Annotated in this window: 153 protein-coding genes, 1 tRNA gene and 5 pseudogenes (1 of these 159 only partly in view); 101 read left to right on the forward strand and 58 right to left on the reverse strand. The window is 60.8% G+C overall.

From position 1 onward, the window contains the following. The 4 genes in view from M5C56_RS11555 to M5C56_RS11570 are tightly spaced (at most 25 nt apart) and all read left to right on the forward strand, a layout consistent with a single transcriptional unit that may run on beyond the window. Nucleotides 1-1,261 carry the 3' portion of a type I secretion system permease/ATPase gene (locus M5C56_RS11555; protein ID WP_103499139.1) on the forward strand. The gene continues 521 nt to the left of window position 1, outside the view, so the window shows 1,261 of its 1,782 coding nt (coding positions 522-1,782); its start codon lies off the left edge, out of view; its stop codon occupies nucleotides 1,259-1,261. Next, entirely contained in the window at nucleotides 1,258-2,586 is a 1,329-nt protein-coding gene (locus M5C56_RS11560; RefSeq protein WP_103499138.1) for an HlyD family type I secretion periplasmic adaptor subunit, read from the forward strand. Before M5C56_RS11555 ends, M5C56_RS11560 begins: the two co-directional genes overlap by 4 nt. Nucleotides 2,587-2,599: 13 nt before the next feature. Further along, nucleotides 2,600-3,937: a TolC family outer membrane protein gene (locus M5C56_RS11565; RefSeq protein ID WP_177099079.1), complete on the forward strand. Its 1,338-nt coding sequence runs from the start codon at nucleotides 2,600-2,602 to the stop codon at nucleotides 3,935-3,937. A 25-nt stretch (nucleotides 3,938-3,962) separates the two neighbouring features. Further along, the gene (locus M5C56_RS11570; protein WP_247263126.1) at nucleotides 3,963-5,810 is read left to right on the forward strand and encodes a polyurethanase; all 1,848 of its coding nucleotides are present in this window, start codon (nucleotides 3,963-3,965) and stop codon (nucleotides 5,808-5,810) included. Nucleotides 5,811-5,996: 186 nt separating this feature from the next. Here the strand turns inward: M5C56_RS11570 and M5C56_RS11575 are convergent, their stop codons facing one another. From M5C56_RS11575 to arnC, 8 genes are all read right to left on the reverse strand, one after another. Continuing rightward, nucleotides 5,997-7,592, reverse strand: coding sequence for a glycosyltransferase family 39 protein (locus tag M5C56_RS11575; RefSeq protein WP_103495129.1), 1,596 nt, complete (start codon nucleotides 7,590-7,592; stop codon nucleotides 5,997-5,999). Between the two features lie 117 nt (nucleotides 7,593-7,709). Next, on the reverse strand, nucleotides 7,710-9,071 hold the full coding sequence (locus M5C56_RS11580) for a UDP-glucose/GDP-mannose dehydrogenase family protein (protein WP_103495130.1): 1,362 nt from the start codon (nucleotides 9,069-9,071) through the stop codon (nucleotides 7,710-7,712). Beyond that, nucleotides 9,068-9,475, reverse strand: coding sequence for a 4-amino-4-deoxy-L-arabinose-phosphoundecaprenol flippase subunit ArnF (arnF, locus tag M5C56_RS11585; protein ID WP_103495131.1), 408 nt, complete (start codon nucleotides 9,473-9,475; stop codon nucleotides 9,068-9,070). Before arnF ends, M5C56_RS11580 begins: the two co-directional genes overlap by 4 nt. Continuing rightward, nucleotides 9,472-9,816: a 4-amino-4-deoxy-L-arabinose-phosphoundecaprenol flippase subunit ArnE gene (gene arnE / locus M5C56_RS11590; protein ID WP_103495132.1), complete on the reverse strand. Its 345-nt coding sequence runs from the start codon at nucleotides 9,814-9,816 to the stop codon at nucleotides 9,472-9,474. The genes arnF and arnE overlap by 4 nt, the downstream gene beginning before the upstream one ends. Further along, nucleotides 9,813-11,462: a lipid IV(A) 4-amino-4-deoxy-L-arabinosyltransferase gene (gene arnT, locus M5C56_RS11595; RefSeq protein ID WP_103495133.1), complete on the reverse strand. Its 1,650-nt coding sequence runs from the start codon at nucleotides 11,460-11,462 to the stop codon at nucleotides 9,813-9,815. The genes arnE and arnT overlap by 4 nt, the downstream gene beginning before the upstream one ends. After that, a complete protein-coding gene (arnD, locus tag M5C56_RS11600) occupies nucleotides 11,459-12,343 on the reverse strand; it encodes a 4-deoxy-4-formamido-L-arabinose-phosphoundecaprenol deformylase (protein ID WP_100943353.1) in 885 nt (294 codons plus the stop codon). Before arnD ends, arnT begins: the two co-directional genes overlap by 4 nt. Next, nucleotides 12,343-14,334 (reverse strand): bifunctional UDP-4-amino-4-deoxy-L-arabinose formyltransferase/UDP-glucuronic acid oxidase ArnA, encoded by a 1,992-nt coding sequence (arnA, locus tag M5C56_RS11605; RefSeq protein ID WP_103495134.1) that lies wholly within the window; start codon nucleotides 14,332-14,334, stop codon nucleotides 12,343-12,345. Before arnA ends, arnD begins: the two co-directional genes overlap by 1 nt. Further along, nucleotides 14,331-15,344 carry an undecaprenyl-phosphate 4-deoxy-4-formamido-L-arabinose transferase gene (arnC, locus tag M5C56_RS11610; protein WP_103495135.1) on the reverse strand — a complete coding sequence of 338 codons (1,014 nt, stop codon included), beginning with the start codon at nucleotides 15,342-15,344 and terminating at the stop codon, nucleotides 14,331-14,333. The genes arnA and arnC overlap by 4 nt, the downstream gene beginning before the upstream one ends. A 396-nt stretch (nucleotides 15,345-15,740) precedes the next feature. Between arnC and M5C56_RS11615 the strand changes: the two genes are divergently transcribed. Next, nucleotides 15,741-17,402 carry an MFS transporter gene (locus M5C56_RS11615; protein WP_103495136.1) on the forward strand — a complete coding sequence of 554 codons (1,662 nt, stop codon included), beginning with the start codon at nucleotides 15,741-15,743 and terminating at the stop codon, nucleotides 17,400-17,402. After that, a complete protein-coding gene (locus M5C56_RS11620) occupies nucleotides 17,399-18,544 on the forward strand; it encodes an HlyD family secretion protein (protein WP_103495137.1) in 1,146 nt (381 codons plus the stop codon). Before M5C56_RS11615 ends, M5C56_RS11620 begins: the two co-directional genes overlap by 4 nt. A gap of 7 nt (nucleotides 18,545-18,551) precedes the next feature. Here M5C56_RS11620 and M5C56_RS11625 read toward each other — a convergent pair whose 3' ends face one another. From M5C56_RS11625 to M5C56_RS11635, 3 genes are read right to left on the reverse strand one after another with little or no spacing between them, the layout of a single operon-like run. Further along, nucleotides 18,552-19,379 (reverse strand): metal-dependent hydrolase, encoded by an 828-nt coding sequence (locus M5C56_RS11625; RefSeq protein WP_103495138.1) that lies wholly within the window; start codon nucleotides 19,377-19,379, stop codon nucleotides 18,552-18,554. Nucleotides 19,380-19,393: 14 nt separating this feature from the next. After that, nucleotides 19,394-20,290, reverse strand: a complete 897-nt coding sequence (locus M5C56_RS11630; protein WP_103495139.1) for an SDR family NAD(P)-dependent oxidoreductase — start codon at nucleotides 20,288-20,290, stop codon at nucleotides 19,394-19,396. After that, nucleotides 20,287-21,837 (reverse strand): NAD(P)/FAD-dependent oxidoreductase, encoded by a 1,551-nt coding sequence (locus M5C56_RS11635; RefSeq protein ID WP_103495140.1) that lies wholly within the window; start codon nucleotides 21,835-21,837, stop codon nucleotides 20,287-20,289. Before M5C56_RS11635 ends, M5C56_RS11630 begins: the two co-directional genes overlap by 4 nt. A 252-nt stretch (nucleotides 21,838-22,089) precedes the next feature. On the opposite strand from M5C56_RS11635, the gene M5C56_RS11640 reads away from it, so the two are divergent. From M5C56_RS11640 to M5C56_RS11665, 6 genes are all read left to right on the forward strand, one after another. Beyond that, nucleotides 22,090-23,082, forward strand: coding sequence for an alpha/beta hydrolase (locus M5C56_RS11640; protein ID WP_103495141.1), 993 nt, complete (start codon nucleotides 22,090-22,092; stop codon nucleotides 23,080-23,082). A 242-nt stretch (nucleotides 23,083-23,324) separates the two neighbouring features. Continuing rightward, nucleotides 23,325-24,602: an alkane 1-monooxygenase gene (locus M5C56_RS11645; protein WP_103495142.1), complete on the forward strand. Its 1,278-nt coding sequence runs from the start codon at nucleotides 23,325-23,327 to the stop codon at nucleotides 24,600-24,602. 138 nt (nucleotides 24,603-24,740) lie between these two features. Continuing rightward, complete coding sequence (gene praA / locus M5C56_RS11650; protein WP_103495143.1) at nucleotides 24,741-25,232, forward strand: alkane oxidation protein activator PraA; 492 nt, start codon at nucleotides 24,741-24,743, stop codon at nucleotides 25,230-25,232. A gap of 169 nt (nucleotides 25,233-25,401) precedes the next feature. Then, on the forward strand, nucleotides 25,402-25,893 hold the full coding sequence (praB, locus tag M5C56_RS11655) for an alkane oxidation protein activator PraB (RefSeq protein ID WP_103495144.1): 492 nt from the start codon (nucleotides 25,402-25,404) through the stop codon (nucleotides 25,891-25,893). 122 nt (nucleotides 25,894-26,015) lie between these two features. After that, nucleotides 26,016-27,458: an outer membrane protein transport protein gene (locus tag M5C56_RS11660; protein ID WP_103495145.1), complete on the forward strand. Its 1,443-nt coding sequence runs from the start codon at nucleotides 26,016-26,018 to the stop codon at nucleotides 27,456-27,458. Nucleotides 27,459-27,682: 224 nt separating this feature from the next. After that, on the forward strand, nucleotides 27,683-28,597 hold the full coding sequence (locus tag M5C56_RS11665) for a LysR family transcriptional regulator (RefSeq protein WP_103495146.1): 915 nt from the start codon (nucleotides 27,683-27,685) through the stop codon (nucleotides 28,595-28,597). A 16-nt stretch (nucleotides 28,598-28,613) separates the two neighbouring features. Here the strand turns inward: M5C56_RS11665 and M5C56_RS11670 are convergent, their stop codons facing one another. The 3 genes from M5C56_RS11670 to M5C56_RS11680 form a co-directional block, all read right to left on the reverse strand. Next, nucleotides 28,614-29,387 (reverse strand): substrate-binding domain-containing protein, encoded by a 774-nt coding sequence (locus M5C56_RS11670; RefSeq protein ID WP_103495147.1) that lies wholly within the window; start codon nucleotides 29,385-29,387, stop codon nucleotides 28,614-28,616. A gap of 35 nt (nucleotides 29,388-29,422) precedes the next feature. Further along, nucleotides 29,423-30,721 (reverse strand): MFS transporter, encoded by a 1,299-nt coding sequence (locus M5C56_RS11675; RefSeq protein WP_103495148.1) that lies wholly within the window; start codon nucleotides 30,719-30,721, stop codon nucleotides 29,423-29,425. Nucleotides 30,722-30,927: 206 nt separating this feature from the next. Continuing rightward, nucleotides 30,928-31,806: a LysR family transcriptional regulator gene (locus M5C56_RS11680; RefSeq protein ID WP_103495149.1), complete on the reverse strand. Its 879-nt coding sequence runs from the start codon at nucleotides 31,804-31,806 to the stop codon at nucleotides 30,928-30,930. 244 nt (nucleotides 31,807-32,050) lie between these two features. Between M5C56_RS11680 and M5C56_RS11685 the strand changes: the two genes are divergently transcribed. From M5C56_RS11685 to M5C56_RS11695, 3 genes are all read left to right on the forward strand, one after another. Then, the gene (locus M5C56_RS11685; protein WP_103495150.1) at nucleotides 32,051-33,364 is read left to right on the forward strand and encodes an MFS transporter; all 1,314 of its coding nucleotides are present in this window, start codon (nucleotides 32,051-32,053) and stop codon (nucleotides 33,362-33,364) included. 154 nt (nucleotides 33,365-33,518) lie between these two features. Beyond that, on the forward strand, nucleotides 33,519-34,073 hold the full coding sequence (gene phnN / locus M5C56_RS11690; protein WP_103495151.1) for a phosphonate metabolism protein/1,5-bisphosphokinase (PRPP-forming) PhnN: 555 nt from the start codon (nucleotides 33,519-33,521) through the stop codon (nucleotides 34,071-34,073). Nucleotides 34,074-34,326: 253 nt separating this feature from the next. Continuing rightward, a complete protein-coding gene (locus M5C56_RS11695; RefSeq protein ID WP_247263125.1) occupies nucleotides 34,327-35,058 on the forward strand; it encodes a hypothetical protein in 732 nt (243 codons plus the stop codon). Here the strand turns inward: M5C56_RS11695 and M5C56_RS11700 are convergent. Further along, nucleotides 35,055-35,972: a LysR substrate-binding domain-containing protein gene (locus M5C56_RS11700; protein ID WP_103495153.1), complete on the reverse strand. Its 918-nt coding sequence runs from the start codon at nucleotides 35,970-35,972 to the stop codon at nucleotides 35,055-35,057. The two genes, M5C56_RS11695 and M5C56_RS11700, sit on opposite strands and share 4 nt — an antisense overlap. Nucleotides 35,973-36,115: 143 nt before the next feature. On the opposite strand from M5C56_RS11700, the gene M5C56_RS11705 reads away from it, so the two are divergent. Next, nucleotides 36,116-37,126 (forward strand): aldo/keto reductase, encoded by a 1,011-nt coding sequence (locus M5C56_RS11705; protein ID WP_103495154.1) that lies wholly within the window; start codon nucleotides 36,116-36,118, stop codon nucleotides 37,124-37,126. A gap of 89 nt (nucleotides 37,127-37,215) precedes the next feature. After that, on the forward strand, nucleotides 37,216-37,632 hold the full coding sequence (locus M5C56_RS11710; protein WP_103495155.1) for an SRPBCC family protein: 417 nt from the start codon (nucleotides 37,216-37,218) through the stop codon (nucleotides 37,630-37,632). Between the two features lie 22 nt (nucleotides 37,633-37,654). Here M5C56_RS11710 and M5C56_RS11715 read toward each other — a convergent pair whose 3' ends face one another. Together M5C56_RS11715 and M5C56_RS11720 are read right to left on the reverse strand one after the other, a co-directional pair. Next, on the reverse strand, nucleotides 37,655-39,049 hold the full coding sequence (locus M5C56_RS11715; RefSeq protein WP_103495156.1) for a HAMP domain-containing sensor histidine kinase: 1,395 nt from the start codon (nucleotides 39,047-39,049) through the stop codon (nucleotides 37,655-37,657). Further along, nucleotides 39,027-39,710, reverse strand: a complete 684-nt coding sequence (locus tag M5C56_RS11720; protein ID WP_100943330.1) for a response regulator transcription factor — start codon at nucleotides 39,708-39,710, stop codon at nucleotides 39,027-39,029. Before M5C56_RS11720 ends, M5C56_RS11715 begins: the two co-directional genes overlap by 23 nt. Nucleotides 39,711-40,027: 317 nt before the next feature. Between M5C56_RS11720 and M5C56_RS11725 the strand changes: the two genes are divergently transcribed. Further along, the gene (locus tag M5C56_RS11725) at nucleotides 40,028-41,647 is read left to right on the forward strand and encodes a glucan biosynthesis protein D (RefSeq protein ID WP_103495157.1); all 1,620 of its coding nucleotides are present in this window, start codon (nucleotides 40,028-40,030) and stop codon (nucleotides 41,645-41,647) included. Nucleotides 41,648-41,938: 291 nt separating this feature from the next. Here M5C56_RS11725 and M5C56_RS11730 read toward each other — a convergent pair whose 3' ends face one another. Next, the gene (locus tag M5C56_RS11730) at nucleotides 41,939-42,529 is read right to left on the reverse strand and encodes a TetR/AcrR family transcriptional regulator (RefSeq protein ID WP_247263124.1); all 591 of its coding nucleotides are present in this window, start codon (nucleotides 42,527-42,529) and stop codon (nucleotides 41,939-41,941) included. 100 nt (nucleotides 42,530-42,629) lie between these two features. Here M5C56_RS11730 and M5C56_RS11735 point away from each other — a divergent pair, with 100 nt between their 5' ends. Then, nucleotides 42,630-43,388, forward strand: coding sequence for an SDR family NAD(P)-dependent oxidoreductase (locus tag M5C56_RS11735; protein WP_103495158.1), 759 nt, complete (start codon nucleotides 42,630-42,632; stop codon nucleotides 43,386-43,388). A gap of 49 nt (nucleotides 43,389-43,437) precedes the next feature. Continuing rightward, nucleotides 43,438-44,178: an NAD(P)-binding domain-containing protein gene (locus M5C56_RS11740; protein WP_348648042.1), complete on the forward strand. Its 741-nt coding sequence runs from the start codon at nucleotides 43,438-43,440 to the stop codon at nucleotides 44,176-44,178. A gap of 54 nt (nucleotides 44,179-44,232) precedes the next feature. Here the strand turns inward: M5C56_RS11740 and msrA are convergent, their stop codons facing one another. Genes msrA through msrB form a run of 3 tightly spaced genes read right to left on the reverse strand, consistent with a single transcriptional unit; the run spans nucleotide 44,233 to nucleotide 47,333 of the window. Then, complete coding sequence (gene msrA / locus M5C56_RS11745) at nucleotides 44,233-44,961, reverse strand: peptide-methionine (S)-S-oxide reductase MsrA (protein ID WP_103495160.1); 729 nt, start codon at nucleotides 44,959-44,961, stop codon at nucleotides 44,233-44,235. A 20-nt stretch (nucleotides 44,962-44,981) separates the two neighbouring features. After that, nucleotides 44,982-46,787 (reverse strand): cytochrome c biogenesis protein DipZ, encoded by a 1,806-nt coding sequence (locus tag M5C56_RS11750; RefSeq protein ID WP_103495161.1) that lies wholly within the window; start codon nucleotides 46,785-46,787, stop codon nucleotides 44,982-44,984. A 27-nt stretch (nucleotides 46,788-46,814) separates the two neighbouring features. After that, the gene (gene msrB, locus M5C56_RS11755; protein WP_103495162.1) at nucleotides 46,815-47,333 is read right to left on the reverse strand and encodes a peptide-methionine (R)-S-oxide reductase MsrB; all 519 of its coding nucleotides are present in this window, start codon (nucleotides 47,331-47,333) and stop codon (nucleotides 46,815-46,817) included. 159 nt (nucleotides 47,334-47,492) lie between these two features. Between msrB and M5C56_RS11760 the strand changes: the two genes are divergently transcribed. Together M5C56_RS11760 and M5C56_RS11765 are read left to right on the forward strand one after the other, a co-directional pair. Next, a complete protein-coding gene (locus M5C56_RS11760; protein WP_103495163.1) occupies nucleotides 47,493-48,209 on the forward strand; it encodes a response regulator transcription factor in 717 nt (238 codons plus the stop codon). Next, on the forward strand, nucleotides 48,206-49,666 hold the full coding sequence (locus M5C56_RS11765) for a HAMP domain-containing sensor histidine kinase (RefSeq protein WP_103495164.1): 1,461 nt from the start codon (nucleotides 48,206-48,208) through the stop codon (nucleotides 49,664-49,666). Before M5C56_RS11760 ends, M5C56_RS11765 begins: the two co-directional genes overlap by 4 nt. 3 nt (nucleotides 49,667-49,669) lie before the next feature. Here M5C56_RS11765 and M5C56_RS11770 read toward each other — a convergent pair whose 3' ends face one another. Both M5C56_RS11770 and M5C56_RS11775 read right to left on the reverse strand, forming a co-directional pair. Further along, nucleotides 49,670-50,257, reverse strand: a complete 588-nt coding sequence (locus M5C56_RS11770; protein ID WP_103495165.1) for a TetR family transcriptional regulator — start codon at nucleotides 50,255-50,257, stop codon at nucleotides 49,670-49,672. Nucleotides 50,258-50,390: 133 nt separating this feature from the next. Then, nucleotides 50,391-50,978, reverse strand: a complete 588-nt coding sequence (locus tag M5C56_RS11775; protein WP_103495166.1) for an NAD(P)H-dependent oxidoreductase — start codon at nucleotides 50,976-50,978, stop codon at nucleotides 50,391-50,393. Between the two features lie 107 nt (nucleotides 50,979-51,085). Here M5C56_RS11775 and M5C56_RS11780 point away from each other — a divergent pair, with 107 nt between their 5' ends. Next, nucleotides 51,086-51,991, forward strand: a complete 906-nt coding sequence (locus M5C56_RS11780; RefSeq protein ID WP_103495167.1) for a LysR family transcriptional regulator — start codon at nucleotides 51,086-51,088, stop codon at nucleotides 51,989-51,991. Here the strand turns inward: M5C56_RS11780 and M5C56_RS11785 are convergent. Next, entirely contained in the window at nucleotides 51,936-52,859 is a 924-nt protein-coding gene (locus M5C56_RS11785; protein ID WP_103495168.1) for a LysR substrate-binding domain-containing protein, read from the reverse strand. The two genes, M5C56_RS11780 and M5C56_RS11785, sit on opposite strands and share 56 nt — an antisense overlap. 94 nt (nucleotides 52,860-52,953) lie before the next feature. Between M5C56_RS11785 and M5C56_RS11790 the strand changes: the two genes are divergently transcribed. Next, entirely contained in the window at nucleotides 52,954-53,835 is an 882-nt protein-coding gene (locus M5C56_RS11790) for an EamA family transporter (protein WP_103495169.1), read from the forward strand. 11 nt (nucleotides 53,836-53,846) lie between these two features. Here the strand turns inward: M5C56_RS11790 and M5C56_RS11795 are convergent, their stop codons facing one another. After that, entirely contained in the window at nucleotides 53,847-54,977 is a 1,131-nt protein-coding gene (locus tag M5C56_RS11795) for a patatin-like phospholipase family protein (protein ID WP_103495170.1), read from the reverse strand. A gap of 370 nt (nucleotides 54,978-55,347) precedes the next feature. Between M5C56_RS11795 and M5C56_RS11800 the strand changes: the two genes are divergently transcribed. The 3 genes from M5C56_RS11800 to M5C56_RS11810 all read left to right on the forward strand — a co-directional run bounded on the left by M5C56_RS11800 (nucleotide 55,348) and on the right by M5C56_RS11810 (nucleotide 57,044). Beyond that, a complete protein-coding gene (locus M5C56_RS11800) occupies nucleotides 55,348-55,773 on the forward strand; it encodes a YciI family protein (RefSeq protein WP_103495171.1) in 426 nt (141 codons plus the stop codon). 32 nt (nucleotides 55,774-55,805) lie between these two features. Beyond that, entirely contained in the window at nucleotides 55,806-56,222 is a 417-nt protein-coding gene (locus M5C56_RS11805) for a VOC family protein (RefSeq protein ID WP_103495177.1), read from the forward strand. A 153-nt stretch (nucleotides 56,223-56,375) separates the two neighbouring features. Further along, a complete protein-coding gene (locus tag M5C56_RS11810; protein ID WP_103495172.1) occupies nucleotides 56,376-57,044 on the forward strand; it encodes an HAD family hydrolase in 669 nt (222 codons plus the stop codon). Here M5C56_RS11810 and M5C56_RS11815 read toward each other — a convergent pair. Continuing rightward, a complete protein-coding gene (locus M5C56_RS11815; protein WP_103495173.1) occupies nucleotides 57,006-57,200 on the reverse strand; it encodes a hypothetical protein in 195 nt (64 codons plus the stop codon). The two genes, M5C56_RS11810 and M5C56_RS11815, sit on opposite strands and share 39 nt — an antisense overlap. 224 nt (nucleotides 57,201-57,424) lie before the next feature. On the opposite strand from M5C56_RS11815, the gene M5C56_RS11820 reads away from it, so the two are divergent. Next, nucleotides 57,425-59,140, forward strand: coding sequence for a hydrogenase maturation protein (locus M5C56_RS11820; protein ID WP_103495174.1), 1,716 nt, complete (start codon nucleotides 57,425-57,427; stop codon nucleotides 59,138-59,140). Here the strand turns inward: M5C56_RS11820 and M5C56_RS11825 are convergent. The 4 genes from M5C56_RS11825 to M5C56_RS11840 form a co-directional block, all read right to left on the reverse strand. Then, nucleotides 59,137-60,210: an ABC transporter ATP-binding protein gene (locus tag M5C56_RS11825; RefSeq protein WP_103495175.1), complete on the reverse strand. Its 1,074-nt coding sequence runs from the start codon at nucleotides 60,208-60,210 to the stop codon at nucleotides 59,137-59,139. The two genes, M5C56_RS11820 and M5C56_RS11825, sit on opposite strands and share 4 nt — an antisense overlap. Further along, nucleotides 60,207-61,817, reverse strand: coding sequence for an iron ABC transporter permease (locus tag M5C56_RS11830; protein WP_103495178.1), 1,611 nt, complete (start codon nucleotides 61,815-61,817; stop codon nucleotides 60,207-60,209). Before M5C56_RS11830 ends, M5C56_RS11825 begins: the two co-directional genes overlap by 4 nt. Nucleotides 61,818-61,820: 3 nt before the next feature. After that, entirely contained in the window at nucleotides 61,821-62,837 is a 1,017-nt protein-coding gene (locus M5C56_RS11835) for an iron ABC transporter substrate-binding protein (RefSeq protein WP_152739743.1), read from the reverse strand. Between the two features lie 264 nt (nucleotides 62,838-63,101). Then, the gene (locus tag M5C56_RS11840) at nucleotides 63,102-64,196 is read right to left on the reverse strand and encodes an AbrB family transcriptional regulator (protein ID WP_248766926.1); all 1,095 of its coding nucleotides are present in this window, start codon (nucleotides 64,194-64,196) and stop codon (nucleotides 63,102-63,104) included. Between the two features lie 131 nt (nucleotides 64,197-64,327). Here M5C56_RS11840 and M5C56_RS11845 point away from each other — a divergent pair, with 131 nt between their 5' ends. Continuing rightward, nucleotides 64,328-65,257, forward strand: a complete 930-nt coding sequence (locus M5C56_RS11845) for a LysR family transcriptional regulator (protein WP_103499620.1) — start codon at nucleotides 64,328-64,330, stop codon at nucleotides 65,255-65,257. Here the strand turns inward: M5C56_RS11845 and M5C56_RS11850 are convergent. The 11 genes and pseudogenes from M5C56_RS11850 to M5C56_RS11900 form a co-directional block, all read right to left on the reverse strand. Beyond that, nucleotides 65,235-66,026 (reverse strand): amino acid ABC transporter ATP-binding protein, encoded by a 792-nt coding sequence (locus M5C56_RS11850; protein ID WP_103499619.1) that lies wholly within the window; start codon nucleotides 66,024-66,026, stop codon nucleotides 65,235-65,237. The two genes, M5C56_RS11845 and M5C56_RS11850, sit on opposite strands and share 23 nt — an antisense overlap. Continuing rightward, on the reverse strand, nucleotides 66,019-66,669 hold the full coding sequence (gene ehuD / locus M5C56_RS11855) for an ectoine/hydroxyectoine ABC transporter permease subunit EhuD (protein WP_103499618.1): 651 nt from the start codon (nucleotides 66,667-66,669) through the stop codon (nucleotides 66,019-66,021). The genes M5C56_RS11850 and ehuD overlap by 8 nt, the downstream gene beginning before the upstream one ends. A 2-nt stretch (nucleotides 66,670-66,671) precedes the next feature. Beyond that, nucleotides 66,672-67,343, reverse strand: coding sequence for an ectoine/hydroxyectoine ABC transporter permease subunit EhuC (gene ehuC, locus M5C56_RS11860; RefSeq protein ID WP_103499617.1), 672 nt, complete (start codon nucleotides 67,341-67,343; stop codon nucleotides 66,672-66,674). Between the two features lie 41 nt (nucleotides 67,344-67,384). Next, nucleotides 67,385-68,260, reverse strand: coding sequence for an ectoine/hydroxyectoine ABC transporter substrate-binding protein EhuB (ehuB, locus tag M5C56_RS11865; RefSeq protein ID WP_103499616.1), 876 nt, complete (start codon nucleotides 68,258-68,260; stop codon nucleotides 67,385-67,387). A 333-nt stretch (nucleotides 68,261-68,593) separates the two neighbouring features. Then, on the reverse strand, nucleotides 68,594-68,953 hold the full coding sequence (locus M5C56_RS11870; RefSeq protein WP_103499615.1) for a Na+/H+ antiporter subunit G: 360 nt from the start codon (nucleotides 68,951-68,953) through the stop codon (nucleotides 68,594-68,596). Beyond that, nucleotides 68,950-69,228 carry a K+/H+ antiporter subunit F gene (locus tag M5C56_RS11875; protein WP_100943305.1) on the reverse strand — a complete coding sequence of 93 codons (279 nt, stop codon included), beginning with the start codon at nucleotides 69,226-69,228 and terminating at the stop codon, nucleotides 68,950-68,952. The genes M5C56_RS11870 and M5C56_RS11875 overlap by 4 nt, the downstream gene beginning before the upstream one ends. Then, nucleotides 69,225-69,713 (reverse strand): Na+/H+ antiporter subunit E, encoded by a 489-nt coding sequence (locus M5C56_RS11880; protein WP_103499614.1) that lies wholly within the window; start codon nucleotides 69,711-69,713, stop codon nucleotides 69,225-69,227. Before M5C56_RS11880 ends, M5C56_RS11875 begins: the two co-directional genes overlap by 4 nt. Then, nucleotides 69,710-71,377: a monovalent cation/H+ antiporter subunit D gene (locus M5C56_RS11885; protein ID WP_103499613.1), complete on the reverse strand. Its 1,668-nt coding sequence runs from the start codon at nucleotides 71,375-71,377 to the stop codon at nucleotides 69,710-69,712. The genes M5C56_RS11880 and M5C56_RS11885 overlap by 4 nt, the downstream gene beginning before the upstream one ends. Further along, on the reverse strand, nucleotides 71,374-71,718 hold the full coding sequence (locus M5C56_RS11890) for a Na+/H+ antiporter subunit C (protein ID WP_005789164.1): 345 nt from the start codon (nucleotides 71,716-71,718) through the stop codon (nucleotides 71,374-71,376). The genes M5C56_RS11885 and M5C56_RS11890 overlap by 4 nt, the downstream gene beginning before the upstream one ends. Continuing rightward, entirely contained in the window at nucleotides 71,718-74,624 is a 2,907-nt protein-coding gene (locus M5C56_RS11895) for a monovalent cation/H+ antiporter subunit A (RefSeq protein WP_103499612.1), read from the reverse strand. Before M5C56_RS11895 ends, M5C56_RS11890 begins: the two co-directional genes overlap by 1 nt. 116 nt (nucleotides 74,625-74,740) lie before the next feature. After that, nucleotides 74,741-75,780: pseudogene (locus M5C56_RS11900) on the reverse strand (DMT family transporter). Between M5C56_RS11900 and M5C56_RS11905 the strand changes: the two are divergent. The 12 genes from M5C56_RS11905 (at nucleotide 75,775) to M5C56_RS11960 (ending at nucleotide 87,290) form a co-directional block, all read left to right on the forward strand. Beyond that, nucleotides 75,775-76,338, forward strand: coding sequence for an XRE family transcriptional regulator (locus M5C56_RS11905; RefSeq protein ID WP_103499610.1), 564 nt, complete (start codon nucleotides 75,775-75,777; stop codon nucleotides 76,336-76,338). The pseudogene M5C56_RS11900 and the gene M5C56_RS11905 overlap by 6 nt on opposite strands. A gap of 281 nt (nucleotides 76,339-76,619) precedes the next feature. Next, a complete protein-coding gene (locus M5C56_RS11910; protein ID WP_103494308.1) occupies nucleotides 76,620-77,822 on the forward strand; it encodes an SfnB family sulfur acquisition oxidoreductase in 1,203 nt (400 codons plus the stop codon). Nucleotides 77,823-77,831: 9 nt separating this feature from the next. After that, nucleotides 77,832-78,287: a hypothetical protein gene (locus tag M5C56_RS11915; protein WP_103494307.1), complete on the forward strand. Its 456-nt coding sequence runs from the start codon at nucleotides 77,832-77,834 to the stop codon at nucleotides 78,285-78,287. Then, nucleotides 78,277-79,674, forward strand: a complete 1,398-nt coding sequence (locus M5C56_RS11920) for an LLM class flavin-dependent oxidoreductase (protein WP_103494306.1) — start codon at nucleotides 78,277-78,279, stop codon at nucleotides 79,672-79,674. Before M5C56_RS11915 ends, M5C56_RS11920 begins: the two co-directional genes overlap by 11 nt. Before the next feature lie 75 nt (nucleotides 79,675-79,749). Next, on the forward strand, nucleotides 79,750-80,745 hold the full coding sequence (locus M5C56_RS11925) for an AMP-binding protein (protein WP_103494305.1): 996 nt from the start codon (nucleotides 79,750-79,752) through the stop codon (nucleotides 80,743-80,745). After that, on the forward strand, nucleotides 80,742-81,518 hold the full coding sequence (locus M5C56_RS11930; RefSeq protein ID WP_103494304.1) for an ABC transporter ATP-binding protein: 777 nt from the start codon (nucleotides 80,742-80,744) through the stop codon (nucleotides 81,516-81,518). The genes M5C56_RS11925 and M5C56_RS11930 overlap by 4 nt, the downstream gene beginning before the upstream one ends. Then, the gene (locus M5C56_RS11935) at nucleotides 81,518-82,399 is read left to right on the forward strand and encodes a branched-chain amino acid ABC transporter permease (protein WP_103494303.1); all 882 of its coding nucleotides are present in this window, start codon (nucleotides 81,518-81,520) and stop codon (nucleotides 82,397-82,399) included. The genes M5C56_RS11930 and M5C56_RS11935 overlap by 1 nt, the downstream gene beginning before the upstream one ends. A 3-nt stretch (nucleotides 82,400-82,402) precedes the next feature. After that, on the forward strand, nucleotides 82,403-83,452 hold the full coding sequence (locus tag M5C56_RS11940) for a branched-chain amino acid ABC transporter permease (RefSeq protein ID WP_103494302.1): 1,050 nt from the start codon (nucleotides 82,403-82,405) through the stop codon (nucleotides 83,450-83,452). Nucleotides 83,453-83,487: 35 nt separating this feature from the next. Beyond that, entirely contained in the window at nucleotides 83,488-84,828 is a 1,341-nt protein-coding gene (locus M5C56_RS11945; protein WP_103494301.1) for an ABC transporter substrate-binding protein, read from the forward strand. Nucleotides 84,829-84,831: 3 nt separating this feature from the next. Beyond that, complete coding sequence (locus M5C56_RS11950) at nucleotides 84,832-85,599, forward strand: ABC transporter ATP-binding protein (RefSeq protein ID WP_103494300.1); 768 nt, start codon at nucleotides 84,832-84,834, stop codon at nucleotides 85,597-85,599. Between the two features lie 14 nt (nucleotides 85,600-85,613). Further along, the gene (locus M5C56_RS11955; protein WP_103494299.1) at nucleotides 85,614-87,068 is read left to right on the forward strand and encodes an FAD/NAD(P)-binding protein; all 1,455 of its coding nucleotides are present in this window, start codon (nucleotides 85,614-85,616) and stop codon (nucleotides 87,066-87,068) included. Between the two features lie 148 nt (nucleotides 87,069-87,216). Beyond that, nucleotides 87,217-87,290 (forward strand) — tRNA-Cys (locus M5C56_RS11960). A gap of 101 nt (nucleotides 87,291-87,391) precedes the next feature. On the opposite strand, the pseudogene M5C56_RS11965 reads toward M5C56_RS11960, so the two are convergent. Then, a pseudogene (locus tag M5C56_RS11965) lies at nucleotides 87,392-87,520 on the reverse strand (integrase); the annotation flags it as partial. Between the two features lie 330 nt (nucleotides 87,521-87,850). Between M5C56_RS11965 and M5C56_RS11970 the strand changes: the two are divergent. Both M5C56_RS11970 and M5C56_RS11975 read left to right on the forward strand, forming a co-directional pair. Further along, nucleotides 87,851-88,138, forward strand: a complete 288-nt coding sequence (locus M5C56_RS11970) for a type II toxin-antitoxin system ParD family antitoxin (protein WP_103499793.1) — start codon at nucleotides 87,851-87,853, stop codon at nucleotides 88,136-88,138. Next, nucleotides 88,135-88,434 carry a type II toxin-antitoxin system RelE/ParE family toxin gene (locus M5C56_RS11975; RefSeq protein ID WP_103499794.1) on the forward strand — a complete coding sequence of 100 codons (300 nt, stop codon included), beginning with the start codon at nucleotides 88,135-88,137 and terminating at the stop codon, nucleotides 88,432-88,434. Before M5C56_RS11970 ends, M5C56_RS11975 begins: the two co-directional genes overlap by 4 nt. A 295-nt stretch (nucleotides 88,435-88,729) precedes the next feature. Here the strand turns inward: M5C56_RS11975 and M5C56_RS11980 are convergent, their stop codons facing one another. Continuing rightward, nucleotides 88,730-89,233, reverse strand: coding sequence for a hypothetical protein (locus M5C56_RS11980; protein ID WP_247263122.1), 504 nt, complete (start codon nucleotides 89,231-89,233; stop codon nucleotides 88,730-88,732). 185 nt (nucleotides 89,234-89,418) lie between these two features. Between M5C56_RS11980 and M5C56_RS11985 the strand changes: the two genes are divergently transcribed. The 3 genes from M5C56_RS11985 to M5C56_RS11995 all read left to right on the forward strand — a co-directional run bounded on the left by M5C56_RS11985 (nucleotide 89,419) and on the right by M5C56_RS11995 (nucleotide 92,372). Then, entirely contained in the window at nucleotides 89,419-90,039 is a 621-nt protein-coding gene (locus M5C56_RS11985; RefSeq protein WP_103495018.1) for a glycoside hydrolase family 19 protein, read from the forward strand. Nucleotides 90,040-90,089: 50 nt separating this feature from the next. Continuing rightward, a complete protein-coding gene (locus M5C56_RS11990; RefSeq protein WP_247263156.1) occupies nucleotides 90,090-90,554 on the forward strand; it encodes a lysis system i-spanin subunit Rz in 465 nt (154 codons plus the stop codon). A gap of 570 nt (nucleotides 90,555-91,124) precedes the next feature. Continuing rightward, complete coding sequence (locus tag M5C56_RS11995) at nucleotides 91,125-92,372, forward strand: HNH endonuclease (protein WP_103495020.1); 1,248 nt, start codon at nucleotides 91,125-91,127, stop codon at nucleotides 92,370-92,372. Between the two features lie 8 nt (nucleotides 92,373-92,380). Here the strand turns inward: M5C56_RS11995 and M5C56_RS12000 are convergent. Further along, nucleotides 92,381-93,234, reverse strand: a protein-coding gene (locus M5C56_RS12000) for an IS5 family transposase (RefSeq protein WP_103495021.1) whose coding sequence is annotated in 2 segments (ribosomal slippage) — nucleotides 92,381-92,890 and nucleotides 92,893-93,234 — 852 coding nt in all. Because the reading frame shifts where the segments join, the coding sequence is not laid out codon by codon here. Nucleotides 93,235-93,360: 126 nt separating this feature from the next. On the opposite strand from M5C56_RS12000, the gene M5C56_RS12005 reads away from it, so the two are divergent. Both M5C56_RS12005 and M5C56_RS12010 read left to right on the forward strand, forming a co-directional pair. Then, nucleotides 93,361-94,155 (forward strand): DNA adenine methylase, encoded by a 795-nt coding sequence (locus M5C56_RS12005; RefSeq protein ID WP_103495022.1) that lies wholly within the window; start codon nucleotides 93,361-93,363, stop codon nucleotides 94,153-94,155. Between the two features lie 1,197 nt (nucleotides 94,156-95,352). Further along, the gene (locus tag M5C56_RS12010; protein WP_247263121.1) at nucleotides 95,353-96,654 is read left to right on the forward strand and encodes a hypothetical protein; all 1,302 of its coding nucleotides are present in this window, start codon (nucleotides 95,353-95,355) and stop codon (nucleotides 96,652-96,654) included. Between the two features lie 23 nt (nucleotides 96,655-96,677). On the opposite strand, the pseudogene M5C56_RS12015 reads toward M5C56_RS12010, so the two are convergent. After that, nucleotides 96,678-97,350: pseudogene (locus tag M5C56_RS12015) on the reverse strand (SOS response-associated peptidase family protein). A 527-nt stretch (nucleotides 97,351-97,877) separates the two neighbouring features. Between M5C56_RS12015 and M5C56_RS12020 the strand changes: the two are divergent. The 8 genes from M5C56_RS12020 to M5C56_RS12055 all read left to right on the forward strand — a co-directional run bounded on the left by M5C56_RS12020 (nucleotide 97,878) and on the right by M5C56_RS12055 (nucleotide 105,199). Next, nucleotides 97,878-98,405: a hypothetical protein gene (locus M5C56_RS12020; protein WP_247263120.1), complete on the forward strand. Its 528-nt coding sequence runs from the start codon at nucleotides 97,878-97,880 to the stop codon at nucleotides 98,403-98,405. Between the two features lie 526 nt (nucleotides 98,406-98,931). Next, nucleotides 98,932-99,357 carry a hypothetical protein gene (locus M5C56_RS12025; protein WP_103495025.1) on the forward strand — a complete coding sequence of 142 codons (426 nt, stop codon included), beginning with the start codon at nucleotides 98,932-98,934 and terminating at the stop codon, nucleotides 99,355-99,357. Further along, nucleotides 99,354-99,524 carry a hypothetical protein gene (locus tag M5C56_RS12030; protein WP_247263119.1) on the forward strand — a complete coding sequence of 57 codons (171 nt, stop codon included), beginning with the start codon at nucleotides 99,354-99,356 and terminating at the stop codon, nucleotides 99,522-99,524. The genes M5C56_RS12025 and M5C56_RS12030 overlap by 4 nt, the downstream gene beginning before the upstream one ends. Before the next feature lie 953 nt (nucleotides 99,525-100,477). Beyond that, entirely contained in the window at nucleotides 100,478-101,194 is a 717-nt protein-coding gene (locus M5C56_RS12035) for a hypothetical protein (RefSeq protein WP_103497487.1), read from the forward strand. A 290-nt stretch (nucleotides 101,195-101,484) separates the two neighbouring features. Further along, nucleotides 101,485-102,276: a DUF6694 family lipoprotein gene (locus M5C56_RS12040; protein WP_103497486.1), complete on the forward strand. Its 792-nt coding sequence runs from the start codon at nucleotides 101,485-101,487 to the stop codon at nucleotides 102,274-102,276. Between the two features lie 302 nt (nucleotides 102,277-102,578). Further along, nucleotides 102,579-103,283, forward strand: coding sequence for a polyphenol oxidase family protein (locus M5C56_RS12045; RefSeq protein ID WP_103497485.1), 705 nt, complete (start codon nucleotides 102,579-102,581; stop codon nucleotides 103,281-103,283). Nucleotides 103,284-103,638: 355 nt separating this feature from the next. Then, nucleotides 103,639-104,499, forward strand: a complete 861-nt coding sequence (locus tag M5C56_RS12050; RefSeq protein WP_247263155.1) for a hypothetical protein — start codon at nucleotides 103,639-103,641, stop codon at nucleotides 104,497-104,499. A 175-nt stretch (nucleotides 104,500-104,674) separates the two neighbouring features. Beyond that, nucleotides 104,675-105,199, forward strand: a complete 525-nt coding sequence (locus M5C56_RS12055; protein ID WP_103497483.1) for a hypothetical protein — start codon at nucleotides 104,675-104,677, stop codon at nucleotides 105,197-105,199. 160 nt (nucleotides 105,200-105,359) lie between these two features. Here M5C56_RS12055 and M5C56_RS12060 read toward each other — a convergent pair whose 3' ends face one another. The 5 genes and pseudogenes from M5C56_RS12060 to M5C56_RS12080 form a co-directional block, all read right to left on the reverse strand. Then, nucleotides 105,360-106,034, reverse strand: a complete 675-nt coding sequence (locus M5C56_RS12060) for a polysaccharide lyase family 7 protein (RefSeq protein ID WP_103497482.1) — start codon at nucleotides 106,032-106,034, stop codon at nucleotides 105,360-105,362. A gap of 156 nt (nucleotides 106,035-106,190) precedes the next feature. Beyond that, nucleotides 106,191-106,559 (reverse strand): VOC family protein, encoded by a 369-nt coding sequence (locus M5C56_RS12065; protein WP_103497481.1) that lies wholly within the window; start codon nucleotides 106,557-106,559, stop codon nucleotides 106,191-106,193. Nucleotides 106,560-106,695: 136 nt separating this feature from the next. Then, nucleotides 106,696-107,226 carry a GNAT family N-acetyltransferase gene (locus M5C56_RS12070; protein ID WP_103497493.1) on the reverse strand — a complete coding sequence of 177 codons (531 nt, stop codon included), beginning with the start codon at nucleotides 107,224-107,226 and terminating at the stop codon, nucleotides 106,696-106,698. 287 nt (nucleotides 107,227-107,513) lie between these two features. Next, nucleotides 107,514-107,801 carry a NadS family protein gene (nadS, locus tag M5C56_RS12075; protein ID WP_103497480.1) on the reverse strand — a complete coding sequence of 96 codons (288 nt, stop codon included), beginning with the start codon at nucleotides 107,799-107,801 and terminating at the stop codon, nucleotides 107,514-107,516. Nucleotides 107,802-107,803: 2 nt separating this feature from the next. Beyond that, nucleotides 107,804-108,107: pseudogene (locus M5C56_RS12080) on the reverse strand (type II toxin-antitoxin system RelE/ParE family toxin). Between the two features lie 418 nt (nucleotides 108,108-108,525). Here M5C56_RS12080 and M5C56_RS12085 point away from each other — a divergent pair. From M5C56_RS12085 to M5C56_RS12095, 3 genes are all read left to right on the forward strand, one after another. Continuing rightward, nucleotides 108,526-108,909, forward strand: a complete 384-nt coding sequence (locus M5C56_RS12085; protein WP_103497492.1) for a hypothetical protein — start codon at nucleotides 108,526-108,528, stop codon at nucleotides 108,907-108,909. Between the two features lie 137 nt (nucleotides 108,910-109,046). Then, on the forward strand, nucleotides 109,047-109,730 hold the full coding sequence (locus tag M5C56_RS12090) for a LysE family translocator (RefSeq protein WP_247263118.1): 684 nt from the start codon (nucleotides 109,047-109,049) through the stop codon (nucleotides 109,728-109,730). 66 nt (nucleotides 109,731-109,796) lie between these two features. Continuing rightward, on the forward strand, nucleotides 109,797-110,195 hold the full coding sequence (locus M5C56_RS12095) for a DUF3224 domain-containing protein (protein WP_103497478.1): 399 nt from the start codon (nucleotides 109,797-109,799) through the stop codon (nucleotides 110,193-110,195). Between the two features lie 45 nt (nucleotides 110,196-110,240). Here M5C56_RS12095 and M5C56_RS12100 read toward each other — a convergent pair whose 3' ends face one another. Continuing rightward, entirely contained in the window at nucleotides 110,241-111,380 is a 1,140-nt protein-coding gene (locus M5C56_RS12100; RefSeq protein ID WP_103497477.1) for a lactonase family protein, read from the reverse strand. Nucleotides 111,381-111,881: 501 nt separating this feature from the next. Here M5C56_RS12100 and M5C56_RS12105 point away from each other — a divergent pair. From M5C56_RS12105 to M5C56_RS12195, 19 genes and pseudogenes are all read left to right on the forward strand, one after another. After that, nucleotides 111,882-112,964 (forward strand): efflux RND transporter periplasmic adaptor subunit, encoded by a 1,083-nt coding sequence (locus tag M5C56_RS12105; protein ID WP_247263154.1) that lies wholly within the window; start codon nucleotides 111,882-111,884, stop codon nucleotides 112,962-112,964. A 52-nt stretch (nucleotides 112,965-113,016) separates the two neighbouring features. Continuing rightward, nucleotides 113,017-116,082, forward strand: coding sequence for an efflux RND transporter permease subunit (locus M5C56_RS12110; RefSeq protein WP_103497476.1), 3,066 nt, complete (start codon nucleotides 113,017-113,019; stop codon nucleotides 116,080-116,082). Beyond that, complete coding sequence (locus tag M5C56_RS12115; protein ID WP_281438761.1) at nucleotides 116,082-119,195, forward strand: efflux RND transporter permease subunit; 3,114 nt, start codon at nucleotides 116,082-116,084, stop codon at nucleotides 119,193-119,195. The genes M5C56_RS12110 and M5C56_RS12115 overlap by 1 nt, the downstream gene beginning before the upstream one ends. Nucleotides 119,196-119,197: 2 nt before the next feature. Further along, on the forward strand, nucleotides 119,198-120,640 hold the full coding sequence (locus tag M5C56_RS12120) for an efflux transporter outer membrane subunit (protein ID WP_247263117.1): 1,443 nt from the start codon (nucleotides 119,198-119,200) through the stop codon (nucleotides 120,638-120,640). A gap of 182 nt (nucleotides 120,641-120,822) precedes the next feature. Continuing rightward, nucleotides 120,823-121,869, forward strand: a complete 1,047-nt coding sequence (locus M5C56_RS12125; RefSeq protein ID WP_103497475.1) for a phytoene/squalene synthase family protein — start codon at nucleotides 120,823-120,825, stop codon at nucleotides 121,867-121,869. Between the two features lie 63 nt (nucleotides 121,870-121,932). Beyond that, nucleotides 121,933-123,135 (forward strand): DUF3142 domain-containing protein, encoded by a 1,203-nt coding sequence (locus M5C56_RS12130; protein ID WP_103497474.1) that lies wholly within the window; start codon nucleotides 121,933-121,935, stop codon nucleotides 123,133-123,135. Beyond that, complete coding sequence (locus M5C56_RS12135) at nucleotides 123,122-125,296, forward strand: hypothetical protein (protein ID WP_103497473.1); 2,175 nt, start codon at nucleotides 123,122-123,124, stop codon at nucleotides 125,294-125,296. The genes M5C56_RS12130 and M5C56_RS12135 overlap by 14 nt, the downstream gene beginning before the upstream one ends. A 111-nt stretch (nucleotides 125,297-125,407) precedes the next feature. Continuing rightward, complete coding sequence (locus M5C56_RS12140) at nucleotides 125,408-125,638, forward strand: hypothetical protein (protein ID WP_103497472.1); 231 nt, start codon at nucleotides 125,408-125,410, stop codon at nucleotides 125,636-125,638. Nucleotides 125,639-125,861: 223 nt separating this feature from the next. Further along, nucleotides 125,862-126,842, forward strand: a complete 981-nt coding sequence (locus M5C56_RS12145) for a nucleoside-specific channel-forming protein Tsx (protein ID WP_103497471.1) — start codon at nucleotides 125,862-125,864, stop codon at nucleotides 126,840-126,842. Nucleotides 126,843-126,865: 23 nt separating this feature from the next. Continuing rightward, nucleotides 126,866-127,903 carry a purine nucleoside permease gene (locus tag M5C56_RS12150; RefSeq protein WP_103497470.1) on the forward strand — a complete coding sequence of 346 codons (1,038 nt, stop codon included), beginning with the start codon at nucleotides 126,866-126,868 and terminating at the stop codon, nucleotides 127,901-127,903. A gap of 67 nt (nucleotides 127,904-127,970) precedes the next feature. After that, on the forward strand, nucleotides 127,971-128,693 hold the full coding sequence (locus M5C56_RS12155) for a dienelactone hydrolase family protein (RefSeq protein WP_103497469.1): 723 nt from the start codon (nucleotides 127,971-127,973) through the stop codon (nucleotides 128,691-128,693). 82 nt (nucleotides 128,694-128,775) lie between these two features. Next, complete coding sequence (locus M5C56_RS12160) at nucleotides 128,776-130,257, forward strand: helix-turn-helix transcriptional regulator (protein WP_103497468.1); 1,482 nt, start codon at nucleotides 128,776-128,778, stop codon at nucleotides 130,255-130,257. A 141-nt stretch (nucleotides 130,258-130,398) separates the two neighbouring features. Continuing rightward, complete coding sequence (locus M5C56_RS12165; RefSeq protein WP_103497467.1) at nucleotides 130,399-130,641, forward strand: DUF1652 domain-containing protein; 243 nt, start codon at nucleotides 130,399-130,401, stop codon at nucleotides 130,639-130,641. A 214-nt stretch (nucleotides 130,642-130,855) separates the two neighbouring features. Further along, a complete protein-coding gene (locus M5C56_RS12170) occupies nucleotides 130,856-131,524 on the forward strand; it encodes a GntR family transcriptional regulator (protein ID WP_103497466.1) in 669 nt (222 codons plus the stop codon). Between the two features lie 72 nt (nucleotides 131,525-131,596). After that, nucleotides 131,597-132,403, forward strand: a complete 807-nt coding sequence (locus M5C56_RS12175) for an ABC transporter substrate-binding protein (RefSeq protein WP_103497465.1) — start codon at nucleotides 131,597-131,599, stop codon at nucleotides 132,401-132,403. Nucleotides 132,404-132,415: 12 nt separating this feature from the next. Continuing rightward, a complete protein-coding gene (locus M5C56_RS12180; protein WP_103497464.1) occupies nucleotides 132,416-133,192 on the forward strand; it encodes an amino acid ABC transporter permease in 777 nt (258 codons plus the stop codon). A 2-nt stretch (nucleotides 133,193-133,194) separates the two neighbouring features. Beyond that, nucleotides 133,195-133,969 (forward strand): annotated as a pseudogene (locus M5C56_RS12185) (amino acid ABC transporter ATP-binding protein). A 30-nt stretch (nucleotides 133,970-133,999) separates the two neighbouring features. Continuing rightward, the gene (locus tag M5C56_RS12190) at nucleotides 134,000-135,610 is read left to right on the forward strand and encodes a gamma-glutamyltransferase family protein (RefSeq protein WP_103497463.1); all 1,611 of its coding nucleotides are present in this window, start codon (nucleotides 134,000-134,002) and stop codon (nucleotides 135,608-135,610) included. A 164-nt stretch (nucleotides 135,611-135,774) separates the two neighbouring features. Next, a complete protein-coding gene (locus M5C56_RS12195) occupies nucleotides 135,775-137,073 on the forward strand; it encodes a chloride channel protein (RefSeq protein WP_103497462.1) in 1,299 nt (432 codons plus the stop codon). A 173-nt stretch (nucleotides 137,074-137,246) separates the two neighbouring features. Here M5C56_RS12195 and M5C56_RS12200 read toward each other — a convergent pair whose 3' ends face one another. Continuing rightward, on the reverse strand, nucleotides 137,247-137,666 hold the full coding sequence (locus tag M5C56_RS12200) for a hypothetical protein (protein ID WP_103497461.1): 420 nt from the start codon (nucleotides 137,664-137,666) through the stop codon (nucleotides 137,247-137,249). 82 nt (nucleotides 137,667-137,748) lie between these two features. Continuing rightward, a complete protein-coding gene (locus tag M5C56_RS12205; RefSeq protein ID WP_103497460.1) occupies nucleotides 137,749-138,621 on the reverse strand; it encodes a LysR family transcriptional regulator in 873 nt (290 codons plus the stop codon). Nucleotides 138,622-138,723: 102 nt separating this feature from the next. Between M5C56_RS12205 and M5C56_RS12210 the strand changes: the two genes are divergently transcribed. The 18 genes from M5C56_RS12210 to M5C56_RS12295 all read left to right on the forward strand — a co-directional run bounded on the left by M5C56_RS12210 (nucleotide 138,724) and on the right by M5C56_RS12295 (nucleotide 157,193). Beyond that, complete coding sequence (locus M5C56_RS12210; RefSeq protein ID WP_103497459.1) at nucleotides 138,724-139,845, forward strand: muconate cycloisomerase family protein; 1,122 nt, start codon at nucleotides 138,724-138,726, stop codon at nucleotides 139,843-139,845. 24 nt (nucleotides 139,846-139,869) lie between these two features. Then, the gene (catC, locus tag M5C56_RS12215) at nucleotides 139,870-140,160 is read left to right on the forward strand and encodes a muconolactone Delta-isomerase (protein WP_103497458.1); all 291 of its coding nucleotides are present in this window, start codon (nucleotides 139,870-139,872) and stop codon (nucleotides 140,158-140,160) included. A gap of 53 nt (nucleotides 140,161-140,213) precedes the next feature. Then, the gene (gene catA / locus M5C56_RS12220; RefSeq protein ID WP_103497457.1) at nucleotides 140,214-141,119 is read left to right on the forward strand and encodes a catechol 1,2-dioxygenase; all 906 of its coding nucleotides are present in this window, start codon (nucleotides 140,214-140,216) and stop codon (nucleotides 141,117-141,119) included. 99 nt (nucleotides 141,120-141,218) lie between these two features. Continuing rightward, entirely contained in the window at nucleotides 141,219-142,187 is a 969-nt protein-coding gene (locus M5C56_RS12225) for an AraC family transcriptional regulator (protein WP_103497456.1), read from the forward strand. 85 nt (nucleotides 142,188-142,272) lie between these two features. Then, entirely contained in the window at nucleotides 142,273-143,649 is a 1,377-nt protein-coding gene (locus tag M5C56_RS12230; protein ID WP_103497455.1) for a Rieske 2Fe-2S domain-containing protein, read from the forward strand. Then, complete coding sequence (benB, locus tag M5C56_RS12235) at nucleotides 143,646-144,134, forward strand: benzoate 1,2-dioxygenase small subunit (RefSeq protein WP_103497454.1); 489 nt, start codon at nucleotides 143,646-143,648, stop codon at nucleotides 144,132-144,134. Before M5C56_RS12230 ends, benB begins: the two co-directional genes overlap by 4 nt. Nucleotides 144,135-144,144: 10 nt before the next feature. Next, complete coding sequence (benC, locus tag M5C56_RS12240) at nucleotides 144,145-145,167, forward strand: benzoate 1,2-dioxygenase electron transfer component BenC (protein WP_103497453.1); 1,023 nt, start codon at nucleotides 144,145-144,147, stop codon at nucleotides 145,165-145,167. Between the two features lie 10 nt (nucleotides 145,168-145,177). After that, nucleotides 145,178-145,939 (forward strand): 1,6-dihydroxycyclohexa-2,4-diene-1-carboxylate dehydrogenase, encoded by a 762-nt coding sequence (locus M5C56_RS12245; RefSeq protein WP_103497488.1) that lies wholly within the window; start codon nucleotides 145,178-145,180, stop codon nucleotides 145,937-145,939. Nucleotides 145,940-146,093: 154 nt separating this feature from the next. Further along, a complete protein-coding gene (locus M5C56_RS12250) occupies nucleotides 146,094-146,468 on the forward strand; it encodes a DUF2946 domain-containing protein (protein ID WP_247263153.1) in 375 nt (124 codons plus the stop codon). Between the two features lie 85 nt (nucleotides 146,469-146,553). Next, nucleotides 146,554-147,579: a hypothetical protein gene (locus M5C56_RS12255; protein ID WP_103497451.1), complete on the forward strand. Its 1,026-nt coding sequence runs from the start codon at nucleotides 146,554-146,556 to the stop codon at nucleotides 147,577-147,579. A 26-nt stretch (nucleotides 147,580-147,605) separates the two neighbouring features. Then, a complete protein-coding gene (locus M5C56_RS12260) occupies nucleotides 147,606-148,109 on the forward strand; it encodes a TlpA disulfide reductase family protein (RefSeq protein ID WP_103497450.1) in 504 nt (167 codons plus the stop codon). A gap of 335 nt (nucleotides 148,110-148,444) precedes the next feature. Next, a complete protein-coding gene (locus M5C56_RS12265; protein WP_218171191.1) occupies nucleotides 148,445-149,929 on the forward strand; it encodes a carbohydrate porin in 1,485 nt (494 codons plus the stop codon). 110 nt (nucleotides 149,930-150,039) lie between these two features. Further along, nucleotides 150,040-151,179, forward strand: coding sequence for a hypothetical protein (locus M5C56_RS12270; protein WP_103497448.1), 1,140 nt, complete (start codon nucleotides 150,040-150,042; stop codon nucleotides 151,177-151,179). Further along, nucleotides 151,176-152,480 carry an iron uptake transporter deferrochelatase/peroxidase subunit gene (efeB, locus tag M5C56_RS12275; protein ID WP_103497447.1) on the forward strand — a complete coding sequence of 435 codons (1,305 nt, stop codon included), beginning with the start codon at nucleotides 151,176-151,178 and terminating at the stop codon, nucleotides 152,478-152,480. The genes M5C56_RS12270 and efeB overlap by 4 nt, the downstream gene beginning before the upstream one ends. A 78-nt stretch (nucleotides 152,481-152,558) precedes the next feature. Further along, a complete protein-coding gene (locus M5C56_RS12280; protein ID WP_103497446.1) occupies nucleotides 152,559-153,584 on the forward strand; it encodes an iron ABC transporter substrate-binding protein in 1,026 nt (341 codons plus the stop codon). After that, the gene (locus M5C56_RS12285) at nucleotides 153,585-155,165 is read left to right on the forward strand and encodes an iron ABC transporter permease (protein WP_103497445.1); all 1,581 of its coding nucleotides are present in this window, start codon (nucleotides 153,585-153,587) and stop codon (nucleotides 155,163-155,165) included. Between the two features lie 8 nt (nucleotides 155,166-155,173). Beyond that, on the forward strand, nucleotides 155,174-156,232 hold the full coding sequence (locus tag M5C56_RS12290) for an ABC transporter ATP-binding protein (protein WP_103497444.1): 1,059 nt from the start codon (nucleotides 155,174-155,176) through the stop codon (nucleotides 156,230-156,232). A gap of 295 nt (nucleotides 156,233-156,527) precedes the next feature. Further along, a complete protein-coding gene (locus M5C56_RS12295; RefSeq protein ID WP_103497443.1) occupies nucleotides 156,528-157,193 on the forward strand; it encodes an alpha/beta family hydrolase in 666 nt (221 codons plus the stop codon). Nucleotides 157,194-157,240: 47 nt separating this feature from the next. Here the strand turns inward: M5C56_RS12295 and M5C56_RS12300 are convergent, their stop codons facing one another. Then, on the reverse strand, nucleotides 157,241-158,317 hold the full coding sequence (locus tag M5C56_RS12300) for an alpha/beta hydrolase (RefSeq protein WP_103497442.1): 1,077 nt from the start codon (nucleotides 158,315-158,317) through the stop codon (nucleotides 157,241-157,243). Between the two features lie 297 nt (nucleotides 158,318-158,614). Here M5C56_RS12300 and M5C56_RS12305 point away from each other — a divergent pair, with 297 nt between their 5' ends. The 4 genes from M5C56_RS12305 to M5C56_RS12320 all read left to right on the forward strand — a co-directional run bounded on the left by M5C56_RS12305 (nucleotide 158,615) and on the right by M5C56_RS12320 (nucleotide 164,536). Then, entirely contained in the window at nucleotides 158,615-159,601 is a 987-nt protein-coding gene (locus M5C56_RS12305; protein ID WP_103497441.1) for a universal stress protein, read from the forward strand. 95 nt (nucleotides 159,602-159,696) lie between these two features. After that, entirely contained in the window at nucleotides 159,697-162,093 is a 2,397-nt protein-coding gene (locus tag M5C56_RS12310) for a phosphoketolase family protein (protein WP_103497440.1), read from the forward strand. 29 nt (nucleotides 162,094-162,122) lie between these two features. Then, on the forward strand, nucleotides 162,123-163,331 hold the full coding sequence (locus M5C56_RS12315) for an acetate/propionate family kinase (RefSeq protein WP_103497439.1): 1,209 nt from the start codon (nucleotides 162,123-162,125) through the stop codon (nucleotides 163,329-163,331). Between the two features lie 227 nt (nucleotides 163,332-163,558). Next, complete coding sequence (locus tag M5C56_RS12320; RefSeq protein WP_103497438.1) at nucleotides 163,559-164,536, forward strand: 2-oxoglutarate and iron-dependent oxygenase domain-containing protein; 978 nt, start codon at nucleotides 163,559-163,561, stop codon at nucleotides 164,534-164,536. 54 nt (nucleotides 164,537-164,590) lie between these two features. Here the strand turns inward: M5C56_RS12320 and M5C56_RS12325 are convergent, their stop codons facing one another. From M5C56_RS12325 to M5C56_RS12340, 4 genes are all read right to left on the reverse strand, one after another. Continuing rightward, nucleotides 164,591-165,355, reverse strand: a complete 765-nt coding sequence (locus tag M5C56_RS12325; RefSeq protein WP_103497437.1) for an ABC transporter substrate-binding protein — start codon at nucleotides 165,353-165,355, stop codon at nucleotides 164,591-164,593. A 136-nt stretch (nucleotides 165,356-165,491) separates the two neighbouring features. Further along, nucleotides 165,492-166,880, reverse strand: a complete 1,389-nt coding sequence (locus M5C56_RS12330; protein WP_103497436.1) for a heavy metal sensor histidine kinase — start codon at nucleotides 166,878-166,880, stop codon at nucleotides 165,492-165,494. Beyond that, nucleotides 166,877-167,548: a heavy metal response regulator transcription factor gene (locus M5C56_RS12335; RefSeq protein ID WP_103497435.1), complete on the reverse strand. Its 672-nt coding sequence runs from the start codon at nucleotides 167,546-167,548 to the stop codon at nucleotides 166,877-166,879. Before M5C56_RS12335 ends, M5C56_RS12330 begins: the two co-directional genes overlap by 4 nt. Before the next feature lie 145 nt (nucleotides 167,549-167,693). After that, on the reverse strand, nucleotides 167,694-167,948 hold the full coding sequence (locus M5C56_RS12340; protein WP_103497434.1) for a DUF2790 domain-containing protein: 255 nt from the start codon (nucleotides 167,946-167,948) through the stop codon (nucleotides 167,694-167,696). On the opposite strand from M5C56_RS12340, the gene M5C56_RS12345 reads away from it, so the two are divergent. Next, nucleotides 167,947-168,161 (forward strand): hypothetical protein (locus tag M5C56_RS12345; protein WP_247263116.1); only part of this gene is annotated, 215 nt, incomplete at its 3' end. The genes M5C56_RS12340 and M5C56_RS12345 overlap by 2 nt on opposite strands.

Here is a 168,161-nt window from a genome sequence, read left to right on the forward strand (position 1 = left end):
CCTCAACGAGTCCATGACCAAAAAGCCCTTGAGCGAAGCCAGCGGTTATTCGCAACGCTCGACTCAGTTGGCCACCAGTCATCTGCACAACGCCGAGACGATCCAGGCCATGGGCATGCTCGGGGCCTTGCGCAGGCGCTGGTTCCAGGTGCACTCGCGATTTCTGGCACGGCAGAACCGCGCCAGCGATACCGGGGCGGTGATTACTTCCCTGAGCAAGATGTTGCGCCTGTGCCTGCAATCGCTGGTGCTGGGCCTGGGGGCGCTGCTGGTGATCAAGGGTGAGATGACCGCCGGGATGATGATCGCCGGCTCGATCCTTATGGGCCGGGTGCTCAGCCCCATCGACCAGTTGATTGCGGTGTGGAAACAGTGGAGCACGGCCAAGCTCGCCTATCAGCGCCTGGACGGCCTGTTGCGTGAGTTCCCCGAGACAGAAGGCCAGATGAGCCTGCCTGCTCCCCAGGGCCAGGTGGCCTTTGAACAGGTCAGCGCCGGACCGCCGGGCAAGCGTGTCGCGACCCTGCACCAGGTGAGTTTCAGCCTGGCTCCCGGCGAGGTGCTGGGGGTGCTCGGTGCCTCGGGCTCGGGCAAGTCTACCCTGGCCCGGGTGCTGGTGGGCGTCTGGCCGACCCTGGGCGGCACCGTGCGCCTGGACGGTGCCGACCTGCACCGCTGGGACCGCGACGACCTCGGTCCGCATATTGGTTATTTGCCCCAGGACATCGAGTTGTTCAGCGGCACCATTGCCGAAAATATCGCGCGGTTTGCCGAGGTCGACTCGGCGAAAGTGGTCGAGGCGGCACGTCAGGCCGGTGTGCACGAGCTGATCCTGCGCCTGCCCCAGGGCTACGACACACTGCTGGGAGAAGACGGCAGCGGCCTGTCCGGCGGGCAGAAGCAGCGGGTGGCGCTGGCCCGCGCGTTGTATGGCGGCCCGCGCCTGGTGGTGCTGGATGAGCCCAATTCCAACCTCGATGTGGTCGGGGAAACCGCCCTGACCCAGGCGATTGCCCTGCTCAAGGCGGGGGGCAGCACAGTGGTCCTGGTGACCCACCGTTCCACCTCCCTGACCCAGGCGGACAAGTTGCTGGTGCTCAACGAAGGCCGCCTGCAAGCCTTCGGCAGCAGTGCCGATGTGCTCAAGGCACTGTCGGCCGGCGCCCAACCCGCGCCGCAACCGGCCCGCGAGGCAGCCACCCCGGCGGGCGTCAGCCTGAGCCGACAGTATCCCGCGCCGACGCGCAGTAGCGGCGCATGAGCAAGGACAGCACAATGCAGATCAGTACCCCTGTTGAATACCGGGAACGTGATGCCCGGTTCTTTGCCCGTATGGGCTGGTTGTTGGCCCTCCTGGGTGCCGGCGGCTTCTTTCTCTGGGCGGCCCTGGCGCCGCTGGACCAGGGCATTGCCGTGCAGGGCACCGTGGTGGTATCCGGCAAGCGCAAGGCCGTGCAATCCCTCGGCGGCGGCGTGGTCAGCCGGATCCTGGTGCGCGAAGGGCAAGTGGTGCATCAGGGCCAGCCGCTGTTTCGCCTCGACCAGACGCAATTGTCGGCCGATGTGCAATCGTTGCGGGCCCAGTACCGCATGGCCTGGGCCAGCCAGGCGCGTTGGCAGAGCGAGCGCGACAACCTGCCCCGGGTGGTGTTTCCGCCCGAGTTGAGCGCGGAGGCCGACCCGCCCCTGGCGCTGGTGCTCGAAGGCCAGCGGCAACTGTTCAGCAGCCGTCGCGAAGCCTTTTCCCGGGAGCAGGCCGGTATTCGCGCCAGTATCGACGGCGCCGGCTCGCAACTGGCCGGTATGCGTCGCGCGCGCAACGACATGCTGGCCCGCGCCGACTCCCTGCGCAGCCAGTTGGACAACCTCAAGCCCCTGGCGGACAACGGCTATATCCCGCGCAACCGCCTGCTGGACTACCAGCGCCAGCTGTCCCAGGTGCAACAGGACCTGGCGCAGAACAGCGGCGAAAGCGGGCGGGTCGAGCAGGGCATTGTCGAGTCGCGTCTCAAGCTCTCCCAGCACAGCGAGGAGTACCAGAAGGAAGTGCGCGGCCAACTGGCAGAGGCCCAGCTCAAGAGCCTGACCCTGGAGCAGCAGCTGCGCTCGGCGGATTTCAATTTGCAGCACAGCGAGATCGTCGCGCCGGCGGAGGGCATCGCGGTCAACCTCAGCGTGCACACCGAAGGCGCGGTGATCCGTGCCGGGGAAACCCTGCTGGAGATCGTGCCCCAGGGCGAACGCCTGGAAGTCGAGGGGCACCTGCCGGTCAACCTGGTGGACAAGGTCGGCAGCCATCTGCCGGTGGACATCCTGTTCACCGCCTTCAACCAGAGCCGCACGCCACGGGTGCCCGGCGAAGTCAGCCTGATCTCCGCCGACCAGTTGCTCGATGAGAAGACCGGCGCGCCGTATTACGTGCTGCGCACGTCGGTGAGCGACATGGCCCTGGAAAAACTCCACGGGCTGGTGATCAAGCCGGGCATGCCCGCCGAGATGTTCGTGCGGACCGGCGAGCGCTCGCTGCTCAACTATCTGTTCAAACCCCTGCTGGACCGCGCGGGTTCCGCGCTGACCGAGCAATAGGATGTTTCACCGAATGAAGACACTGTCGATGATCGTGGCAACGCTGTCCCTGTTGGTCAGCACCGGCAGCCAGGCCATGGGGCCGTTCCAGGTGTATGAGCAGGCGCTGCGCAATGACCCGGTATTCCTCGGCGCGCTCAAGGAGCGCGATGCCGGCCAGGAAAACCGCGCCATTGGCCGGGCCGGCCTGCTGCCGAAGATTTCCTATAACTACAACCAGGGCCGTAACGATTCGCGGGCCACCTACCTCAGCGAACGGGGCAACTCCCACGAGGACCGTCACTACACCAGCTCCGGCTCGACGCTGATGCTGCAACAACCGCTGATCGACTACGAGGCCTATGCCAATTACCGCAAGGGCGTGGCCCAGGCGTTGTTCGCCGATGAAACCTTTCGCGGCAAGAGCCAGGAGCTGCTGGTGCGGGTCCTGACCTATTACACCAAGGCGTTGTTTGCCCAGGACCAGATCGAGATCGCCCAGGCCCGCAAGAAAGCCTATGGGGAGCAGTTCCAGCAGAACGAGCATCTGTTCCGCCAGGGCGAGGGCACACGCACCGATATTCTCGAAGCCGAGTCGCGTTTCGAGCTGGCCACCGCCGAGGAAATCGAAGCCCGCAACGAACAGGATGCCGCCCTGCGCGAACTGGGGGCGCTGATCGGCGTAGCGTCGGTGGATGTTTCCGAACTGGCGCCACTGGCCCGGACCTTTCAGTCGTTTCCCCTGGAGCCGGCCAACTTCGATACCTGGCACGCCATGGCCCTGGAGAACAACCCGACCCTGGCGTCCCAGCGCCAGGCCCTGGAAGTGGCCCATTATGAAGTGGAGCGCAACCGCGCCGGGCACTTGCCCAAGCTCAATGCCTACGCCAGCGTGCGCAAGAGCGAGTCCGACAGCGGCAACACCTACAACCAGCGCTACGACACCAACACCATCGGTTTCGAGGTGAACGTGCCGTTGTTCGCCGGTGGCGGCGTCTCGGCGTCGGTGCGCCAGGCCAGCGCCAACCTGGAACAGGCCGAATACGAACTGGACGGCAAGACCCGCGAAACCCTGATCGAGCTGCGTCGTCAGTTCAGTGCCTGCCTGTCGGGGGTGAGCAAGTTGCGCGCCTATCAGAAGGCCTTGAGTTCGGCCGAAGCCCTGGTGGTCTCGACCAAGCAGAGCATCCTCGGTGGCGAGCGGGTCAACCTCGATGCGCTGAACGCCGAGCAGCAGCTCTACAGCACCCGGCGCGACCTGGCCCAGGCGCGCTACGACTACCTGATGGCCTGGACCAAATTGCATTACTACGCGGGCACTTTGCGCGAAACCGACCTGGCCAGGGTCGATGAGGCCTTCATACGACAATGATTCCAACCAGCAAGGAGGCAATACCATGGGTGTGTTTGACTATAAAAACCTAGGGGCCGAGGCTTCGAAAACACTGTATTCCGATGCAATGGCGATCACCTTGTACTCCTACCACAACCTCGATAACGGCTTTGCCGTGGGCTACCAGCAGAACGGCTTCGGTCTCGGCCTGCCGGCGACCCTGGTCAAGGCCCTGATCGGCGGCACGGATGCCCAGGGGGTCATCCCCGGGATCCCCTGGAACCCGGACTCGGAGAAAGCCGCGCTGGCGGCGGTGAAGGCCGCCGGCTGGACACCCATCAGTGCCGCGCAACTGGGCTACGGCGGCAAGACCGATGCCCGCGGCACCTTCTATGGCGAGAAGGCCGGCTACACCACGGCGCAGGCGGAAATCCTCGGCAAGTACGACGCCAGCGGGCACCTGACCGAGATCGGTGTGTCCTTCCGTGGCACCAGCGGGCCGCGGGAAAGCCAGATCAGCGACACCATCGGCGATGCGATCAACGACTTGCTGGCGGCCATCGGACCCAAGGATTACGCGAAGAACTACAGCGCCAATGCCTTCGAAGGCCTGCTCAAGAGCGTGGCGACCTTTGCCGCGGCCAACGGTCTTTCCGGCAAGGATGTGCTGGTCAGCGGCCACAGCCTCGGCGGGCTGGCGGTCAACAGCGTGGCCGACCTGAGCAAGGACCACTGGGGTGGTTTCTACAAGGATGCCAACTACATCGCCTTTGCTTCACCGACCCAGAGCGGCCCGGGCACCCAGGTGCTGAATATCGGTTATGAAAACGACCCGGTGTTCCGCGCCCTCGACGGCTCCAACCTGACCCTGGCAACCCTGGGTGTGCACGATGCCAACAAGGCCTCTGCGACCAATAATATCGTCAGCTTCAACGACCATTACGCGTCCGATGCCTGGAATGTGCTGCCGTTTTCCATCGGTAACGTCGCCACCTGGATTTCCCATCTGCCGACGGCCTATGGCGATGGCTTGAATCGGGTGCTGGGGTCGCAGTTCTACAACCTGACCAGCAAGGACTCGACCATCATCGTCGCCAACCTGTCGGATCCGGCGCGGGACAAGACCTGGGTGCAGGATCTCAATCGCAATGCCGAAACCCATAGTGGCAGCACCTTTATCATCGGTAGCGACGCCAACGATCTGCTCAAGGGAGGGCGTGGCAACGATTACATCGAGGGACGCGGCGGTAACGATACCTTCCGCGATGACGGTGGCTACAACATCATTCTCGGCGGCAAGGGCAACAACACCTTCGATCTGCAGAAATCCCTGGCCAGCTTCGATATCGCCAATGACGGCCACGGCACCTTGTATATCCGTGATGCCAGCGGCGGGATCACCATTGCCCAGAATATCGGCACCCTGGTCAGCAAGGAGTCGAGCCTGGTGTTCTTCAACAAGGACGTGGCCCATGTGGTGGGCAACCAGAGCTTGTCCGAGGGAAGTTATGTCAACTCGCAGGTCGGCAGCGATGGGGCCGATACCCTGACGGCGAAGTCTTCGGGGGAGTGGCTGTTGGGTAATGGCGGCGACGATCATCTGATTGGCGCGATCAAGGGGGGGAACGTGTTTATCGGTGGTGCCGGCAATGACCTGATGGATGCGAAGGGCGGGGGCAATACCTTCCTGTTCAACGGCTTCAACGGATCGTTCGGCCAGGACAAGATCACCGGCTTCCAGGCTTCCGACAAACTGGTGTTCATGGGGTATGCCGATTCCCAGGGACACACTATCCAGGACCACGCCAAGGTGGTGGGACACGACACTGTGCTGACCTTCGGGTCGGATTCGGTGACGTTGGTGGGGGTAGGGCTGGATGTGCTGAAGGGGGCGAGTGTAGTTATCGCCTGATGCTGTAATACAGGAAACGATAGCAGCCTCCAGGCCGCCAAAAGCTTCGCGGGCAAGCCCTGCTCCAACAGTGAGTCGTCGTTTGCTGATCTTGTGTACGACGCAGAACTGTAGGAGCAGGGCTTGCCCGCGAAGAGGCCCTTAAGATCGCTCAAAGCCTCGCTGGCAAGCCACGCTCCCGCTGGTTTACGGCAATTTCAACAACACATAATCGTTCTTGTCGAACCGCTGGCTGAGTACTGGCGTCAGATCGCCGATAGCCGTGCCTTTCAGTGCGTCATACTGATCCTTGCCCATCATCACCCACGCCGGTCGCGCCACGCCCTGAAGCTGCTCAGGCGTTTCGGTGAAGATCGGCTGCAGATCGCCCTCGGCATTGACCATGAACTTGATCGCCCGTCCATCCTTGCCCACCGCGTGCATGACCAGCGGCGCAGGATCCTTTTGCATCAACTGCTGGGTCGCCTGGGTAAAGGCGCGGGTATCGTAGGCGACGCGTTCGGTCGGCTCGACAATCAGGATATAGCTGCTCCACAGCGCCAGCACCGCACAACCGGCCAGCCCGAGCGCGCGCCAGCGGGCGTTGAACAACGCCACCACGGCGATCAGTTGCAAGGCCCCGACCAGATAGGGCGCGACGCCCAGGGTTGGCAGTTCTTCAGGGAAGCGCCGGTGCAACATGAACATCCCGACAATCAGCAGGCCCGGCAGGATCAACCAGAGACCCTGGATCAGCCCACGCAGCCAGGCAAACAGACGGCCTTTCCCGACCTGGAACGGATAGGCGGCAATGATCGCCGCCATCGGTACCATCGGCAGGATATAGCGGGCTTTTTTCGCCTGGGGCACCGACAGGCCGAGCATCACGATCAAGCCGGCCGCGACCGCGTAGAGGGTCAGTTGCAAGGCCGGCCCACGATGCTGGCGACCGGTTGCCAGAATGGCAACCAGAACCAGCACGGCCAATGGATAAGCCAGGGCGTAGTTGCCAAAAGCGCTGCTGAAGTAATACAGCGTACCGCTGGAGCCCGCCGAGCCGTCCATGCGGCCGGTGAACTGCATACGGATCACTTCCTGGAGGAAGGCCGGGCCGCCATCGAGCGAAGCCAGCCACAACAGCAGGCCGATGCAGGCTGCCAGCAGGAACAGGGCCTGGAAGCCAAACACGAACAACCGGCGCCATTGACCGCTGAGCAGGTAGAAGCTGCACAGCATGCCGGTGGGGATCACCAGGCCCATGGGGCCGCGAATGGCAAAGCCGAGCACCAGCAGTGCCAGGAGCAGCACGCTGCGTTTCGGCGCGCCGTAGTATTTGGCGGCATAACCCAGGTAGAACACCGCCAGGGACACGGCGGCGAGCATCTGGTCGAGGGACACCGCGCGGGTTTCGATCAGGAAATTATTGGTCAGCAACAGCAAGGCAATGCTCAGCAGCGCCCAACGGGGCGAATGCGGGGCCACCAGCCGGTACATCAGCACCACGATCCAGGCCGAGGCCAGGGCGCTCGGCAGCCAGGCGGCGAGGGCGTTGACCGAGCCGAACGGCAGCGACAGCAACCAGATCAACAGGGTGGAAAATGCCGAATAGTCCGGATACGGCTCGCCATAGGTGGTCGGGAAGAAACTCGGACCATGGCGCAGCATTTCCTCGGCGAACAGCACGAAGCGCGAGTCGAAACCGATGGCGGCTTGCTGATAGACGCCGGCGATAAACAGCAGCAGGGCGATCAGGCCCAGGCCGAGGGATTGGCGATTCAGGGTGTTACGGGATGAGGACGTCAATGTCACGGCCGTGGACCTAAAACAACGGGCAAGCCCGTTAGGAACGAAAACGCGGTCATTTTTTCGAAATGACCGCGTCGTTTGTTTGCTCAGTAACCCTATGCAAGGGTCAGGGCATCATTCCAGACCGTGACGGGTCACCGGCAGATCCAGCGACGCACCGCGACCGATCGCAAAGTAGGTGAAACCTTTGCGCTGCATGCGGTTGGCGTCGAACAGGTTACGGCCGTCGAAGATCACCGGCGCTTTCAGGCGCTGCTTGATCAGTTCGAAGTCCGGCGCCTTGAACTGTTGCCATTCGGTGCAGATGATCAGCGCATCGGCGCCGACCAGTGCCGATTCCGGCGTGCCCATCAGCGACAGGCCCGGCTCATCCGGATAGATGCGCTGGGTTTCCTGCATGGCTTCCGGGTCGAACGCGCGAACCTGGGCGCCGGCCGCCCACAGGGCTTCCATCAGCACGCGGCTCGGTGCGTCGCGCATATCGTCGGTGTTCGGCTTGAACGCCAGGCCCCAGAGGGCGAAGGTCTTGCCTTTCAGGTCACCCTTGTAGAACGCGTTCAGGCGGTCGAACAGCTTGTGCTTCTGACGCTCGTTGATCGCTTCGACCGCTTGCAGCAGGTCGCTCGAGCAGTTGGCTGCCTGGGCGCTGTGGATCAGGGCGCGCATGTCTTTCGGGAAGCACGAACCGCCGTAGCCGCAGCCCGGGTAGATGAAGTGGTAACCGATGCGCTGGTCGGCGCCGATGCCCATGCGCACGGCTTCGATGTCCGCGCCCAGGTGTTCGGCCAGTTCGGCGATCTGGTTGATAAAGCTGATCTTGGTCGCCAGCATGCAGTTGGCGGCGTACTTGGTCAGCTCGGCGCTGCGCAGGTCCATGAACATGATGCGGTCATGGTTGCGGTTGAACGGGGCGTAGAGGTCGCGCATCACTTCGCGGACTTCTTCACGCTCGCAGCCGATGACGATCCGGTCCGGACGACGGCAGTCTTCCACCGCCGAACCTTCCTTGAGGAATTCCGGGTTGGAGACGATATCGAATTCCAGGGTCCGGCCGACTTTGTCCAGGGCGGCTTGAATGTGCGCGCGCAGGGTGTCGCCGGTGCCTACCGGAACGGTGGATTTTTCCACCAGGATCAGCGGATCGACGCGGTGACGGACCACGGCATCGCCCACCGAGAGGACGTACTTGAGGTCAGCCGAACCGTCTTCGTCCGACGGCGTGCCGACGGCGATAAACAGCACCTGGCCATGCTCGATCGCCAGCTTTTCGTCGCTGGTGAAGTGCAGGCGGCCGCTTTCCAGGTTGCTCTTGACCATGGTCTCCAGCCCTGGTTCGAAGATGGGGATGTGGCCTTTACGCAGCAAGTCGATCTTGTTCTGGTCGACGTCCATGCAGACGACATCATGACCGACTTCGGCCAGCACAGTCGCCTGCACCAGACCGACATAACCGCTACCAATTACGCTGATTTTCATACGGAGTCCCTAGGACGGGGTATACGTGGAGAGTTGATCGTTAGCACGCCGAGAATGACCAGGGCCACTCCCAGCGATTTCGAAAGACTGAAGCTTTCATTGAAAAACGGCAGGCCGGCGGCCAGCAGGTAGACCAGCGCGTAACTGACGCTGAGCAACGAGTAGGCACGGCCTAATGGCAGGTCGCGCAAGGCGGCCAGCCAGCAAAGCATGGACAGGGCGTAGGCGAGGATCGATGCCGCCACTACACCCAAGGCGAGTAACGATACGTCCTGAGTCATCAGGGCGTCCAGCCACTGTGTCGGTTCCGGCAGGCGGGTCATGCTCCAACGCATGCCCAACTGGGCACCGCTGACCAGCAGGACGCTGCCGGTGGCCAGGGTAAAACCGCGAGCCTGGCTCATACGTGACGCCCCAACAGGACCACACCGGCGATGATCAACGCCACGCCCAACCAATGGCGGGTGTCGATCGACTCCTTGAACAGGTAGTGCGCCACCAGGGTGATCAGGACAAAGTTCAGGCTGAGCATCGGATAGGCAATCCCGACCTCCAGCCGTTGCAGGACCAGCAGCCAGACCAGCAGGCCGAAACCGAGGCTGGCCAGGGCCAGCCACAGCCAGGGCGAACGCAGTTTATGCAGGATGCCCAGGTCCGGGCCGCGCCAGCTTTCGACGGCGAACTTCTGCGCGACCTGGCCCAGGCACGTCAGCAAGCAAGCGCTGAGCAACAAGATCAGGGTCATGGGGTGGTCTTCGAAAAAATCAGGATAACCATGTTGCCTTCTTCATAGCGAACATGATCCTTGGGCAGCAGGTCGATCTCGTGCAGTTCGTCCTCATCCTTGACGCGCATCACCACACCGACCTGGCCTTCACGCCGGGCGTTGTCCATCCAGGCCTGGATCTGGCTCAGATCCTGAGCGCGACCGGCGGTCTCGGGATAACCCAGGCCGTACTGCAATTCACCCTGGGTGTTGTAGAGGGTGATATCGCTGCGTTTCATGCGCCAGGCCAGCGCCGAAGCGGCACCCAGGTCATTGCTCAGGAAGTGGCGGCTCTGGCTCAACTCTTCGGCATGGTGGGCGATGAACTGGTCGGGCATCTTGTTGTGCACGATGACGTTCGGCATCGCCGCCGGCAGCAGCAATACCAGCATGCCCATGCCCAGCGCCGGGGTGGCCCAGAAGGTCAGCGGCTTGAGCAGGGGCAGGAGATTGACCAGGATCCAGCTGCCGATGAACACGCAGAGCAGGGTCAGGTGCAACGGCTCGTTATCGTAGAACGGCTGCTTGATCTGGAAATACACCAGTGCCGCCAGTCCCGCCAGGCCCAACACCAGGTTGAGCAGGCCGTTGAGACGAGGAACCTGGCCTTGGGCAAGCTTGATGCGATCCATCAGCGAATGCCCCATCAGCAACGCCAGGGGCATCAGGCACGGCATGATGTAGGTCGGCAGCTTGCCGCGGCTGAGGCTGAAGAACGCCAGTGGCAGCAACAGCCAGAGCAGCAGGAACACGGTGATGCGCTGACCCTTGGTACGCCAGGCGTCCTTCAGGGTCACCGGGAACAGCACTGCCCATGGCAGGCTGGAAGCCACGATCATCGGCAGGTAGAACCACCAAGGCCGGGTGTGTTGCGCGTCTTCGGCGGCAAAACGACGGATATGCTCGTGCCAGAAGAAGAAACGCCAGTAGTCCGGTTCCTGGAGGTGAACCGCCAGGACCCAGGGCAGGCTGATCAGCGTGGCCACGACCACGGCCACCAGGCCATAACCCACCAGTTCGCGAAAACGCTTCTGCCAGATCATGTAGGGCAGGGCGATCAGCACCGGCAACAGCAGGGCGAGGAAACCCTTGGTCATGAAACCCATGCCGCAGGCCAGGCCCAGGCCCACCCAAGACCACAGGCGTGCCCGTGGGGTACTGCCGTCGATGGCGAACCACAGGGCGACGAAGCTCAGGTTGACCCAGAAGGTGAACTGCGGATCGAGGTTGGCATACCCGGCTTGCCCGGCGATCAGGCCGAAGCTCATGTACAACGCGGCGCAGGCAAACTGCTTGCGTTCGTCGTTCCACAGGCGTCCGGCAATCAGATAGACCAGCAGCACGCTCAGCCCGGTGCTCAGGGCCGAAGCGAAACGCACGCCGAAAAAGTTCTCACCGAAAATGGCCTGACCGATGGCGATCATCCAGTAGCCGGCGATGGGTTTTTCGAAGTAGCGCAGGTCCATGAAATGCGGCGACGCCCAGTGGCCGTGCCGGAGCATTTCCTGGCCGATCTGGGCGTAGCGGGTTTCGTCGGGAATCCACATGCCATGGGTGACCAGTGGCAGGAGGTAGAACAGCAGAAAAGCGAGAAACAGCAACGGCAAAGCCCAGCGCCTGGTCATCCCTGCTGTACCCCAAGCCAGCCTTCACGGCCGCCGAGGGTGCCTCGGACCAATTGCCCTGCGGGCAGGCGGTCCAGTTGGGCCGGCAATAGATTGACCAGGGGTTGGAACTCGATATCGCGCGCCTTGGCCTGGGCCAGCAGCTGGCGAAACTCGTTTGCCATCAGAATCCCTTCTACTTCTGCGTGAATCGTGTAGACATTCAGGCGCGCCGGACTGAACCGGTCGAGAATGAACGCATTGAAATCTTTCGCGGCCAGATCCGCACCCACGACTTCGTCGAAGGTAGGCAGGTCCACGGGAATTTGCGGGGTCCCCAGGCTGCCATCCGCCAACCGTGGCAGAAACAGACCGTGCCCGCGGCAGTCGCTGTTATAGCGAAAACCGAAATGCTCCTTGGCTTGCACGACACGCTCGTCCGCTCGCCAACCGGCGGTGGCCGAACATTCGACGGCTTGCCCGGTGATATCGCTCAGGCAATCGACGCCGCGACGGATCTGTTCGATCAGTTCGGCTTCGCTCCAGCGCCCGGCGTTGGCCTGCCAGCCGTGGTGATCCCAGGCATGCAGGCCGACCTCATGGCCGGCGGCCAGGGTCTGGCGCATCAGATGCCCCAGATCCCGACCGATCGGCTTGCCTGGCCAGGCAGTGCCGGCCAGCAAGATGTCCCAGCCATAAAGACTGGCAGCCTTGGAACGCAGCATCTTCAGGAGGAACTGGGGTTTGATGAGGCGCCACAAGTGGCGCCCCATGTTGTCCGGTCCAACGCTGAAGAAGAACGTCGCCTTGACCTGGGCCTCGTCGAGCAGTTCCAGCAACCGCGGTACCCCTTCACGGGTGCCGCGATAGGTGTCCACATCGATGCGAAGTCCAGCCTGCATCAGCGCTTGTCCGCGATTTCGAGCATGGCTTCTTTCAGGAAGAAGTCCAGGGTGTTACCGATGGTTTCGCTCATCTCGACGGTCGGCTCCCAGTTCAGCAGGCGCTTGGCGTTTTCGACGCTTGGTTTGCGGTGCGACACGTCCTGGTAGCCAGTACCGTAGAACGCCTTGCTTTCCACGTCGCGGAAACCGGCGAACGGAGGGAAGTTGCTGCGCAGCGGGTGAGCTTCGAACTGACGCAGCAGTTCTTCGCCCAGCTGACGGATGCTGGCTTCGTTGTCCGGGCTACCGATGTTGATGACCTGGCCGTTGCAGCAGTCGTTCTCGTTGTCGACGATACGGGCCAGGGCCTCGATGCCGTCGGCGATGTCGGTGAAGCAGCGCTTCTGCTCGCCGCCGTCGAACAGGCGGATCGGAGTACCTTCCACCAGGTTCAGGATCAGCTGGGTGATGGCACGGGAGCTGCCGATACGCGCCGAATCCAGACGGTCCAGACGTGGACCCATCCAGTTGAACGGACGGAACAGGGTGAAGTTCAGGCCCTTGGCGCCGTAAGCCCAGATCACGCGGTCCAGCAGTTGCTTGGAGACCGAGTAGATCCAGCGCTGCTTGTTGATCGGGCCAACGATCAGGTTCGAGGTGTCTTCGTCGAAGTTCTCGTCCTGGCACATGCCGTAGACTTCGGAAGTCGACGGGAAGATCACGCGCTTGTTGTACTTGACGCAGTAGCGAACCAGCTTCAGGTTTTCTTCGAAGTCCAGTTCGAATACGCGCAGCGGGTTGCGGGTGTATTCGATCGGGGTGGCGATGGCCACCAGCGGCAGGACCACGTCGCACTTCTTGATGTGATACTCGATCCACTCGGAGTGGATGCTGATATCGCCTTCGACGAAGTGGAAGTTCGGGTGGCTGCGCAGGCGCTCGATGGCGTCGGAGCCGATGTCCAGACCGTAGACGTCGTACTTGTCGTCACGCAGCAGGCGCTCGGACAGGTGGTTACCGATGAAGCCGTTGACGCCCAGGATCAGTACGCGGGTACGACGTGGCTTGCGGCCCGACTCGGCGCCACGCAGGAAGGAACCGTCCACCAGGCCCAGTTCGTTGGCCAGTTGCGGGCCGCTGAGGAAGAGGCCGGCGTCGTTGCGCTGACCGGCCTTGATCACCAGGGAGTCTTCACCGCAAGCGATGCGCAATGGGTCGACGCTGATTACACGGCCAGGGGCCTGACCTTCGTTGCCCTTGACGACTTCGGCGCTCCAGACGATCAGCTTGTGCTCGCCCACGGCGCAGAAGGCACCCGGGTAAGGTTGGGTCACGGCGCGGACCAGGTTGAACAGCTCTTCGGCAGGCTTTTTCCAGACCAGCTTGCCGTCAGCCGGGGTACGGCGACCGAAGTAGGTGGCCTTGGACTCGTCCTGGGCGGTTTCGCTCAGTTTGCCGGCAGCCAGTTGTGGCAGGGCTTCACCCAGCAGGGCTGCAGCGCTGTCACGCAGCTTGGTGTGCAGGGTCAGGGCGGTGTCGGCACGGTCGATGGCGACGCGGTTCTGCGCCAGGATGCCACCGGCATCGGCACGCTTGACCATGCGGTGCAGGGTCACGCCGGTTTCGGTTTCGCCGTTGACCAGCACCCAGTTGGCCGGTGCGCGACCGCGGTAGCGTGGCAGCAGGGAGCCGTGCAGGTTGAACGCGCCGTTCTTGGCGGTGGCCAGCAGCTCTTCGCTCAACAGGTTGCGGTAGTAGAACGAGAAGATGTAGTCCGGGCTCAGCTTGGCAATGCGCTCGATCCACAGAGGATGGTTGGCATCTTCCGGGGCGTGCACAGTAATGCCCTTGCGAGCACAGAGTTGCGCTACGGAACCGTAGAAGGCGTTCTCCTTCGGGTCGTCGGCATGGGTGAACACTGCGGCGATGTCGTAACCTGCGGCGAGCAGGGACTCGATGCCGGTGCAACCAATATCGTGATAGGCGAAGACGACAACTTTCGGATTCATGGTGCGACCTGATTGGAGGTAGTAGTAGAAGGGGTATCACCAGCAGCGCTGGCAGGAGACGGCTGGCTACGCAGCACTTTCTCGATGAAGAAGCGCGGACGTGCGCGCACGTCACTGTACATGCGGCCCAGGTATTCACCCAGGAGCCCCATGCCGATGAACTGGCCGCCGGTAAAGACGAACAGGATAGCAAACAGCACGAACGAACCGTCACCGGCCCAGGCGGCGCCGAAGATCAGGCGCAGCACCACCAGCAGGATGGCGAACAGGGCGCCGAGACCGGCCATGGTGAAACCGATGATGCTCAACAGCCGCAGGGGCGTGGTGGTCATGCAGGTGACCAGGTCGAACATCAGGTTGATCAGGCGCATCGGGCTGTATTTCGAGTCACCGTGCTCGCGCTCGGCGTGCTGCACCAGTACTTCGGTGGTGTGCCGGGCAAAACTGTTGGCCAGGATCGGGATAAAGGTGCTGCGCTCGCGGCAGGCCAGCATCGCATCGACGATGGTCCGGCGATAGGCGCGCAACATGCAGCCGTAGTCGCTCATGGCGACGCCGGTGGAACGTTGCACGGCCATGTTGATCAGGCGCGACGGCCAGCGGCGCAGGGCCGAGTCCTGGCGATTGTTGCGCACGGTGCCGACCACGTCGAAGCCCAGGGCACACTGTTCCACCAGACGCGGAATTTCTTCCGGCGGGTTCTGCAGGTCGGCGTCCAGGGTGATGACCACATCACCGGTGGATTGCTCGAAGCCGGCCATGATCGCGGCGTGCTGACCGTAGTTGCGGTTCAGGATCACGGCGATGACCTGGCTGCCTTCACGCTCGGCGGCTTCCTGGAGAATGTCGGCGGAGCGATCACGGCTGCCGTCGTCGACCAGGATGATTTCGACATCCTGGGTCAACTGCGAACAGGCCGCCTCGGTGCGGCGCAACAGTTCTGGCAGGCTCTGTTCTTCGTTATAGACCGGGATAACGATCGACACGCGCTGAATTGGATAAGGTTTCAAAGGCTTCTTTCCAGAATGGTTTCAATGGTGCGGCGATGCTTCAAGCCAGCCGATAGCATGCCGGACTCAACGCTCGGGCACAATGAACGATACCTTTTATGCGGACAAGCATAGAGGCATGACCGTGGGATGATACAGGGGTAATAAAAGACATGCGGCGATTTAAGCCTAAAAAAATGAAATGTCAAAGCTGCATTGCAGCGTTATGTTCATGATTTTTATCAATTCCCTGGCCCGAAGCGCGGGCAGGATTCTACGGTAAACGCCCAAATGTGAAAAGCCTATGAAGAAGAGATGAACGACCTGTTGTTTTTGCTCAATAGACAGCGGCGATTCAGGTAATCTGTGTTGCCGCGCAAATAAGAGTCGCCTTCCGGTGTTTGGAGCAAGGCCCCGATGAACCAATACGCGCCGCACGACTGGCAGCCCCACGAGCGCCCCAGCCTGCCCGGATCGCCGTCGACGCCGTTGCATTCCACGCCCAGGCGCTGGGCCTATGCCATGGTCGGACTGCTGGTGGCCTTGACCGGCGGCCTCGGCAATTCGCTGGTGATCGCCAATTTGCCGTACCTGCAAGGCGCCCTGGGCTCGACCACGGCGGAGATCGCCTGGTTGCCGGCGGCCTATGTCATGACCAATGTCTCGATGAACCTGTTGCTGGTGAAGTTTCGCCAGCAATTCGGCTTGCGAGCCTTCACCGAGGTGTTCCTGGTGCTCTATGCGCTGGTGACTTTCGGCCATCTGTTCGTCAATGACCTGAGTTCGGCGATTGCCGTGCGTGCGGCCCACGGCATGGTCGGCGCGGCCCTGAGTTCCCTGGGCCTGTATTACATGATCCAGGCTTTTCCGGCTAAATGGCGGCTCAAGGCCCTGGTGCTGGGGCTGGGCACCTCGCAGTTGGCGCTGCCCCTGGCCCGGCTGTTTTCCGAGGACCTGCTGCAGATCGCCGAGTGGCGTGGGCTGTATCTGTTCGAGTTGGGACTGGCCCTGGCGGCCTTGGGCTGCGTGTTCCTGCTCAAGCTGCCGCCGGGCGATCGCTTCAAGACCTTTGAAAAACTCGATTTCCTGACCTTTGCCATCCTCGCTACCGGCGTGGCGCTGCTCTGCGCGGTGCTGTCCCTGGGGCGGATCGATTGGTGGCTGGAAGCGCCCTGGATCGGCATCGCCTCGGCGGCCTCGATCGTGCTGATCCTCGCCGGGCTGGCAATTGAACACAACCGCAGCAACCCGATGCTGATGACCCGCTGGCTGGGCAGCGGGGCGATGATCCGCCTGGGGCTGGCGGTGATCCTGATCCGCATGGTGCTCTCGGAGCAGTCCACCGGCGCGGTGGGCTTTCTCCAGGCCTTGAACATGGGCAGCGAACAGATGCGCAGCCTGTATGGGGTGATGCTGCTGGGCAGCATCGCCGGATTGGCGGCCAGTGCCCTGACCATTCACCCCGACCATCTGCTCAAGCCGCTGATCATTTCCCTGGCGCTGATGGCGGTCGGCTCGTCAATGGACAGCTTTTCCAACAACCTGACGCGTCCGGCCAATATGTACGCCAGTCAGTTCCTGCTGGCCTTCGGCGGGACCTTTTTCCTCGGCCCGACCATGGCCCTGGGCACCCGCAATGTGGTGACCAACCCGCGCAACCTGGTGAGCTTTTCGGTGTTGTTCGGGATCTGCAACAATCTCGGCGGCTTGATCGGCTCCGCGTTGCTGGGGACCTTCCAGGTGGCGAGGGAGAAATTCCACTCCAGCAGCATCGTCGAACACCTGACCCTGATCGATCCGCAGGTCGCCGCACGCCTGCAAAGCAGCAGCGCGGCCTATGCCGGGGTGATTTTCGACCCGTCGGCGCGCACCACCCAGGGCATGCAGGCGCTGGCCGCGTCGGCGACCCGCGAAGCGAATATCCTGGCCTATAACGATGTGTTCATGCTGATTGCGGTGATCGCGGTCCTGACCATGCTGTGGATCTTCGCCCGCAGCCTGTGGTTGCTCAGCATGAACAGGAAGATTGCCCGCAACGCCCCGTCTCCCACTCTCACCAGCGGTGCCCCTTCACGATGAGCGAACCTGCGACCACGACCAATGCCATTGCCGCCACCCCCGAAGGGGTCACCCCGGCCGGCGCTTCGTCCACCGAACCAAGGTCCCTGGGGGTACGGATCGTCTCGTCCCTGGGCTTTGCCGCGATTGCCCTCACCGGTGTGCTGATCGTGTTGTATGCCTGGCAGCTGCCGCCGTTCGGCAGCGCCATCGAAAGCACCGAGAATGCCCTGGTGCGCGGACAGGTGACGTTGATCGGTCCGCAGCTCAGCGGCTATGTGTACGAAGTGCCGGTGCAGGACTTCCAGTTCGTCAAGGCCGGCGACCTGCTGGTGCGCCTCGACGACCGTATCTATAAGCAGCGACTGGACCAGGCCCTGGCCCAACTGGACGTGCAGAAGGCCGCCCTGGCCAACAACCTGCAGCAGCGCCGTAGCGCCGAGGCAACCATTGCCCAGCGCCAGGCGGCCCTCGACAACAGCCGGGCCCAGGTGCTCAAGAGCAGCGCCGACCTCAAGCGCAACGAAGCGCTGATCGCCGATGGCTCGGTGTCCCGGCGTGAACTCGACGTGACCCGTGCCGACCATGCCCAGACGGACGCGGCGGTGACCCAGGCGAAGGCGGCGCTGGATATTTCCCGCCAGGACCTGCAAACCGTGTTGGTCAATCGCGGTTCACTGGAGGCGGCGGTGACCAACGCCGAGGCCGCGGTGGAGCTGGCGCGGATCGATTTGTCGAATACCCGGATCACCGCTCCCCGGGACGGCCAACTGGGGCAGATCGGCGTGCGCCTGGGGGCGTATGTGAACTCCGGCGCGCAGTTGATGGCCCTGGTGCCGGATCGGCACTGGGTGATCGCCAATATGAAGGAAACCCAGATGGCGGATGTGCGGGTGGGGCAGGCGGCGAGTTTTACCGTCTATGCCCTCAACCATCGTCGTTTCTCTGGCCGGGTACAGCGTATTGCCCCGGCGACCGGCTCGGAGTTCAGCCTGCTGCAGGCCGATAACGCCACCGGCAACTTCGTCAAGATCGCCCAGCGGGTGCCGGTACGGATCATCGTCGACCCGGGGCAGGAGGAGATCGACCGGCTGCGCCCGGGGCTGTCGGTGGTGGTGAGTATCGATACCGCCAGTCAGGTCCAGCCTGTGGAGCCTGACTGACAGGCTATCAGGGGCGCTGCTTATCCATCGCCTCGACCAGGGCATCGATGCGTTGCAGATGCTCGCGGTTGTCATGGTCCCAGGGATGGAAGCCGGGCTTGAAGTAATCCAGCCAGGGCAGGGCGATACACGGGAACACGCCGTGGCGGCCGAACAGGTACTTGAGCATGGACCAGCAACCTTTGAGCGGATGACCGGCCTTGCGGTCGGCGATCAGCAGGCGCACATGAAAGTCGAACACCACCAGCCAGAACATCAGCGTGGTGCTGAGCATGCTGCCGACACGGATCAGGTAGCGCCCTGGTCCCGGCTTGAGCGCGGCATTCCACACATCGAAGGCCACTGACTTGTGCTCGGTCTCCTCCAGCGCATGCCACATCCACATCTGCCGATAACCCTCGACCGAGTCGCCGAAGCGGCTCGGGTCGCGCAACATCAGATCAGCGAGCATTGCGGTGTAATGCTCCAGGGCAATGGTGATGCCCAGGTTGAAGGCGGGCGGGAAGTGCTTTTTCTGGAAGTCGAGGATTATCCGCAACCGTCGATCGAGCTTGTGCGCCGGCAGGCCGGCGGCTTGCAGCATGTCGTTGTAGCGCAAGTGCTCGCGGCTGTGCATGGCTTCCTGGCCGATGAAACCCTGGATCTGGCGCTTGAGCTCGGGGTCGTGCACCCGATCCCGGTAATGGCGCACGCTGTCCATGAAGAACAGTTCGCCGGAGGGAAACAGCAAGGACAGGGCATTGAAGAAATGCGTGACCCACGGGCCCTGGGCATGCCAGTCCTTGGCACGCTCGGCGGGCAGGTCGACACGGACATCACGGCGTACAGGCAGCATGGCTGGCACTCCTTTCAATTGAGACCGCCGGCGTCACTGGCGTCGGGCCGGGTCTTGCGTTTGCCCGAGGGCGACATGCGTCGGGTGACGAACACCACCAGGGCCTGATAGGCGCTGGGCAGCAGGCGCACCAGCAGATCCAGGGCATGGGCGTCGCGGCCGATCAGCACCCGTCGACGGTTTCTTCGCACGCCGTGCAGGATCTTCCGGGCCGCCTGGTCGGCATCGGTGATAAAGAGTTTCTCGAAATCCGCCCGGGCCTGTTCCTCGTTGTCGATCAGCAGGCCCTTGACGTTGTCACTGATCCGGCTGGAACGGGCGATATCGGTCTTGATGCCGCCAGGGTGCACGCAGGTGGCCGAGACACCGATGTCCATCAGGTCGAGTTCCTGGCGCAAGGACTCGGTAAAGCCGCGCACGGCGAACTTGCTGGCGTTGTAGGCGCTCATCCCCGGTTGGGCGAACAAGCCGAACACGCTGGAGGTGTTGATGATATGGCCGTGGCCGGTCTGCCTGAGGTAAGGCAGGAAGGCCTGGGTGCCATGGACCACGCCCCAGAAATTGATCCCGATGATCCAGTCGAGGTCTTCCTGGCTCATGCCTTCGATGGTACTCGACAGGGCCACCCCGGCATTATTGAACACCAGGTTGACGCCGCCATGCTCGGCCGCCGTGGCGGCCGCCCAGTCGAACAGAGCCTGGCGTTCGGCGACATCGAGGACCCGGGTGGTGATGCGCAGCGGTAGTAGCGCGGCGGCCCGGGCCAGTTCCAGGGTCTGTGCCAGGCCCTGGGGATTCTTGTCCGCCAGGGCCAGGTGGCAACCTTCGCGGGCCAGGGCAATGGCCAGGGCGCGGCCCATGCCGGCACCGGCCCCGGTAATGGCGGCGACTTTACCGTCGAAGGTCTTCATGGGTGGCCTCCGGGGGATCGGACTTGAACGGGAGCCGGTTCCGGGCTTGGGGATATCCGGGCAGAAACCTTGTAATCGCCGAGCTGGAAATGACGCGTGACCTGACGGAAACGCCAGGTCGAGCCGGGCCAGAGGGTGGTGTTCTTGCCGGTGCGCGGGTCCAGGTACCAACTGCGACAGCCGCCGGTTGACCAGATAGCGCGCTGGAGCTGCTGCTGAAGCCGCTCGTTGTAGCGACTTTCCACTTCGGGCCTGATCTCCAGGGTCTCGATCCACTGGCTGCGCATTTGCGCAAGGGCCTGAAGGATATAGGTGACCTGGGCCTCGATCATCAGGATCATCGAGTTGTGCCCCAACCCGGTGTTCGGGCCGATGATCATGAAGAAGTTCGGGTAGCCCGGCAGGCAGCTACCTAGGTAGGCATGGGCGCCGTCGGCCCAGGCATCGAGCACGTCGAGGCCGTTGCGTCCGATGATCAGGCCCCGGGGCAGGGGTTCGGTGGCCTGGAAGCCGGTACCGAAGATCAGGCAGTCGACGGGGTGGCGGACACCGTCGGCGGTGACCACGGCATCGGCCTCGACCCGCGTGACGGCCTGGCTGACCACTTTCACGTGGCTGCGCGCCAGCGCCGGATAGTAGTCGTTGGAAATCAGGATGCGCTTGCAGCCGATGGTGTAGTCGGGCGTCAGGATCTTGCGCAATGTCGGCGCGGCCACCTGGCGGTGCAGATGGCGTACGGCAATTTTCTGTACCAGCTTCATCAACTTCGGATAGCGGGCGAAGGCAATCACCCGGCTTTCCAGGGCCCAGTAAATGGCCGAGCGGGCCAGGCGTTGGGTAAAGGGCAGGTGTCGGAACAACCAGCGTTCGGCCGTCGACAATTCGCGATCCGGCTTGGGCAGGATCCAGGGTGGCGTGCGCTGGAACAGGCTCAGGTGCGCCACCCTCGGGGCGATCCGCGGCACGAACTGGATGGCACTGGCCCCGGTGCCGATCACCGCGACCCGTTTGCCTTCCAGTGCATAAGCATGATCCCAGTGCTGGGAATGGAAGCTTTTGCCCTGGAAGTCCGCCAGCCCCGGAATATCCGGCAGCGCGGGACGCGAGAGCCCACCCATGCCGGAAATCAGCACCCGTGCCGACAGCTGGCGTCCGTTGGCAAAGCTCAGGGCCCAGCGCTGTCGGCTTTCGTCGAACACTGCGCGGCTCAGGGTCATGTCGAAATGCAGGTGGGGAGTGACACCGAAATCCTTCGCGCAACGCTCAAGATAGGCACGGATTTCCGCCTGGGGTGCAAATTGCCGGCTCCAGTGCGGATTGGGCGCGAAAGAGAAGGAGTAGACATGCGACTGCACATCACAGGCGCAGCCCGGGTAGTGGTTGTCGCGCCAGGTGCCGCCCAGGCTGTCGGCCCGTTCGGCGACGAAGAAGTCGCTGATGCCGGCCTGTTTCAAGCGAATGGCCATGCACAATCCGGCAAAACCGGCGCCGATGATCGCAATATCAACGGCTTCGCCATCTGGCGGGGGTGACGAGTACGCATTCATGGTGTGTACCTCGATTGTGGCAACGCCTGCCGATGATTGGTGGCGTTGGATGAGTCCTCAGCATTGCATATTTAAATTAAATGTTTTAAAAAATAATTTAAATAACTTACCTGAAAATATCGCCTACGCTAGTGTTCTGCCGAACCCTGGCGACTCATCCGACCGATGGGCCTGTTTATCAGGTGTAGGCGATTCTCGAGGTGGCAGCCAATCCCGGCGCTGCGCCTTGGGCAGGGATGCAAGGGGCGAGCAATGGGATGGGGCGTTGGGGTTGCACTTTTTGCGGCGGCAAATGCCGCGCTATGGGTCATCAGCTCACGGATCAACCGGGGCATCGAAGCCGCGGTGCCCGCCGAGGGGCGTTTTATCGAGGTGGGCGGCGAATGGATTCATTATGTGGATGAGGGCAGCGGCCCGGCCCTGGTGATGATCCATGGACTGTCCGGCTGTGGACGCAACCTCACCTATGCCTTGTCGCCGCGTCTGCGCGAAGAGTTCCGGGTGATTACCCTGGACCGTCCCGGCTCCGGCTATTCTTCCCGTCACCCGGGTGCCGAGGTTGATATCCCGGCGCAGGCCAGGCTGATCGCCGAATTCATCGGCAAATTGGACCTCGATCGCCCACTGGTACTCGGACATTCCCTCGGTGGCGCCCTGGCGCTGTCCCTGGCGCTGGATCATCCGCAGTCGGTTAGCGGCCTGGTGCTGGTAGCCCCCTTGACCCATCCCCAACCCCTCCTGCCTCCGGTGTTTCTGTCATTGGGGGTGAGGCCGGCATTCTTGCGCCGCTGGTTTGCGCGGGTCCTGGCCACACCCATCGGGATGCTCGGGCGCAAGGCCCTGATCAGGGCAGTGTTCGCTCCCGAGCCGCCGCCCGATGACTTTGCCGAGCGCGGCGGCGGGTTGCTGGGCATGCGCAGCGATAACTTCTATTGCGCCTCCAGTGAGATCGCCACGGTGAACAATGACCTCCCGGATATGGTCAGGCGCTATCCCTCCCTCAAGCTGCCGGTGGGCCTGATCTATGGCTCCAAGGACCGCGTACTGAATTACCGCAAGCACGGCGAATCGATGCTCGGCAAGCTGCCAGGCCTGTCCCTGGAGATTGTCGAAGGGGCCGGACATATGTTGCCGGTCACCGCCGTGGCGCCGGTGGTCGAGCTGGTCCGCAGCATCGCCCTGCGGGCAAAACCGCAAGCCGGGCTCGCCGTGGATCAGGCAACCCCGGTGCTGGGGGCTTCCTGAGCGAGCGGCTGGCAGGTTGATCCAGCGCGACGTGACGACATTCAACATTCGATAAAAAAATAGTTGACGAGCTAACGAAATCGGGCTAAATATTTAAAAAAATGTTTTGAATGTTTTTTTTGAAAGTGCAATTGAGCGATTAAAATAATGAAAATAACGCTTTCTGACGCATTTGCTTTCTTCCTGCCTGCCCATCAGTCGGATGCGCGGCCGTGTGCTGTTGTGACCCTGCGGAGGCTGCCATGAGCGCTTCCCTGGCGGCACCCGGGATCTGGACCGACGGCAAGCGGCATCTGTGGTGGCTTGGTGCTTTGCCAATGGCCACGCCACTCTTGTCCGGCCTGTTCGCCCTTGCCACCGGCATCCAGTCCTTGTGGTGGAGCGGGGTGCTGGTGATCTTCGGGCTGATCCCGATGATCGACGGCCTGTTTGGCGAAGACCGCAACAATCCACCGGAAACCATGGTTCCGGATCTTGAGAAACAGACCTACTACCGCTGGATCATCTACACCTGCGTGGCCCTGGTCACCCTGTCGATGATCAGCACCGCCTGGCTGGCGGCGGGCGGCATCGATTGGTTGATCGGCGGTGGTCTGCTGCGGCTCGGCGAGGCGTGGTCGTTGCACGGTGGTCTGGCGAGCCTGATGGGCTATATCACCGAGCGTGCCCAGGTGCACGGCAGCGTCGGTGCGTTCACCTACCTGGGTATGGCAATGTCCACCGGGGCCGCCACCGGGATCGCCATCAACATTGCCCATGAGCTGGGACACAAGACCCGGCCACTGGAGCAGTTCCTGGCGAAGTTGTCCCTGGCGCCGACCTTCTATGGCCACTTCTTCGTCGAGCACAACCGTGGTCATCACGTGCGGGTTGCCACCCCGGAAGACCCGGCCAGCTCGCGACTGGGAGAAAGTTTCTGGCGCTTCCTGCCGCGCTCGGTCTACCACAGCCTGCGTTCGGCCTGGCACCTGGAGCGTGATCGGCTGGGCAAGCTCGGGCTGCCGGCCCTGCACTGGAAAAACACCGTGCTCGGCGCCTGGATGTTCAGCGTGGTGATGTGGGGCGGCTTGATCCTCTGGCTGGGCAGCGCGGTAATTCCCTTCCTGCTGATCCAGGGGATCTACGGATTCTCGTTGCTGGAAGTGGTGAACTATGTCGAACACTACGGCCTGTTGCGCCAGAAGTTACCCAATGGCCGTTATGAGCGCTGTTCGCCACGGCACTCCTGGAACAGTAATCGGATTGTCACCAACATCTTTCTCTTTCAACTTCAGCGGCATTCCGATCACCATGCTTACCCGACACGCAGTTATCAGGCCTTGCGTCACTTCGATGAGTCGCCGCAACTGCCATACGGTTACGCAAGTATGATTGTCTGGGCCTATGTACCATTTCTCTGGCGGCGGCTGATGGATCACCGGGTGTTGGCGCACTATCAGGGCAATGTGCGGCTGGCCAACTTGCAGCCCTCCCGACGTTTGGAGTTATTAAGGCGCTACGGCACTCGTCACACGGATTGAATAGAACCATTGAATAACATGCCCATTTTTCAAAGTGCGCATGGCGGGAAGACTCACGCCAAGATTGGCGAAGGGGTCCCGGATGGAAGATGAAGTTGCTCCATAAAACAACAATAAAGACCAGGAAGGACGTCAGCCATGCACTCAATTCTATTAGCTTTTCGGGTACTTGCGGTACTGCTGGGTTTTTCGGCCGTGGCCCCGGCGTTTGCCGCCGCGCGGATGGAACCGGCCAATAGCGAGTTCAGCGCCAAGGGCCCGATCAGTTTTGCCAAGAGCATCATCAATGCCGACTGCACCATTGAAGTCAGCGGCCGGATCAGCGCCGACGGCAGTTATGCCAGTGTCGAGAAGGTCGGTTTCGACGGTGGCCTGAAGTGCGGCCAGGTCGAGGCCACGCACTTGCCCTGGAAGCTGGTGGCCAGGGACGAGGGCAGCGGCTCGATGTCCGGTATCCAGGTCACGGTGCACGCCCCCTTTGTCGGTGGTGATTGCGGGCCGACCACGGCAACCGGCACCTGGAACAACAGCAGCGGAAAACTCCAGGCGGCGGATGTGGCATTGGACGGCGGCTGCACCATCAAGACGGTATCGATCCAGATGCCGCCGAACTTTCGGGTTGTGCCCTGAATGGAATAACCCGTTATTGGACGGCTGTTAAAAAGTTATACAGCGGATTTTGAAAGTTTGGCTGGAAAAGGAAGCTCGGTCGCTGTTGCTGTCGTGGTACTCCGTGTTGTCCGTAAAGGCCATTACCCCCGGCGAAATGAATCGCCATACCATGTGAGGAATAACAACAATGAAAGGCATCAAGACGCTCGTCTCGTTCACGGCAATGGCTGTCTGCTTAGGCGCGGCATCCATGGTTAACGCGGCAACCATCACCAGCCCTGCTGCTGGAAGTTCATTTAGTGCGCCAGGTACCATTACAGTGAGTTCGCCGGCCTCGGGAAATATTCCGGTTCAATGTAACATCACTTTCAGCGGTACGGTCGCATCTGACAGTAAAACCGCCTCGATCACCAATGCCTCCGTCAGTGGCAGCAACTTTCTGTGTGGTATTCCGGTGATGCAAAACCTGCCCTGGACTCTGACACCGACCTCCACCACCACGGCAACAGTCTCGGGGGTCAGCTTCAAGATTCTTTCCAATTGCGGCACCGCCAACATTCTTACCAACTACGGTGGCGGCGCGCTGACTCTTTCGAGCAGCCCACAATCCGTCGGCACCTGCAAAATCACTCAGCTCAGCGTCTCACCGAGTCCGACCTTCGTCATTACCAACCCTTGAGGTTGGGTTGAGAACAACGTGCTGATCACTCGTTGATAAGACCGGCGCCTCTTCGGAGGCGTCTGTCGAGTGCTGGTGAGCCGGAATGATTTGTTGCGGTTGATAATAATAAGGAGCGGGGAATGAATAATAAGAAACAACAATTGCACGTCGCTGTCGCACTGGCAGTTTTGGGGGGGCTGGTCACAGCTGGGTCTGTCCAGGCCGGTGGGTTTTCGACGCCGACCTACGGTGCACCTGGCTGGGGGCGTGCCTTCGGTGGTGGTTCACTGTTCAAGAATGATCCCAGCGCTGCCTACAACAACCCGGCGGCCATGGCCTTCATTGATCAGAATGTCGCGCAACTCACGGTCGACTATGCCCGTATCAAATTGAAGTACACGGGTACCGCTACCGATTATCAAGGCAATCCCGCGTCGACAACGCCAGTCAATCCCGATGGTTCTCTTGGCGATCCGATCCCGCTGACCGGCAATGGTGGCCAAGGCGGTTTTACGGCCTGGGTTCCAACCGGGTTCCTGGTCATACCGATCAATGATCGTTTTGCTTTTGGCCTCAGCCAGGTGGTTCCCCAGGGGATGCGCAGTACCTGGGATGAAGACTGGAAAGGCCGTGACTTTGCCGTGGATACCAAGATCGAGACCATAGGACTTACGGGCTCGCTGTCGTTCAAGGTCAACGATGCCTTTTCGGTGGGCGGCGGTGTCATCGTGCAACACACCAATGGGTTCGTCAGCCAGAACCTCAACCTGACTGGCGCGGCAGCCTTGTCCCCGGGGCTGGGAGGCATTCCCTTCCCATCGGGCGTCGGCTCGAACCTGATGCGTGTGAAGGTGGACAACACCTCGGTCGGCTGGTTTACCGGGGTGGTTTGGAAACCGACCGATAGGGACACCCTCGGGCTGAACTATCACGCCAAGATCAAGAACAAGCTGGAGGGCAAATACAATATTTACGCTGATTCGATCGGCAGGGAGTACACCACCCAACCGGTAGGGCCCAACGGAGAGACCCTGGTAGGGCTGGCCTATCCCGGACTCAGCCTCAATCCGGACGGTGCCAACGCCAGTACCCAGCTGGATATCCCCGCCACGGCCGGCCTGGACTGGGTGCATGTGTTCAATGATCGTTTCACCCTGGGTGTCAGTGCAACCTGGACCCAATGGTCGTCTTTCCAGGATCTGACGCTGAAGTCCAATGGCAATCTTATCGTCTCGATTCCCTATAACTACAAGGACACCATGATGTACTCGGTGGGCGGTGACTATCGGTTCACTGATCGCCTGACCCTGCGCGCCGGTGTGGCCTTCGACGAGACTCCGACCCGCAATTCGACCCGCGATCCGCGGATCCCGGACAACAACCGCTGGTTCACTTCCCTGGGCTTTGGCTATGAGGTCAAGGAAATACCAGGGTTGAGCGTCGATGGGGCCTATTCACACCAGTTTGTGAAAGATGCTCCGATCAATACCCAGAACGTAGATCGCCTGGGTGGCTCGACCCTGAATGGCAAGGTGGAAGCTTCCGGCGATGTGGTCAGTCTGTCGACGACCTACAAGTTCTGATAAGAGGTTGCGGCGGCCGTGACCGATCAAATGGGTTGAAAACACCGCGTAACTGCAGGAGCGAGGCTTGCCCGCGAAGCTTTTGGCGTCCTCAAAGACGCCATCGCCGGCAAGCTGGCTCCTGTTCGATTGCGACGAATAACGCGCATTCAAACTTAACTCATGCATCGAACTGGCAGACTCATGCGTTAAACTGATCAATCAGTTTCCGACGAGTAAGCCCGGTGGCCATCAACTTCGATTTGAACGACTTGCAGGCCTTCCGCGCCGTGGTCGAACAGGGCAGTTTTCGCAAGGCGGCCCAGGCCATCAATATTTCCCAGCCGGCGTTGAGCCGACGTGTCGACAAACTCGAGGAAGCCCTCGGTGTCCGGCTGTTCGAACGCACCACCCGGCGGGTCAGCCTGACCCAGGTAGGCCGGGCATTCGCGCCGACCGTGGAGCGTTTGCTGGACGATCTCGACCTCGCACTGCTGGGCATCACCGACGTGGCCTCGACCCGGCTCGGGCATGTCACGGTGGCGTGTGTGCCGTCGGCGGCCTATTACTTCATGCCCAAGGTGGTGGCTCACTATCACCGGCAATATCCGAAGATCAAGGTCAAGGTGCTCGACTCCAGCGCCAATGACGTGCATGCCGCCGTACTCAGTGGCGAAGCGGATTTCGGCTTGAGTTTCACCGGCAACCTGCAGGCGGAAATCGAATTCGAGTTATTGGTCGAGGAGCGTTATGTCGTGGCCTGTCGCCGCGATCATCCGCTGGCCGGGCGGGCCAGCGTGACCTGGACCGAGTTGTACCAGCAGGACTACATCAGCCTCGACAAGACCTCGGGCAATCGCTTCCTGCTCGACCAGGCGCTGGTGGGGATCGAGGCGCAGAAACCTGGGGTCTGTGAAACCCGGCACGTCACCACCATGATCGGTCTGGTGGAGGCCGGATTGGGCATCGCGGCGGTGCCGACCATGGCGATGCCAGTGGGCGACGAGCATCCGATTCTCACCAGTGTGCCGTTGGTCGAGCCGGAGGTGATGCGCAAGGTCGGGTTGCTCAAGCGCCGGGGACGGGTGCTGACCCCGGCGGCGCGGGAACTGGAGCGGCTGATTGTCGAGATGAAACTGCCGCATACCAGCGGATCCTGAGCAAACCGGCGTGTGATCAATGAAGAACGGAATCCAGCCCGGTGGCCTTCACGGTGGCTTGGGCGGCCGGAGCGGCGAGGTATTCAAGCAGGGCCTTGGCCTGTGCCGGATGCTCGGCCCCCACCGGGATCCCGGCGGCAAAACGTGTCACCGACTGCACTGATTCCGGGATCTTGCCGACATAGGTCACCCCTGGCACCGGCAGCAGTTCGCTGACCTGCTGGAAGCCCAGTTGAAAGTCACCGGTTGCCACCACCGAGGCCACCGGGATCTTCGGCACCATGGTTGCCTTGGGCTTGAGCTGCGTTTCGATGCCCAGGCGCTTGAACAACTGATCCTGGATATACACGCCGCTGGCACTGTCGGAGTAGGCCACGGACTTGGCCTTGAGCAGCGTGTCTTTCAGTTCGGCTTCGGTGCCGATGGCCGGTTTGGCACTGCCTGCGCGTACCACCAGGCCGATCCGCGAATCAGCCAGCTCGACCCGCGAGCCGGGCAGGACCTTGCCTTGCTTGATCAACTCGTCGAGGGCGTAGCCGACCATGATCACTACATCGGCCTTTTCACCGCGTTCCAGCCGGTTGGGAATGGCTTCCGGGGCCTTGCCCATGGACGGGCCGAGAACGGTATCGAGGGTGTTGCCGCTGTCGGCGGCGAATTTCGGGCCGAGGAGCTTGTAGGCGGCGGTGAAGCCGCCGGAGGTCATCACACGGATTTCCTCGGCCTGGGCCGCGATGCTCGCCAGGCTCAGGCTGCCGAGCAGGGCAAGTTTGAGAAACACTGATTTCATTGGATCTCTCTTTATTTGGTATCGAAAGGGCTGGCTTACACCGCCGGCTGGAACTGCACCCTGGCCTTGCGATAGAGAAACAGCGTTGCGCACAGGGCACAGAGTGCGGCAAAGCTCATCCAGTAGCCCGGCGAGGCCTTGTCCCCGGTGTACTGGATCAGCGCGGTGGAGATCGCCGGAGTGAAACCGCCGAACACCGCGGTTGCCAGGCTGTAGGCCAGGGAGAAACCGGCCACCCGGACTTCCACCGGCATGATCTCGGTCAGGGCCGCAACCATCGCGCCGTTGTACATCCCGTAGAGGAACGAGAACCACAGCAGTACCAGCAACATGCTGGTGAACGTCGGCGCCTGGACCAGCAGCGACAGCGCCGGATAGGCCGTGGCCAGGGTCAGGCCGGACATGGTCAGCAGTACCGGACGGCGGCCGATACGGTCGGAGAGGGCGCCGCCCAGGGGCAGCCAGCAGAAGTTTGAAACACCCACCAGCAAGGTCACCAACAGGCTGTCGGCGGTGCTCAGGTGCAGCACGGTCTTGCCGAAGGTCGGCGCATACACGGTGATCAGGTAGAAGGCGGTGGTGGTCAGCGCGACCATCAGCATCCCGGCAACCACGATGACCCAGTTCTGCGCCAGGGTATTGAACACCTCGCGCATGCCCGGACGGTGCTTGCGCTTGGCGAATTCCTCGGTTTCCGCCAGGTTGCGACGCAGCAGGAAGATAAACGGCACGATCATGCAACCGACCAGGAACGGGATGCGCCAGCCCCAATCGGCGACCACGCTGGCCGACATCCACTGGTTCAGCCCGTAGCCCAGGGCAGCGGCGATCACCACGGCGACCTGCTGGCTGCAGGACTGCCAGGCGGTGAAGAAACCCTTGCGCCCCGGTGTGGCGATTTCCGACAGATAGACCGAGACACCGCCCAGTTCGGCACCGGCGGAGAAGCCCTGGAGCAGGCGACCGATCAGGACCAGGGCCGGGGCCAGCAGGCCGATGCTTTCGTAGCCGGGCACCAGCACGATCAGGATGGTGCCGCTGGCCATGATCGACAGGGTGACGATCAGGCCTTTGCGCCGACCGACGTCATCGATATAGGCACCGAGGATCACCGCGCCGAGCGGGCGCATCAGGAAGCCGGCGCCGAATACGGCGAAGGTCATCATCAGCGAGGCGAACTCACTGCTGGCGGGGAAGAAGGCGGCGGCGATATAGGTGGCGTAGAAGCCGAACAGGAAGAAGTCGAACTGTTCGAGGAAGTTGCCCGAGGTAACGCGAAATACCGCGCCCGCCTTGGCACGGGCGGAACTGGCGGTCGGTGTTGTGGCGTGCATCGTGAAAGGTCTCCAGCATTTTTATGGCCTGCATCGCAGTGCAGATTTTTATTGGCCGGGATACTGGAGCAGCGCTATAGATTTGATAAGTGCATTTTTAGAATGGATTGATGCGTCCGGCGAATTAATACTAGATGTTTCCATGTGCCGCATGGCCAACAATGTGGCGAGCGGGCTCGGCTTGAGGTCTTCTTTGTGAGGTCGTCCTAGGCAAACCGCCTGACCATGAACTCGATAAAACTGCTCAACTTCGGCGTCATCTGCTTGTCCGGCAGATAGACCAGATGCAGCGGTCGATCCAGGGTCTCATGATCCGGCAACAGGTGTACCAGGCGCCCGTCCTTCAGGGCGTCTTCCACCAGCGTATGGGGTAGCAGGACAATGCCGATGCCTTCCATCGCGGCGTTCATCAACGCCGTGCCGTTGTTGGCCGAGAACTGTCCCTGCACCCGGACGCTTTCGCTGCTCGCACCGTGGAACAACCAGTCACGTTGCGGTGTGGCCCGCAGGAATACCAGGCAGTTATGCTGCGCCAGATCCGCCGGCACCCGCGGTGTACCGTGGGCCTTCAAATACGCCGGCGAGGCGCAGGCAATGCGCCGGTTCTTGCTCAGCAGACGTCCCACCAGGCCGCTGCTGGGCAGTTCGCCGTAACGGAACACCAGGTCGAAACCGTCCTCCACCAGGTCCACCACCCGATCGTTGAACTTCAACTCGATATCCACTTCCGGGTAGGCCTTGAGGTAGGCGGCTATGGCCGGGATCAACCGGTCCGAGGCCAGGGTCGGCGACGCACTGACGCGCAATCGGCCGCGGGGATGGGCGCGCTGTTCCCGGGCAATCAATTCGGCCTGTTCGATCTGCCCAAGGATGGCCAGGCACTGGGTGTAATAGCCCTGGCCGATCTCTGTCAGGCTCTGGCGGCGGGTGGTGCGATGCAGAAGGCGCGTGCCCAGGTGCTTCTCCAGGCCCTGGACATGGTTGCCGACCATGGTCGAGGAAATCCCGATGGATTGCGCCGCGGCGCTGAAGCTGCCGTGATCGACCACCTTGACGAAGACCTTCATGCTTGCCAGAACGTCCATTGCCAACCTTTTATTGGGAGTGATCCAAGAAAGTCCTAGTTTATCAAGTGAGGGTAGGGGATCACCATGGGCGCAGACGCCGCCTGAACCCGCGCTCGATATCGTACAGCCGTGGTTCAGCAAAACGTCGTCATCGGTATTTGGCAAAAAGCTATGATCCGCTCTGTACAGCGGGTTTCGGGGGTGTGCGATCAGCGGGTTATCGGGAATTTTCAGGCCGCGTTTATCGCGTCAGGTCAGTGGCATGTTGGCGATCCTGATCTCCATCGCCCTGGCCTCGCTGGACACCGCTATCGCCAATACGGCGCTGCCGGCCATCGCCACCAGCCTGCACACCACACCGGCTGCATCGGTGTGGATCATCAACGCCTACCAGCTGTCGGCGGTGGCGACCATCCTGGCCTTCGCCTCGTTCGGCGGCGTGATCGGCCATCGCAAGATCTACCTGTTCGGCCTGGTGTTGTTCACGGTGTCGTCGGCACTCTGTGCGATGTCGAGCACCTTGACCGAGTTGACCCTGGCCCGGGTCCTCCAGGGCGTGGGGGCGAGTGCGATCATGAGCGTCAACGCGGCGCTGATCTTCAGCCTGTTCCCGCCGGAAAAACTCGGCAAGGGCATGGGCCTCAATGCCCTGGTGGTGGGCATGTCGTTCGCCGCCGGGCCGACCGTGGCTTCGTTGATCCTGTCCGTGGCCACCTGGCCCTGGCTGTTCGGGGTGAATATTCCGATTGGCCTGATCGCCCTGGCCATGGCCATTCCGTCGCTGCCCCATACACCGCCCAACGGCCAGCGCTTTGCCTGGGGCACGGCCGGCCTGAGTGTCGTGACCTTCGGTTCGCTGATTTATGCGCTGGGGGAGGGCGCGCAGTTTGCTGGCGCGCTGCCGATCTGCCTGGCGCTGCTGGTCTGTGTCTGTGCCGGTGGCCTGATGCTGCGCCGCGAGGCCGGGCATCCGGCGCCGATGTTTCCGATCGATCTGCTCAAGCGCCCGATGTTTGCGCTGTCGGCCTTGACCGCCGTTTGCTCCTTCGCCACCCAGGGCCTGGCCTTTGTCTCGCTGCCGTTTTTCTTCGAGACGGTGTTGGGCCGTGATCCGGTGCAGACCGGCTACCTGATGACACCCTGGTCGGTGGTGGTGGCCTTGATCGCGCCGTTTGCCGGACGCCTGTCGGATCGTTACCCGCCGGGCTTGCTCGGCGGTATCGGCCTGGGGGTGCTGTCGCTGGGCATGTTGTCCCTGGCGATGTTGCCGGCGGATCCGAGCGCCCTGGAGATCGGCGTGCGCATGGTGATCTGCGGCCTGGGCTTCGGCTTCTTCCAGTCGCCGAACCAGAAGGCCCTGATGACCAGCGCACCCCGTGAGCGCAGCAGTGGTGCCAGCGGAATGATCGCCACTGCGCGCCTGCTCGGCCAGTCCACGGGCGCTGCGCTGGTGGCCCTGAGTTTTGGTTTGTCGAGCCACTCGGGGCCGATCCTGGCGCTGTATATCGGTGCCGGCTTTGCCGCCGTGGCTTGCCTGGCGAGCTTCTCCCGACTGGCGGCGCGCAACCCGGCTTGAGGCAGCTGCATTCGCCCGGCCCAGGCTGGGCGTTGCGGCTTGTCGAGCGGCCATGACCCCCTGCACCTTGTCCGTCTTCGAACAGCCTTGCGGCCAGTGCCATGATCGCCGCGAGTGTTGTACTGTGCGCGCGACAATGTGTGAGGGACTGTGGATGGCCGGCCGATTGATCTATCTCATCGGGCCTTCGGGCTCGGGCAAGGACAGTTTGCTCGATGCCGCCCGCGAACCCCTGGCCGCGCGTGGCTGCCGGATTGCCCGGCGGGTCATCACCCGTTCGGCCGAGGCGCTGGGGGAGGCGGCGCAGTCGGTCAGCGCCGAGCAATTCGCGACGATGCAGGCCCAGGGGGCCTTTGCCATGAGCTGGCAGGCCAACGGCCTGTGTTACGGCATCCCGCGCCTGGTCGACGACTGGCTGGCCGCCGGCCTGGATGTGCTGGTCAACGGTTCGCGGGGCTATCTGCCCCAGGCCCGCGGGCGTTATCCGGACTTACAGGTGATCCTGCTTACCGTGGACCAGGCGGTCCTGCGTGAACGGCTGCTGGCGCGGGGGCGGGAGAGCTTGCCGCAGATCGAGGCGCGCCTGGCGCGCAATGCCGAATTCACCGCCTCGCTGCTGGCGGCGGACGATCCTTCGCTGAACTTGCTGGATAACTCCGGCCCTCTTCGCCAAAGCCTGGAGACCTTGTTCAGACTGCTCGGGAAATAGTTGGTTTTTGCAAAGGTGCGCAGGATATATAGGACCTTTCTTATTGCCTTTTGCGTTTTTAAATAAACGGAAAATTCAGGTAATACATTGGCCTTTTTTTACCTCGTTGAATGGTATTCGGGACTGATATGTTGATTAAAAAAACCGGATCTTTAAACACGAGAGGTAGGCCGATATGGGTGTGGAGCAGGATAATTTTGCCGCGAGCTTGAAAGAACTTTCCCAATACAGTTTCAAGGTGGATAGCCTGATCATGGACACTGCCCTCGCATTGTCCGGATTGGTCCCCCATGGTGCGGGGGCCACCGTGGCGCCGCTGGTGGGGTCCTACAAGATGGGGCAAGCGTCTTCGGCCCTGGTGGATAATCCCTATTTCACGGTGAACGGTGTCTCGCGGCCTTCGCCCAAGACCAAGCACCTGTTACACCATCGTAAAGTGCGTAATTACGTGCAGTCTTTTACCGGGACGGCGGCATCACTCGGAAGCACGGTCTTGCCGGTCAACCCTTATGCGCTGATTCGCGATGGTAGTTCCGCCGGGGCTTCAATCGTGCACTTGTATCGTTTTGCTGAAATGGCCAGGAACTGTCGACAAAGTAGAACCCTGAGCCAGTGGTTTGAACTGTTGAAACTCATGAAAAGCCACAAGTTGTTCAATCGCGGCGTCGGGTTCAGCCTGGCGGCCATTCCCGGCGGGGTATCCCTGGCCGTCAGCATCCCGATCAAACTCGGTCTGCTGGTTAAAAATACCGGCGTGCTGGCCCAGGAGTCGGCGCTGTGCAAGGTCATTGCGATGGAGTTGCACTGGCGCGCCTATCAGGAACAGAGCCTGTTGAAAGGCAGTGGCAGCGGGCCGGCAACCGCCATCGTCCGTGAACTCATGACCCGGCGTGGCGTGATGGGCGGCTTTTCGCACAACTACCAGGCATTGATCCAGGAACCGGCCGGCTGGAATGCCTTTGCCGCCAAGATCATGGACATCTAGTCCGCCGCCGGCAGGTCGGCCTGGATCGCGTCCCGCACCAGCACTTCCCTGAAAGTCGCCACCAGCGGTCGCAGGTTGATCCGATGCCAGGCCGCCCACAAGGGCGTGGTGTAGATCATCCAGGGTAATTCCCGCAGCACCACGCCCTGGGGGGCGTTGTGTCGCAGGCTCTGCTGGATCATGGTCAAGCCCAGTCCCGCCGCCACCAGTCCCAGCGCCGTCAGCGGTTCATTGGCTTGCAACCGGACATTGGGATTGAATCCGGCCTTGATACAGGCCTGGACGAAATCGTCCTGTTTGCCGGTGCGCAGGGGATGCTGCACGGCAATCCATTCCTGCTCCAGAAAGTCCGCCGGACTCAACTCGCTCAGTTGTGCCAGCGGATGCCGTTCGGGCAGGGCCAGGAGCATGGGGTCGTTGAGCACGCGGGCGCTGTTCAGGTCCGGGTCATCTGCCGCTGGCGGCTCGCTGACCAGGGCGATATCGAGGCTGCGCTGGCGCAAGCCTTCCAGTTGCTGCGCCGAATTCAGGCTGTAGAGCGCGATATGCACATCCGGCCGATCGACACGCAAGCTGCGCAGGGCCTGGGGCAGCACGCCCGAATGCATGGCGTTCTCGATATAGCCGATGCACAGGCCACCTTCTTCACCCCGGCCCAGCCGCCGCCCGAGGGACTCCAGCCGGTTGGCATGGGTCAGGAAGGCCCGGGTCTCGGCGAGAAAGGTCTGGCCGTCGGCGGTCAGGCGGATGCGTTGCAGGCTGCGTTCGAACAGGGTCAGGCCCAGGCGCTCCTCCAACTGGGCGATCTGCCGGCTCAGGGGCGATTGGGAAATATGCAGGCGCTCGGCGGCACGCCCGACGTGCTCTTCTTCGGCGACCGCCACGAAATAGCGCAGCTGGCGTAGATCAATCATGTCAGACCTTCCGGGACTCAAGTTGTGCAAATTATGTCTTGGACGGTCAAAAGTCTGCAACCTAGCATTGATCCCGACAGCGAGATCCGCGTCACCCCAGTGGGTGAGGCGGATTCATCATTTCCATTCAAGGGATCATTACGATGAGCATCAGAGACAAACTGCAGGGCACCATGGGTTTCGGCACCGCCCCGCTGGGCAACATGTTCCGCGCCATTCCCGAGGAAGAGGCCATGGCCACCGTCGATGCGGTCTGGGACCAGGGCGTACGCTACTTCGACACGGCGCCGTTCTATGGCTCGGGGCTTGCGGAAATCCGCCTGGGCGAGGCCCTGGCCAAGCACCCACGGGATCAATACGTGCTCAGCACCAAGGTCGGCCGGCTGGTGCTGGATGAAGTGGAAGATGTCACCGCCCGTGACCTGGGCGAAAAGGCCGGGGTCTTCGAGCATGGCCGTCCGAACAAGATGGTCAACGACTACTCGGCCGACGCTACGCTGCGCTCCATCGAGGGCAGCCTCGAACGCCTGAAGACTGACCGTCTGGACATCGTCTGGGTGCACGATATTGCCCAGGACTTCTACGGCGACGAATGGCTGGAGTATTTCAACCAGGCGCGCAAAGGCGCGTTCCGGGTGCTCAGCCGCCTGCGCGATGAGGGTGTGATCAAGGCTTGGGGCCTGGGGGTGAACAAGGTCGAACCGTGCGAGCTGACCCTGCAACTGGACGAAGCGCAGCCCGACGGCTTCCTGCTGGCCGGGCGTTACACCCTGCTGGATCACGAGCGGGCCCTGCAACGCTTGATGCCCGAGGCGCTGGCCCAGCAAGTCGATATCGTTGTCGGTGGTCCTTACAGTTCAGGAGTGCTGGCCGGCGGCACGCATTTCGAATATCAACCGGCATCGTCACAAATCATGGCTAAAGTTGAACGGATAAAGACCATCGCGCAACGCTTCGGGGTGAGCCTCAAGGCGGCGGCCTTGCAGTTCTCCCTGGCCAACCCGGCCGTGGCGGCGGTGATTCCCGGCGCCAGCCGGCCAGGGCGGATCGCCGAAGATGTGGCGGCCTTGCGCGAGCAGATTCCGCAGGCGTTCTGGCAGGCGTTGCGTGATGAAGGGCTGGTGGCGGGCAATGCGCCGTTGCCGCTGGTCTGAAACAAAAAAACGGTCCGGTAACGTCGTTGGCGTCAGAGTCTCCAGCGTCGGGATCGGACCGGCTACCCACTTATCCCTGGAGATTATTCATGGCCGCAACATCCGTCACCCTCGAAATCGGTGCGCCACCGGAGCAGGTCTGGCAACTGATGGGTGGGTTCGACTCCCTGCCTGACTGGCTGCCGTTCATTCGTCAAAGCCGCCTCAGCGAAGGCGGGCGTGTGCGCAGCTTGCACACGGCGGACGGCGTGCGGATCGTCGAGCGCCTGGAAGCGTTCGACAATCGCGCCCGGCGCTACAGTTATTCCTTTATCGAGCAGCCCTTCCCGGTGGCCGACTACCTGGCCACGATGCAGGTCCGCGAAGGCAATGATCCGCACACCTCGATCGTCGAGTGGGCGGGGATCTTCACCCCGACGGGCGTCAGCGAAGAGGAAGCGGTGGAGCTGTTCCACGGGATCTATGCCGACGGCCTCGCGGCCTTGAAGGCCAATTTCCCGGACTGAACCCAAGGCTTGGCCCTTGGCTTCAGTCCACGGTGATCAGGCTGTCCCGGCAATTGAGGATCAAGCGCGCGCCGGCCTGTTCGCTGCTGTCGATGTCGAGGGTGAAGCCGTGCAGGTTGACGATGGCGGCGACAATCGACAGGCCGAGGCCGAAGCCGCCGTGCTGGGCGCCTTCGTCGCAGCGATAGAACCGCTGGAACACCGCTTCGCGCTCGGCCACCGGGATACCGGGGCCGGAGTCGAGGACTTCGATGCGGGTACTGCCCGCATCAAAGCTCGCCTTCAATACCACTTCACCGCCCGGTGGAGTGAACTTGATCGAATTACTCAGCAGGTTGGCCAGGGCTTCGAACAACAAGGCCCGGTCGCCGGTGATCGCCGGCAGTGTCTCGGGCACTTCGAGGCGCAGGTGGATCTCCGCTTCTTCGGCCAGCGGCAGGTAGAAATCATGCAGCTCGTACAGCAACGGCAAGGGATCCAGCACCAGGAAACCGGAGCGCCGTTGATGGTCTTCCAGCTCGGAAATACGCAACAAACCGCGAAAGCGCGCCATCAAGGTATCGGTCTCGGCAATCACCCCATCCAGTTGCAAGGACTCGGGCGAACCGTCGACGGTCTGTTGCTGGATCCGGTACAACTGGGCGCGCAAACGGGTCAACGGGGTGCGCAGGTCATGGGCGATGTTGTCGCAGACGCCCTTGACCTCGTGCATCAGCTTCTCGATCCGGTCGAGCATGGCATTGACGATCGCCGCCAGCATATCCAGCTCGTCGCGGCGGTTCGACAGCGGCAGGCGATGGCCCAGGTCGCCGGCGATGATCGACTCGGCGCTGGCCTGGATCGCCCGTATCCGCCGGATCGGTCGGCGACGCAGCAGGTGCCAGCCGGCAACGCCGGGCAGGATGGTCAGTGATACCGCCCAGAACAGGGCATGGAGAATAATCCGGGTCACGCCGAACAACGAGCCGTTGTCGCGTACCAGCACCAGCCAGCGTCCGTCGTGGGTCTGGGTGGCCACCGCGTCGCAACTGTCCTGGGGCAGGTTGGGGTCGTCGGAGTCGATGCAGTCCGCCAGCTCATGGATCCGGCCGTCCAGGGGTAACTCGGCGGGGATTTCCTGGATCGGTCCGCTCAGGTGCAGTTTCTGCTCGTTGAACAGGCCGTAGGCGTCGACCCCGCGCATGTCGAAGGTCATGCTGGTGGTCAGCGCTTCCATCAGCGGTTGGCCCTGGAAGCGCGAAAACAGGTGCTGGCGTTGCATCAACGAGTGGCGGGCGAGGGTACTCAGGTAACCGGAAACTTCGTAGTACAGCACCCCCATCAGGCTGCAGCTCCACGCCACGAACAGGAAGCTGTAGAGCGCCAGCAGCCTGCTGGTGGAGGAGCGCCAACCTCTAGAGGGGTTCGGCAATGACATAACCCGAGCCTCGCACGGTACGGATCAGCGGTGCCAGGCCCTGACTGTCGATTTTCTTGCGCAGGCGACCGATATGGACGTCGATCAGGTTGGTGCCGGGGTCGAAGTGATAACCCCAGACTTCCTCGAAAATCATCATCCGCGAGAGGATCTGCCCGGTATTGCGCATCAGGAATTCCAGCAGCTTGTATTCGGTGGGCAGCAAGCTTAACAGTTGATCGGCCCGGGAGGCTTCGCGGGTCATCAGATTGAGCTCGAGATCGGCCACCCGCAGCGAGGTTTCGAATTCCCGTGCCGGGCTCTTGCGTCGCAGCAGCACTTCGACCCGAGCGGCCATTTCGTCGGAGGCGAAGGGCTTGGTCAGGTAATCGTCGCCGCCGGCGCGCAGGCCGCGTACGCGTTCGTCGACATCGGAGAGGGCGCTGATCATCAGGATCGGCGTGGCCACCCCGATGGTTCGCAGCGTGGTGACAATGGCCAGGCCATCGAGCTCCGGCAGCATGCGATCCAGGGTAATCAGGTCATAGTCACCGCTGACGGCGCGAACCAGGCCTTCACGGCCATTGTCGACCCAGTCGACTTCAAGCCCGTGGCTGCTCAGTTCTGCCACTATTTCCTTGGCGGTTACAGCATCATCTTCGATGGTCAGGATGCGGGTCATGGGTTGCCTCGACGGACCTTCAAAACAAGTGGGCAAGTGTGCCAAGAAGCGCATGAAAACATTCTGAACAAATCTTCATGCGCCTCGGGCAGCCATTAACAAGGTGCCTCGGGTCTACCAGAGAGGCTGGAAACATATAGCCACACCTTGGCTGAATAAAGGCTGTCAGTAAGTTTTCTGTAGGATGTTGCGAACCGTCACCGGGATTTGCTATCTGTTACCTGTAGCCGCATTCGTTCGCAGTCTTGAACGAGCGCTTCTTTTGATCCGGCGCCCAAGGGTTCCGGATGTCCGGCAGCTCCTGTACAGGTCTTTTTATGCACCGCCGCAATCTTCTGAAAGCTTCCATGGCCCTGGCGGCCTATACCGGCCTGTCGGCCAGCGGTCTGTTCGCGGCCCGGGCGCTTGCCGCCACCGCGGATGGCGAGATAGAACACTTCGACTTCGAGACACTGCAGGTCCACGCGAAAAAACTCGCCGCGAAGGACTATGTCAGCACCCGCCAGGTGTTGCCGCAGTCCCTGGCGGACATGACCCCGCAGCAGTTCAACGCCATTCAGTACGATGCCCGGCACTCGCTGTGGAACGAGCTCAAGGGCCAGTTGGACATGCAATTCTTCCATGTCGGCATGGGGTTCAAGCAGCCGGTGCGCATGTACAGCGTCGACCCGCAGACGCGCCAGGCCCGCGAGGTGCATTTCCGCCCGGCGTTGTTCAACTATGCCCGCAGCGGCATCGACCCGTCGCGCCTCAAGGGCGACCTGGGATTCTCCGGCTTCAAGCTGTTCAAGGCCCCGGAAATCGACCAGCACGACATCGTCTCGTTCCTCGGCGCCAGCTACTTCCGGGCTGTGGACAAGACCGGGCAATACGGCTTGTCGGCGCGGGGGCTGGCGATCGATACCTATGGGAAGAAGCGCGAGGAGTTTCCCGACTTCACCCATTTCTGGTTCGAAACCCCGGACAAGGACAGCACCCGCTTTGTGGTCTATGCCTTGCTCGATTCGCCGAGTGCCACCGGTGCCTATCGCTTCGATATCGATTGCCAGGCCGAGCAGGTGGTGATGGCGGTCGATGCCCATATCAATGCGCGTACCGCCATTGAGCAGTTGGGCATCGCGCCGATGACCAGCATGTTCAGTTGCGGCACCCATGAGCGGCGGATGTGCGACACCCTTCACCCGCAGATCCATGACTCTGACCGCCTGGCCATGTGGCGCGGTAATGGCGAATGGATCTGCCGGCCGCTGAACAACCCGGCGACCTTGCAGTTCAATGCCTTCGTCGACAAGGACCCGAAGGGCTTCGGCCTGGTGCAGACCGACCATGAGTTCGCCAGCTACCAGGACACCGTGGACTGGTACAGCCGGCGTCCGAGCCTGTGGGTCGAGCCGACCACGGCCTGGGGCGAGGGCTCCGTCGACTTGCTGGAAATCCCCACCACGGGTGAGACCCTGGACAATATCGTGGCGTTCTGGACACCCAAGGAACCGGTGGCGGCGGGGGCTTCGCTGAATTACGGCTACAAGCTGTATTGGAGTGCGATGCCGCCGGTGGGCACGCCGTTGGCACGGGTGCACGCGACCCGTTCGGGCATGGGCGGCTTTGTCGAGGGCTGGGCGCCGGGTGAGCACAACCCCGAGGTCTGGGCCCGGCGCTTTGCCGTGGACTTTACCGGCGGAGGGTTGGAGCGTCTGTCCCTGGGGGCCGAGATCGAGCCGGTGGTGACGACGTCCTGCGGTCAGGTGAAGGATATCGATGTCCTCAAACTGGACGAAATCAACGGTTATCGGGTGACGTTCGACTGGTACCCGAGCGACGATCGGGTCGACCCGGTGGAACTGCGGCTGTTTATTCGCACCCGTGACCGCACCTTGAGCGAAACCTGGCTGTACCAGTATTTCCCACCGGCTGCTGACAAGCGGCGCTATACCTGATCAATCGAATGGTGACAAAAACTGTCCACATAGCTCTATAGAGTCGTCTCCGTGACTACCTTGATCGTTACTGGAGTCTGGAGACGCATGATGAAACGCATTCAGTACAACAATTACGGCGGGCTGGAGGTCATGCGGCTTGACGACTTTGACCTGTCCTCTTGCTGATCGGCTGGACGCAATACAATGGCACAGCGGGCTTTGGAAAATTTGCCTATGGGGCTCGAAGGGTGGCGACCTGGAGACCTCGTTAATGCGCAAATGCTCCGACTATTGTCTGGTTTTTAAATGCTACAGGTTATTCTTCTTCAGGCTTTCGGGGCTGCCTGCGCATAGGCCATCCATCACCAGGTTCATCAGTCTGGAGAGACGTGGGCGCCATTCGCTCTGGGAATCTATTTGCCATATTCCGCCAATGGCTAGAAAAAAGTCGTCGTTCGTCACCCCGCTGCGAATCGTTCCGGCCTTTTCATTAGCCCTCAAAAGCGACTCAGCTGCTGCCTGGACTGGCACGTATCCCGACTTCCCTGGAAACTCGTAGGTAGAGGCCGCTTGTCGTATGGCGGTCGCGAGTCCCGCCTTTGTCATTGCATATTCAGCGAGGCAGTCCATCCATTCTCGGAGGGCCTCCTTAGGTGTTTTCGTGGCGAGCAGCTGTTCCGCCAACGAGGCCACTTGTTGCATTTCGAATTGATAGACCTCGAATACCAAGCGCTCCCTGGTAGCGAAGTGGCGATAGAACGTGCCCTGTCCCACCCCAGCTTTCTTCGCAATCGTGCTCAGCGCAACCGCAGGATCGATAGTCAGCTCTACCACAGCGACCTCCAGTATTCGTTCCCGGTTTTTCTTGGCGTCAGAACGCATCACCAATTCGTCATTCATGAGCAAAATCTTTCCTTTTCTGCATTGCAAAACGGACAGTTGTCCGGTACGTTTTGTAAGTGGACAGTTGTCCGCTTACGTACCATCCCTGGAGTTTACTATGAACGGCACTGGCAATACGATTCTGGTTACTGGCGGCACCTCAGGCATAGGCCTTGGCCTGGCGCTCCGGCTTCACCAGGCGGGCAATAAAGTAATCATCGCGGGACGTCGCAAGGCGCTGCTCGACAAGATCGTGTCGGAACACCCAGGCATTGATTCAGTATTGCTGGACGTCTCCGATCCCAAATCCATCCAGCGCAACAGCGAGGCGCTTGCGATCAGTCACCCAAATCTGAACGTTCTCATAAACAACGCTGGCATCATGCACTGGGAGGACCTGACTGATCCGGAATACCTGAGCACAGCCGAAGACATCGTGACAACGAACTTACTCGGCACGATTCGCATGGTGTATGCATTTACTCCCCAACTGATCAAGCAGCCCAGTGCAACGATTGTGAATGTCAGTTCGGCGTTGGCATTCGTCCCGCTGCCTTCGACACCTACCTACAGCGCAACCAAAGCGGCCGTTCATTCGTTCACTCAAAGTCTTCGAGTGCAGCTAGAGGCCTCGTCAGTCGAGGTTATCGAGCTTGCGCCGCCGGGGGTACGCACCACTTTGCTTGGGCAGGAAAATGACGAACACGCCATGCCCCTGGACGAGTTCCTGAATGAAATATTCGAACTGCTCGAGATCTCTCCGACCCCACAAGAACTTGTCGTCGAGCGCGCCAAGCCATTACGGTTTGCTGAAGCGAGCGGTTCACATGATGAGGTATTGAAAATGCTTGCGGGATACAAACCACCGGCAGAATGATGGATAGGCAGCGCCAATAGCTTGATTATTGCTTGTAGGTGAGGATGTTATTGAAATGAAAATCGGAATCATCGGCGCTGGCAACATTGGGGCTACCCTTGCCCGTAAACTCGCTGCGTGCGGCCATGAAGTCAAACTGGCAAATTCGAAGAGTCCTCATACCCTTCAGGACCTTGCCAATGAAATCGGTGTCCACGCGGTGATAAAGGAAGATGCTGTGTCCGATGTGGATGTCGTTATCCTCTCGATCCCCTTTGCAAAGTACCCGGATCTCCGGCAAACGTTGAGTAACCTTCCCAAGAGGGTCGTCGTCATTGACACTTCCAATTACTATCCGGGACGAGACGGCGCAATTAAAGAGGTGGATGACGGTAAGCTAGAGAGCGTTTGGGTCAGCGAGCAGATTGGCCGCCCGGTCGTTAAGGCATGGAATGCCGTTCTTGCGGCGACTCTTGCCGACCACGGCCAACCAGTTGGGTCTCCCTCACGCATCGCACTGCCTGTAGCTGGCGATGACATCAATGCGGAGGCAATCGCGCAGGATCTTGTAGAGGATACCGGCTTTACCGCGCTTGCCGCTGGAAGCCTCGAACATTCATGGCGTCAGCAACCAGGTACACCTGGCTACTGCACCGAACTGAAATTGCCAGAGTTGAAATCGGCCTTGTGTGCGGCGGACAAAATGAGGGCGCCTCAAAACCGGGATGCACTTCTAGCCATATTCATGGCTCCCGGTGGCAATTTTACACACGAAGAGATGGTCGCCATGAATCGGGCCATGACGGCCTGACTATCGGATTGGGGGGATTCTTACCTGGAATCCCACCCAGGATCTTGCCCGCCGTCAGTTGACGTTCGGCACCAACACCGGATCAGCCCGATACAGCTGCGGTTCCATACGCTTGAGGTTTTCCACCTTCGGCAGATCGTTGACGGCGATATACGGCGCGTTTGGGTGCAGTGTCAGGTAGTTCTGGTGATAACCCTCGGCCGGATAGAAGACCTTGCCGTCCTCGATCCGGGTGACGATTGCCGCCGGAAATGCCTTGGCGGCATCCAACTGGGCGATATAGGCCTTGGCGATGGTTTCCTGTTCGGCATTCATCGGGAAAATCGCCGAGCGATACTGCGTACCGCTGTCCGGCCCCTGACGGTTGAGCTCCGTCGGGTTATGGGCCACCGAGAAAAACACCTGCAGCAGTTGCCCATAAGTGACCTTGCTCGGGTCATAGGTCACCTGCACCGACTCGGCGTGTCCGGTCGAACCTTCTCCCACCGATTCGTACTGGGCGGTATTCGCCGCGCCGCCGGTATAACCCGACACCGCATTCTCGACCCCCCGCACATGCTGGAACACCCCCTGGACGCCCCAGAAACAGCCGCCGGCAAACACCGCCGTGGCCTTGCCGCTGGCGCCGGCCGCTTGATCCAGCGCCGGCGGGGCGATCTGCACCGCATCCTCCGCCGACCAGGCCAGGCGCTGGAATATCAGCACCGACAGGGACAGGGTAGCGATCCCGGCGAGTATCAGCAGCGGAGACCTGGTTTTTTGTTGCAGGATTGGCTTGCTCATGGTGTTTATCCTTGTGGCGATCAACCGAAGGTAAAGGCGTAGGCTTGTACGCCGGGATCGAGAAATTCGATGGAGAAGGTGTGTTCGCTGACGTCCCCGGCCTGGCGGACCAGTTGGTACAGACGCTGCTCGGTCACCTTGCCTTCGCCGTTGGCGTCGGTATCGGTGCCGTGGTTGGCGCCGGGCATGGCGCCGTCGATACGCACCTTGAAGCGCACCGGCTTGCCATCCGACGCCGGGCCCAGCACCAGGTGCAGGTCACGGGCGTGGAAGCGATAGACCACCTGGCCCGGGGCCTGGTTGAGCGTCACTTGTTCGGCATGGGCGGTCCATTGACCGTCCAGGCCCCACTGGTTCAAGGTCGGTTGCTTCGGTGCGACGTAGTTTTTCTGATGGTCGGCCACCTGGTCGCCCGGCGAGGCGAAGTTCTCGGCGCGGTCATAACCCAGGTAGGTTTCCGGCGATTTCACTTCGGCTTCGTCGGCGGGCTGCATCACGCCCTGGGCCTGGGCACTGACCATGCCGCCGGAGACGTTCTGGTGGCCGGCTTCTTTCAGCAACTGCTGGATCACCTGTTCGGAGCCTTCGTAGTCGCCTTCGCCGAAGTGGTGATAACGCACACGACCCTGAGCATCGACGAAGTAGTGGGCTGGCCAGTACTGGTTGTTGAAACCGCGCCAGATGGCATAGTTGTTGTCGATGGCCACCGGGTACTGGATGCCCAGCTTGCCGACGGCCTGGCGGACGTTGTCGATATCGCGTTCGAAGGCGAACTCCGGTGCATGCACGCCGATCACCACCAGGCCCTGGTCGTGGTACTTCTGCGCCCAGGCGTTGACGTAGGGCAGGCTGCGCAGGCAGTTGATGCAGGAGTAGGTCCAGAAGTCGATCAGTACCACCTTGCCCTTGAGTTCGGCGGCGCTCAGCGGTGCGGAGTTGAGCCACTGCACTGCGCCCGACAGGTCCGGCAGGGTACCCTCCACCGGCAGCGCACGTTCCGCGCCACCGGTCTTGGCCGCCATCGCCATCATGCTGCCGCTCGGCTGGCCGGCGTCACTGTTGACCGCCGCCATCATGGCGCCACCCTGTTCCGGGGCTTTCTTCGGCGTCAGGTTGTCGAGCAGCTTCTGTTCGAGGCCCGAGGTGGCGACCGTGGACACCCGGGTCAGGATGCCGGTGTCCAGGCCCAGGGCAATGGCGACCACGCCGATCAGCATGGCCGCACCCAGGCCGCGACGCAGCCATTGGCCGGTGCCGAGGTTGCGCTTCATCGCGCTGAACAGCTTGCCACCGATCAGCAGCGCGCCGGCCAGGGAGGTCGCGGCACCGGCGGCGTAGGCCAGCAGCAACAGGGTGGTGCCGATGTTCGCGCCCTGCAGGGCGGCACCGGTGAGGATCAGCCCGAGAATTGGCCCGGCGCAGGGCGCCCACAGCAGGCCGGTGGCGATGCCGAGTACAAAGGACGAGCGCGCGCTGGGCGAGCCGTCATGGCTTTGCGCCGAGCGTGACAGCCGATCACCGGCCGCCACCAAGGGTTGGGTCAGGCGTTCGGCCAGGTGCGGGAACAGCAGGGTAATAGCAAAAAACGCCATCAGCGCCATGGCCAGCCAACGGCCGTACTGGTTGGCCTGCACCACCCAGCCACCGCCGACCGCCGCCAGGGTCGCGACCAGGGCGAAGGTCAGGGCCATGCCACAGAGCAAGGGCAGGCCGCTGCGCCGGAACGGCTCGCCGGAGCGGGCGAAGACGAACGGCAGCACCGGCAGGATGCAGGGGCTGAGGATGGTCAGAAGACCGCCGAGGTAGGCCAGGATAAGCAGGAACATGATGGAATCCTTGTCGAAACGTGGGAATCAGGCCGCGCCGGGGGCGAAGGTCATGGCGACACCGTTCATGCAGTAACGCAGGCCGGTGGGCTGCGGTCCGTCGGGGAAGACATGGCCCAGGTGGCCGCCGCAACGGTGGCAATGCACTTCGGTCCGGGAGACGCCGAAGGAGGTGTCGCGGCGGGTGGCCACGGCGCTTTCCAGCGGTGCGGTGAAACTTGGCCAGCCGGTGCGGCTGTCATATTTGGCGGCCGACGAAAACAGCGCCAGGCTGCAGCCGGCACAGGCGAACACGCCGGCGCGGTGCTCCTCATTGAGGGCGCTGCTGTACGGCCGCTCGGTGCCTTCATGGCGCAGCACTTCGTATTGCTCATCGCTGAGCATCGATTTCCACTCGGCGTCGGTATGGCTGACTTCGAAGGTCTCGCCGGTGTCGGCCGAACGACTGCCGCTGCCGAAGGTGGCGCCGACGGCGCGCCAGTCGAACAAACCGGCGGCGAGGAGGGTGGCGGCACTGGAAACAAGAAAGCGTCTTCTGGAGGACATGGCGTCGCGTCCACGGTGATTGATCAGGCTTTCATTGTTGAGCGGCGGGGGTCGCCAAATCCTCCCGTAAACTTAACTTATTTGTGAACATTGCCTCTTGGCGATCCGGCACAATGATTCAGGCGTCGTTTTCGCCGATTACCAGCACAAAGGTTGCCCATGGATTCACCCAAACGCATTCTGATCGTCGAAGATGACCTGCACCTGGCGGATTTGCTGAGCCTGCACCTGCGGGACGAGGGGTATGAGGTCACCCACTGCGCCGACGGCAACCTGGGCCTGGCGCAATTGAGCAAGGGCTCCTGGGATGCGCTGATCCTCGACCTGATGCTGCCGGGCGTCGATGGCCTGGAAATCTGCCGGCAGGCGCGGGCCATGGCGCGCTACACCCCGATCATTATCACCAGTGCCCGTTCCAGCGAGATGCACCGGGTGCTCGGGCTGGAACTGGGCGCCGACGATTACCTGGCCAAGCCGTTCTCGATGCTGGAACTGGCGGCGCGGGTCAAGGCCTTGCTACGGCGGGTCGATGCCCTGGCCAAGAGCCTGAAAATCGAGGCCGGGACCCTGGAGCAGGGCGGCCTCAGCCTTGATCCGCTGAGCCGTGAAGCCTGGGTCGACGGCAAGTCCCTGGACCTGACCCCACGGGAATTCGACCTGCTGCATTTCTTTATGAAAAACCCCGGCACCGTGTATTCGCGCATGGACCTGTTGAACCAGGTCTGGGGTTACCAGCACGACGGCTATGAACACACGGTCAACACCCATATCAATCGCCTGCGGGCCAAGATCGAAGTCGACCCGGCGCAACCCGAGCGGATTCTCACGGTCTGGGGTCGCGGCTATCGTTTCTCGCCGGTGAGTCGCCCGTCATGAACCTGACCCTTTCCCAGCGCCTGTCCCTGGCTTTTTCCATCCTGCTGCTGGCCTGTTGCGGGGCCTCGGTGTGGTTGCAGGTGCGGGCCAGCGACATGCATGAAAAGGAAGTGGTCCAGGGACTGTCCCGGGACCTGGCCCAGAGCATTGCCCTGGACAATCGGCTGGTGGGCACCGAAGGCCTGACCATGGAGGGCGTGCGTGCGCTGTTCGGCCAGTTGATGAACGTCAACCCGAGCGTGGAAGTCTATCTGCTCTCACCCAGCGGCAAGATCACCGGCGATGCCGCGCCCCAAGGCCACCTGCGCCGCGATCACGTCGACCTGGCGCCGATCCGCCGCCTGCTCGACGGCCAGCCGCTGCCGATCCTCGGTGACGACCCGCGCAGCGATGACGGGCGCAAGGTGTTCAGCGCGGCGGCCTTGCGCGGTGGCGGCAAGGAACTGGGCTATCTGTACGTAGTCCTCCAGGGCGAAGAGCATGATCGCCTGGCGGCCCAGGTGTCGGCCAGTTCGGTGCTGCGCACCACCTTGTGGGCCATGAGCCTGGTGGCTCTGTTGGGGCTGATCGCCGGCCTGATCGCCTTCCGCCTGATCACCCGTCCGCTGCGCCGCCTGACCGAGACCATGCGTGACTTTGATACCGATGCCGCGCCGGCGCAGTTGCCGGTGTTGTCCCGGTCCGGAGCCGGGCGTCGCGATGAAATCGAGGTGCTGGAAGCCAGCTTTGCCCAGATGGCCACGCGCATCGGCGAACAGTGGCGCAGCCTGACCCAGCTCGACCAGGATCGTCGCGAGCTGGTGGCGAATATTTCCCATGACTTGCGCACGCCCCTGGCGTCCTTGCACGGCTACCTGGAAACACTGTCCCTCAAGGACGCGGTGCTGGCACCGGATGAGCGTCGACGTTACCTGGGGATCGCCCTGGCCCAGAGCAGCAAGGTCGGGCAACTGGCCCAGGCGCTGTTTGAACTGGCGCGCCTGGAGCATGGCGCGGTGCGGCTGCAGGTCGAGGATTTTTCCCTCAGCGACCTGATCCAGGACGTGTTCCAGAAGTTCGAACTGATGGCCGAGACCCGCCAGTCGAAGCTGCTGGCGGTCTTGCCCCGTGGGGCGTCGATGGTCAGCGCGGACCTGGGGATGATCGAGCGGGTCCTGACCAACCTGATCGATAACGCCCTGCGCCATACCCCCGAAGGCGGCACCATCGAGGTGGCGCTGACCCATGGCCGCGGCAAGCTTCAGGTCACGGTCAGCGACACCGGGCCGGGGATTGCCCCGAGCTTGCTGGAAAACCTGTTCCGCCGGCCGTTCAACCAGGACGGCGACCGGCGTTCCGGCGGCCTGGGGTTGCTGATTGTGCGGCGCATCCTGCAATTGCACGACAGTCAGATTCGCTTGTTGTCGATTCCGGGCAAGGGCGCGGTGTTCTGTTTCGAACTGACGGCGGTGGGCTGATTTTCAGCTCGCTTCGGCCAGCAGGAAATCCCTGGCTGCTGTCAGGAACTCGTCCGATAGTGCCTGGCCCCGGGTCGAACGGGCCAGGGTCAGGGCGCCGACCAGCAGCGCCTGCTGCACCAGGGCTTTTTGCCGGACCTGCGGGTCGTCGGTACCCAGCAGTGAGGCGTAGGTGTCGAGCAGTGTCTCCAGGCCCTTGACGTAGTTGCGATGCAGCGCGGTCCCGGGGTCTTCATGGGCCAGGTCGCCGCAGAAGGCCGCCACCGGGCAGCCTTCGCCCGGCGTGTCGCGATGTTTCGTACTGAGGTAGTGCTCGACAATGGACTGGCGCGCCGCTTCGCCGTGGCCCAGGGTCTCGGCCTTCTGCCGCCAGCGCTCGGTCGACTGCTGGAAGCTGCGGCTGCAGGCCTCGGCGGCAAGGGCTTCCTTGGACTCGAAATGCCCATAGAAACCGCCATGGGTCAGGCCGGCGGCGCCCATCACCTCTACCAGGCTCAGACTTTTCAGACCGCGCTCACGAAACAGCCGCGCGGCGGCGTCGGTGATGCTTTCGCGATTGAGTTCGGCCTGTTTGCGCGAGACGCGGGGCATGGGGGGGCTCCTGAAGGGATGCGGTGATTGGCTTAGCATCCTTCAGATTATAGATTGTTGTAAACATCTATCTGTTCTTTTCCATACCTTGGACGACTTCCTTGTCATGAGTGGCAGGTGGCATGTACAACGCTTATCGAGTGTTGAACACCTGCTCCAGATGTCGCTTGTAGCGCAGCTGGTCGTTCTCATGTCCGGGGTTTTTCACGACGTCGAAGCAGGCGAAGGTCGGCAGCGCTTGCAGCCCGATCAACTGATGAGCCTTGTGGAACGGGAAGTAGACGGCATCGATATCCTTGCCTTCAAAAAAATCATCTTCGGCTTCAAAAGCGTGCCTGGGGGCGTTCCAGGTTGCCGAGATCATGTATTTGCGACCCTGCAGCAGCCCTCCGGAGCCATAACCAAGGGAGGGGGTTTCAGCGCTGCGCCCATCGCTGGCATAGAGCTGGCCATGGCCCACGGTGAAGACTTCGTCGATGTATTTCTTCAGTGTCCAGGGCGCGCCCATCCACCAGGCCGGCATCTGATAGATGATCGCATCGGCCCAGAGGAACTTGGCGACTTCTTCCTCCTCCCGGTAACCCTCTGTCAGGTGGGTGGAGCGGACCTCGTACCCGGAGTAGGTCAGCAGGCTGACCGCGGTGTCATGCAGGCTGCGGTTCAAGTCGCCTTTGGCAAAGGCATAAGGGGTGCCGGCGTTGATCACGAATATCTTGTCCATCACGGTGCTCCAGTTGAGTAGGTGTAGACGATAGCGATGAACATCGACTGGAAAAATGGTTTGTAGATCCGTTTAGAATGGACTCTGGAGTCATTAATGGGGTGGGTATGGACAGTCTGAGTGCAATCGGTGTGTTTGTGCAGGCCGCCGAGGCCCGCAGTTTCGTGGCGGCCGGACGCTTTCTGGGGATTTCGGCATCGGCGGTCAGCAAGAGCATGGCGCGGCTGGAGGAAAAGCTCGGCGTGCGCCTGTTTCATCGCAGCACCCGGAGCATCGCGCTAACGGGCGAAGGGATGCTGTATCTGGAGCGCTGCAAGCGGGTACTTGGGGAGTTGGACGCCGCTAACGCCGAGCTGTCGCAGCTATCGTCGATGCCCCAGGGGCGGCTGCGTATCAGCCTGCCGATGATCGGCAAGCCCTTTCTGCCAGTCTTTACCCAATTCCAGCGACGCTACCCGGATATCCAGCTCGACCTGGAGTTTACCGACCGGGTGGTGGAAGTGATCGAGGAGGGGTTCGATGCGGTGATCCGGACCGGGGAACCCAAGGATTCCGGGCTCAGTGCCAGACCGCTGGGGGGCTTTCGGATGCTGGTCGCCGGTTCACCGGCCTATTTCTCCCGGCGCGGGGTTCCACTCACGCCTGCGGATCTGTGGGCCCATGCCTGCATTCATTTTCGTTACCCCCTGACCGGCAAGCTGCAGAGCTGGATGCTGTCGGGGGCTGGAGAGGACGCCGAAGCGGGGTTGCCCTGTTCGATGGTCTGCAATGCCCAGGATGGTCGAACGGCTTTCGCGGTTGAGGGCCTGGGGCTGATTTACGTGGCGGATTTCCTGATTGCGCGGGAGCTGGAAAATGGTGAACTGATTACCGTGCTGGACAGCTTCACCCAGGAAACCGGTCAATTCAATGTACTGTGGCCCTCAGGTCGGCACGTGGTGCCCAAGCTGCGGGCGTTTATTGACTTTCTGCAAGAGCACCTGCCGTTTCCGAAGTCAGCGACCGGGGCATGATGATATTCAACTCTTCTCCGAGGAAGCTTTGCAGCGCCTGGACCGCGGCGACCTGGACCGCCGGTACCCGGCGGACATAGAGGGCGAAATCGACGATGGGCGGCGCCGGCAGGCCATCGGCCGGGCCCAGTACACGCATGCTTTCGCTGCGGATATTGCCTTCCAGCAACACCGTGATGCCCAGGCCGGCCTCGACCGCCGACTGTACCGCCGGCAGGCTGGTGCTGCTGCAGACCACGCGCCAGGGGATGTTCGCCCGCTTGAGGATTTTCACCACCTGGCCATGCCACAGGCAGCCACCGCCAAAGGTCACCAGGGGCAGGCTCTGGGTGCTCAGGTCGGCGGGTAGGGCCAGGCCGCGAGCCCCGACCCAGAACAACGACTGGGTCCAGCAGGCCTGGGGCTGGGCAGTGATCGCCGAGGCGTCACCGATGATCACATCCAGGGTACCGTCCGCCAGCTTGGCGGACATGGCCACGCTGCTGTCGATCACGATTTCCAGGGAAATGTGTGGATAGGCTGAGGAGAAGCGCCGTAGCGCCCGGGGCAGGCTGCCCACCGCAATGTCTTCGAGCAGACCCAGGCGCACGGTGCCGGCGATCTGGCTGGCGGACAAGGCCCGTCGGGCATCGGTCCCGGCGCCAAGAATGCTGTGGGCGTAAGGCAATAGCAGGTGGCCGGCCTCGGTCAGGCGCAGGCCCCGTGGCGAGCGGTCGAACAGGCGGCGTTCGAGGTCTTCCTCCAGCCGCCGCAACTGCATGCTGACCGCGGCCTGGGTGCGTGCCAGGCGCCGGGCGGCCGTGCCCACCGCACCGGTTTCGGCGACGGTGACGAAGGTTCGCAACAGACTGCTGTCGAGATCGCGCATTATCAATATTCGTGAAGTCTGGATAAGAAATATCAGCTTATTTGAAGTCTCTGCGACTGGCTAGGATGGCTCGACATTCACAGGAGACTTCAGCATGCAGGAAAATGCCACCGGACTACCGCTCTCCGATACCGGCAGGACACACCACCGCACGCTGTTATGGGCGGCCATGCTCTGCGTGCTGTCGATGCTCTTTGTCCAGTTCGGCGCGGCGCTGTCGTCGCCGACCATGGAGACTTATGGCACCTTCAGTACCACCTGGCTGCGCCTGTGCTGGGCGGCGGCGGTTCTTGCGCTGCTGGTGCGGCCGCGCCTGCATCGGTTTTCGCTGTCACGCTGGCTGGCCGCCGGGAGTCTTGGCCTGGCGATGGCGGTGATGACCACCTGTTTCTTCGCGGCGATCCAGCGCATTCCACTGGGGCTGGCGATCGCCATCGAGTTTCTCGGTCCATTGCTGGTGGCCAGCCTCGGGGTACGTAGCTGGCGAGCGTTGATCTGGCCTTTGCTGGCGGTAACCGGGGTGTTGCTGCTGGCACGTAATGAGGAGGGCTGGATCGGCGAGCCACTGGGTGTGTTGCTGGCGTTCGGTTCGGCGGCGGGTTGGGCGGCTTATATCCTGATGATGAAAAAGGTCGGTCGGCTGTTCCAGGGCTTTGAAGGGTTGTCGGTATCGCTGCTGGCCGCTGCCCTGATTGCCACGCCCCTGGGGCTTTGGCAAAGCGGCGGCCATCCGCCGCTGTTGCAGATCGCCAGCTGCGCGGGCTTGGCCTTGTTCGTACCGCTGCTGCCTTATGGCCTGGAGATGGTTGCGTTGCGGCGGATGCCGGCGTCTTCGTTCGGCATCCTGATGAGCGCCGAACCGGCAGTGGGTGCCCTGGCCGGTTATGTGGTGCTGGCCCAGCCGATGATCCCGATGCAGTTTGTCGGCACCGCCCTGGTGATCAGTGCCAGCCTGGGCGTGCTGGCGCTGCCCTGACTGTTGCGGCTTTACGAGAGCACGAGGAGCTCCGCTGTTTTCGAGGCCACGGGCAGTAGCGGGTACTCCCGGTCGGTCGCTTGCGCCACGGCATAGCCATGTCGGGCGATCCGCTCGAACACCTCGGGCTTGAGGCGATTCAGGGTGGTGGGGAAACCCGCGGCAAAGGCCGCATCGCTGCCTTTGAACGAGTCGATCAGGGAGCTGGCGATACTCAGGTAACCGCCGCGTCCCGGGGCTTTCTTCAGGTATTCGACAAAGGTCCGGCTGCGCAACGCCCGGGTCTGGTCGGACATGATGTCGGCCAGGCGCTTGAGTCGCCAGGGGCTCAGCACCCCGGCGTCAAACCCCGGCTTCAGCGGTGCGCCCGCGTCCGAGAGAATGATCGGGTATTCGTAGCGCTTGGTCTGTCCGGTAGCTGCGTCGAAAAAAGGTTCCAGGCCGAGGTTGTCATAGACGCCGCCGTCGTAGAGCCGCAGCTTCTTGAACGGCAAGCGCATCTCGACGGCGCTGTTGAGTGGGGCTTCCCATTCGCGCTGCATCCATTTGAAACCGCGGGTCTTGAGCGACAGCGGGCCGATGCCACCGGGGAACGCCGCCGACACCGCCAGGGCCTGGGCCAGGGGGAAGCCGGCGGTGCTGGCGTAACCGATGGAGTAGTCACCCATATTGCTGCGCTTGAAGCGAAAGCGCTTGCCGTTTTCCGCCGTGGTGCCGTTGATCGACCAGTCGGGTTTGGCGGCGATCTCCGGCAGCAGGGCGGTCACTCCCCATTCCTTTTGCAGGGCCAGGGCCAGCAGGTTGGCCCGGGACAGCAGGAAGCGCCAATTCAGCGGGTTGCACAATTGGCGCAAGGCGCTCCAGAGCAGGCTGCGTGAGCACAGCCTGGCTTGCAGGGCGGGGTAGATATGTTGCAGGAAGGTCGCGGAGTCGGGCCACTGGCCGTGGTTTTCGTGAAGCATCAGGCCCACCAGCAGACTACCGCCGGACACCGTGGAAATCTGCGTGACCTGTTCCAGGGCCTGTTGTTCGGCGAGGTATTTGAGCACGCCAAGGTGAAACGTCATGGCCCGAACGCCGCCGCCGGAGAGCGCAAGGGCAAAATCTGAACGTGGGCCAATCGAGATTGCAGGAGACTCCATGTTTCCTCTCTGGTGGGGGTTGTCGTGGGCAATGGCTTTTCGATGGTAGTGCTTTCTCCAGGTACGGCATAGGGCTGCGCTTCAATGTCTGTTTCGAGGTAGGACTTACGGCAACTGTGTGTAGGCGCTGCCTTGTAATGATCAGGGTTCCAGAGCCAATCCGTGGTTTTGCGTTGTCTATTTCTGTGCTTGGTCGAATGAGCGACGGCGCCATCGATCGCCGATTTCCTCGATCGCTGCAAACGGATCCATGGCGATCAGGAAAAAAATTAACCGTGTGTCGATTCCGTGCTCGCTCATTCGATTAGTCGACGGGGCCACTTATTGGCTTGTCTAAACTTGTCTAGCACTGTCATCAGGAGATACGACCATGCGATTTATGGTGATCGTCAAAGCCAGCCCGGAATCGGAAGCCGGTGAAATGCCCAGTAACGAATTGCTGGCGGCCATGGGCGCCTATAACGAAGAACTGGCCAAGGCCGGTGTAATCCTTGCCGGGGAGGGGCTGCACCCCAGCGCCAAGGGTGTGCGCGTGCAGTTCAGCGGCAAACAGAGGCGTGTGGTCGACGGGCCCTTTATGGAGACCAAGGAACTGATTGCCGGTTTCTGGATCTTCAATGTGCAGTCACTGCAAGAAGCCATCGACTGGGTCAAGCGTTGCCCGAACCCGATGGCCAGCGACTCTGAAATCGAAATCCGCCAGATCTTCGAGGCCGAGGACTTTGGCGAGAGCCTGACCCCCGAGTTGCGCGAACAGGAAGAACACCTGCGCGCGAAGATGTCCGGTCAATCCTGAAAACCTGCCAGAACAGGAGATCCATCATGAGCCTGAAAATCATTCCTTACCTGACCTTCAACGGCAACTGCAAGGAGGCCTTTGCCCTGTACAAAAAGGTGCTCGGTGGCGAGCTGTTTTCCCTGTCGTTCGCCGATGCGCCGGAAGAGGCCTGCATCCCCAAGGATGCACCGAACCAGGACAAGATCCTGCATACCCGCCTGACGGTGGGGGATTTCAGCCTGATGGCCTCCGATTGTCCGCCGCATCAGCCGTACAGCAAAATGCAGGGCATTTCGGTGTCGCTCAATGTCGACAGCGTTGACGAGGCCAAGCGACTGTTCGCTGGCCTGAGCGACGGCGGCAACATCCATATGGCGCCGGCCAAGACCTTCTGGGCCGAGTACTTCGCAATGTTCGAAGACCGTTTTGGCGTGAGCTGGATGATCAATTGCGAGACGGGCCACTAAGCCTCTGAGATAAACCCGCTCCCGCAGCCAGGCGGTCAGTTGCGGGAGCGAGCGGGCTCGTGAGGGAAGGGCATTGGCGACACCTGTCGTTCAGGCAATTGTCGTGCAGGAGTGAGACACTGTGCCCGTTCGGTTCATGAGCGTGAAACAGCAATGACGATTTCAAACAGTGCCGCGCCGCAAGCCGTAACCTGCGTGGCCTTCGATTTTGACGGCACCATTACCACCACCGACAGCCTGCGGGATTTCGTCCGTTACCAGGTGGGTAACCGGCGTTTTCTGATCGCCGGACTGCTGGTCTTGCCCTGGCTGGCGGGTATGTATACGGGGCTGTGCAAGCGGGCCGAGGCCAAGGCCCGGTTTCTGGCGTTCACCCTGCGTGGCAGGAGCCAGGTCGAACTGGAAGAGGCCGCGGCGCGTTATGTCGCCGAGCGCCTGCCGACGCTGATCCGTCCGGAAATGCTCGAACGGATCGAGGCGCACAAGCGCCTGGGGCACCGTCTGGTGCTGGTCAGTGCATCGCCCACGCTCTATCTCGAGCACTGGGCCCCGGCCGCCGGTTTTGATGCGGTACTGGCCACGCAACTGGAGTTTCGCAACGGACGTTTTACCGGACGCCTGGCGTCGCCCAACTGCTGGGGGCCGGAAAAGGTCCGGCAGTTGCAGCACTGGTTGGGCGATGCGCGCGGGCGGGTATTGTTTGCCTATGGCGACAGTCGCGGCGACCAGGAGATGCTGGCGTTTGCCGAACACGGCTGGTTGCGCGGACTGGGCGCCTTGCCTTCACTCGACGCCCGGCCGGATGGGCTGCACCACGGCTGAAGGCCTGTCGCTCTCGATCAGGCGGCGCTCTTGCAATACATTGATCAGGGCAACGCGGGCGGACGGGTCCAACTGATGTTCCCGTTCCTTGAGTTCCAGCAGGATGGGGCTGGACCAACTGCGATAGGCACGTTCTGCAAGACGAACTGCAGTCATTTCTCTCTCCTTGTTCAAAAGCCCGCTGAATAGTCGGGCGACTCCATGAGCAGAAAATCCTAGCCGAGAAATCGATGCTGCGCGAATGCTCCCGCCGTACGGTTGTCTGTTGACCTCGGTCAAGGTGCCGCGGGTGGGGCGCTTTACTGTAGCGGCTCCGGTCGGGCCATGGATTGCTCGTTGCAGCGTGGGGCCCGGCGTATTGCTCAAGGAGGAGTTCCGTTATGCGTTCATTGAAAATCATTCTGCTGGCATCGGCATTCAACGGCTTGACCCAGCGCGCCTGGTTGGAACTGCGCGAAGCGGGGCACGTGCCCAGTGTGGTGCTGTTCAGCGACGAAGATACGGTTTGCCAACAGATCGAAAACACCGATGCGGCCCTGGTGATCTGCCCGTTTCTCAAGGACCGGGTGTCGGCCCGGTTGTGGCAGGACCCGCAGCGCCCGGTGGTGATCATCCACCCCGGGATTGTCGGTGATCGCGGCGCCAGTGCGCTGGATTGGGCGATCACCCGGCAGTTGCCCACCTGGGGCGTGACCGCCTTGCAGGCCGCCGAGGAAATGGACAGCGGGGCGATCTGGGCCACCTGTGAATTCGAGATGCCGGCGGGCGTTCGCAAGTCCGAGCTCTACAACGGCCCGGTGGCCGACGCGGCCATGACCTGCATCCACGACGTGGTGGCCCGGTTCGGCAGAGACTTTGTGCCCCAGCCCCTGGATTACCGTTTGCCGGAGGTTCGCGGGCGTCTGCAAGCGAATATGAAGCAGAGCGACCGCGCCTTCAGTTGGCAGGATGACGCCGAACTGATCCAGCGGCGCATCGACGCCGCCGACGGCCAGCCCGGTGTGCTCACTGAACTGCTGGGCGAATCCTACTACCTCTATGACGCCCATCTCGACAGCCGCTGTGGAACGCCGGGCCAACTGCTGGCGGTGCATGACGATGCGGTGCTGGTGGCGACCGGAGACCGCAGCCTGTGGATCGGCTCATTGCGGCGCAAACCCCGGCCGGGGGAGGAGACGTTCAAACGCCCGGCGCGGCATGTGCTGGCCGGTCGGCTCGACAAGGTGCCGACCTTGAATTGGTCTGTCGCCAGCCACCCGTATTGCAAGGAGGCCTACCAGCCGATCCGGTATCGTGAACTGGACGGTGTGGGCGAGCTGACCTTCGAGTTCTACAACGGCGCCATGAGCACCGAGCAATGTCGACGGTTGGTCAGTGCCCTGCGCTGGGCCAAGGCCCAGGACACCGAGGTGCTGCTGTTCCGTGGCGGGCGCGGCAGTTTTTCCAATGGTGTGCACCTCAACGTGATCCAGGCGGCGGCGGTGCCCGGGCTTGAGGCCTGGGCCAATATCCGCGCGATCAACGATGTCTGCCGTGAGTTGCTGACCGCGCGGCAACTGGTGGTCAGCGGCCTGACCGGTAGCGCCGGCGCCGGTGGGGTGATGCTGGCCCTGGCGGCCGACGGGGTGTTCGCCCGCAGTGGCGTGGTGCTCAACCCTCACTACAAGAGCATGGGCCTCTATGGCTCCGAATACTGGACTTACAGTCTGCCTCGCGCGGTGGGCTATGAGCGTGCGCTGCAGCTCAGCGAAGACTGCTTGCCGATCAGCGTCGCCCAGGCGCTGGAAATCGGCCTGGTCCAGGACATCGGCCCGCGTTGCCCGCAGGCCTTTGGCAACTGGTTGATGGCCCAGGCGCAGCGTGTCGCCCACGACCCTCTTTATAAAGCCGTACGCGAGCGCCGGCGTGCCCGGGATGTCGAAGACATGGAGCGCTGCCGCGACGAAGAGTTGGCGCAGATGCGCCTGGATATGGTCGAGGATCGTAATGGCTTTGCAGAAAAGTGCCGGCACTTCGTGTTCAAGCACCGGACCTGCGGGACACCTCGGCGACTGGTTGCGCCCTGGGCGAACAGCGCCGAGGTGGTGAACGGCTAGCGGACGGCCTGGCGCCCCAGCACATGGGCATGGCCCAGGGCCGAGACCAGCACTTGGCTGCCGACCCGGGGTGCGTGCATGCCGGAGCTACGCACCAGCAATGAACGTTTCTGTCCGTCGGCGGCCGGTGCCTTCAGCTCCACGGTCAAGGTGCAGGTGTTGCCGCCGAAGTCGCATTCGGTGACCACCGCCGGGCTGCCGTTGCCGTCCGCTTGTCCCGGCGCCTGGGCCGCGAGTTGCAACTGCTCGGGGCGCAACATGATCTGCGCCTGGCCGTGGCGGCCTTCATCATTGACCGCCAGCCGGCCCAGGTCGCATTGCGCCCAGCCGTTTTCGATCAGGGCAGGCAGGATCACCGCATCGCCAAGGAACAGCGCGGTGTCCTCATCGTCCGGACGCAGGTACAGGTCCATCGGGTGTCCGGCCTGTACCAGCCGGCCCTTGCGCATTACCGCCAACTGATCGGCAAAGGACAGGGCTTCGGATTGGTCGTGGGTGACCAGGATAGTGGTCACCCCGGCTTCGGACAGCAGCCGCGCGACCATCTTGCGCATGGATGCCCGCAGCCCGGTGTCGAGGGCGGAAAAGGGTTCGTCCAGCAGCATCAACCGAGGGCGTTGCGCCAGGGCGCGGGCCAGTGCCACCCGCTGTTGCTGACCACCGGACAACTCATGGGGCCAGCGTTTGCCCATCTGCGGCTCCAGGGCCACGCTGTCCATCAGCTCGGCCACCCGTTGTTGCCGGGTAGCCTTGTCGACGATACCGAAGGCGATGTTATCGGCCACTGTCATATGGGGAAACAGCGCGCCGTCTTGCGGCACATAACCAATCAGCCGCTGGTGGGCCGGGACCTGGGTCTGGGCATCCACCAGCGGTTGGCCGTCGAGGGTGATACGCCCGGCGTCGGGAAATTCGAAACCGGCGATCATCCGCAGCAGGGTGGTCTTGCCCGAGCCGGATGGGCCGACGATGGCCGTGCGGCTACCGGTGGCAATCGACAGATGGATATCTTCCAGGGCCGCTTGCGAACCGAAGGACTTGTACAGCGCGTTGATTTCAAGAGCGTTCATCGGCCAGCCGTGCGTTTGGATTGATGATAGAGAAGCCCGGTCAGCGGCAGCGACAGCAGGATCATGAGCAGCGCATAGGGCGCGGCGCCGGCATAGTCGATTTCACTGGTCATGGCCCAGAAACCGGTGGCCAGGGTCCGTGTGCCGTTGGGTGCGAGCAGCAGGGTGGCGGTCAGTTCGTTGGTAATGGCCAGGAACACCAGTGCGGCACCGGCGGCGGCCCCCGGCGCGGCGAGACGCAGGGTGATCGACCAGAGCGCGCGGACCGGTGAGCGCCCGAGGCTGCGGGCGATATTTTCCAGTTCCACCGGCGCCTGGGCGATACCGGCGCGCAGGCTGACCAGGGCGCGGGGCATGAACATCAACAGGTAAGCCAGCAGGACGGTGATCGAGGTCTGGTAGATCGGTCGGGCGAAGTTGATGGTGACCGTGACCAGGGCCAGGGCCACGACTATGCCGGGCAGGGAGCTGGTGATGTAGTTGCAGCTTTCCAGCAGGCGATGCAGGCGTCCGGGCGAGCGGATCGACAACCAGGCCACGGGCACTGCCGCGCAGGTGGTCAGCAGGGCGCCAGCGGCACCGAGCAGCAGCGTCTGTTCCAGGGCCGGCAGCAGGTCGCCCATTTGCCAGACCTCGCGGCCACCGGCGATCAGCCAGTTGCCCAGGGTGACCAGCGGCACGCCGAGGGCCAGCAGGCTGCTGACGATCGGGATGCTCAGCGCCAGCAGCTTGGTGCTGCGGCTGAGGCGTACCGTGCGTTGTTGCCGCGCGCTGCCGGAACCGACCCGGGCATAACGGGCCTTGCCCCGGGCGGCCGACTCGACGGTCAACAGGCCCAGGCAGCACAGCGCCAGGATCCCGGCCAGGGTATGGGCCGCCGGTCCGCTGAAGGTCGACTTGAACTGGTCGAAGATCGCCGTGGTGAAGGTGTCGAAGCGGATCATCGCGTAGAGGCCGTATTCGGCCAGCAGGTGCAGGCCGACCAGCAAGGCGCCGCCGCAGATCGCCAGGCGCAGTTGCGGCAGGACAATGCGGAAAAATACCGCCCAGGGTTTGAGCCCCAGGGACTCGCCGACATCCTCGATGGCCGGGTCCAGGCGGCGCAGGGTCGCGGCAATCGGCAGGTAGAGAAACGGGAAATAGGCGATCACCGAGACCAGCACCCCGGCGAACAGCCCGTGGATCGGCGGCACCAGGCTGACCCAGGCGTAGCTGTGGACGAACGCCGGTACGGCCAGGGGCGCGGTGGCCAGCAATGACCAGGCGCGGCGGCCGGGCAGGTCGGTGCGTTCGGTCAGCCAGGCCAGGGCCAGCCCGAGTGCCACGCACAGCGGAATGGTGATGACCATCAGCAACAGGGTGTTGGTCAGCAGCTCGGCCACCCGCGGACGCCAGACCAGCGCTTCAAGGGTGGTCCACCCGGTTTGCCAGGAAGACAGGATCACGAAGGCGATCGGCAACAACGCCAGCAGGGACACCAGCACGGACAGCCCGATGATCCAGGCATTGCCCTGGCGCCCGAAGAAATTTCTGGATCGCTTGCGCGAAAGCGCCGCAGGCGCGTAAGCGACTGCGGCGGGGTCCAGGGGGGAAATGGACTCTGGGATCAATTACAGGATTCCGGCCTGGGTCATCAACTCAACCGCTTTCTTGCTGTCGAGTTTCGAGGCATCGACCTTGGGTGCGTCGAGGTCCTTGAGCGGCACCAGTTTCGCATTGGATTCGGCACCCACGCCCACCGCGTATTCAAACGAGTTGCCGTTCTTGAGAACCGCCTGGCCATCTTTGCCGGTGATCCACTTGAGGAAGGCCTGGGCCTCTTCCGGGTGTTTGCTCGACTTCAACACGCCACCGCCGGAGGTGCTGACAAAAGCGCCCGGATCCTGGTGCTTGAAGTAGTGCAGCGAGGTGTTCTTGCTGTTCTCGCCGGTCTTGGCCTGGTCGCCGAAGCTGTAGTAGTGGTAGATCACACCGCTTTCGACTTGCCCGGCATTGACCGCCTTGAGCACCGCGCTGTTGCCGCGATAGATCGAAGCGTTGGTCTTCATTGCCTTGAGCCAGTCCAGGGTCGCGGCTTCGCCCTTGAGTTCCAGTACGGCGGCGACAATGGCCTGGAAGTCGGCACCGGCCGGCGAGGCGGCCCAACGACCTTTCCACTCAGGCGAGGCGAGGTCGAGCAGGGACTTGGGCAGTTGGGCTTCGGTCAGCTTGCTCTTGTTGTAGACGAACACGGTGGAGCGGGCGGCGATGCCGACCCAGTTGCCGTGGGCCGGACGGTAGGCTGCACCGATCTGTTCCAGAGTGGTCGGGGCCACGGGTGCGAACAGTTTGGCGTTGTCCACCAGGACCATGGCCGGGGAGTTCTCGGTCAGGAACACGTCGGCTGGCGACTTGTCGCCTTCCTGGACGATCTGGTTGCCCATCTCGGTGTCGTCGCCATTACGCAGGGTCACCTTGATCCCGGTTTCCTTGGTGAAACCATCGACCCAGGCCTTGGTCAGGCTTTCGTGCTGGGCGTTGTAGACCACGATGCCGTCGGCGCTTGGGGCCGCATAGGCGTGGCCGGCGCTGAGCATGGCGGTGGTCAGAAAGGCGGTTTTCAGAAACGAAGGCAGACGGGGAATCATTGCGTGGGTAGCTCCTGCAGTCTTTTAGTAGTCGAGGTGGCTGGCGATTTTCGGCGCATCTACACCCGGTTCGCCGGCCCAGTTAAACAATGGGAATCATTCGCATGTTTGTCTGGGGCGGCAATTTAGAGGGTGAAATGAGAAAAAAACGTCAAAACCAGCATGACTCTCAAACAAATCTTAATCAATGTCGTTCGTATTTTGACTAAGGTAACGACGCAGATTGTGCCATGAATGCTTCGTCATCGGTGAGTCTTGTCGTGCCTAAGGCTTGATGGGTAGGGAGAAGCGAATCACCAGCCGGGCAAAGAACGCGCCGGTGAAGATCACCGCCAGCAGGCGCAAGGTCTGCATCGCCAGGACCAGGCCGACATCCGAATGGGTGTCGACTGCGATGATCGCCATGGTGTCGAGCCCGCCGGGGCTGGTGGCCAGGTAGACCGAGAGGAAGTCCAGGCCGAGCCACTTCGCCAGGACCCAGGCCGAGGCGGCGCACAGGGCGATCAGGCTGATGGCGCTGAGGATCATGGCCGGCAGGTGTCTCCAGACATAGAGCACGGTGGGGCGGTCGAAACGCAGGCCGACGTAGCAGCCGATGGCGCCGTAGGCGATTGCCAGCAGCCAGGCGGGCAGGGTGATATGCAGCAGCCCGGACAGTTGCAGGACGGCACCGATCAGCAGCGGTACCAGCAGGGCGCCCGCCGGTACGCGCGCGCCCAGCACCACGCCGAACACCACGGTGATCAGCGTCAGCCCCAGGTTGAGCAGGTTGAAGCCATGCAGCGCGGCATCGGCGGCATGGGATTCGCTGCCGTTGACCGGTGCTTCGAGCATATGGCTGACCAGCGCCCCGATCATGACCACGCAGACCACCCGCACATACTGCATGGTTGCCACGACCCGCCCGTCGGCGCCGAAATCATCGGCCATGGCGACCATGGCCGATGCCGCTCCAGGGGAGGTGCCCCAGGCGGCGGTGCTGGCCTGGATCCCGCCGAAACGCACCATCGCCAGGCCCACCATGGCGCTCAGGCCCACCGTCAGTACCGTGGCGAACAGCATCAGGTGCCAGGAGTCGGCCATTGACGTCAGTACCGCCAGGGTTATGGAGTGGGCGGCGAGCAGGCCGATGCAACCCTGGCCCAGGCGGAACGCCTGGCGGTGAACACGGATGCTGGCGCCACTGACGCCAAAGGCGATTGCCACCAGCATCGGACCGATAAATTGCCCGGCGGGCAACTCGGCGTACTTGAGCAGTTGTCCGCTGCCGCCGGCCAGCAACAGCAGGGCCAGCCATTGCAACGAGCGCGGCCAGGTGGTCAGGGAAAGCCGGGAGGATGAGGATGATAATGTGGTCAAGAGCACTCTCCAAAGCGCTGGACGCTCCTGTTGCAGGGCGTTGAAAGCGGCGCAGTGGGTAAATTATTGATAGCCTGATCGATCAAGTCTAGTTTCTAATTGTGATGAAACGATAACTTTGGTTGATTGATATGGACCTGCGGGATCTCACCTATTTTGAAACCATTGCCGAGCTGGGTCATCTGGGCCGCGCGGCGCAGAAGCTCAATCGCAGCCAGCCGGCGCTGACCAAGAGCATCCAACGGCTGGAGGAATCGTTCGGCACCAAGCTGTTCGAGCGCGAGGGCCGACGGATCAAGCTGACGCCGGTCGGCGAGCTGTTGCAGCAGCGCGGTCGGCAGTTGCAGCAGAGCATTGCCGAGACCCACCGTGAAATACGCGATTTCGCCAGTGGCGTGCTGGGCAATATCCGCCTGGGCTGCGCGTCGAGCATGGCCGAATACCTGCTGCCGCAACTGACTGCGGCCTTGCTGGAGCGGGCGCCGGAGATCACTTTGAGCCTGGCGATCGGCCAGGACGATATGTTGCGCGAATCCCTGCGTTCCGGACGCCTGGACATGGTGATCTGCCCGCTGTTCGACGATGACCCCCAGCTGTTGTCGCATCCGCTGTTCGATGACGAAGCGGTGGTGGTTGCCAGTCGCAATCACCCGATCTTCGACGCGCCGATTCGCCTGAGCGAGCTGGGGCGTTATCGTTGGGTGCTGCCTGCATCGGGTGTTTCATCCCGCCGCTGGATCGACAATGTGTTCCTGGCTCACGATCTGCCGCTGCCCTCGGTGCAGATCGAGACCAACACCATTTCGCTGCTACCGCGGCTTATCGGCCAGACCCGCCTGTTGAGTTTCCTGGCGCGGGAAACCCTGGAGGATGTGAAGGGCGCGACGCACCTGCGCGAAGTGCGGCTCAAGGAAACCACCATGAAGCGTACGCTGGTGGTGTCGGTGCGGGCCGGCGCTTACTTATCGCCAGCCGCGCAGACCATGCTCGACCTGCTCAAGCGCGATGGCCGGGCGTTTTTCAGCGCACGGCGAGCCGTTAACGCTGCTCGACCCGATTGAGAAAGCGCCGGGTGCGTTCGTTGTCCGGCTCCACCAGGATCTGCCGGGGCGTGCCGTCGGCGACAATGCGCCCGGCTTCCATGAACAGCACCCGGTCGGCAATGTCCTGGGCGAACTTCATTTCGTGGGTCACCAGCAGCATGGTCACCTGTTGCTCATGGGCAATCGTGCGAATCACCTCCAGCACTTCGCCCACCAGTTCCGGGTCGAGGGCCGAGGTCACCTCGTCGAACAGCATCACCTTCGGGCGCATCGCCAGGGCCCGGGCGATGGCCACCCGCTGCTGCTGGCCGCCGGACAGCTGGGCGGGATAGGCATCGGCCTTGTGGCTCAGGCCGACCATCGCCAGATAGGCCTGGGCGCGGTCCAGGGCTTCTTCGCGACTGACCTTGAGCACCTGCAACGGCGCCTCGGTGATGTTTTCCCGAACGGTCAGGTGCGGGAACAGGTTGAACTGCTGGAAGACCATGCCGACCCGATGCTCCACCGGGGCTTTTTTCGTGCCGGGCCAGCGCCAGCCGCCGCCCTTGGCGCTGACCGCCACGCCGTCGACCTCGATGTGGCCCTGCTCGTAGCTTTCCAGGCCCTTGATCAAGCGCAATACGGTGGATTTCCCCGAACCGCTGGGGCCGATCAGCGCGACTTTCTGCCCTTGGGGAATGCTCAGGTCGAGGTGGTCGATGACCCGGGTCGCGCCGAAGTGCTTGACCACCTGGGTGAGGCGGATCTGTGCCGGCGCCGTGGCCGCGAGGTGTGCAACGTCAGACATGGCTGCGCCTTTCCAGGTACTTGAAGAGCAGGGAAGTCGGCACGCTGATGATCAGGAACAGCACGGCCATCAGCGTATAGGGTTCGGTGTAGCGATAGCTCATCCCGGCCACCTGCTTGGCGGCCTGGAACAGCTCCGGAATGGTGATCACCGCCAGCAGTGGGGTTTCCTTGAACATGCCGATCAGGTAGTTGCCCAACACCGGCAGCATCGGTTTCAGGGCCTGGGGCAGGATGATCCGGCGCCAGGTGGTGGCGGTGTCGAAGTCCAGCGCCTGGGCGGCTTGCCACTGGCCCGCCGGTACACCGTCGATGGCGCCGCGATAGGCCTCGGCGATATAGGCGCTGTAGTAAAGCCCGAGGCCGATCACCCCTGTGGAGATCGCCGGCAGGGTAATCCCGGCCGAGGGCAGGGCAAAGAACAGCACATAGAGCTGGACCATCAGCGGCGTGTTGCGAAAAAAGCTCAGATAGCCCTGGCAGCCGCGCCGTATTGCGCTGACCGATGAGCGTTGGGCAATCGCCAGGATCAGCCCGAGCAGTACCGCCAGCAGGAAACCGAGCACCACCACCTGCACGGTGACCAGCAGGCCACGCAGCAGGTCGGGCAGGATCGACCAGGCAAACTCGAAGTCGAATTCCATGGTTACTCCCGGCGCCAGGCCGAACTGTGGTGTTCATAACGCCGCACCAGCCAGGTCAATGGCCAGGCCATGACGAAGTAGCAGACCAGCACGATGCTCCAGATCAGCGTCTGTTGCCCCAGCGTGGTCACCAGCTGATTGCCGGAAAAGGTCAGGTCGCTCAAGGTGATCAACGACACCAGCGAAGTGGTTTTCATCAACTCGACCAACTGGTTGCCCAGTGGTGGCAGCATAAAGGGCAGGGCCTGGGGCAGGATGATCCGCCGAAAGGCCGCCAGCGGCCCGAAGTCCAGGGCGCGCAAGGCATCACGTTGCCCGGCGCTGACATTCACCAGCGCCGCGCGGACGATCTCCGAGCCGTAGGCCGAGAAAGTCAGGCCCAGGCCGATCACCCCGGTGGTCATCGGCGACAGGCTGATACCGAACAGCGGCAGGATAAAGAACAGGTAGAACAGCAGCACCAGGGCCGAAATGCCACGCAGCAGCTCGACATAGGCGGTGGCGAACCAGCGTAGCGCGCGCCAGGGCGACAGGCGCATCAGCGCGATCACCAGCGACAGCACCAGTACCAGCAGCTCCGCGAGGAAGGTGATTTGCACGGTCACCCACGCGCCATGGGCCAACTGGCGCGCGATGAACAGGGCCGTTTCCACGGCCGGGGTATCGAGGGACATGGCCTGTACTCGTGTGGGTTTGAGGCCGTTTCAGCGTCTGGTTACTGGCTGCAACGTTGGGCGGCGGTGACGTCCAGGTCGGGCAGCTCGTTTTCGGTGTAGTCGTATTTCTGCAGGATCTTCAGCAACTCACCGGAGGCCCGCAGCTTGGCCAACTGTTCGTTGAAGGCCTGGGTAAAGGCCGGATCGTTTTTCGGCAGGCCATAGGATTGGTAGTTCCAGCTTGGCTTGCCCTGGGCATCGGGGATCTGCGCGAAAGGCAGGGCGCGTTCAATGGCCGGGTTGGCGGCTTTCTTGAGCAGGCCGATGATTTCCGCGTCGGGGAAATACACCACGTCGATACGTCCCGCCTCGAGGGCGGAGAGGGCTTCGGTGTCCTTGTCGAACAGCACCAGATTGGCCGCTGGAACGCCGCTGTCGCGGGCTTCCTGGACCTGGTTGGTCCCGGCCTGGGTGGCCAGGCGTGCCTGGCCGTTGTTGGCGACATCCTTGAGGCTGTGCAGGTTCAGAGGGTTGCCGGCCTTGACGATAAAGGCGCCGCCGGAGCGGGTGATCGGGTTGGAGAAACCGATGACCTTGCAGCGATTGGCGTTGATGAACAGGCCTTCGCCGATCAGGTCGAAACGCTTGGCGGTGACACCGGGGACCAGGGAACCGAAGTCGGTGATCGGGGTTTCCAGCTTGTGGATGCCCAGCGGTTCGAGAATCGCCTTGAGTACATCGACATAGGCGCCGGTGACCTTGCCGTCGGTGCCGATGTAGGCGTATGGCTGTTCATTGGCGATACCGGCGCTGAGGCCTTGGCTACGACCCTTTTCCAGCAGGCCCGCGGCCAGGGCCGAGGAGGACGGGGCTAGGTTCAAGAGCACGCTGGCGCACAGCGCGGCCGGCAACGACAGGGACTTGATAGCGTTCATGGAGGACCTGGAGAGAATGGAAAGGGGTGCCAGACAGTTAAGCCGAATACATGACCCGTAGGAGCCGGCTTGCTGGCGAAGAGGTCCGTGAGGACGCTAAAAGCTTCGCGGGCAAGCCCTGCTCCTACAGGTTAGGTGGCATTTTTGAGATCCCATTTCCTTAACTGACTGGCACCGGCGACAAGTCCACTTGTCGCCAGTCCAGCCTGGCCCGAGGGGGTGTTCAGCCTCGACTGATAGAATCTGAAAATGATTTTATCGATATAAGCGAAAAGTTTTAAATATCGTTAAGTGATAAGCATATGTTGTTTGCCGAGGGTAAAGCGGGTGCCCTCAGCTCCCGCCTTCGGTACGCCCGCTGCTGACTTCCGCCGGCACATCATCCCCAGCCATGCGCTTGCGGAACAGCCCGGTCCGGGCCAGCAGCAGGGTGGTCACCGGCACAGTGATCGACAACAGGATCGGAATCAGCCAGGCGTGGATCACCGGCTCCGACTTGAGTGCCGAAAAGTACAGGATCGAGGCCAGCGCCACGCACCAGGCGCCAAGGGTCGAGGCCAGTGCCGGCGGGTGCATGCGCTGGAAGAAGTCCTTCATGCGCAACAGGCCGATGGCGCCACACAGGGCGAGCAGGCTGGCGGCCACCAGCAGAAAGGCCACCGGAATTTCGATCCAGAGGGATAACGGGTTCATTCGATCACCTCGCCACGCAGAAGGAATTTGGCCAGGGCAAACGAGCCGACAAAGCCGAACAGGGCAATCAGCAGCGCCGCTTCGAAGTAGGTATCACTGGCGTAGCGGATGCCCAGTACCAGCATCATCAGCATGGCAATCAGGTACAGGTAGTCCAGGGCCAGGACCCGGTCTTGCGCCGACGGGCCCTTGAACAGCCGGACCACGGTCAGCACCAGCGCCACGCTGAAGATGAACAGGCTCAGCAGGATCGCATTGGCGAGCAGTGCGCTCATTCGAAGATCTCCATCAGAGGACGTTCGTAAGTCGTCTTGAAGTGCTGGATAAAACCGTTTTCGTCGTCCAGGTCGAAAACGTGCAGTAGCAGGACGCTGCGGTCCAGGGCCAGTTCCGACCAGACGGTGCCGGGAACCACCGTGCAGATCATCGACAGCACGGCCAGGCCGTTGGCATCGCGCAGGTCCAGGGGCACCTTGACGAAGGCCGAACGCGGCGCGCGGCGTCCGGCGTTGAGCACGCCCCAGGCAACGGCGAGGTTGGACAGCACCACGTCGGCACCGACCCGAAAAAACAGGCGTAGCATCACCCCGGGGCGACGGATACGGATCGGCCGCGGGCGCAAGGGCGCCATCATCACCGGAGCGAAGACGCCGAGGGCCGCACCCAGCAGCAGGTTACCCGGACTGACCGACAGGTTCAGCACCAGCCACAACAGCCACAGCGCCAGGGACAGCCACGGCGCGGGGAACAGGCGTTTCATGGCTGTACCTCCACGGCGGTGGTCGGGTTAGGCACCGGGTGAGCGGCCTGCACGGCGCTGATGTACTGTCCGGGGTTGTCGAGGGAGTCAGCCGCCGCCTGGGTGTAGCGCAACAGCGGCTCGGCGTTGACGGTCAGCAGGATGCACAGGCCCAGCAGGGCAAAGATGGGCAGGCATTCGAAACGCCGTAGCGCTGGCGACGGCCGCTCCTGGGGTGTCCAGAAACGCGAGATGCCCATGCGCGAGAAAGCCAGCAGCGAAGCGAGCCCGGACAGCACCAGCAAGGCCAGCAGGCCCCAGGCCGCCGGGGAGGTCGGCGCATCGATGCCCAACCCTTTCGGATTGAGCAAGGCGCTGAGCAAGGCCAGCTTGCCGATAAAGCCGGACAGCGGTGGCATGCCGATGATCAGCAGGGCGCAGGCGATAAAGCTCAAGCCGAGGAAGGCCATGGTCCAGGGAATGACCTGGCCGACCACGGCTTTCTGTTCATCGTCCAGGTTGGTGCCGGGCCTTGGGTGCAAGGACTCCAGCCGCCGGGGCAGCGGGTCGATGTCCTCTTCCAGCGGTAGTTCGTTGGCCGAACGTGAGCGTTCGATCAGTTCGGCCAGCAGGAACAGCGCACTCAGGGCCAGGGTCGAGCTGACCAGGTAGAACAGCGCGCCGGCCGTGAGGTTCGGTTGGGCGAAACCGATGGCCGAGAGCAGGATCCCCGCCGAAACCAGGATACTCAGGCTGGCCATGCGTTCCAGGCGCTGGGCGGCGAGGATTGCCACGGCGGCGCAGGCGATGGTCGCCATGCCGCCGTAGATCAGCCAGTCACCGCCGAAATGCGCCGAGGCACCGGCCTCGCCGGAAAACAGCAAGGTCCACAGCCGCAGCAGCGTGTAGATCCCGACCTTGGTCATGATCGCGAACATCGCCGCCACCGGGGCGCTGGCGGCGGAGTAGGCGGGCACCAGCCAGAAGTTCAGCGGCCACATCCCGGCCTTGGCCAGGAAGGCCACGGCGAGAATCGCCGCGCCCGCATGCAGCAGCCCGCGATCGGCTTCCGGCACCAGCGGGATCTTCAGCGCCAGGTCGGCGAAGTTCAGGGTGCCGGTAACGCCATAGATCAGCGCCGCGCCGATCAGGAACAACGACGAGGCCAGCAGGTTGATCGCGATGTAGTGCAAGCCCGCCGACACCCGCGAGCGCCCCGAACCGTGCAGGACCAGGCCATAGGAAGCGGCCAGCAGGACTTCGAAGAACACGAACAGGTTGAACAGGTCGGCGGTCAGGAAAGCGCCGTAAAGGCCCATCAACTGGATCTGGAACAGCGCGTGGAAGCTGGCGCCGGCACGGTCCCAACGGGCCATGGCGAACAGCAGCGCGCTGACGCCGATGATCCCGGTCAGCACCAGCATCAACGCAGAGAGACGGTCGACCACCAGCACGATGCCAAATGGCACCTGCCAATTGCTCGGCAGGTAGACGCCGATGGAGCCGGTTTCGCCGGCCTGGGTGCCGATCAGCAAGAGTACCGAGATGCCCAGGCCGATCAGGCTCGAGCCCAGGTTGAGGCGGGCCTTGAGTGGCCGGTGCTTCTCGCCGAGCATCAGCATCAGCGCCGCCGTAAGCAGCGGCAGCAGGATCGGGGCGATGATCAGGTGCGACATCGGGTTCATTCCTTGGGCTCCCGGCCATCGACATGGTCGGTACCGGTCAGGCCGCGCGAGGCCAGCAGCACCACCAGGAACAGCGCGGTCATGGCGAAGCTGATCACAATGGCGGTGAGCACCAGGGCCTGGGGCAGCGGGTCGGTGTAGTTGAGCAGGTCCTGGGGCACGCCGTCCTTGATGATCGGCTCCTTGCCGATAAACAGGCTGCCCATGCTGAAGATAAACAGGTTGACCCCATAGGACAGCAGGCACAGGCCCATCACCACCTGGAAGGTCCGCGGGCGCAGCACCAGCCAGACCCCGGAGGCCGCGAGCACGCCAATGGCAATTGCAATGACTTCTTCCATCAGGCGGCTCCTGGCTTGGATTGGGCGCTCGGTCGATGGGCGCGGACCGACTGGTGCGCCAGGGCGGTGAGGATCAGCAGGGTCGAACCGACCACCACCGCGTACACGCCGATATCGAAGAACAACGCGCTGGCGACATGGATATCCCCCAGCAACGGCAGATGCAGGTGGGCGGTGTGGGTGGTCAGGAACGGATAACCGAAAGCCATCGCCCCCAGGCCCGTGACCGTGGCGAACAGCAGGCCGGTGCCCATCCAGCGCAACGGCCGCAGGCTCATCTGTGCTTCAACCCACTGGGTGCCGGCGACCATGTATTGCAGGATAAACGCCACCGACATCACCAGCCCGGCGACAAAACCGCCACCCGGCTGGTTATGCCCGCGCATAAACAGGTACATCGAGACCACGAAGGCGATCGGCAGCAGCAAGCGCACCAGCACCGCCGGCACCATCATGAAGCCCAGGGCGGTGTCGCTGGCGCTGCGCGGGTTGACCAGGTCGGTGGCCACGTCCGGGGCCAGTTGGCGCTGCTGGTTGGGTAGTTCGAGGCTTTCCTTCGGCGGACGGAAGCGGCGCAGCAGGGCGAACACGGTCAGGGCGGTGGCCATCAGCACGGTGATTTCACCGAGGGTGTCGAAGCCACGGAAGTCCACCAGCATCACGTTCACCACGTTACTGCCGCCCCCTTCGGGCAGGGCGCGACTGAGGTAGAACGAGGAAATGTCATTGGGCGTCTGGCGGGTCAGCATGGCGTAGGACAGCAGGGCCATGCCACCACCGACCCCGACCGACAGCAGCAGGTCGCGCAGGCGGCGAATCCGCGCCTTGCGCAGGCTGCTCGGCAGCGGCGAGACCTCTTCGATACGCCGTGGCAGCCAGCGCAGGCCCAGCAGGATCAGCACCGTGGTCACCACTTCCACCACCAGTTGGGTCAGGGCCAGGTCCGGCGCGGAGAACCAGACAAAGGTGATGCAGGTCATCAGGCCGCAGACGCTGACCATGATCATGGCCGCCAGCCGGTGGTACTTGGCTTGCCAGGCGGCGCCCAGGGCGCAGGCGATGGCCAGCAGCCAGAGGGTGACGAAGACGATGGAACCGGGGATCTTCGGCCTGTCGCCCCAGGACAGGCTGCTGTGCAGCATCGGGATCAGGCCGGCGACCACCGCCGCCAGCACCAGCAGGAACAACTGGGTTTGCAGGCGCTGGGTGCTGACCCGGTGCTCGATGCGCCGGGCGTAGCGCATGATGATCACCAGGCAGCGCTCGAACAGGCGCTTGCCATTGAGGCGGCCGATCAGCGGTGGACGGCTGAAGCGGCCGCGCTTGAGTTGCTTGCGTAGCAGCAGATAGAGCAGCACGCCGCCGGACATGGCGATCAGGCTCATGATCATCGGCGCATTCAGGCCGTGCCAGATCGCCAGGCTGTACTCGGGCAAGACCCCGCCGACCACCGGCAGGGCCGCGGTGGCGAGTATTGAGCCGACCACCTGGGCCGGGAAAATCCCCACCAGCAGGCAGGTGAACACCAGCAGCTCCACCGGCGCGCGCATCCAGCGCGGCGGCTCGTGAGGCGTGTGGGGCAGGTCGCTGGCCTTGGGACCGAAGAACACATCGACGGTAAAACGCAGCGAGTAGGCGACGCTGAAGGTACCGGCGAGGGTGGCAATCACCGGCAGGGCCGTTTCGACCCAGGCCGTGGAATTGATGAACACCGTTTCGGCGAAGAACATTTCCTTGGAGAGGAAGCCGTTGAGCAGCGGCACCCCGGCCATGGAGGCACTGGCGACCATCGCCAGGGTCGCGGTGAACGGGATCAGCTTGATCAGGCCGCTGAGCTTGCGGATATCGCGGGTGCCGCTTTCATGGTCGATGATGCCGGCGGCCATGAACAGCGAGGCCTTGAAGGTCGCATGGTTGAGAATGTGGAACACCGCGGCCACGGCGGCCAGTGGGCTGTTCAGGCCCAGCAGCAGGGTGATCAGGCCCAGGTGGCTGATGGTGGAGTAGGCCAGCAGGCCCTTGAGGTCGTTCTGGAACATGGCGCAGTAGGCGCCGAGCATCAGGGTTGCGGCGCCTGCGCCACCGACAATCCAGAACCACTCGTCGCTGCCGGAGAGCGACGGCCACAAACGCGCCAGGAGAAACACCCCGGCCTTGACCATGGTCGCCGAGTGCAGATAGGCCGAAACCGGAGTCGGTGCGGCCATGGCGTGGGGCAGCCAGAAGTGGAAGGGGAACTGTGCGCTCTTGCTCAGGGCGCCGATCAGGATCAGCGGCAGCAGGACCGGGTACAGGACGTGGGCGCGGATTTTATCGCCGGCCGCCAGCACAGTGTCCAGGTCATAGCTGCCGACCACATGGCCGAGAATCAATACCCCCGCCAACAGGCACAGACCGCCGGCGCCGGTAACCGTCAGCGCCATATAGGCACCGCGACGGGCATCACTGCGGTGGTGCCAATAACCGATCAGCAGGAAGGAGAACAGGCTGGTCAGTTCCCAGAAGAACACGATCTGGATCAGGTTGCCGGACAGCACCAGGCCGAGCATGGCGCCCATAAAGGCCAGGAAAAAGGCGAAAAAGCGCGGCACCGGGTCTTCCGGCGACATGTAGTAGCGAGCGTACAGCGACACCAGGGTACCGATGCCCAGTACCAGCATGGAGAACAGCCAGGCGAAGCCATCCAGGCGCAGGACGAAGTTCAGCCCCAGGCTGGGCAGCCAATTGATGGTTTCGTGAATCACGCCGCCGTGGGCGATCTGCGGGTAGAGCAGCGCCATCTGCAGGGTGCCGACCAGGGCGATTACACCGGCCAGGATGGATTCGCTGTTGCGGGCGTTATGCGGCAGCACGGCCGCCAAGCAGCTGCCGATAAAAGGCAAAAGCAGTAGAACTATCAGGGACATAGGCTTCTAATCTGCAGGAGTTTGCGAAGGATCATACGTGGCGCGCCGGAGATCACCAACCCAGAACCTGTGGCAGAATCCTACAAGGTAGGTGGCAAATGCCTGATTTGCCCTGTTTATTTGTTCGGATCCAGCCCTTCGGCTTCCGCAGCCTCTTCGACTGCCTCGGCCCGTTGTTTGCCCTTGGTCTTCAACTCACTGACGATCACCGCCGCGACAATCAAGGCAGCCCCCAGCAGCGCTATTCCCGGCAACCGCTCACCCGCCAGACGCCCGGCAATCCCCGCCCAGACCGGTTCCCCGGCATAGATCAAGGTGGCACGGGTCGGCGAAACACTCTTCTGCGCCCAGTTCATCGCCACCTGAATCGCCGCACTGGCGGCCCCGAGGCCGACGGCACTGGCCAACAACAACCAGGAAAATTCCGGCAACGCCTCCTGGGTCGGCACGATCATCAGAAACGCCAGGATCGACGCCGTGGCCAACTGCACCACGGTCACCCGCCGTACATCGACCTTGCCGGCATAGTTGCTGATCAGGATGATTTCGGCGGCAATCGCGATGGCGCTGATCACCGTGGCGATCTCCCCGGAGCTGAAATTCAGCTTCGCGCCATTGGGCCCGGACAGCAGCATCAAACCGGTAAACGCCAGCATGATCCCGACACTCGGCATCAGCCCCGGACGTTTGCCCAGCACCAGCCATTGCAGCAGCGGCACGAAGGGCACGTACAACGCGGTGATAAACGCCGACTGGCTGCTGGGAATGCTTTGCAGGCCCACGGTTTGCAGACCGTAGCCGAGCATGATCGCGGTGCCGATAAAGAATCCTGCCTTCAGCTCGAAAGCCGTAATGCCCCGCAGGCTGCGGGCCGAGAACAAGGCGACAATGCACGCCGCCGCGGCAAAGCGCAGGCCGACGAAAAACATCGGGCCGCTGACGGTCATGGCGTTCTGCACCAGCAGAAAGGTGCCGCCCCAGACCATGGTGATCAGGATCAGCACGCACTCGGCCTTGCTGAACCGCAGGGTCGAGGCAAACGAGGTATTGGAGTTCGCCGCAGTCATGGCCTTGCACACTATTCGGGTGAGACGCACAATGCGCCGAAGCTGGGCAGTATACTGCGCAAACCAACCAAGTGAGCAATATAGTGCACAAAGAAACTTCGCAACGGGCTTCGGTGCTGCAACACGTCAGCTTGAATGTGCGTCGCCTGCGCCATGAGGCTCAGTTGAGTCAGACCGCGTTATCGGAAAAGTCCGGGGTCAGCCGCCGTATGCTGGTGGCGATCGAGGCGGGGGAGAAGAATGTCAGCCTGACCACCTTGGACCGGGTGGCCGAGGCGTTGGGTGTGGCTTTCAGCGATCTGATCCAGGCGCCGGATGTCCGCGACCCGAGTCGGATCAACGAGGTGGCCTGGGCCGGGGTGATTCCGGGGAGCAAGGCGGTGTTGCTGGCCAAGGCCATGGCCAGTCGCGAAGTCGAACTCTGGGAGTGGCGCCTGGAGCCGGGGGAGCGTTATGACTCGGAGCCGGACTGCGATGGCTGGAGTGAGCAGATCTATGTCTTCGAAGGTTGCCTGACGGTGGTGCTCGGGGAGCAGCCGCGGTTGGTAGCGGCGGGGGAGTTCTTTATGTTTCCCAGCAACCAGCCCCACGGCTATCGCAACGATGGTGATGTGGCGACGCGCTTTATCCGCAACGTTGTATTGTAGCAGCGTGGCTTGCCCGCGAAGCTTTTGGCGGCCTCAAGGGCCTCTTCGCTGGCAAGCCAGGCTCCTACAGGTTCGCGGTGTTCTTAAATTTCCATCTCCATCTGCCCCAATACCAACTGTTGCCAGGGCAACAGTGTCTGGACAGTTTGCTGTTTTACAGCTGCGATCAATTCTAGGTTTTTATTTTAAGCGACTGAAAAATATAGTTTTTATTTTTAGGCACGACTCCTGCTATGTCCTTGTCATGCGTTTTGCATTTTCAAGGACTCGGGAGTCGGTCTATGACAACTGTCGCCAAACCTGCCTACACCGCCCATATCATCCGTTCGGATGAAGAGGCCATTGCCGCGGCCAGAACCCTCGCGGCGCGTTTTGCCGTCGAAGCCGGCGTACGTGACCGCGAGCGACGCCTGCCCGTCGCCGAACTCGATGAATTCGCCGCCAGCGGCCTGTGGGGCATCACCGTTCCCAAAGCCTACGGCGGTGCCGGCGTTTCCTATGTGACGGTGGCGGAAGTCATCAAGATCATTTCCGCTGCCGACTCGTCCCTTGGCCAGATCCCGCAGAACCACCTCGGTGTGCTGGATATCCTCCTGCAAACCGCCAGCGAGGAACAAAAGCATTATTACTTCGCCAAGGTGCTGCAAGGTTATCGCTTCGGCAATGCCTTCTCCGAAGCCAAGAGCAAGAATGCCGGCACCTTCGACACCCGTATCCGCTTCGACGGCGACACCGCACATATCGACGGTGAGAAGTTCTACTGCACCGGCGCCTTGTTCGCCCATATCGTCCCGGTGGTCGGGCTCGACGAGGCCGGTAATGCGCAGATCGCCTTTGTCGAGCAGGGCACCCCGGGCCTGACTATCGTGGATAACTGGGACGGCTTCGGCCAGCGCACCACCGCCAGCGGCAATGCGCTGTTCAACGACGTGAAGGTACCGCGCAGCAGCGTGATTCCAGCCCACCAGGCCTTCGACCTGCCCACCGCCAACGGCCCGATTTCCCAGATCATCCAGGCGGCGGTCGACACCGGTATTGCCGTCGGTGCCCTCGAAGAAGCCAAGCGTCATGCCCGTCAAGCGCGGCCGTGGATCGACAGCCAGCAGGAACATGGCTGGCAGGACCCGTTCACCCAGGCTGCCATCGGCGATCTTGAATGGCGGGTACACGGCACCGAAGCCATCCTGGAAAAGGCCGGCCTGGCAGTCGACCACGCCCTGGCGCAGCCCAGCGAAGACAGTGTTGCCCTGGCCTCCGTGGTGGTGGCCCAGGCCAAGGTGCTGTCCGCCGAAATCGCGTTGCTGGCCAGCAGCAAGATTTTCGAGCTGGCCGGCACCCGTTCGGTACTGGCCAGGCACAACCTCGATCGCCATTGGCGCAACGCCCGCACCCACACCCTGCATGACCCGGCGCGCTGGAAATACCACCTGATCGGCAACTACCTGCTCAACGGCGTCAAGCCGGCCCGACATGCCTGGAACTAGGAGCCCACGATGAATGCATTGACTCATCCCGCCAGTCACCAGCCCGCCCTGGCCCGAGTGGCAAGCGACCTGCACAGCGCCCGCCAATCCCTGGAACGGACCCTCGGCGTTGCGCGCGCCCATGCCCAACTGGCCACCGATCACCAGGTCATCGGCAAGTTCGGCGACCTGCAGATTCGCATCGAGGTGGCGGCGGCGCTGCTGGAGCGCGCCGAACGCATTGCCGCCGGCAACCAGGACGAGGCCGAAAAGACCATTGCCGTCGCCGAAGCCAGTATTGCCATCGCCGAAGCCCTGGCGCAGGTCGGCCAGGTTGAACAGGAACTGACCGGCCAACGCCCCGAGTGGTCGCCCAGCCATGATCCGCTCCAGGATCCGTTGCATCTCAAATACCGATTGATCGGTGACTTGCGCCTCAATGGCGTGGTTCCACCGAGTGCCAGGAGTGCTGTCGATGTCCCGTGAAATCCGCCTCAATGCCTTCGACATGAACTGCGTTGGCCATCAGTCGCCCGGACTGTGGGCTCACCCGCGTGACCGTTCCTGGCAATACAAGGACCTGGAGTACTGGACCGACCTGGCGAAGATCCTTGAGCGTGGCAAGTTCGACGGCCTGTTTATCGCCGATGTGCTGGGCATCTATGACGTTTATAACGGCAATGGCGACGCGGCGATTCGCCAGGCGGCCCAGGTGCCGGTGAACGACCCGTTGCAGTTGATTCCGCCCATGGCGCTGGTGACCGAGCACCTGGGGTTCGGCCTCACGGCTTCGTTGTCCTTCGAGCATCCGTATCCTTTTGCCCGACGTCTTTCCACCCTCGATCACCTGACCAAGGGGCGCGCCGGCTGGAACATCGTCACTTCGTACCTGGAAAGCGGTGCGAAGAACCTCGGCCAGCGTGCCCAGACCGAACATGACGCCCGTTACGACTATGCCGAGGAGTACCTGGAGGTCTGCTACAAACTCTGGGAAGGCAGTTGGGAAGACGGCGCGATCCTGCGCGACCGGGCGCGCAAGGTGTTCAGCGACCCGAGCAGGATCCACGAGATCCAGCATGTCGGCAAACACTTCCAGGTGCCGGGTATTCACCTGTGCGAGCCGTCGCCGCAACGTACCCCGGTGCTCTACCAGGCCGGCGCGTCCAGCCGGGGCAAGCAGTTCGCCGCCGAGCATGCCGAGTGCGTGTTTGTCGCCGCGCCGTCCAAGGTGCTGCTGAAAAAGGTCGTGGCCGATATCCGTCGGCGCGCGGCCGAGGCGGGTCGGGACCCGAAAAGCATCCTGATCTTCAACCTGCAGACGGTGATCCTTGGTGAGACCGATGCCAAGGCCAAGGCCAAGTTCGAGGAATACAAATCCTATGTCAGCTACGAGGGCGCCATGGCGCTGATCTCGGGTTGGACCGGGATCGACTTCAGCCAGTTCAAGCCCGATGAGCCGCTGCGGCATGTGCACACCAATGCCATCCAGTCGGCGGTGGAGACCTTTTCCACGGCGGACCCGAACCGGATCTGGACGCCCAATGAACTGGCTGACTGGGTTGGGATCGGTGGGTTTGGGCCGCTGTTTGTCGGCAGCCCGGAGACCGTGGCGGATCTGCTGCAGGAGTGGGTTGAAGAGACCGATGTCGACGGTTTCAACCTGGCCTATGCGCTGACCCACGAGACCTTTGTCGACGCGGTGGACTTGCTGGTGCCGGAGTTGCAGAAGCGTGGTGTGTACAAGACCGAGTATGCCCCCGGGACCTTGCGCGAGAAGCTGTTCGGCGCGGGGCCGAAGCTGGCGGATATCCATCCGGGGGCGGGGTATCGGGATCTGGCGGGGTTGCGGGAGAAGAGCCTGCGTTCGGCCTGATTACCGACCGACAAACCTGTATTTCACAATCGCCAGCGGACCACCGCACGCCAAACGACTGAACGAGGTTCCGCCATGAGCGTGCATGAACTGAAACGTCCGCCCGTCATCCATCCGCCGCACCCTGAAACGGTTTCGATCTTTACGGGGGCCCTTGAGCAGTTGCGCCACTGGGCCCAGGTCAGCCCGTTGCAGAGCGCCTTGCGCCACAAGCGCCACGGGCAATGGCACAGCTGGCGCTGGATCGATGCCTTGCGCGAAGTCGAGCGTTTGGCCGATGGCTTGCGCCAACAAGGCTTCACTGCCGACTCGTGCCTGGCCGTCAGCGGCGCCCAGGAACCGAACCTGTTGCTGCTGGCGCTGGCGGCCCATTCCATCGGTGGCCTGGTCTTCAGCCTGGCCTCGGACCTGAACGCAGAAGCCCTCGACCAAGCGTTCTGGCGCCTGCACCCCAGCCACGGCTTTGTCGAGAGTCGCCAGCAACTGCTCAATTGGCTAGCTGCCGGCGATTCAAGTGCCGCCCCAGCAGTGCTGATCGCCAATCAGCTGCCGGGACGCCAGCCGGGTTCGCCGAGGCAAAACGTGCTCGCCTTCGCCAGCCTCAGTGGCGACAACCAGGAGCCGCGCCCGCTGGTGCGGTGGCGTGCAACAGGCGCCCAACCTCAGCTATGGAGTGAAGAAGATAGCCAATGGCAGGGCGGCTTGAGCGTGGTCCTGGAGCAATGGCTGAACACCGGCCACAGCCTGGCTTTCCCGGAAAGCCGCGACAGCGCCAGCCGTGATCGACGGGAACTCGCGCCGTCCGGCCTGCTGCTGTCAGCGGAGCGCCTGCAAGTGCTGGCCGACGAAATCGAACAACGCTTGGCTCCTCCGGGCAGTTGGCGCCGGCGCCTGTGCGAATGGTCACTGGCCCATCCCGAACGACTCGTGGCCCGCCTGCTCAAGCAGCGTGTGCGGCGCCTGCTGGGCTTTCAGCGCCTGCAATACATCTGGCAACCGGCGACGCCATCGAAAGTCCCGGCGGCCTTCAATCAATGGCGGGTCGATGCCCCAGGACGGAAAAGCGCATGAGTACGCTCGAACCGATTTTGCAAGTACGTGACGTGTCGCTGTCGTTCAAGGGCGTGAAGGCCATCAACGAACTGTCATTCGACGTGCGGCGCGGCGAGATCTGCGCCCTGATCGGGCCCAACGGCGCGGGCAAGAGCTCGTTGCTCAACCTGTTGAACGGGGTCTACCGCTTCGACAGCGGTGAGATCGTCTTCGAGCAGCAGCGCTTTCACCGTATCGATCCCCTGGACGCGGCCCGTCGCGGCATTGGCCGGACCTTCCAGAACAATGCGCTGTTCAAGAAGATGAGCGTGATCGACAACCTCCTGACCGGGCTGTCGCGGCATATGCGCAGCCATTTTCTCGAACAGGCCCTGGGCCTGCCCCGGGCGCGTCGGGAAGCCGAGGCCTTTCGCCTCAAGGCTCAACACATTCTCCAGTTGCTTGAACTGCAGGCCGTGCGCGATGTGCCGGTGGGCACCTTGTCCTATGGCCGGCAAAAACGCGTGGAGCTGGGCAGGGCGCTGATTGCCGGTCCCACGCTGTTGCTGCTGGACGAGCCCATGGCCGGCATGAATGCCGAAGAAAAGCAGGAAATGGCGCGGTTTATCTCCGACGTCAATCGCGACCTCGGCACCACCGTGGTGCTGATCGAACATGACATGGGGGTGGTGATGGGCTTGTCCGATCATGTGGTGGTGCTCGACTACGGGCGCAAGGTCGGCGACGGCACGCCGGTCGAAGTGCAGGGCAATCCCGAAGTGATCGCGGCCTACCTGGGAGCGGTGCACTGATGGCGTTTTTTCTCGAAACCCTGATCGGCGGATTGCTCGCCGGGACCCTGTATTCGCTGGTCGCCATCGGTTTCGTGCTGATCTACAAGGCCAGCGGCGTGTTCAATTTTGCCCAGGGCTCGATGCTGCTGTTTGCCGCGCTGACCTTTGTCAGTCTTCACGACCAAGGCGTGCCGTTCGCCCTGGCGTTGCTGCTGACGGTCGGAGTGATGGTGATCGGCGCACTGCTGATCGAGCGCCTGGTATTGCGGCCGCTGGTCAACCGTTCGCAGATCACCCTGTTCATGGCGACCCTGGGCCTGTCGTTCATTATCGAAGGCCTGGCACAAGGGCTGATGGGCTCCCAGGTCCGTGCGCTGGACCTGGGCATCGACGACGTGCCGCTGTTTGTCCACGGGATGATGCTCAGCCAGTTCGACCTGATTGCCGCCGCTGCCGCCGTGGTCCTGGTGGTGGTCCTGGCGCTGCTGTTCAACAAAACCCGGATCGGCGTATCGCTGCGGGCGGTGGCCGACGACACCACGGCGGCACTGTCCATCGGCATCAACCTCAACCGCATCTGGCAGATCGTCTGGGCGGTGGCCGGCTGTGTCGGCCTGGTGGCGGGCCTGCTTTGGGGCGCGCGCCAGGGGGTGCAGTTTTCCCTGTCGCTGGTGGTGCTCAAGGCCTTGCCGGTGTTGATCATCGGCGGCTTTACCTCGATCGGCGGGGCGATTGTCGGCGGGTTGATCGTCGGCGCCTCCGAGAACCTCGCCGAAGTCTATATCGGGCCGCTGATCGGCGGCGGCATCACGCCCTGGTTCGCCTATGTCCTGGCGTTGGCCTTCCTGTATATCCGCCCGGCTGGCCTGTTCGGCGAGCGGGCCATTGAGCGAGTCTGAAGCATGTCCGTTCCCGTAATGAGTGAAACCGCACCCTGGGGGCTGATCGAGCGGCGCCTGCCATGGTCGTTGCTCGGCCTGCTGGTGCTGGCATTTGGTGTCGTGCCGCTGGTGGGCAACGATTATTGGCTGAGCGCGATCCTGATCCCGTTCCTGGTGCTGTCCCTGGCGGGGCTGGGGCTCAACCTGCTGACCGGCTACACAGGGCAGACCTCGGTCGGCGCGGCGGGCTTCATGGCAGTGGGGGCCTTTGCCACCTACGGCTTTCTGCTGCGTCTGCCGGAATTGGGCTTGCCTCTGGCGCTGCTGGGCGGCGGCATCATCAGCGGCTTTGTGGGCTTGCTGTTCGGCCTGCCCAGTTCGCGGATCAAGGGCTTCTACCTGATGGTCACCACCCTGGCCGCGCAGTTTTTCCTCGAGTGGTTGTTCGTCAAGTTTCCCTGGTTCTACAACTACGGATCGTCCGGGACCATTTCCGCTCCGAGTCTGTCGTTGCTCGGGCATGACCTGAATACCCCGGTGGGCCGCTACCTGTTGACCCTGGTCACGGTGCTGCTGCTGACCTGGGTCGCGCGCAACCTGGTGAACAGCCAGACCGGGCGCAACTGGATGGCGATCCGCGATATGGACACGGCCGCGGCGGTGATCGGTATTCCGGTGGCGCGCTACAAACGCCTGGCATTTGCCGTCAGTTCGTTCTACCTGGGCATCGCCGGGGCGCTGTGGGCGTTCGCCTACCTGGGCACCGCGAGCGCCGGCAGTTTCGATATCAATCGGTCGTTCCAGATCCTCTTCATCATCATTATCGGCGGCATGGGCAGCATCGCCGGCAACTTCGTCGGCGCGGCCTTTATCTGCCTGCTGCCGATCCTCCTCAGCCATCTCGGGCAGGCCTTGCTCGGTGGCGCGGTGGATGCCGGGCAGTTGCAGAACCTGCAAAAAATCATCTTTGGCGTGCTGATCATCCTGTTCCTGATCAAGGAGCCGGAAGGGCTGATCCGCCTGCTGAGCAACACCCGCGAACGGCTCCGGCACTGGCCGTTGCGCTTCTGACTTCCGACTTCCCATCCCTGGAGAACGATTCCACCATGCGTGCACTTTTCAAGCGTTCACTGACGGCTGCGGCCCTGGCCCTGACGGTTCTCGGCACTGCGGCGCCGATGGCCCAGGCCTCGCCCGACCAGCAATTCTTCCCCCTGGCCACCTACCGGGTCGGCGCCTATGCCTCCAGCGGCGTGCAGGTCTGGGCCGGGATGATCGACTACCTCAACTACATCAACGAGGTGGAAGGCGGGATCAACGGCGTCAAGCTGGTCTGGCAGGAGTGTGAAACCGAATGGACGGCGGAGAAGGGCATCGAGTGCTACGAGCGCTTCAAGAACGGTCTGGATGGTGCGCCGGTGGCGGTCTATCAGCCTAACGGCGCGCCGGCGGCCTACGCCCTGAGCGAGCGCGCGGAAGTCGACAAGATACCGTTGATCACCCTCGGTTACGGGCGCACCGAGGCCACCGACGGCAAGGTCTTCCCCTATAACTTCCCGGTGATGCTGACCTTCTACAGCGAAGCCTCGACCCTGGTGAACTACATCGCCCAGCGCGAAGGCGGTTTCGACAAGCTCAAGGGCAAGAAGATCGCCACCGTCTACCACGACTCGGCCTATGGCCGTGAAACCCTCGGGCCGCTGAAACTGCTGGCGGAAAAATACGGCTTCGAGAATATCCAGATTCCAGTAGCCGATCCGGGCAACGAACAGTCGGCGCAATGGCGGCAGATTCGCCAGCTCAATCCGGACTGGGTGTTCCTGCGGACCTGGGGTGTATCGACGCCGGTAGCGGTCAAGACCGCCGCGCGCTTTGGCTTCCCGGTGGACCATATCGTCGGTGATATCTGGGCCAGTTCCAGCGAAGACGTGTTGCCGGCGGGTGCGGCGGCCAAGGGTTATCTGGCGTTGACGCCTTACCCGGCGGGCGCGGACTTCGAGATCCACAAGCGCCTCAAGCAATACATCCTCGACAAGGGCAAGAGCGACCTCAAGGACCTGAACAACTTCGGCAGCGTCTACTACAACTCCGGGCTGGTGAACGCGGCGATTGCGGTGGAAGCCATTCGCACCGGGCAGGCCAAGTTCGGCAAGCGGCCGCTGCATGGCGAAGAAGGGCGTTGGGGCCTGGAGCATCTGGATATCGATGATGCGCGACTCAAGGCCATGGGCTTCTACGGCCTGATGCAGAACCTGAAACTGTCCTGCAGCGACCATGAAGGCGGCGGTTCGGCGCGGGTCCAGCAATGGGACGGTAGCCACTGGAGCCTGGTCAGCGACTGGATCGCGGCGGATCGGGCGCTGTTGCGGCCGTTGATCGACGAGAAGTCGGCAGCCTTTGCGGCAGAAAAACACCTGACTCCGCGCACCTGCGCGGCGGGCGAGTAAACCATGGGCCGGCCCGCGCTTGAAGCGAGCGGTGCGCCGCTGTTGCAGGTCTCGGACATCGAGGTGATCTATGACCGGACGATCCTGGCGGTGTCCGGGGTTTCCCTGAGTGTGCCCAAAGGCGGCATTGTCGCTTTGCTCGGGGCCAACGGTGCCGGCAAAAGCACCACCCTCAAGGCGATCTCCGGGCTGGTGCGGGCCGAACGGGCGCAGGTCACGCGCGGCAGCATCCACTTCCAGGGGCATGACAGCCTGGCGGTCGACCCGAGCCAGCGTGTGCGTGACGGCCTGGTGCACGTGTTGGAGGGGCGACATGTATTCGGGCAACTGACGGTGGAGGACAACCTGCGCAGCGGTGGGTTTGTCCGCGGGCTGAGTCGACGGCAGATGCTGGAAGACCTGGAGCGGGTCTATGCCTGGTTCCCGCGCCTGAAAACCAAGCGCAAAACCCAGGCCGGGCTGACCTCGGGAGGCGAGCAGCAGATGGTCGCCATTGGCCGGGCCTTGATGACACGACCGACTTTAGTCTTGCTCGACGAGCCATCCATGGGCCTGGCGCCTATTATCGTTCAGGAAATCTACGAGATCGTGGCTCAGCTCAATCGTGAGCAGCAGGTCAGCTTCCTGATTGCCGAGCAAAACATTAATGTAGCGCTCAAATACGCGACCCAGGCCCATGTGCTCGACACCGGCCGGGTGGTGCTCAGCGGTACGGCGGATGAATTGCTGGCCAGGGGCGACCTGCACGACTTCTACCTGGGCAAGCACTGACAAGAGAGTGAAGAATGAGTGGAACCCTGAGCGGACAGGCGACAGACGCCATCCCGGCTGCTGATGTGTTGATTATCGGCGGGGGCTTGAGCGGCGCGATGCTGGCGGTGCAGTTACTGCGCCTGGAAGGCCGGCGGCGGATCCTGATCGTCGAGCCGCGTGCCGAATTGGGACGGGGTGAGGCCTACAGCGCCACGGAGCTGGGGCATACGTTGAACGGTAACGCGGCGCGGATGAGCGTCGACCCGGACAATGCCGATGACCTGACGCAGTGGTTGCAGGCTTATATAGCGGACGGTGGCTGGCCTGAGTCGGATCAACAGCATGTTCCGGTCAGCGAGCTGTTCATGCCCCGGGGGATTTTTGGCCTTTACGTCCAGCAGCGCCTGGCCGAAGCCCGGGAGCAGGGGACGGCCTGGGGATCGACGGCCGAGCATGTGCGGGGCGAAGTGGTCGATCTGCAAATCGACAGTGATGGGGTGCTGCTGAGGCTGGCTGATGGTCGGCAATTGCAAGGTACCAGCGCGGTGCTGGCGACCGGTATGTTTCCAGCGGCGCGTACCCGGCAGAAACAATCCAGCGGCTTGAATGCGGCGGCGGTGGACCCTTGGGATGTGGCGACCCTGTCGCGGCTTGATCCGCAAGGGACGGTGCTGATCATCGGCTCCGGCCTGACCATGGTCGATGCCGTGGTCTCGCTGGAACAGGCCGGGCATCGTGGGCCGATCCGGGTGATTTCCCGGCACGGGCTGTTGCCTCATGTGCGGCGTCAGCCGCCGAGCTGGGTGGATTTCCTGGCGGCCGATCACAGTATTCGCAGCCCACGGCAGTTGCTGCGCGAGGTGCGTCGCCAATGCACCTTGGCGTTGGAGACCGGGATTGACTGGCAGGCGCCGTTGGACACGGTGCGGGCACATATCGGTCGGCTCTGGAGCCAGGCCAGCGATGTGCAGCGTCGGCAGTTCGTGCGGCATGTGCGGCCCTGGTGGGAGAGTCATCACCACCGTTCGCCACCCTTGAGTGCCGAGTTGGTAGAGCGGTTATATAAAGAAGGGCGGCTGACCATCGAGGCGGCGTCACTCAAGGGCCTGGAAGAGCCACGGGATGGGCAGGTGAGTATTTTCATCCGGCCAAGGGGGGAGACGCAGACACATACGGTCACGGGAACCGCCCTGATCAACTCCACGGGTATTGAATATGACTGGCGCCGGGTGGATCGCCCATTGCCCCAGCAATTGCTGGCGCGACGATTGGTTCGGCCAGGGCCGCTGGCGTTGGGTATCGCGGCGGATGTCGGTGGCGCTGTGGTGGATGCCGAGGGCAATATCTCCACCCGCTTGTTCGCCATGGGCCCGCCGTTGCGGGGCATGTGGTGGGAGAGCACGGCGGTGACGGATGTGGCCAGCCAGGCGAAGGCACTGGCGGTGCGTCTGGCGCAATTGAGCGCCTCGGAGAAAGACCGAAGCTGACCTAAAAATTATTAGAATTCAGGGGGTTGCCAGTGTCATTCAACTAGGACATAATGCGCGCCATCAGCAGGGACGGCAACGTAACCAACGCTGAAGAATCAAGGAGTTGCGGCAAGCCAGTCTTGCAAGGGCGCTCGATTCGACCTGAGGCCGAGTAGCAAAATGGTTATGCAGTGGATTGCAAATCCATCTACGCCGGTTCGATTCCGACCTCGGCCTCCACTATTCAAAGCCCCGTAAATCAACGATTTACGGGGCTTTTTTAATGTCCATTATTTGGCAATCGCTTCCGCAACTATGGTCATCGCTTCCGCAACTCGACATCATTTCGTTGGGTTTATGATCTCGCCAACCCGGCGATAGACCTTCTTCGTCATCTCTTCTTTCGAGTGTCCAAGCAGCCTGCTGGCATGGCCGATATCCTCAGTTTCGCTGGCAGCTTTCGGTCGGATATGCGCAAGGTCGGGCGCTTGGTTGCCCGACAGGCCCAGGTGAACCGGGCGCTGGCTCGAGGAGAAGATAATTACCCGGTCAGTCGGACCGGGACGCTGGTGAGTTCGATCGCCTTCAAGCTCTCCCGGTCGGGTTTTCTGGTCAAAATCGCACCGTACAAAACCTGCGTAGAATTTTGGAGGCTGCCTTTGCGCAGGCGTTGGCTTAGAGGGGAAGGGATCCGGGGATAGTTACAGGGCTGCGCGGAATTGCCCGTGGGGCTGATTTGTGGCGATTGTTCGGATTTGCTATGGTGGTAGGAAGTATTCCTACCTTTCACAGGTGAGCCTATGAGCACGGCCGAAAAAATCAGTATCGCGTTGCCGCCCGAGATGGTCCACATGGTCCGTAGCGCGGTGGCCACTGGCGAATATGCCTCAAGCAGCGAAGTCATCCGCGATGCATTGCGGGACTGGACCTACAAGCGCAGCTTGCGTCAGCAAGGTGTCGACGAACTGCGTCAGCTCTGGCAAGAGGCGCGGGCAGATGAAACCCCGGGTGTCTCCGCTGATAGTGTTCTTGACCGTCTGGAGCGTAAGTATCAGGCCATTGCTGACGCCAGAGGCGTGGGCAAATGATGCAGCTTGAGCTCTCTCGTTATATTGAGGGGGATTTGGATGACGTCGCTGATTTTATTGCGCAAGACAACCCGGTACGGGCGGTGACCTTTATTCAGGACATCCGAAGGAAACTTTCGGACATCCAACGCAACCCGTACATCTACCAGCTCCGCCCGGATATAGGCCAAGATGCCCGCATGGCGGTAGTTGGAAATTACGCCATCCTTTTTCGTGTTATTGACGGCGAGACTGTACGGGTCGAGCGTGTAGTTTATGGTGGTCGCAACTTGCCAGGCATTGTCGATCTGTTTTAAGTGGCAGCGATATGAGGCGGATCTCAGCTCATCCAACATAGATCCCGATCCGTCATTTCGGGTCAACTTGCTTGTAGTTGGGCGTTGAGGGGGATCTATAAGTTTTGTGGGGCGGGGGGGCTTTACACCCACCCCCTCCCTTGTTCAAGAAATTTTATACAGCTTTTTGGGTAGCCTCCAATTTTTCAGGCCGAACCATCAAGAATGGAGGTACATAGCGAAGCGCAGTTCATTATCGAGATGTCGAGGATGCGCAAGCGTATAGGTCCCTGCCACTGGATGGAATCATGCAGAGTTAGGTTACTATCTTGTAGTGTTGTTTCCGCATCACGTTTCCAAGGCCTTTTGGTCGGAGGCAGACGAGACCATTAGTTTCACCTCCCATACTAGTCATAACCCTATCATCACCCAGGCAGTGGATATATATTTCGTCCGGTCTATCTCCGGGATCTCCGGGCTCGACGCGCCAAAGCTGCCACGCAGACTCTTTTTTATTAGTGACAATAATATCTCCAAATCCGTTGCTTTTCCCCTCTATGAATATTTCAGATGTATAGGATTTTATATAGTAAGTGCCTGCAATGTCGCTAGGCATGAATATCCAAGTAAAATTTCCAGGAGGCGCACCCTTGGCCCTAAGAACATCGTCTTCAGGGCTGTTATAGTAAGCTATGGCTAGTGCCTCTCGATCTGAAAGTAATTTTACTGGAACCGCTGGAATGTTTATTGCTCGGGTTGAATTGGCTTCAGGCTTCTGATCTGGCGTTGCAGGATCAGGGGTTTGTGTGCTCTTTTTCATTACTTTTCTCCTTCGCTTGCTGGTTGAGGTAACAGCAATGGATACAGCAATGGCGAAGAACCGAGTGAGCTTGCCAACAACCGACTGACACATAATACCCAAGTTCTCAGTATAGCTTGATTATGAAAGGTGCAAGCTTGCCCGCCTGACGAACGATGGCCCAGATAGGGCTCCAGGAGTACAGCATGTCCATCACACAGCAGCAGTTGCTGCAAACTCTCTCGAACGCCGGCCAACAAGCCGGCGTTTTTGTTCCTCTCCTCAACACCGCGATGTGCCGCTACCAGATCGTCACATTGCCTCGTATTGCCGCCTTTATTGCCCAGGCCGGACACGAGTCGGCGCACCTGACTCAGATGGTCGAGAACCTTAACTACAGCGCCCAATCCTTGCGGCGGAGTTGGCCGGACCGTTTTGATGCTGAATTAGCCGCCAAAGTCGCTTACCAGCCCGAGCTGATCGCCAACATCGCCTATGGTCAGCGAATGGGGAATGCCGAGCCAGGTGACGGCTGGCGGTATCGTGGGCGAGGGCTGATTCAGGTAAGCGGCAAGGATAATTATCGAGCCTGCGGTGAAGACCTTGGCGTGGACCTGGTTGCCTTCCCGGAGCTGCTGGAGCAGCCGCGGCATGCCGCGATGTCGGCGGCCTGGTACTGGTTCGTCCATGGCTTGAACCCGCTGGCGGACAAAGGTGCCTTCAAGGATATCGGCAGCATCATCAATACCGGTGGGCCGGGGAGGAAACCACACGGCGCGGACCAGCGGCTGGTGTTGTTTGAGCGGGCGTTGCAGGTGCTGACGTGAGTCCGCTGCTCCTGAAGTGGGGCGGTTCTGCCCTGGTTGTTTCGTCGCTGATGGCGGCTTCCGGTTTTGCTACGTGGCAAGTCCAAAGCTGGCGCTATGGCGAAAGGCTGGAGCAGCTGGGGCGCCTGCATACCGACACGCTCAACGAGATAGCTCGGGCCGCTGCCGTTCAGCAGCGTCTCGAGCAAGATAAGCGCCTGGTCCTGGAGCAGCGGCTGCAGGCCAGCGACCAGACCCATCATCGAGTTCTGAACGATGCCCGACTTACTCAAGCACGCCTGCGTGATCGCCTGGCTACTGCTGACCTGCGGTTGTCAGTCCTCCTCGAGGCAACCGACTCCCGCAACTGTGCAATGCCTTCCACCACCGCCTCCGGCCGCGTGGTTCATGGAGCCTCGCGAGCCCAACTTGACCCTGCGCATGCTCAACGAATTATCAGTATCACCGACGAGGGAGACAGAGGATTGATCGCCTTGGCGGCCTGCCAGGGTTATGTCAAAGCACTGTATCAATAGACGTAAAGGAGCGACCAGACCGGATGCGTCAACGACCACACAAACTTGGGATATACGATTGATTCAATAGCAGCGGGCATAGGTGATGTCGAGGAAGAAATTAAGTGGTACTCCATTGGTATCACATAGGATGTAGATCATGGTCGTCAGGCCACCCGGTTGCCGCCGAACGCATGGTCTTACGGCTCTTCAGCCCAATTTTCTGCCGGCTCCAGCAGGGACTCGGGATCCGTACGGCGGTGGAGTTGAGTTTCAGTGAGGACATCTGCAACCAGGTTCCAGGATTCTCTGAGAGATCGTGCCGTTTTCCCATCGGAGGATTTTGCCTTTGATGTCCACAGATTTCACTGGATCTGTGCACTCATTCGATTTGAATGGGATTCGAAGAATTTAATACGGAGCCTAGACAATCTCACTTTCTATACGTTATGGTTGCCCAAATTAGAAGTCGGCTGTAACTAGGAAAAATCTAGACTGCTCGAACCTAACTTGGCTTGCGCGCGCAAGCCCATAACGCTTTATACAGGGTGGCTCTTGTCGCTTCATCAATATCACATGGAGGGTGTACTTGTGAAAAAATGTATTATCTGCAGAAATGACAAAGACGAAAGCGATTTTAATGATGAGCATGTAATCCCCGATTCTCTAGGTGGCTACTATCACATCGATACTGTCTGTATAGACTGCAACTCTCGCATGGGCAAAGAAGTCGATGCCCCCCTCGTGAATCACAAACTGTCAGAGCTTTATCGTTTCTCTCAGGAAATCGCAGGTAAATCCGGAAAAATTCCTAACCCCTTTGCTGGCACCTTTAGTCAGAAGGATGCCCCGAATAAAAAAGCCCGACTGGATGTTGGGGGCGATGGAAAATTAGAGATTTACTACACCCCTGAAATAATTTGGGTGGAAGACAACGGAAAGCTATCCCTCACCGTCGCGGTAGACTCCAAAGATGAGGGTAGAATCGACCAGATCGTTGCCAAAGCACTGTCCCGAAAAAATATCCCACCAGAAGCTGTTGTGCGGGGTGAGAGAACGGTACAAATCGACACCACGGCATTCACAAGCCAGTGGTCTATGGATATCAATAAGTTCAAAATCGGCTTATTGAAAATTGCCTATGAATTCGCTGTTGACACTCTCCCAGTCTACTTTGAGGACGAGGAGGCGGTGCGTATTTCTGAGATCCTTCGGGATGCTAAGTACGATGATATTCTGAAGTATGTTAAAATTGGAAATGGTCTACAACAAGAAATCTGGGGCCCCTTCAGTCAATTCTTGGATTTGGATAGCCGAAGCCATTATCTAGCTCTATCTGCCAATGACAGCATGGGTTTGGTGTGCCTCGTCAAGCTGCACGACCTTTTCGCTGTTGGTGTAGTGCTCTCCTCGAAGCGTTACCTTGGAGAAGGCGAGATGCACGTCGGAATCAACTCACTTAATGAGAGCAACTTCGTAAAACTCACTGGAACGGAGATGATCAATAAGTGCCTAGGCCCGCGGCATACCCGACCTTGTTACTACCTTGACTATGATGCCAAGGAGGAAGTAATAGCAGAAATAAAATCCCCCGGATTTCGCTACCAAGGACAGGAAAATGAAACTGTCCCACTTTACACTTCCCAGGGCGAGCTGATCTGTTACCTGGAAGACGCTATAAAGCTTGCCCAGATCGAAGCCAAGCACACTGAAAAAATATGTACTCATACTTACTGGTTAAAACGTGACGTGGAGTACCATGTTAAGGCAGTTGATACTGGAAACCTATTTCGTATCGTCGGGTACGAAATGGAACAGGAAAAACTGAGAAAGCTGTGATCGTAAGCCTAGGCACTGTACGAAAAGAAATGTCGTAGACACCGCCGCCAGCAAGCCAGTGTGACCATCGCGGCGAAGCTTTCCGCCAGCTTGCAATAGCGTGTTCCCAGGCGGCGGTGTTCCTTAAGCCAACCAAATAACCGCTCTATTACATTCCGCTGCCGATATTTGGGCTTGTCGAAGAGACGCGGCAAGCCGGGCTTTGGCTTGCGTTTCATGTCCCGCAGGGGAATCACCGGCTGCATTCGATAACGATCGCAGTACCGGCGCAACGAGTCAGCGTCATACCCCTTGTCTGCCAAGAGCCAGCGGCATCGCTTGCGTGGTCTACCGCGACCAGAGGGGATGTGGACACCATCGAGCAGCGGTTGAGCATGTGAAATGTCGCTTGCCTGACCACCAGAGAGGGTGAAGTGGAGCGGTATGCCTCGGGCGTCGCAGACCATGTGAACTTTCGTCGTCAGTCCACCCCGACTTCGTCCAAGTGCGTGGTCCGCTGGTTCTTGCGCCCCCCTTTTTTGCCTGCGCCGGAAGAGGCTCGGGTGGCTTTCACTGCCGTTGAGTCGATGCACCAGGTATTCAGGTCGATCAGACCTTGCGCATTAAGTTTGACGTGTAGTCGCTTGAGCATCTTGTTGAAGGTGCCCTGATTTCGCCAGTCTCGAAATCGCTGATAGACCGTCGACCAAGGCCCAAATCGCTCAGGCATGTCCCGCCATGCTGCACCGGAGCAAAGCACCCACAGCACGCCGTTGAGCATCAAGCGGTCGTCGACTCTTGGGCGTCCGGTGCGTCGATGTTCAGCAAAAAGATCAGCGACTATTTCCCAGTCTGCGTCGGAAAGTTCGTATCGTTTGGGCATGGCAGAGTCCTTCGCCTAAATGGCAAGAACTCTACGGAAACTCAGGCCGTCAGGGGCCGCGATGGGGTTTCAAAGGTTTTCATACAAAATCTAGCACCTGATATTCCCTACAGAAAAGGCTTGCACATGTCTGAACCCATCATCCCCTGGATGGGCGGTAAGCGCCGCCTGGCCGATCGCCTCATTCCTCTGTTTCCGCCCCACGAATGCTACGTTGAAGTCTTTGCTGGCGGTGCCGCGCTTTACTTCATGCGCCCCCAAGCTGCACCGGTTGAAGTTCTCAACGACATCAACGGTGACTTGGTGACGCTGTACCGCGTAGTCCAGAACCATCTAGAAGAGTTCGTGCGGCAGTTCAAATGGGCGCTTAGCTCGCGTCAGGTGTTCGAGTGGCAGAAGATGACCCGCCCCGAAACGCTCACTGACATCCAGCGTGCGGCCCGGTTTTTCTACCTGCAGCACCATGCGTTTGCTGGCAAAACCACTGGGCAGACGTTCGGTACCGCCACGACCGGCCCTGCCATCAACCTGCTGCGGATTGAAGAAAACCTCTCGGCCGCCTGGCAGCGTTTGTCGGGCACTTACGTCGAAAACCTGCCCTGGCTTGAATGTGCCGAGCGGTATGACCGTGCCCACACCTTTCATTACATGGACCCGCCTTACTGGCAGACCGTTGGCTATGGGGTCGAGTTTTCATTCGCGAATTACGAGCTGATGGCGGACTTTATGCGGTGTTGCAAAGGAAGGGTGATGGTCAGCATCAACGACCACCCGGACATTCGACGGGTGTTCGAGGGCTTCCATGTCGATACGCTGAATATTCGCTACAGCGTTACCAACCAGCGACAAGGAAAGGCTGACGTCAGTAGCGAACTGGTGATCATGAATTGGGAACCAGCAGTCTTGGGGCGGCTGCTTTAGATCGATGGGCATGTGCGTGAGGCAGCTGGTGGATCGCCGGTTCCATTCGGTTATGCGTTTGAAATATTTCGGCGTCTGGTTCTTGCTTTTTGATTGACGAAATAACCGTGCAATCAAATAATTGGCAGTAGATGAACTGGGGGAGTGAGTCTTCGCTCATCTGAGGCTCAGCTTGATTTGGGCTTTGATTAGGGTAGCAGGGGGATCACGTTTTTTTCTTGTTTCCAGAGCTTGTCTTTTTAATATTCTTGTTTTTAGGAGTCCCAATGGAATTACAAAAAGAAATTCTACCGAATCGTGAGTCATTTGGTGCCGATCCTTTTGGATACAGTTCTTCGGCTTGGATAACTTTGGGGGCTGGTTCAGACACTGGCGGGTTTCCCTGTAGATATTTCAAAACCACCAACAACCGAGGATTTAAAAAGCCCGATACTATGGTTGACCCAAGCAGAGGCAATGTCGCAAGCTGCGTTTACGGTAATCAAAGCCGAACCAAGTTTCGATTCTATGCCCATTTATGCGAGGGGGGTGTGTGATCATCAATACTGCGCCGTAGGATTGATGCTGGTTGGCTATAGCTTGGAGATATGCTTGAAGGCTATGGCGATTCTGAGTAATGGTGTCGCAGATTATATTGCTAAGGAAAGGACTTTCTATCATCATCGACTAGTATAACTGGCAAGCTTTATCCCGGGACTTAGCGTTAAAGATAATGCGATTTTACAGATGCTCACGCACTTCACCTTATGGGCAGGCAGGTATCCCGATCCAGGGTCTAGTCGAGTGAGAGATGCAGAGGAGGTTTTTACAGTTTCTGAAGAGCATAAAATTTCTGGAAAAGACCTATTCGAACTTGTTACGCGTGTAATGAGTCACAGTCGGCTGGTGGTAGAGGAGGCCACCCGCTGATTATTAAAAAATGGAATTTGTTGCAGCTGTTGGCTGAGCATCGATCCTATAGCTTTCCCCTGAACTGCAGATGCTGCTTTCTCACCTCACCGAACCACCAACCAAAAGGGGCGACACGCTCAAGAAAACGATGCTGACGGATGTAAGTAATGTAGTTGTGGTTGTGGTTGTGATGGCTTATGCGAGATTTTAGGGTGCGCTTCTTGATTTTGAGTGTGAAAACGTTCTGTTCGAGTTTCGCGAGTCAAATTTTGGTGTCCGTGCACGGTTGTGCGAGTAATAGTTAGTATGAGTATTTTTTTGTTGTTTGTTAAACCTTATGCTTTTCTGGCGCACTTAGCGGCTTATGGGCTTGCTCAGAATTTGGAAGGTGTTGGTTTGTTTGGCTTCATAAATGATGTCTATGAGCCGGGCTTTCCATATCTAATAATGAATTTTGACCCGACTCAGGGTGTTAGTGTCATAACGGGTGGTATTTTGTGCTGTTTACCATTGCTATCATTAATGCTGGTAAGAGGTGCATTTGTACTAGGGAAGCTTTTGGGTGTTCTTACAGCGCTTGTTGTTTTTGCTCCAGGTGTGTTGAGTATTTTTGGTGTTACAGTCGGCTTTGAAAGCTACACCCCTGAAGAGTTCGTTTTGGGGGCTGGCTATCTTGGTGGGTTATGGAATAGTGGAGTTGTTTTTGTCTTGGCCTTTGTGCTGGGGTGGGCAGTGATTTTGATGGTTGCGAATTTATTTAAGAGTCAAAAGTTCAAGCACGGCTACGATCATGTCTGGTGTTTGCTGACTCTCGTGGGGTGTATGTATCTGGTGGTGGCCTCTCAAGTAAAGTGGGATGAAAGACAGGTCTCCCAAATCAACGGGTCGCTAGAGCATTATTTGAATGTGTTCAGCAGAGGCTATTCTTTATTAAAGGAAGAATGTTTGCCTGGAGGTAGGCTAGCTGGTGAAGCTGATGTATGCAAAAAAGTTACGTTAGTTTCTAGGGTGCTAGTGCGTGATGTTGAAGGGTCTGATCCAGCAGTGCGACGTTATGGTGGCGCCTGGCTCAAGTCTGCGCTAATGCAACACGATATAGATAAGGTTAATCTGGTTTTATGCAAGGAATATAGCTCTCAATGCACTGTCCTTCCTGACGGATTAGCGCTTGATCTTAATGATTTTGATGAGGCAAAAATTATTCCTTCGGAGGCCCATCTTCAGAGAGTTAAAAAGCTATATTCGAAGCTGGGTATTTATGTTGATAAAGTTAAAGCTGCCGAGGAGCATGAGAATCTAAAGTATTTTCTATTCTGCTTTATCTCATTTTTGGCAGGTGGAAAGGCCGCAACCTCGTCTATTTCAATTGTCGGAGAAGGAAACCTGAAATCTAGCTCGTGGCTATATTTAATTTTAAGATTTGTGAGTCTGAGTTTTTTTCGTTGTGTAGTGTTAATTTATGGCAGAATATTTGTTTTAAAAAACCTATTTTTAATATTTTACTTTTATGCTTTGCGCTTTCTAGCGTGTTTGGGGCGGAAAGGAAAGGAAGCGTTTTTGTTGTTGAAAAAGAAGCGCTGGCTTGCTTTTTCTAAAATAAGTGAGTGATAGGCTCCTCGGGGCAAGTAGCTTCAGATCGGCTCTATCAGTTCAGGCCCCAGGTTTCGCACGTTGCTCACGGCTGTGTCGACTTTGAACCACTCAAACACGTCTCCGGGCTCGCCCTGGTGTAGTGCCATCTGTTCGGTGTGCTCCTTGGATGTTGCCGGATCGAGCCATTCTTGGGCCAGATCCGGCGACAGAACCACCGGACGCCGGTAGTGAATGTCGACCATGCCGCCCTGGGCGTCGGTGGTGATGATCACGAAACCGTCGTGATCTCCGGGCTCATCGCCTGAATGAGGGAACTGGCCGATCGATGCGCATAGGATTAGCGAACCATCCTGGTGTCGAATCAGATACGGCTGTTTCTTTGGGCCGCCTTCATAGACCCATTCGAACCAGTTGTCGATAGAGCATATAGCGCGGTGTGGCCAGATCTGGCGGAAGAAAGGGTTGTGAGCGACTTTCTCGACCGGAGCATTCATCGGTGCAGCGTGGTCTGTCGCCCTGTGGGGCCTCCAGCTCCAGCGCACAGGGTCGGCGTATAGCGTTTCCTATGTGCAAGAGGGCGAGCTGCATTGTCGGTGCCGCGTTGTAGCGCCCCGGTGGCTGGTCACCGACGTTGTTCGCCAGAGCCCCAGGCATGCTGAGCACTTCGACGAAATCGTGAATGCCACGGTACTGCGATAACCGGCCACACATTTTGAATCCTCCGTTGCCCGGTATCTACTCAATGTAGATCAGCCTGAGGAGCGCTTCGGTCGCCAGGAAATTGAAAATCATTGATTGCTGAGTACAACACTGTTTTTTGTACAGTGCGGAGGTCGTCATGCTTTTCGTCATCACCCCGCGTCGGATTCGTAGTGTTGCCGTTCCCAAGGTGCCGAGTCTGTCTTTGGCGACATCCATATCAGCGAGTCAATGAACCGCGCGCTCAGCCGAGCCACGTTTACAGCCTGGGTCTTCAACCCGGGCTAGCCAAAACGTTCAAGCAACCGGGCTGTGGGGACCGCTACATTCCTTTCGTTCTGAATGCTCCATCCTGGCTCGGTTGCCTATTATCGAAAACCTTGCTCGCGCTTTCTGGCGCCTTTCGTCAAGGAGGCTACACTTGAGGGCAGGTATTATGTGTCAGCCAGTCGTTGGCAAGCCCCCTCAGTTCTTCGCCATTGCTGTCTTCATTGCTGTTACCTCAATCAGCAAGAACCAGTAAGCCAAGGAGAACTGTCATGAGCAAGAGTACCCGCGCCCCTAAACCTGCAGCTACGGATCAAACGCTTAAGACTATATCAAGCCTAGCGGAAATAAAGGCAGATACAATAATAAAAATAATCCCCACTGCAGATTTGCAGTTTTATCTATATGCTTACGCCCCAACCGGTGAGCAGATTTTCATTACTAGTCATAGCACTCCTCCTCCTCGCTCATTGTGGACACTTCATCTCCAGGTGGTGGGGGAGAGCGCGTTTTATCACATTCGGTCTTACCCAGATAGTCACCTATACATGACTTATGTAGCAAGCCAAGAAAAAGTATTCCTTAGAACTTACAGCGGAAACGATGATCAAAAGTGGCTTTTTTTGATCGCGGATGTTGCAGATGGTCGCGGGATTTTTAATATATGCAATATAGTACAAGACAAAAGCTATCTAAGCGTCCGCCTTCCTCTAACGAACGGATCGCCAATCCTTACTAAATATGATTTTAGTGATTTCACTCAGCGTTTTATTCTACAGTCCGAGGGGGAAACTCCTTAATAAGCAGAGGATACTCCTATTCATATTCAGTATTGCTGGCGGAGGATCATAAGGTATTCAAGCTAGAAGCGATTTGAGCGGGCCTCTACAATAAAAGGGGGGGCGTAAAGCCTCTCTTTTTAAATGGGGAGCCAACTGGACTAGCCCATACAAAACCGGACACCAGCCCCTCGTTAATTTGATGCCGTTTTTAAGCGCCTGAACTCTCTCGGAGATCAGTACTTGAGGGCGCTGCGTGGATGCTGCTCGTTGTAGTGCTCGAAGGCAATCGCCAGGTTGTGTAATGCTGTGCCGCTATAGCTAGTCGTGCTGGCGACCCAGCCGATAGCTTCGCGGTCACAGCAGTCCAGGGCGAAGCTGAGCGTGATGAAAAATAAATTAATGGATTAACCGTTCAGACCACTAGGGGACGATGCTGTCGGTGCGTTTGGGGTTAACTCTTCTATGTGGCTGCGCGGTTGAGCTTTGATTTTCAATCCATTAGGCTTGCTACCCACAAGGACCGTAGGTAAAAAAGGATTGATGAATGGCAACTTTCTACGACTATTTTAAAGAAAATATGGACGGGTTGGGCCTTCCTGCGCCCGAGTCGCTCTTCGGCACTGTGTCCACCGCAGTGGCCACGGCTTCGACGCTCCTTACTCAAATAGACAAGTTCGGTAAAACGGTCACCCTCGGTGAATTGATCAGTGCTGGCACTCGCCTTGAAAAACTCGCCATAATCGGCGCCTGCTCAGCAGCGTTTTATGTGGGGGCCGTGATTGGCAGTATCGCCGTCGCTACTGGTCGGAGTCTTTCTGGGGGGCTATCCATCGCCGATGTGCTGGCCATGGCCCGGGCCAACAACCTTGATCGAGGTTGGCTGAGTGCCTGCCTAATACAGTACCCAGGCGTGTACAAACCTGAATTGCCAGGCCGTCAGTTGTATCGCAACGCCAGGGGAATCGCATGAAGGACTCCATTCTGTTGCTTCTCGCCGCTCTGGTGGTGGCCGTCGTGTCCTGGGCATTCTGGCATTTTGCCGGCGCTGATGGATTTTCAGTTTTGAACATTGTCGCGCTTGTCGCTTTGGCCGCGGATAACCTCCGGCTGCGTAGAAGGTTGAAGCGGTCGCTTTGATTTTGCTGTCGTCATCAGGCTGCTCTGGTCCTCAACCTCACTGAAAATTTACCCCAACCTGGCATGATTGGGTTTTCGTGATGGTGGCGGCGTAGCAGTGGAGCCCGGAATTTTTCGGGATCAGTGTTCGTTCGGCAGAACGCTGGTGGAGGGTGAAATCAGTTCCGCAATCAAAGGCTCCCCCCTTGATTTTAAAGGTCTCCAGATGCACCTAGAATTTCAGGTTACGGAACTGATCTAAATGTAACTTCATGAAAAATAACAATTTATCCGGGGATTGCAAATCCATCTACGCCGGTTCGATTCCGACCTCGGCCTCCACTATTCAAAAGCCCCGTAGATTCGTCTACGGGGCTTTTTTTTGCTTGAAAAGTGTCGTTTTCGCCGCTTTCGGCTATTTTCGTCGCTGAGCACTGTTAGACATCATAAATTTCGGCAGGTGGAAAGGCCACAACCTCGTTTATTTCAATTGTTGGAGAAGGAAATCTGAAATCTAGTTCGTGGTTGTATTCAGGTTTAAGATTTTTGGATTTGGGTTTTTTTGTTGTGTAGTGTTGGCTTATGGCAGGTTTTTTGTTTTAAACAATTTGTTTTTAATATGTTGCTTTCATGCTTTACATTTTTTATGTGTGCTTGGGGAGGAAGGAGAAGGAAGTGTTTTTGTTGTTGAGGAATAAGCGCTGGCTTGCTTTTTCTAGAGTAAGTAAGTGAAAGGCTTCATGGAACAAGTAGCTTCGGGTCGGCCTTATCCATTCCGGGATAGAACAATAAACAGTGGCTGACTACTGCCTTCTCTCTGGCGACAATTTGACATTGCTTACGGAAGGGCTAGACTTGGTCGGGTAATACGCGAATCCTGGCGACTCGTAGTAGCTCCTCTCAATTCTAGTGGTTTGAAGCGGCTTGGGCGTAAAGATAAGCATCCCTCTTAGTTTATTAAGTGGAGCACTGTCATGAGCCAATTTCTTACAATTGAAGATTACGTTACGCAAACTCAGAAGTATCGTGAAGATTATTTTCCGCCCAGTGCATACCCGGGGCCTAATTTGGGCAGTTTTCTGGCTATGCCTTATAATCAGCAGATTCTTGCTGTCAGTGAAAAGCTCCAACAAAGGCCTCCTAGTGATGAGCTTGTGTCTGACTATTTAGCTTGGGTTCCTCGAGAGCAAGGAGTAATTGATAATTACAGCGAAAAAAATATCCCTTTCCAAGGGAGTTGGTGGGCAGGGGGTGCAATTACTCAGTTCGATACTTACACTGTCTCCACTATTAGTGAAAGCGTAAAAATAATCACGGTGGCTATGCAGGAGGCTTTTCTTAACGGCAGTCATCGAATTTGTGGTTATATAGAGTCCGTAGATGACCAGAAAAGGTGGGCCTATCTTCTTAATTGTGTCGATTATGACGACAGTGCGCAGTCAGTCGGGGATTTCCTGAAAAATGCTATTGCCTCAATATCGGATTATGATAATGCCTATATTGCAAATATAAAAGGTACTGCGGTTTCCCAAGATCTGTCACACGTTGCTTTCTTGAGGAAAGGTACTTGTCGTGCTGTGCTTTTGCAAACCTTTGATTATGTAAATCCTCATAGTAGCAATATATCAGGATATCAGCATAACTACAGCATGATAGATTCCGCAAATTTCGATCTGTCGCATCAATATTAAGGCGCCCGCATGTTATATGCGAGCGTCTTGCTAGCTCGTCTAGGTCCTTGAAATATTTCAATATCGGGCTCTGTTTTTTGTGTTCGCCACAGCCTTCTTCAGGATCAGGCCGTTGCCCGATTAAAACCCCGTAGATCCGTCTACGGGGCTTTTTTTGCCGAAAAACATCGCTCCCGCCGCTTTTCGGCCATTTCCTCCGCCGGGCATCCTTAAAATCATAAGAGCACCTGTTAAAGGTGACGAGGTAGTGGCCTTTTGCTAAAGTCCGTTTTTTATAGGGATGAAATCAGATGAAACGGATGTTGCTCGTTGGGCTCGTGGCGGTGTTGTTGGCGGGTTGTGGAGATCCCAGGCTCGATGCCACAACAGAGGCGACGTTGCAGGAGTCCACGAAAAAAGTAGCTGAAAAGCTCTCTCCTGAGGAAAAGAAGCAGTTCGCGGCCGACCTGATGCTTATTGCATTGAGCAAAATGGATCTTGTGAACAAGTCGGCTGACGTCATGGAGCAGGAGATCAATTCGAGCATGAACGGCAAGACCGCCGCCGAATTGAACACCTTGGCCAACAACATTCGTTTTGAAAGGGATAAAAAGCAAAAGGAGCAGGCCTTGCTGGAGATCAAGGCGCTGCAGTCCAAGGTGGCCGCTGCTGCGGTAGCCAAGGCTGAACTGTCGAAGTTCACCGTGCCCAAGTCGAGAATACTGAGCCAGGCTGAAAAGTACTCGAATATCCCTCAGCCGATTATCGAGTTGACGGTTCAGAACGGCACCACCCACCCGATTTCCCGCGCGTATTTCAAGGCAACCATTGCCAGCCCTGAAAGAGCCGTGCCGTGGTTTGTTGATGTCTTCAGCTACGACATTGGTGGCGGGCTGGAAGCGGGCGAGGGCGCTGTTTGGAAGCTTCTGCCTGATAAATACGGCAAGTGGGGCCATATTGAAGCGCCTGCCAGTGCCTATGTCTCTGTTGAGGTCTATAGGTTGGATGGGCCAGATGGTAAGGCGCTTTTTGACGCTAGTGGTTTGAGTGAGGGGGAGCAGGCGAGGTTGGATACTTTGCAGAAACAGTATGGCGCGATCTGATAAAGGCTGATTTTCATGAACCCATTGGGAGGGTTCATGAGGGACACGGAATTACCTTTCGTGTTTCGCGGAAAGAAGGTATAGCTCTCGAATTATTTCGTTATACCTACTGGATCTGGTAGTAGACGCTGACACACCCTGTGTCGAAACCATGTGCCGACTGAAATATTTTATCTTTTGGCCAGCACCTATACTGAAGTTCGCTGACAGCGAAGCCATCATGTATGATTGGCTCCGTGCGTGGCCCGAGATAGATGCATGGAGTGAAAGTGCATAAGCTTATTACATCAAGGTGACTCTTAGTGTACTTATCTGAAAAATTATCGGCGATCACTTATATCGAGCACGGCTTTAATGTCGCTATGCAAGATAGCCTGCCTGCTAATTTGTTGCACCTGCATCAACAGCACTCCAACACGGTGGTTGAAGTGGGCTCAGATGATGAGTCGGGAAAAATAGCCGCCGATGCAGTCTTTACAAGGTCATCAAGACCCATCTCAATCATAACAGCAGACTGTCTGCCCATTCTGGTGAGCTCCACTGCTGAGCCTTTTGTAGCTGCGATTCACGCGGGCTGGAAAGGCTTATCCACTGGAATTATAAAAAACTCGTTCAGCGCTTTTTCTCTTGCTGGGGTTGATAAGAGCAGCTTGAAAGTGGCCCTTGGCCCCTGCATCATGGAGTGCTGCTATGAGGTACAACTCCAAATGATTCGTGATATAGAATCTATTCAGGGTGCACTGTGGGCAGGTGATCAACCCCCATGGTTTTCTAGCCGACCAGCTCATAGTGCGAACTCTGCCATTGCTACGCATGGGGAAGCCTGGCTGAGCCTTTCCAGATACTGCATGCTTCTTTTGATAGCTGAGGGTATAAACTCTAGTCAAATTGAAGAATCTGCCATATGTACCTATTGTTCAGATCTCGGATTTGGTAGTTATAGAAGACGACAACACAGATCGGAGCAAAAAACTTTTCAATACTCGTGGATTCGCTCTTTACTATAGTGTTCGGTGCGCAGTCACAGAATGATGGGCGTAGAAATTAACTCCGCGCCTCCCACGGAAAAAGCCCAGATTTATTTTCCATCATCGTGATAATGATGTGAAAGTAAATCGGCCCTCATTTTCCGCATTTTCTGGGCCATGGTAAGGTGAAGAGCATTTTCAATACCGCCCCTGTGAGCATCTGGTTTCTATGATTTTCGGTCCTGATCCATCCGTCATTCTATTTATTTCCCTGCTGGTATTGCTCACAGCGATGAGCTGTGTCGGGTTGCTGTGGGTCCTGGTTGCTTTGCTGTTCGCATCGACCCGGCGTCACCTGCGGCGCAATCCTCGGCGATATACGTGCTTGATCGCGGTGGCCCTGGTGTTTGTCGGGTTGGGCGGAGCGATGTGGCGGGACTTCCAGCGTATCGATGATGAAGAGCAAGCCCGGCAACAGGCATTGAACCCTAGATTGCTGGTTGATCTGCACCTGGGCGAGCTGCATTTTCCCGCGGGCAGCCAGGCCCATCTCGGTACCTTGGAACCTCTGGATTGGGAAGCAAAGCCCCAGGCACACGGTCTTGAAAGCTTGAAGTCCATTGAGCTGCCCGCATCCTTCGAGGTCCTGGGGTTGCCGGTGGTGGCGATTGATTTTGCGCCGGGCTATGACAACTCCCGTGTCCACTTGGAGCATGACCATTTCGTGCAAGACTGGCACTGTGTCGCCGGCAGTTGGGCGACCTTCAGGCGAGAAATGGAGGACACCTACCGGCCAAGCCGCTGGCATTTTTCCGGGTGCGACCTGGTCCCTGGCGAGAGTATTGCCGGTGTGAACTGGCCGGCGGGTACGGTGGTGCATGGCGCCGGTTCGGGCTGGATGCTGAGGGCCGAGGACGGGGACAACCTGGACATTGCCCTCGATGGACTTCAATTGGCCGCATTGCGCATGACCCTGGATCCACAGCGTGAGCCTGAGAGTTGGGAAGGGCAGTTGGCGCAGCCTGCCACGCTAGGGGACTGGCGTTACCCCGCGGGTACGCGAGTTCGGGGAAATGCCCGTGGCGCCTGGCTGTTCAGTCCTTCCGGTGAACAGGACGCGATCAATCTGCGCACGGGTGAAAAGGTCGCTCAGGGCCGCTCTATCCTCCAGCGGCGCGGCGCTGAAGCTTTGGTGGCCATCAAGGCCAACAGTGAGGTCGGGGTGATCGACTGGTTTGTGATTACTCCGCAGTAATCCTGCCGGGCACCCATGTGGATCAAACGATCGCGATGCCGCAGCCTGCGCCAACCCGGTTAAAACTTCCTTGCACTAATGAAACATTTGTTAGTTGTCCCTCGACGCGATGACACGGACCATGGTCCGTAGTAAACGCCAATCACGCTACTTCAGCACGAGGAAAACTGGCTCCATGCTTCAGAAGAAACGCTCACCGCAGCACACGGTCATTCACTGTCTGGGCAGGCTGAGCCTGCGCACAGCGGGTGCCGTCGTAATCACCCTCGCTACCTTGGGTGGCGCACAAGCGGCCACATCCCCCACGGATACCATCAAGGCATTCAAACTCTGCACTGGCGCGGATAACAACTCCCACGTACTGGAAGGGACCGTCGACCAGCACATGCGCAACGACGTGACCGCCATTCACTTCAAGCAAACCCCGGCGCATACCTCCTTTGATTGGCACAAGGACCCGGAGCCTCAGTACGTCATTACATTGTCCGGTACCCTGGCGTTCGTGACCAAAACCGGTGAGAAATTCACCCTGCATCCGGGTGAAGTGCTGGTCGCCGAAGACAATACCGGCTCGGGGCATCGCTGGAGTCTGGTCGACGATCAACCTTGGCAGCGTGGGTATGTGGTCCTGAAGCCTGGCGCGCCGGATTCGTTTATCCCGAATGACCCGGTTGCTGCGAAAGTATGTAAAGCGCCTTAAGAATGCTGTCCACCGCACCGCTGTAGCGCGCCACTGGCCCGGCACAACTGCCGGGCCAGCTCATTTCCCGCTGCTCCAGTCGATGTACACAGGCCAATTGGTAACGAACAGTTCAGTCATCCAGCGAATAGAGCAGTATTGGGCTGCGGCTAACGCCAGATTAAACGTGAGTCACGGACAGTTGGCTGATAATGCAAATTGAGCCGTCGGTTGGCGATGTGGTATCCGTATAGTCAATTTGATTGTAAATCCCTCCATGGAAATCAAAGGATTTGGACAGCCAGGAGCTTCCCAATTGAAGCGTTGGAGAGGAGGCAGACTGACCGCCGCTACTGGCGCTCACGATAATCGCGCCCTTAGAGTTGCTATGGATGCTCACCTTGAACTTCGCACCTAACGCAACGTTACCCAGCAGAAATGCAGGCGTTGGGTCGGCACCGTTGAATTCCTTTCGAAATGCATAAGTGAGTGAGTTCTTCTCCCAAAACACCTTGATTGCCGGGTCTACATCGTCCTGAACGTGCATCTGTGAAACCACGACCTTCTGAGCCGAGTTCACCTTCACCAGGGTCATCTCTTGCCGGTTCCAATGATTGGCGGCGCTAAGCAGGGTCCAGTAAATCGGCTCTTTCCATTCGCAGCGCGTTCGATGTGTACTCTTGCTGGATGCCCCCTTGGTAGGGGCCGTGAGCTGAATAGATCCATCTGGCAGCCGGGTTATTACGGTAGGGCACTCTGCGAGAGCCATAGTACCGTTCAGCTCCAGCGCTACCGGGTTGGTGGCTGACGTCGGCAATGGTGTGGCGATGTCGAAGTTGCTGATATCTACAGTCATGATGGTCATCCTTGGTCATGGGAACTGTTTTTAATTGACGCTGGCTAGTCTGATACCTGCGGACGGTTATAGTTCACCGATTGGAGGTCATTGAGGGCGGGTGTCGAACCTCGCGACCTCCTTGATCCCTGCCGCGCCCAAACCGCCCGCTTTGGATCAGCTTGATGGTTTTGAAAAGATGTTTACCAGGCTGCCATCCGGATCACGGAGCAGCAGGGAGGTATTGCCCCATGGCATTATCGTTATTGGCATCACAACTTCCGCATCACTGACCCGAAGCAGCACGGCCTCGACGTCATCCACTTGAAACTCCAGGATTGCCGAGCGGTTGCTGGCGGCGACGGCCAATCCGTTGTTATGAAGACGGATCAGGCGCTCATCGCTTATCGCCAGGACGACTCCGTCGAAGTGTATTTCGGCGAACCCGTCAGCAAGATGCCTGGGCTCAATGGTCGAGAGATTTTGATAGAACTGGACGAGGTGTTCGAACTTACCGGTGACGAGGCGGACAGACGAGAATTTCATGATTTGACCTGACAGAAATGAGAGGCCTCAGCCTACGTCAGGCCTCTGTCAGTTTCTGGCAGTATCGTTTTGCAAAACCCGGAAAAAGGAGCAAAAAGTGGAGTCCCACTTTTCGCCGTGGGCGAATAGTCGGGTGTCAACCCTCAAATGTTGCCCGCTCAATTTTATAAAAATAGTTTTCTTGCTGACCCACAGGGAGCTGCTTTATTGATTTATGGGAGAACGTCCCACCGATCTTCTCCACTGCCCGCTGCGAGCGAATGTTTTGACTGCCAATGTGGAACCAAACGGTGTCGACCCACTGAAAGGCATGCTTGAGCATCAGGTGTTTAAGTTCTCCATTGGCACGGCCTCCCCATTTTTCCCGGGCTAGAAAGGTGTATCCGATAGCAACCTCACGTTTTTCCTCGCTGAACTCATAGTAGCGAGAACTACCGACTACGCTGTTGCTGTCACGGTCGATAACGACCAGCGCGCTCTGCGAGGTAAGGGCTTCGTTAAACCATTCGCGAAAGACAGGTTCCTGGTAGCGCGTCGGGCTCGGGTGTTGAGCCCAGATCAATGGGTCGGATGCGACGCGGTAAAGTGATTCGAAATCCCCGGCTTCCAGCGGGCGCAGCTCAAGTGACTCACCCAGAATTGATGGGGAGACGGGTAGTGCTTGCATCATTTTCTCCTGAGAATCGGATGGCTTGTTCGGCTGCATCCACATTGGGGGCTTCATCGGCTTTATCGTCATTGCAGGCAGCTATTTCGATCCATTTACTGACGACTGTAACTGTAACCCGCGACACTTCGTTGTCGTTAGCTCAAGAAGATAGAAATTGATCAGCGATAATGTCGTGATTGTTTGCTGTTCAGCAGAAAATACATCTGCTACTTACGAGTTTGAGCTGGTTGCTGCAGCGTGCTGAGTCAGCATCTTTCTGATGCAGGAGGCTGGCAAGGACTCAGTCAAACCGTCAAGGCGTTGAGCACATGTACAGGATCGTTGTGAATGGCCCTCAAAAGGGCTTTCGCTGGGCCAGTGGGTTCACGTCGACCTTGCTCCCAGTTACGTAGGGTACCTAACTGAACATCGATCATCGCGGCGAACTTGGCCTGACTCAGTCCAGTAGCCTTGCGAATCGCTTTGATCTGCAAGGCGTCGACGGTAAATTCGCGAGAGGGCTGACGCTCACCTCGCACGATTTCGTCCATTTGCTGCACACTTTCCATCAGCTCATCAAAGAATTTGCTCATGGTTATCTCCATTGTTCAATAACCGCTTTCAACGCCTTGCGTTCGTCGACGGTCAGGTCTTGCTGTTCATTCTTTGCATAGATCATCAGCAGAGCTATCTGTGATGCAGAGACAAAATGGTAGTAAATCACTCAAGCACCACCCCGCTTACCATGGCCTTTAGCCGCCACGCGGATTTTCCTGATTCCGCCAGTACCTTCAATGACATCGCCAGCCGATGGAGCCAATACCAAGGCCTTCTGAAAGCTCGCATAAGCATCGTCATCAAGCAGCTCTCTTGAAGATTGGAGTTTCAATAAACATCATAGCCAATTACGCCACTGACTTACTGTCGTGCAATCCTATACCTGAGCAGTGGTAGCGTTCACGCGATCTTCTGTAACGGTGTATTTATGCCAGCATGGATCGCCGATGGACGATCCATCGCAAGAACCAGGCGGTTTCTTGTTCCTAAGACACCGCTCAGTGGCGTCCAATCAGCATGCGAAATGACCTCCAGAAAAAACTCATATTTCCCACGCGTTTCAGGCATGGGAGAATATTGCGTGCGCCAAACGTCAGGGCTACTGTTCAAGTGTCGCTGCAAATTCAGCGATACGGGGTTTGCAGCCCGGAATAACAGAGTTCCTTTTCGTAGCAGAGGAGCTTTATCGTGACCAAAAAAAACACTCCCGATTCACATCCGATCAGCAGCGCGCTCAGCACCACCGACAAAGACATCTACTTGCGTAAGATCTCTGATCTCTCTACCAGCGGAAATGAGGAGGTCCCGGTCAGCGAGCCCCGTTTGCTCGACACCCTCGCATTCACCTGCGCCAAACCCGTCACTCCCGAAGCCCCGTACAAACCCACACTGTTTGCCATTCAACCGGGCATCAACGCCCAGGACGCACTGACCTACGTCTCAAACCTTCTCGAAACAGCAGAACTCAACGGCGATGAAATCAGCCTGCACACCAACCCCGTCGAGCGAGCGCTGTTCTGGGGCATGCTGCATTCGGTGGAGGTAGCGCGTGCGGTGGTGGACGCACTGCTTGAGGGCGCGTCTCCCTCTAATCAGCTAGCGTCCGCGTTGAACAATCACCCGATTGATCGCTCTGATCGGTAGGCTGGACCGCCAGGGAAAGACGAGGAGGGCAGCCGCTGGAGATCAGTCTGCACATAGTAGCCATCCGTTGCTCCGATGTGCAGGCTGTCGTGATCATGATCAGCCTTTGAGGCTGACCTTGGTGGCGTACCACTTGCATGCGACTGGCAGCATCTTTGGCAATTCCCACTGGATTAAGGATTTTCCCTTTGGCACTGCACCTTTGGTTTACTTTCGCCCTGGCCTACCTGGCAACGACCCTGTCTCCCGGTCCAAACGTACTCTTGGTCGTACGCAATACCTTGCGCCATGGGCCCCCAGCCATGGCTGTAACACTGCTCGGCAACCTTGTCGCTCAGTTGCTGGTGACCAGCGGCGTGGCACTGGGCGTGGGTGCTATCCTCATTGCCGTGCCTACGGCATTCCTGGCGTTAAAAGTCATTGGCGCCGGTTATCTGATCTACCTCGGGTTGCGCCAATTATTGGCCCGTACGCCAGTGGTCCGGTCAGAAGGTGAGCCGCAAACCAGTCCACCGTCATCGAAATGGAACATTGGTATGGAGGCGTTTCTGGTCTCCGCGAGCAACCCCAAAACGCTGATTTTTCTCTGCGCTTTTTTACCGCAGTTTCTTGATCATGATCGGCCCATTCCCGGGCAGTTCCTGATGATGTACCTGACCATTGCAGCTATCGTAGTGATCGTCCATTCGGTTTACTGCTACACCGCTTACCGATTCAGTAAACGCCTCAGCGCCGCGCATTGGGTCGTGGCCTTGAAGCGCACCACCGGGGCGATATTCATCGGTCTGGGCGTACGCTTGCTGAACACCAAGGCGCTGTAAGCCGAAATCCGGTAAATCCAATTTATCAGTATGGAAGTCACCCATTCCTTTCTTGAAGAACACTCCATGAAAAGCACACAAGCAAATGGCTCTTTTGAAATCAGACTAAACCCCGAAACCCTTAGCGAACCGGCTACCGGGACAGGTCTTGGACGCATGTCCTTCAACAAGGTCTTCCAGGGCGACCTCGTGGCGACCAGTCAAGGTGAAATGCTTTCTTTGCGCAGCAGTGTGCCGGGTTCCGCCGGCTACGTGGCGATGGAAACGGTGACCGGCACGCTTCAGGGGCGCAATGGCAGCTTTGTATTGCAGCACAGCTCCTCCATGACTCGCGGCGTAGCGGAGCAGTCCATTAACGTTGTGCCTGATTCCGCTACCGGGGAGCTTGCAGGGCTTGCCGGTCGCCTGGTGATCACGATTGAGGACGGTCAGCATTCCTACCAGTTTGACTACTCACTGTCCTGAGACCAGCAGGGAGAGGCGAGGGTGGTCGTGCCTCTCCCCGGCACTTCACGGATAGCTGACTGCCTGCACCCAGTTGGCGCCCTTGCCAGAAGGTGCACCGGAGCTACGCGTCAGCGTGCCGTGTAGCGGGTCGATGGCATACACACCCACCTCAGGGCTTTTCTCTCCGGTCACCAGCAGCCATTTCCCCGACGGATCGACGGTGATCCCCCGCGGTTGCTGTTCGACCTTGATGTTCTGCAGAAAGCTCAGCTTGCCGCTTTTGCCGTCTACCGAAAAGGCACTGACCGTGCTGCCGGTGCGTTCCGAGGTGTAGAGGAAGCGCCCGTTGGGAGTGAGCTTGATATCGGCGGCCCAGATCAGGTTGGCCGCCAGCGGTGGCGGTGTCGGTTGGCCAGGCTTGATCATCGGTCGGGCGATGCCGCGTACCAGGCCCGAGTCGGCGGGGATGGCATTGACTTCGGACAGTGCGCTCAGGCGTCCGCTCTTCGGGTCGATGGCGAATGTGGTCACGGTGCCGGCCATTTCGCTGAGCAGGTAGAGAAAGCGGTTATCAGCCGAGATCACCGGATGACGGGGACCACTGCCCTTGGGCATGTCTATATGCCCCAGTGGCGTGAGCTTGCCGCTGACGGCGTCGAACCTGAATTCCAGGTACTGATCGGAACCCAGGCTGGCGGCGTACACAAAGCGATTGGTCTTATCGACAATGATCGAGTGGGCGTTCGGGCCGGTCTTGATGACTTGTCGTACATCATCGCTCACCACACCCTTGGCATCGATGGCGTTGACGCTGATCAGGTCCTCGCCGTACGACGCACCAAACAGATAGCGACCGGCCCTGTCCGTCGAGATATAGGCCAGGCTGTCGGCCACGTTGGCGTTCTTCAGGTGCTTGAGAGCCCCGTTGGCCGGGTCGATGGCGTAGGTCGCTACCGAATAGGGTTTGGCGCGTATGGACGCATAGAGTTTGCTGCGGTCGGGGCTCAGCGCCAGGGGCATCACGCCGGCCCCGACGTCGGTGGTGGCCAGCGGCTGCAATTGCCCCTTTGCCGACAGCTCATAGCTGTTGAGCGTGCCGTCGTTGGCATTGGAGACGTAGACGTAGGTGTTGGCCCAGGTCAGTGGGGTGATCATCAATAGTGCGGCACCGGCGAAACCTTGAAGGGTTTTGGTTCGACTCATTTTAGGGACTCTTTATTGTTGTTTTTAATTGTCTGTCATCGTATGACTTGGTCTGATTGTTAAGCGGCCGCGCCTCCCTTGTCAATCCTGAGGCTGATCAGGGAGACAGGGGTTGCCTGTGTCGTTTGTGATCGATGTGGCATCCATCCGTATGACGGGCTGCTCCATGGTTTGGACGTCCGTGACGTCTTCACCAACGGAGCTGACTGCCGACCCGACGACTTGGGGAACTTCAGACTATTTCGAATGAGAAGGCGTAAAGGCTAGGCCGCGCCCGGCCGCGCGCGGGCATTTCTCCACGCCGCTCGTCACTTGCTTAACTGACAAGAGTTTCACGATCGGCGTACCGCCCCAGAAAGCTTAGGTTCAGGTTGCCGGGCGCAACCTCGATAGCAGACTAATCTTCAGGGGCATGGCCAGTGGCCGTTACCCGTAAAGAAACAAGCCCCAGGGGAGAGATGAGTGAAGCACAGCAAGGGAACAAGCATTCTGCTGGTGGTCGTGGTGCTGGGGCTTCTGGTGGGAGGCTGGGTGCTTTATCACAGCTTGAACAAGCCCAAGGGCAAACCGCCTTCGGTGGGCGATCCGGTGACGGCCGTCGCCGTCAAGTTGATGGATGTGCCGGTGTATATCGATGCCCTGGGCACGGTGACGCCGACCCGTAGCGTGACCATGGTCAGCCAGGTCTCCGGCATCCTGTCCTCGGTGGACTTCAAGGAAGGCCAGCGGGTCAACAAGGGCCAGGTGGTGGCGCGCATCGATGACCGCGCGCTCAAGGCCCAGTTGGCCCAGGCCAAGGGCGTGCTCGCCCACGACCAGGCGGTGCTGGTCAATGCCCAGCGTGACCTGGCGCGCTTTCGCGAATTGATCAAGGTCGGCTCGGTCAGCCAACAAACCCTCGATACCCAGGTCGCCACGGTGCAAGAGCAACTGGGGACAGTGGCCGCTGACGATGGGGCGGTGCAGAACCTGCAAGTGCAGGTGAGTTATTGCACCATCACCTCGCCGGTGGATGGCATCGTCGGCCTGCGCCTGGTGGACCCCGGCAACTTTGTCTCCGCCGGTAGCACCACGGGGATCGCGGTGATCACCCAGATGAACCCGGCAACCGTGGTGTTCGCGGTACCGGAGGACGATCTGGGGGCCATCGATCAGGCAATGACAAAGGGCAAGGTCGATGTCCTGGCCTATGACCGCAACAAACATAACCTGCTGGCCAGCGGGACCTTGCTGGCCCTGGACAACCAGGTCGACACCACCACCGGCACGGTACGGGTCAAGGCGCAATTCAACGACACCGGCAATGCGTTGTTCCCCAATCAGTTCGTCAATACCCGGCTCAAGGCCGATACCTTGCAGCAGGTTGCGGTGGTCCCGACCCTGGCGATCCAGCACGGCAGCAAGGGTGATTTTGTCTTCGTGGTACAGGGCAACAAGGCCAGCCTGCGCACTATCAAGAGCGGGCCGGTCAGTGGCGACCTGACGGCGGTGCTGGACAATGGCGTGAAAGTCGGCGAGCAGGTGATTACCGAAGGGGCCGACAAACTGGACAACGGCTCCGCAGTGAAGGTGGTCAGCCAGTGAGTTCAGCAATGTCTCAGACACTCTATTTGTGCCGGCCAGGTAGTCATTGCTCATGAACGTCTCCAGACCCTTTATCGAGCGCCCCATCGCGACCACGCTGTTGATGGTCGCCATCTTCCTGCTGGGGTTGCTCGGCTATCACTTTCTGTCGGTTTCGGCCCTGCCCGAAGTCGATTACCCGACTATCCAGGTCTTCACCCAATACCCCGGGGCCAGCCCGGATGTGATCAGTTCCTCGATCACTGCGCCGCTGGAACGCCAGTTCGGTGAAATGCCCGGCCTCAAGTCCATGGGTTCCACCAGTTCCAATGGTGCTTCGGTTATCACCCTGCAATTCGACCTGTCGCTGTCACTGGATATCGCCGAGCAGGAAGTACAGGCTTCGATCAATGCCGCCGGTACCTTCCTGCCGGCCAACCTGCCGTACCCACCGGTCTACAGCAAGGTCAACCCGGCCGATGCGCCGGTCCTGACGCTGTCGCTGACCTCCGATGTATTGCCCCTGACCAAGGTCGAGGACCTGGCCGATACCCGCCTGGCGCAGAAGATCTCGCAGATTTCCGGGGTCGGGCTGGTCACCATCAGTGGCGGCCAGCGCCCGGCGGTACGGATCGAGGCCAACACCTCGGCGCTCAACAGCATGGGCCTGTCCCTGGAGGATGTACGCACCGCCCTGGGCGCGGCCAACGTCAACCAGGCCAAGGGCAATATCGACGGCAAGTTCCAGGCGTTTTCCATCGGCGCCAACGATCAGTTGCAGTCGGCCGAGGAATACCGCGACCTGGTGATCGCCTACAAGAATGGGGCGCCGATCCGCCTGGCGCAGATCGCCACCTCGATCCAGGGCGCGGAAAACCCACGGCAGGCGGCCTGGACCAACGACACGCCTTCGATCGTGCTGAATATCCAGCGCCAGCCGGGCGCGAACGTGATCCAGGTGGTCGACCGGGTCCAGCAACTGCTGCCCACGCTGCGCGCCAGTTTGCCGGGGACCTTGAAGGTCAGCGTGCTGACCGACCGCACCCAGACCATTCGCGCCTCGGTCACCGACGTCCAGTACGAACTGGGGGTTGCGATACTGCTGGTGGTGCTGGTGATCTTCCTGTTCCTGCGCAATGTACCGGCCACGATCATCCCGGCCGTCACCGTGCCTTTGACCTTGATCGGTACCCTGGCGGTGGCCTACATCCTGGGCTTTTCCCTGAACAACCTGACCCTGATGGCGCTGACCATTGCCATCGGTTTCGTGGTCGACGACGCCATCGTCATGATCGAAAACATCACCCGTTACCTGGAGGAGGGCGATACACCGTTGCAGGCCGCGCTCAAGGGTTCGGCACAGATCGGTTTCACCATTATCTCGCTGTCGGTGGCACTGATCGCGGTGATGATCCCGCTGCTGTTCATGGGCGATGTGGTCGGGCGGCTGTTCCGCGAGTTCGCCATGACGGTGGCGGTGACCATCGTGATTTCCGCGATCATCTCCCTGACCCTGACGCCGATGATGTGTTCGCGCATGTTGCGCAATCACAGCGGGGAGCGGCGTCCGGACTTTTTCGACAAGATCAACGGCTACTACGTGCGTGGCCTGGACTGGATACTGCTGCACCGCACCCTGACGCTGATTTCCATCGTCTTCACCGCGCTGCTGACCCTGTTCATCATCGTGGTCATGCCCAAGGGCTTTTTCCCCGAGCAGGACACCGGGCTGATCCAGGGTATTTCCCAAGGCTCGCCCACCGTGTCGTTCCAGCAGATGGAGCTGCAACAGCAGAAGCTGGCCGCGCGGATTCTCAAGGACCCGGCAGTGGCCAGCCTGTCGTCCTTTGTCGGTATCGACCAGACCAACCCGACCATCAACCAGGGCAACCTGCTGATCAACCTCAAGGATCGCGGCGAGCGCGACAGCGCGGCGGTGGTGATTCGTCGGCTGTCGGATGCCAATGCCGATGATTCCGGGGTGCGCCTGTACCTGCACAGCGTGCAGGACCTGACCCTCGACGCGACGATCTCGACCACCAGCTACCGCCTCGGCTTGCAGGCCACCGACCCGCAGGTCCTGGAAGAGTGGACGACCAAACTGCTCTCGGCCATCGGCAAGGACCCGATGTTCAGCGATGTGCAAAGCCAGGCGATGCAGTTCGGCAACCAGATCCAGATCAATATCGACCGTGCCACGGCCTCCCGCCTGGGCGTGACGCCACAGGCCATCGATAACGTGCTGTACGACGCCTTTGGCCAGCGCCAGGTGTCGACCATCTACACCCAGCTCAACCAGTATCACGTGGTGATGGCCACCGACCGGCCACCGCGCAATATCGCCGACTTGCTGACCGGGCTCTATGTCACCACCAGCAGCGGTGCCGTGACGCCCCTGGCGAGCATGGCCACCCAGCAGGTGATCCGCACCCCGATCACCATCAACCGGCTGGGCCAGTTCCCCTATGCCGACATCTCCTTCAACCTGGCTCCCGGCCAGACCCTGGGCGCGGCGGTGACGCGCCTGGACCAGATTGAAAAAGACGTCGGCCTGCCATTGACGGTACAGGCCAACCTGGAGGGCGCCGCCGCGACTTTCCAGTCCTCGCTGTCGAACCAGATATTCCTGGTGGTGGCGGCGATTGTGGTGGTCTACCTGATGCTCGGTATTCTCTATGAGAGCTTCGTGCACCCGGTGACCATTCTCTCGACCTTGCTCTCGGCGGCCCTCGGCGCCTTGCTGGCGTTGTTGATCACCGGCACCCAGTTCGACATCATCGGCTTGATCGGCATTGTGCTGCTGATCGGGATCGTCATGAAGAACGGCATCATGATGGTCGACTTCGCCCTTGAGTTGCAGCGCAACGACGGACTCGACCCGGTGGCGGCGATTCGCAAGGCTGCGGAACTGCGTTTCCGGCCGATCCTGATGACCTCCATGGCCTCGCTGTTCGGCGCGGTGCCGTTGGCCCTGGGCACCGGCATCGGCTCGGAGCTGCGCCATCCGCTGGGCATCGCGATCATCGGCGGGCTGTTGCTCAGCCAGTTGCTGACGCTGTTTTCCACGCCGGTGATTTTCCTGGCGATGAACCAGCTGGAACGTCGCTTCAGCAAGCGTCACGCCGAGACTGAGGGCTGATGCCGATGAACATCAGCGCGCCGTTTATCCAACGCCCGATTGCAACCATCCTGCTGGCGGTCGGCCTGGCCCTGTTCGGCTGGCTGGCCTTCCTGTTGTTGCCGGTGGCACCGTTGCCGCAAGTCGACTTCCCGACCATCAGCGTGCGCGCCTCGCTGCCGGGCGCCGATCCGGAAACCGTTGCCACGTCGGTGGCCACGCCACTGGAGCGGCAGTTCGGGCAGATCGCCGGGGTGACCCAGATGACCTCGTCGAGCAGCCTGGGCTCGACCCGCATCAACCTGCAATTCGACCTGAGCCGCAATATCGACGGCGCCGCCCGTGACGTACAGGCGGCCATCAATGCCGCCCGCAGCAACCTGCCCAGCGATTTGTCGGGTAATCCGACCTACCGCAAGGTCAACCCGGCCGACTCGCCGATCATGATCATCAGCCTGACCTCCGACAGTGCCACGCCGGGCCAGATGTATGACGTGGCCTCGACCTTGCTCGAGCAGAAACTGCTGCAGACCAGCGGCGTCGGCGACGTCAACGTCGGCGGCGGGGCGCTGCCGGCGGTGCGTATCGAACTCAATCCGGATCGGCTCAACCATTACGGTGTCAGCCTGGAGCAGGTGCGCGCGGCGATTACCTCCTCGAACGCCAACCTGCCCAAGGGTGCGTTGTCCATCAACGACCAGTCCTACGGGATCGGCGCCAACGACATGCTGTTCAAACCCGAGGATTACGCGCCGCTGATAGTCAAGCAGAGCAACGGTGACGTGGTGCATATCGCCGATCTGGGTTATGTCCGCGAGGATGTCGAGGACCTGCGCAACTTCGGCCTGTCCAACGGCCGGCCGGCGGTGCTGCTGGTGGTGTTCAAGCAGCCGGGGGCCAACGTCATCGAGACGGTGGACGCGGTCAAGGCTTCGTTGCCGTTCCTGCAAAGCTCGATCCCGGCCTCGATCAAGCTCAATATCCTGCTGGACCGCACCACCACCATCCGCGCGTCGTTGCACGATGTGGAAGTCACCTTGCTGGTGTCGATTTTCCTGGTGACCCTGGTGACCTTCGGCTTCTTCCGCGACTGGCGCAGTACCCTGGTGCCGGCCATCGTCGTGCCGCTGTCGTTGCTCGGCACCTTTGGCGCCATGTATTTCCTCGGTTACAGCCTGAACAACCTGTCGCTGATGGCGCTGACCATTTCCACCGGCTTCGTGGTGGACGACGCGATCGTTATCGTGGAAAACATCATGCGCCACCTGGAACGCGGCGAAAGCCGGGTGCAGGCGGCACTGGCCGGGGCGCAGGAGGTCGGTTTCACGGTGTTGAGCATCAGTGTCTCGCTGATTGCAGTCTTCATTCCTTTGCTGATGATGGGCGGCATCGTCGGGCGGCTGTTCCGCGAGTTTTCCATCACGCTGTCGGTGGCGATCCTGATTTCGATGCTGATCTCCCTGACCGTGACGCCGATGCTCTCCAGCATCCTGCTGCGCCCGAGCGAGGAGACGGGCTCGGATCACGAATACCCGGACTCGCGCTTCCATCGCTTCTATGACCGGACCCTGCTCTGGGTCGTCGAGCATTCGGCCTTGATGGGCTTGCTGACCGTGCTGGTCATCGTCCTTGCCGGTGTGCTCTATGTGCTGGTGCCCAAGGGGTTCTTTCCCCAGGAAGACACCGGGCGGCTGCAGGGCAGCATCATCGCGCCACAAAGTATTTCCTATGCGGCGATGCAAGAGGCCTTCAGCAAGATCAACCAGACCGTGTCGAAGAACCCGAATGTCGAAACTGTCGGTGGTTTTATCGGTGGTGGCGGTGCGATCAACAGCGGCCAACTGTTTATTGCCCTCAAGCCGGTCGGTGAGCGCAAGGATAGCGCCGACCAGGTGATCGCCCAGGTACGCAAGGCCCTCGGTGACCTGCCGGGAACCCGGCTGTACCTGCAATCGGCCCAGGACATCACGGTCGGCGGCCGGCAGAGCGGGGCGCAGTACCAGTACACCATGACCGCCGATGACCAGGCCACCCTGGATGAATGGGTGCCCAAGGTCGTCGCGGTGCTGCATACCCTGCCGCAACTGACCGATATCAACACCGACCAGCAGGACAACAGCCTGCTGGCCAACATCAGCATCAACCGCGACACCGCTGCCCGCCTGGGGGTCAATATCGGCAATATCGACCAGACCCTCTACGACGCTTTTGGCCAACGCCAGGTCTCGACCATCTACAAGTCGGCCAACCAGTACCACGTGGTGATGGAAGTGGCGCCGCCGTACTGGACCGATCCACAGACCCTCAAGTCGATCTATGTCCCGACCGGACCGGTGAGCTCCAGCCAGGTGGCCAACGCTACAACGCTTTCGGCAAGCGGCAAGACGCTGGTACCACTGTCGGCGCTGTCGGATACCGGCATCCAGCGCACGGCGATCTCCATTGCCCACCAGGGTACCTTCCCGGCGGTAACGGCCTCGTTCAACCTGGCGCCGGGCACCTCCATCGGCCAGGCCACGGTGCTGGTGGAAAATGCCGTGGCCCAGTTGCGCATGCCGGCCAGTGTGGTCGGGCAGTTCGCCGGCACGGCCCAGGTGTTCCAGTCGTCGGTGGCCAGCGAGCCGCTGCTGATCGTCGCGGCCCTGTTGTCGGTGTATATCGTGCTGGGGATGCTCTACGAGAACCTGATGCACCCGCTGACCATCCTCTCGACCTTGCCCTCGGCCGGTGTCGGCGCGCTGATCGCCTTGCTGCTGACCGGCACCGAGCTGTCGATCATCGCCCTGGTGGGGGTGATCCTGCTGATCGGGATCGTCAAGAAGAACGCCATTATGATGATCGATTTCGCCATTACCGAGCGGGTCCAGCACGGGCGCAGTGCCCGCGAGGCGATTCACCGGGCCTGCCTGATCCGCTTCCGGCCGATCATGATGACCACCCTGGCGGCCATTCTCGGGGCCTTGCCGCTGGTCCTGGGCAGTGGCTACGGTTCGGAGCTGCGCCGTCCGCTGGGGATTTCCATTATCGGCGGGTTGCTGCTCAGCCAATTGCTGACGCTCTACACCACCCCGGTTATCTATTTGTGGCTGGACAGCGCTTCCGAGCGGCTGCGCCGGCGCGGCAAGGAGTCTTGAACATGATGATGGGTCGACGCGCCCCCTGCCTGGTCCTGCTGCTCAGCCTGAGCATCAGCGGCTGCATGGTCGGGCCGGATTACCAGAAACCGCCGATCGAACTGCCGCAGACCTTCAAGGAAGGCGCGCAGTGGCAGCGGGCGGCCGCCAATCCCCAGGGGGCGCTGGACAGCCAGTGGTGGCTGGATTATCACGATCCGGCCCTCAACGACCTGATGATCCGCGCGGCCAAGGCCAACCAGTCGATTGTCGCCGCCGAGGCGGCTTATCGCCTGGCGCAAGCGCAAGTCGCCTCCAGCCGGGCCGGGCTCTGGCCGACGGTGACCGCCGGACTGTCCGGTTCCCGCGGGGTGGGCAAGAGCGGCAGCAGCGGGGCAACCACGAGCACTTCGGGCGGTTCGGTCGAACAGAGTGTCAGCGCCACCCTCGGCGCCAGCTGGGAGCCGGACCTGTGGGGCCTGGTACGCCGTGGCATCGAGTCGAGCCAGGCCTCGGCCCAGTCCTCCGATGCCCTGTTGGCGGGAGTCCGGCTGTCCATCGGCGGTAGTGTCGCCAGCAACTATTTCGGCATCCGCCAACTGGATATCGATATCCGCTTGTTGAACGAACAACAACGGATCAATCAGCAACTGCTGGACATCACCCAGACCGAATACACCCAGGGCACCGCCTCCAACGACCAGTTGCTGGTGGCCCAGGACCAACTGACCACGGTAGTGGCGGCCCTGCAGACCTCGCAGCGTTCACGCGAGCAATTCGAGCATGCCCTGGCGGTGCTGGTGGGTGTGGCACCGGCGCAGTTCAGCCTGGCGCCGGTCGACAGCTTTGCCTTCAACCTGCCGGCAACCCCCCTGAGCCTGCCGTCGGGGCTGTTGCAACGGCGTCCGGACGTCGTCGCCGCCGAACGTTCAGTGGCCGCGGCCAATGGGAAAATCGGCGTTGCCGAGGCGGCGTTCTATCCCAATCTCGACCTCACGGCCCAGGTCGGCTACACGGGCAGAGCCCTGGGTGGCCTGTTCTCCTTGCCGAACCGGATCTGGAGCGTCGGCCCGGCGCTGGCCGAAACCCTGTTCGACGGCGGTGCGCGTTCGGCGGCGGTCAAGGAGGCCGAAGCCAGCTATGACGAGGAAGTCGCCAACTATCGCGGCACGGTGCTCAGCGCCTTGCAGAACGTCGAAGACAACCTCTCGGTACTCAATCACCTGCAGATCCAGGCCCAGGCCTACCAGCAGATCTACCAGCGCAACCAGCAATTGTTCGGCAGCCAGCAGGCCCAGCAGAAGGCCGGCACGGTCAGCCTGCAAGGCGTGTTGACCCAGCAACTGATCCTGTTGCAGACCGAGCAGAGTCTGCGTGACACCCAGGGCCAGTTGACCCAGGGCAGCGTCAGCTTGATCCAGAGCCTGGGCGGTGGTTGGCAAGGGGGCGATTTGACCGGTAAGTGAGGCGTCGTGGCCTGTCGGTTTGCCCAGGGGGAGGCCACTCCGACGACGGTGTCGGTGAATATTTTTTGCGGTGGGCGCTGGCTCGTTATAACAATCTGTTGCAAGGCGGTATCTTGTCGGTGTTTTCCAGCCGTTAAGATGCACACGCCGCAAGCGATTTCTTTTATTCAACGAGCCTGACCATGCCCTTTACCCAAGCAACCGGAGCATTGGCACCGCAGAGCGCCCTCGGTTATCAGGAGGCGATTTTCCCTCAGGTGTCTCGGTCTTTTGCCCTCACCATCCCGCAATTGCCGCCGCCGTTGAACACGGCCATGACCACCGCCTACCTGCTCTGTCGGATCGCCGATACCATCGAGGACGAGCCGACGCTGTCGATTACCGACAAGCAGCATTATGAAGCGGCGTACATCCGGGCAGTTCTCGGTGAGATCGATGCCCAGCCGTTCTGTGATGAGCTGGGCCCTTTGCTTTCCGAGGCCAGTTCGCCGGCGGAAAGAGCACTGTTGAGTCAGTTGCCACGGGTACTGGAAGTGCTGCGGACCCTTGACGAACCGCAGCAGGTGGCCATTGTGCGGTGCCTGCGGGTGATGTGCCTCGGCATGGGGGATTTCCAGCGGGTCGTTGGTTTGCAGGGGCTGGAGACCTTGTCCGAGCTCAAACGCTACTGTTACTGCGTTGCGGGCGTGGTGGGCGAAATGTTCACCGAATTGTTCGTCGACTTCGCGCCGGAACTGGTGGTTCATCAGGAGCGGATGGCGTCACTGGCCGTGTCGTTTGGCGAGGGGTTGCAATTGACCAATATCCTCAAGGACCAATGGGAAGACCGGCAGCGTGGCGTTTGTTGGCTGCCACGGGACCTGTTTGCACGACATGGCGTGTGCTTGTTGTCGTTGCACACGAGTACGCAACCTGGCTATGGGCCGGCGCTGACAGAACTGATCGGCATTGCCCACGCTCATCTGCGCCGAGCCTTGGACTACACGCTGCTGATTGCACCCGAGCGCGCCAGCTTGAGGTTTTTCTGCCTGCACTCCATTGGCCTGGCGATACTGACATTGCGTAACCTGCATCGACGTGCCGATTTTCATTCCGGGTCGCAGGTGAAAGTGCCCCGCGGCCTGGCAATGACAACCCTCGGCACTCTGCGCTCGCTGGGTGGAGACAACGCTGGCTTGCGGGGGCTGTTCGATCAGGCGACCCGTTCGTTACCGTTGACCCGTCTCTGAAGTGCCGCGCTGTTGAGGTAAGATGCCGGCAAAACAGGCCCGCCGTGTTCGATAAGGGTTCGTATGTCCTTGATTTTTTCTACCCGCAGGCTAGTGCCCCTCGGCCTGCTCTTGCTGTTCAGCGGCTGCCAGCCCGCACCGACAACGCCCCTCGACCAACAACTCTACATCTGGCAACGCCAATGGCGCCCGGCCCATGAGCAGGCGCTGGCCCGGAGCCGGGCTGACTTCTCGACCTTGCGGGTGCTGGCCCTGCAGGCCCAGCCCAAGGCCGGGTGGAGCAGGGCGCGGGTGGATCTGGCGCAACTCAAGGCCGATGGCCGGCCGGTGATCGCGGTGGTTCGCCTCGACGGCCAGCTTCCGGCCCTGGATCTGGACCTCGCGCGCACGCAAATCTCGACGCTGCTGGCCGATTGGCAGGCTGGCGGCGTGGCGCCCGCCGGGCTGGAAATCGACCATGACAGCGGTAGCGCACGCCTGCCGGGTTATACCGATTTCCTGGTCAAACTGCGCGGCCTGTTGCCTCCTTCATTGAAACTGAGCATCACCGCCTTGCCGGCCTGGCTCGACAGCCCGCAGTTACCGGCCTTGTTGCAGGCGGTCGACAGCAGCGTGTTGCAGGTGCATGCCGTGAGCAACCCGAGGCTCGGGCTGTTCAATCCTGGCCAAGCCAGGGACTGGGCCGAGCGCTGGGGGCGGGTCAGCGACAAGCCGTTTTACCTGGCGCTGCCGGCCTATGGCGTGGCCTTGTTGCCGGACGACCAGGGCGGGCCCGTGGTCGAAGGCGAAGTCGCGCTGAACCGTGGCGGCGAACGCCGCGAACTGTTGGCCGATCCGCAGCAACTGGCAACCCTGGCCCAACAACTGCGGACCACGCCGCCGGCGCATCTGGCCGGGCTGATCTGGTTTCGCCTGCCGCTGCCCGGTGATCGCCGCGCCTGGAGCCTGGCGACCCTGCGCGCGGTGGCCCGTGGCGAAGCGCTCTCAAGTCAATGGCAGGTTGAACTGTCGGCCCACGACGGCCTCTACGACATACGCCTGGCCAATGTCGGCAATCTCGACCGGCCGCTACCCGAGCGCGTGGTGCTCGACGCCGAGCAATGTGATGGTGTCGACGGCATCAATGGCTATACCTTGCAGCAAACCTCGAAGCAGCTCATTTTTACCCGCCAGTCCAGCGCGCGTATCGCCGCTGATGGCCAACGTGCGCTCGGCTGGGCGCGCTGTACCCGAATCGATCAAGGAGCGTGGAATGTCTACCCGTAACTGGCCTCGGCACCTGCTGTGCCTGTCCCTCAGTCTGCCGTTATCGGCATTGGCCTGCGGTCCGGACTTCCCCTTGCGTCTGCTGAATGATCGCGCCCAGTCCCTGGCCGATCTGCCGGAAACCAACTTCGCCTTCGAGGTCGACCGTCTCGGCGAAGCCGTTGCCGGCCTGAAACCGGCGACCGAGGCGACGCTGACGCCGTACTGGGACAGCGATGACAACAGCAAGCCCTATCGCGAGCAACGGGATAAGGTGGAAGCCAGCGAACTGCCGGAAAACCTGCGGGCCGAGGTGACGCGCTTGCGCGGCCTGCAAGATCCGCAGCAGGTCGAAACCCAGGGCGCCAGCCTGCCGGCCGAGTTGCGGCTGTATATCGCCGGTGCCGTGGCCTTCCAGGCCGGTGATGCGCAGCGGGCGGTGGAGTACTTCCGCCAGGTCCTGGCCTTGCCGGCCGACCAACGCAAGCTGCGCAGCACCTGGGCCGCGTATTCCCTCGGGCGGGCCTTGGTCGCCCTGAGTGTCCAGGCCGAGGCGGGTGTCGATACCCCGGCGGATAACGCCAGCGCTCCGGCCGCCACCAGCATTGAGCTGCAGGCCCAGGCCCGGCTCGCGTTCCAGCAGACCCGGGACCTGAGCGCCGGGGATTTCAGCGATCCGCTGGAGCTGGGGATTGCCAGTCTGGGTGAGGAAGCCAGGCTGGTCAGGCTCGACAATGACTGGAACCGCGCCATTGCGCTATACGCCAGCCAGAGCCGGCTGGGTTCCAACAGTGGCTACACCTCGCTCAAGCAGATCGCCGGCGAACTGGCGGGGTTGCCGGATGATGAGCTGCGTACCTTGCTCAAGGAGGAAAACGTCCAGGAGCTGTTGACCGCCTATGCGTTGAGCCGTGTTGGCGGGGCCTTCGATGAACAGCCGGAGCAGGACCTGCGACTGTCCAAGTTACTGCTGGCCAGTGCCGCCGGTAGTCTGGACAACGCTGATCGCCTGGCCGCGCTGAGCTACCAGAAGGGTGACTACGCGGGAGCCAAGGCCTTTGTCGAACACGCCGGAGACGGTGGTATGGCGTGGTGGGTGCGGGCCAAGCTGGCCCTGCGCGACGGCGACAAGGTCCAGGCCGCCAGCGCTTATGCCAAGGCGGCCAAGGCCTTTCCCAAGGATGAAGCCTGGGGCACGCGGCGGGCGCCGGACTGGAGCTTCGAGACCGTCCAGCCCGGCTGCCGGGTCGAGGGTGAAAGTGCGATCCTGGCACTGGACCGTGGCGACTACCTGCAAGCGTTCGACCAGCTCTACCGCAGCCAGGACATCTATTGGCAAGATGCCGCGACCGTGGCCGAGCGGGTGCTGACGACCGACGAGCTGAAAACCTATGTCGATGCCCATGTGCCTGCGGCGCCGGCGGCAAAGCCCGAGGACAAGGAGAATTACGTGCGCCGCCCGGTGGCTGCGCAACTGCGTGAATTGCTGGCCCGACGCCTGCTGCGCGAGGGGCGCTACGATGAGGCACCGAAGTACTTCGACAGCCCCGAATTACAGGCGACAGCGCGGGATTATGGCCGTGACCGCCAACAAGCGGTGTCGCGTTGGACCGCCACTGGGCGCGCCGAGTCGTTGTTTGCCGCGGCTACCATAGCGCGAAAGTCGGGTATGGAAATCCTCGGCTACGAGATGGCGCCGGATTACCGCACCCTGGACGGTTACTACGCCCTGGACACACCTGCGTTGCAACCGGCAGCGTTTCTCGAAACCGCGGAAATCCAGCGACAACAGGCCACCGTGGCCAAGCCCGACCGGCGTTATCACTATCGTTGGGTCGCGGCGGACCTGGCCAGCCAGGCCGCCGACCAGTTACCCCATAGCAGCCAGGCTTTCGCCGCCGTGCTGTGCAAGGCGGCGAGCTGGGTCGCCGGGAGCGACGAGGAAATCCAGTTCTACCAGCGTTATGTCGAGCAGGGTCCGTATGTGAGCTGGGCGACGAATTTCGGCCAGCAATGCCAGGAGCCGAACTTCGACCAGGCCAACAAGCGTTATCTGACCGAGCCGTTGAACGCCGCACGCTCGGCGTTGCGGCCTTACAAGGTGGCGCTGATCGCAGGCGTCCTGGCGCTATTGGCCGGGTTGGCGACACTGTGGGTACGTCGGCGTAAAGCGAAGCTTTGAGGCAAGGAGGGCCAGGGCGTGCTATTGCTTAGGGATGCATCGCCTTGAACCTTTCATGAAGGGGCGGCTCTGGAACTTCATGTATTGCCCACAGAACCAAGAGGTGACGATATGCCGGTCAAGCACGATTTGCTCGCGGACCTGAAGTTGAACAAAGAGGCGCTGGCGCAACACAGGAGCAAGGACCCCAGGCTCAACCAACTGCTTGATCAATACGACGATATCGACAAGGAAGTGCTGGCGGCCGAGTCGGCCCAGGCGGCGGATGATCCGTTGCGAACGCTGAAGGAACGGCGACTGAAAGTGAAGAACCAGATCGTCGAGCGTCTCCAGGCGCTTTGATCCCTGTGGGGGCTGGATTGCTGACGATAGCAATCCAGCATTTGCCCCCGAATTCCCTGACCCAATCGACAGTTTTGACATTTCATTTCCATATATTTCAATATTTTGTAGGCGCTTGTTACCGCTATATGTAAGGTTGTGGGTGAGGCCAGGGAGTGCCGCACCATCGGAGGACGGTACGCCTGGCCGTTTCCACCGAGCACCATAAAAACAGGGAGTTTCAATGTCCGTCTTGTTCCAGCCGCTGCTCCGGCACGCCGTGCCATCCCCGCGTTTTACCCGTCTTGCTTTATCCCTGCTGTTCGGCAGCCTGACGCTGCTGACCCATGGCGAAGCCCAGGCCCAATCGGCCCCTGTCGATGAGTCCGCCCAGGGCGAAGCACTGAGCCCCGATGCAGGACCTGCGGCGAAGCAGGGCGCCTACCTGTCCGACTGGTTCAACCAGGACCTGACCGTGATCGGCAGCAAGGACATCAGTTTCGGGCCTCGTCCGGCCGATGACGTCTACCTGGAATACGAATACTTCGGTCGTAAGGGCCCGTTCGAACTTTACGGCTATGTCGATATCCCGAAGGTCTTCGGCATTGGCAACAGCCATGACCAGGGCGCCTGGGACCACGGCTCGCCGGTGTTCATGGAGCACGAACCACGCATCTCCATCGACGCCCTCAGCGGCCGCAGCCTGGCGATCGGCCCGTTCAAGGAGTGGTATGTGGCCTTCGACTGGATCTACGATCACGGCAGCCGCACCGCCAACCGCGCCAATACCCTCTACAGCGGCCTGGGCACCGATATCGACACCCATTCGCGGGTCAATCTGTCGGCCAACTTCTACGGGCGCTACCAGTGGGAGAACTACGGCGCGAACAACGAGTATTCGTGGGACGGCTACCGCGCCCAGCTCAAGTACATCGTGCCCATCGACCACTTCGGCAATGGCGCGTCGCTGACCTATATCGGCTTTACCAACTTCGATTTCGGCTCCGACCTGCACAAGACCGATCCGGCGCGTACCGCCAATGCCACGGTGGCGACCAACGTGCTGCTGTATTCCTTTACACATTTGCGTTTTACCCTGGTGGGACGCTATTTCCACAACGGCGGCAACTGGCGCGACGGCAGTCAGCTGAATTTCGGCGACGACGATTTCCGCGCCCGTTCCAACGGCTGGGGTTATTACGCCGGCGTCGGCTACCAATTCTGAAACCCTCGTTAATAGGAGCGTTCATGCGTACTGTGACTCGTCACACCCTTATCGCTGGCCTGCTGCTCGGCAGCCTGGCCGGACAGCTGGCCTGGGCCGCACCGACGGCACCGATCAAGCCCAAGGTCATGTTGATCACCATGTTCGCGCCGGAAGCGCAGACCTGGATCGATCGCCTGGCCCTCAAGCATGAAATCCCGGTGCCGGGCCTCAGCGCCGAGTACCCGAACATTCGCTGCAATGACCAGGACACCTGCCTGCTGGTGACCGGCATGGGCCAGACCAACGCCGCCGCCTCGACCCTGGCCCTGGCGTTGTCGCCGCAGTTCGACCTGCGCCAGTCGTACTTCCTGATTGTCGGTATTGCCGGGATCAACCCCCATCAAGGCACCATCGGCACCGCGGCCTGGGCCCACTACCTGGTGGAGTTCGGCACCCAGTGGGAACTGGACGCGCGGGATGCGCCGAAAGACTGGCCCACCGGCTACATCGGCATCAACACCCGCGGGCCGAACGAGAAGCCGCCGCTGGACTACAAGACCGAAGTCTTCGAACTCAACCCCAAGCTGCAGGCCAAGGCGTTTGCCCTGTCGCATCAGGTGAGCTTGAGCGAGAGCAAGGAATCCGCGGCCTGGCGGGTCAAATACCCTTATGCGCCAGCCAACCAGCCGCCGGTCGTGACCCGCTGCGACACCCTGGCGGGCAACACCTGGTTCTCCGGGACACGCCTGAGTGAACGGGCCGAGGTCTGGACCCGCTTGCTGACGGACAACAAGGGCGTCTACTGCACCACCCAGCAGGAAGATAACTCCACCTACGAAGCCTTGCTCCGCGCGAGCAAGGCCGGGCGGGTGGATATCAATCGCCTGGCCGTGGTCCGTGCCGGTTCGGATTTCGACCGGCCGTATCCGGGCTACAGCGAAGTCGACAACCTGCTCAAGTATGCCGACCAGGGCGGTTTTGTCCCGGCCCTGGAAAACCTGTACCGCGCGGGTAACCCGTTGGTGCAGGCGATCCTCGGCAACTGGAAAGCCTGGGAGCAGGGCGTTCCCGAGAACTGAGTGATTCGGTGGGGCGCGCCGCCAGTGCTAAGCTGGGCGCCCACCGATCGCCCGGAGAACCCCGACCATGCTCAAACCCCTGGCCCTGGCCTTGTTGCTGGCCTGCACCGCGTCGACGGCACAGGCCGAACTGCTCGCCGATATGCCGTTGACCTACCAGGCCCAGGCCAATGCCGATACCCACGATCAGCCGTTGGTGATTTTCCTGCATGGTTACGGCAGCAACGAAGACGATCTGTTCGGCATCAAGGACGACCTGCCGGCCAACTACACCGTGCTGTCGGTGCGCGGCCGCCTGGAGCTGGACCTGGGCGCCTACCAGTGGTTCCACAAGAAGGTCGGGGAGGCCCAGTACGACGGCGACAGCGGCGACCTGCTGCAGAGCGCCGCGGCCATCACCGACTTTGTCACCCGGGTCACGGAGAAATACCACACCCAGCCCGACAAGGTGTTCCTGGTGGGTTTCAGCCAGGGCGCGATGATGACTTATGAGGTTGCGCTGCGGCATCCCGAGGTCCTGCGCGGTATCGCCTCCCTCAGCGGCCGGGTGTTGCCGGCGTTGCGTTCGGAACTCAAGGGCGGGGCGAAGTACTCTGGGTTGAAGGTCTTTATCGGTCACGGCACCGCCGATCCGCAGGTGCCTTATGCCGGGGCGACCGAGGCCCTGGGCGTGCTGAAGGGCCTGTCCATCGAGCCGCAGTTTCACTCCTATCCCGGCGTCGGCCACACCATCAGCGCCACGGAAGTCGAGGATCTGAAAAACTGGATCAGTGCTTCGTTGCAACACTGACCGGCCCGACGTTTTTCCAATTGCACTTGCGCGTTGCTCGGGGGTCAGATGTTTGACCTAACCGGGCCACTTGGGATAAACGATGAGCCAGGATGTCCTCGCGACCGAAACCAACCGCCGCCAGTTGCAGCAGATCATCGCCGGCCTGTCCGAAGGCGTGATCCTGATCGAGGTCGACCAGAGCATTCTCTGGGCCAACGATGCCGCACTGGCCATGCATGGCGTCAGCCAGCTCAGCGAACTGGGCGCCAATGCCGAGCAGTATCAGGAACGCTTCAACCTGCGTTATCGCAACAATCATCCCCTGAGCGCCGACCAATACCCCATCGTCCGGGTTGCCAATGGCGAGACCTTTGACGATGTGGTGGTCGAGATGAGTGTCCAGGCCGATGAGCAGACGCCCCTGTGCGTGCTGCGTATCAGCAGCATGATCCTGACCAATCGCGCCGGCGACCCCGAGTCCCTGGTGCTGATCATCAGCAACGCCACCGACTGGGCCAGTGCCGAACAGCGCTTCGAGAAAGCCTTCAGTGCCAACCCGGCACCGGCGGTGATCTGTCGGCTCAGCGACCTGCGCTACGTCAAGGTCAACCAGGGCTTCCTGGAGATGACCGGCTACAGCCGCGAACAGGTCATCGGTCGCTCGGTCTACGAACTGGATGTGCTCGAAAACGCCGAGCGCCGGGACCTGGCCATCCAGCGCCTGGGGGAGGGCGCCACCATTGCGCAGATGCAGGCGGAGATCAGGCTGGCGGACGGTGGCAGCAAACTGGTGATCGTCGCCGGCCAGCCCCTGGATATCCACGAGGACAACTGCATGCTGTTTTCCTTTATGGACCTGGAGCCGCGACGCAAGATCGAAATCGCCTTGCGCCAGAGCGAGGAGCGTTTTGCCAAGGCCTTTCGCCTGACACCGGTACCGACCCTGCTCTGCAGTGCGGACAACCAGCAACTGATGGACGCCAATGAAGCCTTCCTGAACATCACCGGTTATGCCGCCGAAGAATTGCTTGGGCACAGTGTCCAGGCCGTGGGGTTTATCGAGGATGGGGTGTTGTGCGAACGACTGTTCGTGGCCCTGGAAAAAACCGGCCGCCTGGAGGGCCTGGACCTCCGGATCCGCCAGAAAAACGGTGAGCCCATCGATTGCGTGCTGTCGGCCGACACCGTGCTGATCCAGGATGCGCCCTGTTACCTGCTGGTGCTGACCAATATCACCGAGCGCAAACGTTCGGAGCTGGAGCTGGTGACGGCCATCGAAGCGGTGATGCAGGACGCCTCCTGGTTCAGCCAGAAGCTGATCGAAAAGCTCGCCACGGTGAAAAGTGTCAGTGCGTCCAACCTGCCGGGCTTTTCCCTCGCCGACCTGACGCCGCGCGAACGCGATGTGCTGGGCCTGATCTGCGAGGGCCTGGCGGACAAGGAAATCGCCGCACGGCTCGAACTGGCCCTCAATACCGTACGCAATCACGTAGCCACGGTGTACTCCAAGCTCGACGTGCACAGCCGCAGCGAGGCGATTGTCTGGGCGCGCGAACGTGGCTTGTTTGTCACCAGGCGTTGAGGGTGCAAATGCACCAGTGCCACCAGTGCATATACGGGTGTAGAGCTTCCACGGTTTTTCTTAGCATGGTTGCCTGACGCGCGGGTGGGTCGCCCGCGTGACGAATAACCAGGTACGGGACTCACCGGTGTGCTCTCTCTAATGGAATTACGCAGCTTGCTCGAAAGCGGCTTTGCGCCCCTTGCCTGTGAATGCCTGCTGGGCGAAGCGTCGCTGAGTGTCAGGGTCTATGACCCCGAGAGCGGGCGGGTCGACCTGATGGTCACGGGCATAGCCCTGAACCTGTTGCACCGGCGCGAAGGGGCACTGCGGCTACTTGAGGAACTGCGCGAGGAACTTGAGTCCAATACGCTCAAGGTCGAGCGCGCTTCCGGCGCCCGCTAGCCGAGGTGTTACCGGATACTTTGCTTCACCTCTTTGGCGCGTCCCTGCGCGCTTTTGTAGCAGTCAGCCGTTACGCCACTCCCTCCTGAATGGCCCTGTTTCTGACAAAAGCCTATTCCTATCAAACCCTTGAATGCATTTTCAGGAAGCTGGCACGCGTTATGCTTTTTTGTATTCATGGATAATTGGATACAAAAAGACAAAGGTGCTTCCCATGCAATTCGCTCCCGCTTACGTTGACCGTCAGCCCCGGACCGCCGAGGAGGAGGCTTATACCTTTCTGCTGGAGGCTATCTGTGGCGGTCGTTACCGCAAAGGCGACCGGCTGATCGCCGAGGACATCGCCGGCGAGATCGGCATGAGCCGCATGCCGGTGCGCGAGGCCTTTCGTCGCCTGGACGCCCAGGGCCTGGTGACCCTGCGGCCCAATCGCGGGGCGATTGTCAGCGGCCTGGAGTTCGACGAGCTGCAGGAAGTCTTCGATATGCGCAGTGCCCTCGAAGGCCTGGCGATCCGCGTGGCCGTGCCGAAGATCGGCGAACGCCAGTTGGCGGCCCTGGAACGGATGCTCGACGAGATGGACGACTACCGCGACGAAAGCGCCGAGTGGGTCAGCCGGCATCGGGCCTTCCATGAATACCTGTGCAGCCTCAGCGGCCGGCCACGGCTGATGAAGCAGATATCGGCCCTCTATTCACTGATCGAGGCGCCGATGCGCCTGTGGTTGCAACACAGCGAAAAGCCCTTGAGCGCACGCCAGGAACACGCGGTGATCCTCGACGCGATTCGCGCGGGCAATGCCGCGCACGCCGAGGCCGTGGTGCGCCAGCACATCGAGGGCACGGTGCCGGCGCTGATCGATTTTCTGCAAACGAAAAAATAGAACCGGGCTCAAGCCCGGCTGTGTCTTGACTTTGAGAACTGCCCCGTTATCAACGAACAGGAGTGTCTGGTCATGCATAAACCTCGCGTGTTGTTTGCCGCTGTATCCTTGGTGCTGCTGGTGCAGGGGGCGGTCGCCGCGCCCCAGGTGCCGGAGCGTTTGCAGAAGGTCGCAAAACTGACCTATTGCTCGGGCATGGATTCACCCCCGCTGGTGTCGTTCGACGAGGCCCAGAAGCCCAGGGGCCTGACCGTCGACCTGGGTCTGGAAATTGCCAAACGGCTGGATAACAAGACGGTGCAATGGCGGGTCATTCCCTTCTCCGGGCTGCTGCCGGCGCTGCTGGCGCAACAATGCGACATGATCGTCGACCAACTGTTCGACAAGCCCGAACGGCGGGAAGTGATCGACATCGTCAACTACATGTATTCCAGCCAGTCGGTGGTGGTGCCCAAGGGCAATCCCAAGCACATCAAGGCCCTGGACGATCTCTCGGGGCACAAGGTGGCGGTGCTCAACGGCTCGACCATCAAGACCCTGCTCGACGCCGAAAACGACACCCTGGCCAAGGCCGGCAAGACGCCGATGAAGCTGGTGGTCTACAACACCGACACCGATGCCTTCCAGGCCCTGCGTATCAGCCAGGTCGACGCCTACGGCACCACCGTGGAAACCGCCGGTTACTACGCCGCCATGGCCCCCGATCTGTTCGAAGAGGGCGTGCCGGCCTTCAGCCGGATTCTCACTGGCCTGGGGATTCGCAAGGACGATCCGCAACTGGGCAAGGCCGTGCAGCAGATCGTCACTGATATGCGCAGTGATGGCAGCTATGCCCAACTGCTGGGCAAATGGCATGTCGCCAGCGACACACTCGACTGAGGCGGGCGCCCGATGAACTTCAATTGGCAAGTGTTCTGGCAGTACCTGTTGCAGCCCAGCGGGGTCTACCTCACCGGGCTCTGGCTGACCTGCCTGATCAGCGTGCTGGCGATGTCGCTGGGCTGTGTACTCGGGCTGGCCGCGGCATTGCTGCGGCTGTCACGCAATCCCTTGCTGCACCTGCCGGTACGTTTCTACGTGTGGCTGATGCGCGGCACGCCGTTGCTGGTGCAGATCGTCTTTCTCTACACCGCGCTGGCGGCCGGCGGGATCTTCCGTTTCGAGGACGTGGAACTGTTCGGCCTGGTGATACCGGGCAATATCCAGGCGGCGATCATCGCCCTGGGCCTGAACGAAGGCGCCTATATGGCCGAGATCATCCGCGCCGGGATCGGTGCGGTGGACAAGGGCCAGTACGAGGCCGGACGTTCGCTGGGCATGACCTTCGGCAAACTGATGCGGCGCATCGTCCTGCCCCAGGCCTTCCGGGTGATCGTGCCGGCGCTGGGCAACGAGTTCAACGTGATGCTCAAGAACACCACGCTGGTCAGTGTGATCGGGGTGCAGGAGTTGTTGCTGAGTACACAGATGGTGACCTCGGCGACCTTCCGGGTGTTCGAACTGTACCTGGTGGTGGCGATCTATTTCCTGTTGCTCACTACACTGTGGGGCTTCTTCCAGCGCTGGCTCGAAGCACGCTTCGGTCAGTCGGACCGGCCGTCGTCACCGCCGCCGGCCTCCAGCCGGATGTTTGGTCGCAGTGCCTTTAAACTGCTGAGGGGGCGTTGAACATGGCGCACAAGAGCGAAGAACTGATCATCGAAGCCCTGGACATTCAAAAGTCCTTTGGCGACTTGCAGATCCTCAAGGGCATTTCCCTGCAGGTACGCCGCGGTGAAGTGGTGGTGCTGATCGGCGCCTCGGGCTCGGGCAAGACCACCTTCATCCGCTGCATCAACCTGCTGGAAGATATCCAGGGTGGGCGTATTCGCGTCAACGGCCGGGCCATGGGTTACCCGTGCCGACGGCAGCCTGGTGCGTGACTCCGAACGCAATATCGCCCGTCAGCGCCGGGATATCGGCATGGTCTTCCAGCGTTTCAACCTGTTCCCCCATATGACCGCCCTGGAAAATATCATCGAGGCACCGATCCAGGTGCTCGGCATGTCGCGGGCCGAGGCGCTGGAGCAGGCGCGGGCCTTGCTCGCCCGGGTCGGCCTGGCGGACAAGGCGGGGCATTACCCCTCGATGCTTTCCGGCGGTCAGCAGCAGCGGGTGGCGATCGCCCGGGCCCTGGCGATGAAGCCCCAGGCCATGCTGTTCGACGAGCCCACCAGCGCCCTCGACCCGGAAACCGTCGGCGAGGTGTTGCAGGTGATGAAGCAGTTGGCCGAGGAGGGCATGACCATGGTGGTGGTGACCCACGAAATGGGCTTTGCCCGGGAAGTCGCCGACCGCGTGGTGGTCCTCGACCAGGGCGAACTGATCGAGCAGGGGCCACCGGAGCAGATTTTCAGTCGGCCCGCGCATCCGCGTACCCAAGCTTTTCTCAGCCGTGTGTTGTGAAACCAACCCTTGTTTGGAAGAACTTTTGCCATGTTGAAATTTTCTGCCCACGAATATCCTTATCCGTCGCAACGCCAGAGCGTGTTTGCCCGCCGTGGCATGGTGGCGGCCTCGCAACCCCTGGCCGCGGAAGCCGGCATCGAGATCATGCGCAAGGGCGGCAATGCGATTGACGCTGCCATCGCCACGGCGGCGGCGCTGACGGTGGTCGAGCCCACCGGCTGTGGCCTCGGTGGCGATGCCTTCGCGCTGGTCTGGTGCAAGGGCAAACTGCACGGCCTCAACGGCAACGGCCAGGCCCCGGCGGCCCTGAGCATCGAGGCGGTCAAGGCGGCGGGGCATACACAAATGCCGCTGTATGGTTGGACCCCGGTAACCGTACCGGGCTGCCCGTCGGCCTGGGCCGAATTGTCGAAACGCTTTGGCAAGTTGCCCTTTGCCGAGCTGCTGCAGCCGGCCATCAGCCTGGCCCGGGAGGGTTTTCCCGTGTCGCCGGTCATCGCCTACAAATGGCAACAGGCGCTGGTCGAGTTCAGTCCGCAGCGCGACGCGGTACTTGAGCCCTGGTTCGAGACGTTCCTGATCGAGGGCCGCGCCCCCCGGGCCGGCGAGCTGTTCCGCAATCCGGCCCAGGCCCGGACCCTTGAAGAGCTGGCCGCCACGGCGTGCGAAAGCCTGTATCGCGGTGAACTGGCCGCGCGCCTGGATGCCCATTCCCGTGCCACCGGCGGTTACCTGCGCGGCAGCGACCTGCAGGGTTATCGCGCGCAGTGGGTCGAGCCGATCCATATCAACTACCGCGGTTATGACGTCTGGGAAATCCCGCCCAGCGGCCAGGGGCTGGTGGCGCTGATGGCGTTGAAAATCCTTGAAGGCTTCAGCTTTGACCATCGCGACAGCCAGCAGACCTGGCATCGCCAGCTGGAGGCCATGAAGCTGGCCTACAGCGACGGCCTGCACTACATCACCGACCCCTTGCATATGCGGGTAGCGGTGGCGGACCTGCTCAGCGACGACTACAGCGCCCGCCGCCGCGGGCAGATCGGCGAGCAGGCGCTGCCGCCCAAGCCTGGCGATCCCCATGCCAGCGGCACGGTGTACCTGGCCAGCGCCGATGCCGAAGGCAATATGGTTTCGTTTATCCAGAGCAACTATCACGGCTTCGGTTCCGGCGTGGTGCTGCCCGACAGCGGCATCGCCTTGCAGAACCGTGGGCAGGAATTCAGCCTCGAACCGAGCCATGCCAACTGCCTGGTGCCCGGCAAGAAGACCTATCACACGATCATCCCCGGCTTTCTCAGCCAGGGCAGCGAACCCCTCGGGCCGTTCGGTGTGATGGGCGGCTATATGCAGCCCCAGGGCCACGTGCAGATGGTGATGAACCTGGTGGACTTCGGTCTCAACCCCCAGGCCGCCCTGGATGCACCGCGCTGGCAATGGCTGGGGGAGATGAAGGTGGGTATCGAGCAGGGCGCTTCACGGGACCTGGCGATGGGGCTGGCGCGGCGCGGCCATCAGGTGCAAATCACCTGTGACCTCACCGAATATGGACGTGGCCAGATCATTCTGCGCGACCCGCTCAGTGGTGTGCTGTGCGGCGGTACCGAACCGCGTACCGATTCCCATATCGCCGTGTGGTAACGGTGCTCAGATCCTCAAGGTGACTGCCCAATACCGGAAGGACGGAGGTGCTTGAGGATAGGATGGCTGGCAGAGCGGGATGTGCAGATGTCGCGACAGGCGACATAATCACCTCCGGCGTGCGGCCATCCGGTCGTTGTGCACCAGACCTCGCGGAGTCTTGAATGGCCTTGCCGGAATCGTCGCTACACACTGAAACCAAGGTTCGTTCCAGAGTCCACGCATTATTCGTTCTCTCCCTCGTGGTCATCCTCACCGGCATCGGTGCGGGTCTCGGCGGCACGCTGCTGGCGATGTTGTTGCACGCGATCCAACACCTGGCCTATGGCTATGGCCAGGACAGCCTCACCAGCCATGAAAGCTTCCTGATCGGCGTGAGCAGCGCCTCGACGTCGCGACGGATCCTGGCCCTGGCGCTCTGCGGTCTGGTGGCGGGCCTGGGCTGGTGGGCGATCTATCGATTCGGCAGCCCGCTGGTCGGTATCAAGAAAGCCGTGGCGCCCGAGGGTCCGGCGATGCCGCCCAAGACCACGGTGTGCCATGCGCTGTTGCAGATCATCACCGTGGCCCTGGGCTCGCCGCTGGGCCGTGAAGTCGCGCCCCGGGAGGTCGGCGCACTGGTCGGTGCCTGGTTATCGCGCAAGGCGCAGTTGCCCCCCGAAACCCACCGGCTGCTGATTGCCTGCGGGGCAGGGGCCGGGTTGGCGGCGGTCTATAACGTGCCATTGGGGGGCGCGGTATTTGTCCTGGAAGGCTTGCTGGCGGTGTTCAGTTGGCCGGCGGCGATCATGGCCCTGGCGACTTCGGCGATTGGCGCCGCCGTGGCCTGGGTCGGACTGGGCGCGCAGGTGCAATACGTGGTGCCGAGCCTGGCGCTGACACCCGGGCTGCTCGCCTGGTCGATGCTGGCCGGGCCGCTGTTCGGGCTCGCCGCTTATGGTTTTGTGCAACTGACCGGTCGCGCCCGGATCCAGGCTGCCCGCGGCTGGCGCTTGCCGGTGTTGTCCTTGATCAACTTCACCCTGATCGGTTGCGTGGCGGTCTATCTGCCCCAGGTGCTGGGTAACGGCAAGGGGCCGGCGCAGTTGGGCTTTGACAGCGAACTGACGTTGGGGCTGGCGGCCGCGCTGTTGGTGGCCAAGGTGCTGGTGACCAGCGCCAGCTTGCGGGCCGGGGCCGAAGGCGGGCTGCTGACGCCCGCCCTGGCGATTGGTGCGCTGATGGCGATTCTGCTGGGGGGATTATGGAGCCTGGCATTTCCAGGTGTTGCCCTGGGGGCCTTTGCCATTGTCGGTGCGGCGGCATTCCTGGCGGCCTCCATGAGCATGCCGCTCACGGCCATTGTGCTGGTGGCGGAGTTCACCCGGATCGATCACGACTTCCTGGTGCCGATCATTCTCGCGGTGGTGGGCTCGGTGTGCATGAGTCGCTTGTGTGAGGTGATCAACAGGTCTAAGCGCTGACTCCCCTGGCGTCGGTGCCGTAGCTCTGCGGTGAATGGCCGCTTGCAGCGGTTCGCGAGCAAGCTCTGCTCCTACAGGTTCATGTCGTACGCAAGATCTGTATTCAACAGCCCACTGTAGGAGCAGGGCTTGCCCGCGAAGAGGCCCTCAAGGCTGCCAACGCTTCGCTGCTCCTACTCTCGTGGCGCGGCGACTGGGCGCAAGCCGCTGGCAAGTATCTTGCTGGCTCTCTTGGCCTTGGCCAAACCATCCGGATCGCCATTCAACAGGCCTTGCAGCGCACCGGCACACAGCCGCGACTGGAAGTCATCGCGCCCGGCGAATTGCTGATGCAGCAGCTCGACGCCTTGCAGCGCCATGGCCAGGATCGCCTCGATACCGCCCGGACCCTGGATCGAACTGATCATCACATGCCGCAAGGCCTTCTTGTACTGGCTCTGGGTGTGGATCGCGGTGATATCGACGCCGCTATCGGCAAAGACTTTCTCCAGCAGCCCGCGCACGGCGTCGTCCTGCAGAAAGGGTTCGCCACAGTCATCCTCGAACACCAGGCCCTTGGCAGTGAGTGTGACCCCCGTGCTGTGCTCGGTCATTCTGGCTCCTTGTAGATCACGGCAGATTTGCAGTTTGCAACCAACCGTGGGATCAGACAAATGAAAAGCGCTCGAAAAAGTGCTACTCGTCATGACTGTTCAACAGGTTCAGACAACGCTGCAACACCTCCGAGACGTCGCCCGCCCGGTAGCTGAGCACGATGGGCGAGGTGATGCTGCTGTCCTGCAACGAGGTGTAACCAATGTCATCCCGGTGCAAGCGCTGAACCGAGGCCGGTACCAGGGCAATGCCGACCCCGGCGGCCACCAGGCCGATGGTGGTCTGCAGTTCGTTGGCCATCTGCGCCACGTGGATACTCAGGCCATGCCCGGCGAACACCCCCAGGACATGGTCGGCATAGCTGGGGCGCGGGCTGGCGGGGTAGAGGATAAACGGCTGCGCGGCCAACTCCTTGAGGCTGACCGGTCGCCCGAGCAGCGGATGCCCGGCCGGCAAGGCTGCGACCAGGGGATCCTGGCGGAGGACTTTCTGGACGATGGCCGGATCATCGAACAGCATCCGCCCAAAGCCGATATCGATCCGCCCGCTTTTCAGCGCCTCCAGTTGTTGCAGGGTGATCAGCTCCGACAGGCCCAGCTCGATATCGCCAAAACTGCGCAGGCGGCGGATCAGGTCGGGCAGGGCACCGTAGAGGGTCGAAGGCGCAAAGCCGATACCCAACCAGCGCTTGCGGCCGGCGGCCACGCGCCGGGTATCGTCACAAACCCGCTCAAGCTGTTCGAGCAGCTGGCTGGAATGCTCCTGGAAAAAACGCCCGGCCTCGGTCAGGCGCAAGGGCCGCGAACGCTCCAGCAGCGCCACCCCCAATTCATCTTCCAGTTGCTGGATCTGCCGGCTCAGGGGCGGTTGGGCGATGTTCAACAACTCGGCCGCACGGGTGAAGTTCAAGGTCTGGGCGAGCACCTTGAAATAACGCAAATGACGAAGCTCCACGATACCTCCTGGGTATGAAGCGAGACTTATTCAATATTGGACCGGCACCGCCTTGAGCGTCAATCATGGCGGAAAGACCAATACCACGTAGATGGATACGCCATGAGCGCTGTAACGATCGAACACTTCGATACCCAGATTGTCGATTTGCCCACCATTCGTCCTCACAAACTGGCGATGCACACCATGCACGGCCAGACGCTGGTGATCCTGCGTATCCGTTGCAGCGACGGTATCGTCGGCATCGGCGAGGCCACCACCATTGGTGGCCTCGCGTATGCCGGGGAAAGCCCGGAAAGCATCAAGGTCAACCTCGATACCTGGTTCGCGCCGCTGCTGATCGGCCAGGACGCCAGCAATGTCAACGCCGCCATGCAACGGGTCGACCGGGCCATTCGCGGTAATACCTTCGCCCGCTCGGCGGTGGAGACCGCGTTGCTCGATGCCCAGGGCAAACGCCTCGGGCTGCCGCTGGCCGAACTGCTCGGTGGTCGGCTGCGGGACGGTGTGGAAGTGGCCTGGACCCTGGCCAGCGGCGACACCGGCAAGGACATCGAGGAAGCCGAGCGTATGCTCGACCTGCGCCGCCATCGCCATTTCAAACTCAAGATCGGTGCCGGCGAACCGGCGCGGGATATCGCCCATGTCGCGGCGATCAAGCGCGCACTGGGTGACCGCGCCAGCGTGCGGGTGGACGTCAACCAGGCCTGGAGCGAGGCCGTGGCGGTGCGTGCCTGTCGCCAACTGGCCGAGGCCGGGGTCGAGCTGATCGAGCAGCCGCTGTCCCGCCATGATCGTGCCGGCATGGTGCGTTTGAGCGCCCATAGCCCGATCCCGCTGATGGCCGACGAAGCCATCGAGTCGGTGCAGGACAGCTTTGCCCTGGCGCAGATGGGCGCCGCGAGTATTTTTGCCCTGAAGATCGCCAAGACCGGCGGCCCGCGTGCCGTGCTGCGTACGGCAGCGATTGCCGAGGCGGCGGGTATCGGCCTGTACGGCGGCACCATGCTCGAAGGCAGTATCGGCACCCTGGCGGCCGCGCATGCTTTCGCCACCCTCGACAGGCTGGAGTGGCACACCGAACTGTTCGGCCCGTTGCTGCTGACCGAAGACATTCTGGTCGAACCGCCGACCTATCGTGATTTCCAGTTGCTGATCCCGAAGACTCCCGGGCTCGGCCTGGTCATCGATGAAGAACGCCTGGCGCGTTTTGCCCGCCACTGACTTCCTGAACCCAGAGGACACACCATGCTTTTTCACGTACGCATGACCGTCAAACTGCCCACCGACATGCCGGCCGAACAGGCTGCGCGACTCAAGGCCGATGAACGCGAACTGGCCCAGCGTCTGCAACGGGAGGGCACCTGGCGCCACCTTTGGCGCATCGCCGGGTTGTATGCCAATGTCAGCGTCTTTGATGTGCCGGATGCCCAGGCGCTGCACGATACCCTGATGCAACTGCCGCTTTATCCCTATATGGAGATCGAGGTCATGGCGCTGTGCAGGCATCCCTCTTCGGTCCATGACGACGACCGCTGAGCCGGGGTTTTCCAAGGTTTGCATCCACAAGAACAATGATGAGGAACAGCAGCATGACCGTTCGTATTTCCCAAACCGCCGAAGTCCAGAGCTTCTTCGAAGGCGCCGCCGGCCTTGACCAGGCTGCCGGCAATCCACGGGTGAAGCAGATTGTCCACCGGGTGTTGAGCGACAGCATCCGCCTGATCGAAGACCTGCGGATCTCGCCGGAAGAGTTCTGGAAGGCCGTGAACTACCTGAACGAACTGGGCAGCCGCCAGGAGGCCGGCCTGCTGGTCGCCGGGTTGGGCCTGGAACACTATCTCGACCTGTTGCTGGATGCCGAAGACGAGCAGGCCGGTCATGTCGGTGGCACGCCACGGACCATTGAAGGACCGCTGTATGTGGCCGGTGCGCCACTCTGCGAAGAAGAGGCCCGGCTGGATGACGGCCTTGATCCGGGCACCGTGCTGTTTATGCGCGGTCAGGTCCGCGGCCTCGACGGCAAGCCACTGGCCCACGCGCTGGTCGATGTCTGGCATGCCAACACCGGTGGCACCTATTCCTACTTCGATCCTTCGCAGTCGGAGTTCAACCTGCGCCGGCGCATCCGTACCGACGCCGAAGGTCGCTACCGCTTCCAGAGCATCGTGCCCTCCGGCTACGGTTGCCCGCCGGACGGCCCGACCCAGCAGTTGCTCGATCAACTGGGCCGGCACGGCCAGCGCCCGGCGCATATCCACTTCTTTATTTCCGCCCCGGGTCATCGTCACCTGACCACACAGATCAACCTGGCGGGCGATCCCTACCTGCACGACGACTTTGCCTACGCCACCCGCGACGAGTTGATTGCCGAAATTTTCTTCAAGGAAGACGCGAACGGGCGGCATGCCGAGATCGACTTCGATTTTGCCTTGCAGTCGACCGATGCCGCCAAGGAACAGGACAAGGGTGAGCGGGTGCGGGCACTCGAAGCCTGACCCTCGCCGCGTTCCGGCGTTACAGGTCCCGCGTGCGTCTGCCCGCGGGACTTTTGTCGTCCTGCCAGCCTTGATGGAAAAACAAGAGAGGCTTATCCCATGACCACTTTGTTGAGTGAGCGCAGCCGGATTTTCGAACAGGCCGATGCCCATGCGGTCTCCGAGTATGTCAACCAGCATGTCGGCAGCCATTGCATTCGCCTGCCGCCCAGGGGCCGCCCGCAAGCGAGTATCAAGCACCGGACCTTTTCCAGCCTTGACCTGTGCCGCATCAGCTACGGCGCCCGGGTCCAGGTAACGTCGCCGGCCCTGGAAACCATCTATCACTTGCAGATACTGCTGAGCGGACACTGCCGTTCAAGCTTCCGGGGCGAGGAGCGGATCTATACGCCCGGTGAGATCCTGCTGATCAACCCGGATGATCCGGTGGACCTGACCTATTCGGCCGATTGCGAGAAATTTATCGTCAAGCTGCCGGTGCGCTTGCTGGAAAATGCCTGCCTGGATCAGCACTGGCTGCTGCCGCGCCAGGGCATTCGCTTCGACAGCGAGCGCTGCGACCTGGCCGGGCTGGACGGTTTCGTACCGTTGCTGACGCTGATCTGTCACGAAGCCGAGAGCTGTGCGGGGCCTGAAGTGCAGGCGCTGTATGAACGCATCGTTGCCAGCAAGCTGCTGGGCCTGCTGGCAAGCAATGTGCAACGGGTCCGCCCCGAGGCGGAGAGCGCTGGTGGCTTCGAAGCGGTCCGCCAATTTATCGAGGCGCATCTGCACGATGAGATCGGTGTAGAGCAATTGCGCGAGGTGGCGCGGGTCAGCGAGCGCTCCCTGTATTTACTGTTCGAACGGCATGTCGGTCTTTCGCCCCGCGACTATGTGCGCCAGCGCAAGCTGGAGCGGGTGCATGCGCTATTGCAGCTACCGGGCGCCCGCAGTGTCACCGAAGTGGCGCTGGACCATGGTTTTGTTCACCTGGGGCGCTTCTCCGAAACCTATCGCAAACGCTTTGGCGAGCTGCCTTCGCACACCTGGCGCCGCCAGCGGGAGGGGGCTGCACGTAGCGGATAGCGATTTGCAGGGGGCGGATATTGTGACAGTCAGGGCAGGCATAAGGTGAGGGCGCCTGAGACAAGAACAATGGAGGGCCCAGCCCATGACCGACACACTCGACAGACTCGCCTGCCAGATCCGCGAGTCGGTTCAGGAAGACCCCGCCAGCGGAACGTTCCGCTGCCGCCGCGACATCTTCACCGACACCGAACTGTTTTCGCTGGAAATGAAACACATCTTTGAAGGCGGCTGGGTCTACCTGGCCCATGAAAGCCAGGTCCCGGAGATCAACGACTACTTCACGACCTTTATCGGCCGCCAGCCGGTGGTGATCACCCGCGACAAACAGGGCCTGCTCCATGGCCTGGTCAACGCCTGCGCCCACCGTGGCGCCATGCTCTGCCGCCACAAGCAAGGCAACAAGGGTTCGTTTACCTGTCCGTTCCACGGCTGGACCTTCAGCAACACCGGCAAGCTGCTCAAGGTCAAGGATGGCAAGACCGGCGCCTACCCGGACCGCTTCGACTGCGACGGTTCCCATGATCTGCGGCGCCTGGGGCGCTTCGAAAACTATCGCGGCTTCCTGTTCGGCAGCCTCTCGGAGCAAGTCCCGACGCTGAACGATTACCTGGGGGAAACCCGGGTCATCATCGACCAGATGGTCGACCAGGCACCCGAAGGCCTGGAGGTGCTGCGGGGCAGCTCGTCCTATGTCTACGACGGCAACTGGAAGCTGCAAATCGAGAACGGTGCCGACGGTTACCACGTCAGCTCCGTGCACTGGAACTACTCGGCGACCATGCAGCGGCGCAACTACGAGTCCCAGGGCACGCGCACCGTGGATGCCAACGGCTGGTCGAAAAGCCTGGGCGGCGTCTACGCCTTCGAGCATGGCCATATCCTGCTCTGGACCCGCTTGCTCAACCCGGAGGTCCGTCCGGTGCATGCTCATCGTCAGGCTCTGGCTGAGCGCTTGGGTCAGGAACGTGCCGACTTTATCGTCGATCAGACCCGCAACCTGTGCCTGTACCCCAACGTCTATCTGATGGATCAGTTCTCGACGCAGATCCGTGTGGTGCGGCCGATCGCGGTGGACAAGACCGAAGTGACCATCTATTGCATGGCGCCCAAGGGTGAAAGCGCCGAGGAGCGCGCAACCCGTATCCGCCAATACGAGGACTTCTTCAACGTCAGCGGCATGGGCACGCCCGATGACCTGGAGGAGTTTCGCTCCTGCCAGACCGGCTACCAGGGCTCGATCCCGTTGTGGAACGACCTCAGCCGTGGCGCCAAACAATGGCTGGAAGGCGCCGACGAGAATGCCCGGGCGATGGGCATGCAACCGCTGCTCAGCGGTATCAAGACCGAGGACGAAGGTCTGTTCGTGCGCCAGCACGCGCATTGGGCCGAGAGCCTGCTCACGGCGCTGGAGCGCGAGCGCAAAGGTTTGATCGCCACGGACAAGGAGGGCCAGGTATGAACCTTTCACGTGATCGTTTGCTGGATTTCCTCTACCGCGAGGCCCGACTGCTCGACGACCGCCAGTGGGACGAATGGCTGCAATGCTATAGCCAGCAGGCGCAATTCTGGATGCCGGCCTGGGATGACCACGACAGCCTGACCGAAGACCCGCAGCGCGAGATTTCGCTGATCTACTACCCCAACCGCGACGGCCTGGAAGACCGCGTGTTCCGGATCAAGACCGAACGCTCCAGCGCCAGCACCCCGCAGCCGCGCACCGTGCACCTGATCGCCAACCTGGAAGTGCTGGACAGTGATGAGCGTGAAGTCGAGCTGCGCTTCAACTGGCATACCCTCAGCCATCGCTACAAGACCACGGATTCGTACTTCGGGACCTCGTTCTATCGCCTGGATATCAGCGGCGAGCAACCGCTGATCACCCGCAAGAAGGTGATACTCAAGAACGACTATATCCACCAAGTCATTGATATCTATCATATCTGAGGGCCGGCCCATGACGTATCGCATCGCCCTGAACTTCGAGGATGGGGTCACTCGTTTTATCGACTGCAAGGCCGGCGAGAAGGTGCTCGACGCCGCCTTTCGCCAACGGATCAACCTGCCCATGGACTGCTCCGACGGCGTCTGCGGTACCTGCAAATGCCGTTGCGAAAGCGGCGCCTATGACCTCGGCGAAGATTATCTCGAGGAAGCGCTGGGGGCCGATGAGGTCGAGCAGCGCCAGGTGCTGACTTGCCAGATGATTCCCGAAAGCGACTGTGTGCTGGCCGTGCCGGTGCCGTCCGGCACCTGCAAGACCGGCACCTCGCGGTTCGACGCGACCCTGGCGGGGATCACCGCTCACGCCGACGCAGCTCTGGAAGTCCGTTTCGAACTTGATCAGGCACCAGCGTTCCTGCCGGGACAGTACGTGAATATCGGCGTCCCCGGCAGTGAACAGACCCGCTCGTATTCGTTCAGCAGCCTGCCCGGCGAGCACCATGTCAGCTTTCTGATCAAGCATGTCCCGGGTGGGCTGATGAGCGGCTGGCTGGGTCGGGCCCAAGCCGGAGAGAAAGTGTCGATGGCCGGGCCGCTGGGCAGTTTCTACCTGCGCACGGTGACCCGGCCGTTGCTGTTCCTGGCCGGTGGTACCGGACTGGCGCCGTTTCTGTCGATGCTCGAAGTGCTCGCCGAGCGCAACGAACGTCAGCCGATCCATCTGATTTATGGGGTTTCCCGGGACCAGGACCTGGTCATGGTCGAGACGTTGCAAGGGTTCAGCGAGCGCTTGCCGAATTTCACCTTCGTCACCTGTGTCTCCGACCCGCGGACCCTGCACCCGCGCCAGGGTTATGTGACCCGGCACATCGCGCCCGGGTTGCTCAACGGCGGGGAGGTCGACGTTTACCTGTGTGGCCCGCCGCCGATGGTCGATGCCGTACGGCAGCACTTCAAGGCAGAGGGCGTGACCCCAAGCAGCTTCCACTACGAGAAATTCACCGCCAATACCCTGGTGACCGGCGATGCCGCCTGAGGAGATCGTGATGAACCCACGTTTCAAGGACAAAGTCGCGCTGGTCACCGGCGCGGCCCAGGGCATCGGTCGGCGAGTGGCCGAACGCTTGCTGGAGGAGGGCGCCTGGCTGGTGGCCGTGGACCGTTCCGAACTGGTCCACGAGCTGCATGGCGAACGGGTCCTCAGCCTGACTGCCGACCTGGAGCAGCATGCTCCTTGTACAGAGGTCATGCGGGCCGCCCAGAAACGTTTCGGGAGGATCGATATCCTCGTCAACAACGTCGGCGGAACCATCTGGGCCAAGCCTTTCGAGCATTACCAGGAAACCGAGATCGAAGCGGAGGTGCGCCGCTCACTGTTCCCGACCCTCTGGTGCTGCCATGCGGTATTGCCCTACATGCTGGAGCAGGGCGGCGGGGCGATCGTCAATGTCTCGTCGGTGGCTACGCGCGGGATCAATCGGGTGCCCTATGGCGCGGCCAAGGGCGGGGTCAATGCCCTGACCGCCTGCCTGGCCTTCGAGACCGCCGGCCGCGGGATTCGGGTCAACGCCACGGCACCGGGCGGCACCGATGCGCCGCCGCGGCGTATCCCGCGCAATGCCCAGGCACCCAGCGGCGATGAACAAGCCTGGTATCGACAGATCGTCGAGCAGACCGTGGACAGCAGCTTGATGAAGCGTTATGGCAGCATCGACGAACAGGCAGGGGCGATCCTTTTTCTCGCCAGCGACGATGCTTCCTACATTACTGGCGTGACCTTGCCAGTAGGAGGAGGTGATCTGGGCTGAGCTGACGCGCCGGGCCGTTATATAAGCTATATATAGACTGTTGCCTGAAACGTGTTGCGGCACAATGTCGCAACCGTTGCCGACACGTTGTACTGGTGACCGTTGTTTGTCACCCTTGGCGCCAATAATAATCAGCGACGTCACTTTCGTGTCCATGCCCCGGTTTTCCCACTCATTGCGTCAGCTTGCCATTTGCCTGGCCATGCTTGCGGCGTTGCTGCCGAGCGTGATGCTGTTGCTGCCGGCTGCCCATGGGCAGTCGATGATGATGGGCGAGCATTGCAACATGGTCGGCATGACCGGACACGACACGTCCTCCGGCAGCCGCGATCCCTCGCCGGACCAGTACCATGAATGCCATTGCCTGCTGTGTGTCGTCCATGCGGTCGATATCGGTTTACCGCCCAGCGTCGTTCAGTGGCAGCTTTCCGGTCGCACTGACGTCGTACTGGCACAAGCGATCTACCCTCCCTACGCCAGCACAGTCTGGCTGGTCTCCGAGCCGCGCGGCCCGCCTGCTTTTTCCTGATTCTCCTTGCAATGGCAAATCCTCCCCAGTCTGTTTGGGTGGTTTGCCCCTATGCGTTGCAACTTAATCCAGGAATGCCAACCCCATGGTCATGCCATCACTGCGCCGTACCCGTCGGAGCGTATTGCCGCTCGCGGCTTTGTCTGTCACCGCTTTATTTCCGCACCTCGCGTTGGCTTGTGCCAGCTGTGGCTGCACCCTCAGTTCCGATTGGGACAATCTGGGCATCAGCAGCTCGTCGGGGCTGAAACTGGACCTGCGTTACGACTATCTGAACCAGAACCAATTGCGTAGTGGTAGCCACAGCATTTCTCCAGGTGCCGCGAGCCAGATCTCCAACAACGGCAACCCACAGGAGGTGGAAAAGTACACCCGCAATGACTACCTGACGATGGGCCTGGACTACAGCTTCAATGCGAGCTGGGGCGTGGATCTGCAAGTGCCGTATATCTTTCGCAGCCATAACACCCTGGGCACGGCATCGGATGGTGTGACCCCAGGTGATGGTGGGGGCCAGTACAGCTCCAGGACCTCCAGTCTCGGCGACGTCAAGGTCATCGGTCGTTATCAGGGGTTCACACCGCAGCACAACCTGGGAGTGTTGTTCGGCTTGAAACTGCCCACGGGGGCCCATGACGACACCGCCCCGTCCACCGACCCCACCGCCCCAGGCCCTGTGGCGATAGACCGTGGCCTGCAACCGGGTACCGGGACCACCGACGGCATCCTGGGTGTCTATTACATGGATACCCTGAACAAGAACTGGGACTACTTCGGCCAGGCCTTGCTGCAGAAGGCGCTTGATTCCAGTGATCACTATCGCCCAGGCGATGGCGTCAACCTGAATGTCGGCCTGCGCTACATGGGCAACGCCTACGTCACGCCGCAGCTCCAGCTGAATGTGCGACATGTCGAGCGCGACGTGGGTGCCAATGCCGACACCGTCAGCACCGGCGGCACTCTGGCCTACCTCAGTCCGGGTGTGACGGTGCCGGTCGGCAAAAAGACCTCGCTCTACAGCTTCGTGCAGGTGCCGGTCTACCAGAATGTCAACGGCGTGCAGCTTGCTCCGCGCTATACCGCGACCATCGGCGCCCGATACGCGTTCTAGTGATCCATGAGACGGAGGGAAACTTGATGAGCACAAAAAGACTGCTGCCCTTGTTCGCGCTCTGTTGCAGCCTGGTTGGTCTGCCCGCCTGGGCGATTGATGTAGGCGAGCACGCGCCGAATCTGACGGCGAAAACCCTGGATGGCGAGACCTTTGATCTGCGCAAACAGGCCGGCCAGGTGGTGATCGTGAATTTCTGGGCTTCCTGGTGCGAGCCGTGCCGGGCAGAAATGCCCGCCATGGAAGCCTATTACCAACAGCACAAAGGCGAAGGGCTGAAGATTATTGCGATCAGCATGGATGAGCCGGAGGACGACGCCATGGTGCACAAGGTCATGGCCGGCTACAGCTATCCCGCAGCGTTCCAGCGGGACGCCGATTTCAAGGGGTTTGGCCGGGTCTGGCGGATGCCCATGACCTACGTCATCGACAGGCAGGGGGTGGTGCGCAAGGACGGTAGCGTGGGCGATCCGAAAATCGATCGGGCGCTGCTGGATCAGTTGGTGAACCCGTTGCTGGCGACGCATTAGCACTGACAGCCTGAAAACCGCCGAGTGCTTTGGCACTCGGACCGGCCATGCTCCGCTATAGCGGAGCCAATTACAGATATCACATCGTGCTTTTCTCCGGCCGGCGCCGAGAAGGGCGGGGGGATATCGTCCTGTGAGGCCCGAACCAGAGCCTGGGGAAAAAGTTTCATGTTCTGGAGGCGAAGTTTCATCTGAAACAAATTGTATTAAAAAATTCCCAGGCCTAAGATGCGCGCAATTCGAGACCGGTTCTCATTTCGATTCTCATTTTGATCCTTTCCCGTGGCCCGAGCCTGTTGCCGCAGTGTGAGGATCAAGTCCTTATGGAGTCATCGATGCGCGCAATGTCGTACCACCGATCCACCCAGCGTGTTGTTCTGTCGACCGCCCTGGCTTGCTCTGTCGCCTGGCTGTGGGTCGCTCCCGCCAACGCGGCGCAAGCAGTGCCGACGGCCAATCCGTCCATGGCGACAGATGACGTCAACCCTGCGGACCTGCCTGAAGCGGATCTGGCGATCAAGGCCGCGCCAGCCGGTCAGTGGACCGGTTTCTGGACGCGCCAGAACATGCTCGGCGATATCGGCGGGCTGCGCTCGAGCCTCGCGGCCTATGGCGTGACCCTGGGCCTGACGGAAACCAGCGAATACCTGAACAATGCCAAGGGCGGCTTGAATCGCGGTGGGGACTACGACGGTCTCACCACCATGACCCTGAAGCTCGACACCCTCAAGATGTTCGGCCTGGCCGGCGGTACCCTGAACATCAGCGCCATAAGCGTCCACGGGAAAAATCTCAGCGCCGACAAGCTGGGCACCCTGCAGACCGCCAGCGGTATCGAAGCGGACACCGGCACCCGTCTGTGGGAAGCCTGGTACCAGCAGAAATTCCTCGACGAGACCCTGGATTTGCGCGTCGGCCAGCAGAGCATCGACCAGGAGTTCATGGTCAGCCAGTACGCCAGTACCCTCGTCAACACCATGTTCGGCTGGCCGGCGGTGCCGTCCTACGACATGCCGGCCGGTGGCCCGGCCTATCCGTTGTCGGCCCTGGGTATCCGTGTGCGGGTCCATCCGACCGATGCGATCACCGTCCTCGCGGGCGTCTATGACGGTAACCCGGCGGGCACCAACGACGGTGACCCGCAACGGCAGAACGCCCACGGCACCAACTTCGACCTGCACACCGGCGCGCTGTACATCTCCGAGCTGCAGTACGCCGTCAATCCGGCTTCTCTGGGCCAGACGGAGACCGCCAACCCCGGTCTGCCGGGTCTCTACAAACTCGGCGCCTGGTACAACACGCAGAACTTCGCCGACCAGCGCTACGGCACCGACGGCCTGTCGCTCGCCGATCCGAACAGCAACGGCACCGCCACCGAGCACTCGGGCAACTACAGCGTCTACGCCGTGGCCGACCAGATGATCTGGCGCCAGGCCCCGGACAGCATGCGTTCGGTGGGCGTGTTCACCCGCCTGATGGGGGCGCCGGGCGATCGCAACCTGATCAGCTTCAGTGCCAACGCCGGTGTGACCCTGGCCGCGCCTTTCGAAGGCCGCGATGCCGATACGGTCAGCCTGGCGCTGGGCTACGTCAAGGTCGGCAGTGGCGCCGCGGGTCTGGATCTCGACAGCGGCAACCGCGTGCGCAATGGCGAGACCTTTCTTGAAGCGACCTATCAGTACCAACTGACCCCGTGGCTGCAACTGCAACCGGACATTCAGTACACGCTTAATCCAGGGGCGGGCCAGAACCCGAACGATCCGACGCTGCGAATGGGTGACACGCTGGTCTGGGGCTTGCGCACCAACATCACCCTCTAGACCGGACGCTGGCCGAGCGCTTTGCGCCGGCCCGAGCGCACCGATCCGCTTTGTTTGATTTCGGCCCTGCCCGACAGGGCCTGTCGACTTCGAGAAATCAGGAGTATTGCATGACGTATTCGAGCCTGCCGCGTCTGGGCAAAGGCCTTGTGGCCCTGGCCACGCTATTGACCTTCAATGTCGCCCTGCCGGCGCACGCGGATGATGCCCAGGGTTTCCTGACCGGCATCCACAAGCACCTGCCCCTGACGTCCACGGTCCCGGACAATGGCGACCAGAACCCGTACGCCATTGCCGTGGCGCCGGTGTCCGCCGGGAAAATCCAGAAGGATGACGTGCTGGTCGACAACTTCAACAACGCCGCCAACCTGCAGGGCGTCGGCACCACCATTGTCGATTACAACCCGACCACCAAGCAGCTGTCGTTGTTTGCCCAATTGCCCCATGACCTGCCGCAGTGCCCGGGCGGCGTCGGCCTCAGCACCGCGATGACCATGCTCAAGAGTGGCTGGGTGATCGTCGGCAGCACCCCGAGCAATGACGGGACCACCGACACCAAGGGCGCCGGTTGCCTGGTGGTGCTCGACCCGAACGGCAAGGTGGTGGATGTCTGGTCCGGGCCGAATATCAACGACCCGTGGGGCAATATGGCGGTGATCGACAACGGTTCCAGCGCGACCTTGTTTGTCAGCAACGCCGGTTTTGGTGTCGGCAGCGCCAAGGGCACGCCACCGGTGGTGATTCAGTCCACGGTACTGCGCCTGGACCTGAAGATCCCGGAAGGCAAGCCACCAGTGATCACCAACCAGACCGTGGTCGGCAGTGGCTTCAGCGCCCAGGCTGACAAAGGTGTGTTCCTCGTCGGCCCGACCGGCCTGGCGATGGGCAAGGACGACAAGCTGTACGTCTCCGATACCCTGGCCAACCGCATCAGCGAAATCTGGGATGCCACCACCCGTACCACCAGCGCCGGTGTCGGCCGCACGTTGACCAAGGACGGCATGTTGCTGCGTCCGCTGGCGCTGACCACCGCACCTAATGGCCACTTGCTGACCACCAACGGCTTGAACGGCAAGGTCGTGGAAATCGACCCGGAAACCGGCAAGCAGCTCTTTGCCCAGTGGATCGATGCCAACAAGGCCCAGACACCACCGGGTAACGGCGATCTGTTCGGCCTGGTCATGACACCGACCGGTGATGGCTTCTACTACGTGGAAGACGACGTCAACATGCTGGTCCTGGCCAAATGAGTACATACGACGACAGTGTTCCTGGCCTGTCCCGGCGTCGTTTCCTGAGCGCGGCCAGCAGCCTGGCCGTTGCCGCGGGAGTGATCGGCACCGGCGGCGCGGCCGCGGCCGAAAGCCTGGCAAAGCCCAAGGCCGGCCAGGCGTTGGCCGCAGTCGAGCCGTTCTATGGCGTGCACCAGGGCGGCATCGTCACGCCACAGCAGACCCATTCGCTGTTTGCCGCGTTCGACCTGGAAACCACTGCGCGGGCGGATGTGATCGCGCTGCTCAAGCGCTGGACCGCTGCGGCCAATCGCATGAGCCATGGCGAGACCGCGCAACCACTGGCGGTGCCCAAGGATGCCGCGCCACTGGACGGCGGTTCGGCCGAGGGGCTCAGGCCGTCTCGCCTGACCGTGACCTTTGGCTTCGGTCCCGGCTTGTTTGTCGGCAGTGATGGCAAGGACCGTTATGGCCTGGCATCGCGGCGCCCGGAAGCGCTGGTCGATCTGCCGAAATTCAACGGCGACCAACTGGTACCCGAGAAGTGTGGCGGCGACCTGAGCATCCAGGTCTGTGCCGATGATCCGCAGGTGGCTTTCCATGCCCTGCGTGAGCTGCTCGCCCTGGCGGATGGCGTGGCCCTGATCAAGTGGATGCAGTCCGGTTTTACCAGCCCCCCGGCTGGCGGCGGCACCACCCGAAACCTGATGGGTTTCAAGGATGGCACCAACAATCCGTCCACTCGCGACAGCAAGATGATGGACGAGGTGGTCTGGGTCGGCGATGAAGGCGGCTGGATGAAGGCGGGCTCCTATGTCGTGGTGCGGCGTATCCGTATCGCGCTGGAGCACTGGGACAGGACGGAACTGGGCTTCCAGGAAGAGGTGGTGGGTCGTGACAAGGCCAGTGGCGCGCCACTGGGCAAGACCCACGAGTCCGACCCGCTGGATCTTGAAGCACAAGACAAGGACGGCAACCCGATCATTCCGGACAATGCCCATGCGCGGCTGTCCGCCGCCGCTGAAAACGACGGTGCGCAGATTCTGCGGCGTGCCTACTCCTACAACGATGGGGTGGGTTTTTATGCCGAGCGTTGGCCACCATGGCGCCAGGGCATGATGCTCGATGCCGGGTTGTTCTTCGTGGCTTACCAGCGCGACCCGCGCAGCGGCTTTATCAAGATCAACAAGAAACTGTCCACCCTGGACATCATGAACCAGTTCACCACCCATGTGGGGAGTGGGATCTTTGCCTGCCCACCGGGTGCCAGCGAGGGTTCGTTCATCGGTGCCGGGTTGTTCGAAGGGCTCGACAGCTAAGGGCTGTCGAGCAGGGCGCAGCCTGTATCGGGCTGCGCCTCTTTGGCTGTAATCATCGCTGTATTGGGAGTATTTCGAATGTCTTTCAAGGTTTTCAACGCCACGCTGCCGCGTACTGTCCAACTTGCCTGCCTGGCAGCCGCGATGCTGGCGTGCGGCGTCTCTCAGGCCGCCTCGCTGACCCTGTACAGCGCGCAACACGAGCAGACCGTCAATCAACTGGTCAAGGATTTCGAAAAGCAGACCGGTATTTCGGTCAAGGTGCGCACCGGTGAAGGTCCGGAACTGGCGGCGCAACTGCTGGCTGAAGGCAGTGCCTCGCCCGCCGACGTGTATTTCACCGAAAACTCTCCCGAGCTGATGTTGCTGGAAGAGAAGGGCTTGTTGGCCCCCGTGCAACCCGCCACTTTGTCGACTATCCCGGCCCGTTACAGCTCGCCGAGCGGTGATTGGGTCGGGGTGCTGGCCCGTGAAAACGTGCTGGCCTACAACACCAAGCTGGTCCAGGCCACTGAATTGCCGGCCTCGTTGCTCGACCTGGCCGAGCCGGCCTGGAAAGGCAAGGTGGCCATTGCGCCGGCCGATGCCGACTTCCTGCCCCTGGTCAGCGCGATGCTGGCGGTGAAGGGCGAAGCCACCACCTTGCAGTGGCTCAAGGGCCTGCGCACCAACTCGCAGATTTTCAACGATGACGAAGGCGTTACCGCTGCCGTCAACCGTGGTGGTGTTGCCGTCGGGGTGATCAACAGCTACTACTGGGCGCGCCTGCACACCGAAGCCGGTGACAAAGGGACCCACAGTGCGCTTTATCACTTCGCCAACGGTGATGTCGGGGCGCTGGTCAACGTGTCGGGCGTCGCGGTCCTGAAGACCACCCGCAACCAGGAAGCCGCCAACAAGTTTGTCGCCTACCTGACCAGCGAAGGCGCTCAACAGTTGATGGCCGGCAACAAGGTGACCTACGAGTATCCGCTGCGCGCGGGTGTTGCTCCGGACCCTGTGCTGCTGCCGTTCAGCAAGCTTTCGCCACCGGCCCTGGATATGAAAACCCTGGGTGACGATAGCCACGCGGTCAAGTTGCTGCGCCAGGCCGGCCTGCTGTAAATGGCCAATGCGACCATTGCGGTCAAGTCCGAACGGCGTACGCCGTTCGGACTTTTGTTTGTCTGTGTCGTCGTGGCGCTGCTGGTGCTGGCGCCGCTGGCCTTCACCCTGAAGCAGGCGGCGAGCTTCAGCTACGATGACGCGGTCGAATTACTGTTCCGGCCCATTGTCGGCGAGCTGGCGGTCAATACCTTATTGATTGTCCTGGCGGCGACGTTCGCCTCGGCCTTGATCGGTACGGCGGTGGCCTGGTTCGTCGAACGCACCTATCTTCCGGGACGAGGTGTCTGGGCGGTGCTCGCGGCGGTGCCGCTGGCCATGCCGCCCTTTATCACTAGCTATGCATGGGTTTCCTTGAGCCTGTCGTTGCAGGATTTCTCCGGTGCCTTGCTGGTGGTCACCACCGCCTACTTTCCACTGGTTTACCTGCCGGTTTCCGCTGCGCTCAGGGGCATGGACCCGGCGTTGGAGGAAACCGCCCGTTCCCTCGGGCTCGGGCCGTGGCGCTGCTTCTTTCGCGTGGTGCTGCCGCAGCTCAAACCGGCGTTGCTGGGCGGGGTACTGCTGGTCGCCCTCAGCGTACTGTCCGAGTTTGGCGCGTTCGCACTGTTGCGTTTCCGGACCTTTACCACCGAGATCTATGCCGAATATCGTGCCAGCTTCGACGGTGCCGGTGCGGCCTTGCTGGCCTGCGTGCTGGTGCTACTGTGCCTGATCTGCCTGGTGGCGGAGTTCAAGGTGCGCGGCCTCACGCGTTATGACCGGCTCGACCGTGGCACACGCCGATCGGCCACCCGCTACGAACTGGGCCGGGCGAAATGGCTGGTATGGGCCGGGTTTGCCGGTTTGACCGTGACCACCCTGGGCGTTCCCCTGGGCATGATCGGCTACTGGCTGCTGCAGCACAGCGAGGCCGCCGTGACGCCCTCCGAGTTCTCGCTGGAGCAATTGACCAGCACGACCTGTGCCTCCTTGGGCCTTGGCCTGGCCGGGGCGCTGCTCACCACCTTGCTCGCGTTGCCCCTGGGTTTTTTGTTGGCGCGCTTTCCAAGTCGTATCAGCACCTTGCTGGAGCGTATTGCGTATCTGGGGCAGGGCGTGCCGGGTATCGTCATCGCCCTGGCGGTGATTTCGATCTCGATCCGCTTTATCCAGCCGCTTTACCAGAGTGCGGCGTTGTTGGTCCTGACGTATTCGATCCTGTTCCTGCCGCTGGCACTGGTCGGTGTACACGCCACGCTGGTGCAGATCGAACCCCGTCTTGAAGACACGGCCCGCTCGTTGGGCCTGCGGTGGTGGCAAACGGCATGGCGGGTGATTCTGCCGCTGGCCGGCCCCGGTATCGGTGCCGCCGCTTCGATGGTGTTTATCACCATCGTCACGGAGCTGACCGCCACCTTGTTGTTGTCACCCATCGGTACCCACACGCTCGCCACCCAGGTCTGGGTCGATACCTCGGCGATGGCCTTTGCCGCCGCCGCGCCGTATGCCGCCATGCTGGTCGGTATTTCACTGTTTTCCACCTGGCTGCTGATGTCGCTGTTCGGCAAATCGGCGGTGCTGGGTAGCTTCCAATCATAGGGATCGACATGGCTGATGTAGAAATTCGCGGCCTGCGCAAGACGTTTGGCAACACCCCGGTATTGCGTGGCGTCGATCTGTCGGTGTCGTCCGGCAGCCTGGTGGCGATTCTTGGACCGTCCGGCAGTGGCAAGACCACGTTGTTGCGGCTGCTCTGTGGCTTCGAGCGCGGTGACGCGGGGACGATTCAGATCAATGGCCAGCGGGTCAGCGGTCCCGGCGTCTATGTGCCGTCGGAGAAGCGTCATATCGGTTATGTGCCGCAGGAAGGCGCGCTGTTTCCGCATCTGTCGGTGGCCGAAAACATCGTCTTCGGCCTGCCGCGGCAACTGCGAAAAGCCCACCACCGCGTCGCCGAGTTGCTCGAACTGGTGGGCTTGCCCGGCGATTTTGCCAATCGTTCACCGCATTCGTTGTCCGGCGGACAGCAGCAACGGGTAGCGCTGGCACGGGCGCTGGCACCGGCGCCGGCCCTGGTCCTGCTCGACGAGCCGTTTTCCTCGCTGGATGCCGCGCTGCGGGTGGAAACCCGGCAGGCGGTAGCGCAGGCCTTGTCGGCGGCCGGCGCCACTGCGTTGCTGGTCACCCACGATCAGTCCGAAGCGTTGTCCATGGGCAGCGAAGTCGCGGTGTTATGGAAGGGTGAACTGGTACAGGTGGCGAGCCCTGAGCAGTTGTACCGGATGCCGGTCAGTCCCGAGCTTGCGCGCTTTGTTGGCGATGCAATGTTGTTGCCGGGGATTGTCGACGGCGCCCGCGTGGTGTGTGCCCTGGGACCTTTGCGCCTGATGGCGGCCATGCCCGACGGGCCGGTACAGGTGTTGCTGCGGCCGGAGCAGATCAGGCTTTCAGCCGTGGAAACCGGCGTTGTCCAGGCGCGGGGCAGGGTGCTGAAAGTGGACTACTACGGGCATGATGCCTGTGTGCACCTGGGGCTGTCGGATGGTACGGGCCTATCGACCACGCTGATTGCGCGCGTGCCCGGCCATTTATGCCCGCGGCCGGGTGATGAGGTGGCCATCAGCGTGGAGGGGGAGGTACTGGCCTATGAAGTTTTCCGTGATTGATATGGGTCAAGCAAACCAGCCGATACCAGGCCGGAATCAAGCCATCCGCTGAATCTGTTGAAGCGCCCACCCCAGCTATCTCATGAAGGCTGCACGAGGTCGTACCTTTGTTGATCCAGGTCAACATTGCGATTGTCATTTCATGGAAGCTGCAAGGGCGCCATTGTTGCAGATCCAACCAGGGGAACACCCTGATAGTCCACCTCAACGTCCTCAGCATCCTGCTGTTGACCTGGACGACCACGACCGCTATTCCGGAAAAGGAACCTCTTGGATACGAACCGGGAGCACTCCGATGCTTGAGCCTCAATCTCGAACGCTGGACCTGATGGATGTCGAGTTGTCAGCCGACTTGTTCCTGCCGATGAATGCAAAGGGGCTGGTGATCTTCGTTCACGGCAGTGGCAGCGGCCGTACCAGCCCGGGTAATCGGCACGTTGCCCAAGCCCTTGCCAGGGAGGGACTGGGAACGTTGCTGTTCGACCTGCTCACGGAGACCGAGCAACGCCTGGACAACCTGACCCGCGAGTTGCGTTTCGATATCACCCTGCTGGGCAGCCGGTTGGTAGAGGTGATCGACTGGATCGGCCAGGATGTGGAGTTGCATTCGTTACGGATCGGTCTGTTTGGCGCCAGTACGGGCGCCGCCGCGGCGCTGTTGGCGGCGGCTGAGCGCCCGGACAGAGTGCACGCGGTGGTCAGTCGGGGAGGGCGGACCGACCTGGCAACAGTGGTGCTGCCACGGGTGAAGGCACCGACCTTGCAGATCGTCGGCGCACAGGACCCCTTGGTATTTGGCCTGAACTTCCAAAGCAGTCATGTCCTGCGCTGTGAGCAGCGGCTGGAGGTCGTGGCGGGGGCTACGCATCTTTTTGAAGAGGCCGGCACCCTTGGGGAGGTCGCCAGGCTCGCTGGCGAGTGGTTCGAGAAGTATTTGCAGATGGAGTTAGTCACCCTTTGACGGGGTTTGAACACCAAACCCAAGGGCGACGTCCCTTCAAATGGCTATCAAAGATGATCGGCGTCGATAATGGCCTTGGCAAAGGCCTGCGGATCCTCCTGCGGCAGGTTGTGGCCGATGCCACCCTGGATAAGCCGATACTCATATTTGCCGGTGAAACGCTTGGCATAGTCCTCGGCGGCGGGATGCGGTGCGCCGTTGGCGTCTCCCTCAAGGGTGATGGTCGGCACACCGATGGAAGGGGCCTTGGCCAACTTCTGTTCCAGAGGATCGTATTTCGTTTCCCCCTGGACCAGTCCCAGGCGCCAGCGGTAGTTGAAGACCGTAATGGCAACCTGGTCGGGGTTGTCCAGGGCAGCAGCGCTGCGATTGAAGGTGGCGTCGTCGAAGGCCCATTTCGGCGAGGCCGTCTGCCAGATCAGCCTGGCGAAGTCGTGGGTGTTCTTTTCGTAGCCGGCACGGCCCCGTTCGGTGGCGAAGTAGTACTGGTACCACCATTGCAACTCGGCCTTGGGCGGCAATGGGGTCTTGCCGGCTTCCTGGTTGCCGATCAGATAACCGCTGACCGAGACCAGCGCCTTGACCCGTTCCGGCCAGAGTGCCGAGACGATATCCGCCGAGCGCGCGCCCCAATCGTAGCCACCGAGCACCGCCTGCTTGATCTTCAGTGCGTCCATGAAGTCGATGACATCGCTGGCCAGCGCGGCGGGTTGGCCATTGCGCACGGTGTCGGCGGAAAGAAAGTGCGTATCGCCATAGCCGCGTGCGTAGGGCATAAGTACCCGGTAACCCTTTGCCGCCAGTAACGGTGCTACTGCGTCATAGCTGTGAATGTCGTAGGGCCAGCCGTGCAGGAGAATGACCACAGGACCATCGGCCGGGCCTGTTTCGGCGTAGGCTACATCCAGCAAACCGGCATCGATATGCTTGAGCGGGCCGAACGGGGTGGACTGGGCCGCACTGCTGGTGCCGCCAGTATTCACCGTTGCCGGGGCTGCTGCGTTGCTGGCTTGTGCGTGGGCGACACCAAGTGCACCGAACTGCATCAGCGTGAATGCGAGGACGGACGAGCCAAGCAGGCGGCGTTTTTTATCAACGGGGTGTTTCAACAGGGCTGTCTTCATGTTCCGGTATCCTTTCAAACGAAGGGTCAGGTGTTCTGGCTGACTCTTATTTGAACGCGGAGACGTATCTGGCCTGTTTCAAGATTGCCCTGTGGGTGTAAATGCTTGTATCGAAACGGCTTGAGATACACGGTGATACACGACGGATTCTGCCGCGGACGGCGCGCTACAACAGCGTGCTTGTTGAGGGAGATCAAATTCGCCTGCTGCTTTGGGTCCACTATGGAAACAGACCATGAGCAGAACGGGCGTACATGGGTCAATCAACGGCGGGACTGCCAAATGCCGAGGTGAGTCATGATCCGATCATTGCGTCTACTGCTTATTGCACCTTCCCAACCGGTGCACACCCCTGCGTTGGAATATGCGGGGGGATTGGCGCAGACACTCAATTCGGCGTTGCATCTGGTTGCTTTCGTCCATGCAGCGGCACTTGATGTGGTCGGGCACGGCCATTCGGTCAATCTGGACAACGCCCGCAACGGCATGATGGATGTTTATCGGCAGTGGCTGAACAGCGAAGCGGTCTTGTTGCGCGAAAAGGGAGTTGAAGTGCAGTACGAGGTTATTTGGGGAAAACCATCCGCTTTTGAGCTGGCAGCCTACGCGCAGAACCTGAGGACTGACTTGATTATCAAAGACTTGCATGAGGAAGCTCATCTAAAACGTCTGGTGTTGTCGTCGCTCGATTGGGACTTGTTGTGTGCCAGCCAGACCTCGGTACTCTATATCAAGCAAGCACCAGCCCCTCGTCTGCGCAAGATCCTGGTGGCAGTGGACATTGAACTGGAGGGCGAGGCGCGCGCGACTGAAAATGACCAGATCATCAGCATGGCCCGGCAATTGGCGGATGCCTGTCATGCGTCGTTGCATCTGATTACGGTCTACCACTGCGACTCCGTAGGCTGCAAGAGCATTGCTGCAGCCCGCTCAAGTGCTGAGTTGCCGAGTTATGAGGCCCGCAGGAACGTATTCGATGCATTGGCGACTGAACATGGGTTCGCCAAGGAACATCGGCATTTCCTGGTGGGAGCACCGGCCAACGTCATTCGTAGCTATATCCAGCGTAATACTTATGATCTCCTGATCATTGGCTCTGCCAATCACCATCTTCTCAGTTCGACGATCGGGAGCACCGCGGAAGGGATTCTCGATAATCCCGTCTGCAATGTGCTTGCACTCAAACTGCCTCCCGCGTCCTGTAATGCATATGCGCAGACGCAAGAGGGCACGCAAGCCGATGGCGTGTCCCATCAATTGCAACCGGAATTGATGGCTCGGTAAAGGCCGGGGAAACCAACTGGCTTGATGTAGATCAAGCAGGAAAGTGCTCCGACTCCGATAGTAAACGCTCGTGTTCGCACCCATCGGAGTTCTTCATGAGTGACTTTCTGAACAAGGATCAATTGGAAGGGCTCGATGCCTACTGGCGGGCTTCCAACTATCTGGCCGTTGGGCAGATCTACCTCAAGGACAATCCGCTGTTGCGCAGGCCCCTGGCACTGACCGATGTAAAACCTCGGTTACTGGGGCACTGGGGAACCAGTCCTGGCTTGAATCTGATCTACGTGCACCTCAACCACCTGATCAAGACCCATGACCTGAACCTGCTCTTTGTCACCGGCCCGGGGCACGGCGCGCCGGCCATCATGGCGCAGGCGTATCTGGAAGGGACCTACACCGAACTCAACCCGCGGGTGGAACAAAACGCCGACGGATTGCTGCAGCTGTTTCGACAGTTTTCCTGGCCTTATGGTATCTCCAGTCATGTGTCGGCGCAGGTGCCCGGGTCCATCAATGAAGGCGGGGAGTTGGGCTATTCCCTGGCGCACGCCTATGGTGCGGCCTTTGATAATCCCGATCTGATCGTCGCCTGTGTGATTGGCGATGGCGAGGCCGAAACCGGCGCACTGGCGGCCAGCTGGCATTCGAACAAGTTTCTCGACCCGCGGCGTGACGGCGCCGTACTGCCGATTTTGCACCTCAATGGCTACAAGATTGCCAACCCTACGCTGCTCTCGCGCATCAGCGAGGAAGAGCTCAGCGCCTTGATGTATGGCTATGGCTATGAGCCTTACTTTGTCGAAGGCGATGATCCCGAGACGGTGCATCAGGCCCTGGCTAAAACCCTGGACACCATTTTATCGGAGCTGCGCGAAATTCAGCGTACTGCGCGTCGGCAGCCCAGGCAGTCGGTGCCGGAGCGTCCGCTCTGGCCGATGCTGGTACTACGCACGCCCAAAGGCTGGACCGGCCCCAAGTTCGTCGACGGCTTGCCCGTGGAAGGGACCTGGCGTGCCCACCAGGTACCGCTGGCGGACCTGCAACAACCCAGGCATTTGATGCAACTTCAGGAATGGCTCAAGAGTTACCGCCCGGAGGAGCTGTTCAGCGCCGGCGGCGCCTTGCTGCCCCACATTGCCGAACTGGCACCGGGCGGACACCAGCGCATGAGCGCCAATCCCCATGCCAACGGTGGGTTGCTGCTGCGCTCCCTGGAAATCCCGCGTTTTTCGGAATATGCGGTCAAACTGCCAAGCCCCGGGGCCTTACAGGCAGAACCGACACGTGTGCTGGGCGTGTTTTTGAAAGAGGTCATGAGAAGCAACCTGGCGTCTGCGAACTTCCGGCTGTTTGGCCCGGATGAAACAGCTTCCAACCGGCTCGACGCGGTCTATGAGGTCAGTGGCAAGACCTGGATGGCGGACCTGGAGCCGGGAGACAATCATCTGGCCGCCGATGGGCGGGTCATGGAAATACTCAGTGAACATGTCTGCGAAGGTTGGCTGGAGGGTTACCTGCTCACCGGGCGTCATGGACTGTTTTCCTGCTACGAAGCGTTCATTCACATTGTCGGTTCGATGGTCAACCAGCACGCCAAATGGTTGAAAACCGCCGCCAGTGTGCCCTGGCGCAAACCCATTGCCTCGCTCAACCTGTTGCTGTCTTCCCATGTCTGGCAGCAAGACCATAATGGTTTTTCCCATCAGGACCCGGGATTCATCGATCTGGTGGCCAACAAGAAAGCCGAGGTGGTGCGCATTTACCTGCCACCCGATGCCAATTGCCTGTTATCGGTGACGGATCACTGCCTGCGCAGTCGCAATTACATCAATGTCATTGTCGCGGGTAAACAGCCGGCCCGGCAGTGGCTGGATATCGAATCGGCCATCAGCCATTGCCTGCGTGGCATTGGTCGCTGGGCGTGGGCCAGTCATGACGATGAGGTCCCGGATGTGGTGATGGCCTGCGCCGGTGATGTGCCGACCCTGGAAACCCTGGCGGCGGTGACCTTGTTGCGCGATTACGTAGCGGATCTGAAGGTCAGGGTTGTCAATGTGGTCGACCTGATGGTGATCCAACCCGATAGCGAGCACCCCCACGGTTTATCGGAGGGGGCTTTCGAGGAACTTTTTCCCCGCGATATACCGGTTATCTTTGCCTTCCACGGCTATCCGTCGTTGATCCACCGGCTTTTGCACGGTCGCGGACAGCAGGAGCGTTTTCATGTCCGGGGTTTCAAGGAGGAGGGGGCCACCACGACGCCCTTTGACCTGACGGTGATCAACCAGCTGGATCGTTACCAACTGGCCCTGGATGTGATTGAACGTGTCCCACGCCTGCAGCCGCAGGTCGAGACCGCGCGTGCACGTTATTGGGCCTCCCGGGAAAGGCATGCCCTGTACCTGATCGAACATGGCCAGGACTTGCCGGAAGTGGCGCAATGGCAATGGACGCCGGCCTCCGAAAACGGAGCGGACGGCCCTGGCCAGTAACGGCTGCGGCAAAACAGGAGTGCACCACGATGGATGATCCTTGCCCCGCGTTGTTGGTGTTTAACGCGGGTTCTTCGACGCTCAAGTTTTCCCTTTATGACGCGAGCCTGTCAGCGCCCCACTGTCTGGGGCATGGCAGTGTCGAAGTGCGCGAACACAAGGCCAGCCTGAGTTATCAGGACACCCGGCTCAAGGCCGGGCGGCAGGCGCACTGGTCGAGTGCCGGTGACGGCATGGACGCTGCCACCTTGAGCCACCTGATGGGCTGGATCGACAGCAATACCCGGTGGCGTGTCCGCGCCGCGGCCCATCGCGTGGTCCATGGCGGCCAGCGGCGCGAGGTGGCGGCGCTGGTGGATGGGTCGCTGATCCGCGAGATGCAGGCGCTGACGCCGATGGCGCCGTTGCACCAGCCGTTGTGCCTGGCGCCCATGCTCCACTTGGCCCGTGAGTATCCCGGTATGCCCCAGGTGGCCTGTTTCGACACTGCGTTTCACCACACCCTCGATCCACTAGAAACCCTTTACGGACTGCCCAAGGCCCTGAGTGAGGCGGGCATTCGCCGTTACGGCTTCCACGGCTTGTCCTATGAGTATATTGCCGGTGTTTTGCCCGATTACGACCGCGATGCGGCACAAGGGCGGACGATCGTCGCCCACCTCGGCAACGGCGCCAGTTTATGTGCGCTGCATGACCGGATCAGCCGCGCGACCACCATGGGCTTCTCCACGCTGGACGGATTGCTCATGGGCAGTCGACCGGGAAGCCTGGATCCCGGGATCGTGCTGTACCTGCTGCGTGAGCGCGGCATGAGCGTGCAGGCAGTCGAACACCTGCTGTATCACGAGTGCGGCTTGCTGGGTGTCTCTGGCGGCGAGGCCAGCGATATACGCACGCTGATGGCCAGCCGTTCGGACGCCGCCAAACAGGCCATAGCGTTGTTTGTACGCCGCGTCGTCAAGGAAATCGGCGCGCTGGCCGCGGTGCTCGGTGGCGTTGACGCGCTGGTGTTCACCGGAGGCATCGGAGAACACGCGCATGAGGTGCGCGATGGGATTCTTGAGGGGTGCGCCTGGTTAGGCGTAGTTCGAAAAAGCGCCGGCAGTGAGAAGCCCGATCAGGCCGTGTCTGCCTGCCTTTCCCAGGCGCAGAGCAAAGTATCGGCATGGGTCATTGCCACTGACGAGAACGCGGTCATCGCCCGGCACAGCCTGGCCTTGCTGCCTCAGGGGGTGTAACCGAAAGCCGCACCTGATACGTGCTCATTGCACACTGTTGGGGCGTATGGAAATCAATGGTCACGGGGAAATCAACCCCACCGGCGGTATTGAACAGTGGGTAGGCGCTTTGGCGTGCGGTAAAGGGGGGTCGGGCGAGAGGGGCGGCACGGTAAATGCTTATGGCTGTATATACAGCTGAGCAATAAGTGCGTCATGTCCTCTCAACCACGCCCCCAGGAGTGCATATGTCTTCCAGCATCCGTCTTCCCCTGATTGATATGTCCGGTGTTCGCGAAGGTGACCAGGCGAGTATTCGTCGAGCCGCCGATGCCATCCGGACTGCCTGCTGCGATACCGGCTTCTTCTACATCATCAATCACGGTGTACCGCAGCCGGTGATCGACAGGGCGATGTCGGCTGCCGCGGAGTTCTTTGCCTATCCGACCGAGGTCAAGCGCGAGGCGGCCGTCAACAAGCGCCATCGTGGCTGGCACGCGCTGGGCGGGGCGACCATGTACGAAGCCAGCAAACCCGATCACAAGGAGTTTTTCAGTATCGGGCTCGAGTTGGCTGAAGACGATCCCAGCGTACTCGCCGGTGAGGCGCTGCGCGGCCCGAACCAGTGGCCGGCATTTATGCCGTCGTTGCGCGAGGTCCTGGCCGAGTACTATCAGGAAATCGGCAAGGCCGGGGCGGATCTGTTGAGGGTGGTGGCGGTGGGGTTGGGGATTGACGAACATTTCTTCATCGACAAATACACCAAGCCTTTGCAACGCACCCAGATGGTCTATTACCCGCCGCAACCGGCCCAGGCCGATGCCGATCAATTCGGGGTGGCGCCCCACACCGACTACGGTTGCATCACCTTGCTGTATCAGGACAACAGCGGCGGCTTGCAGGTCCGTGAGCTGGGCTCCAACAGCTGGATCGATGCGACGCCGATCCCGGGCAGCCTGGTGGTGAACGTCGGCGACCTGCTGGCGCGCTGGTCCAACAATCGCTTTCGCTCGACCTTGCATCGGGTGATCAACCGCTCAGGTCATGAGCGTTACTCCATCGCGACCTTCTATGATCCGACCTATGGCGCCCTGGTCGATCCCTGTGAGCTGGGGATCGATTCGGCGCAGAGCCTGTATCCGCTAGTGGCGGCGGGGGACTACATACTCAAGAGAATCGATGACTCGATGGCATATCGCAAGGACAAGGCGCCAGGCGTTGAGTGAATGCCGTAAACGGCAGGGAGGATGGCACGTACAAAAGGGGCACCCCTTCGCGACTCACTGCGACAGGTAGTCCTTTTGTATCCGTGCCAGCGTCCCGTCACGGCGAAGCGCTTCAATCGCTTGGCGCAAGTCGTGGACCTGTTCGGAGGAGCATTGCTTCGAGCAGGCGAGATAGAGATCCACCGTGCTCAAGACGGGACTCATCAGCAGCTTGCGGCTGGAGACCTTGGGCCAGATGTACTGGCTTTCGGGGACACCGTTGAACCACGCATCGATGCGGCCTTTCAAAAGCATTTGCGCGGGATTTTCCCCAATGGTCAAGGGGTGGATCTGCTTGTCGCTGAAACCTTGGGCACGCAGGATTTCCTCTTGCGCACTGCCCAGGCCCACGCCGATCACATGGTAGATCTTCCTGGCTTCGGCGAAGCTGCTCACCCGGTGCTCAAGGCTGAAAAAAGCGCGGTCCATGCTCATGATGGGCGCAATCCAGGTGAAGTGATCTTCGCGCTCGGGCGTACGTGACAACGGGGCGATCAAGAGGTCCTGCTTCTCACTGACGTATTTTTGCGACCTGGCCCAGGGCAGCGCCTGTATATGAGCGACATAGCCGGCTTTGGCAATGGCCATCAGGGCGGCATCTCCGACGATGCCGTGCCCCTTGGCGTCATCGACAAGCGTCAGCGGGGGCGCGTCGATGATAAACAGGTCGATCGGTTGTGGCGCAGCCCATGCGTGATAGCTCAGCAGCAGGAACGCCGGCAGACACAGCTTGGCAAGGGCCTGGGTACGAGTATGGGCTACGCGCGTGATCTGGCTCATGACCTGATATCTCAAGCACGGCTGGCAGCTCCCGGAAAACCCCGGAGAAATCATGGCGACCGCTGACTTAGCGTAGCGCGGATTTGAGAGAAAGCCGGAGTTTGGCGCAAATGAACGGGTGATCGATCCAACCGATTTATTGCTCGCGCATCGGGAAGGACAGCTCGAAACAGGTCACGCCACTCTCGCTGGTAACGCTGTAGTGACCACTGTGCAATTGCATGATGGTCGCTACGATCGACAGGCCAAGCCCGTTGGATTGGGCCGAGCGCTCACGCGATTGATCAACCCGATAGAACCGCTCGAACAGTCTCGGCAGGTGCTCCGCCGGGATGGTGGTGCCTTGGTTGCACACACGCAGATGTATGCCAGTGTCCGACGGTATGGCCTGGATCAACAGTTCGGAATGAGGTGCTCCGTACTTGATCGCGTTGGCACACAGATTGGCCAGGGCGCGGCGCAGCAGGACGGGTTCGGCCCAGATTACCCCTTCACCTTCCGCGCGGATGGTGATGTCGGCGTCTGCCGCCAGACCTTCGAAATAGTCAGCCATGCGCTCCACTTCTTCAGCGGCGTCCAACTCCTGGCGCTGCTGACGGGCACTGCTGGGGTCGGTGCGCGCGAGGAAAAGCATGTTGTCGAGCATGCGCGCCAAGCGTTCCAGCTCTTCTACATTGGAGGCCAGTAGCTGCTGGTAATGTTCAACGCTGCGGTTCTGCTGCATGGCGACCTGGGTTTCACCCAGCAGGTTGTTGATGGGGGTGCGCAGTTCATGGGCCATGTCCGTAGAGACGTGAGCCAGTTGCTCAAAACCCTTGCCCAGGCGCTCGAGCATGGTATTGAAAGAGTCGATCATCGGTAACAGCTCCTTCGGCGCGCCCTGGCTGTCGAGTCGTTCGGTCAGGTTGCCGATGCCAATGCCATGGGCGTGGCGTGCCAGGCGCCGCAACGGCAGCAGGCCGCGGTGAACCATCAACCAGCCGGCCAGGGCCAGGACAATGGCCGCGACGCTGGCGAGGACATAGACGCTGAGACGGTAGCTGGCCAGCACCGCGGTGCGTTCGGTCATCAGGCGGCCGATGGTCAGTTGCAGCTTGCCCGAGTCGATATTCGCAGACACCGCGGCGAAGGGCGCACCATCGACTTCCGCTACTTTATGGACATCACTCAACTCCAGGGTGTGCTCCATCGCGACCGGAACCAACTGGGGAATATCGAGGTTCCCGGGATTGACCACGAGCAACGGAGGCCCCCCTGGAGCACCAATGCTGAGTACCGATTCGCGGTTGCCCATCATGTTCTGAAACAGCGCGGGCTTGGTTCTGATCAGATCCCGGGTGTTGCTGTCATTGAGCAGGTTACGCAACTGATTGACGCGGAAGACGAGGGCGGCTTCGTCACGGTGTATCAGCTCGCTCTCCAGTTCGCGGTACAGCTCGACCCCCATGGTCGCCAGCAGGGCAAAGGCCAGCAAGGCAAACACCAAGGCCAGGCGCAGTGTCAGGGAATAATGACGACGCTTCATGGTTGCGTATCGAAGCGGTAGCCAATGCCACGCACGCTGTGGATCAGCTTGAGCTGGAAAGGATCGTCTATTTTCAGGCGCAGGCGGCGCACCGCCACGTCCACCACATTGGTGTCGCTGTCAAAGTTCATGTCCCAGACTCGAGAGGCGATCAGTGAGCGGGATAACACCTGCCCCTGATGCGTGGCAAACAGGTGCAGCAGGGCAAACTCCTTGTTGGTCAGCGTCACTCGCACGCCAGCGCGGATGACGCGGCGTTTGATGACATCGATCTGCAGGTCATCGATCTGCAGTTGCTCTTCCTCCCGGGTCGGACCGCGTCGGGTCAGTGTGCGCAGGCGGGCGACCAGCTCGGCGAAAGAGAAGGGCTTGATCAGGTAGTCGTCGGCCCCCAGCTCCAGGCCTTTGATACGGTCGGCGATATCATCCCGGGCGGTCAGGAACAGGACTGGCGTGTCGGCCTCCTTGCGCAGGCGGCGCAGGACTTCCCAGCCGTCCATCTTCGGCATCATCACGTCCAGCACGATGACGTCGAAGGACGTTTCCAGGGCCTGGTGCAAGCCGTCAACGCCATCGCGGGCCAGGCTGACGGAGTAGCCTTGCTCCTGCAGGCCATTGAGTAAATAGTTGCCCGCCTTGGGTTCGTCTTCCACTACCAGGATATTCATGGGTATTACCTTGGTTCAGTTTCGGTATTCGATTCACGAAAGCGGACCAGAAAGCCGCGAGCAGGTGGCGCGAGTATAGCCCGATCATCAACTGATACTGCGTGTGGCCCCCGCTCCTTGTCAGCCATCTTCGTAAAGCTCCCCATCAGTTTTCGTTCGAGCAGTGCCCTTGAACCTGATAGTCCAACACATGCTCCCGACCCTGATGATCCAGGTAATCGAGCTTTGCCGGGATCACGCCGCATTGATCCGAGAGGTCGGTCATGGACAAGACTTTCGCCACGTCCATCTGGACGAAAAAACCAGTCTTGTCATGAATCACCGTTGGACTATCGGTGGTGCTGGCGAAGGCTGAACCGGTGGCGAGGAGGGCGGCGAATCCGAGCATAAGAAGTTTCATGGCATTGTCTCTCTGTCTGAGTGGGCTGCCTGTTGTCTGGCAGTGGGTTCACAATAACGAGGCCACTCAAACAGCCGACGAACAAAACAATGACAAAGTTGTAATGCAAGCTCGTCCGAAACGGGGGCCTGTGAGCGCCGGTTCGGATCGAGACGAAGGAGGAGAGGGTAGGATTTGGCTGGAAGTGCCTTTACCTGACGAGATGTTCTGCTG

Origin of the sequence: Pseudomonas sp. MWU13-2862 (assembly GCF_023242495.1) — a bacterium.
Lineage (GTDB): Bacteria > Pseudomonadota > Gammaproteobacteria > Pseudomonadales > Pseudomonadaceae > Aquipseudomonas > Aquipseudomonas gingeri_D.

Excerpts from the sequence above, each read along its gene's own strand:
- M5C56_RS11560 (WP_103499138.1), top strand. The coding sequence starts at position 1,258 with ATGAGCAAGGACAGCACAATGCAGATCAGTACCCCTGTTGAATACCGG.
- M5C56_RS11565 (WP_177099079.1), top strand. The coding sequence starts at position 2,600 with ATGAAGACACTGTCGATGATCGTGGCAACGCTGTCCCTGTTGGTCAGC.
- M5C56_RS11570 (WP_247263126.1), top strand. The coding sequence starts at position 3,963 with ATGGGTGTGTTTGACTATAAAAACCTAGGGGCCGAGGCTTCGAAAACA.
- M5C56_RS11580 (WP_103495130.1), bottom strand. The coding sequence starts at position 9,071 with ATGAAAATCAGCGTAATTGGTAGCGGTTATGTCGGTCTGGTGCAGGCG.
- arnF (WP_103495131.1), bottom strand. The coding sequence starts at position 9,475 with ATGAGCCAGGCTCGCGGTTTTACCCTGGCCACCGGCAGCGTCCTGCTG.
- arnE (WP_103495132.1), bottom strand. The coding sequence starts at position 9,816 with ATGACCCTGATCTTGTTGCTCAGCGCTTGCTTGCTGACGTGCCTGGGC.
- arnT (WP_103495133.1), bottom strand. The coding sequence starts at position 11,462 with ATGACCAGGCGCTGGGCTTTGCCGTTGCTGTTTCTCGCTTTTCTGCTG.
- arnD (WP_100943353.1), bottom strand. The coding sequence starts at position 12,343 with ATGCAGGCTGGACTTCGCATCGATGTGGACACCTATCGCGGCACCCGT.
- arnA (WP_103495134.1), bottom strand. The coding sequence starts at position 14,334 with ATGAATCCGAAAGTTGTCGTCTTCGCCTATCACGATATTGGTTGCACC.
- M5C56_RS11615 (WP_103495136.1), top strand. The coding sequence starts at position 15,741 with ATGAACCAATACGCGCCGCACGACTGGCAGCCCCACGAGCGCCCCAGC.
- M5C56_RS11620 (WP_103495137.1), top strand. The coding sequence starts at position 17,399 with ATGAGCGAACCTGCGACCACGACCAATGCCATTGCCGCCACCCCCGAA.
- M5C56_RS11625 (WP_103495138.1), bottom strand. The coding sequence starts at position 19,379 with ATGCTGCCTGTACGCCGTGATGTCCGTGTCGACCTGCCCGCCGAGCGT.
- M5C56_RS11630 (WP_103495139.1), bottom strand. The coding sequence starts at position 20,290 with ATGAAGACCTTCGACGGTAAAGTCGCCGCCATTACCGGGGCCGGTGCC.
- M5C56_RS11635 (WP_103495140.1), bottom strand. The coding sequence starts at position 21,837 with ATGAATGCGTACTCGTCACCCCCGCCAGATGGCGAAGCCGTTGATATT.
- M5C56_RS11640 (WP_103495141.1), top strand. The coding sequence starts at position 22,090 with ATGGGATGGGGCGTTGGGGTTGCACTTTTTGCGGCGGCAAATGCCGCG.
- M5C56_RS11645 (WP_103495142.1), top strand. The coding sequence starts at position 23,325 with ATGAGCGCTTCCCTGGCGGCACCCGGGATCTGGACCGACGGCAAGCGG.
- praA (WP_103495143.1), top strand. The coding sequence starts at position 24,741 with ATGCACTCAATTCTATTAGCTTTTCGGGTACTTGCGGTACTGCTGGGT.
- praB (WP_103495144.1), top strand. The coding sequence starts at position 25,402 with ATGAAAGGCATCAAGACGCTCGTCTCGTTCACGGCAATGGCTGTCTGC.
- M5C56_RS11660 (WP_103495145.1), top strand. The coding sequence starts at position 26,016 with ATGAATAATAAGAAACAACAATTGCACGTCGCTGTCGCACTGGCAGTT.
- M5C56_RS11670 (WP_103495147.1), bottom strand. The coding sequence starts at position 29,387 with ATGAAATCAGTGTTTCTCAAACTTGCCCTGCTCGGCAGCCTGAGCCTG.
- M5C56_RS11675 (WP_103495148.1), bottom strand. The coding sequence starts at position 30,721 with ATGCACGCCACAACACCGACCGCCAGTTCCGCCCGTGCCAAGGCGGGC.
- M5C56_RS11680 (WP_103495149.1), bottom strand. The coding sequence starts at position 31,806 with ATGGACGTTCTGGCAAGCATGAAGGTCTTCGTCAAGGTGGTCGATCAC.
- M5C56_RS11685 (WP_103495150.1), top strand. The coding sequence starts at position 32,051 with ATGTTGGCGATCCTGATCTCCATCGCCCTGGCCTCGCTGGACACCGCT.
- phnN (WP_103495151.1), top strand. The coding sequence starts at position 33,519 with ATGGCCGGCCGATTGATCTATCTCATCGGGCCTTCGGGCTCGGGCAAG.
- M5C56_RS11695 (WP_247263125.1), top strand. The coding sequence starts at position 34,327 with ATGGACACTGCCCTCGCATTGTCCGGATTGGTCCCCCATGGTGCGGGG.
- M5C56_RS11700 (WP_103495153.1), bottom strand. The coding sequence starts at position 35,972 with ATGATTGATCTACGCCAGCTGCGCTATTTCGTGGCGGTCGCCGAAGAA.
- M5C56_RS11705 (WP_103495154.1), top strand. The coding sequence starts at position 36,116 with ATGAGCATCAGAGACAAACTGCAGGGCACCATGGGTTTCGGCACCGCC.
- M5C56_RS11710 (WP_103495155.1), top strand. The coding sequence starts at position 37,216 with ATGGCCGCAACATCCGTCACCCTCGAAATCGGTGCGCCACCGGAGCAG.
- M5C56_RS11715 (WP_103495156.1), bottom strand. The coding sequence starts at position 39,049 with ATGTCATTGCCGAACCCCTCTAGAGGTTGGCGCTCCTCCACCAGCAGG.
- M5C56_RS11720 (WP_100943330.1), bottom strand. The coding sequence starts at position 39,710 with ATGACCCGCATCCTGACCATCGAAGATGATGCTGTAACCGCCAAGGAA.
- M5C56_RS11725 (WP_103495157.1), top strand. The coding sequence starts at position 40,028 with ATGCACCGCCGCAATCTTCTGAAAGCTTCCATGGCCCTGGCGGCCTAT.
- M5C56_RS11730 (WP_247263124.1), bottom strand. The coding sequence starts at position 42,529 with ATGAATGACGAATTGGTGATGCGTTCTGACGCCAAGAAAAACCGGGAA.
- M5C56_RS11735 (WP_103495158.1), top strand. The coding sequence starts at position 42,630 with ATGAACGGCACTGGCAATACGATTCTGGTTACTGGCGGCACCTCAGGC.
- msrA (WP_103495160.1), bottom strand. The coding sequence starts at position 44,961 with ATGAGCAAGCCAATCCTGCAACAAAAAACCAGGTCTCCGCTGCTGATA.
- M5C56_RS11750 (WP_103495161.1), bottom strand. The coding sequence starts at position 46,787 with ATGTTCCTGCTTATCCTGGCCTACCTCGGCGGTCTTCTGACCATCCTC.
- msrB (WP_103495162.1), bottom strand. The coding sequence starts at position 47,333 with ATGTCCTCCAGAAGACGCTTTCTTGTTTCCAGTGCCGCCACCCTCCTC.
- M5C56_RS11760 (WP_103495163.1), top strand. The coding sequence starts at position 47,493 with ATGGATTCACCCAAACGCATTCTGATCGTCGAAGATGACCTGCACCTG.
- M5C56_RS11765 (WP_103495164.1), top strand. The coding sequence starts at position 48,206 with ATGAACCTGACCCTTTCCCAGCGCCTGTCCCTGGCTTTTTCCATCCTG.
- M5C56_RS11770 (WP_103495165.1), bottom strand. The coding sequence starts at position 50,257 with ATGCCCCGCGTCTCGCGCAAACAGGCCGAACTCAATCGCGAAAGCATC.
- M5C56_RS11775 (WP_103495166.1), bottom strand. The coding sequence starts at position 50,978 with ATGGACAAGATATTCGTGATCAACGCCGGCACCCCTTATGCCTTTGCC.
- M5C56_RS11780 (WP_103495167.1), top strand. The coding sequence starts at position 51,086 with ATGGACAGTCTGAGTGCAATCGGTGTGTTTGTGCAGGCCGCCGAGGCC.
- M5C56_RS11785 (WP_103495168.1), bottom strand. The coding sequence starts at position 52,859 with ATGCGCGATCTCGACAGCAGTCTGTTGCGAACCTTCGTCACCGTCGCC.
- M5C56_RS11790 (WP_103495169.1), top strand. The coding sequence starts at position 52,954 with ATGCAGGAAAATGCCACCGGACTACCGCTCTCCGATACCGGCAGGACA.
- M5C56_RS11795 (WP_103495170.1), bottom strand. The coding sequence starts at position 54,977 with ATGGAGTCTCCTGCAATCTCGATTGGCCCACGTTCAGATTTTGCCCTT.
- M5C56_RS11800 (WP_103495171.1), top strand. The coding sequence starts at position 55,348 with ATGCGATTTATGGTGATCGTCAAAGCCAGCCCGGAATCGGAAGCCGGT.
- M5C56_RS11810 (WP_103495172.1), top strand. The coding sequence starts at position 56,376 with ATGACGATTTCAAACAGTGCCGCGCCGCAAGCCGTAACCTGCGTGGCC.
- M5C56_RS11815 (WP_103495173.1), bottom strand. The coding sequence starts at position 57,200 with ATGACTGCAGTTCGTCTTGCAGAACGTGCCTATCGCAGTTGGTCCAGC.
- M5C56_RS11820 (WP_103495174.1), top strand. The coding sequence starts at position 57,425 with ATGCGTTCATTGAAAATCATTCTGCTGGCATCGGCATTCAACGGCTTG.
- M5C56_RS11825 (WP_103495175.1), bottom strand. The coding sequence starts at position 60,210 with ATGAACGCTCTTGAAATCAACGCGCTGTACAAGTCCTTCGGTTCGCAA.
- M5C56_RS11835 (WP_152739743.1), bottom strand. The coding sequence starts at position 62,837 with ATGATTCCCCGTCTGCCTTCGTTTCTGAAAACCGCCTTTCTGACCACC.
- M5C56_RS11845 (WP_103499620.1), top strand. The coding sequence starts at position 64,328 with ATGGACCTGCGGGATCTCACCTATTTTGAAACCATTGCCGAGCTGGGT.
- M5C56_RS11850 (WP_103499619.1), bottom strand. The coding sequence starts at position 66,026 with ATGTCTGACGTTGCACACCTCGCGGCCACGGCGCCGGCACAGATCCGC.
- ehuD (WP_103499618.1), bottom strand. The coding sequence starts at position 66,669 with ATGGAATTCGACTTCGAGTTTGCCTGGTCGATCCTGCCCGACCTGCTG.
- ehuC (WP_103499617.1), bottom strand. The coding sequence starts at position 67,343 with ATGTCCCTCGATACCCCGGCCGTGGAAACGGCCCTGTTCATCGCGCGC.
- ehuB (WP_103499616.1), bottom strand. The coding sequence starts at position 68,260 with ATGAACGCTATCAAGTCCCTGTCGTTGCCGGCCGCGCTGTGCGCCAGC.
- M5C56_RS11870 (WP_103499615.1), bottom strand. The coding sequence starts at position 68,953 with ATGAACCCGTTATCCCTCTGGATCGAAATTCCGGTGGCCTTTCTGCTG.
- M5C56_RS11875 (WP_100943305.1), bottom strand. The coding sequence starts at position 69,228 with ATGAGCGCACTGCTCGCCAATGCGATCCTGCTGAGCCTGTTCATCTTC.
- M5C56_RS11880 (WP_103499614.1), bottom strand. The coding sequence starts at position 69,713 with ATGAAACGCCTGTTCCCCGCGCCGTGGCTGTCCCTGGCGCTGTGGCTG.
- M5C56_RS11885 (WP_103499613.1), bottom strand. The coding sequence starts at position 71,377 with ATGAACCCGATGTCGCACCTGATCATCGCCCCGATCCTGCTGCCGCTG.
- M5C56_RS11890 (WP_005789164.1), bottom strand. The coding sequence starts at position 71,718 with ATGGAAGAAGTCATTGCAATTGCCATTGGCGTGCTCGCGGCCTCCGGG.
- M5C56_RS11895 (WP_103499612.1), bottom strand. The coding sequence starts at position 74,624 with ATGTCCCTGATAGTTCTACTGCTTTTGCCTTTTATCGGCAGCTGCTTG.
- M5C56_RS11910 (WP_103494308.1), top strand. The coding sequence starts at position 76,620 with ATGACAACTGTCGCCAAACCTGCCTACACCGCCCATATCATCCGTTCG.
- M5C56_RS11915 (WP_103494307.1), top strand. The coding sequence starts at position 77,832 with ATGAATGCATTGACTCATCCCGCCAGTCACCAGCCCGCCCTGGCCCGA.
- M5C56_RS11920 (WP_103494306.1), top strand. The coding sequence starts at position 78,277 with ATGTCCCGTGAAATCCGCCTCAATGCCTTCGACATGAACTGCGTTGGC.
- M5C56_RS11925 (WP_103494305.1), top strand. The coding sequence starts at position 79,750 with ATGAGCGTGCATGAACTGAAACGTCCGCCCGTCATCCATCCGCCGCAC.
- M5C56_RS11930 (WP_103494304.1), top strand. The coding sequence starts at position 80,742 with ATGAGTACGCTCGAACCGATTTTGCAAGTACGTGACGTGTCGCTGTCG.
- M5C56_RS11935 (WP_103494303.1), top strand. The coding sequence starts at position 81,518 with ATGGCGTTTTTTCTCGAAACCCTGATCGGCGGATTGCTCGCCGGGACC.
- M5C56_RS11940 (WP_103494302.1), top strand. The coding sequence starts at position 82,403 with ATGTCCGTTCCCGTAATGAGTGAAACCGCACCCTGGGGGCTGATCGAG.
- M5C56_RS11945 (WP_103494301.1), top strand. The coding sequence starts at position 83,488 with ATGCGTGCACTTTTCAAGCGTTCACTGACGGCTGCGGCCCTGGCCCTG.
- M5C56_RS11950 (WP_103494300.1), top strand. The coding sequence starts at position 84,832 with ATGGGCCGGCCCGCGCTTGAAGCGAGCGGTGCGCCGCTGTTGCAGGTC.
- M5C56_RS11955 (WP_103494299.1), top strand. The coding sequence starts at position 85,614 with ATGAGTGGAACCCTGAGCGGACAGGCGACAGACGCCATCCCGGCTGCT.
- M5C56_RS11970 (WP_103499793.1), top strand. The coding sequence starts at position 87,851 with ATGAGCACGGCCGAAAAAATCAGTATCGCGTTGCCGCCCGAGATGGTC.
- M5C56_RS11975 (WP_103499794.1), top strand. The coding sequence starts at position 88,135 with ATGATGCAGCTTGAGCTCTCTCGTTATATTGAGGGGGATTTGGATGAC.
- M5C56_RS11980 (WP_247263122.1), bottom strand. The coding sequence starts at position 89,233 with ATGAAAAAGAGCACACAAACCCCTGATCCTGCAACGCCAGATCAGAAG.
- M5C56_RS11985 (WP_103495018.1), top strand. The coding sequence starts at position 89,419 with ATGTCCATCACACAGCAGCAGTTGCTGCAAACTCTCTCGAACGCCGGC.
- M5C56_RS11990 (WP_247263156.1), top strand. The coding sequence starts at position 90,090 with ATGGCGGCTTCCGGTTTTGCTACGTGGCAAGTCCAAAGCTGGCGCTAT.
- M5C56_RS12005 (WP_103495022.1), top strand. The coding sequence starts at position 93,361 with ATGTCTGAACCCATCATCCCCTGGATGGGCGGTAAGCGCCGCCTGGCC.
- M5C56_RS12010 (WP_247263121.1), top strand. The coding sequence starts at position 95,353 with ATGAGTATTTTTTTGTTGTTTGTTAAACCTTATGCTTTTCTGGCGCAC.
- M5C56_RS12020 (WP_247263120.1), top strand. The coding sequence starts at position 97,878 with ATGAGCAAGAGTACCCGCGCCCCTAAACCTGCAGCTACGGATCAAACG.
- M5C56_RS12025 (WP_103495025.1), top strand. The coding sequence starts at position 98,932 with ATGGCAACTTTCTACGACTATTTTAAAGAAAATATGGACGGGTTGGGC.
- M5C56_RS12030 (WP_247263119.1), top strand. The coding sequence starts at position 99,354 with ATGAAGGACTCCATTCTGTTGCTTCTCGCCGCTCTGGTGGTGGCCGTC.
- M5C56_RS12035 (WP_103497487.1), top strand. The coding sequence starts at position 100,478 with ATGAGCCAATTTCTTACAATTGAAGATTACGTTACGCAAACTCAGAAG.
- M5C56_RS12040 (WP_103497486.1), top strand. The coding sequence starts at position 101,485 with ATGAAACGGATGTTGCTCGTTGGGCTCGTGGCGGTGTTGTTGGCGGGT.
- M5C56_RS12055 (WP_103497483.1), top strand. The coding sequence starts at position 104,675 with ATGCTTCAGAAGAAACGCTCACCGCAGCACACGGTCATTCACTGTCTG.
- M5C56_RS12060 (WP_103497482.1), bottom strand. The coding sequence starts at position 106,034 with ATGACTGTAGATATCAGCAACTTCGACATCGCCACACCATTGCCGACG.
- M5C56_RS12065 (WP_103497481.1), bottom strand. The coding sequence starts at position 106,559 with ATGAAATTCTCGTCTGTCCGCCTCGTCACCGGTAAGTTCGAACACCTC.
- M5C56_RS12070 (WP_103497493.1), bottom strand. The coding sequence starts at position 107,226 with ATGCAAGCACTACCCGTCTCCCCATCAATTCTGGGTGAGTCACTTGAG.
- nadS (WP_103497480.1), bottom strand. The coding sequence starts at position 107,801 with ATGAGCAAATTCTTTGATGAGCTGATGGAAAGTGTGCAGCAAATGGAC.
- M5C56_RS12090 (WP_247263118.1), top strand. The coding sequence starts at position 109,047 with ATGCGACTGGCAGCATCTTTGGCAATTCCCACTGGATTAAGGATTTTC.
- M5C56_RS12095 (WP_103497478.1), top strand. The coding sequence starts at position 109,797 with ATGAAAAGCACACAAGCAAATGGCTCTTTTGAAATCAGACTAAACCCC.
- M5C56_RS12100 (WP_103497477.1), bottom strand. The coding sequence starts at position 111,380 with ATGAGTCGAACCAAAACCCTTCAAGGTTTCGCCGGTGCCGCACTATTG.
- M5C56_RS12110 (WP_103497476.1), top strand. The coding sequence starts at position 113,017 with ATGAACGTCTCCAGACCCTTTATCGAGCGCCCCATCGCGACCACGCTG.
- M5C56_RS12115 (WP_281438761.1), top strand. The coding sequence starts at position 116,082 with ATGCCGATGAACATCAGCGCGCCGTTTATCCAACGCCCGATTGCAACC.
- M5C56_RS12120 (WP_247263117.1), top strand. The coding sequence starts at position 119,198 with ATGATGATGGGTCGACGCGCCCCCTGCCTGGTCCTGCTGCTCAGCCTG.
- M5C56_RS12125 (WP_103497475.1), top strand. The coding sequence starts at position 120,823 with ATGCCCTTTACCCAAGCAACCGGAGCATTGGCACCGCAGAGCGCCCTC.
- M5C56_RS12130 (WP_103497474.1), top strand. The coding sequence starts at position 121,933 with ATGTCCTTGATTTTTTCTACCCGCAGGCTAGTGCCCCTCGGCCTGCTC.
- M5C56_RS12135 (WP_103497473.1), top strand. The coding sequence starts at position 123,122 with ATGTCTACCCGTAACTGGCCTCGGCACCTGCTGTGCCTGTCCCTCAGT.
- M5C56_RS12140 (WP_103497472.1), top strand. The coding sequence starts at position 125,408 with ATGCCGGTCAAGCACGATTTGCTCGCGGACCTGAAGTTGAACAAAGAG.
- M5C56_RS12145 (WP_103497471.1), top strand. The coding sequence starts at position 125,862 with ATGTCCGTCTTGTTCCAGCCGCTGCTCCGGCACGCCGTGCCATCCCCG.
- M5C56_RS12150 (WP_103497470.1), top strand. The coding sequence starts at position 126,866 with ATGCGTACTGTGACTCGTCACACCCTTATCGCTGGCCTGCTGCTCGGC.
- M5C56_RS12155 (WP_103497469.1), top strand. The coding sequence starts at position 127,971 with ATGCTCAAACCCCTGGCCCTGGCCTTGTTGCTGGCCTGCACCGCGTCG.
- M5C56_RS12160 (WP_103497468.1), top strand. The coding sequence starts at position 128,776 with ATGAGCCAGGATGTCCTCGCGACCGAAACCAACCGCCGCCAGTTGCAG.
- M5C56_RS12165 (WP_103497467.1), top strand. The coding sequence starts at position 130,399 with ATGGAATTACGCAGCTTGCTCGAAAGCGGCTTTGCGCCCCTTGCCTGT.
- M5C56_RS12170 (WP_103497466.1), top strand. The coding sequence starts at position 130,856 with ATGCAATTCGCTCCCGCTTACGTTGACCGTCAGCCCCGGACCGCCGAG.
- M5C56_RS12175 (WP_103497465.1), top strand. The coding sequence starts at position 131,597 with ATGCATAAACCTCGCGTGTTGTTTGCCGCTGTATCCTTGGTGCTGCTG.
- M5C56_RS12180 (WP_103497464.1), top strand. The coding sequence starts at position 132,416 with ATGAACTTCAATTGGCAAGTGTTCTGGCAGTACCTGTTGCAGCCCAGC.
- M5C56_RS12190 (WP_103497463.1), top strand. The coding sequence starts at position 134,000 with ATGTTGAAATTTTCTGCCCACGAATATCCTTATCCGTCGCAACGCCAG.
- M5C56_RS12195 (WP_103497462.1), top strand. The coding sequence starts at position 135,775 with ATGGCCTTGCCGGAATCGTCGCTACACACTGAAACCAAGGTTCGTTCC.
- M5C56_RS12200 (WP_103497461.1), bottom strand. The coding sequence starts at position 137,666 with ATGACCGAGCACAGCACGGGGGTCACACTCACTGCCAAGGGCCTGGTG.
- M5C56_RS12210 (WP_103497459.1), top strand. The coding sequence starts at position 138,724 with ATGAGCGCTGTAACGATCGAACACTTCGATACCCAGATTGTCGATTTG.
- catC (WP_103497458.1), top strand. The coding sequence starts at position 139,870 with ATGCTTTTTCACGTACGCATGACCGTCAAACTGCCCACCGACATGCCG.
- catA (WP_103497457.1), top strand. The coding sequence starts at position 140,214 with ATGACCGTTCGTATTTCCCAAACCGCCGAAGTCCAGAGCTTCTTCGAA.
- M5C56_RS12225 (WP_103497456.1), top strand. The coding sequence starts at position 141,219 with ATGACCACTTTGTTGAGTGAGCGCAGCCGGATTTTCGAACAGGCCGAT.
- M5C56_RS12230 (WP_103497455.1), top strand. The coding sequence starts at position 142,273 with ATGACCGACACACTCGACAGACTCGCCTGCCAGATCCGCGAGTCGGTT.
- benB (WP_103497454.1), top strand. The coding sequence starts at position 143,646 with ATGAACCTTTCACGTGATCGTTTGCTGGATTTCCTCTACCGCGAGGCC.
- benC (WP_103497453.1), top strand. The coding sequence starts at position 144,145 with ATGACGTATCGCATCGCCCTGAACTTCGAGGATGGGGTCACTCGTTTT.
- M5C56_RS12245 (WP_103497488.1), top strand. The coding sequence starts at position 145,178 with ATGAACCCACGTTTCAAGGACAAAGTCGCGCTGGTCACCGGCGCGGCC.
- M5C56_RS12250 (WP_247263153.1), top strand. The coding sequence starts at position 146,094 with ATGCCCCGGTTTTCCCACTCATTGCGTCAGCTTGCCATTTGCCTGGCC.
- M5C56_RS12255 (WP_103497451.1), top strand. The coding sequence starts at position 146,554 with ATGGTCATGCCATCACTGCGCCGTACCCGTCGGAGCGTATTGCCGCTC.
- M5C56_RS12260 (WP_103497450.1), top strand. The coding sequence starts at position 147,606 with ATGAGCACAAAAAGACTGCTGCCCTTGTTCGCGCTCTGTTGCAGCCTG.
- M5C56_RS12265 (WP_218171191.1), top strand. The coding sequence starts at position 148,445 with ATGCGCGCAATGTCGTACCACCGATCCACCCAGCGTGTTGTTCTGTCG.
- M5C56_RS12270 (WP_103497448.1), top strand. The coding sequence starts at position 150,040 with ATGACGTATTCGAGCCTGCCGCGTCTGGGCAAAGGCCTTGTGGCCCTG.
- efeB (WP_103497447.1), top strand. The coding sequence starts at position 151,176 with ATGAGTACATACGACGACAGTGTTCCTGGCCTGTCCCGGCGTCGTTTC.
- M5C56_RS12280 (WP_103497446.1), top strand. The coding sequence starts at position 152,559 with ATGTCTTTCAAGGTTTTCAACGCCACGCTGCCGCGTACTGTCCAACTT.
- M5C56_RS12285 (WP_103497445.1), top strand. The coding sequence starts at position 153,585 with ATGGCCAATGCGACCATTGCGGTCAAGTCCGAACGGCGTACGCCGTTC.
- M5C56_RS12290 (WP_103497444.1), top strand. The coding sequence starts at position 155,174 with ATGGCTGATGTAGAAATTCGCGGCCTGCGCAAGACGTTTGGCAACACC.
- M5C56_RS12295 (WP_103497443.1), top strand. The coding sequence starts at position 156,528 with ATGCTTGAGCCTCAATCTCGAACGCTGGACCTGATGGATGTCGAGTTG.
- M5C56_RS12300 (WP_103497442.1), bottom strand. The coding sequence starts at position 158,317 with ATGAAGACAGCCCTGTTGAAACACCCCGTTGATAAAAAACGCCGCCTG.
- M5C56_RS12305 (WP_103497441.1), top strand. The coding sequence starts at position 158,615 with ATGATCCGATCATTGCGTCTACTGCTTATTGCACCTTCCCAACCGGTG.
- M5C56_RS12310 (WP_103497440.1), top strand. The coding sequence starts at position 159,697 with ATGAGTGACTTTCTGAACAAGGATCAATTGGAAGGGCTCGATGCCTAC.
- M5C56_RS12315 (WP_103497439.1), top strand. The coding sequence starts at position 162,123 with ATGGATGATCCTTGCCCCGCGTTGTTGGTGTTTAACGCGGGTTCTTCG.
- M5C56_RS12320 (WP_103497438.1), top strand. The coding sequence starts at position 163,559 with ATGTCTTCCAGCATCCGTCTTCCCCTGATTGATATGTCCGGTGTTCGC.
- M5C56_RS12325 (WP_103497437.1), bottom strand. The coding sequence starts at position 165,355 with ATGAGCCAGATCACGCGCGTAGCCCATACTCGTACCCAGGCCCTTGCC.
- M5C56_RS12330 (WP_103497436.1), bottom strand. The coding sequence starts at position 166,880 with ATGAAGCGTCGTCATTATTCCCTGACACTGCGCCTGGCCTTGGTGTTT.
- M5C56_RS12335 (WP_103497435.1), bottom strand. The coding sequence starts at position 167,548 with ATGAATATCCTGGTAGTGGAAGACGAACCCAAGGCGGGCAACTATTTA.
- M5C56_RS12340 (WP_103497434.1), bottom strand. The coding sequence starts at position 167,948 with ATGAAACTTCTTATGCTCGGATTCGCCGCCCTCCTCGCCACCGGTTCA.